This window comes from Pseudomonas sp. NUPR-001 (assembly GCF_052147955.1).
In the GTDB taxonomy this organism is placed as follows: Bacteria; Pseudomonadota; Gammaproteobacteria; order Pseudomonadales; family Pseudomonadaceae; genus Aquipseudomonas.
The window spans coordinates 4,128,667-4,359,352 of sequence record NZ_CP197353.1; the positions used below are offsets into that span (position 1 = coordinate 4,128,667).

Genomic DNA, 230,686 nt, shown 5'->3' on the forward strand with positions numbered 1-230,686 from the left:
CAGTGCTTCCAGAACGGTGACTTCGGCACCCAGGCGAGCCCAGACCGAACCCAGTTCCAGACCGATGACACCTGCACCGATCACGCCCAGACGCTTAGGCACAGCCTGGAATTCCAGGGCGCCAGTGGAGTCGACGATGACGTTCTGATCGACCGGAGCCGGTGGAATGTCGATCGGACGCGAACCGGAAGCCAGGATCACGTTTTCGGCTTCGATGATTTCGGTGGTGCCGTCAGCCTTGGTGACTTCGACTTTCTTGCCAGCCAGCAGTTTGCCGTGACCCTGGATCGAAGTAACGCCGTTGGCCTTGAACAGGGTGGCAACACCGCCGGTCAGGTTCTTGACGATGCCAGCCTTGCGGCCAACCATCGCAGCGACGTCCATTTTGACTTCGCCGGTGGAGATACCGTGGACGTTGAAGCTCTCTTTGGCTTCCTTGTACTTCCAGGAGCTGTCCAGCAGCGCCTTGGATGGAATGCAACCCACGTTCAGGCAGGTACCGCCGAGGGCCAGTTTGCCTTCGCCGTCAGTGTACTTCTCGATACAGGCAGTGCTCAGACCGAGCTGCGCAGCCTTGATAGCAGCTACATAGCCGCCAGGACCTGCGCCAATCACTACCACGTCGAATTTCTGGGTCATAAAAGATTCCTTTTAGCTTCAAGCCACAAGCTGCAAGCTGCAAGACGACCGGCTTCCAGGGGAAGCGTGGCGCTTGCAACTTGCAGCTGTTTTTTTAGATGTCCAGCAGCAGACGAGCTGGATCTTCCAGCAGGTTCTTGATGGTCACCAGGAAGGTCACGGCTTCTTTACCGTCGATCAGGCGGTGATCGTAGGACAGTGCCAGGTACATCATCGGACGGATTACGACCTGACCATTGACGGCCATAGGACGCTGGATGATGTTGTGCATGCCCAGGATAGCAGCCTGCGGCGGGTTGACGATCGGGGTCGACATCATCGAACCGAAGGTACCACCGTTGGTGATGGTGAAGGTACCGCCGGTCATTTCGTCGATCGACAGTTTACCGTCACGCGCCTTCTTGCCGAAGGTAGCAATGCCGTTCTCGATTTCAGCCAGGCTCATCAGCTCGGCGTTACGCAGAACCGGTACCACCAGGCCACGGTCGCTGGAAACGGCAACGCCGATGTCCGCGTAACCGTGGTAGACGATGTCGGAGCCGTCGATCGAGGCGTTGACAGCCGGGAAGCGTTTCAGCGCTTCGGTAGCGGCCTTGACGAAGAACGACATGAAGCCCAGGCGTACGCCGTTGTGGGTCTTCTCGAACAGGTCCTTGTACTTCGAACGCAGGGCCATGACTTCGGTCATGTCGACTTCGTTGAAGGTGGTCAGCATGGCCATGTTCGACTGTGCTTCAACCAGGCGCTTGGCCACGGTGGCACGTACACGGGTCATCGGAACGCGCTTCTCGGTACGATCGCCAGTGGCGACAACCGGTGCAGCAGCGGCAGCGGCAGGCTTGGCAGCAGGCGCAGCAGCCGGAGCGGATTTCTTCGCTTCGATGGCAGCGACGACGTCTTCCTTGGTGATGCGACCGTCTTTACCGGTGCCCTTGATGCTGTTCAGCGCGATGCCGTTCTCTTCAGCCAGCTTGCGAGCAGCCGGAGCGCCGATGGCGTCTTCGTCGCCAGCAGCAGGCGCAGCAGCGGCAGCCGGAGCAGCAGCTGCTGCAGCGGCAGGAGCAGCGGCAGCAACGCCACCTTCTTCGATCGAACCCAGGACTTCGTCGGACAGGACGGTTTCGCCCTCGCCCTTGACGATAGCGCCCAGTACGCCGTCAGCAGTTGCCAGGACTTCCAGAACGACTTTGTCGGTCTCGATGTCGACGATCAGCTCGTCGCGCTTGACGGCTTCGCCCGGTTGCTTGTGCCAGGTGGCAACGGTGCCATCGGCAACCGATTCCGGGAAAGTAGGGGCTTTGATCTCGATAGCCATTATCAGTGGTTCCTTAAATTCGGTTTCTAGTGCGCGATGGCATTAAACAGTGAAAGCATCTTGCAGCAGCTTTTCTTGCTGCTCAGCGTGCATCGAAGCATAGCCACAGGCTGGTGCTGCCGAAGCATCACGACCGGCGTATTCCAGAACCAGCTCTTTATTGTGGCGGGTCAGGATACGACGCATGTGGTGCTGGCTGCTGTACCAGGCGCCCTGGTTCATCGGCTCTTCCTGGCACCACACCACATCTTTGAGATTGGTGTACGGCGCGAGGATCTCGACCAGATCGTCCTCAGGGAATGGATACAGCTGTTCGATACGCACGATGGCGATGTCTTCACGGCCTTCGGCACGGCGTTTTTCCAGCAGATCGTAGTAGACCTTGCCGCTGCACAGGACCAGGCGAGTGACCTTTTTCGGATCGAGGGTATCGATTTCCGGGATCACGGTCTGGAACGAGCCTTCGGCCAGTTCTTCCAGGGTCGAGATGGCCAGCTTGTGGCGCAGCAGCGACTTAGGTGTCAGTACGATCAGCGGCTTACGCAGCGGACGGATGACCTGGCGACGCAGCAGGTGGTAGATCTGAGCCGGCGTGGTCGGTACGCAAACCTGGACGTTGTGCTCGGCGCACAGCTGCAGGTAACGCTCCAGACGTGCCGAGGAGTGCTCAGGCCCCTGCCCTTCATAACCGTGTGGCAGCAACATGGTCAGACCGCACAGACGGCCCCACTTGTGCTCGCCGCTGGTGATGAACTGGTCGACAACCACCTGGGCGCCGTTGGCGAAGTCGCCGAACTGGGCTTCCCAGATCACCAGCGCGTTTGGCGTGGTGGTGGAGTAGCCGTATTCGAAGGCCAGTACTGCTTCTTCCGAAAGGAAGGAGTCGTACAGGTCGAAACGTGGCTGACCGGCGTACAGGTTCTTCAGTGGCAGGTAGGTGCTGGCGTCTTTCTGGTTGTGCAACACCGCGTGGCGGTGCGAGAAAGTGCCGCGACCAATATCCTGACCGGTCATACGGATCGGATGACCTTCGAACAGCAGGGTCGCGTAGGCCATGGTTTCGGCGTAGCCCCAGTTGATCGGCAAGCCACCGGCCTGCATCTTCTGGCGATCTTCGTAGATCTTCGAAACCTGACGCTGAACCACGAAGCCTTCTGGCAGTTCCAGCAGCTTGGCCGACAGTTCCTGCAGGGTCTTGAGGTCGAAACGGGTGTCGTGACGCGCCGTCCAGGTGTGACCCAGGTATGGACGCCAGTCAACGAACAGCTCTTTGTTCGGCTCTTTGACCAGGCTCTTCACTACGTGCAGGCCGTTGTCCAGCGCGTTGCGGTACTCGTCAACCTTGGCCTGAACGCGCTCGGCATCGAGGCGGCCCGCCTGAATCAGGCTTTCGGCGTACAGTTCACGGGTAGTGCGCTGCTTGGCGATCTGCTGGTACATCAGCGGCTGGGTGCCGTTCGGTTCGTCAGCCTCGTTGTGGCCGCGACGACGGTAGCAGACCAGGTCGATGACCACGTCACGCTTGAACTGCATGCGGTAGTCAATGGCCAGCTGGGTCACGAACAGTACCGCTTCTGGATCATCACCGTTTACGTGCAGGATCGGCGCCTGAATCATTTTGGCGACGTCGGTGGCGTACTCGGTGGAACGCGAGTCCAGCGGGTTGCTGATGGTGAAACCAACCTGGTTGTTGATCACGATGTGCACAGTACCGCCGGTCTTGAAACCGCGGGTTTGCGACATCTGGAAGGTTTCCATGACCACGCCCTGGCCGGCGAATGCTGCGTCACCGTGCAGGGAGATCGGCAGAACCTTGTCACCAACGGTGTCGTTGCGACGGTCTTGACGGGCACGTACCGAGCCTTCAACCACTGGCGATACGATTTCCAGGTGCGAAGGGTTGAACGCCATGGCCAGGTGAACTTCACCACCGGCGGTCATCACGTTGGACGAGAAGCCCTGGTGATACTTAACGTCACCGGAACCCAGCTCGACCTTCTTCTTGCCTTCGAACTCGTCGAACAGCTCGCGCGGGTTCTTGCCGAAGGTGTTGACCAGCACGTTCAGACGGCCACGGTGGGCCATGCCGATCACAACTTCTTTGGTACCGTAGGAACCGGAACGCTGAATCATCTCGTCCAGCATCGGAATCAGGCTTTCGCCGCCTTCCAGGCCGAAACGCTTGGTGCCCGGGTACTTGGTGCCCAGGTATTTTTCCAGACCTTCTGCTGCGGTCACACGCTCGAGCAGGTGGCTCTGGACATCCGCGGAAACGGCCGGACGCCCACGAACGCTCTCCAGACGCTGCTGGAACCAGCTGCGCTGCTCGGAGTCGACGATGTGGGTAAATTCGGCGCCAATGGTGCGGCAATATGTCTGCTGCAAAGCGTCGAAGATTTCGCGTAGGCTCGCTTCCTCTTTGCCGATGAACAGGTCGCCGGCACGGAAGGTCGTATCAAGATCGGCATTGGTCAAGCCGTAGTGATTGATCGACAAGTCTACTGGCGCAGGGCGCTGCCACAACCCCAGGGGGTCGAGCTTGGCGGCTTGGTGGCCGCGCATACGGTAGGCCTGGATCAGTCGCAGTACTTCAACCTGCTTCTTCTCGTGTTCACTGCTCACGCTTCCGGCGGAAACCGGTTGGGCGCGGCGCTGGTTCTTTGCCAGCAGTACGAAATGGTCGCGGATTGTCGAGTGCGATACATCGGTAGCGGTGCTGCCTTCGGCGGGCAACTTCTGGAAGTAAGTGCGCCACTCTTCTGGCACAGCGTTAGGGTCGTGCAGGTAAAGCTCATAGAGCTCTTCCACATATGCAGCGTTACCACCTGAAAGGTGGGCGCTTTCCCACATGCGCTGCATCACGCTTTCTTGCATGCTTGGTCACCCTCGGTTAGGGGACGGATCGGCGAGAGCCATAGCAAGCCTGGAAAAGTCCCAATGCAGCGACCGAACCAAGCCACCAAGGATCCCACAGATTTTCCGGGTACCAGCCCGGAAGCCCCTGCTGGTCTCATATCTTCATAGGTAAAAGCTCGGGCTTTGTGGGCCTTCGCTTGGTTTCACCTTGGTGCGGGCAGATGCCCGCACCTTGGCGTGCTACGGGTACAACACTTTTAAAATCAGGTACCGCTTTGCAGCAACATGTTACGTACGTGACCGATTGCCTTGGTCGGGTTCAGACCTTTAGGGCAAACGTTTACGCAGTTCATGATTCCGCGGCAGCGGAATACGCTGAACGGATCGTCAAGCGAAGCCAGACGCTCCTGGGTCTTGGTGTCACGGCTGTCGGCCAGGAAGCGATAGGCCTGCAACAGTGCAGCTGGACCGAGGAACTTGTCAGGGTTCCACCAGAACGATGGGCAGGACGTAGAGCAGCAAGCGCACAGGATGCACTCGTACAGACCGTCCAGCTTCTCACGCTCTTCTGGCGACTGCAGACGCTCGATGGCCGGAGCCGGCGTGTCGTTCTGCAGGAATGGCTTCACCTTCTCGTACTGCTTGTAGAAGATGCTCATATCGACGACCAGGTCACGAATGACCGGCAGTCCAGGCAACGGACGAATGATCAGCTTGTTACGCTTGACCACGGCCGACAGCGGCGTGATGCACGCCAGGCCGTTCTTGCCGTTGATGTTCATACCATCGGAGCCGCAAACACCTTCGCGGCAAGAACGACGATACGAGAAACCTTCGTCCTGTTCTTTGATCAGTGCCAATACATCCAGCACCATCAGGTCTTTGCCACCGGTATCGACCTGGAACGTCTGCATTTTCGGCGCAGAGTCGGTATCGGGGTTGTAACGATAGACTTCGACTTGCAACATAGCGACCACCCCTTAGTAAGTCCGGACTTTTGGCTCGAACGCCGGTACGGTTTTCGGCGCGAAGTTGACGGCGCGCTTGGCAACGCGCTTTTCGCCCGGGAAGTACAGGGTGTGGCACAGCCAGTTTTCGTCGTCACGGTCTTCGAAGTCTTCACGGGCGTGGGCACCGCGGGACTCTTTACGAACTTCTGCAGCGATTGCAGTGGCTTCAGCAACTTCCAGCAGGTTCTGCAGCTCCAGCGCTTCGATACGCGCGGTGTTGAAGGCCTGGGACTTGTCGTTGATCTTGACGTTGGCAATGCGCTCACGCAGTTGCGCCAGCTGCTCGATACCCTTCTGCATGTATTCGCCAGTACGGAATACACCGAAGTAGTTCTGCATGCAGCTTTGCAGCTCGCGACGCAGGGTAGCCACGTCTTCGCCAGTGTTGCGCTCGTTGAGCTTGTTCAGACGGCTCAGGGCAACGTCGATATCGGTGTCGCTGGCGTCGAGGTATTCAATACCGTCGCTCAGCGCTTTTTCCAGGTGCAGACCCGCCGCACGGCCGAATACCACCAGGTCGAGCAGCGAGTTGCCGCCCAGACGGTTGGCACCGTGAACCGATACGCACGCCACTTCACCTACTGCGAACAGACCTGGGATGATCTGGTCGACGCCGTCGGCGTCCTGGGTGATGGCCTGGCCATGGATGTTGGTGGCAACGCCGCCCATCATGTAGTGGCAGGTTGGAACAACAGGAACCGGCGCAACAACTGGGTCAACGTGTGCGAAGGTCTTGGACAGCTCACAGATGCCTGGCAGGCGGCTGTGCAGAACTTCTTCACCCAGGTGGTCAAGCTTGAGCATCACGTGGTCGCCGTTAGGGCCACAGCCGTTACCGGCGATGATCTCTTTAACCATGGAACGGGCCACAACGTCACGACCAGCGAGGTCTTTGGCGTTAGGCGCGTAACGCTCCATGAAACGCTCGCCATGCTTGTTGATCAGGTATCCACCTTCACCACGGCAACCTTCGGTAACCAGTACACCGGCACCGGCAATACCGGTCGGGTGGAACTGCCACATTTCGATGTCCTGAACCGGCACGCCTGCACGCAGGGCCATACCGATACCGTCACCGGTGTTGATCAGGGCGTTGGTGGTGGAGGCGTAGATACGGCCCGCACCGCCAGTGGCCAGTACGGTGGCCTTGGACTTGATGTACAGGGTTTCGCCGGTTTCGATGCAGATCGCGATGACACCGACGAACGCGCCTTCCTGGTTTTTCACCAGGTCAACAGCGTAGTACTCGTTCAGGAACGTGGTACCTGCTTTCAGGTTGCCCTGATACAGGGTGTGCAGCAGCGCGTGACCGGTACGGTCGGAAGCAGCACAGGTACGGGCGGCCTGGCCACCTTTACCGTAGTCCTTGGACTGACCACCGAACGGACGCTGGTAGATACGGCCGGTTTCGGTACGCGAGAACGGCAGACCCATGTGGTCCAGTTCGAAGACCGCAGCCGGGCCTTCCTGACACATGTATTCGATAGCGTCCTGGTCACCGATGTAGTCGGAACCCTTGACGGTATCGTACATGTGCCAGCGCCAGTCATCGTTCGGGTCGGCCGAAGCGATGGCGCAGGTGATACCACCCTGGGCCGATACAGTGTGCGAACGGGTCGGGAAGACCTTGGTGATCACGGCAGTCTTGTGACCACCCTGGGCCAGCTGCAGCGCAGCGCGCATGCCGGCACCGCCGCCACCAATGATGATGGCGTCGAATGTAATCGTAGGAATGTTAGCCATGAATCAGATACCCCAGAGAATCTGCACACCCCAGACGAAGTACGCGAACATCGCGACACCACATACCGCCTGGAACAGGAAACGTACAGCAGTCGCCGACTTGCCCAGCGCCATCGGCGTCAGGTAGTCGGTAGCGATGGTCCACATGCCGACCCAGGCGTGAGCGCCCAGGGCAACCAGTGCCAGCAGACTGAAGATACGCATCGCGTTGTTGGAGAACAGAGCGTGCCACTGGGCAAACTCGATGCCCGGGTGCGCGACCAGGTATCCGATCAGGAAAATGAAATAAGCCGCGAGAACGACCGCAGAAACACGCTGCGCCATCCAGTCATAGAGGCCCGAACGCGAGAGGTTCGTGACGTTGGTTACCATATCCAAACTCCTGCCAGCACGATCACCACCACAGAGACGGCGATGATAATTTTCGAGCCCAGTCTTCCGCCTTCCAGCGTCTCACCGATGCCCATGTCCATGATCAAGTGGCGCACACCGGCAACCAAGTGATACAGCAAGGCGGACAGGAGGCCCCATGCCACGAATTTGGCCAGCGGACTGGTCAAGCATGCCTTCACCTCGGCGTAGCCTTCCTCCGAACCCAGGGATTTGCCCAATGCATAAAGCATGATGCCAAGGCCCAGGAAGAGGATGATGCCGGAAACACGATGAAGAAATGACGTAACGCCGGTAATGGGGAGTTTGATGGTCCTTAGGTCTAGGTTTACAGGTCGTTGGCTTTTCACGGCTTTTTTCACACTGAAGAGCCCCTAGCAAGCAGGGCAAAGTTGTTGGTAAGTGTACTGGTCAGGTACCCACCACCCAGGGAGTGACGACCCCAGCAACACGGGCTTGCAAGCCCCTGGCGGTCGGGGGCCGATTATAGACAGTTAGGCTACTAATGACAACGCAAGGCCCTAGCCCAAATAGCGGATTGCCTTTAGCGCATAAAAGGCGTAAACGGGCGGCAATTTCGAGGAAAAACCGCGCCCAAAGCCCTTTACAACCGTGCTTTAGGCAAATTGACATTCGAATTTATCTCACTATAGTGGTGCGGGCCCTGCGTGGGGGGTCTGTCTGATGATTTCAAGCATTAATAGGAGGCCACATGGCTGACAAAAAAGCGCAGTTGGTCATCGAGGGCGCAGCCCCCGTCGAGCTGCCCATTTTAACCGGCACCGTTGGTCCCGATGTTATCGACGTTAGAGGGTTGGGGGCCACGGGTCACTTCACTTTCGACCCTGGTTTCATGGCGACCGCATCCTGCGAGTCGAAGATCACTTATATCGATGGCGACAAGGGTATCCTGCTGCACCGCGGCTATCCGATCGAACAGCTCGCCGAGAAATCCGATTACCTCGAGACCTGCTACCTGCTGCTCAACGGCGAACTGCCGAATGCCGAGCAGAAGGCCCAGTTCGTCAGCACCGTGAAGAATCACACCATGGTGCACGAGCAGTTGAAGTCCTTCTTCAACGGCTTCCGCCGCGACGCCCACCCGATGGCCGTCATGTGCGGCGTAGTAGGCGCCCTGTCGGCGTTCTACCACGACTCGCTGGACATCAATAACCCGCAGCATCGCGAAATTTCCGCGGTACGCCTGGTCGCCAAAATGCCGACCCTGGCAGCGATGGTGTACAAGTACTCCATGGGTCAACCCATGATGTACCCGCGCAACGACCTGTCGTATGCAGAAAACTTCCTGCACATGATGTTCAACACCCCGTGCGAGATCAAACCGATCAGCCCGACCCTCGCCAAGGCAATGGACCGGATTTTCATCCTCCACGCCGACCACGAGCAGAACGCATCGACTTCCACCGTACGCCTGGCCGGCTCTTCGGGTGCCAACCCGTTCGCCTGTATCGCTGCCGGTATCGCTGCACTGTGGGGCCCGGCTCACGGCGGCGCCAACGAAGCGGTACTGACCATGCTCGATGAAATCGGCGATGTCTCGAACATCGACAAGTTCATCGCCAAGGCCAAAGACAAGAACGATCCGTTCAAGCTGATGGGCTTCGGTCACCGCGTTTACAAGAACCGCGACCCGCGCGCCACCGTCATGAAGCAAACCTGCGACGAAGTCCTGCGCGAGCTGGGCATCAAGAACGACCCGCAGCTGGAACTGGCCATGCGTCTCGAAGAGATCGCCCTGACCGATCCGTACTTCATCGAGCGCTCGCTGTACCCGAACGTCGACTTCTACTCGGGGATCATCCTCAAGGCGATCGGCATTCCAACCAGCATGTTCACCGTGATCTTCGCCCTGGCGCGGACCGTCGGCTGGATCTCGCACTGGAAAGAAATGCTCTCCAGCCCGTACAAGATTGGCCGTCCACGCCAGCTGTACACCGGCTACGAAGCACGCGACATCGTCAAGCTGGAAGACCGCAAGTAAGCCCTGCGCTGAACACGAAAAAGGCTGCCCTCGGGCAGCCTTTTTTATGGTGTGTGTGCAACTGTTTTGCACCACCTGTGGGAGCGGGCTTGCCCCGCGATTGCGGAACGTCTGACACACCGCGATCGCGGGGCAAGCCGGACCGCCGCTCCTACAGTTACGGCAAAGTGCTAGCTTCGCGCAACTGTATTCCTCAACTACGGCTTTTCGGCCTTCGCTTTCAATGCCTTGAGGGTATTGAACGGCGCATCCACCACAAACTTGTTCGCCACCACCGACGGCACGCTGCCACCTGGCTCGGTGTGCACCTGGTACGTCACCTCGGTACCGCCATCTTTGGGGGTCAACTTCCAGAAACCATCAACCTTGGCGACACGCACAAAGCCCTTCTCTTCCGGCACGTAAGTCGGCAGCCCTTCAAGCTTGCGGGTCAAGCTACCGTCGGTCGCCTCAATCGTGGTGACATGCAAAACGGAATCGCGCGGGGTAACCGGCCATGGCGTATTGAACTGGGTGTAAGTCCAGCTTTGATTACCCTCGGACTTGAGCAGCTTTTGCGACTTGCATTCATGAATCCAGGCACAAGCACCGACAACGTCTTCCTGCAATGCCCTGACCTTTGCCAGCGGCGCCTTGATAAAGGTCACGCCACGATAGGCCTTGTAGTCGGAACCGGCGACCTCACTCAGGTCCACCTTGATGCCCTCTTCGCTCTTGGCCTGCTTCCAGTTTTCGGCCTGTGCCAAAGGCACCAACACCGCACTCAGACCCAAGACCAGTGCCACTTGCTTAAACGATCCCATTCTTTTGTTCCTTATTGTCCAGGTTCTGCGCTTCAAGCTGCCGTCACTTGCTCCAACCACCCCAGGATTCTGATCGCTTCATCACGATCACCGCCGCACACCTCGACATCAGCCTTGAAACCGCCACACACCGCAGGCCGCTCCGGCTTGCCAAACAATGCGCAGAGATTGCTCACCGACAGATGCAAACACCGCTCCCCGGCCGGCTTGCCCTTGGGCATACCCGGCATGGGCGAGCTGATGGAAGGCGCGATGCAGCAGGCGCCACATCCTTCACGGCAATTCATGACAACAGAATCCTCGGTACAGCAAATGATGAATGAACCCGGATAGTAACCGCTTAAACGGTCGTTTGAAATTACTGGCCACATGAAAAATGTCGCGAATAACCATGACCTGCAGGTCGGGCAGTGACTACTGCTTGAACTCGAACTCGATGGCAGCGCCTTCGATGTCTGACTGACGCGCATCATTGCGCAGCTGCAGTTGCATTTCGTTGCTCAGCAACCGGCCGTTCAACTGGAACGGACTTTCAGAAGGTGGCTTTTCACCAAACAGATGAGGCAACAACGGCTTGGGTGTTGGCACGGCATCCTGGGTAGCCGGCTTGAGATCCTTGACCATCTCGGCCGGCAGACGCAGATCCAGCTTGGCAGAGGGCAACGCGGGCGGTACAGCTTTGCCCTGCTTCGACTTGCTGTGCCCCGTCTTGGCAACCGGCTTTTTCTTCACCGGAGCAGGCTTGACCTGCTTCTGCTGGGCTTTGGCCTGAGCTTTCGGCGCGGCATTCGCTTGCTTTGCCGACGCAGTGGGAGGTGATGTCTGGGCCATGACGTTGCCGTTGGCTGCCAGCAAACCCAACAGGCACACCAACAGACTGACCTGAGACAAGGCTTTCATATACACCCAAAATCACCTGCAAAGAGGTATATGCTCCCCGTTCCCGGGAAGACTGGCAAGCTTGATTACAAACCTAGAAAAAGTTAGCCGCGCCCGACTCCTGACACAGCTGGCTGGCAAGCATACCCAAGGTCATCAGGGCACGCTCCGCCTCGCGATTCCAAGGGATACCGCAGTTCAAGCGAATGCAGTGGTTGAACTGCTCTGTATTACTGAAAATCAGCCCCGGAGCGATACTGATCCCCTGCTGCAGCGCACGCACATGCAACTCCTGGGTATTGACCCGCCCAGGCAAGCTGACCCACAAAATGAAACCGCCGGTCGGCCGGGTCATCTGCGTGCCTTCAGGGAAATGCTGCTGTACCGCCAATTGGTAAGCACTGAGATTTTTCCGGTATTCCTGACGGATGTAACGCAAGTGTCGATCGTAACCGCCATTTTCCAGATAGGAGGCAACCCCCATCTGGGTCACGCTGCAGGCTGAGTGCGTGGTAAAGGTCTGCAAGCGCTGGATTTCCGCCTGATACTTACCGGCGATCATCCAGCCAATGCGCACCCCGGGCGACAGGGTCTTGGAAAAGCTTGAGCAGTAGATCACCCGTCCCAGGCGATCAAAGGCCTTGAGGGCTTTACTCTTGCCCTGCTCGAACATCAACTCGCCGTAGATATCGTCTTCGACAATCTGGATATCGAAATCCGACGCGAGGCGCAGCAACTGCTTCTGCCGATCTTCCGGAATGGTGCCACCCAGCGGATTACTCAGCCGCGCCGTCAGCACCAAAGCCTTGATTGGCCACTGATTGGCGGCCAGTTGTAGCGCTTCCAGGCTGATGCCTGTCGAAGGATCACTGGGAATTTCAATGACCTTGAGCCCCAACAGATCAGCCAACTGCAGCAAGCCATAGTAAGTCGGCGATTCGGCAGCAATCAGATCACCCGGCTTGGTCAACACCCGCAGCGACATCTGCAGGGCATCCACACAGCCGTGAGTGACCACCACTTCACTGGGATCAACCACCACCCCCGCATCTCGCATGCGAATGGCAATCTGCCGACGCAGAGGCTCGAAGCCCGGGCTGAACATATAGCTGAACGCCCGCGGACTATGGAATCGCGTGACCTTGGCCAATTGCTGGTGCAACGCGCGCACTGGCAAATAATCGACATGCGGCACTGCCGCACCGAACGGGAACACGCCATCGCGACGCGCTTCGGCCAGCACCTGCTGAATAATGCTGCTGCGCGTCACCAGACCAGGGCGCTCTACCCGGGCGATATCCGGCGTCTGCGCGGTCAAAGCCGGAGTTTGGTGCACGTAGTAGCCCGACTGCGGCCGCGCCCGGATCAAGCCTTGATCTTCAAGGTTGGCGTAGGCCTGCAACACCGTGGCATGGCTGACATTGAGCTGCGAACTCATCTTGCGCACCGACGGCACTCGCTCACCGGGCTGATAGACACCACGACGAATGTCTTCGGCCAGTTGCTGGGCGATACGCTGGTAGAGCAGCAGGTTGGTCATGATCGGTTCTCGACACGCAGGCAATGTAATTATTTTTGTACGACTCAGAATTCGAGCCAGAATACCGGAACAGTTGCAAAGTGTACTGGGACAGATTGAAGAATAGTCGACAATACAGTTGTGTGACAGCCCCACCTCGTCTCAACTGCCCTACCCCGGTAGGAGCGGGCTTTCCCCGCGATTGCGGTGTGCCTGACAGCGCGCAATCGCGGGGCAAGCCCGCTCCTACCGTTAAGGCCATAAAAAAACCCGGTGAGGGGTGCTCACCGGGTTTTCAGCTTCAGCACTCAGCGCGCCGCGCCAAGCCTGCCTTTCTCGTCGGAAAAGACGATCTCGACTCGACGGTTCTGCGCCCTGCCCCGTTCCGAAGCGTTGGCCTCGACCGGGTACTGGTCGCCATAGCCCTCTACCTGGATGCGTTTTTCATCAACACCCAGATCAACCAGCATGTCCGCCACAGCCTGAGCGCGGTCACGGGACAACTTCAGATTGTCTTCCGACGAACCCGTGCTATCGGTGTATCCCTCGATACGCACAACTCGCTTGGGGTTGAGTTGCAAGAATTGCACAAGCTTGAGCACGGTCCGGCTGGCAGAATTTTTCAGCTCCGCATGACCGGTATCGAACAGCACATCACCCAGCGTCATGACCAGACCGCGATCGCTCTGGGTGGTGGCCAAACTGACAATTTGCGCCTCCAGCCACTTGCCCTGCTGCTGCACGCTGGCCAGCTTGGCCTCACGCAGCGCCAACTGCAGGCGCTGACGCTCAAGCTCAAGCTTGGCCAAGCGCTCCTGATTCAGTACCAGGTTGCTGTGCTCACGAGCGATATCGCTGTAACGCTGACTCAGGTAAGCATAGTGACGAACATCGGCGCCGGTCCCCAGATAGCTGGACAGACGCTCCGCCCGCGCCAGCGATTCACCGGCACGGATCACATCGCGCGGCGCACTGCGCAGCACATTGGAATCGTCTTTCACCGTCTGGAATTTCGCTGTCGCTTCATCCAGCGCCGTCTCGCTGCGCTGGCTGGCACAGCCTTGCAGGCCGACAAGACCCAGCAACAATAATGCCGCCATAGGCTTGATCGAACTCATGGCTGCTCCCCCAATTGCTTACGCAGGCGGTTGACCCGCGACTGCAGCAGCTCCAATTGCTCTTTGCTTTTGCTGGTCAGCACCCGCGCCTCCGCCAGACGCGCATCCAGCTCGGCCTGCTCGGCACGCATCCGCGCATCACGATAAGCCTCATTGCTCATGTTGACCTGGGCACGCGCCATTTTGTCTTCGGCCATTTTCAGCTCTGGCACTTCATTGGTCGCACCAACGGCCTTGGCTTGTTCCAGTGCCTGCTCAGACAGACGTAGCTGTTCATTAGGCGCCGGGTCATTGGCGCATCCAGCCAAGGCCAGCAGCGCCACGGCGGCGAATAGTGAATGAGTTCTCACACAATTTTCCTACTGTTTAGGGGCATCCAGCGATTTCTGCACCTGCGCCTTCCAGCGCTCGACGTTTTGCTGCAGTACCGCTTGGGACACGCCGGAGGCCGGCAATTCTGTCAGCTTTTTTGCCAGTTGCCCACGTAACCACGCGTCATTGCAGGCCGAGTTATGTGACAGCGCCAGATACAGGCCTGGCCGGTCCACTGGCAGACCGCGGGCAATCAACGCATTGCTCATGCCCAGGCTTTGTGCCATGGCCATACCGGCATAGCGCCCGGCCAGCACGTAGTCGACTTGTCCCAGCAACAATTTCTGGAAGGCCTGAGTCAGATTCTGCGCCGGAGCAAGCTGTAACTGGCTCTTGGCGTAGGCTGAAAATTCGGCGGTTAAACGCGCTTTTTCCGAAACACTGCCGCGCTGTTCGCGCAGGTCGGACAAGGTGTCGTAGACCAGTGGCGAATCGTGGCGGGTCCAGACGACGTACTCGTTGCTGAGCAACGACGGGTGTATGTAGTCCACGCGGGTAAGTTCCGCGACGGCGAAAGGCGAGTCGATCAGCAGGTCCACGCGACCACTGCGTACTTCTTCCAGCGCCTGACTGCGCGAACCGCTGTCGAGAACTTCAACCTTCACCCCCAGCTCAGCGGCCACCTGCTTGAACAGGTCAACACTGGCACCGATCAGGTGTCTGGGGTCTTGCGGGTCACGCCACGAATAAGGGGGTGCATCAGGGCTGCCAGTGGCCACCAGGCGCTCACATTTGCCCACCGCCAACACCTGTGACGGCAACAACACGACCGCGCACAACAGTGCCGTGTTCATCCGGCCAAGCCATCCCATGCATCTGCCTCCCAACCCGTCATCCGAAAACAAAAAAGCCCGGTCCGCGGGCTGCGCAAGACGTCGCTTGCACAACCCGCCCGGACCGGGCTCTTTTATAAGTGAAGCTGCCGGATTAAACCAGCTTCTCCAACTCAGGTACGGCTTCGAACAGGTCAGCAACCAGGCCGTAGTCAGCCACCTGGAAGATCGGCGCTTCTTCGTCCTTGTTGATCGCAACGATCACTTTGGAGTCTTTCATACCGGCCAGGTGCTGGATCGCGCCGGAGATACCGACGGCAATGTACAGCTGTGGCGCGACGATTTTGCCGGTCTGACCGACCTGCATGTCGTTCGGTACGAAACCTGCGTCGACGGCGGCGCGCGAAGCACCGACCGCAGCGCCGAGCTTGTCGGCCAGGGCGTACAGGTGCTTGAAGTTGTCACCGTTCTGCATGCCACGGCCGCCGGAAACGACGATCTTGGCAGCGGTCAGCTCAGGGCGGTCGGATTTGGCCAGCTCTTCGCCAACGAAAGCCGAGGTACCGGCGTTGTGCACAGCAGCAACTGCTTCAACAGCAGCCGAACCACCTTCAGCGGCAACGGCGTCGAAGCCGGTGGCACGGACGGTGATGACCTTGACGGCAGCGTTCGATTGCACGGTGGCAATGGCGTTACCGGCATAGATCGGACGCTTGAAGGTGTCAGCCGATTCTACCGAGATGATTTCGGAGATCTGGTCGACGTCCAGCTGGGCGGCAACGCGCGGCAGGATGTTCTTGCCGTTGGAGGTGGCCGGTGCCAGCACGTGGCTGTAGCCCTTGCCCAGTTCGGCAACCAGCGGCGCTACGTTTTCTGGCAGCAGGTTGGCGTAGGCGGCGTTATCGGCAACCAGCACCTTGGCCACGCCAGCAATCTTGGCAGCAGCTTCAGCGACGCCACCGACGTTCTGGCCTGCGACCAGCACGTGGATGTCACCGCCGATCTTGGCGGCAGCAGCAACAGTGTTCAGAGTGGCCGGGGCAACGGCACCGTTTTCGTGTTCAGCGATAACCAGGATAGTCATTTAGATTACCTTCGCCTCGTTCTTCAGTTTCTCGACCAGTTCAGCAACCGACTTGACCTTGATACCTGCGCTGCGAGCAGCCGGCGCTTCGACTTTCAGGGTCTTGTTGGTGGAGGCAGTGGAAACGCCCAGCGCGTCTGGAGTAACGGTTTCCAGTGGCTTCTTCTTGGCCTTCATGATGTTCGGCAGCGACGCATAGCGTGGCTCGTTCAGGCGCAGGTCGGTAGTGACGATCGCAGGCAGGTTCAGCGCTACAGTCTGCAGGCCGCCGTCGATTTCACGGGTAACGTTGACTTTGTCGCCAGCCACTTCAACTTTGGAAGCGAAGGTGCCCTGGGCGAAGCCGGTCAGCGCAGCCAGCATCTGGCCGGTCTGGTTGTTATCGCTGTCGATGGCTTGTTTGCCAAGGATTACCAGCTGAGGCTGTTCTTTGTCGACAACAGCCTTGAGCAGTTTGGCGACGGCCAGCGAGGTCAGCTCTTCAGCGGACTCAACCAGCACCGCACGGTCAGCACCCAGTGCCAGGGCAGTACGCAGTTGCTCCTGGGCAGTGGCCGGGCCGACGGTAACGACGACGATCTCGCTCGCCACGCCTTTTTCTTTCAGGCGCACGGCTTCTTCTACGGCGATTTCGCAGAAGGGGTTCATGGACATCTTGACGTTAGCAAGGTCGACGCCGGAGTTGTCCGCCTTGACGCGAACCTTGACGTTATAGTCGACCACTCGTTTGACAGCTACAAGAACCTTCATGGATTCCTCGTTACTCTCCGGTGAAAAGAATGTCGCCTGGGGCAAACCCGGCGATTGCGCGTGGGTACAAGGGCACCTCTAAAAACGATTGCAGCCGGTAGAATTTAACCCTGACCCAGCAGTCTTTATTCGACCTTGCTACAGCAAAACCCTCGGGCATTTTCTGTCGCGGTGTGTAAACTCCACTACAAGGCGGGCTACGGCCCTCCTGCCCTGCTTTTCGCCAGGTTTTTAGGGGTGCACCTGCATCCGGCGGTCAGCCTACGGCGAGCGCAAAACCGCTCGTATCTTGACCGTAACGCCCAATCCGGTCAATACGGCAAATCGGTCAGATTCACGCCGCGCGTCTTTGATTTTACTGGCCTGCGGCAAATTCAAACAAACGTTTGTATTGGACCTGCCGAGTGGTGTAGATATAATGCGCGACCAAGAGAAAGCGGTGTAGTCCGTCATCGTTCGAGCTACAGCTTGAGCGCGGTAAAAATGACCGCCTGCCACCCACCAACAAAGAAAAACTGATGAGCCTTGAGTAGGAGAGAACCTGTGGAACGCGAATACATGGAATTCGACGTGGTCATTGTCGGCGCTGGTCCGGCTGGCCTGTCCGCTGCCTGCCGACTGAAGCAGAAAGCCGCCGAAGCCGGTAATGAAATCAGCGTCTGCGTGGTCGAGAAAGGCTCGGAAGTCGGTGCCCACATCCTCTCCGGCGCAGTCTTTGAGCCGCGCGCTTTGAACGAACTGTTCCCGGACTGGAAAGAGCTCGGCGCCCCGCTCAATACCGAAGTCAAACGCGACGACATCTACGTGCTCAAGGATGCTGGCAGCTCGGTCAAGGTCCCGGACCTGTTCGTGCCCAAGACCATGCACAACGAAGGCAACTACATTATCTCCCTGGGCAACCTGTGCCGCTGGCTGGCCCAGCAGGCGGAAAACCTGGGTGTAGAAATCTACCCGGGCTTTGCTGCCCAGGAAGCACTGTTCGACGAAAACGGCGTGGTCCGCGGGATCATCACCGGCGACCTGGGTGTCGACCGTGAAGGCAACCCTAAAGACGGCCTGTACACCCCCGGCATGGAACTGCGTGGCAAGTACACCCTGTTCGCCGAAGGCTGCCGTGGCCACATCGGCAAGCAACTGATCAAGCGCTTCAACCTGGACAACGAATCCGATGTTCAGCACTACGGCATCGGCCTGAAGGAAATCTGGGAAATCGATCCGGCCAAGCATGAGCAAGGCCTGGTGGTGCACACCGCAGGCTGGCCGCTGGATGTCATGGCCAAGGAAAACACCGGTGGTTCGTTCCTCTATCACCTGGAAAACAATCAGGTGGTGGTCGGTCTGATCGTCGACCTGTCGTACAGCAACCCGTTCCTGTCGCCGTTTGACGAATTCCAGCGCCTCAAGCATCACCCGGTGATCAGCCAGTACCTCGAAGGCGGCAAGCGCATCAGCTACGGCGCCCGTGCGCTGGCCAAGGGCGGCCTGAACTCGCTGCCAAAAATGGTGTTCGCCGGTGGCGCCCTGATCGGCTGCGACCTGGGCACCATGAACGTGGCCAAAATCAAGGGCAGCCATACCGCCATGAAGTCCGGCATGCTGGCTGCCGAAGCCGTGGCCGATGCCCTGCTGGCAGGTGGCGAAGGTGGCGATCAACTCAACAGCTACGTCACTGCCTTCAAAGCCAGCTGGCTCTACGAAGAACTGTTCTCCAGCCGCAACTTCGGCCCGGCCATGCACAAGTTCGGCCCGATGCTCGGTGCAGCGTTCAACTACGTCGACCAGAACTGGTTCGGCGGCAAGCTGCCGTTCACCCTGCATGACACCAAGCCGGATTACGCCTGCCTGAAGCTGGCTGCCGACTCCAAGCGCATCGACTATCCGAAACCGGACGGCAAACTCAGCTTCGACAAGCTCAGCTCGGTGTTCCTCTCCAGCACCAACCATGAAGAAGAACAACCCTGCCACCTGAAACTGACCGATGCTGGCATTCCGATCGGCACCAACCTGCCGCTGTACGACGAACCGGCGCAACGCTACTGCCCGGCCGGCGTATACGAAGTGGTTACCCAGGAAGAAGGCAACAAGCGCTTCCAGATCAACGCCCAGAACTGCGTGCACTGCAAGACCTGTGACATCAAGGATCCTTCGCAGAACATCACCTGGGTGACGCCGGAAGGTGCAGGCGGCCCGACTTACCCGAACATGTAAGTCAGCAGCCAGCAAAAAGCCCCCTCGCCTCACGGTCAGGGGGCTTTTGTTTGATGGGTGCCTTATCCAGGTGGGAGCGGCTTGCCCCGCGATCTTGGCGCATCAGTTAGATTGCATCGCGGGGCAAGCCCGCTCCTACCGGCGTCAGCAGCCTAACGCTTCTTCCTCATACGCCACTGGCTGGCGCCCTGCGTAATAGACTACCGTCAGCACCCCTACCAACCCCATCACCAGGCTGAACAGTACGCACACCCATGGACTCCACGGCATCAGCGCAATCAACAGCAACGGCGTGACACTGGCCCACAGCGCGTAGGCAATGTTGTAAGTAAAGGAAATCCCCGAAACCCGCACCGCTGCCGGGAACAACCCGACCATCACCGACGGCACCACCCCCACCACGCCCGAGGCCAGCCCCGCCAGCGCATAGGCCAGCCCCGGCCACTGCCAGCCCGCCACCAGACTGGCGTACAAGGCACCGATACCCAGGGGCAACAGCAGGCTGTAAAACATAAGCGCTCGCCAGGCACCCATCCGGTCAACCAGTAGCCCCGCCAATACACAGCCAATATTGAGAAAAACGATCCCCAGACTGCTCAACGCAAAGGTGTCTCCAGCACTCATGCCAAAGCGCTGCTGCATCACCGTCGGGGTGATCACCACCAACACCACCACCGCCGAGGTCAACACACACGTCAGCAGTACCGCAGGCAACAGCGCCTGGCGGTGCTCCTTCAGCACGGTACGCAATGGAAAAGCCACCGGCTGCTCGCGGCGCTCACGCAGCGCGAGGAACACCGGGGTCTCGCTCAACCAGCGACGCAGCCATACGCCGATCACACCGAACACCCCACCCAGCAGAAACGGGTAGCGCCAGGCGTAGTCCAGAATTTCCTGCGCCGTGAACCACTGCGCCAGCGCTGTTGCCGTCAAGGCCCCCAACAGATAGCCGAAAGTCAGGCCCGCCTGCAGAAAACCCAAGGCATAACCGCGACGCCCGAGCGGTGCATGTTCGGCCACGAACACCCAGGCGCTGGGCACTTCACCCCCAACTGCAGCACCTTGAAAGATACGCAGCGCCAGCAAAATCAACGGGGCGAAGTAACCGATGCCTGCGTACGTCGGCATCACACCGATCAGCAGGCAGGGTAAGGCCATCATCAGGATGCTCAAGCTGAACACCTGCTTGCGCCCCAGATGATCGGCAAAATGCGCCATCAGGATGCCGCCCAGCGGTCTGGCCAGGTAACCGGTGACAAAAATGCCGAAACTTTGCAGCAACCGCAGCCACTCGGGCATATGCGGCGGAAAGAACAACTGGCTGAGCGTCAGGGCAAAAAACACGAAGATGATGAAATCATAGATTTCCAGCGCGCCGCCCAATGCTGCCAGGCTCAGGGTCTTATGGTCACTGCGCGTCAGGCGTAACGCTGGCGCAGGCGTGGTGGCTGTCATAGAGGCATCCGTCAAACGAAAGGCATTGGCACGCGGCTCGGCGCACCTCGGCGAACGTGACAGGATAGCAAAATGCACCCCAAGGGTGCGTAGGCTGCGACCGGGATTAGCGGGTAAAGATCGACGGTGGAAACGCCATCCGCCGCTGTGAGAAGCCTGTATGTGCCGTGCGATCGGGCACGCCAGGCAATTGCCCGATGACTTTCGGCATGTCGATGATCGTCATGAAGCTCTGCAGGGTTTCGTTGTCGGGCACCTTGGGCAGGCTGACGTTCACTGCCTCGCGCCGGGCAGTAGGGATAGTAGGCAGTTTCAAGTGCTGGGACTCATACAGCAGCGCATGCTGGATCTGGGCATTCATCCGGCAAAAACGCTCAAGGTCGACGCCGACATGGCTGGCCAGATCGATATTGCCCACCAGCAAGTTGAATGGCTGTAACGCGCCTTGCACCAGGTGCTGCAGATCCTCAAATGATTCAACCGGTGCGATGCGGTAATAACCCATGCCATTGAGCATTTTTTCCAACTGCATCAACTGCATCGGATGCTCATCGGCAATCAGGATCCGCATGGATTTATTAGGCATCGTCAATGACCAGGGCATATAGGCTTTAGCGACTTTGCTTGACCCTACTGCGCCAAAAAATCTACTGCAGGCTGTGGTGGCGGGCAGATCGCCAGATAATTGTCTGTCTGTATTGATAGTTGTAGGGAAAGCCTGAGAAATCAAGCAAGGTTCAACGGAATTTTCACACTTGGTTGTTGTCTCGCTTCAGCACTCCCACTGACGCATGCGCACACGGCAATGTTTCATCGCGTTGACGATGTGCTTTTCCACCAAACTACGAGAAATTCCCAGACGTTCGGCAATCTCCTGATGCGATAAACCTTCCAGTTTGCGCAGCAGAAAACTGTCGCGACAGAGCGGATTCAGTTCGCCAAGGGCACGCTGTATCAATTCCAGGCGCTGGTGCAGCTCCATGTCTTGAGATGGCGCAGGGGAAAAGAACCGTTCGTCGCTGTCGAGCACGTCCAGCGGCTCGACCTGACGCAGCAACCCACGACGATGGCCATCGATCACCAGGTTCAGGGCCGTGCGATAAAGGAAGGCGCGTGGGTGTTCGATCTCGGCATCGCCGGTGCGCTCGAGCACCCGGGTATAGGCATCATGTGCGACGTCTTCAGCCGCCTGACGGTTACCCAGGCGGGCGCAGAGGAAACTCACCAATTCACGATAGTAATTTTCCAACACAGCACCTGGCCGTTACATCGGCGCGAATTCCCTGACTCAAGGAAGAGGATTATGAATGATGGCAATAGGCGATAATACAAATTACAATTATTCTCAGCAAGCGTGATCCTACCCCCTCCTCCCGTGATAATGAGCCAGGATGGCTGTCCACAACGTCGGCATGAGTAAATTCTTCAGCGAGCCCCTCGTTTATCGGGGAGCCTCCCATGCCTGTCTTGCCTGCCAGCATGATTCCACGGCCCAACCCTTTGGCTGGAACCCCACATGAGACGTCCTTCCACAACGCGCCGCCTTTTGTTCTGCGGCATCGGCCTGCTCAGCGTGGGTGCCCTGCTCGCCTGGAAAACCCTCGACAGCGGCGCTGACCCGCATAGCACCGTAACTGTCACCCGTGGCGAAATCGAAAGCAGCGTGACTGCACTGGGCACCCTGCAACCCAGACGCTACGTGGACGTCGGCGCCCAGGCGTCGGGGCAGATCCGCAAACTGCATGTAGAAGTGGGAGACCAAGTCAAAGAAGGTCAACTGCTGGTGGAAATCGACCCCTCAACCCAGCAGGCCAGGCTCGACGCCGGGCGTTTCTCGATCGACAACCTCAAAGCCCAGCTCGCGGAACAGCAGGCCCAGTACCAGTTGGCCGATCAACAACTGAAGCGCCAACGTAACCTTGCCGCTGGCGGCGCCACTCGTGAGGAGGACGTGCAAAGCGCCCAGGCCCAGCTCAAGGTCACCCAGGCGCGCATCGACATGTACCGCGCGCAGATCCGCCAGGCCCAGGCCAGCCTGCGCAGCGACGAAGCAGAACTGGGGTATACCCGTATTTATGCGCCGATGACCGGCACCGTCGTCGCCGTTGACGCCCGCGAAGGCCAGACCCTCAATGCCCAGCAGCAAACCCCGCTGATTTTGCGCATCGCCAAACTGTCGCCAATGACCGTCTGGGCCCAGGTTTCCGAAGCGGATATCGGCCATGTAAAACCCGGCATGGCGGCCTACTTCACCACCCTGGCCGGAGGTAAGCGGCGCTGGACCAGCACCGTGCGGCAGATTCTGCCGATACCGCCCAAGCCACTGGATCAGTCCAATCAAGGTGGCGGCAGCCCGACGAGCGCCAGCGGCGGCAGCTCCACGAGCAAAGTGGTGCTCTACACCGTGTTGCTGGATGTCGAGAACCCCGACAACGCTTTGATGGCGGAAATGACCACGCAGGTGTTTTTCGTCGCCGGTCGGGCCAGCAAGGTGCTGACCGTACCGGTGGCTGCGCTTGATGATGATGCCAACGACGAAAACCTGCGCATCGCCCAGGTCCTCAACGCCAACGGCAAAGTCGAGCAACGCCAGGTCCGCACCGGGCTCAGCGACCGCCTGCGGGTGCAGGTGCTTGAAGGCCTGAACGAAGGCGATCAATTGCTGATCGGTGCCCCGACGGCCAGCGGAGGTTGAATGAGTACGCCGCTGATTGAACTGCGTGACATCCGCAAGTCCTATGGCGGGGTCGACACCCCGAAAGTCGAAGTGGTACGTGGCATCAGCCTGGCGATCCACCCGGGCGAGTTTGTCGCCATCGTTGGCGCTTCGGGCTCCGGCAAATCGACGCTGATGAATATCCTCGGCTGCCTCGACCGGCCAACCTCCGGTGATTACCTGTTTGCCGGCAAAGATGTCGCCACCCTGGACAACGACGAACTGGCCTGGCTGCGCCGAGAGGCCTTCGGCTTTGTGTTCCAGGGCTACCATTTGATCGCCTCGGGCTCAGCCCAGGAAAATGTCGAGATGCCCGCCATTTACGCTGGCACCCCCGCGTCAGAGCGCCATGCCCGCGCCGCCGCCTTGCTCGATCGCCTGGGTCTGGCCAGCCGCAGCGGCAATCGTCCGCACCAGTTGTCCGGCGGCCAGCAACAACGGGTATCGATCGCCCGCGCCTTGATGAACGGCGGGCACATCATTCTGGCCGACGAACCGACTGGCGCCCTCGACAGCCAGAGCGGCGCCGAAGTCATGGCCTTGCTCGACGAACTGGCCGCCCAAGGCCATGTGGTGATCCTGATCACCCACGACCGCGAGGTTGCCGCTCGGGCCAAGCGCGTCATTGAAATCCGTGACGGCCTGGTCATCAGCGATTCGACCAACGAACACACCGCCCCACCCCCGGCCAACCCTGGCTTGCAGGCCGAAGACCTGCGCCAACGGCTAAACCAGGGCGCCACCCACAGCGGCGCCTGGAAAGGCGAGATGCTCGAAGCCTTGCAGGCGGCCTGGCGGATCATGTGGATCAACCGCTTCCGCACCGCCCTGACCTTGCTGGGCATTGTCATCGGCGTGGCCTCGGTGGTGGTGATGCTCGCTGTCGGCGAAGGCAGCAAGCGCCAGGTGATGGCGCAGATGGCTGCGTTCGGCTCCAACATCCTTTACCTGGGGGGCACGGCCCCGAGCCCGCGCGAACCGGCCGGGATCATCACCCTCGATGATGTCGCCGCCGTCGGTAGCCTGCCGCAGGTGAAGATGATCATGCCGGTGATCGGCAATTCGTTGATGGTGCGCTTTGGCAACAACAACCATGAGTTCTACGTGGGCGGCAACAACACCTTCTTCTCGGAAATTTTCAACTGGCCGGTCGTTGAGGGCAGCTTCTTTACCGAAGCCGACGAGCAGGCCGCAGCGGCGGTCGCGGTGATCGGCCAGAAGGTCAAGCAAAAGCTGTTCGGTGACCAGCTCAACCCGATTGGTCAGTACATCCTGGTGGAGAACGTGCCGTTTCAGGTGATCGGCATTCTGCAAGGCAAAGGCGCGAGCTCCGGCGATCAGGACAGTGATGAACGGATTGTGGTGCCCTACTCCGCTGCGGCTATCCGCTTGTTCGGCAGCCAACACCCGGAGTACGTGACCATTGCCGCCGCCGACTCGCGACGGGTGGCCGAAACCGAGGCGGCAATCGACAAGCTGATGCGCAAGCTGCACCACGGCAAGCAGGATTACGAACTGAGTAACGACGCCGCCCTGATCCAGGCCGAAGCACGCACGCAAAACACCCTGTCACTGATGCTTGGTTCGATTGCGGCGATCTCGCTGCTGGTCGGCGGCATCGGGGTAATGAACATCATGTTGATGACCGTGCGCGAGCGCACCCGTGAAATCGGCATCCGCATGGCCACCGGCGCACGTCAGCGCGACATCCTGCGCCAGTTCCTCAGTGAGGCGGTGCTGCTGTCGATGGTCGGCGGCCTGACCGGCATTGCCCTGGCCTTGTTGATCGGCGGCACACTGCTGCTGGCCGACATTGCCATCGCTTTTTCCCTGGCCGCCGTTCTCGGCGCCTTTGCCTGCGCAGTGGTCACCGGCGTGGTGTTCGGCTTCATGCCGGCGCGTAAAGCCGCTCAGCTTGACCCGGTCAAAGCCCTTACCAGCGAATAATCCATGAACCTGCCCAGCCGTTTCAGTGTGTTGTCCATCAGTGTGTTCATCGCCGCCTGCAGTAACAGCCCCACGCCACCGGACAGTGGTGTGCAGGCGCCTGACGCCTGGCAAGGCCAGAGCAACGAGAACTTGCCAGCGGTGCAACAGGACTGGTGGCAACAGTTCGCCAGCGCAGCGCTCAACGAGTTGATCGAACAAGCACGCAGCGGGAGCTACGACCTCGCCGCCGCCACCGCCAGGGTCCGCCAGGCGCAGGCTTCGGCGGTAATCGCCGGGGCGCCGCTGTTGCCGGAAGTAAAGTTTGGCCTGGATGGCAGCCGCCAGCGTCTGTTGCGCGGCAATGGCTTCGACCAGCTCGATGCCAGCAGCAGCGAACGTACCAGCACCTCGTTCAACACCACCTTGAGCGCCAGCTACGAAATCGACTTCTGGGGCGGCAAAGTGGCTGCCCGCGACAGCGCCGTATTTGCCCTGGATGCCAGTCGTTACGACCGCCAAACCGTAGAGCTGACCTTGCTCAGCGGGGTCGCCAACAGCTACCTGCAGAGCCTGGCGCTGGCCGAACAAGTGCGCATCGCCAAACTCAACCTGACCAACGCCCAGGACGTATTGCGCCTGGTGCAGACCCGCTACGACTCAGGCTCGGCCACCGCGCTGGAACTGGCTCAGCAACAGAGCCTGGTTGCCGGTCAGGCCCGCCAGGTGCCGCTGTTCGAACAACAGCTGCAAGAAGCGCGCATCACCCTGGCAACCTTGCTGGGTAAGCCGGTGCAGCAACTGCCGCCGCTCCAGGAGTCCCTCGACGGGGTGCGCTGGCCGACGATTGGCAGCGGCGTACCGAGCCAGTTGCTCAGCCGCCGCCCCGATATTGCCGCCGCCGAAGCACGTATGGCCGCCGCCCAGGCCAATGTTCAGGTGGCACGCGCAGCGATGCTGCCAAGCCTGACCCTGGGCGCGGACCTGGGATCAGGTGCCGACACCTTTGCCCAGATTCTGCGCAGCCCCTACTACACCCTCAGTGCCGGGCTGGCCGCACCGATCTTCAACAACGGCCGCCTGCGCGCCGAACGCGACAAAGCCCAGGCGCAGCAGGAAGAACTGCTGGAAAACTACCGCAGTACAATCGTCGCGGGGTTTGCCGATGTTGAAAAAGCCCTGAATGCCATCAGTGGCGTGGATGATCAGCGCCAGTGGCAGGATCAGGAAGTCGAGCATGCGCAGACTGCCTTTACGCTGTCGCAAAGCCGTTATCAGGCCGGTGCCGAAACTTTGCTGACGGTACTGGAGACACAGCGCACGCTTTATCAGGCCCAAGATCAGCAGGCGCAACTGCGGCTGGCGCGCCTGCAAGGCAGCGTGGCGCTATACAAAGCCCTCGGCGGCGGCTGGCAAACCGCCGCTCCCACAGGTGGTGCAAGACGGTATCTCCCACCGAAGAAGGGGGTCAGGACAGGTGCCGTGCGTACCACGGCCGCCGAGGCACGCGGCGAAACAGATCGGCAATCTTGTCGTCTTCACCAAAGGTCAGACGCAACGCCAGTTTCATGGTTTCCACATCCATTTCCACCGACTTGCCGGGAAAGGCTCCGGGCACGGTGCTGCAACCATGGGTCACCGGGCCCAGCCAAGGGTCTTCGACCTCGACCCAACGCCCCGGCGCAAACCACTTCACCCCATTGACCTCACGCCTGCGCACCTGGCCAGGATTGTGCCGTTCATGGGCGCGGTACCAGTCTTCGACGCGGTCGTCGATCCAGCCATGGAACCCCCAGAACACTGGGCTCACATGGGATGAAAAGGGATCGCCAAGAAAGTCATTCTCCGCACCGAACCAGCGCGAAGCGAAATCCGCCGGATCACGGGCAAAAGGCACCGGCGCGCCATTGACCGGATCGCGTGGCACCGAAGCCCAGCACATGTGCAGCCAGTCATGCAGGTTCATCTCAAGCTCGGAGCCAAATGCACCGAGGGTCAGTTTCGACAAGTAGAGCGGATCCTGATACTGCGATTCCCACACTTGAAAGTTACTGCAGAAGGTTTCGCCGGCCTTGATCGCCGACACCCACTGACCATAGGCCTCATCGTCTGGCGCCAGCCAGGTGGGCGGAACGCAATAACCATTGTGGTTATCGAAGTAACGGGCAAAGCCCTGCCGGTCCTGTTCGACGCTGGGCCTGGGCAAGGGAAAGTGCGGCCAGGACGGTAAGTCCTGCATGGAGCGCGCGGTGCCCAGCATGTGCCGGTGCATAAACAGAAAGTCGACACCCGAACCGTTGCGATGCTTGCGCGGGCCGCGGGCATCGCGCTCCAGCTCACGCGGCCCGGGCTGCCAGCCCAGACCGCGCAGGGCCTCCCGTTTCTCTGCGCTGAGGTCGTGCCACTTGTCGCGGGTTGCATGCCAGAGTTGATGGAACAGACGATGTTCGGCGCTGATCAACCACGCCTGGAGTTGCGCGGTGTACGGCAAGCGTTCACGCGCTTCCGGAAACAGGCGTTTAACGGCAACGAAATGGCTGTCGAGCAACGGCAAGGCCATGGAACGATCCAGCGGCTGCAGGCGACCACTCAAGGTTGCGCTGCCGGCATTGGCAAAATCGCCCCAGACCTCATCCAGGCTGGCAACACACTCATAACCCGGACCGCCCTGATTACTCAGCAAGCGCCAACGCACCTGGGCGCTGGAAGCCCCCACCAGGTCACCGACCACGCGGTACGCCACAGGCCCCTGCCCCTCAAGACGGCTTTGCTCATCGACAAAACCTCGCAGCCCACGCCCTTTGTTGGCGACATCCAGGTACAGCTGCAAGCCGTGCTCGGGCAAACCCGCCAGCCCGGCCTGGCTGCCGTGAACACGCAGGTCCCACACGCCACGCAACTGATCAGCCAACTGCTGACCGGCCGTATCGGCCAGTTCAACGCTGGCCTCACCCGCTGTAACAATGTCGTCTTCCGGGTCGTGGGTCAGTTCTTTGTGTGCGTAATACACCGCCGGCACCGCTGCACCTGCCACCGCCAGACCCGCTATGAATCCTCGCCGCGATATCGTCATTGGCCTACTCGTTTCCGCGCAGGCTGGCGACCGCTGCGGTCAGCGCACGACCAAAGCGTGCAGCCACTTCATCGACCTGCTCAGCGGTGATGACCAATGGTGGCAAGAAACGCACGACCGCCCCGTGGCGGCCACCGAGTTCAAGAATCAAGCCGCGTTTGAGGCATTCACGCTGCACCAGCGGCGCCAACTGTGGGCAGGCGGCCGGGTGGCCGAGGGCATCCAGGGTGGCGGCCGGATCCACCAGCTCAACCCCGAGCATCAAGCCACGGCCACGAATATCGCCCAGTTGCGGGAAATCCTGCTGCAGGCGGCGCAGGTGCCCGCTCAAACGCTCGCCCATGGCCTCGGCATGGGCACACAGGTTGTGTTCCTGGATGTACTTCATCACCGCCGAACCTGCCGCCATGGCCATCTGGTTGCCGCGGAAAGTTCCGGCATGAGCGCCAGGCTGCCAGGTGTCCAGCCACTGGCGATACACCACCACGGCCAGCGGCAGGCTGCCGCCGATGGCTTTGGACATGACCACCACATCCGGCACGATGCCGGCGTGTTCGAAGGCAAACATCTTGCCGGTGCGGGCAAAACCGCTCTGGATCTCATCAACGATCAGCGCCACACCGGCCTGCTCGGTAATCCGCCGAACACCGCGCAGCCATTCCACATCAGCCGGAATCACTCCGCCCTCACCTTGCACGGCTTCAACAATCACCGCAGCGGGCAATTGCACGCCACCTTCCGGGTCGCTCAGCAGGTTCTCCAGGTAGTGCAGGTTGACCTTGACCCCAGCCTCACCGCCCAGTCCGAACGGGCAGCGGTAGTCGTAGGGATACGGCAGAAACTGCACGCCATTGCTCAGCAGCCCGGCCAGTGGCTTTTTCGGCCCCAGGCTGCCCATCAGGCTCAACGCGCCTTGAGACATGCCGTGATAAGCGCCCTGGAACGACAACACAGTGGTGCGCCCGGTGGCCGTACGTACCAGCTTCAATGCCGCTTCCACCGCATCGGTTCCGGTCGGCCCGCAGAACTGAATCCGTGCTTCGTCACGCAACGCTTGTGGCAACAGGCCGAATAGGTCCTGGACGAACTGGTCCTTGACCGGCGTGGTCAGGTCGAGGGTGTGCAGCGGTAGCTCGTCGGCCAGCACCTGCTGAATGGCCTCGATCACCACCGGATGGTTGTGCCCCAAGGCCAGGGTGCCAGCGCCCGCCAGGCAATCGATGAACTGACGCCCTTCGACATCTTCGACATACAAGCCCCGGGCCTTTTTTAACGCCAGCGGAATACGTCGTGGATAGCTGCGGGCATTGGACTCCTGCTGCTTTTGCCGGGCCAGCAAGGGCGACTCTTCGAAGTGATAAAGCGTTTCGGCAACGCTGATAGCGACTGACATCTGAGGAAACCCTCGCAAGCAAGCGGATTGTTATCGCTTGAAAAACGCTTCAGCGCCGCGAGGATTTAGCAAAACCAACGTTTTAATTGGTAGGAGCGGGCTTGCCCCGCGATTGCGGTTTTTCAGATACACCACGATCGCGGGGCAAGCCCGCTCCTACTGTGCTCGTTGGGGGATGTGCATGAACACGCGCAAGCCGTCGCTGTGGCTGTCGAAGCGCAGCGAACCGGCGCAGCGCTGCACGATAGCCTGGACGATCGCCAGCCCCAGACCGCAACTACCACTTTGCCCGGTGCGCCAGAACCGCTCGGTCAGGCGCTCAAGGTCTTGTTCGGCAATGCCCGGCCCGTGGTCACGAACCAGGAACGCTACCCGGCCCTTTTCCATCTGTACCGCCAACTCCACGGGTTCGCTACCACGGGTGTGGCGCAGCGCGTTATCCAACAGGTTGCGCAAGGCCGTCACCGCCAGTGGCGAAGGCATGTCGAGAAATGCCTGGGCAGCGTCCGGTGCCAGTCGCAGGTCGACCCGCTGCGCATTCGCAAGCCCGGTGTCCTGGATGGCCTGGCGGGCAACCTGTTCGGCATTGCACTGAACACCATCTTCGAACGACAGGCTGCCCTCGACCCGCGCCAACAACAGCAGTTGCTCCAACGTCCGGTGCAAGCGGTCTGCGCCTTGCTCGGCGTGCTCCAGGGCCTGTTCACGGGTTGCCCCTTCGGTCATGCGCGCCACCTGCAGGTGGGTCTTGATCGCGGTCAACGGTGTACGCAGCTCATGGGCGGCGTCATCGGTGAGGCGGCGCTCGCGCTCAATGGTCTGGGCGATGCGTTGGAACAGCTGGTTCTGGGTGTCTTGCAATGGCTGCAACTCACTCGGCAGGCCACGCACCTGCAAGGGTTCCAAGGCGTCGGGGCTGCGCCTGCGCAAGGCATCGCGCATGCGGTTGAGCGGCGCCAGGCCCTTGCCAATGCCGATCCACAACAATCCCAGGCTGCCCAGCAACGCCACCAGCACCGGTGCCGACGCGGCCAGCAGAATCGAACGGTTCAGCGCCTCGCGCTCCTGATGGCGATCGGCCGTGGTGATACGGACGTCACCGCGATAATAGGTAAAGGTACGCCAGCGCGCGCCCTCGATGGTCTGGTCGCGAAAGCCGCTGCGATCGTCTTCGAGGTTGTGTTCCTGATTGTGGTTGCGGGCAATGATTTCACCGCGCAGCGAGCTGACCTGACAGGCCATGCCGTCCGGTACGCTGAGCTGATCGGCACTCAACTGGGTGCCGCCGCCCTTGGCTACCAGCGGTTGCGGCAACTGATCGATCAAGCCGGCTACCATTCGCGCCGACGCCACCAGGCGCTGATCGAGGGAAAACATCATCTGGTAGCGCAGATCGCGCAGCATCCAGGCCGCCGCCAGGGCCCAAATCAGCACAAAGGCGGCACCGAGGATCAGCGTCAGGCGTACACGCAGGCTCATTGCGATGCAGCCTCGGGTAGCTGTGCCGGCCCCAGGCGATAACCCAGGCCGCGCACGGTTTCAACGATACCGTTGCCCAACTTGCGCCGCAGGTGATGGATATGCACGTTCAAGGCGTTGCTTTCCACCTCGTCACCAAAGCCGTAGACGCTGTCTTTGAGCTGTTCACTGGAGAGTACCCGGCCACGGTTGTGCAACAGTGCCTGCAACAGCGCCTGCTCACGTCGCGACAGGTCGACCGGCACCCCGCCCAGGCAAGTTTCGCGGCTGCTCGGGTCGTAGCTGAGCGGACCGTGTTCGATGATATTGACCGCGCGCCCGGCCGAGCGGCGCAACAGGGTGTGCAGCCGTGCCGCCAGCTCACGCAGATCAAACGGTTTGAGCAGGTAATCGTCGGCACCGGCCTGCAGGCCATCGACCCGATCGGTGACCGCGTCGCGCGCAGTCAGCACCAGCACCGGCAGCGTCTCCCCTTGCTGGCGCAGGCGCTGCAACAATTTCAGGCCATCTTCATCGGGCAAGCCCAGGTCCAGCACCATGACATCGAAGCTGGCGGCCTGGAGCATGGCCTGGGCTGCAGCTGCACTTGCCACCCGGTCCACCGTCATGCCCTGGGCGGTCAGCCCCGCAGCGATGCCGCTGGCAATCAGGTCGTCATCCTCGCAGAGCAGTACGTGCATGGTGGGTCTCACAACTAAAAATGGCAGTGAAGCGCAGGCGGATTAACTCAGGATTATGCCGCGCCGACAGCGGATCGTCTCGGCTTGTGCGACAACCGACGCGTTGTGGTTAACACTCGGTTAATCGCGCTCGGCCAGGATCAGGCGCTTACTGCACTACCAAGGCTTTGAGATGCGCACTTTATTAATTGCCCTGATGCTCCTGTTCAGCGGCCTTTCCCAGGCCAACCCCTTCGCCCAGAGTGACTTTCTGCCGGTGGACAAAGCCTTTGTGTTCAGCAGCGAGCGCCTGCCATCCGGCGAAATGCGCCTGCACTGGAAAATCACTGATGGCTATTACCTGTACCAGAAGCGCCTGAAGTTCGACGGCCTGCCTGCTGAACAACACCCCACGTTGCCAGAAGCCCTGCCCTACCATGATGAATACTTCGGCGACACGCAGGTTTACCGAGGCGAACTGGAGCTGATACTGCCAGCCAGCGCCACGGGGCAGTTACGCATGGGTTGGCAAGGCTGCGCCGATGCCGGCTTGTGTTACCCGCCGCAAACCAGCCTGGTCAGCCTGAGCGACACGCCGGCGGCCGAACAAGCCAATGAACAGGCCAGCGACCAAGCCTTGGCGGGCGGCCTGCAACAGTCGACCCTGGCCTGGAGCCTACTGGCCTTCTTCGGCCTCGGCTTGCTGCTGGCCTTTACGCCGTGCTCGCTGCCGATGCTGCCGATTCTCGCCGGCCTGGTGCTGGGCAACGGCGTCAGTGCGCGTCGTGGCTGGCTGCTGGCCAGCGTCTACATCTTGAGCATGGCCCTGGTCTACGCCGCGCTCGGGGTGATCGCCGCACTGCTCGGTGGCAGCCTGCAGGCCTGGCTGCAACAGCCCTGGCTGCTCGGCACCCTGGCCGGCCTGTTCGTCTTGCTGGCCTTGCCGATGTTTGGCGTGTTCGAACTGCAGTTACCGGCCTGGCTGCGTGATCGCCTGGAACGTGCGGGCCACGGCACCCGCGGTGGCAATCTCTACGGTGCCGCCCTGCTCGGCGCCCTTTCAGGATTGCTGATGGGGCCGTGCATGACTGCACCACTGGCCGGTGCCCTGCTGTATATCGCACAGAGTGGCAACGCCGTTCACGGCGCCCTGGTGCTGTTCACGCTTGGCCTGGGCATGGGCTTGCCGCTGTTGCTACTGGTGACCCTGGGCAATCGCTACCTGCCACGTCCTGGCCCGTGGATGAACCTGGTCAAGGGCCTGTTCGGCTTCGTGTTCCTGGCCATGGCCCTGTACACCCTGCGCACTGTGCTGGAGCCGTCGCTGTGGCTGGGCCTGGGCGGCGCCTGGTTGATTGCCTTGGCCTGGGCGGCGTGGCCTGCACTACACAACCTACGGCCGATCCGCGCACTGCCGTTGCTGGCCGGATTCTGGGGCAGTTTGTTGGTGATTGGTGCTGCCGCAGGCGGCAGCGACCTCTGGCAACCCTTGCAACCGTTCCGCGCCGGTACCGCCACAGTCGCCAGCGTGGCCCACAGCGACGCATTCGTCACCGTCACCCGACCGGCTGAGCTGCAACGCGAACTGGACAACGCCAAAGCCAGGGGGCAGTGGGTAATGCTGGACTACTATGCCGACTGGTGTGTGTCGTGCAAAGTCATGGAAAAGCAGGTGTTCGGCCGCGCTGATGTACTGGCGGCCCTCAACGGTGTGCATTTGATCCGTCTGGATGTAACTGCCGATGCACCGTCGAGCCGCGAACTGATGCAACGCTACCAGGTGCCCGGCCCGCCCAGCCTGATCTGGATCGGCCCGGAGGGCAACGAGCGCCGCGCCCGACGTATCACCGGCGAAATCGATGCGAAGAACTTCCTCGAACAATGGGCCCAGACCCGGAGTCAAGGCTGATGCTGACCGTGAACCTCGGGCCGCTGACCATGGCCGTCGATCATCTGTTGCTACTGGGCGCACTGGCCTTGGCCACATTGGTTGGCTGGCGGGTGGCCAAGCGCGAGGGCGACAACCCCGAATCGGTGCTGTTCGGCCTGTTCCTGCTGGGGTTGTTGGGCGCGCGTTTGGGGTTTGTGCTCAGCTACTGGCCGATGTACCGCGACGACCTGATTCAGATCGTCGACCTGCGCGATGGCGGCTTCCTGCTCTGGCCGGGGCTGCTGGTGCTGGCACTCGGCGCCGTGTGGCGCGGCTGGCGGCGCCCGACACTGCGCCGCCCGTTAGGCTGGGGCCTGTTCAGCGGTTTGCTGTTCTGGGTGCTCGGCAGCATGGCCAGTCATTTGTATGAACAAGGCACGCAATTGCCCGAAGTGAGCCTGTACAAGGCCAACGGCCAGGCGGTGCAACTCACCGATTACAAGGGCCGGCCACTGGTCATCAACCTGTGGGCCACCTGGTGCCCGCCGTGCCGACGGGAAATGCCAGTGCTGCAACAAGCGCAGCACGACCATCCTGATATCACCTTCCTGTTCGTCAACCAGGGGGAAACCCCGCAAACGGTCAGTAATTTTCTCGCCACGACCGGGCTGAACCTGTCCCACGTGCTGTTCGACGGCGGTGGGCAGCTGGCGCAGAAAGTCGGCTCCATGGCCCTGCCCACTACCCTGTTCTACAGCGCTGACGGCCGCCTGGTCGGCAGTCACCTGGGCGAGCTATCACGGGCCAGCCTCACCCACGCCCTGGAATCCTTCGAGCGCAGCCCTGCGCCCGCCGTCACCCATACTTCAAGGAACGACGCATGCACCCTTTGTTGAAACTGCCGCTGGGCCTCACCCTGGGCCTGCTGGCCAGCCACACCGCCATGGCCGAATCGCTGCCCAAAGCCGTGCAGCAAATCGAAGCCAAGGGGGTAAAGATCAAGGGCAGCTTCGATGCCCCGAACGGCTTGCGCGGTTATGCCGCCGAGTATCAGAACCGCGGTATGGCCTTGTACCTGACCCCAGACGGCAAGCACGTGCTGGTCGGTAGCCTGTTCGACGAGCAAGGCCAGGACCTGAGCGAAGCACCTCTGCAGAAGCTGGTGTACGCACCGATGGCCAAGGAAGTCTGGGCGAAGATGGAAAAGACCGCCTGGATCGCCGACGGCAAAGCCGATGCTCCGCGAATCGTCTACCTGTTCAGCGACCCTAACTGCCCTTACTGCAACATGTTCTGGCAGCAGGCTCGGCCGTGGGTCGAGTCGGGCAAGGTGCAGTTGCGCCACATCATGGTCGGTATCATCCGCGAAGACAGCCCAGGTAAGTCGGCAGCGCTGCTGGCCAGCAAAGACCCGGTGCAGGCGCTGCTCAAACACGAGAGTGCAGGCAAAGCCAGCACGCTCAAGGCCCTCGACAAGATTCCCGAGGCCGTGCAGGCCAAGCTCGACAGCAACCTGGCGTTGATGGAAGAGCTGGGCCTGTCTGCGACGCCAGCGATTTTCTACCTCGACGAACAGCAACAGCTGCAAACCCAGCAAGGTGCGCCGCGCCCGGAAATGCTCGGAAAAATTCTGGGTAAACGCTGATTCCCTGACAGCGGCGTGTAACGTCCACCCGATCACGGCGTCTGGAGAGTACCCCTCATCTGAAAGGAACTCTCCATGACCCACTCCACTTACCTCAATACCTTTGTACGCTCCTCTTTCGATATCCAGCTGGTGCGCTGGAGCCTGATCGTGATCTTCATCGGCTTTGGCTACACCAAGTGGTTTGACTATGAAGCCCAGGCGCTTATTCCCCTGATCGGCAACAGCCCATTGCTGTCCTGGATGCATGCCGCCTTTGGCATCCAGGGCGCCAGCTACGCCCTGGGTGTGGCCGAGTGGGCCATCGGCGCCGCCTTGCTGATCGGCATCTGGTCACCCACCTGGGCAGTGGCCGGGGCGCTTGGTTCGGCACTCACCTACCTCACTACCCTGACCTTGATCCTGACCACCCCTGGTGCCTGGGAAAGCAGTGCCGGTGGCTTTCCCGCCATGGGCGGTGCGACGTCCTTCCTGATCAAGGACGCCGTGTTGCTGGCCGCTTCGGTGGTGTTGCTCAAACACGACCTACGCCGCACCTGCTCTACCCTGGCCCAGGCCTAAGTCCTACAACGCCTCGAGCTCTGCCATCAGGTCACTGAGCCGGTCGACTTTATCGTCGCTCAACTCACTGGCCTCAAGGCTCTGCACATAAATGGCCAGCTCCTCGACGGTGCTGCACTCGAACATCGCCCGTAACGGCACGTTCAGTTGCAGCGCCTTCTGCACCCTTGAGGCGATCTGGGTCGCCAGCAATGAGTGCCCGCCCAACTCAAAGAAGTTGTCGCACACGCCCACCCGCTCGACCTTGAGCACCTCGGCCCAGATCGTTGCCAGGGTTTGCTCCAGCTCGCTACGCGGTGCCAGGTAGTCCTGTCGCTGCGCAGTGGCGAAGTCGATAGTGGGCAACGCCTTGCGGTCGAGCTTGCCGTTGGCATTGAGGGGCAGTTGCTTGAGCCAGGCCCAATGCAACGGCACCATGTACTCGGGCAACTCGGCCCGCAGGCGTTGCTTGATCGATTCGAGCAGCGCATCGGTATCGGCTGCCGCGTCGCTGGCCACCAGGTAGCCGACCAGGTGTTTGCCATTAGCGCCTTCCTGCACACCTACCGCGGCATCGCGCACTTCGGTCTGCTCGTGCAGGCGCGCTTCGATCTCGCCCAACTCGATACGGTAGCCACGGATTTTCACCTGATGGTCAATCCGCCCGACGTACTCGAGCACTCCGTCCATGCGCCGCCGCGCCAGGTCGCCAGTGCGATACAGGCGCTCACCCGGTGCCCCGAACGGATGCGGAGTAAAGGCCAGTGCGGTGCGCAGCGGGTCGCCGACATAACCACGGCCAACCCCAGTACCCGCGACACACAGCTCACCGACTGCCCCCAGCGGTACCAGCGCCTGATCTTCACCCAGCAAATACAGCTGGTTGTTGTCGGTTGGCGTACCGATGGGCAGGTAGCTGCCACGGGTCGAAGCGGCATCGACGCGGAAGAAGGCCACATCATCGGAGCACTCGGCTGGCCCGTACGCGTTGACCAGGCCGATCTGCGGATAGCGCTGCAGCCACTGCGAAGCCAGCTCGGGTGGCATCGCTTCGCCAGTCGGCAGCATCCAGCGCAAGCCGTCCAGTTGTTGATGTTCATTGGCGAGCATGCCTTGAATCAACGACGGCACGCTCTCCAGCACGGTGATGCCACAGGCCTGAACGTGCGCAAGCAGGCCCTGCGGATCGTGGGCGATGGCACTGGGCACAATCTCCACCTGCGCCCCGAACAACGGCGCGGCCAGGAACTGCCAGACCGAAATATCGAAACTTTGCGAAGCGGTCTGGGCGATCACATCCTGTTCACTCAGTTGCAGGTAAGGCACCTTGCTCAGCTGGTTATTGAGCATGCCGCGCTGTTCGACCATCACCCCCTTCGGCAAGCCGGTGGAGCCGGAGGTGTAGATCACATAGGCAAGGTTATCCGGTGCGCTGTAGATACCCGGATTGCTATCGGGCCAGGCGCCCTCCTGAACCTGTTCCCAGATCAACAGTTTCGGACGCCCGGCACAGGCCAGCTCATCCAGTAGCGCCCGGCCCTGCTCGGCACAGGCCTGACTGCACAACAGCACCGGTGTGCGGCTGAGTTCAACGATGCGCTGCAGACGCGCGGTCGGCAGCCCTGGGTCGAGCGGCAAGTAGCCAGCGCCAGCCTTGAAACTACCGATGATCATGCCCAGCAAAGGCAAATCACGCTCGGCCAGCAGTGCCACTGGTTGGTCCACGCTGACTCCAGCCGCGACCAGGGCATGGCCCAGACGGTTGGCCTGGGCATTGAGCTGGGCATAGCTGAGCGACTGCTCCAGGCAGCGCGCAACCCGTTGCTGCGGCCGGGCGGCAACCTGTGCTTCGAACTGCTGCACATAGCTCTGCTCCAGCGGATAAGCCCGTGCGCTGCGGTTACAGTCTTCAAGCAGGAAGCGCCGCTCCTGCTCACCGAGCAATGGCATCTCGCTCATGTCAGCGTGGAAGCCGTCGGCCAGTGCCAGCAACAGACGCTTGAACTCGGCCAGCAGGCGTTCAACGGTGGCGGTATCGAAATAACGTTGGTCGAACGACAGGTGCAGTCCCAAGTCATCGCCTGGATAGCAGACAGCGGTCAACGGGAAGTTGGTGTGGGTCCGGCCGGAGTCAGAGCTGGCGTTCAGGCTTTGCGCGCGATCCAGCACGGCCACCTCCACCGGCGCGTTCTCGAACACGAACAGGCTGTCGAACAGCGGCTGGCCTTTGGGCAGCTCGCTGCATTCCTGAATGCTCACCAATGGCAGGTATTCGTACTCGCGCAATTGCATGTTGAGGTCGAGCAGGCCTTTGAGCCACTGCTGCACCGTGCAACGCTCACCGGCTGCCGGCAATTTCACCCGCAGGGCGATACTGTTGATGAACAGTCCGACCGTGCGCTGCATCTGCGGCATGCTCACCGGACGTCCGGCAACGGTGACCCCGAACAGCACATCACGCTCGCCGCTGTAGCGGCTCAATACCAGGGCCCAAGCTGCCTGAGCGAAGGTGTTGATCGTCAGCTGATGGGCCTGGGCCAGCTCACGCAAGCGCGCGCCCTCGCTGATAGCAAGGCGAGTGTAACAGTCACCGACAATCATCCCGGCATTTTCCGCGCCGTGGTCACGCAGCAGCGGCCGGTCGCTTGGCACCGCGGTGCTGCGCTCAAAGCCCTGCAGGTTATCGCGCCACCACTGACGCGCAGCCTCCAGATCCTGGTGCTGCAGCCAACTGATGTAGTCGCGGTAGCGCGGTGGCACCGGCAACTGCGCCTCGCGGCCTTCGCCGAGGGCCATGTACAGCTCGAAGAAATCGTTCATCAGCAACGAGCGGCACCAGGCATCGATAAGGATGTGGTGGTTGCTCATCATGAACCAGTAGCGGTCGGCGCCCACCCGAATCAGCCGCAGGTGGAACGGCGCCTGCTGCAACAGATCGAAGCCTGCTTCGCGCTCCTGCTTGTGCAGGGCCTGAAGACGCGCTTCCTGTTCATCCTCGGCCATGTCGGCCCAGTCGAGATAATCCAGCGCCGTGCTGCCCGGTTTGTGGATGATCTGCAGCATGGCTTCGCCAGCGTTCCAACTGAACGACGCGCGCAACGCTTCGTGACGGGCGACCACGGTTTGCCAGGCCTGGGCAAAGCGCTCGCGATCGAGGGCGCTGTTGATCCGGTAGCGATCCTGCATGTAGTAGATGCCGGTGCCGGGCTCGAGCAAGGTGTGCAGCAACAGCCCTTCTTGCATCGGTGTCAGCGGGTAGACGTCTTCGATCTGCGCAGCAGGCACGGGCAGGCTGTCGATCTGTTCCTGACTCAGCTGTGCCAGCGGAAAGTCCGACGGCGTGAAGCTGCCATTGCCCGGGGTCAGGCAGTGCTCGACCAGCCCCAGCAATTCGGCTTTGTAGGCCTCAGCCAGCAGCTCAATGGTGTGGGCGTCGTAACGCTCACGGCTGAAAGTCCAGCGTAGTTGCAACTCACCGGCAAACACCTGGCCATCAACGCTCAACCAGTTAGGCAACGGCGCCTCTTGGTCATGCGCCTCGCCCACCGGCTCATCCACCGGCTGGAACAGGGCATCGGCGGTAAATTGCTGATCGAACTGGCCGAGGTAGTTGAAGGTAATCCGCGCCTGCGGCAACGCCGCCATACGTTCGCGCACACCGGCATCGGCCAGATAACGCAGCACGCCATAGCCCAGCCCCTTGTGCGGCACCTGACGCAATTGCTCCTTGATCGCTTTGATCGACGCCGCCTGTCCGGCCGCACCGGCATCAGCCGAAGGGCTCAGGCTCAGCGGGTAAGCACTGGTGAACCAACCGACACTACGCGTCAGGTCCATATCGTCGAACAGGTGTTCACGACCGTGGCCCTCCAGTTGCACCAGCACCGAGGTGTCCCCGCTCCAGCGGCACAGCACTCGCGCCAGGGCAGTCAACAGCAGGTCGTTGACCTGGGTGTGATAGGCCGCAGGGGCTTGGCTGAGCAATTGCCGGGTTTGACTGCTGTCCAGGCGCACGCTGAGGGTATGCGCCTGCTTGTACAGGTTCGCCCCTTGCGGGTGATCGCAAGGCAGTTCGCGATGCGCGGTGCTCAGTTGCGTCTGCCACCAGTGCTGCTCTTCGCGCAGCGAGTCGCTGCTGGCATAGGCTTGCAGACGCGCCGCCCAATCACTCATGGCGCGGGTTTTGGCGGCCACCGCCTGGCCACGGTAAAGCGCTTGCAGGTCTTCAAGCAGCACGCGCCACGACACGCCGTCCACCACCAGGTGATGGATCGCCAGCAACAGCCGCTGCTGCCCTTGCGCATCGTCGACCAGCAAGGCCCGCAGTAACGGGCCGTTGCCCAGGTCGAGGCTACGTTGCACGTCGCTGTACAACTGCTGACAGTCAGCAACGCTGTTCACCGACACCTGCCAGAGCAGTTCGCGGCTGTCGCCTTGCCTGTAATCGCCTTGCCACTGACTGTTGTGCTGGCTGAAGCGCAGGCGCAGCACATCATGATGCGCGACCAGTTGCTGCAAGGCCTGCTCCAGCGTTTTAGCCACCAGGCGTTCGACCGGCGCCAGTAGCACGGCCTGGTTCCAGTGCTGCGGTTGCGGCACCTCGCTGTCGAAGAACCATTGCTGAATCGGCGTCAGTACCGCGCGACCGCTCAACGGCCCTTGATCGACCTGTGTGTCGTCATTGCGGCGTACCACTGCAGCCAGGGTCTGGACAGTCTGGTGCTGGAACAGATCGCGCGGGGTGAAGTGCAGCCCCGCCTGGCGGGCACGGCTGACCACCTGGATCGACAGAATCGAATCGCCACCCAGCTCAAAGAAGTTGTCGTGTACACCGACCTGCGGCAGGTTCAACACTTCACACCAGAGGTTGGCGAGCTGCTGCTCCAGCGCGTTGCGCGGTGCTTCATAGTGTTCACGCGCTTGCTGCAAATCGGGCGCAGGCAAGGCCCGGCGGTCGAGCTTGCCGTTGGCCGTCAGCGGCATCTGCTGCAGCAGCACCAGATGCGTCGGCACCATGTAGTCCGGCAGGTGCAGCCGCAGCTCGGCCTTGAGTGCTTCACGCAGTGCATGCTGTGCGCTGGCATCGCCCTGCGCCTGGTCACACACCAGGTAAGCGGCCAGTTGTTTACCGCCCGGCATATCCAGCGCCAGAACCACCGCCTCACGTATCGCCGCATGCTCCAGCAGGCGGGTTTCGATTTCGCCCAGCTCAATACGGAAACCGCGAATCTTCACTTGATGGTCGATACGCCCGACGTACTCGACCAGGCCGTCGTCGCCCTGACGCACGAGGTCGCCGGTACGGTACAGACGCCCACCGTCTTGACTGAACGGGTCGGCGACAAAACGTTCAGCGCTCAGCCCCGGACGCTCATGGTAACCCTGGGCCAGACCGGCACCGCCCACATACAACTCACCCACCCCGCCCTGCGGCAAAAGGGCCAGATCGGCATCCAGAATGTAGGCCACGCGCGCACCGACCACGCTGCCGATCGGCACACTGGCGGCCCCTGCGGGCAACTGCTCTGGCGCCAGGCACGCCAGCGGCATGACCACGGTTTCCGTCGGCCCATAGGCATTGAAGAACTGCTGTGGCGCAAAGGCCTGGCGAATCCGCTGCAGGTGTTCACCCGTCAAGGCTTCGCCACCGGTGATGCACAGGCGCACCGGCAAGATCTGCTCGCGGCTGGCCAGCCATTGCGCCAGTTGGCTGCCATAGCTTGGGGTAAAGCCGAGGATGGTCACCTGCTGCTCAGCAATCAAGCTGCAGATTTCCTCCGCCCCCCACTGCCCCTGGGCACGCAACACGACCCGTGCGCCACACAACAATGGCGCGAGCAAACGCTCGGTCGCGGCGTCGAAGTTGATTGAATAGAAGTGCAGTTCACAGTCATCACTGCGCATGCCGAAACGTTCGATCACGGCCTGGCAGTGCATGGCGATTTCACCACGGCTGACCACCACGCCCTTGGGGTTGCCAGTGGAACCGGAGGTGTAAATCAAATAGGCCTGATGCCCCGGCAAACTTTGCTCAGGCAAGGGCTCTGGGCTGACTGCGGCCAAGGCCGGGCCGTCGTCCTCCAGACACCAACGCGCCAGCTGAGCCGGCAACTCGCCCAATGCCTCGAACAGGCTGCGCTGGCCGAGCAGTACGCTGATGCCGCTGTCTTCGATCATGTAATGCAGGCGCTCGAGCGGGTACTCGGGGTCCAGCGGCACATAGGCGCCGCCAGCCTTGAGAATCGCCAGCAACCCGACCACCATTTCCAGCGAGCGCTCCAGCGCCAGGCCCACGCGCACCTGCGGGCCGACACCGCGCTCGCGCAGCACTCGGGCCAGTTGATTGGCGCGTGCGTCGAGCTCGGCATAGCTCAGGTGTTGCCCGGCGAAGGTCAGCGCCACCGCCTGCGGCTGACGCGCCGCCTGGGCGCTGAACAGCCCTTCGATGGTTTGCTGCAGATCGGCTACACGGTCGCCTGCAAGGCTACTGTGCAGGCGCTGCTGCTCATCGCCGGTCAGCATCGGCAATTCGCACAGGCGTTGCTCGGGGTTGTCGAGCAGCGCCGCCAGCAATTGCTGCCAGTGCCTGGCCATCTGCGCGATACGCGGCTCGTCGAACAGGTCGCAGCTGTAGGTCAGGCAGCAACCCAGACGGCGGTCCAGATCCGTCACCTCAAGGTTGAGGTCGAACTTGGTCGCGCGGGCGTCGTTGACCAGGTAGTCCACCTGCATACCCGACAACTCGCGACGCTGCTGGAACTCCCAGCGCTGCACGTTGCACATCACCTGGAACAGTGGGTTGTAAGCCGTGCTGCGGGCTGGCTGCAACGCTTCGACCAGTTGATCGAACGGCAGGTCTTGATGGGACTGCCCCTCGATCACGGTCTGACGCACCTGATCGATCAATTGCCCGACGCGCATCTGCCCGTCGAGCTGGCAACGCAACACCTGGGTGTTGAGGAAAGCGCCAATCAGGCCTTCGCTTTCCGGACGAATGCGGTTGGCCACTGGCGCGCCGATGCGCAGGTCTTGCTGGCCGCTGTAGCGATAGAGCAGCACCGCCAGGGTTGCAGTCATGGTCATGAACAGGGTCAGGCCACGCTCGGCATTGAAGTCACGCACCCGCGCCGCCAATTGCGGGCTCAGGTCAAAACGGTAGAGCTCGCCACGGTGGCTTTGCAGCGCTGGGCGCGGGCGGTCAGTCGGCAGTTCCAGCACGGGATGCTTATCACCGAGCTTGGCCTTCCAGTAATCGAGCTGGCGTTGGCTTTCACCAGCCTCCAGCCATTGCCGCTGCCAGACGCTGTAATCCAGGTACTGCACCGGCAAGGGTTGCAGCGGTGAGTCGCGCTCATCGACAAAGGCCTCATACAGCTCGCCCAGTTCGCGGGCAAAGATGTCCATCGCCCAGCCTTCGGTGACGATATGGTGCAGCGTCAGCACAAAGTAATGCTCGTGCTCGGCGGCCTTGACCAGGCAGGCACGCAGCAACGGCCCGCGCTCCAGGTCGAACGGTTGATGTGCCTGTTCATCGGCAAAGGCCTGAAGGCGCTGTTCACGGGCAGCGGGCGTGTCGGCAGAAAAGTCCTGCCAGTGCATCTGCACGGTGCTGTCGCTGTGCACGCACTGGTACGGCACACCATCAATGCTCGGGAAGGTGGTGCGCAGGGTTTCATGGCGCACGATCAAGGCTTGCAACGCCTGCTCGAAACGGCTGACATCCAGCACGCCGCGCAGACGGGCCATGCCGCCAACGTTGTAGGCCGGGCTGTCCGGTTCCATCTGCCAGAGGAACCACATGCGTTGCTGGGAGAACGACAGCGGCACCGCCTGGCGCCGATCGATGCGGGCGATTTCACCCTGCAGATTGTGCGCGCCGCTGTGTTGAAGGCGCTCGACCTCCTGGGCAAAAGCGCCCAACTCGCTGGCCTCGAACAACACCCGCAACGGTAACTCGACATTGCACGCCTGACGGGTACGGGAAATGATCTGGGTCGCCAGCAGCGAGTGCCCGCCAAGGGCGAAGAAGTCGTCCTGCAAACCGACCTGCTGCAGCCCCAGTACGTCACGCCAGATGGTCGCGATCTGCTGTTGCAACGCAGTGCTCGGTTCGATGTGCGCACGGCTGCTCCATACCGGCTCCGGCAGTGCCTTGCGCTCGATCTTGCCACTCGGGCCCAGCGGCATCTGCGCCATGTGTACCAACGCCGCCGGCACCATATAGGCCGGCAGTTGCTCAGCCAGGGCGGCCATCAACCCGGCGTTGTTTTCCGCGCCCGTGTAATAGCCGACCAGTTGCGCGCCAGCGACCGTCTGACGAATCAGTACCAGCGCCTGGGTGACCCCTGGCTGACTCAGCAAGCAGGCCTCGACTTCTTCCGGCTCAACACGAAAACCGCGCAGCTTCACTTGCTGGTCGAGGCGCCCGAGGTACTCCAGCGCCTGCACAGACGGAGCCCAGCGTGCACGGTCGCCACTGCGGTACAAGCGCTGGCCATCAGCGTCTGGATGCGGGACAAAACGTTCGGCCGTCAGCCCCGGACGACCCAGGTAACCGCGCGCCACGCCCGCCCCACCGAGGTACAGTTCACCTGGCACACCGGGGGCACTGAGCTGCAGCTCATCATCAAGTACCTGACACACCACATTCGCCAACGGCCGGCCAATCGGCGAGCGGGCGCCATCGGCCGCACTGCACTGCCAGTGCGTGACGTTGATGGCGGTTTCGGTCGGGCCGTAGCGGTTGTGCAAGGCCACCTGCGGCAACACGTTCAACACCCGGTCACGCAGCGCGGCAGACAACGCCTCACCACCACTGAACAGGCGGCGCAAGCTGCTGCACTGCGCAGCCTGGGGTTCTTCAATGAACACCTGCAACAGCGCTGGCACAAAGTGCAAGGTGGTAACGCCGTACGCGCGCACCAACGCGGCGATGCGTTGCGGGTCACGGTGCTCGCCCGGCCCGGCCAGGACCAGGCTGCAGCCAGTCACCAGCGGCCAGAAGCATTCCCACACCGACACGTCGAAACTGATCGGCGCTTTCTGCATCAGCACATCGTGCTCATCCAGCCGATACTGCGCCTGCATCCACTGCAAGCGCTCGGCGAGGGCCGCATGGGTGTTGCCGACCCCTTTCGGTTGCCCGGTCGAACCCGAGGTGTAGATCACGTAAGCGAGGTTATCGCCGTGCAGGTGCAGGCCAGGTGGTTGGCACGGCCAGCTGTCGAGTTTGAGGCGGTCCATGGCAATCGCACTGACGCCCTCGACCTGCGGCAAACGCTCCAGCACATCGCTGTGACTGAGCAACAGGCTCGCACCGCAGTCGGCCAGCATGTAGGCCAGACGTTCACAGGGGTAATCGACGTCCAGCGGCACGTAGGCGCCGCCTGCCTTGAGAATGGCCAGCACACCAATCAGCAACTGCGGCGAGCGCTCGGCGGCAATCGCCACACACACATCCGGGCCAACGCCCTTGTCGCGCAGGTAATGGGCCAGACGGTTGGCCTGCTGGTGCAGGCTGGCGTAATCGAGTGCACCGCCGTCCCACAGCAAAGCGCTGCGGTGTGGCGTCAAGCGCGCTTGTTCATTGAGCTGCTCGACCAGCCACTGCTGTGCCTGCGGCGCGGGCGACTGCCCCCACTGCAGCAGTTGTTCACGACCTGGACCATCGAGCAACTGCAGCTCGCCAAGCAACACTGTCGGATCTGCGCAGACCTGCTCCAGCACGCTGAGCAGGCTGGCCGCCAGGCGCTGCACCGTCGCGGCGTCGAACAGATCGCTGGCATAGTCGAAGGCCAACGACAAACGCCCCTGATGATCTTCTTCACTGTGCAGCTGCAGGTCGAACTTGGCTTCGCGGCTGTGCCACGGCAGTTCTTCGGCGAGCAGTCCGGGCAGGCGACGCAATGCACTCAGGTCGCGTTGCTGGTGGTTGAACATGACCTGAAACAGGCCTTGCTCACGGGCTTCGGGAAAGGCCGCAAGCAATTGCTCGAACGGCAGGTCCTGATGCGCCTGCGCCTGCACGGTGGCTTGGCGTACCTGAGCGAGCAACTCAACGAACGACTGGCGCGCATTGAACTGTGCACGCAGCACCTGGGTATTGATGAAGAAGCCGACCAGGCCTTGGGTTTCCAGGCGCGGGCGGTTGGCATTCGGTACCCCGACACGAATGTCGGACTGCCCGCTGTAGCGATGCAACAGGCTCTGGAAACCGGCGAGCAAAACCATGAACAGCGTGCTGTCGTGCTGGCGAGCGGTGCTGCGCAGTGCCTCGGCAAGCGCCGCCGGTACGCGCAGGCTCAAGCGCGCAGCCGCCTTGTGCTGCAGGTTTGAGCGCGGATAGTCGGTGGCCAGATCGAGCACCGGATGCTCATCCCCCAGTTGCGCTTGCCAGTAGGTCAGTTGCCGCGCCGCTTCACCCTCGGCCAGCCATTGCCGCTGCCAGTTGCCATAGTCGGCGTAGTCCAACGCCAGCTTCGGCAAGTCGGCCTGCAGGCCCTGACTGTGCGCGGCATACAAGCGCGAGAATTCATCGATGAGGATATTCAGCGACCAGCCGTCAGCGATGATGTGGTGCAGGGTTACCCACAGCTGATGCTCTTCGCTGCCCAGGCGCACCAGGGTGACGCGCAGCAAGGGGCCAAGCTGCAAGTCGAACGGCTGCTGCGCTTCGGCCTCACGTCGTGCCTGCACCTGGGCACTGTCGACATCGCTCAGGTCCAGGTGCTGCAGCGTAAAATTCAGCGCAGGTAGAATGCGCTGCAGTGCCTGCTCCTGTTCTTCGAAAAACACGGTACGTAATGATTCATGGCGGGTAACCAAAGCCTGGAAGCTGGACTGCAAGGCGAGCGGATCCAGCTCACCACGCAAACGCAGCGCACCGGGAATGTTGTACGCCGCGCTGTGCGGCTCCAGTTGCCACAGCAGCCACAGGCGGTTTTGCGCGAGTGACTGCGGCACTGCCTGAGTACGGGTAACCGCCTCAATTGCGCTATTGGTGGTACCGCTCTGCTGCGCGGCAGCCAGTGCCGTGCAGAAGTCACCCAGCAGCGGCGCCTCGAATAGCATGCGCACGCTCAACTGCAGGTTCAGTTCATCACTCACCCGCGCAGTGAGCTGGGTGGCGGCAACCGAGTTGCCGCCCAGCAGGAAGAAATGATCATCCAGGGCGACCTGCGCCACACCCAGTTGTTCGCACCACAAACGCGAAACCAGGCTGTGCAACGGGTTGTCTTGCGGGTTCGCTGCGACCGTCTGAGCCTGAAGCGCGTCCGGGAATCGGGCATAGCAGTCGAGGCTGCCATCGTTCATGCGCACGCGGCAGGCCGAACGTTGCAGCTTGCCGCTGGAGGTTTTCGGCAGCGCCCCCGGGTTCAGCAGCAAGACCACTGCCGGGGCTTGCTGGCAGGCATCGGCAACGACCTGACGCACAGTCTTGAGCAACGTGGCCGGGGTGATGATCTTCTGCACATTGCGACTGATCTCGACGGCAACGCCGATGCCCTCCTCGCCCTGATCATCGACGGCAAACACCGCCACACGGCCTTTGCGCAGGCCTTCGACTTCCCGCTCCAGGGTCTTCTCCAGATCCTGTGGGTAGAGGTTGTGGCCGCGCACAATCAGCAAATCCTTGAGGCGGCCAGTCACGAACAACTCGCCCTCACGCAGAAAGCCCAGATCGCCTGTGCGCAACCAGGTGTGCCCGCCTTGTTCGACAAAGGTCTTCGCGGTTGCCTCAGGATTACGCCAATAGCCTTTAGCGATGCTCGGGCCACGGGCCCAGATCTCGCCGACCTGGTTGTCCGCCAGCACCGTCAGTTGCTGCGGCTCGACGATCTGCACGGCATGCTCGGGCTGGCTGCGTCCGCAGCTCATTTGCACCAGATCCGCACCCGGCTCGGCGTTATTGCAGGCCAACGCGCTGGCGTTCAGGCTCAGCGCAGCAATGCCCTGCCCCCGGCGGCTGCCGCTGACAAACAGTGTCGCTTCCGCCAGGCCGTAGCTGGCGAAGAAGCTCTGGGCGCTAAAACCACACCCGGCAAACTTTTGTGCAAAGGCCTGCAGGCTGTCCTGACGAATCGGCTCCGAGCCGGAATAGGCCACACGCCAGCGGCTCAGGTCGAGGTTGGCCAAGGCGGCACTGCTGACCCGCTCGCTGCACAGCCGATAGGCGAAGTCGGGGCCACCGCTGATGGTGCCACCATGATCACTGATCGCCTGCAGCCAGCGTTGTGGACGCGCCAGGAAGTAGGCTGGCGCCATCAACACGCACGGCACGCCACTGAAAATCGGCTGCAGCAAGCCGCCAATCAGCCCCATGTCGTGGTACAGCGGCAACCAGCTGACGATGACATCATCCGGATTCACATCGATTCCGAAACCATGACGGATCAGCACCTCGTTGGCCACCAGGTTGCCGTGACTGACTTGCACCCCCTTGGGCAACGCCGTGGACCCGGAGGTGTACTGCAAGAAGGCAATGTCATCGGCCTGCAGCGCCGGGGCCTGCCAGGCATCGGCCAACGTTGCGTCCAGGCCATCGACCGCCAGCAAGTGCGGCGCTTGGTCCTCGGCCAGTACTTCAAGGCCCTGCAGGGTGTCGTGCAACGCGCGGGTGGTCAGCAACAGGCGCGGTTCGGCGTCCTCGATGATCGACAGCAGCCGCTCCTGATGATGACGGCGCGAAGACTCCGGCGGATACGCCGGCACCGCAATGACCCCGGCGTACAAACAGCCGAAAAACGCGGCGACGTAATCCGGCCCACTGGGGAACAGCAAAATCGCCCGATCACCGAATTCGGTACGTGCTTGCAAGGCGCCAGCGATGCTGCGGGCACGCAGGTCCAGGTCCCGGTAGGTCAGCACCGCTTGCTCTTGCGGGTCACCGGCCAGAAAGCGCAAGGCGACCTGCTGCGGGGTTTGCGCAGCACGTTGTGCCAGTGCCTGGACCAGCGTAACCGGGAGTTCGAAGGCGTCCGTCATGGGAAGGTTCCTGCCAGAGTCTGTACGTGAAATCAGGGCTCGACAGGGGCGCGCTCCGGCTAGGCGGGTGCACCTGGCGCGTGTCGAGCGCCGGGGGATGTACACAGAGGAACGGATGGACAGGGCAAATAATTAGATCCTTCGCTGATTGCCAGGGAAGGACTGGCCTTTGTAGGAGCGGGCTTGCCCCGCGATTGTGATCTGTCAGTGAAATGGCTTCGCGGGGCAAGCCCGCTCCCACTGTTTGAAGTGCGTCACAGGCTGAGGCTTATAACCAAAATAATTTGATACGCATTAACTTTCGCATTTGACAACAATTATCATTACGAATAATTTGTCGCTCGTCGCAGGCAGCCTCCCCCCTCAGGAGAGCTCCCTCTCCATCTTCGAGACAAGGTGATGTCCATGGCGGAACAACTATCCACAAGTAAGTGCGATTCACCGTTACTCAAGGCGTTTGTCGACAACCGCAGCATTCTGGTCAAGATCGCTGCACGCATTACGGGCTGTCGTTCCCGCGCCGAAGACGTGGTGCAAGATGCCTACTTCCGGCTGGGTTCCGCGCCGCACATCACCTCCTCGTTCAAAGCGCAACTGAGCTACCTGTTTCAGATCGTGCGTAACCTGGCCATCGATCACTACCGCAAGCAATCGATGGAGTTGAAATACTCCGGCAGCGAAGAAGAAGGCCTGAACGTCGTGGTTCATGGCGCGTCGCCTGAAGCCACGCACATCAACTTCGCCACCCTGGAACACATCGCCGACGCCTTGAACGAACTGCCGCAACGCACCCGTTATGCGTTCGAGATGTACCGCCTGCACGGGGTCGCGCAAAAAGACATCGCCAAAGAACTGGGCGTTTCCCCCACCCTGGTCAACTTCATGATTCGCGATGCCCTGGTGCATTGTCGGAAAGTCTCAAGCCAGAAGGCTTGAGAGCGGCAAGCTGTAAGCTTCAAGCGGCAAGTTGCGTGCTTGCCGCTTACAACTTGCAGCGATCAAAGAAGCGTTCCCGCCCCAGCACCATCAAAGCCGCACGTTTGTGCGGGAAGTCGAATTCCTTTTCGCAGTGAAAGCACTGGTCGTGCATATAGCCGATCATTTTGCCGTTGTCGGCGCGTGGCTCTGCCACTACGCGCTGGGTGCGCGGGTCGTCGAGAAACAGGTAGTGCACCAGGGCCGATAGCCAGCTCGCTACTTTATGCGGGCCACGGTGATGCTCTTCACCCACCAGCATGTGAATACCCCGGTCATAGTCATCGGCCGGGTAAAACGGGGCGATGCGGTCTTCTTTGGCCCAGTAGGCTTCGAAGTAGGCAAATGGCTGGTCGTCGAAGCAACCGATCAAGGTCAAGCTGTGCGGGTCGGCCTGCAGCTTGTTCAGGTAGTCACGGTGCTGTTCAAGGCTGCCGCCTTCCTGCCAGAAGTTGAGGACCCGCGGGTTGTTCTGCCAGCGGTTGAAACGCTCAAGGTCCGTGTCGATTTCCAGGGTGCGCAGTGATACCCAGGCGCCCAGGCGCGCATCGAAGCGCCGATACACTTCACCACGCGGTTTCGGCGCGCGGCGCGGGTGGCGTTTGCCTTCGCTGATTTGCATCTGTTGCGGGTAAACGCCGGCATAGGCATGGCCTAACCAGGGCTGCGGCAATTGCCAGAACTGCGTGCGTTCACAGAGGTACACACCGGCTTGGGCGTGCGCCACCAGCAAGCCGCTGAGCAGCGCATCAGTGGGCAGCTCTTTGAGGTGCCAGCTCAAACGCTGACAGCCAGGGTCACGGGCGAACAGCCAATAACAGGCCGCCCACAAGGCCTGCGCCGCGCGCTCCCGGGCCAGTTCTTCAAGGTGAACCTGCAATGTTTCACCGCGTTCGAGGCGCACACGGATCAGTGGGCTGCCTTCGAGCACCAGGCTCAGTTGGCAATCACTTTCATCGGCGTTGAGGCTGCGCCAGCGCGGTAAAGACAAGGTTTGCGAAGCTGCGTCGAACGGCATGGTCTTGGCTCACATAGGAAAGGTGCTCACCTGTGTGAACGTGGCCGTGCGCGGGAAATTTAGTCGGCCGCGGGCGAACTCACGCTGATGCGGTAGGGCTGGAATATGCGCAGCAATTCACCCTTGTCGCGCAGCTGCTGCAGCAGGTCGGCAAACACCGGGCCACTGATCGGCGCGCCCGGGCGCAGCAACGCATAGTGGTGGTAGATCTGATCGACGCGCTCGGAGATCAGCAACTGCCCTTTGCTTTTGGGGTTACGCACCAAAAAATCGCTGAGGTAGGAACGCGTGACTAGGGCGATGTCCGCTCGGCCGCGCTGCACCATCAGCAAGTTGCTGTCATGGGAATAGGTCAATGTGGCGTTGTAGTGCTCGCTGAGGAACTGCGGGTCGGGATTGAAGCCGGAAAAGGCGTAGTGGTAACCGCTGTACAAGGCCAGGCGCTTGCCACGAAGGTCGGCAAAATAACCTTCATCACGGTCTGGTTGAACACGGGTGACAAACACCTCGGCGTCTTCCAGGCCCATATCGACCGCCTCATGTTCGATACCCTGCCAGCCCCACTCCGGGTTTTCGAAGATTGCCATGTCGGTGCGCCCTTGACGCAGATCGCCGAAGCGCCGCGGGATCGAGGTGGGCACCAGAACGAAACGGTAGTGTTGCTGGGCATTGTTCAATGCCTCGACCAGCTGCGGCAACAGCCCGGTCTCGGCACCCTTTTCAGGACGCACTGTATAAGGAGGGAAATGCGCAGCCCCCACCTTGACTTCGATTTCTTCGAACGCCTGGGCCACCGGCGCCAGCCACCCTGTGGCAAGCATCAACAGAAAAGGCACAGCCTGACGCGTGGGCGTTGAACTCAAAGCTACACACTCTTTGCGGGTTTAACCGGGTAGCGCCTAAGCTAGGCGTTTTCCGGGCGCGACACAACTATCGAATGCGCCAAATGGCCATCAGGCAAAATGCCAGGGATATCCCAAGCGTTCAAGTTTGGCTACGCTCTAGCGAGTCTTGCAAGGGAACTTACTATGGGGCATTGGTTGGTGATCGACCTGGAAGCAACCACAGATGATGGCGGTTGGCCGGTCACAGAAATGGAAGTCATCGAAATTGGCGCGACCCTGGTCAATCGACAAGGCCGGGAAGTCGACCATTTCCAGCGTTTTGTCAAACCGCGGCGGCGCCCGCAACTCACCCCTTTTTGCCGTGAGCTGACCCACATCAGTCAGGCCAGTGTCGACAGCGCCGTGTCGTTCAGTGAAGTCTGGGGCCAGTTCGAGCGCTGGATCGGCCATCATCGGGGGCACCTGCAAGCCTGGGTCAGCTGGGGCGACTATGATCGCCAGCAATTGCTGCAGGAATGGCAACAACACCAGTTGCACAGCCTGCTCGCCGAACTGCCACACATCAACCTCAAGCAGCGGTTTGCCAAGGCCCGCCAACTGCAGCGCCCGCTGGGCCTGAACGGTGCCCTGCAACTGGCCGGCCTGCAGTTTTGTGGCCAGCAGCACCGCGCCCTGGAAGATGCCCGCAATACCGCACGCTTGCTGCCTCTGAGCCTGCCAGCCAATGGCACCTGAAAGCGGATGACGGCGCCAGACGCCTTGGGCATACTGGCCAACCTTTTCAGCCCCTTTTCAGGAGTCGCCCATGTTTAAGGTCAACGAGTACTTTGATGGCACCGTCAAGTCGATCGCATTCGGTACCGCCGAAGGTCCGGCCACGGTCGGCGTGATGGCCCCCGGCGAGTACGAATTCGGCACCGCCCAACGCGAAATCATGCATGTGGTGTCTGGCGCCCTGACCGTCAAACTGCCGGACAGCGACAACTGGGAAACCTTTTCGGCTGGCAGCCAGTTCAATGTGCCAGCGAACAGCAAGTTTCAGCTGAAAGTGGCGGTTGATACGGCTTACCTGTGTGAGTATCGCGGCTGATCAGCTAAAACCGTCGCGGGGCAAGCCCGCTCCCACCTGAAATTACAGACTGTGTGGGAGCGGGCTTGCCCCGCGATCGATCAACGCAAAAACGCCACAATTCGCTCTGCAGCCGTTTGCAGATGATCAGCATGGCTGAACCCCGACGCCTTCAATGGCTTCAGGTCATGGTCCCCCGCTTGCAGCCAGCACAGTTCAATCGCGGGCGATAAGCTATAACCTTCCACCGTTTGCCGATTCCCCAAAGCATCGCGTTCACCCTGAACGATCAACGTCGGCGTCTTCAACTCGGCCAAATGCGCCACCCGTGGCTTCTCCGGTTTACCAGCGGCATAGAAGGGATAGCCCAGGCACACCAGTGCATCCGCCGCCAACTCATCCGCCAGCAAACTGGCCATGCGCCCGCCCATTGACTTGCCGCCGATGGCCAAAGTCCCAGTGACCAATGGTCGCACCTGCTCATACACCTCGCGCCAGCATTCCAGCAGTTTTGCCTGCGGATTTGGCGGCCTTTTGCCACCATCGAGGCGCCGCTGGACCATATAGGGAAACTCGAAGCGCAGCACCCCCAGCCCTTGTGCCGCCAGCCTTTGCGCCATTTCTTCCATGAACTCACTGTCCATCGGCGCACCCGCGCCATGGGCCAGAATCAGACAACACAAAAGCGCGCCATCCTCCTGATTTTGCGGGGCATTCCACCGCCAGCCACGCCGTTCGATCAGTTGCGCCCATTGATCCCCGTCAATACCGGCCAATTGCCCATTACTCATGCTTGCCTCGCTATTTAGCCTGCCTATAACCGTGGATGGGAACCCATACATGAACACAACCAGCAGTACCGCCTACAACTACAAGGTGGTCCGCCAATTCGCCATTATGACGGTGGTGTGGGGAATCGTCGGGATGGGGCTCGGCGTTTTTCTTGCCGCGCAACTCGTCTGGCCTTCGCTCAACTTCGACCTCCCCTGGACCAGCTTCGGGCGTCTACGCCCGCTGCACACCAACGCGGTGATTTTCGCCTTTGGTGGCTGCGCGCTGTTCGCCGCTTCCTACTATTCGGTCCAGCGAACCTGTCAGACCACCCTGTTCTCACCACGCCTTGCCGCCTTTACCTTCTGGGCCTGGCAATTGGTGATCGTGCTGGCCGCCGTCACCTTGCCGCTGGGTTATACCAGCTCCAAGGAATACGCCGAACTGGAATGGCCGATCGATATCCTGATCACCATCGTCTGGGTCGCGTACGCCGTGGTGTTCTTCGGTACCCTGCTCAAGCGCACCACCAAGCACATCTATGTGGGTAACTGGTTCTTCGGTGCATTCATCATCACCGTGGCGATCCTGCATATCGTCAACAACCTGGAAGTACCGGTCAGCCTGACCAAGTCCTACTCGCTGTACAGCGGCGCCACTGACGCCATGGTGCAGTGGTGGTACGGCCACAACGCCGTGGGCTTCTTCCTGACTGCAGGCTTCCTCGGCATGATGTACTACTTCGTGCCCAAGCAAGCCGAGCGTCCGGTGTATTCCTATCGCCTGTCGATCGTGCACTTCTGGGCGCTGATCACCCTGTACATCTGGGCCGGTCCCCACCACCTGCACTACACCGCCCTGCCAGACTGGGCGCAGTCGCTGGGCATGATCATGTCGCTGATCCTCCTGGCACCGAGCTGGGGTGGCATGATCAACGGCATGATGACCCTCTCGGGCGCCTGGCATAAGCTGCGCAGCGACCCGATCCTGCGTTTCCTCGTGGTATCCCTGGCGTTCTACGGCATGTCGACCTTCGAAGGTCCGATGATGGCGATCAAGACCGTCAACGCCCTGTCGCACTACACCGACTGGACCATCGGCCACGTCCACGCTGGCGCGTTGGGCTGGGTAGCGATGATCTCGATCGGCGCCCTGTACCACATGATCCCGAAAGTCTTCGGCCGCGAGCAGATGTACAGCCTGGGTCTGATCAACGCGCACTTCTGGCTGGCCACCATCGGCACCGTGCTCTACATCGCTTCGATGTGGGTCAACGGCATCGCCCAGGGCCTGATGTGGCGCGCCGTGAACAGCGACGGCACGCTGACCTACTCCTTCGTCGAAACCCTGGTGGCCAGCCACCCAGGCTTCATCGTGCGCTTCGTCGGCGGGGCGATCTTCCTCACCGGCATGTTCCTGATGGCCTACAACACCTGGCGCACCGTGCGTGCCCCAGCGGCCGTGGCCGCGCCTGCCGCCGCGCAGCTGGCTTGAGGAGATCCAGATGAAACACGAAGTAATCGAGAAGAACGTCTTTCTGCTGGTGCTGCTGATGGTGTTTGCCGTGAGCATCGGCGGCCTGACCCAGATCGTCCCGTTGTTCTTCCAGGACGTCACCAACAAGCCGGTTGAGGGCATGAAGCCCTACACCGCGCTGCAACTGGAAGGCCGCGACATCTACATCCGTGAAGGCTGCGTACAGTGCCACTCGCAGATGATCCGGCCGTTCCGCGCCGAAACCGAACGCTATGGCCACTACTCGGTAGCCGGTGAGAGCGTCTGGGATCACCCCTTCCTGTGGGGCTCCAAGCGTACCGGCCCGGACCTGGCCCGTGTCGGCGGCCGCTACTCCGATGACTGGCACCGCGCGCACCTGTACAACCCGCGCAACGTGGTACCGGAGTCGAAGATGCCGGCCTACCCGTGGCTGGTCGCAAGCCCGGTAGACAGCAGCCACACCGAGACCAAGCTGCGCACCATGCGCACCCTCGGCGTGCCCTACACCGATGCTGACATCAGCGGCGCTGTGGAGTCGATCAAGGGCAAGACCGAAATGGATGCTTTGGTTGCCTACCTGCAGGTGCTCGGCACCGCGATCAAGAACAAGAGGTAAGGGCCATGGACTTCACACTGGATATCGGCCAGCTGCGCGGCCTGGGCACCCTGCTGGTGGCCATCGCCTTCATCGGCCTGTCGTTGTGGGTGTTCAACCGGCGGCGTGACCGCGAGTTTGCCGAGGCAAGCCTGCTGCCATTCGCCGATGACCGCCAAGCACCTGCCGCCAACGAACCCGCACCGAGGAGTAACGGGCAATGACCACCTTCTGGAGTACGTACATCTGCGTACTGACCATCGGCAGCCTGATCGGCTTGACCTGGCTGCTGCTGGCCACGCGCAAGGGCGAAAAGCCCAACGGCGGCGACCAGACCATGGGCCACAGCTTCGACGGCATCGAGGAGTACGACAACCCGCTGCCACGCTGGTGGTTCTGGCTGTTCGTCGGCACCCTGGTGTTCTCGGTTGGCTACCTGATCCTCTACCCGGGCCTGGGTAACTGGAAAGGCATCCTGCCGGGTTATCAGGACGGCTGGACCCAGGTCAACGAATGGCAAAAGGAAATGGACAAGGCCGACGCCAAGTTCGGTCCGATCTTCGCCAAGTTCGCCGCCATGCCGGTTGAGGAAGTGGCCAAGGATCCGCAAGCGCTGAAAATGGGTGGCCGTCTGTTCGCCTCCAACTGCTCGGTGTGCCACGGTTCCGACGCCAAGGGTGCCTACGGCTTCCCTAACCTGACCGACAAGGACTGGCGCTGGGGCGGTGATCCGGAGACCATCAAGCAGTCGATCATGAACGGCCGCCACGGCGTCATGCCGGCTTGGGCCGAAGTGATTGGCGAGCAAGGTGTGGCTGACGTCGCCGGTTTCGTCCTGACCAACCTCGACGGACGCAAACTGCCGGAAGGCACCAAGGCTGACGTGGCCAACGGCGAGAAACTGTTCGCCACCAACTGCGTGGCCTGCCACGGTCCTGAAGGTAAAGGCACCCCGGCCATGGGCGCGCCTGACCTGACGCACCCGCAAGCGTTCATCTACGGTTCGAGCTTCGCGCAACTGCAGCAGACCATCCGTTACGGCCGTCAGGGCCAGATGCCTGCGCAAGAAGCCATTCAAGGCAACGACAAGGTCCACCTGCTGGCCGCCTATGTCTACAGCCTGTCCCAGGGTGACGCAGCACAGGGCGAGAACCTGACTGCCAAGTAAATCCAACGCGTAACTGAGCCTTGACTCAAACCGCCGCATCCCTCCGGATGCGGCGGTTCCATTTCCCCCTTGCGACCAAGTGTCGCACCTCCCCCACCGCCCCGCCTTGCACCCGCCTTGATCGGAACTAAGCTTGTTGCCACAGCGACCGTAACCCAAGGGCCGTGAATCCCCTTGACCGGTCGTGACTGTTGAAGAATGCGTGCAAAGGCAGACGGGATCGGCTCGACCTCTTTGTAACCCGCATGCCGGCAACGGAAACGGGGCACAACAAGCCTGACCGATTGGACAAGAAAAGATGAATAACGGTACACATATCAATCAGATAATTGTGTACACTTTGTCCGCCAACAATGCCCGGAACAGCGGTAGAACGGGCTTTGGCAAAGGTCGGCGCGGGAGCCATCGCGTTGCAATAACCACACGGTTTATACATACTTGCGCCGATTTTTTAACCTACAAAAACACCCAAACCGTGGAACCTTAGAATGAGCACAGCAATCAGTCCGACTGCTTATAACTATAAGGTCGTCCGCCAGTTCGCCATCATGACGGTGGTCTGGGGGATCCTTGGCATGGGGCTTGGAGTCTTCATCGCCTCGCAACTGGTATGGCCCCAGCTGAACCTGGACCTGCCATGGACGAGTTTTGGACGCCTTCGCCCACTGCACACCAACCTGGTGATTTTCGCCTTCGGTGGCTGTGCGCTGTTTGCCACTTCCTATTATGTCGTGCAGCGAACCTGCCAGACGCGACTGATTTCCGACAGCCTCGCGGCCTTCACCTTCTGGGGTTGGCAAGCGGTGATCGTCGGTGCGCTCATTACCCTGCCACTGGGTTACACCACGACCAAGGAATACGCCGAGCTGGAATGGCCGATCGCCATTTTGCTGGCCATTGTCTGGGTCACCTACGGTGTGGTGTTCTTCGGCACCATCGTCAAGCGTAAAACCAAGCACATTTATGTGGGTAACTGGTTCTACGGTGCCTTCATCGTCGTGACCGCGATGCTGCACATCGTCAACCACGCGTCCTTGCCGGTCAGCCTGTTCAAGTCGTACTCGGCTTACTCCGGTGCTACCGACGCGATGATCCAGTGGTGGTACGGCCACAACGCCGTGGGCTTCTTCCTGACCACCGGCTTCCTCGGCATGATGTACTACTTCGTACCCAAGCAGGCCGAACGCCCGATCTACTCCTATCGCCTGTCGATCGTGCACTTCTGGGCACTGATCACCCTGTACATCTGGGCCGGTCCGCACCACCTGCACTACACCGCCCTGCCAGACTGGGCGCAGTCGCTGGGCATGGCCATGTCGATCATTCTCCTGGCACCGAGCTGGGGCGGCATGATCAACGGCATGATGACCCTGTCGGGCGCCTGGCATAAGCTGCGCACCGACCCGATCCTGCGTTTCCTCGTGGTGTCGCTGGCGTTCTACGGCATGTCGACCTTCGAAGGTCCGATGATGGCGATCAAGACCGTCAACTCGCTGTCGCACTACACCGACTGGACCGTTGGCCACGTACACGCCGGCGCGTTGGGCTGGGTAGCGATGATTTCGATCGGCGCCCTGTACCACCTGATCCCGAAAGTCTACGGCCGCGAGCAGATGCACAGCATCGGCCTGATCAACGCACACTTCTGGCTGGCCACCATCGGCACCGTGCTGTACATCGCTTCGATGTGGGTCAACGGTATCACCCAAGGCCTGATGTGGCGTGCAATCAACGATGACGGCACCCTCACCTATTCCTTCGTCGAGGCCCTGCAGGCCAGCCATCCGGGCTTTATGGTCCGCGCCCTGGGCGGTGCGTTCTTCGCCTCCGGCATGCTGCTGATGGCCTACAACGTATACCGCACTGTCCGCGCGTCGAAACCGGCCGAAGCTGAAGCCGCCGCTCAGATCGCTGTAGTGGGAGCCCACTGATGAAGCACGAAGTAGTCGAGAAGAATATCGGCCTGCTGGCCTTCTTCATGGTCATCGCCGTGAGTATCGGCGGCCTGACCCAGATCGTCCCGCTGTTCTTTCAGGACGTCACCAACAAGCCGGTTGAAGGCATGAAGCCACGCACCGCGCTGGAACTGGAAGGCCGTGACATTTACATCCGCGAAGGCTGCGTACAGTGCCACTCGCAGATGATCCGTCCGTTCCGCGCCGAAACCGAACGCTATGGCCACTACTCGGTAGCCGGTGAAAGCGTCTGGGATCACCCGTTCCTGTGGGGTTCCAAGCGTACCGGCCCGGACCTGGCCCGTGTCGGCGGTCGTTACTCCGACGACTGGCACCGTGCTCACCTGTACAACCCGCGCAACGTCGTGCCTGAGTCGAAAATGCCGGCCTACCCCTGGTTGGTAGAGAACAAGCTCGACGGCAAAGACACGGTCAAGAAGATGGAAGTCTTGCGCACCCTCGGCACGCCGTACACCGATGCAGACATTGCCGGTGCCCGCGACGCAGTCAAGGGCAAGACTGAAATGGACGCCCTGGTTGCCTACCTGCAAGGCCTGGGCACCATCATCAAAAGCAAACGGTGACATTGATGGATATCGGGATGATTCGTGGCCTGGGCACCGTCGTGGTGATGGTGGCCTTTATCGGCCTGGCGTTGTGGGTGTTCAGTTCTCGGCGCAAGTCCGAGTTCGACGAAGCGACCATGCTGCCCTTCGCGGATGATCCCGAAGCCAGCAAGCACGTCGAGCAAGCGCAAGCGAAAGCGTCTAGGAGTAACAACGAATGACTACCTTCTGGAGTCTGTACGTCACCGTTCTGAGTCTGGGCACCATCTTCGCCCTGACCTGGCTGCTGCTGTCCACCCGCAAGGGCCAGCGCAGCGATATCACTGAAGAAACCGTGGGCCATGCCTACGACGGCATCGAGGAATACGATAACCCGCTGCCGCAGTGGTGGTTCTGGCTGTTCGTCGGCACCATCGTTTTTGCCCTCGGTTACCTGGTGCTGTACCCGGGGCTGGGCAACTGGAAAGGCGTGTTGCCCGGCTACCAGTACCTGGACAACGAGAAGAAAACCGCGTTCGCCAACGGCCAGGCTGGCTGGACCGGCGTACACGAGTGGGAAAAGGAAATGCTGCGTGCAGATGCCAAGTTTGGGCCGATCTTCGCCAAATTTGCTGCCATGCCGATTGAAGAAGTGGCCAAAGATCCTCAAGCCCTGAAGATGGGTGGCCGCCTGTTCGCCTCCAACTGCTCGGTGTGCCACGGTTCCGACGCCAAGGGTTCCTACGGCTTCCCTAACCTGACCGACAACGACTGGCGCTGGGGCGGTGATCCGGCCACCATCAAGACCACCATCATGGGCGGTCGCCATGGCGTGATGCCGGCCTGGGCAGAAGTGATCGGCGAGCAAGGCGTTGCTGACGTTGCCGCTTACGTGCTGACCAACCTGGACGGCCGCAAGCTGCCAGAAGGCGCGAAAGCTGATGCCGCCAATGGCCAGAAGATTTTCGCAGCCAACTGCGTGGCTTGCCACGGTCCTGAAGGTAAAGGCACCCCCGCCATGGGCGCACCTAACCTGACCCACCCACAGGCGTTCATCTACGGTTCGAGCTTCGCGCAACTGCAGCAGACCATCCGTTACGGCCGTCAGGGCCAGATGCCTGCTCAGGAAGCGATCCAGGGCAACGACAAGGTCCACTTGCTGGCCGCCTATGTCTACAACCTGTCGCATCAAGGTGAAAAGGCGGCTGAAGCGAAGTAATTCGCATAGCCACCCCAAAAGCCCCGTCAGTGCAGACTGGCGGGGCTTTTTTTATAGGCGCTGACGGTGGGAATAACATGTAGGAGCGGGCTTGCCCCGCGATTGCAGTTTGCCAGCCACAACGCTTCGCGGGGCAAGCCCGCTCCCACAACTGATGGCGCAAGACAATGGCCCCCAAACCACCCGCTTGACCCAGATCACTTGACACGCCCACTACACTAAACACCAGGCAAACCCAACGCGACTAAAGGTCGCAGCGTGCCCCATGTTGCCACTACAGGCGTATCATCCGCCCTAGAGCAGCATAAACGTCTGACTGCGATCGGCATGTACTGATCGTGGCACTCTTCCACTGCCGTGGGACTCAATGATGAGCAAGCAAATTCCAGTACATGATGTCACCCCGCCTGCCAATAAAAACAAAGACAGCGTAGACCTCTACGCGTCTCGGGAAAAAATCTACACCCGTGCCTTCACCGGCATTTTCCGTAATTTGCGCATGGTCGGTGGCGCCGTCCTGTTCCTCCTGTACTTCGGTACGGTGTGGCTGAACTGGGGTAATCATCAGGCGGTCTGGTGGAACCTGCCAGAGCGTAAGTTCTACATCTTTGGCGCGACCATCTGGCCACAGGATTTCATCCTGCTGTCCGGCCTGCTGATCGTTGCCGCCTTTGGCCTGTTCTTCATTACCGTGTTTGCCGGTCGGGTGTGGTGTGGCTACACCTGCCCGCAAAGTGTCTGGACCTGGATTTTCATGTGGTGCGAAAAGGTCACTGAAGGTGACCGCAACCAGCGCATGAAACTCGACAAGGCACCGATGAGTGCCAACAAATTCCTGCGCAAACTGACCAAGCACAGCCTGTGGCTGCTGATCGGCTTCGTCACCGGCATGACCTTCGTCGGCTACTTCTCGCCGATCCGCGAACTGGTCGTCGAATTCTTTACCGGCCAGGCCGACGGCTGGGCCTATTTCTGGGTCGGCTTCTTCACCCTGGCCACCTACGGCAACGCTGGCTGGCTGCGTGAGCAGGTGTGCATCTACATGTGCCCTTATGCCCGCTTCCAGAGTGTGATGTTCGACAAAGACACCCTGATTGTGTCTTACGATCCACGTCGTGGCGAAACCCGCGGCCCGCGCAAAAAAGACGTCGACTACAAAGCCAAAGGCCTGGGTGATTGCATCGACTGCACCATGTGCGTCCAGGTATGCCCGACCGGCATCGACATTCGCGACGGCCTGCAGATCGAGTGCATTGGTTGCGCGGCGTGCATCGACGCCTGTGATTCGATCATGGACAAGATGAACTACCCCAAAGGCCTGATCAGCTACACCACGGAGCACAACCTGTCCGGGCAGAAAACCCATATGCTGCGCCCGCGCCTGATTGGTTACGCCGTGGTGTTGCTGGCAATGATTGCCCTGCTCACCAGCGCCTTTGTGCTGCGTCCGCTGGTAGGCTTCGACGTCAGCAAAGACCGCGTCCTGTATCGCGAAAACGCCCTGGGCCGGATCGAGAACGTCTACAGCCTGAAGGTGATGAACAAGGATCAGCGCGACCACGTCTACGTGCTGGAAGCTGCCGGTCTGCCAGGCCTGAAGCTGGAAGGCGCGAAGGAAATCCGCGTTACCGCCGGCGACATTGTCAGCCTGCCAGTACAACTGTCGATGGCCCCGGAAGAACTGCCATCGAGCACCAACGAAGTCACCTTCATCCTCAAGGACGCCGACGACAGCGCCACCCAGGTTGAAGCCAAGAGCCGTTTCATCGGCCCGCAAATTCGATAAGAGACTGAGCCTATGCCTTCTGCAACTGCCGCAAGCCCTTGGTACAAGCACCTCTGGCCGTGGATCATCATCGGCGTGCTGGCCACTTCGGTGACCTTGAGCCTGACCATGGTGACCATCGCGGTGAACAACCCCGACAACCTGGTCAACGACAACTACTACGAGGCCGGCAAAGGCATCAACCGCTCGCTGGACCGCGAGTTGCTGGCCCAGACCCTCAAGCTCCAGGCCAGCGTGCACCTTGACGAGCTGACCGGTGAAGTCGAGCTGCGCCTGAGCGGTAACAGCCAGCCGAAAACCCTGGAACTGAACCTGATCTCGCCCACCCAGCCAGAGAAGGACCGCCGGGTCATCCTCGCCCAGAGCGCCGGCGAAGCCGGGCGTTACGTGGGTCAGCTGACGGACAGGGTCGAAGGACGTCGCTTCGTTGAACTGCTTGGCAGTGAGAACGAGCATGTCTGGCGCCTGTTCGAAGAAGAACAGGTTGGCCATGATGTGACCCTGCAGCTGGGTGATGAAGCGCTGCAAGGGGCTGAACACCTCGAGAATTGAGTCGTCATTGATCGCGGGGCAAGCCCGCTCCCACGTGGGAGCGGGCTTGCCCCGCGATCAGCTCCCTCCGACCTCACGACAGATCGCTATGACCAGCCCCACGCCCTGCTACCACTGCGCCCTGCCCGTTCCTGCCGGCAGCCACTTCACCGCCGTGGTACTCGGCCAATCCCGGCTATTCTGCTGCCCGGGCTGCCAGGCTGTGGCCGAAGCCATTGTTGCCGGCAACCTCGAGAGCTATTACCAGCACCGCAGCGAAGCCAGCGCCAACCCCGACGCCCTACCCCAGCAATTGGTCGACGAACTGGCCCTGTACGACCGCGCCGACGTGCAAAAGCCCTTCGTGCGCCACAGCGGTGAGCTCGCCGAAACCACCCTGCTGATTGAAGGCATCAGTTGCGCGGCCTGTGGCTGGTTGATCGAAAAGCACCTGCGCAACCTGCCAGGAGTCGCCGAGGCACGCCTGAACCTGTCCAACCATCGCCTGCACGTGAACTGGGCCGACAGCCAGTTGCCGCTGTCCAAGCTGTTGGCCGAACTGCGCCACATTGGCTACGCCGCTCACCCCTACCAGGCTGATCGTGCGGCCGAACAATTGGCCAACGAAAACCGCACGGCCCTGCGCCAACTCGGCGTCGCCGGCCTGCTGTGGTTCCAGGCGATGATGGCGACCATGGCCACCTGGCCAGAATTCAATATCGACCTGAGCCCGGAACTGCACACCATCCTGCGCTGGGTCGCGCTGTTCCTCACCACCCCCATCGTGTTCTACAGCTGCGCCCCGTTCTTCCGAGGCGCGGCCCGCGACTTGCGCACCCGCCACCTGACCATGGACGTCTCGGTCTCCCTGGCGATTGGCCTGGCGTACGGCGCCGGCATCTGGACCGCCATCACCGGCAGTGGCGAGTTGTATTTCGACGCGGTGGGCATGTTCGCTCTATTCCTGTTGGCCGGTCGCTACCTGGAACGCCGCGCACGTGAACGTACCGCTGCTGCCACGGCACAACTGGTCAACCTGCTGCCCGCGTCCTGCCTGCGCCTGGGGGCGGCAGGTCAAAGCGAGCGGATCCTGCTCAGCGAACTGCAACTGGGCGATTGCGTACTGATCCAGCCCGGTCATGTGGTGCCGGCCGATGGCCGTATCGTCAACGGCCAGTCGAGCATTGATGAATCGCTGCTGACCGGCGAGTACCTGCCTCAGCCGCGCCGCGCCGGTGATGCGGTGACCGCCGGCACCCTGAACATCGAAAGCGCGCTGACCGTCGAAGTCCAGGCCCTGGGCCAGGACACACGGCTATCGGCAATCGTTCGCCTGCTTGAACGTGCGCAGTCGGAAAAGCCGCGCCTGGCGGAAATTGCCGACCGCGCCTCGCAGTGGTTCCTGCTGTTCTCGCTGGTGGCTGCCGCAGCCATTGGCTTGTTGTGGTGGCAACTGGACCCGTCCCGGGCGTTCTGGATTGTTCTGGCCATGCTGGTCGCCACCTGCCCTTGCGCGCTGTCACTGGCCACGCCAACGGCACTGACGGCCGCCACCGGCACCCTGCACAAACTCGGTTTGCTGCTTACCCGCGGTCACGTCCTCGAAGGCCTGAACCAGATCGACACGGTGATCTTCGACAAGACCGGCACACTCACCGAAGGCCGCCTGACCTTGCGCGCCATACGGCCGCTGGCCGAGGTTGATGCCGATCAGTGCCTGATGCTCGCCGCCGCTTTGGAAAACCGCTCCGAGCACCCGATTGCCCGCGCCTTCGGCCGTGCCAGCACCGCCGCCGATGAAGTCCACGCCGAACCGGGCCTGGGGCTTGAAGGCGTGGTGCAAGGTCAACGCCTGCGCATCGGTGAGCCGGGTTACGTGTGCGCCCTGAGTGGCACCACCGCGCCAACGATGCCCGCCGAACCCGGCCAATGGCTGCTGCTGGGCAACAGCCAGGGCGCGCTGGCCTGGCTGGTACTCGATGATCGCCTGCGCCATGACGCCGCCGACTTGCTCGCCGCCTGTCGCGCCCGTGGCTGGCAGACCTTGCTGTTGTCGGGCGACAGCTCGCCGATGGTGCACAGCGTGGCCAGCGAACTGCAGATCGACCAGGCCATCGGCGGCCTGCGCCCGGACGACAAGCTGGAAAAACTCAAAGCCCTGCAGCAACAGGGGCGCAAAGTGCTGATGCTCGGCGACGGTGTCAACGATGTACCGGTGCTGGCCGCTGCCGACATCAGCATCGCCATGGGCTCGGCCACCGACCTGGCCAAGACCAGTGCCGACGCCGTGCTGCTGTCCAACCGCCTCGATGCCTTGATCCAGGCCTTCAGCCTGGCCAAACGCACCCGTCGGATCATTATCGAAAACCTGCTCTGGGCAGCGCTGTATAATGGCCTCATGTTGCCTTTCGCCGCCCTCGGCTGGATTACTCCGGTATGGGCGGCGATCGGCATGTCGGTGAGTTCGCTGATCGTCGTGCTCAACGCCTTGCGCCTGACCCGGGTCAGCGCCCTGGCCAGCAGCGATTCAGCCACCCGTACCTCTGACCCCGCCACGGCCTGATCAGGAGCTAACATGCCCGCGCTTTACGTCATGATTCCGGCCGCGCTGCTGATCGTCGCCATCGCTGTGTACATCTTCTTCTGGGCGGTAGACAGCGGCCAGTACGACGACCTCGACGGCCCGGCCCACAGCATCCTGTTCGACGACCAGGACCCACAACACACCGCGGCGATGGACGAAGCCGACGGCAAGAAACCCGACGACGGCGCACCACCTCGTGCTTGAACTGCTGCCCCTGCTCAGCTCGGCGCTGATCCTTGGCTTGCTTGGCGGCGGCCACTGCCTGGGCATGTGTGGCGGCCTGATGGGCGCGCTGACCCTGGCGATCCCTAAAGAGCAGCGCCAGCGCCGCTTCCGTTTGCTGCTGGCCTACAACCTCGGACGTATCTGCAGCTACGCCCTGGCTGGCCTGTTGCTGGGCCTGGCCGGCTGGGCGGTGGCCAGCAGCCCGCTGGCGTTGGGCATGCGTGTAGTGGCTGGGTTATTGCTAATCAGCATGGGCCTGTACCTGGCCGGCTGGTGGAGCGGCCTGACTCGCATCGAGGGCCTGGGCCGCGGCCTGTGGCGCCATATCCAGCCAATCGCCAACCGCCTGCTGCCGGTGTCGAGCTGGCCGCGCGCGCTGCTGCTGGGCGCACTGTGGGGCTGGCTGCCGTGTGGTCTGGTCTACAGCACCCTGCTGTGGGCCGCCAGCCAGGGCAACGCGGTCGACAGCGCCCTGCTGATGCTGGCCTTCGGGCTGGGCACCTGGCCGGTATTGCTGGCCACCGGACTGGCCGCCGAGCGCACCAGCGCCTTGCTGCGCAAACGTGGCGTGCGCGTCGCCGGTGGCGTGCTGGTGATCCTGTTCGGCATCTGGACCCTGCCCGGCCCACATCAACACTGGCTGATGGGCCACTGAAGCCACGTTGATGCAAATCAAGATGTATACACTGACGCGCGCCTAGAATTTGCACACTGCTGCTCATTCTGGGGATTGCCCACATGCTCGACGCACTCCGTTGGGACTCCGACCTGATCCGTCGCTACGACCTGTCTGGCCCACGCTACACCTCCTACCCCACCGCGGTGCAACTGCACAGCGAAGTCGGCTCATTCGACCTGCTGCACGCCCTGCGTGACAGCCGCCGCGCGGTGCGCCCGCTGTCGCTGTATGTGCATGTACCGTTCTGCGCCAACATCTGCTACTACTGCGCCTGCAACAAAGTCATCACCAAGGATCGCGCCCGCGCCCAACCTTACCTGCAGCGCCTGGAACAGGAAATCCAGTTGATCGCCTGTCATCTGGACCCCAAGCAGACTGTCGAGCAACTGCATTTCGGTGGCGGCACCCCAACCTTCCTCAGCCACGTTGAATTGCGTCAACTGATGGCGCACTTGCGTCAGCACTTCAATCTGCTCGACGACGACTCAGGCGACTACGGCATCGAGATTGATCCGCGCGAGGCCGACTGGCCGACCATGGGCCTGCTGCGTGAACTGGGCTTCAACCGCGTCAGCCTGGGCGTACAAGACCTCGACCCGGCAGTGCAACGCGCCATCAACCGCCTGCAAACCCTGGAACAGACCCGGGCCATCATCGATGCGGCGCGCACCCTGCAATTTCGCTCGATCAACCTCGACCTGATCTATGGCCTGCCCAAGCAGACCCCGGAAGGCTTCGCCCGCACCGTCGAAGAAGTGATCAAACTGCAACCCGACCGTCTGTCGGTGTTCAACTATGCCCACCTGCCGGAACGCTTCATGCCGCAGCGGCGCATCGACAGCAATGACCTGCCGGCCCCTTCGGCCAAACTGGAAATGCTGCAGCGCACCATTGAGCAACTAACCGAAGCCGGCTACCGCTACATCGGTATGGACCACTTCGCCCTGCCCGATGACGAACTGGCTATTGCCCAGGAAGAATCGACCCTGCAACGCAACTTCCAGGGTTACACCACCCATGGACATTGCGACCTGATTGGCCTCGGCGTTTCAGCGATCAGCCAGATCGGCGACCTGTACTGCCAGAACACCAGCGACCTCAACACCTACCAGGACACCCTGTCCAGCGCTCAACTGGCCACCAGCCGCGGGCTGATCTGCAACGCAGACGATCGCCTGCGTCGCGCCGTAATCCAGCAACTGATCTGCCATTTCGAACTGGACTTCAACAGCATCGAAGAGGCCTTTACCATCGATTTTCGCGGTTACTTCAAAGACCTCTGGCCCGACTTGCAAGCCATGCACAAAGACGGCCTGATCAACCTCAGCAACGAGGGCATCCAGGTACTGCCCGCGGGTCGCCTGCTGGTGCGTTCGGTATGCATGGTTTTCGATGCCTACCTTGGCTTACACAATCAGCAACGATTTTCCCGAGTGATCTGATCCAGCTTCGGACACGGTTTACAGTAATACATGTAAAGCACACTATGTTTAATGGAGGTCGGACGATAAGCCGCACCTCTATCAGCCCACCCTATCCGGGTGCGGGCTGGCCCAAACCCCATGCCCTGAGTTACCCTTACGGCTTATGTGTGCTTTCCAGCAAGGAATGAAGAAATGTCCGAGCCAGTTAAACTGCGCCCCCACAACCAGGCCCACTGCAAGGATTGCAGCCTGGCGCCTCTGTGCCTGCCATTGTCGTTGAACATGGAAGACATGGATGCACTGGATGAAATCGTCAAACGCGGGCGACCGCTGAAAAAAGGCGAGTTTCTGTTCCGCCAGGGTGACAGCTTCGCTTCGGTCTACGCAGTGCGCTCCGGCGCCCTGAAAACCTTCAGCTTAAGCGATAGCGGCGAAGAACAGATCACCGGCTTCCACCTGCCCAGCGAACTGGTCGGCCTGTCCGGCATGGACACCGAAACCTATCCGGTATCGGCCCAGGCCCAGGAAACCACGTCGGTGTGCGAAATCCCCTTCGAACGCCTCGATGAGCTCTCGGTGCAACTGCCGCAGCTGCGTCGCCAGCTGATGCGGGTCATGAGCCGCGAAATTCGTGACGACCAGCAGATGATGCTGCTGTTGTCGAAAAAAACCGCCGATGAGCGAATTGCCACTTTCCTGGTCAACCTCTCGGCGCGTTTCCGTGCCCGTGGTTATTCGGCCAATCAGTTCCGCCTGAGCATGTCGCGCAACGAAATCGGCAACTACCTGGGATTGGCCGTGGAAACTGTTTCACGGGTTTTCACCCGCTTCCAGCAAAACGGCCTGATCGCCGCTGAAGGCAAGGAAATCCACATCCTCGACCCGATCCAGCTGTGCGCGCTGGCCGGTGGTGCGCTGGAGAGCTGAGGCCGCTGGATAAGGGTATACTGGCGGGCATTCGTTTTCAGGATACCCGCCTCATGTATAGCGACGCCTTCGACCTCAAAGCCCTGATCCGCCCCGTACCGGACTTCCCGAAAGCCGGCGTGATCTTTCGCGACATCACGCCGCTGTTCCAGTCGCCACGTGGCCTGCGCCATGTGGCTGACGCCTTCATCGAGCGTTATGTCGAGGCCGAGTTCAGCCACATCGGCGCCATGGACGCGCGCGGTTTTCTGATCGGCTCGATCATCGCCCACCAACTGAACAAACCGCTGATCCTGTTCCGCAAGCAGGGCAAGCTGCCGGCCGATGTGCTTGCCGAAGGCTACCAGACCGAATACGGCGAAGCGTTCCTTGAAGTGCATGCCGACAGCCTGTGCGAAGGCGATTCGGTGCTGATTTTCGATGACCTGATCGCCACCGGCGGTACCTTGCTGGCGGCCACCAACCTGGTACGACGCATGGGTGCCCAGGTGTTCGAAGCGGCAGCGATCATTGACCTGCCGGAGCTCAGCGGCTCCCAGCGCCTGAATGCGGCAGGTGTGCCGACCTTCTGCCTGACCGAGTTTTCGTTGAGCGAGTATTGAGTTCGATCGCGGGGCAAGCCCGCCCCCACACACCTTGTGGGAGCGGGCTTGCCCCGCGATGCTTACAACGAAATCGGCTTACGCCCGGCAAACGAATGCGCCAGCGTCCCACCATCAACCAATTCCAGCTCACCGCCCAAAGGCACGCCATGGGCAATCCGCGAAGCCACCAAGCCTTTATCGGCCAGTAACTGCGCAATGTAGTGCGCCGTCGCTTCGCCTTCCACCGTCGGGTTGGTCGCCAGGATCACTTCGGTGAAGGTGCCCTGCTCTGCAATCCGCGCCATCAACTGCGGAATGCCAATCGCCTCTGGCCCCAGGCCATCAAGCGGTGACAAATGCCCCTTGAGCACGAAGTAACGACCGCGATAGCCGGTCTGCTCCACGGCATAGACATCCATCGGCCCTTCAACCACGCACAGCAGCGAGTCATCACGACGCGGATCGGCACACTGCGGGCACAGCTCCTGCTCGGTCAGGGTTCGACACTGGCTGCAATGGCCAACGCCTTCCATGGCCTGGCTCAGCGCTTGTGCCAGACGGGTACCGCCACTGCGATCGCGCTCAAGCAGTTGCAAGGCCATGCGCTGGGCGGTTTTCTGGCCAACGCCGGGCAAGGTGCGCAAAGCATCGATCAGTTGGCGGATCAGTGGGCTGAAACTCATGGTCATTAGCCTGAAAATTGAAAAAAGCGGGAAAAACAACAATGGGAGCAACGACCGAACGGCCGCGCTCCCATCGCAGGTACTACAGCCGATGGCTTAGAAAGGCATCTTGAAACCAGGTGGCAGTTGCATGCCAGCGGTCATACCGCCCATTTTTTCCTGGCTGCTCTGCTCAACCTTGCGAACAGCGTCGTTGACGGCGGCGGCGATCAGGTCTTCCAGTACTTCTTTGTCTTCCTGCATCAGGCTGTCATCCAGGCTGATGCGCTTGACGTCGTGACGACCGGTCATCACCACGCTCACCAGACCGGCGCCGGATTGGCCGGTCACTTCGGCGTTGGCCAGCTCTTCCTGCATCTTGGCCATTTTTTCCTGCATCTGCTGGGCCTGCTTCATCAGGCCGGCCATGCCACCTTTCATCATGGGGATCACCTCAAACTTAGACTTACGGGGTGCGGCGAGGACCAGGCCCTGGCCGCTTTGTGTTTATTCGCCCTGGGCTACTACCTGGGCATCTACAGGCTCAATGGTATCGTGTCGAACCATGGCGCCAAACTGCTTGATCATCTGCTGGATGAGCGGATCGGCGTCAATCGACGCCTCGGCCTCACCCTGACGCTCGGCACGCTTGCGTGCTGCCGCCTGGGCCGGGGTTTCCTGCTCCGGGCGGATCAACTCGATAGACAGTTTGAGCGTGCGACCGAAGTGCTGGTTCAACGCATCGTTCAAACGTCGCTGCTGGGTGGCATTGAACAGCGCACTGTGCGCCGGGTCCAGGTGCAGCAGCCAGTCATCGCCGTCAGCGGCGATCAACGTGCAGTTGGCGGCGATACTGCCGGTCATCCCGGAGATCGGCAACTGCGGGAATAATTCCAGCCATTGCAAGGCCAGGCCTGTGGCCGGCTTAGCCGCTGGCAGCGGCTCAGGCGCAACCACCGGCGCATCCTCATGCACATGCTCGATGGCCAGTTCATCCAGATAACTGTAGCTGGCCGGATCCATTTCCGGCTCATAGTAATCTTCATCCAGCGGCGGCTCGTCGTCGCGCTCCATGCCGGCCGGGCTGTAACCGATCGAGTCGTCCAGCGGTGGTTCGTCCTGGCGCTGCGCCGCAGCGGCTGCTGGCGCCGCCTGCGCTGCCACTACAGGTTCAGGTTCAGGCTCAGGTGCTGGCGCAGCAACGGCCGGAATTGGATCGTTCCACGGCAGATCGACCTCCGCCGCAGGTGCTGCAACCTCGGCCTCAACCGCGACCTCGACAGGCGCCGGTTCAGGTTCGGCAACGGGCTCAGGTTCGGGCGCCGCAGGTGCAGGCTCGACAACCGGTGCAGCCACCACAGCCGGCGCAGCGACGCTCGCTGCTGCCACCGTGTGTGCCGAATCAGCTGTGGCCTGGCTGATCCCCACCGGCTTTAGTACCGGCGTCGGGGCGTCATTGGTATCGGCCGGGCGGAAGGCCAACATCCGCAGCAGAACCATTTCGAAACCGCCCCGTGGATCGGGCGCCAACGGCAAGTCGCGACGGCCGATCAGGCCCATCTGGTAGTAGAACTGCACGTCTTCGGCAGGCAAAGCCTGAGCCAGCGCCAGCACCCGGTCACGATCGCCCTGGCCGTTGTCCACCGCCTCAGGCAATGCCTGGGCAATCGCCACGCGGTGCAGCACATTGAGCATTTCGGCCAGCACGCCACTCCAGTCCGGCCCTTGCTCGGCCAGCTGGCGTACTGCCTCAAGCAGCGCACGGGCATCGCCTTCCAGCAGCGCCTGCAGCACGCCATAGACCTGACCATGGTCGAGGGTACCGAGCATGGCCCGCACATCGGCAGCCAGTACCTTGCCTTCACCGAAGGCAATGGCCTGGTCGGTGAGGCTCATGGCATCGCGCATCGAGCCATCGGCGGCACGCCCCAGCAGCCACAGCGCATCGTCTTCGAACGGGACGTTCTCGGCACCCAGCACATGGCTCAAGTGCTCGACCACCCGCTCGGGCGTCATGTTCTTCAGGGAAAACTGCAGGCAGCGCGACAGAATGGTGGCTGGCAGCTTCTGCGGGTCGGTGGTCGCCAGGATGAACTTGACGTAGGGCGGCGGCTCTTCCAGCGTCTTGAGCAAGGCGTTGAACGAGTGGCTGGAGAGCATGTGCACTTCGTCGATCAGGTAGACCTTGAAGCGCCCACGGCTCGGCGCGTACTGCACGTTGTCGAGCAGTTCGCGGGTGTCTTCGACTTTGGTGCGGCTGGCGGCGTCGATCTCGATCAGGTCGACAAACCGGCCCTCATCGATTTCCCGGCACACCGAACACGTTCCACAGGGGGTGGAGGTAATGCCGGTTTCACAGTTCAGGCATTTGGCGATGATCCGCGCGATGGTAGTCTTGCCCACGCCGCGGGTCCCGGTGAACAGGTAAGCGTGATGCAAGCGCTGGTTGTCCAGGGCGTTGATCAATGCCTTGAGCACATGGGTCTGGCCGACCATTTCGCGGAACGAGCGCGGACGCCATTTACGTGCAAGAACCTGATAACTCATCGAAAACCGTCAAATAGATAGACCAAAGACCGCTAATCCTAGCGGAGCAGGCCTGAAATTGCATCCGCTATACCGTCCAACCCGGTAAGCTTTGTACGCCAGGATGCTGATGCGACACAGGGAGAAGTAGATGCGTTGGGTTTTCAGTCTGTTGTTGCTGTATGTCGGTCAGCTGTCGGCACAGTCGTTACCGCCATTGCGTTTTGCAATCACAGACAGCTGGAGCATGCCGCTGGTAAGGGTCGAGTACGGGCAACCGGTGGAAGGGATCGTCTTTGACCTGATGAACCGCCTGGCCAGCCACCTGCAGCGTCGCCCCGAATATCACGTTTTACCGCGCTTGCGCTTGCAGGCAGCAATGCAGCGTGGCGGCATCGATGTACGCTGTTTCGTGATGCCCTCCTGGAGCACAGAACCGTCAGACACCTTCAGCTGGACCCCGCCACTGTTCCAGCAGCGCGACTGGCTGGTTGCAGACCATCGGCATACCCTGCCGGCAAGTCTGGCGACCCTGCCCAGCCAAACCATTGGCACCGTGCTGGGTTTTCAATACCCCACCTTGCAGGCGCAATTCGACAGTGGCTACTTTGAACGCGACGACGCCCGCACCCAACTGCAAGTACTGCAAATGCTCCAGGCCGGTCGTTACCGCTACGCGATCAGCAATCAAGCGAGCCTGGACTGGTTCAACAGCCAACTGCCTCCCGATGAACGCCTTCAGCCGCTGCTGGTGCTTGAGGAGCAACAATTGGGCTGCATGGTGCGCAACGACCCCTCGATCCCTACGCAAGGCATCCTGCAAACACTGCAACGGATGAAGCAAAGCGGTGAAATCGAGCAAGTCTTCGAGCGTTATAGCCATCTGAGCAGTTCAGCTGCAGCACCGACCGACAATCAATAGCCGTGTGATTCGCGGAATTTTTGCTGCTGGTGGTACTCGACCCACTCAACCACATCGTACGGCAGGTACAACTGCTGGCGGGCGCGTGACAGGGCAATGTACACCGCGCAGATGCGCTGATCGAAGGCGTAGGCGTCCTTGAACATGACGTTGCTCAGTAACTCGGGCGTCAACAGCACCCGGTCGAACTCCATCCCACCCGCCGTGTCCGCCATCATCAGCATGCAGCTTTTACCCGGCGCGCCGAGCAGCCGGTTCAGGCGGTTCATATCGGCAACCTTGAAGCCATTGGCCAGCGCTTGCTCGACCCACAGAAACGCCTCATCAAAGCGGTTGGCGTCGCGCACCTGTTGCCAATCGGCCAGCTCGCTGAAATATACGTGCGGCCCTTCCAGGCTGTGTTCAAGGCTGTAGAAGCGGGGATTGAACAAGGCGATAGCCGTGGACATGAAGCGCTCAAGATCGGCCTGCGCCGCTTTATCCGGGAAACTGAACGGGCAGTTGGCATCGTGCAGCTCGATCATCCACTTGATCGTGTCCCAGTGCGATGCCGTCAGCACCACACAACCCTCAGGCGGCACAAAGCCCAGCGGGTAATGCTCGATCCCGACGTCAGCATCACGCGCCCCTTCAAACGGCACCTTGCCCTTCTCGGTATGCTGATCAATCAATGGATTGACCAGGCGCTCGACATTGCGACCGGAACGCACCGAATAGCTGACATCGCTCTGGCGCACCTGACGTGCGCGCCAGACCCGCTCGCCGCTGGCTTGCTGGTATTCATCACCGAGGGTGATCAGCACCTGTCGGCCACGCTCGATGATCTGTAGCAGCGACGCAGGAATGTCCTGACTCTCATCGATCAGCACATGACTGTAGCGCGCTGGCACCACACAGCCGGCCAGGCTGGCACGCTTGATCAGCAACAACGCCTCGAAACCGGTGCGACTCCCCCAGGACGGATTTGCCTCCAGATAGGTCCACAGACGGCTGGAATATTCCAGCAGCACCTTGGTATCCACGTTACTCAGCGCTTGCTTGAAATGCGGCAGATGTTTGGCCGCCAGGCTGTGATCGCGGGACTGGCAATAGCGCTCGAGCACCTTGAGACAGACATCCAGGGTCGCTGCGCCTTCGTGACCGCGAAAACCGAGAATGTTCAGCGTTTGCGCCAGCGCCTGCTTGTTTGGCTGCCTGGCCTGGGCAGCGGCCGTTTGCGGACGCCCCCCGGGCATCAGCGCCCGGGCAAAGGCCATGAAAGTGCGACCGACCTTGTCACTGCCGGCACTGCCCATACGCTGGCGAAGCGCTGCCAGCTTTTCAGCGGTGCGCGCCAGCACCAGTGTTTTCTCCGGTTGCAGGCATTCCAGCAAGGTACCGAGCAGGTGACTTTTGCCGATGCCGGCATAACCCTGCACATGCAGGTCTTCGTCCAGATTGGCGCGAAAGGTTCTGACCAGCTTGTCTTGCGCACCACTCAACCAGCGCTCGCGCTGCCGAGGCGTAACCATCTGCTGGTTGAACGGATTGTTGCGCTGATGGTGGCGGACCCGGTAACCGACATCCCATTTGCCATCGGCCAGCAGATACTCACGCGCTGCCGCCTCCTCGGCCAACAGAAAGCGCACATTCACGCTCTTGAGCGCATTAAGACCGAAGTACAGCTTGCGCGGATCGAACAAGCGCTGCGCTTCCGACAGCAGCCCGACTGCTGCTGAATGCTGTGCATCGACCGCCCAGGCAATCAGCCGAGCCAGAATCTTCTCTACTGCATCAGCATTCAGGTCTTTCTCCGCCGCCTGCGCCAGGTTCTGGATCACCAGCAGCGCTGCCAGCTCAGGATCAGACAGGTCACTGAGTGCCTGGGCCCCCTCCGCCGCCAACAAGCCTGTACAGACTTCTTCGGTAATCGGCAAAAACATCGGGCTGGATAGATCAACATGTTCCGGGTGCATACAACCTCACAGCCAGGGCAAACAGGTCACTGGATCGCGCCTGGCCAAACGCTTCATTCAATTCAAGATACTGGGGATGACGGCTTGTCGATAACGCCAAGGTCAAAATGATAACTGCCCAAAGTGCCGGACATACCGCCGGGGTAGCTGTGCGCTTGAGCCGCTGATACGCCCTTCTGCGCGTCGAGCAGCCCTTGCAGCTCATAGACCGCCATGTCCAGCAGCCTGCGCAAGTCTTCCGCACTATTGGCGCTCACCTGCAGCTGCAGATCGAACAGACCGGCCGCTGGCCGCAGCGGCTGTTCAGTCTTGGCCGGGGTGCTCACCGCCGCTGCCAGAATGGCCGCATGCTCGTCATCCATAAGGTCCAGCACCTGCGACAGTTCCAGGGTCTTTTCCGGATGCGACTGCATTTGGTCCTTGATGTCCAAACGACGGATCTGCCATTCCCGCAGCTTTTCTTTGGTCAGGTCGTCTATTTCGTCCACGTGCGCAATCTCTCGGTGCTTGGGGTTGAAGTATGCCAAGTTTCGAGGGCGATGGCAGAACGGGAACGTGCGGGAACGCCCTATGGCCGGAAAGATGGCACAGTGCTACCATTCGGCCGCCTTTTCACACCCCCACCACCACCCAAAGGACTGATCGAGTGACCTACTTTCGTCTGCTGTTAGCTTCAGCAATTATTGCGCTTGTGACGGGCTGTGCCTCACCGGCTCAAATCTCCGGCATGTCGGTAACCGCTGATCAAGCTTCGGCACATACCTATGACGCCCATCTGCAAAACAATGTGCAGCTTTCTGAAGTCAATGGCGGAGATAAAACCAACCCGCTGTGGACCTCGGAAATCGACGGACCTGACTTCCGTGCAGCGCTGGAGCAATCACTTGCCAGCGCCAAATTGCTCGGCAGCACATCGGCGCCTTACGCACTGCGCGCCAACCTGCTGCGCGTCGATCAGCCTATCTTCGGCTTGAACTTTGAAGTCACCAGTGAAGTGGAATACACCCTGACCGAGACCACTACCGACAAAGTGATTTTCCGCGAAATCATTCGCACGCCGTTTACTGCTGGCGTGGGTGATTCGGTCATTGGTATCAAGCGCCTGCGCCTGGCCAACGAGGGCTCGGCTCGGGCGAACATCAATAGCATTCTCAAGCGACTGAGTGACCTCAAGATTGATGCCAAACAGGTTTCGCTGAGGGACTGAATACCGCGGATATTCCGGTAGGAGCGGCGGTGCGGCGACCCGACTTGCCCCGCGATGTGCTGTATAGCGGCAGATCGCGGGGCAAGCCCGCTCCCACAGCAAGCAGCAAGCAGCAAGCACTGTGCACCACTCAGGTGTACCTGAACGCTGTTTCACTTCGAGATTTTTGAGCGAGAAATCCTTGTAGAACCAAGGACTTAGAGATAGGTGGCGACCCCACCAGCCACACCCCGGCACTCGATGTTCCCGCTATGGCTGCTCCCTTCCGGGCCTGACCAGGTTAACGGGTAATCAATGCGGGGGGACCGATGGGGTCACCATAACGCAACTCATCTGGCGATGAGCCGCGCCATTGTACCGGCATCAAGTGAAGATACAACCTCTATTTGAAAAAAAACCATCCGCACTCAATGACTTGGCGCTGCTTCAGGGCATTTCTCCAGGTATGGACGGTGGTGCCTGGGTGATGCACAGGTGAATAAAGTGCAGCTTGGCCACCACCGGCTTGCCCAGGACGAAGGGATAGAAATCCACCTGCCCCATGCTGCGCGACAGTTCATTGAGCATCGCCGACAGTTCGACCCAGGCATTGAGGAACGCCAGAAAGCGCTCGGCTTGCGGGTCGTCAGGCTGGTACAGGTCCTGACGCTGGAACGGCGGGTAGTCGAGGTCCAGGCTGCTGGCGTTCATGCCCAGGGCCAAGGCGGTGTCCAGAGCGTCGGTCATGTGCAGGTAGTGCGCCCAGGTTTCCGCCCAGTCTTCCCAAGGGTGCATGGTGGCGTAGGCGCTTACATGGCTTTGCGCCCAGTCACTGGGGGCACCCTGCTGGTAGTGACGGTCCAGGGCCTCGGCGTAGCTTTGGCGATCGTCACCGAACAATGCTCGAAAGGCGTCCAGCCAGGGCGACTCGGCAATCAGTTGGTCCCAGTAGTAATGCCCGACTTCGTGGCGCAGGTGCCCAAGCAAGGTTCGATAGGGCTCGTGCAATTGCACCCGCACGCGTTCGCGCCAGTCATCGTCGGCCTCACGCACATCGAGGGTGATCAAACCATTGGCGTGGCCGGTGACAGGCGCGTTGCCTTCAAGGTCTACACCGATGAAGTCAAAGGCCAGGCCTTGCGGGTTTTCTTCGCTTTTCGGCGTGACAGCAAGCCCCAGGTGCAGCAACTGCGCGGTCAAGCGGCGCTTGGCGGTTTCCAGTTTGCGCCAGCGCGGCAGGTTGTCAGCAATCGACAGGTCGGGGATGGTGCGGTTCAAGCGGCAGGCCAGACAAAAGCTGTGAGGCTCATCCGCCGCCAGCAGCCAGTTGCAGGCCGCTGCCGTATCGAGATTGGCGCAGCGCCGCAGGGCGCCGACCTCGGGTTCGCCATCGAGCACCCACAGGCCTTCACCAGCCCCTGCAGAGAGGCTGCCCACCTGATTACCCTGCGGCCAGTAGCCCAACGCCGCCTGGCAGGCCAGGCACTGGCTGTTGCGAAAAAACACCGACTGCCCGCAGCGACACTGCCAGACCCGATCCGGGCGCTGTTCACGGCTGACAAAGGTCGCCGCTATCCTGGCGCCCAGTTGCTCGAAAAAACGGTACATGGCGATCCCTCCTGGCTGCTTGCCAAGCCTAGACCATCGCGATCGCCGTGCACGGTTGGCTTACACGCTGATGCCGTGCTCACCGAGGAAAGTTACGAAGGTGTCTTCGTCCAGCACCTTGAGGCCCAGCTCGTTGGCTTTGGCCAGCTTGGAACCGGCGCCCGGCCCGGCCACCACGCAGTGGGTCTTGGCCGACACCGAGCCCGCCACCTTGGCACCCAGGCTTTCCAGCTTGTCTTTGGCGATATCGCGGCTCATGCGCTCCAGCGAGCCGGTCAGCACCCAGGTCTGCCCCGCCAGCGGCAAGCCGGCAGCAACCTTCTTCTCGCTGGTCCAGTGCATGCCAAAGTCGCGCAGTTGGGCTTCGATGGCCAGAGCCAGTGCGGCATTTTCCGGCACCTGAAAATAGCTGCGTACGGCATCTGCCTGCTTGGCCGCCAGGGCCTGGCGCAGGTCGATACCGTCAGCGGCGATGATTTTCTCCAGGCTATCGAGCTTGGCTACCAGCTTTTCAGCGCCGGTCGGCCCGACCGAAGGGATGTCCAGTTTGGCAATCAGGCCAGCCAGCGTGGTGCTGGCCGCAAACTCAGCGGCCAGTTCGCCTTCATCCTGAAGCTGCAGTCCATGCGCCAACAGTTGAGCGATGACCGAACGGTTGTGATCGTCTTCAAAGAAGCTGTGAATTTCGTGGGCCACTTCCAGGCCGATGTCCGGCAGGTAGGTGAGCACTTGCGGCAGTGCCGCCATGACCCGCTGCAACGAGCCCAGCGAGCGCGCCAGCACTTTGGCGGTCTCCTCGCCGACATCAGGAATACCCAGGGCGTAGATGAACCGTGCAAGGCCAGGTTTCTTGCTGGCAGCAATCGCCGCCAGAAGGTTTTTGCTCGACAGCTCAGCAAAGCCTTCCAGGTCGACGACTTGCTCGAAGGTCAGTTGGTACAGATCGGCCGGGGAACGAATCAGCCCCTCATCGACCAGTTGCTCGACGCTTTTTTCACCCAGCCCTTCGATGTCCATGGCCCGGCGCGAAACATAGTGAATGATCGCCTGCTTGAGCTGAGCGGCACAGGCCAGACGACCGACACAGCGGTACACCGCGCCCTCACTGACGGTTTCCTTGCCCTTGCTGCGCTTGATCAACTGGGTGCGCTCTACGTGCGAGCCGCACACCGGGCATTCAGTCGGGATATGCACCGGCCGGGCGTTGTCAGGGCGGCGCTCGCTAACCACCTGCATGACTTGCGGGATCACATCACCGGCACGACGGATGATCACCGTGTCACCGATCATCAGCCCCAGGCGCGCCACTTCGTCCATGTTGTGCAAGGTGGCATTGGACACCGTCACCCCCGCCACTTTCACAGGTTTCAGACGCGCCACCGGGGTCACAGCACCGGTACGCCCGACCTGGAATTCAACGTCCAGCACTTCGGTGAGCTCTTCCATGGCCGGAAATTTATGGGCGATGGCCCAGCGTGGCTCACGTGCGCGAAAACCCAGCTCGCGCTGCGAGGCCAGGCTATTGACCTTGAACACCACGCCATCGATCTCATAAGGCAGGTCATTGCGGCGTGCGCCGATGTCGCGGTAGTACTCCAGGCATTCAGCAACACCAGCGGCATGACGCAATTCGCGGCTGATCGGCATGCCCCAGGCCTTGAGCTGCTCCAGGGTGCCGATATGGGTGTCTGCCAACGGTGCCGACACCTGGCCCAGGCCATAGCAGCAGAATTCCAACGGACGGCTGGCGGTGATTTTCGAATCCAGTTGGCGCAGGCTGCCAGCGGCAGCGTTACGCGGGTTGGCGAAGGTTTTGCCACCAGCTTCGATCTGCGCCTGGTTCAAGCGTTCGAAGCCGGCCTTGGACATGTACACCTCGCCGCGCACCTCAAGCACCGCAGGCCAGCCCTCGCCCTGCAACTTGAGGGGAATGTTGCGCACGGTGCGCACGTTAACGCTGATGTCTTCGCCCGTGGTGCCATCACCGCGGGTAGCGCCTTGCACCAATTGCCCGTCGCGGTACAACAGGCTGACGGCCAGACCATCGAGCTTGGGTTCGCAGCTGTAGTCCACCGCCGCACCCTCAGCGAACAGGTCACCCGCCGGCAGGTCCAGACCTTCGACCACCCGCCGGTCGAACTCGCGCAGGTCGTTTTCTTCGAAGGCGTTGCCCAGGCTCAGCATCGGTACTTCGTGACGCACCTGGCTGAAGGCCGATAAGGCGGCACCACCTACACGCTGGGTCGGCGAGTCGGCAGTGACCAGCTCGGGGTGTTCGGCTTCCAGGGCCTTGAGTTCGTTGAACAGACGGTCGTATTCGGCGTCCGGAACGCTGGGCTCGTCGAGCACGTAGTAGCGATAGTTGTGCTGGTCGAGCTCGGCACGCAGTTCGAGGATTCGGGATTCGGCGGTCATTTGCGTATTCTCTTGCAAAGCAAAAGAGCAGCCTGGGCTGCTCTTGCGTGTTCGGGTTGGCCTTTGCAGGCCTGATCGCGGGGCAAGCCCACTCCAACGGTGGGAGCGGGCTTGCCCCGCGATGCAATTAACGTTTCTGCGTCAGTGCACGGCGCTCGAACTCAACGATGCGCTGGCGATAGTGCTCAATGGTTTGCGCGGTCATCACGCTGCGCTGATCGTCCTTGAGTTCACCGTTGAGCTCATGGGCGAGCTTGCGCGCAGCAGCCACCATGACATCAAAGGCCTGCTTCGGATGGCGCGGCCCCGGCAAGCCAAGGAAGAAGCTCACGGCGCGGGTGCTGAAGTGGTCGATGTCGTCCAGGTCGAACACGCCTGGCTTGACCGCGTTAGCCATCGAAAACAGCACTTCGCCATTACCGGCCATGCTTTCGTGACGGTGGAAAATATCCATCTCGCCGAAACGCAAACCGCTTTCCAGAATGTTCTGCAGCAGAGCCGGGCCTTTGAAGCCGCCCTCGTCACGGGAAATCACGCTGATCACCAGGACTTCTTCAACCGGAGGCAGGTCACGGTTTTCGTTGCTGTTGAAGGCGTTGCCGTTGGCACGGGTTTCATCCGGGAAGTCGTCGTCAACGCTGGCAAACAGGTCGGGCTCGCGTTCACGCGGTTCGGCCGCCAGGTTCAGGTCACCCTGCTGCGGCTCATTGTTGCGCTTGCGCTTGGCGGCTTTCGGCTTGCTGTTGCTGCTGTCGCGCTCGCGCCCCGCACTCATCGACGGCAGGTCATGCTCGTCCAGTTCAGGCTCTTTGTGGGTATCCAATACCCGCGACGGACCGATCAATTCGGGGCTGCTGTCGTCGTCCGGGGCATTGGAGAAGCTGCGATCCAGGCGGAACTTCAGCTTGCCCTTGCCACCGCGCATACGACGCCAGCCGTCGAAAAGAATACCGGCAATGACAATAATGCCGATGACGATCAGCCACTCGCGCAGACCGATTTCCATGTAATCCTGTGCCTCTGTAAAAAATGCTGAAAAATAAAGGGTTTAAACCCCTTTAAAACGTGGCGCCAACTCTATGTTCTGACAGGCGTTTTACCCACGCGAAAAATAAGTGACATTAAGCTAGCACGACCAAAGATAACTTTACACCGTCTGTCGCAACTGACAGGGGCATTTACCGCAGGTTCACGCTTAATCGCCTCCATTCACGCGTCGACCATGGCCATTGCCTCCTCCACATCCACGGCAACAAGACGTGAACAACCCGGCTCATGCATGGTAACCCCCATCAACTGATCCGCCATCTCCATGGCGATCTTGTTGTGGGTGATATAGATGAACTGCACCGTTTCACTCATTTCCTTTACCAGTCGGGCGTAACGTCCGACGTTGGCATCGTCCAGCGGCGCATCGACTTCATCGAGCATGCAGAACGGTGCCGGGTTCAATTTGAAAATGGCAAACACCAGGGCCAGTGCGGTCAGCGCCTTCTCGCCACCTGAGAGCAGGTGGATGGTGCTGTTCTTCTTGCCCGGCGGCCTCGCCATGATCGTCACCCCTGTATCGAGTAAATCTTCGCCCGTCAGTTCCAGGTAAGCACTGCCGCCACCGAAAACTTTTGGGAAAAGTGCCTGTAATCCGGCATTTATCTGATCAAAGGTATCTTTGAAACGGTTGCGGGTTTCCTTGTCGATTTTGCGAATCACGTTTTCCAGGGTGTCGAGCGCTTCGACCAGGTCGGCATCCTGGGCATCCAGATAACGCTTGCGCTCAGACTGCTGCTGATACTCGTCGATGGCCGCCAGGTTGATGGCGCCCAGGCGCTGGATACGGGCGTCGATGCGCTCCAGTTCCTGCTCGGCCTCCTGTTCGCTGGCGGTTCCGCTCAAGGTACCGAGCACCCCTTGCAAGTCGTAACCGTCAGCCAGCAGCTGTTCCTGCAGGGTTTTGCGTCGCACGCTCAGCCCCTGCCATTCCAGGCGGTGCTGCTCCAGCTGGCCACGCAGCAGTTGCGCCTGTTGTTCGGCCTGCGTGCGGCGTTTTTCCGCATCGCGCAGTTCGCGGTCCGCTTCATCCATATGCAGACGGGCCTGACGCATTTCGTCATCGACGCTCATGCGCTTTTCCAGCAGCTCTTCGAGCTTGAGACGCAACTCTTCCAGTGGCGCCTCGCCCTCCTCCAGGTTCAAGGTGAGCTGTTCACGTTTTTCAGTCAGGCGCTCGGACTGCAGCTCCAGGCGCTCCAGAGCCTGGCGGGTGGAATCGTGCTGAGCGCGCAGCGAACCCAGGCGCACCGCCAGCTGGTGGCCGTGGTCCTTGTGCTGACGGGCTTCCTGACGCACCCGATCCAGGCGCTCACGCAGGCTGTCGCGCTGGGCCAGCAGCAACTCGCGCTGCTCGGTGTCTTGGGCCATCAGCTCAAGGGCTTCCTGCAGCAGCAAACGCGACTCGCCAAGGTTTTCGCTTTCAAGGCTGCGCTGACCCAGCAGTTCAGCCAGCTCTTCTTCCAGGCGCTGACGGCGCAAGCTCAATTGCTCGGCGCGTGCCTTGCCCGCCGACAAGCGTGCGTTGGCTTCGCTTTGCTGACGCGTTTCGTCCTGGGTACGTCGGCGCAGGTGCTCGCGCTGTTGTTCCAGCGCTTGCTGCTGTTCGCGCTGCTCCAGCAGTTGGGCCTCCAGCAGTTCAAGAGCCGCTTCCTGCTCCTGGCACTCAAGACCCAGGCGCTCCAGCTCCTGGCCACGGGCCAGCACTCCACCCTGGGCATCGCTGGCACGGTTGACCCGCAGGAAATGCCGCCCCACCCAATAGCCATCACGACTGATCAGACTCTGGCCATCACGCAACTGGCCACGCTGGGCCAACGCCTGCTCCAGGCTTTCCACTGGCACGACCTGACCCAACCAAGGCGCCAGATCGACGCGCCCTTCGACTTTATCGAGCAAGCTGCCAGCCACACGCCCACAGTCAGCGGTTGATTCCAGCAAGCGCAAATCCCCCTGGCTGAACGCCGTCAGGTCCAGGGTGCTGAAGTCATCCACCAGCACCGCCTGCAGATCAGCGCCGAGTACGGTTTCTACCGCCAACTCCCAGCCCGGCTCGACGCGCAGACCTTCGGCCAGGCGTGGGCGCTGTTCCAGGCCCTGGTCGCGCAACCATTGCGCGGCGCCATCACCCGGGTCGAGCGCGGCTTGCTGCAGGGCCTCCAGCGAAGCCAGGCGACCGCCCAGGCGTTGCAGTTCGCCTTGTGTCTGCTGCTGTGCCTGGGTGGTCTGTTGCAGTTGCTCGCGCAACGCCTCCAACTGCTCAACTGCCTGCTGCTCTTGCAGTTGCAGGTCTTCGAGCAGCAGCTCGCTGCTGGCCACTTGTTCGGCCAGGGCCAGAATCGCCAGGTCTTCCGGGTCGGCGCTGAGCTGGTCGCGTTCTTCTGCCAGTTTGCGCTGGCGTTCGGCCAGGCGCTCCAGGGCTTGCTCCAGCTGCTGGATACGCGCCTGCTGCACTTCAGCCTGGCGGCGCGGCTCGGCGGAGCGGGTGTTGAACGTGTCCCACTGCTCTTGCCAGCCGTGCATGGTGCTTTCGGCGTCTTCCAGGGTAGCCGCCGACTCTTCAGCGGCAGCCAGGGTCAGTTCCTGCTCAGGTTCGAGCATTTCCAGCTCTTCACTGAGGGTGGCCAGCAAGGTGCGGTCATGGCCCAGGTGCGACTCGGTTTCCAGACGCGAACGCTCGGCTTCTTTAAAGTCGTCCTGAAGCTGACGCAGGCGCTGCTGGCCATGCTGGATGCTTTGCTCGACCCGGGCGATGTCGCCACCGACCGAATAGAAGCGCCCCTGCACCTGACCAAAACGCTCGGACAGTTCATGATGGCCATCACGCAGCCGCTCGATACTGGCATCGGCGTTGCGCTGCTGCGCCACCAGCGCCTCAAAGGCCACTTCCTGATCGCCGATCACCCCTTCGCGCTGGGCCACCTGTTGGTCCAGCGCCTGCCAGCGCAACGCCGCCAGCTGCGCCTTGAGCTGACGCTCCTCGGCTTTGTATTCCTTGTACTTCTCTGCCGCCTGGGCCTGGCGATGCAAGCGCTCCAACTGGCGCTCCAGCTCTTCACGCAGGTCGGTCAGGCGCTCGAGGTTTTCGTGGGTACGGCGGATACGGTTCTCGGTTTCGCGGCGCCGCTCCTTGTACTTGGAAATCCCCGCCGCTTCTTCGATGAAGTTGCGCAGGTCTTCCGGCTTGGCCTCGATCAGCTTGGAAATCATCCCCTGCTCGATGATCGAGTAACTGCGCGGGCCCAGGCCAGTGCCGAGAAAGATATCGGTGATGTCACGGCGCCGGCATTTGGTACCGTTGAGGTAGTAGGTGTTCTGCGCGTCGCGGGTGACTTTGCGGCGAATGGAGATTTCCGCGTAGGCAGCGTATTCACCGACCAGGGTGCTGTCGGAGTTGTCGAACACCAGCTCGATACTGGCCTGGCTTACTGGCTTTCGGCTGGTGGAGCCATTGAAGATGACGTCGGTCATCGACTCGCCGCGCAGGTTCTTCGCCGAGCTTTCGCCCATCACCCAGCGCACCGCATCGATGATGTTGGATTTACCGCAACCATTGGGGCCGACTACGGCAGCCATGTTGCTGGGGAAGTTGACCGTGGTCGGGTCGACAAACGACTTGAACCCGGCCAGGCGAATGCACTTGAGGCGCATGCTCAGGCAGTCGCCAACGCCGCCAGCACCAGCTCGCAGCTGCGCTGGCAGTATTCGGCCAGCACGCTGCGGATGCGTGCCTGATCGCGCGCAACCACGGCTTCGAGCAGGCTGGCAAACAAGGCGAGGAAGTCGCTCATCTCCGCTTTGCGCTGATCCAGCGCCAGGTAATAGGCGCGGCTCATGGCCGGTTGCAGGTTTTCAACGGTTTCCTGCAGGTACGGGTTGTTGGCGAACGGGTACGCAGCGCGCATCACCGCAAAGCTCTCTTCAACAAAGACCTTGATGTCCTGGCGCTCCAGGGCACTGGTCAATCGTTGCTGGATCGCCAGAAACACCAGCAGATCAGCCTCAACGCGCCAGTGCTGGGCCACGGCATTGCCCAACAGGATGTACAACTCACCCATCAAGGTGCACAGGCTGCGCACGCCATGCTCGTCGAGCTCGGTAACGTGGGCGCCGCGACGCGGCAAGATGGTGACCAGATGACGGCGCTCAAGGATCAGCAAGGCTTCACGCACCGAACCACGACTGACATTCAAAGCCTGAGTAACCTTCTGCTCCTGAATACGCTCAGCAGGCTTGAGCTCGCCGCGGATGATCCGTTCGGCCAGGTAGTGGGCAATTTGCTCGGAGAGGCTGTCCGGCGCCTTGAACGTCATGGTTTTCCTTCAAAATCATTGATCTGTGCAGAGGGCGCAATTGTAGCGCACTTGCCCTTGCGCCGCGCAGGGGCCTGGACACGGAAGTTGGCACGAATGACGCAAAAGATTTACCCGTTCTATAGCCAACTATGCTCTATAGAGAAGCGCCTGAGGCAGGTGGGCAATGCTATGGAAATTTTCCTGACCCAAAGGTCAGAAAATTGTTGACCTAAAAATCAAGTCTGCTTACAGTCCGCTCAACAACAATAAACCGCGTGTGAGGCCTTCCGTGATCCAGTTTCTACTCAACCAGGAGCTGCGCAGTGAGCATGCCCTGGATCCCAACCTGACTGTGCTGCAATACCTGCGCGAGCACTTGGGCAAGTCCGGTACCAAGGAAGGCTGCGCCAGCGGCGATTGCGGTGCCTGCACCGTAGTGGTCGGCGAGCTGGCCGAAGATGACGATGGCCGTGAGCACATCCGCTACCGCAGTCTGAACTCCTGCCTGACATTTGTTTCGTCGTTGCACGGCAAGCAATTGATCAGCGTCGAAGGGCTTAAACACCAAGGCCAACTGCACAGCGTGCAACAGGCCATGGCTGACTGCCATGGTTCGCAATGTGGTTTCTGCACCCCAGGCTTTGTCATGTCGCTGTTTGCCCTGCAAAAGAACAGCGATGCACCTGATCTGCACAAAGCCCAGGAAGCGCTGGCCGGCAACCTCTGCCGTTGCACCGGCTACCGGCCGATTCTGGCCGCCGCTGAACAATCGTGCTGCAACGCCCGGCCAGACCAGTTCGACAGCGCCCAGGAACAAACCATCGCCCGCCTGAAAGCCATTGCCCCGAGCGAAACCGGCGAGCTCAACAGTGGCGACAAACGCTGCCTGGTGCCCCTGACCGTAGCCGACCTTGCCGACCTGTACGGCTCGCATCCTGAAGCTCGTTTGCTGGCCGGCGGTACCGACCTGGCGCTGGAAGTGACCCAGTTCCACAAAACCCTGCCGGTGATGATCTATGTCGGCAACGTCGCCGAACTCAAACGCATCGACCACTTCGACGAGTACCTGGAAATTGGTGCTGCCACGCCGCTGACCGATTGCTATGACGCCTTGAGCCACGAATACCCGGACTTTGGCGAGCTGCTGCACCGTTTTGCCTCGCTGCAAATCCGTAACCAGGGCACCCTCGGCGGCAACATCGGTAACGCCTCGCCGATCGGCGACTCCCCGCCCCTGCTGATTGCGCTGGATGCGCAGATCGTTCTACGCAAGGGCGAGAGCACCCGCACCCTGGCGCTGGAAGACTACTTCATCGACTACCGCATCACTGCCCGCCAGGAAAGTGAGTTCATCGAGAAGATCGTCGTGCCGCGCGCCCGCAGTGCCTGGACGTTCCGCGCCTACAAGGTGTCCAAGCGTCTGGACGACGATATTTCCGCAGTCTGCGCCGCGTTCAACCTGCAGATTGAAAACGGTGTGGTGCAGGCCGCGCGTATCGCCTTCGGCGGCATGGCGGCCATCCCGAAACGGGCCCGCGCCTGTGAAGCTGCGCTGGTGGGCAAAGCCTGGAACCAGGCCAGTCTGGAACGCGCCTGCCAGGCCCTGGCCGAGGACTTCACCCCGCTGTCGGACTTCCGCGCCAGCAAGGAATACCGCCTGCTCAGCGCGCAGAACCTGCTGCGCAAATACTTCATCGAACTGCAAACGCCGCACATCGAAACTCGGGTGACCGCTTATGTCTAACCATCATGTCGCCAAAAGCCAGGCAGAAATGGCCGAGTTGTTCGCTCAGGACCTGACTACCGGTGTCGGCCGCAGCCTCAAGCACGACAGTGCCGACAAACAGGTCAGCGGCGAAGCACAGTACATCGACGACCGTCTGGAATTCCCGAACCAGCTGCACGTGTATGCGCGTATGTCCGACCGCGCCCATGCACGGGTGCTGAAGATCGACACCAGCCCGTGCTACGCCTTTGAAGGTGTGCGGATTGCCATCACCCATGAAGACATTCCCGGCCTGAAAGACATCGGCCCGATCATGCCCGGCGACCCGCTGCTGGCGATCGACAAGGTCGAATTCGTTGGCCAGCCGGTGCTCGCCGTCGCCGCCCGCGATCTGGAGACCGCGCGCCGTGCGGCGATGGCGGCGATCATCGAGTACGAAGACCTGGAACCGGTGCTGGACGTCGTCGAAGCCCTGCGCAAACGCCATTTCGTGCTGGACAGCCACACCCACAAACGCGGCGACTCGGCCACGGCCCTGGCGAGCGCGCCGCAGCGTCTGCAAGGCACCCTGCACATCGGTGGCCAGGAGCACTTCTACCTGGAAACCCAGATCTCCTCGGTGATGCCCACCGAGGACGGCGGGATGATTGTCTACTGCTCCACCCAGAACCCGACCGAAGTGCAGAAGCTGGTCGCAGAAGTGCTCGACGTACCGATGAACAAGGTACAGGTCGACATGCGCCGCATGGGCGGCGGTTTTGGCGGCAAGGAAACCCAGGCGGCAAGCCCGGCCTGCCTGTGCGCGGTGATCGCGCGCCTGACCGGCCAGCCCACCAAGATGCGCCTGCCGCGCGTCGAAGACATGCTGATGACCGGCAAGCGCCACCCGTTCTACGTCGAGTACGACGTCGGTTTCGACGACAGCGGCCGCCTGCACGGCATCAACCTGGAACTGGCGGGCAACTGCGGTTACTCACCGGACCTGTCGGCATCCATCGTCGACCGCGCGATGTTCCACTCCGACAACGCCTATTACCTGGGCGATGCCACGGTCAACGGTCACCGCTGCAAGACCAACACCGCGTCGAACACCGCCTACCGCGGCTTCGGTGGCCCGCAGGGCATGGTCGCCATTGAAGAGGTGATGGACCACATCGCCCGCCACCTGGCGCTCGACCCGCTGGCCGTGCGCAAAGCCAACTACTACGGCAAAACCGAGCGTAACGTCACCCACTACTACCAGACCGTCGAGCACAACATGCTCGAAGAAATGACCGCCGAACTGGAAGCCAGTGCCGACTACCATGAGCGTCGCGAGTCGATCCGCCGCTTCAACGCCCACAGCCCGATCCTCAAGAAAGGCCTGGCGCTGACCCCGGTGAAATTCGGTATTTCCTTTACCGCCAGCTTCCTCAACCAGGCCGGTGCCCTGGTGCACGTCTACACCGACGGCAGCATTCACCTCAACCACGGCGGCACCGAGATGGGCCAGGGCCTGAACACCAAGGTGGCGCAGGTGGTGGCCGAGGTGTTCCAGGTTGACTTCGAGCGCGTGCAGATCACTGCGACCAACACCGAAAAGGTACCCAACACCTCGCCAACGGCCGCCTCTTCCGGCGCCGACCTGAACGGCAAGGCAGCGCAAAACGCTGCAGAAACCATCAAGAAACGTTTGGTCGAGTTCGCCGCACGCCAGTACAAAGTCACCGAAGAAGACGTCGAGTTCCGCAATAACCATGTGCGTATCCGCGACGAAATCATCAGCTTCGACATGTTGATCCAGCAGGCCTACTTTGCCCAGGTGTCGCTGTCGAGCACCGGTTTCTACAAAACGCCGAAGATCTACTACGACCGCAGCCAGGCCCGTGGTCGCCCGTTCTACTACTTTGCTTTCGGTGCAGCCTGTGCCGAAGTGATCGTCGATACCTTGACCGGCGAGTACAAGATGCTGCGTACCGACATCCTGCATGACGTCGGTGCCTCGCTGAACCCGGCCATCGACATCGGCCAGGTGGAAGGTGGCTACGTACAGGGCATGGGTTGGCTGACCACTGAAGAGCTGGTGTGGAATGCAAAGGGCAAGTTGATGACCAACGGCCCGGCCAGCTACAAGATCCCGGCGGTGGCCGACATGCCGATCGATTTTCGCGTGAAGCTGGTGGAAAACCGCAAGAACCCGGAAGACACCGTGTTCCACTCCAAAGCTGTGGGTGAGCCACCGTTCATGTTGGGCATCGCGGCCTGGTGTGCGATCAAGGACGCGGTCGCCAGCCTCGCTGATTACCGTATGCATCCGCAGATCGATGCACCGGCAACGCCTGAGCGCGTGCTGTGGGGCTGTGAACAGCTGCGTAAGGCGGTGGCGGCGCAACAACCGGCTGCTGAGGTTGAGACTGTGACGCCGTGAGGTGTCCATCGCGGGGCAAGCCCGCTCCTAACGTGGGAGCGGGCTTGCCCCGCGATCAAAGAGGCAAGTGAACTATGCACACCTGGATCAACGCCCTCGCCGACCTGCAAGCCCGCGGAGAAGCCTGCGTGCTGGTAACCATCATCGAGGAGCGCGGCTCAACGCCACGCAATGCCGGCTCGAAAATGGTGGTCAGCGCCGAGCAACTGTTCGACACCATCGGCGGCGGACACCTTGAATACAAAGCGATGAAGATCGCCCGGGAAATGCTCGCCGAACGCCGCGAGTCCCCCCATCTGGAACGCTTCAGCCTGGGCGCCAGCCTGGGCCAGTGCTGTGGCGGCGTCACCGTACTGCTGTTCGAACCGATGGGCCAGGTACAAGCGCAGATCGCGGTATTCGGTGCAGGCCATGTTGGCCGCGCTCTGGTACCCTTGCTCGCCGCGCTGCCCTGCCGGGTGCGCTGGATCGATTCGCGCGAGCAGGAGTTTCCCGAGTACATACCCGCCGGGGTCAGCAAGATTGTCAGTGAAGAGCCGGTCGATGAAGTCGACGAACTGCCCGCTGGCAGCTACTGCATCGTCATGACCCACAACCACCAGCTGGACCTGGAACTGACGGCCGCCATCCTCAAACGCAATGACTTCACCTGGTTCGGCCTGATCGGCTCGAAAACCAAGCGCGTCAAGTTTGAACACCGCCTGCGTGAACGCGGCTACAGCGATGAGCGCCTGCAACGCATGCGCTGCCCGATGGGCCTGGCCGAAGTCAAAGGCAAGCTGCCGATTGAAATCGCCGTGTCCATCGCCGCCGAAATCATTGCCACTTACAACGCCAGCTTCGGCCAGCACGACAACGCTGCCAACGCCGGCCCGATTGCCCAATTGCTGCCGCCCTCTCGGCGCAGCCAAGCCATATGACGAGAGCCCTATGAGCGCAACCCGCAAAGCCTACCGTGCTGCCATCCTGCACAGCGTCGCCGACCCCGCCGAGGTGGGAATCGAAGCGTCCTATCAGTATTTCGAAGACGGCCTGCTGCTGATCGACAACGGTAAAATCAGTGCCCTGGGTCACGCCAGCGATCTGCTGCCGACCCTGGCGGCCGACATCGAGGTGCAACACTATCAAGACGCCTTGATCACCCCGGGTTTCATCGACACCCACATTCACTTCCCGCAGACCGGCATGATCGGTTCCTACGGCGAGCAACTGCTCGATTGGCTCAACACCTACACCTTCCCGTGCGAAAAGCAGTTTGCCGACAAGGCACATGCTGACAAGGTGGCGAAGATCTTCATCGAAGAGCTGCTGCGCAACGGCACCACCACCGCCCTGGTGTTTGGCAGCGTGCACCCGACCTCGGTCAATGCCTTCTTCGAAGAGGCCGAGCGCCTGGACCTGCGGATGATTGCCGGCAAGGTGATGATGGACCGCAACGCCCCGGACTACCTGACCGATACCGCCGAATCGAGCTACGTTGAAAGCAAGGCGCTGATCGCGCGTTGGCATGGCAAAGGTCGCCTGCACTATGCCGTGACCCCGCGCTTCGCCCCAACCAGCACGCCGGAGCAACTGGCCCTGGCCGGACAACTGCTCGGCGAGTTCCCTGACCTGTACATGCACACTCACCTGAGCGAGAACCTCAAGGAGATCGACTGGGTCAAGGAACTGTTCCCAGAGCGCAAGGGCTATCTGGACGTTTACGATCACTTCAAGCTGCTGGGCGAACGCTCGGTATTCGCCCACGGCGTACACCTGTGCGACGACGAATGCCAGCGCCTGGCCGAAACCGGCTCGGCCGTGGCCTTCTGCCCGACGTCCAACCTGTTCCTCGGCAGTGGTTTGTTCAACCTGCCACAGGCCGAGCGATTCAAGGTCAAGGTCGGGCTGGGTACCGACGTGGGTGCGGGCACCAGTTTCTCGCTGCTCAACACCCTTAACGAAGCCTATAAGGTCATGCAACTGCAGGGCGCACGCCTGAGCCCGTTCAAGTCGCTGTACCTGGCCACCCTCGGTGGCGCTCAGGCGCTGTACCTGGATGACCGGATCGGTAGCCTCAAGCCGGGCAACGATGCCGACTTCGTGGTGCTCGATTACAAGGCCACGCCGCTGATGGACTACCGCATCCAGCAGTCGAACAGCATCGACGAAACCCTGTTCGTGCTGATGACCCTGGGGGATGACCGCACCATCAAGCAGACCTTTGCCGCGGGTCGCTGCGTGCATCAGCGTTGAAAACATCGCGGGGCAAGCCCGCTCCTACAGTAGGAGCGGGCTTGCCCCGCGATCAATTTCAGCCCTTGAGCGGTACCGAACTACCGCGTTTCTTGGTCTGCAACAGGTGTGAAAAAACCGCATGCAGATCATCCGAAGCGCTGTCTTCGTCGAGGTTGAGCTTGCTGTCGATGTGATCCATGTGATGCATCATCAGGCTGACGGCCTGATTGGCATCACGGGCCTCGATCGCATCGATCAGTTGCATGTGCTCATCGTACGAGCAGTGCGAGCGGTTGCCGCTTTCGTACTGGGCGATGATCAACGAGGTTTGCGAGACCAGGCTGCGCTGGAAGCTGATCAACGGGGCATTGCCTGCAGCCTCGGCCAGTTTCAGGTGGAACTCACCGGACAAGCGAATACCGGCGCCCCGATCGCCGCGGGAAAAGCTGTCACGTTCTTCACGCACCATCTGGCGCAACTCGTTGAGCTGCTCGGCGGTCGCATGCTCGACCGCAAGCTCAGTGATCGCACGCTCGACCAAACGCCGGGAAAAGAACACCTGACGGGCTTCCTCAACCGTAGGGCTGGCCACTACCGCGCCGCGATTGGGCCGCAACAGCACCACACTTTCATGGGCCAGGCGCGACAGCGCACGGCGGATGATGGTTCGGCTGACGCCAAAGATCTCGCCCAGGGCTTCCTCGCTCAACTTGGTACCCGGCGCCAGACGCTGCTCGAGAATAGCCTCGAAAATGTGCGCGTAGACGATGTCGTCCTGGGTTCCGCTGCGCCCGGCCTTGCCGGTACGCACTGGTTTCTTGAGAGGTTGCAGCTGTTCGTTCATGGGCACTCGAGCGTGGAGATCGACCTATCGGACCCTGACTGTAATAGCAGCCAGTAGGGCAAAGGCAAGTCTTGGTAAGAAAATTAAACGATAAAGGTATGCGCACATTGTACACAGCCGCAGCGATTTCTGCAGGGGATGATGGCCTTTATAGCGACGCGACGAAATTATTTGCGCACAGCAACGAAAACATTATTTGCATTCTTTGTATACAAACGCATAATCCGTCGTGCAACTTCCTGACCCAGAAGTCAACTAACGGTCCGGACGCCTGCCATCCCATCCGCCTCACAGAGCCCCCAGTGCGTGCGCAGGACAAGCTCTGAAAAACAAGAAAAGACTTGAGGAGTACTCGCTGTGGAAAGCCGCAAATCCGAAGCCCCTACGCTGGATCTTGCTCCGCCGCTCGAAACGAGCTTGCTGGAGCGGATTTTCAAACTCAAGCTACATGGCACCACCGTCAAGACCGAAATGATCGCTGGGTTGACCACCTTCATCACCATGGCGTACATCATCTTCGTTAACCCCAACATCATGGCCGATGCCGGTATCGATCATGGAGCGGCATTCGTCGCCACCTGTATCGCCGCCGCCCTCGGTTGCCTGTTGATGGGCCTGTATGCCAACTGGCCGGTAGGCCTGGCACCGGGCATGGGGCTCAACGCCTTCTTTACCTACACCGTGGTCGGGACCATGGGCTACACCTGGGAGGCCGCGCTGGGCGCGGTGTTCGTCTCTGGGGTGCTGTTCATGCTGCTGACGCTGTCGCGGGTGCGTGAATGGCTGCTCAACAGCATTCCCGTCAGTTTGCGTCATGCAATGGGTGCCGGCGTCGGATTGTTCCTCGGACTGATCGGTCTTAAAACTGCCGGGATTGTCGTCGACAGCCCCGCTACCCTGATCAAGCTCGGCTCCCTGCACGAGCCAGGTCCGCTGCTGGCGGCGATCTGCTTTCTGATGATTGCCGTGCTGAGCTACCACCGCGTGTTCGGTGCGATCCTGATCAGCATCATCGGTGTCACCTTGGCCGGCTGGGGTCTGGGCCTGGTCGAATACGGTGGCCTGTTCTCGCTGCCGCCAAGCCTGGCGCCGACCTGGATGGCCATGGACGTAGCGGGCGTGTTCAACGTCAGCATGATCGCTGTGGTATTCGCCTTCCTCTTCGTGCACATGTTCGACACCGCCGGTACGCTGATGGGCGTCGCCCAACGGGCCAACCTGGTGAATGCCGACGGGCGTATCGAAAACCTGTCGCGTGCGTTGAAGGCCGACAGTGCGTCGAGCGTATTCGGTGCCGTGGTTGGTGTACCGCCGGTCACCAGCTATGTAGAGAGTGCTGCGGGTGTAGCGGCAGGCGGACGTACGGGCCTGACGGCGGTAGTGGTCGGCTTGTTCTTCATCGCCGCGATGTTCTTCGCCCCGCTGGCAGGGATGATCCCGGCCTACGCCACGGCAGGTGCGCTGATTTATGTCGCCATGTTGATGATGGGCAGCATGGCTCACATCAACTGGGATGAAGCCACTGACAGCATTCCGGCCATTGTCACGGCCATCATGATGCCGCTGACTTTCTCGGTTGCCGACGGTATTGCCTTGGGCTTTATCACCTTTGTCGTGCTCAAGGCCGGTACCGGTCGTTTCAGCGAAATCTCCGCGAGCCTGTGGGTGCTGACGGCGATCTTCATTGCCAAGTTTGTGTTCCTGTAAGCCGCGCTGCAACACGACCAAGCCTCACCTTCGGGTGGGGCTTTTTTATGGGTCTTCACGGGTTATTGGGGGAAGGCCTGGGATTGGGATTGGTTTGAGGGATGTGGGCTTATCCGTTTTTTGTGGTGGCCGTGCTGGCCCCTTCCGCCTTCACGGCGGCCTCCTTTTTTCTTGGAAAAAGGAGGCAAAACCGCTGGCTCCAGCATCCGGCCCTGCCGGTGGGAGCGGGCTTGCCCCGCGATTTGCTGTATCGCGCCAGATCGCGGGGCAAGCCCGCTCCCACCGTGACAAGCCCTCCACTCGACCTCCTGAAGTCGCTAAATTACGATTGTGGGGGCTTGTGGCTTTGCTTTTGCTTTGTGCGCGCGTTAGTTCAGACGCTGCGGTCTGCGACTTCAGGAGGCTGAGTGGAGGCATTGCGTAGTGAGGTGACGGGCAGGAGCCCGTCAAGCGCTTCGGGCCATGGATGGCCCGTTAGCGCGGTCCTCACGGGAGCAATGCCGGAGCGAAGGAACCCGGAGCGAAGCGCAGGGCCGGATGCAGGAGCGAGCGGTTTTGGTTCCTTTTGCCAAGACAAAAGGGACCCGCCGTAAGGGCGGAAGGGGCCAGCATGGCCACCACAAAAAACGGATAAGCCCGCAGCCCTCAAAGCCAAAGCCAAAGCCAATTCTTCCCCGACAATCCGTGAACCCAAAAAAAAGCCCGCAGTGTGAGCGGGCAAGGACCTACGAAGATTCTTCTAGCGACCAACTAGCTTCCGCGGTAGGTCGAGTAACTGTATGGCGAGATCAGCAGCGGTACGTGGTAGTGATCCTGCTCGGCACTGATGCCAAAACGCAGTACCACCACATCAAGGAAGGCATGCTCCGGCAGTTTCACGCCACGGGCGCGGTAGTAGTCGCCGGCATTGAACTGCAGCTGATACACACCACTGCGGTAGTCATCACCTTGCAGCAGTGGCGCGTCGCAACGGCCATCGCTGTTGGTCAGTGCAGTGTTCACCAGCTCCAACTGCTGGCCTTCAACCCGATACAGCTCGACTTTGATCGAGCTGCCAGGGCAGCCGTGAGCGGCATCCAGTACATGCGTGGTCAAACGTCCCATTGCTTGCTCGCCTCTGTTCTATCTGTGGGCAAAAAATCCCGCACGGCACCGGGAAAAGACACGGCAGTGTGCGGCTGTCGGATTATTAAGACATTTTTCTGTAAAATTGTACACAATAATTCGGTATTCTTTCCTGGCACGCCCGCTACCTCCTGTAAATACGCCATCAGTCGCAAAACCACGCCGCTGGCCGACGAATGCGTCATTAGCTGACCAGTCAGGCAGGTTTCTTGCACAGGTTTTTTGGGGCGAAAACTGAAAGAAATACGAAAAAACAGGCTTACAAACGGCAAACAAAGTTGTATACAATCATCTCATCGACGTGGGCATTCCCCTACACGGGCGCCACGCCATCCGTTTACACGAATAAGAAGGAAGACTGCAGTGAGCGCTGACTATCCTCGCGACCTGATCGGTTACGGCAACACCCCACCCCATCCGCGCTGGCCGGGGAATGCCCGCATTGCTTTGTCTTTCGTGCTCAATTACGAAGAAGGCGGTGAACGCAACATTCTTCACGGGGACAAAGAGTCAGAAGCTTTTCTCTCGGAAATGGTTGCCGCCCAGCCGCTGCAGGGCGCGCGCAACATGAGCATGGAATCGCTCTACGAATACGGCAGCCGCGCCGGTGTCTGGCGCCTGCTCAAGCTGTTCAAGGATACCGGCGTACCGCTGACCATCTTTGCAGTGGCCATGGCCGCCCAGCGTCACCCGGACGTGATCCGCGCCATGGTTGAAGCCGGTCACGAGATCTGCAGCCACGGCTACCGCTGGATCGACTACCAGAACATGGACGAGGCCCAGGAGCGCGAGCACATGCTCGAAGCCATCCGCATCCTCACCGAACTGACCGGCGAGCGCCCACTGGGCTGGTACACCGGCCGCACCGGCCCGAACACCCGTCGCCTGGTGATGGAAGAAGGTGGTTTTCTCTATGACAGCGACACCTACGACGACGACCTGCCCTACTGGGAAGCGAACAACCCGACCGACAAGCCGCACCTAGTGATCCCCTACACCCTGGACACCAACGACATGCGCTTTACCCAGGTCCAGGGTTTCAACTGCGGCGAGCAGTTCTTCCAGTACCTCAAGGACGCCTTCGACGTGCTGTACGAAGAAGGTGCCGAAGCGCCGAAGATGCTGTCCATCGGCCTGCACTGCCGCCTGGTCGGCCGCCCGGCACGCCTGGCAGCACTCAAGCGCTTCATTGAATACGCCAAGAGCCACGATCAAGTCTGGTTCACCCGGCGCGTGGACATCGCCCGTCACTGGCATGCCACCCACCCTTACAAAGCCGAGAACGTCTAATGACCGCTTTCAAAACCCTCACGCCGTCGTCCCTGGAGCGCAGCGCGTTCGTCGAAGCCTTTGCCGACATCTACGAGCACTCGCCGTGGGTCGCCGAAAAGGCTTACGACCTGGGCCAACTGCAGGAAGTCGACCAGATCGAAGCCCTGCATCAGCGCATGAGCGACATTCTGCTCAGCGCCGATCATGCCGCTCAGCTGGCACTGATCAATGCTCACCCGGATCTCGCCGGCAAAGCTGCCATCCAGGGCGAGCTGACTGAATCGAGCACCAACGAACAGGCCGGCGCCGGTATCCACCAGTGCACCGCCGAAGAGTTTGCACGCTTCACCGAACTCAACGACGCCTACAAGGCCAAGTTCCACTTCCCGTTCATCATGGCGGTCAAAGGCAGCAATCGGCACCAGATCCTCGCCTCGTTCGAGAAGCGCATCCACAACTCGGTCGAGGCCGAGTTCAAGGAAGCGCTGGCGCAGATCAACCTGATTGCCCTGTTCCGCCTGCTGCAACTTTAAGGGTAAGCCCGACCTTACCCTCCACAACACAGAATAAAGAGAATCCGCATGCGCACTTTAGTGATTGAGCCATTGACCAAAGAAGCCTTCGCCCCTTTCGGTGACGTGATCGAAACCGACGGCAGCGACCACTTCATGATCAACAACGGCTCGACCATGCGCTTCCACAAGCTGGCCACGGTACAAACCGCCCAGCCCGAGGACAACGCGATCATCAGCATCTTCCGCGCCGACGCGCAGGACATGCCGTTGACCGTTCGCATGCTGGAGCGCCATCCGCTGGGCAGCCAGGCGTTTATTCCGCTGCTCGGCAATCCGTTTCTGATCGTGGTCGCGCCCGTTGGCGATGCACCTGTATCAGGTTTGGTCCGTGCTTTTGTCAGTAATGGCAAGCAGGGCATTAATTACCATCGCGGCGTCTGGCACCACCCGGTGCTGACGATCGAAAAGCGGGATGACTTCCTGGTGGTTGATCGCAGTGGTACTGGCAACAACTGCGATGAGCATTTTTTCAATGAGGATGAGCAATTGATCCTCGCCCCCCACCAATAAGAGAAGACTGAGCATCCGGCTACAGGATGCCAGGGTAAGAGGTAAAGACTGTGGAAGCACATCTGTTGGAATGGCTGAACCTGAGCGTGCGTTGGGTTCACATGATCACTGGCGTAGCATGGATTGGCGCGTCGTTCTATTTTGTCTGGCTGGAAAACAACCTCAACCGCGCTAACCCGCGCGACGGTCTTTCTGGCGATCTCTGGGCGATCCACGGTGGCGGGATCTATCACCTGGAGAAATACAAGCTGGCTCCGCCAAAAATGCCGGAGAACCTGCATTGGTTCAAATGGGAAGCCTACTTTACCTGGATGTCGGGTATTGCCCTGCTGTGCCTGGTGTTCTATTGGAACCCGACCCTGTACCTACTGGCCCCTGGCAGCACCCTGAGCGGTGGTGAAGGTATCGCCATCGGCGTGGGTTCGCTGATCGCTGGCTGGTTCATCTACGACTTCCTGTGTGACTCGCCTCTGGGCAAGCGCCCTGCACTGCTCGGTCTGGTGCTGTTCGTGCTGGTCATTGCTGCCTGCTACGGCTTCAGCCAAGTGTTCAGCGGTCGTGGTGCTTACCTGCACACCGGTGCAATCATCGGCACCATCATGGTCGGTAACGTGTTCCGCATCATCATGCCGGCCCAGCGTCAGCTGGTCGCCGCCATCGAAGCCAACCAGACTCCGGATCCGGTACTGCCGGCCAAGGGCCTGCTGCGTTCGCGTCACAACAACTACTTCACCCTGCCGGTGCTGTTCATCATGATCAGCAACCACTTCCCGAGCACCTACGGTAGCCAGTACAACTGGCTGATCCTGGCCGGTATCGCTGTGGCTGCAGTGTTGGTTCGTCACTACTTCAACACCCGTCACGACAGCAACAAGTACGCCTGGACCCTGCCAGTCGGTGCCCTGTCGATGATTTGCCTGGCTTACGTCACTGGCCCTGCGCCAATGCCGACTGCCCCTGAGCAAGCAGCCGCCAAAGTCGAATACCAACCCCTGCCGGAAACCGCGCTGGGTGGCAAAACCGCCGCAGAAAAAGCTGCTGAAAAAGCTGCCGAACCTGCCCAGGCTGCCGCACCTGCCGAAGCGCCAGCAGCAGAAGTCGCCAAACTCGACGATGCCGGTTTCGACAAGATCCACAGCGTCATCCAGGAACGTTGCGCCGTGTGCCATTCGGCCAAACCGACCAGCCCGCTGTTCAGTGCTGCTCCGGCCGGCGTGATGCTCGACACCCCGCAACAAATCCAGCAACAAGCCGCTCGCATTCAGGCACAAGCAGTCACCACGCAGATCATGCCGTTGGGCAACATCACTCAGATGACCCAGCAGGAACGTGAACTGATTGGTGCCTGGATCGCCAAAGGTGCACCGACCAACTAAGCAAAAAGCTTCAAGCGGCAAGCTACAAGCTACAAGCTGCAAGCCAAGCGCGCTCCCCTGCTTCTTCTTGAAGCCTGGCGCTTGAGCTTGCAGCTCAAAGAATAAAAACAAAACCGAGGTGTTGCATGTCCGAGTCACGCAAGGCGTACATCCCTGTTGCGCCCCCACGACAGCCACTGCCCATGCTCCAACTGTTCCTGGTGGGTCTACAACATGTCTTGCTGATGTACGGAGGCGCGATTGCAGTGCCCCTGATCATCGGCCAGGCCGCCGGCCTTTCTCGTGAAGAAGTCGCTTTCCTGATCAATGCCGACCTGCTGGTCGCTGGTGTCGCCACCATCGTCCAGTCGTTCGGCATTGGTGCTGTCGGCATCCGCATGCCGGTCATGATGGGTGCAAGCTTTGCTGCCGTCGGCAGCATGGTGGCCATGGCCGGTATGCCCGGCGTCGGCCTGCAAGGTATCTTCGGTGCAACGATTGCAGCCGGTTTCTTCGGCATGCTGATCGCACCGTTCATGTCCAAAGTGGTGCGTTTCTTCCCGCCGTTGGTGACCGGCACGGTCATCACCTCCATCGGCTTGTCGCTGTTCCCGGTTGCTGTGAACTGGGCCGGTGGCGGCGCTGAAGCCGAGTCCTTCGGCTCTCCCATTTATCTGCTGGTTGCCGCCCTGGTTCTGACCACTATTTTGCTGGTCAACCGCTTCATGCGCGGTTTCTGGGTCAACGTTTCGGTGCTGATCGGTATGGGCCTGGGCTACATCCTCGCCGGTTCCATCGGCATGGTTGACCTCTCCGGCCTCGATGAGGCGCCGTGGGTGCAAGTGGTTACCCCGCTGCATTTCGGCATGCCGACCTTCAGCCTGGCGCCGATTCTGTCGATGTGCCTGGTGGTGGTGATCATCTTCGTTGAGTCCACTGGCATGTTCCTGGCCCTGGGCAAGGTCACCGACCGTGAGGTCACCCCGGGCATGCTGCGTCGCGGCCTGATGTGCGACGCCGGTGCGTCCTTCGTGGCCGGTTTCTTCAACACCTTCACCCACTCCTCGTTTGCCCAGAACATCGGCTTGGTGCAAATGACCGGCGTGCGTTGCCGCTATGTCACCGTAGTGGCCGGTGGATTTCTGATCCTGCTCAGCCTGCTGCCCAAGGCAGCCTTCCTGATCGCTTCGATTCCACCTGCGGTACTGGGTGGCGCCTCGATTGCCATGTTCGGCATGGTCGCGGCCACCGGAATCAAGATCCTCCAGGAAGCCGACATTGCCGACCGCCGCAACCAGTTGCTGGTGGCCGTCAGCGTTGGCATGGGCCTGATTCCAGTCGTACGCCCGGAGTTCTTCGCGCAGATGCCGCAATGGATGGAACCGATCACCCACAGCGGCATCGCCATGGCCACCGTCAGCGCGTTGATCCTCAACCTGCTGTTCAACATCCTCGGTGGCGCCGAACGCGCGGCGCATAACGACGCCGTCCACCAGCACTGAGTTTTTGGGCGGCGCTTGCCGCCCAGCTTCACCCAGGCAACTCGCAAGACCGTCAACCCGTAGGAGCGGGCTGGCCGGGGCGCTTCGCGCCGAAAAAACCGAAAACCAACAATAACAAAGCCGGGAATCACAACATGAAAGGCATCACCACCTCCCTTCTGTTGGGTAGCAGTCTGCTGGCCGCCGTGCCAGCCAACGCAGGGGACCTGTTGCTCTGGCACACCAACAGCCTCTCCTACCTCTATGGCAAGGACTTCCAGGTCAACCCTGCAATCCAGCAGACTGTGACCTTCGAACACGCCAACCAGTGGAAATACGGCGACACTTTCCTGTTCATCGACAAGATCTTCTACAACGGCGGCACCGACCGCAACAAAGGCAACAACACCTACTACGGTGAGTTCAGCCCGCGCCTGTCGCTCGGCAAGATCTTTAACCAGAATCTGCAGTTCGGCCCAATCAAAGACGTGTTGGTGGCCATGACCTATGAGTCAGGTGAAGGCGACAACGAGGCCTACCTGATTGGCCCAGGCTTCAACCTGAACGTTCCCGGCTTTAACTACTTCAACCTGAACTTCTACCTGCGCAACACCGAGGGCAGCCGCCCGGGTGACGGTGTCTGGCAGATTACCCCGAGCTTCTCCTACACCATCCCTGTGGGACGTTCCGACATCCTGATTGATGGTTACATGGACTGGGTGGTCGATAACGACGAAACCCGGCGCGGCACCTACCACGCCAACCTGCAGTTCAACCCACAGGTCAAATACGACCTGGGCAAGGCCCTGAACCTGGGCGCCAAGCAGTTGTACGTGGGTGTTGAGTACAGCTACTGGAAAGATAAATACGGTATCGAGAACAGCGGTCGCCTGGACACCAATCAGAGCGTGACCAGCGCCCTGGTTAAGGTTCACTTCTAAAACCTGACCAAACGCACAGTTTTAGTGATACCTGCTCCAGGACGGAGCACTTGAGGACCCGCGCGCAAGCCAGTAATCTGCGCGCCCCCTCGCTCAGGGCAGGATGGATCCTGCCTGCGTTTGCTGACCGCTCAGTCAATGAATTCGGGCGGTTGGCAAGCGTCACGCCAACCTGAAACACCCTTTTCATTTGTTCAGAAAGACGTCGAGCAGGACTGTTGCCCCGCCCCCAAAAAGCTGGCGCGACTCTTGCCAAACAGGTGTGGACAATCGAAAAAAACTGACTCAAAAGACAAGTATTCAAGCTAACGGCACCATTCAGAGTACCGACAACAAATCCAATCTAAGGGAGCAACACAGCGATGCGCATTACCAATAGCCTGATTCTCGCGGGCGGCCTGTTGGCGGCCAGCACCGCCGCCACCGCCGGTGATCTGCTGCAATGGCAGAACAACAGCCTGACCTACCTGTGGGGCAAGAATTTTGCGGTCAACCCGGAAATTCAGCAGACCGTAACCTTCGAGCATGCTGACGGCTGGAAGTACGGCGACAACTTCTTCTTCGTCGACAAGATCTTCTACAACGGCGACAAGGACTTCAACAACGGCGATAACACCTACTACGGCGAGTTCAGCCCGCGCCTGTCGTTCGGCAAGATCTTCGACCAGAAACTGGAATTCGGCCCGATCAAAGACGTGCTGCTGGCCATGACCTACGAGTTTGGTGAGGGCGATACCGAGTCCTACCTGATCGGTCCTGGTTTCGACCTGGCCATCCCAGGCTTCGACTACTTCCAGCTGAACTTCTACCAGCGCAACACCGAAGGCAGCCGTGCCGGTGACAACGTCTGGCAGATCACCCCGGTGTGGTCGTACACCATTCCTGTGGGCAAGTCCGACATTCTCATCGATGGTTTCATGGACTGGGTGGTCGATAACGACGCCACCAGCCGTCGCGGCACCTACCACGCCAACCTGCACTTCAACCCACAGGTCAAATACGACCTGGGTAAAGCGCTGAACTGGGGTGAGAAACAACTGTACGTCGGTTTCGAATACGACTACTGGAAGAACAAGTACGGCATCAAAGACAGCGATGCCTTTGATACCGACCAGAACACTGCAAGCTTCCTGGTGAAAGTGCACTTCTAATTGAAGTGATCGCCGGGCAAGCCCGCTCCTACTGTGGGAGCGGGCTTGCCCCGCGATACAATTCTCAACCTTTAATGGTACGCCAAACCTTACCGACAACAGCCACCACCGCCAGCACCACAGCCCCGGCAACAATCCCCAGCCCACCATTGAGCAACGCCCCGGTCAGCGCCCCACCCCGCCCTTCACTGAACGCCTCGATGGCATGATGCAGCGGCGCCACGCCATGCACCAGAATCCCGCCACCGACCAGAAACATCGCTGCGGTACCAATCACCGACAGGCTTTTCATCATGTACGGCGCCGCGCGCAGAATGCCGTTACCCACGGCCTGCGCCACACGGGAGGCTTTCTGGGTCAGCCACAGGCCCAGATCATCGAGTTTGACGATACCGGCCACCAAGCCATAAACGCCGATGGTCATGATGATGGCAATGCCCGACAGCACAACAATCTGCTGGGGTAACGGCGCCGTCGCAACCGTACCCAGGGTGATCGCAATGATCTCTGCCGAGAGAATGAAATCGGTACGCACTGCGCCCTTGATCTTGCTCTGCTCAAACGCCACCAGATCAACTGCCGGGTCCGCCAGTGCCTCGCTTCTGGCCTCATGCTGGGCCTGCTCTTCAGCGCTGCTGTGGAGGAATTTGTGGGCGATCTTTTCGAACCCCTCAAAGCACAGGAACGCACCGCCCACCATTAGCAGCGGAGTCACCGCCCAGGGGATGAAGGCGCTGATCAACAAGGCTGCCGGTACAAGAATCAGCTTGTTGATGAACGAACCCTTGGCCACCGCCCAGACCACCGGGATCTCCCGTTCGGCACGCACCCCGGTGACCTGCTGGGCATTGAGCGCCAGGTCATCACCCAATACACCTGCGGTCTTTTTTGCCGCGACCTTGGTCATCAACGAAACATCGTCGAGCACGGTGGCGATGTCATCGATCAATACCAAAAGACTGCTTCCTGCCATGGGACTCCCCTTGAACCCTGAAAATTTCAGGTGGCGTTTATCACGAAACACAGGTTATCGCACTCAAGGACGATTCCCTCGCCCGCAGTGGCCCATTCCTTCAACAATCGGAAATTCCGCCTGCTTTCGCCTGTTTTACCACTGGTTAGCATCCGTTTCGCCACACGCATTCAGCGTAGCGTCTACTTTCTAACCAATGGAGTTACCACATGTCGACAGGAAAACTCGGCCTGCTCGCGCTTGCGCTGTACGCAAGCCAATCAATGGCAAGCGGCGTCGAATACTGCCCTAACGTCTCGGCCATCAGCCACATCAACGGGATCTATACAGCAGCGACCGCCAGCGGTCAGGGCTAATGGCTTGGCGTGCTTCAAGGGCCTGTCACAGGCGCCCTGGTCACATTCGATAGCGCGCTGTTTTTCCCGGACAACAACACCAAAGTAGGCACCCTGAACAAATGCACCTACCGCACTGCAGAGGGCAAACCCGTCGACCTGCGCTACCGCCCGGAGGTGACTCCGGATGTTCGGGTGCAATTACAGCGCACTGAAAACTGGGTAGAGAAGTCCGGGCCGTTCGGTATTTCCTATTTCGAATGCAACAACTCGGCCGAGATGGCCTGCGCCTTCACCGAAGCTCGCTCCTGAGGTGACCGCGTGACCGCCCGCTTTCTCCTGTGCCCGGTACGCCGTCGGCGGGGGGAAAGCGCTGGGCTGCATGTTCTCGATTGATTTTCGGTGCTACCATCCGCGCTCGCAGCGTCAAAGGACCGTCCAGCACCATGAGCACCATTCGCGAGCGCAACAAAGAACTGATCCTGCGCGCAGCCAGTGAGGAGTTCGCCGACAAAGGCTTCGCCGCCACCAAAACCAGTGACATCGCGGCCAAGGCCGGGCTGCCCAAGCCAAACGTCTACTACTACTTCAAATCCAAGGAAAACCTCTATCGCGAGGTGCTGGAAAGCATTATCGAGCCGATCATGCAGGCATCGACGCCGTTCAATGCCGACGGCGAGCCGAAAGAGGTACTGAGTGCCTACATCCGCTCCAAAGTGCGCATTTCCCGCGACTTGCCCTTTGCGTCCAAAGTGTTTGCCAGCGAGATCATGCACGGTGCGCCACACCTGAGCAGCAGCCAGGTCGAACAGCTCAACGAGCAGGCCCGGCACAATATCGAGTGCATCCAGGCCTGGATCGACCGTGGCCAGATTGCCGCAGTTGACCCGCACCACCTGATGTTCAGCATCTGGGCAGCAACCCAGACCTACGCGGACTTCGACTGGCAGATTTCGGTGGTCACCGGCAAAGCCAAGCTTGAAGACAGCGACTACGAGGCGGCCACGCAGACCATCATTCGTCTGGTGCTCAAGGGCTGTGAGCCTGAGGTGTAAGCAGCGCGGGGCAAGCCCGCTCCCACCAAAGCCGGTAGGAGCGGGCTTGCCCCGCGAAAAACCTTAAGCCGCTACCCCCGCATCAGCGGTCAACCCCGCCTCCTCGATCGCACTGATCGCGCACTGCTCATCGATATCCGACGTATCGCCACTGATACCGATCGCCCCCAACACCACGCCCTGCTGATTACGAATCAGCACGCCACCCGGCGCCGGCACCACCGGGCTTTGCCCCAGGCCATTGAGCGCGGCGAAAAACGCCGGGCGCTGCTGTGCGTCCAGCGCCAGCAGGCGCGAGCCCTTGCCCAGCGCAATCGCGCCCCAGGCTTTGCCCATCGCCACTTGCGGGCGTAGCAGGCTGGCGCCGTCTTCACGTTGCAAGGCCAGCAAGTGGCCGCCGTTGTCGAGCACCGCCACGGTCAAAGGTGCGGCGGAGATCTTGCGACCCGCAGCCAGCGCGGCGTTCACCAGGCTGACAGCGACTTTCAGGGTCAATGCGTTCATGGAAAGGTCCTCTTGTTGTTAGAAGCCCTGAGGGCAGGTGTGAAAGCAATAGAACAAATAGAACACAATGGCGAATTTTTTTGTATACAATATTTCGAGAGCGATAAACCAATTCTGACGAAATGCCTTTTTTATGGCCTTCCCGACGAAAGCACCCATCGCCGATGAAAATGGATTGACCAGAGTCGCCTGGCGTGAATACACTCTGACGAAAAGCCATTTGTATACAATTACAAAATCAAAGAGGCACAAAACCATGAGCAAAATGAGAGCAATTGATGCAGCCGTTCTGGTGATGCGCCGCGAAGGTGTTGAAACCGCGTTTGGTATCCCGGGTGCTGCAATCAACCCGCTGTACTCGGCCCTGAAGAAAGTTGGCGGTATCGATCACGTCCTCGCTCGTCACGTTGAAGGCGCCTCGCACATGGCCGAGGGCTACACCCGCACCAAGGCCGGCAACATCGGCGTGTGCATCGGCACCTCCGGCCCTGCCGGCACTGACATGGTCACCGGCCTGTACAGCGCCTCTGCCGACTCGATCCCAATTCTGTGCATCACCGGCCAGGCGCCGCGTGCCCGTATGCACAAAGAAGATTTCCAGGCCGTTGACATCACCAGCATCGTCAAGCCTGTCACCAAGTGGGCAACCACCGTTCTCGAACCAGGCCAAGTGCCGTACGCGTTCCAGAAAGCCTTCTACGAAATGCGCTCCGGCCGTCCAGGCCCTGTGCTGATCGACCTGCCGTTCGACGTGCAGATGGCCGAAATCGAATTCGACATCGACGCCTACCAGCCGCTGCCAGTACAAAAGCCAGCTGCTAACCGCGTACAGGTCGAGAAGGCCCTGGCCATGCTCGACACCGCCGAGCGTCCACTGTTGGTTGCTGGTGGCGGCATCATCAACGCTGACGCCTGCGACAAACTGGTCGAATTCGCTGAACTGACCGGCATTCCAGTGATCCCGACCCTGATGGGCTGGGGCATCATCCCTGACGATCACCCGCTGATGGTCGGTATGGTCGGCCTGCAGACCTCGCACCGCTACGGCAACGCGACCATGCTCAAGTCTGACGTGGTTCTGGGTATCGGTAACCGTTGGGCCAACCGTCACACCGGTTCGGTTGATGTCTACACCGAAGGCCGCCGTTTCATTCACGTCGATATCGAACCGACCCAGATTGGCCGGGTATTCACCCCTGACCTGGGTATCGTTTCCGACGCTGGTGCCGCACTGGACGTGTTCCTGGAAGTGGCCCGCGAGTGGAAAGCCGCTGGCAAGCTCAAGGATCGCAGCGCCTGGCTGGAAGACTGCCAACAGCGCAAGTCCAGCCTGCAGCGCAAGACCCACTTCGACAACGTGCCGGTCAAGCCACAGCGCGTGTACCAGGAAATGAACCAGGTGTTCGGCAAAGACACCTGCTACGTCAGCACCATCGGTCTGTCGCAAATCGCCGGTGCCCAGTTCCTCCACGTGTACAAGCCACGTCACTGGATCAACTGCGGTCAGGCCGGCCCACTGGGCTGGACCATCCCTGCTGCACTGGGCGTGGTAAAAGCCGACCCAACTCGCAAGGTTGTTGCGCTGTCGGGCGACTATGACTTCCAGTTCATGATCGAAGAACTGGCGGTAGGTGCGCAGTTCAACCTGCCGTACGTTCACGTACTGGTGAACAACTCCTACCTGGGTCTGATCCGTCAGGCGCAGCGTGGCTTCGAGATGGACTACTGCGTGCAGCTGGCGTTCGAAAACGTCAACGCGCCAGAGCTCAATGGTTATGGTGTCGATCACGTCGCCGTGGTTGAAGGTCTGGGCTGTAAGGCCCTGCGTGTTACCGAGCCTGACGAAATCGCCCCGGCCCTGCTCAAAGCGCAAAAACTGGCTGAAGAGTTCAAGGTTCCGGTGGTGGTCGAGGTTATCCTCGAGCGCGTGACCAACATTTCCATGGGTACTGAAATCAACGCGGTCAACGAATTCGAAGACCTGGCCCTGGTCGGCAACGACGCGCCAACCGCGATTTCCCTGCTCGACTGAACGTAGCAAAGGCCCTGTTGCGATAGGCGCAGGGCCCACTTTTGCAAGGAGACAACCATGCCACGCTTTGCCGCTAACCTGTCCATGCTGTTCACCGAGCAGGACTTCCTCGCCCGTTTCAAGGCTGCAGCCGATGCTGGCTTCAGCGGTGTCGAATACCTGTTCCCGTACGATTTCAGCTCGGCTGAGATCAAGCAGCAGCTCGATGCCCACGGCCTGACCCAGGTGCTGTTCAACCTGCCAGCCGGTGACTGGGCCAAAGGTGATCGCGGCATCGCGTGCGATCCGGCCCGTGTCGAGCAGTTCCGCGCCGGTGTCGACCTGGCCATTGCCTACGCTCAGGTACTGGGCAACACCCAGGTCAACTGCCTGGCCGGTATCCGCCCACAAGGCCCGGATTGCGCCACCGTGCGCAAGACCTTCGTCGACAACCTCAAGTACGCCGCCGACAAGCTGCAGGCTGCCGGGATCAAGCTGGTCATGGAAATGATCAACACCCGTGACATCCCGGGCTTCTACCTGAACACCACCCAGCAAGCCCTGGACATTCAGGCCGAAGTGGGCAGCGACAACCTGTTCCTGCAATACGACATCTACCACATGCAAATCATGGAGGGCGACCTGGCCCGCACCATGGAAGGCAACCTGGCCAAGATCAACCACATCCAGCTGGCCGACAACCCGGGCCGCAACGAGCCGGGTACCGGTGAAATCAACTACCGCTTCCTCTTCGAACACCTGGACCGCATCGGTTACCAGGGCTGGGTGGGCTGTGAATACAAGCCGCTGACCACCACCGAAGCAGGCCTGGGCTGGTTGAAAAGCCACAACGCAATCTGAATTCTCGGTAGGAGCGGGCTTGCCCCGCGATGCGATAGTGACTTCAACACCGCTATCGCGGGGCAAGCCCGCTCCTACAGGTCACCCCATCAAACAATTACAAGAGGCAATTCTCATGGCTAAAATCGGATTTATCGGCACTGGCATCATGGGCCTCCCAATGGCCTCGAACCTGCAGAAAGCAGGTCACAGCCTGTTTGTCTCCACCCATCACGACGCAGCACCCGCCGACCTGATCGCTGCCGGTGGCGTGGCCCTGGCCAACCCGAAAGAAGTGGCCCAGGAAGCTGAGTTCATCATCGTCATGGTGCCCGACACCCCACAGGTTGAAAGCGTGCTGTTCGGCCAGAACGGCGTTGCCGAAGGCGTTGGCCCGAACAAAGTCGTCATCGACATGAGCTCGATTTCGCCAACCGCGACCAAAGCCTTCGCCGAGAAAATCAAAGCCACCGGCGCCGCCTACCTGGACGCCCCGGTATCGGGCGGTGAAGTCGGCGCCAAAGCCGCAACCCTGAGCATCATGGTCGGTGGTTGCCCGAAAGCGTTCGAACGCGCACTGCCGCTGTTCCAGGCCATGGGCAAGAACATCACCCGCGTCGGTGGTAACGGCGACGGCCAGACCGCCAAGGTTGCCAACCAGATCATCGTTGCCCTGAACATTCAGGCAGTTGCCGAAGCCCTGCTGTTCGCCGCCAAGAACGGCGCTGATCCTGCCAAGGTGCGTGAAGCACTGATGGGCGGCTTCGCCTCCTCGAAGATCCTCGAAGTGCACGGCGAGCGCATGATCAAAGGCACCTTCGATCCAGGCTTCCGCATCAGCCTGCACCAGAAAGACCTGAACCTGGCCCTGCAAGGCGCCAAGGAACTGAACATCAACCTGCCCAACACCGCCAACGCCCAGCAAGTGTTCAGCACCTGCGCGGCCATCGGTGGCGCCAACTGGGACCACTCGGCACTGATCAAAGGCCTGGAACACATGGCCAACTTCTCGATCCGCGGGGACGAGTAAGCCGCACGCGGCACGTTTCGAGCGCTAAGAACAAGCAGATCGCGCATCGATCTACCTGGTCTTGAAGCTCAAAACTTGAAGCTTGCCGCTACAAAGAGCACCACCCGCCTCTGGGTCGGCCTGCACGGAGGCAGATCCAGGGGCGTTTTCGATTCTGCAGAATAATAAGATTGGAGCCTGACATGTCGCTCGATCCGCAACACTTTCTGCGCGAGCTGTTCGCCACGGCGATCGACGCCGCGCACCCTCGCCAGGTGCTTGAAGCACACCTGCCCAGCGACCGCAGCGGTCGCGTTATCGTCATTGGCGCCGGTAAAGCCGCAGCGGCCATGGCTGAAGTGGTTGAACGCAGTTGGCAAGGCCCAGTTTCCGGCCTGGTGGTGACCCGCTACGGTCACGGCGCCAGTTGCTCGAAGATTGAAGTGGTCGAAGCCGCCCACCCGGTACCTGACGCCGCAGGCCTGGCCGTGGCCAAGCGCGTGCTGGAGATGGTCAGCAACCTCAGCGAAGACGACCGCGTAATTTTCCTGCTGTCTGGCGGCGGCTCTGCCCTGCTGGCACTGCCGGCCGAAGGCCTGACCCTGGCCGACAAGCAACAGATCAACAAGGCGCTGCTCAAGTCTGGCGCCACCATCGGCGAGATGAACTGCGTACGCAAGCACCTCTCGGCGATCAAGGGTGGCCGTTTGGCCAAGGCCTGCTGGCCTGCCACGGTGTACACCTATGCGATTTCCGATGTACCGGGCGACCTGGCCACGGTCATCGCCTCGGGCCCGACCGTGGCCGACCCGAGCACCTCGGCTGAAGCCCTAGCGATTCTCAAGCGCTACAACATCGAAGCGCCTGCAGCCGTCACCGCCTGGCTGAACAATCCGGCCTCGGAAACGGTCAAGGCCGATGATCCGGCGCTGGCACGCAGCCACTTCCAGTTGATCGCCCGCCCACAGCAATCGCTGGAAGCGGCCGCGGTCAAAGCCCGCCAGGCCGGCTTCAGCCCGCTGATTCTCGGCGACCTGGAAGGCGAGTCGCGGGAAGTGGCGAAAGTCCATGCCGGTATCACCCGCCAGATCGTCCTGCACGGTCAGCCACTGTCGCCGCCCTGCGTGATTCTGTCCGGCGGGGAAACCACGGTCACCGTACGCGGCAATGGCCGTGGCGGGCGCAACGCCGAGTTCCTGCTGAGCCTGACCGAAAGCCTCAAGGGCCTGCCGGGCGTATACGCCCTGGCCGGTGACACCGATGGCATCGACGGCTCGGAAGACAACGCTGGCGCGCTGATGACCCCAGACAGCTATGCCCGCGCCGAGGCCCTGGGCCTATCGGCCAGCGATGAACTGGACAACAACAATGGCTACGGCTATTTCGCCGCGCTCGATGCCTTGATCGTTACTGAGCCAACGCGCACCAACGTCAACGACTTCCGCGCCATTCTGATCCTTGAGAGTGCCAAACCATGACGCCTGATAAAAAAGTCAAAATCCTCGCGACCCTGGGCCCTGCCATCAACGGCATCGACGACATCCGCCAACTGGTCGAGTCTGGCGTCAACATCTTTCGCCTCAACTTCAGCCACGGCGAACACCAGGACCACGCCCTGCGCTACCAGTGGATTCGTGAAGTAGAGAGCCAGCTGAACTATCCGCTGGGCATCCTCATGGACCTGCAAGGGCCGAAACTGCGTGTTGGCCGTTTCGCTGAAGGCAAGGTGCAACTGCAACGCGGTCAGGCCCTGCGCCTGGACCTGGACAGCACCCCCGGCACCGCCGAGCGGGTCAACCTGCCGCACCCGGAAATCATCGCTGCGCTGGAACCCGGCATGGATTTGCTGCTCGATGACGGCAAGCTGCGCCTGCGCGTTACCGCCAAGCACAGCGATGCGATCGAGACTGAAGTGCTCAACGGCGGCGAGCTGTCTGACCGCAAGGGCGTCAACGTCCCGCAAGCGGTGCTCGACCTCAGCCCGCTGACCGCCAAGGACCGCCGCGACCTGACCTTCGGCCTGGAACTGGGGGTCGACTGGGTTGCCCTGTCGTTCGTTCAGCGCCCGGAAGATATCGTTGAAGCACGTCAACTGATCGGCGATCGCGCCTACCTGATGGCCAAGATCGAGAAGCCTTCGGCAGTCACCCAACTGCGCGCCATCGCCGAATTGAGCGACGCGATCATGGTGGCCCGTGGTGACCTCGGTGTGGAAGTGCCGGCCGAGAGCGTGCCGCAGATCCAGAAGAGCATCATCAATACCTGCCGCGAGTTGGGCAAACCGGTGGTGGTTGCCACGCAGATGCTCGAATCGATGCGCTTCTCCCCCGCCCCTACCCGCGCTGAAGTCACCGACGTGGCCAATGCCGTGGCTGAAGGCGCCGATGCAGTGATGCTCTCGGCGGAAACCGCCTCGGGTGATTACCCGCTCGAAGCCGTGCAGATGATGAGCAAGATCATCCGTCAGGTCGAGAATGGCCCGGACTACCAGGCACAACTGGACGTTGGCCGGCCAAAAGCCGAAGCCACGGTGTCGGATGCGATCAGCTGTGCGATCCGTCGAATCAGCGGCATTCTGCCGGTGGCGGTGCTGGTCAATTACAGCGAGTCGGGTGCTTCTACCCTGCGTGCGGCCCGCGAACGGCCACGGGCGCCGATCCTCAACCTGACCCCGAACCTGGCCACCGCGCGTCGCCTGAGCGTCGCCTGGGGCGTGCACTCGGTGGTTAATGATCGCCTGCGTCAGGTCGATGAAATCTGCTCGACGGCGCTGGAAATTGCCCAGGCACAAGGCATGGCCAGCCGCGGCGACACCCTGTTGATCACTGCCGGTGTGCCTTTTGGCAAGCCGGGATCGACTAATACGCTGCGGATCGAGACGTTGATTTGATGTAAAAACATCGCGGGGCAAGCCCGCTCCCACAGGTTTTCCAACAACCCTGTGGGAGCGGGCTTGCCCCGCGATAGAATCACCCGAAATTCCACGTGGGAAAACCCGGCCCGACAGAGGCTGCCCCACTCCACATCAACCCAGACTGCCCCCATGTACACCAAGAATTTCGTCAACCCGTGCCCCGACTGGGCCACGGCCTTGCTCAATGGCTTCAGCCAGGTCCTGCTGCAGCGCAGCCCGCTGTGTGGGCTGTTGTGCCTGCTGGCCATCACCCTGACCGCACCCGACCTGGTTGGCGGCGCCCTGCTCGGCGCCCTCGCCGGCCTGCTCACTGCCCAGCGTCGCGGCTACAACCGCACCGATCGCCAAGCCGGCCTGTACAGTTACAACGGTGTGTTGATCGGCCTGCTGCTCAGCTATGCACTGCCCTGGTCGGCGATCCTGCCGCCGCTGATCATCGCCGCCGGTGGCCTGAGCAGCATGCTCGTGCACCAGTGGCTCAAACGCGCCAGCTCCAACCTGTTGCTGCCGGCCTACACCGCGCCGTTCGTGCTGATCGGCTGGGCTGTGCTGCTGGTCAGCCAACCGAGCGCCAGCGCCGCCACGGCCGTAGAGCCCAATGCGCTCTATGCCCTGGTTCGTGGCCTGGGCCAGATCTTTTTGCTGGATAACCCGCTGGCTGGCCTGCTGATCGCCATCGGCCTGCTGATCGCCAACCGCTATGCCGCCGCCTGGGCCCTGCTCGGCGCTGCATTGGGCGGCAGCGTTGCCCTGCTCGGTGGTGAAGCCAGCGCCGCGTATGCCGGCCTCTACGGTTTCAACGCCGCCCTGGCAGCATTGGCCTTCAGCCAGACCCGCAAGCAACCCTGGCTGCCGCTGCTGGCGATGCTCCTGGCCATCGTGCTGCAACCTGTGGTCGCGCAGTTGCCGGTGCCCGGCCTGACCGCGCCGTTCATCCTCGCCTGCTGGCTGGTACTGATCGGCCAGCGCCTGAGCCGCCAGCCCCTGGCCCGTCGTGCCAGCCGCTTGCATAGCTGAGACGCTGCCCCTAGGCTCAGCTCCATTGTGCAATGGAGTTGAGCATGGACACCCCTTCGAGCTGGCGCGAGCGGCTCTACATCATCGTTTTTCAAACCGATACCGTCGCTGGCCGACGCTTCGACAGCATCCTGTTGCTGATCATTCTCGCCAGCCTGATCACCGTGGTGCTCGACAGTATCGACGAGGTTCACCAGAACTACGCCGGCCTGCTGGCCATGATCGAATGGGGCTTTACCGCGATCTTTCTGGCCGAGTACCTGACGCGCCTGTACTGCTCACCCAAACCCTTGCGCTATGCCTTCAGCTTCTACGGCCTGGTCGATCTGCTGGCGATCGTGCCGGGGATCATTGCCTTGTATTACAGCGACGCCCAGTACCTGCTGATCATCCGCGTAATCCGAATGCTGCGGATCTTTCGCGTGCTCAAACTCAGCCCTTACCTCAAACAGGCGCATTACCTGCTGTCGGCACTGCAGGGCAGCAAGCAGAAAATCATCGTGTTTCTGCTCAGTGTCTCGACCCTGGTCACGGTGTTCGGCACCTTGATGTACGTAGTCGAAGGCCCCGAGCATGGTTTCACCAGCATTCCCAAAGGCATCTACTGGGCCATCGTGACCCTGACCACGGTCGGCTTTGGCGACATCGTGCCCAAGACACCGCTCGGCCAGGTGATTTCCTCACTGGTGATGATCACCGGTTATTCGATCATTGCCGTACCAACCGGGATCTTCACCGCAGAACTGGCCAATGCCATGCGCGGTGAACAGCTCCAACACGACTGCCCGGTGTGCCGCAAAGGTCACCATGAACACGGTGCCGCGTTCTGCTCACGTTGCGGTAACGCGTTATTCAAGAAAATGGAATAAGCAAAGTACTTTTTAATCTTTTAGCGCCTAAGGCCGAACCGCTATAGTCGATGGCATAATGCCTTTAACGCCAATTCGAACAAGGAATGCGCAGTGAAAAAACTCTTTAGTGCCTCGCTTCTGGCTGCCGGCCTCGCTCTGGGCTCATTGGCCCAGGCCGCCCCTGCCCCGCTGCTGAACGTCTCTTATGACGTGATGCGCGACTTCTACAAAGACTACAACGCCGCCTTCCAGAAACACTGGGAAGCCGAGCACAAAGAGAAAATCACCGTACAGATGTCGTTTGGCGGTTCGAGCAAGCAAGCGCGCTCGGTGATCGATGGCCTGCCGGCTGACGTCATTACCATGAACATGGCCACCGACATCAACGCCCTGGCCGACAACGGCAAACTGGTACCCGAGAATTGGGTTACGCGCCTGCCGAACAACAGCGCACCGTTCACCTCGGCCACCGTGTTCATCGTCCGCAAGGGCAACCCAAAAGCCCTGAAAGACTGGCCTGATCTGCTCAAAGACGGCGTCCAGGTCATCGTACCGAACCCGAAAACCTCCGGTAACGGCCGCTACACCTACCTGTCGGCCTGGGGCTATGTGCTCAAGAACGGCGGCGATGAAAACAAGGCCAAGGAATTTGTCGGCAAGCTGTTCAAGCAAGCGCCGGTACTCGATACCGGTGGCCGCGCCGCCACCACCACCTTCATGACCAACCAGATTGGCGATGTGCTGGTGACCTTCGAGAACGAAGCCGAAATGATCGCCCGTGAGTTCGGTCGTGATCAGTTCGAAGTCATCTACCCGACGGTTTCCGCCGAAGCCGAGCCACCGGTAAGCGTGGTCGACAAAGTCGTCGACAAAAAAGGCAGCCGTGCCACCGCAGAGGCCTACCTGAAGTACCTGTGGTCGCCAGAGGCCCAGGAAATTGCTGCCAACAACTACCTGCGTCCACGTGACCCAGCGGTGCTGGCCAAGTACACCGACCGTTTCCCGAAAGTCGATTTCCTCTCGGTGGAAAAAACCTTTGGTGACTGGCGCACCGTGCAGAAGACTCACTTCAACGACGGTGGTGTGTTTGACCAGATTTACACCGGGCAGTAAGTAGTCGCTGATCGCGGGGCAAGCCCGCTCCAGTAGGAGCGGGCTTGCCCCGCGATCGTTCCCCCCGCTAACCCGATCATTGGCTACCCTTTCCGTCATCCACGGTTCAAGGAGTATCCAGTGACCCGATCCCTCGTCGCCCTGCTGCTTGGCTGCCTGCTGAGTCTTCAGCTGGCCAGCGCCGCCGGCCTGGTGCCCACCAGCACCAAACCAGCCGAACCGGCAGAACCCGTGGTTCAAGGCGGTCTGCTCGGCGCAATTGCCGATGGCCTGGACAATGTCAGTGAAGAACTGAATGTCGATAATCACCTGGTCGACAACTGGCGCCTGCGCGCTAACCGCGCCGCCGACGAGGTCGATGAGCTGGTCACCCACCATTCCGGGCTCAGCCCTCTGGAACTGTGGCGCGATTTCGCCCTGCTGACCATCACCTGGCTGCTGGCTTTCGCCGCCCTCACCAACCTCGGCCGTCTGCTGGCACGCACCTGCAACCGCGCGCGTCTGCTGCGCGAGCGCGCACGGCCACAGCAGGTGATCAAATACCTGCTGTCTTACACTCTGCCGGCGCTGCTGAGCCTGATCGTCACCCTCTACGTCAGCCATTTCCTTGCGTTCTCGGCAGGTCGCGCGCTGGGCATGAGCCTGGCCTACGCCACCAGCAGCGGCATTTTTTCCACCTCGATCATTCTCTGCTTGATCACCCTGTTCGACGCCGGGCACAAGCGCACGGCGGTACGCATCATTCGCCAGGTGGCGCCACGCCCATTGTTTCTGATCGGCTTTCTGGCAGCCTGGAGCGATGCCCTGACCAGCCCGCAAATCGCCCGCTTTCTGGGTGGCAATATCACCACCAGCGTCGCTGCCGTGACTGGCCTGCTGGCCACCCTGGCGTTTGCCGCGTTGGTGCTCAAACTGCGCCGGCCAGTGGCGCACCTGATCCGTAACCGTGCCCTGCACGACCGCTTGCAACACCATGCCTTGCAAGAAACCCTGCGGATATTCTCGGTGCTGTGGTTTCTGCCGATCCTGATGATGATCCTAGTCTCGGCGGTGAACCTGATCGGCGCCGGTGAAGAGAGTCAGCGCGCACTGCAAAAGGCCTTGCTGACTTCGATACTGCTGATCGGCACGGTGTTTATCAGTACCGTGCTGCAACGCATGTTCAAGCACCAGAACGAAGAGGATGCCAGGGCCCGCCTGCGCCCCTACAAGGAGTTGTTGCGCAACCTCGCCCACGCCCTGCTGCGCATCGCCATTGCGGTGATTTTCATTGAACTGCTGGGGCGCATCTGGGGTTTTTCCGTGCTCGATTTCGCCCTGCGCAACAGCCTCGGCCGGGCCATCAGCGACTCGTTGAGCAGCATCGGCCTGATCCTGCTGGTCACCTGGCTGCTGTGGGTGGTGATCGACACCGCCATTCAGGAAGCACTCAAGCCCACGGTCGGGCGCCGCGCCGCCCGCCAGCCCAGCACGCGGGTGCGCACCATCCTGCCGATGCTGCGTAACGCGATAAAAATCGTGCTGGTGGTGATCTGCACCATCACCACCATGGCCAACCTGGGTATCAACGTCGCGCCGTTCCTGGCCGGTGCCGGGGTGGTTGGCCTGGCCATCGGCTTCGGCTCCCAGCAACTGGTGCAAGATGTTATTACCGGGCTGTTCATCCTCATCGAAGACACCATTGCCATCGGCGATTGGGTCGTGCTCGACTCCGGTCACGCCGGCACGGTCGAAAGCCTGACCATCCGCACCCTGCGCCTGCGTGACGGCAAAGGCTTCGTGCACTCGGTGCCGTTCGGCCAGATCAAGGCCGTCACCAACCAGTCGAGACAGTTCGCCTACGCGTTCTTTTCCGTGCAGTTCAGCTATGAAACCGACGTTGACAGTGCCTTGCGCCTGATCCGTGAAGTCGGCCACTCGATCAGTGAAGACCCGATGCTGCGCCACAGCCTGCAAGGCCCTCTGCAGGTGTTTGGCGTCGATAGCATGAACCTCAACGGCATCACCCTCACCGCGCAGTTTCGCACCACCTCTGGCGGGCAGTACGCGGTCAACCGGGCCTTCAATGAACGCCTGAAGAAGCGCGTGGACCAAACCGATGATGTCAGCTTCGCCCAGTACAACCCACCGCCCGCACGTTTGCCTGACGGACACGCCTGATATGCCTTTCTAGCCTTTGGCCATCAATGATAGAGTCGCGTCCATGAACCCATCCCCCGCCAACCGCCCGCTGATTGCCTGGACTCTGTATTTCTGTGTCCTGTTCAATCTGTTCGCCTGCGGTATCGGTCATGGGCAGATGATGGGCCTGCAGCTCAACGGTGTCGGCGGTGCCTACTGCTCGGCGATGGGCAGCGCCGGGCCGACGCTGAAAAGTGATTTCAGCGACCAGTCCGTCTCCGGCTGGGACAGCATGCAAACCTGCCCGGTGTGCGCCGCTGCCGTGGTGTGCCTGGGCCTGGCGCTGGTCATCGGCTGGCTGCTGGCTGCCACCCGCACTCGGCGTTATCACCGCGAACTGCGCAGCAAGGCCCCGCCACGCTATTGCTGGCCCGCTGCCAACCCCCGCGCCTCCCCGCTTCTGGCTTGATCCCTGCGGCAGCCTGTCCGGCTGCCGGTAACCGGCCATTTAGCTGCACCTGCCCGTCAGGTGTCGCTGGCCGCTGGCTCAATTTCCAGAGTACCTTTGATGCCTTACACCTATCGCCTTTCCGGTTGCGCGGCGCTGCTGTGCGCGTTGTCCTTTCAAGCCTCGGCCGAAGCGCCGTTGACCCTGCCTGACCTGCGCATCAGCGAGCGCGCAGAAAGCGACGAAGGCGTGCTGCTCGACACGCCGTCGCAAACCGGTTCACGCCTCGGCCTGACCCCACGGGAAACCCCCGCTTCGGTGACGGTCGTCAACCGCCAGCAGATCGAACAACGCGGCGCACAAACCACCCAGGACATGCTCAACGGCGTGCCCGGCATGACCGCCGCCTCACCGCCCGGTTCGGCAGGTTCGGTGGCCTACCGTGGCTTCTCCGGTGCGCAGATCACCCAGTTGTTCAACGGCATCAGCGTGCAGTACGACGCGATTGCCGCACGGCCGGTAGACAGCTGGATCTACGACCGCGTCGAAGCCATCGGCGGGCCTTCGAGCTTTCTGTTCGGCGCCGGTGCAGTGGGGGGCTCGATCAACTACATCACCAAGCTGGCCAGCCGCGACGAAAGCTTCAACGAAGGCCGCATCAAGTACGGCTCTTACGACAGCAGCGAAACCTCGTTTGGCTTCAATCACGCCCTCAACGACGGCGATGGCATACGCAACTACGCGCGCCTGGACTTCAGCCACACCCACAGCAATGGTTACGTCGACCGTGAAGAGCGCGATGCCTGGAGTGTGGCCTTCTCGCTGCTGACCGACATCAACGACCAGCTGTCGCATACCCTGGCCCTGGAATACCAGAACGAAAGCGTCGACAGCCCGTACTGGGGCAGCCCGGTGCTCAACCCGCTGGGCGGCGAAATGAAGGTCGACGAGAGCCGGCGCTTTGAAAACTACAACGTCGAAGATGGTCGCTACGAGCAACGCGTACGCTGGCTGCGTTCGATCACCGAGTACCGCTTCAACAGCGACACCTCGCTGCGCAACACCCTCTACCACTACAACACCGAGCGTAACTTCCGTAACCTCGAAACCTACACCTACAACGCCGACAACAGCCAGGTCATCCGCTCCAACGCACTGTTGCAGCGCCATGATCAGGAGCTCAACGGCAACCGCCTGGAACTGCTGCATCAAGGCACACTCTTTGGGATGAACAGCCAATGGTCGAGCGGCCTGGACTACAGCCACAACGTGCAGATGAACTACCCGCGCTCGGTCAGTGGGCCGTTCGGCAGCGTTGACCCGGCAAACTTCGACCCCGGGCACTTCTACGACCTCGATGGCATGGTGCCGGGCTACCAGAAAAACCGTCAGAACACCGTCGATACCTGGGCGGCGTTCGTGGAGAACCGCCTGCAACTGACCGAGCGCCTGTCGCTGCTGAGTGGCCTGCGCTACGACCACATCGACCTGCAGGTGCACAACTACCGGGCGGTCAACGCCAACAACCCACTGGACTTCAAACGCAACTACGAGCCCACCACCGGGCGTATCGGTCTGGTTTACGAGCTCACCCCAGCGGCCAACGTCTACGTGCAGTACAGCACCGCCGCCGATCCGCCCGCCGGTATCCTCACCACCGCCACCTTTGCCCAGCTGCGCGACTTTGACCTGAGCACTGGCAAACAGGTCGAGGTGGGCAGCAAGTTCAGCTTCCTTGACGGTCGCGGCGCCGCCACCGTGGCGGCTTACCATATCGAACGGAAAAACCTGGCCACCGCCGACCCGAACAACCCCGGCTTCACCCAGCCGGTGGGCAAACAATCGTCACACGGCGTGGAGCTGGCGGCATCACTGCGCGTCACCCCGCAACTGCTGGCCGAAGGTAACTTCGCCTACGTCGATGCCCAGTACGACGAATTCAACGAAAACGTCGGCGGCACCAGCGTCTCGCGCAAGGGCAACACACCCACCAACATCCCGGAACGGGTGGCTAATTTCTGGCTGACCTACGACATCGACCCCAACTGGCAGGTGGGCGCCGACAGCCGTTACGTGTCGTCGGTGTATGCCGATGCCGCCAACACCCGCCATGCGCCGTCCTACACGGTGTTCGGCGCGTTTGCCGGCTACAAGGTGGATCGCGACACCACCATCAGCGCCCGGGTGCGCAACCTGACCGACGAGGTATACGCCCGCTGGACCAGCGCCAGCATGCTCTACCTCGGCGCGCCGCGCACCCTGGAGCTGGCTGTGCAGACGCGCTTCTAGGACACCTTTGATGAAACGCTACCTGTACTTGTGGCACCGCTGGCTGGGCATTGGCCTGTGCCTGTTCATGGCGCTGTGGTTTTTCTCCGGCGTGGTCATGCTGTATGTCGGCTATCCCAAGCTGACACCCCGTGAACACCTGGCGCACCTGCCTGCACTCGATCTGCAGGACTGCTGCATCGACCTCGGCACCGCCTTGCACAGCGCCAACAGCGAACGGGCGCCGCTCAGCATCCGCCTCACCACGGTAGCCGGGGCGCCACGCTACCTGTTCAGCTATCCCGGCCGCAGCACGGTGGCCGTCGATGCGCGCAGCGGTGAGCGCCTGACCGGTATCGGGGAGGATCAGGCGCTGGCGGCTGCCCGCCAGTACCAGCCGATGGTTTCCGCGCACTACCGTGGCAGCGTGCAGGAAGACCTCTGGAGCCATTCCCGCGCCCTGGATGCCGAGCGCCCGTTGCACCGCGTGCAACTGGCCGACGCCGAACGCACGCTGTTGTACATCTCCGGGCAAACCGGCGAGGTGGTGCGTGATGCCAGCGCCCTGGAACGTGGCTGGAACCTGGTCGGCGCCTGGCTGCACTGGCTGTACCCGCTGCGCGGCATCGGCCTGGATGGTCTGTGGAGCAACCTGGTGATCTACCTGTCGCTGGCGGCTACCGTCATGGCCGTACTGGGAGCCGTGATCGGGGTGTTGCGCTGGCGCTTCACGGCGCCCTACCGCAGTGGTTCGCGCTCGCCCTATCGCGGCTTTGCCCGCTGGCACCACATCGGCGGCTTGCTGTTTGGGGTGCTGGCGATCACCTGGATCTTCAGTGGCCTGATGTCGATGAACCCCTGGCGGCTATTCAGCAGCGCCGCGCCACTGGAGACATCGGCGTATCAAGGGGGACCGCTGCAGGCCCAGGCGTTTCCGCTGTCCGCGAAGCAAGCGCTGGCGAAGTTTGCCGATAGCGGCCTGGATGCACGGGAGCTGGAATGGCGACTGATTGGCGGCGAAGGCTATCTCATCGGTCATGACCGCAGCGGCCGCACCCGCGTGTTGTCGATGGCCGATGGACAAGTGCATACGCAATTGCCGCAGGAGATGCTGGAGCGCGCCGCGCAGGCCGTATGGCCACAAGGACACATGCGCACCGAGCGGTTACAGGCTTACGACTTCTACTACTACGCCAGGGCCGAACAGAGCATGCTCGGCCACCTGGACAAGCGCTTGCCGGTGTTGCGCGTGCGCTTTGATGATCCGAACGCCACCTGGCTACATCTGGACCTGTACACCGGTGAAGTGCTGGGCACACTGGATCAGCCCAAACGTGTCTCACGCTGGTTGTTTTCGCTGCTGCACAGCTGGGACTGGTTGCCCCTACTGCAACGGCGGCCGTTGTGGGATGCATGGATGATCGGGCTGAGTGTCGGCGGCTTGGTACTCAGCGTCAGCGCTGTAGTACTGGGCTGGCGCCGCTTGCGCAAATAACCTGTAGGAGCGGGCTTGCCCCGCGATCGCGATGTATCAGACACACCGCGATCGCAGGTCAAGCCCGCGCCTACCGAAACACCAGCGCCTTGAGGCCACCTTCAGGATCGCTGTCAGGAAACTCCGGCGGATTGGCCAGGCGCTCGACAAAGGCCAGATCCGGCGCTTCTTCAGCCATGCCTTCAATCAGAAAGTCCGGGCCGATGGCCGGATCATTGACACAGGCCAGCACCGTCCCGCCCAGGGTCAACAACTCCGGCAAACGCCGCAGAATTTTGCGGTAGTCCTGGGTCAACACGAAGCTGCCCTTCTGGAAAGTCGGCGGATCGATAATGATCAGATCATAGGGGCCGGACTTACGCACCTTGCCCCACGACTTGAACAACTCATGGCCCAGAAAACTCACACGCCCCAGATCGTGACCGTTGAGGCGATGGTTGTCGCGCCCGCGGCTCAAGGCCGAACGTGCCATGTCGAGGTTGACCACCTGCTCGGCCCCCCCGGCAATCGCCGCCACGGAAAACCCGCAGGTGTAGGCGAACAGGTTCAGCACGCGCTTGCCCGCCGCCTGCTCACGGACCCAACGCCGCCCGTAACGCATGTCGAGGAACAAACCGGTGTTCTGCTTCAGGCCCAGATCCAGCTGATAGCGCAAGCCGTCTTCATCGATCAACCAGTGCTCGCTGGGCTCGCCGAGCAACCACTGCCCGGGGCTGTCGGGCAGATAGCGATGCTGAATCAAGATTGCCTGCCCACTCCAGCAAGACGCCTGCGCCAGCGCCAGGAGCATCTGCTCCAGCTCAGCGAGCTGGCCGCTTGGAGGCTCGCGAAACAACGATACCAGCAGCACCCCTTGCAACCAGTCCACGGTGATTTGCTCAAGCCCCGCCCAGCAACGGCCGCGGCCATGAAACAGGCGGCGGGTTTCGGCGGGTGCCGGGTCAAGCGACGCACGCAGGTGCTGGGCAAGGGTGTCGATTACAGAAGTCATGGGCCGGTTCAATCAGGGAAAGCCGACTATTGTAACCCGACCGCCCGGCTTTGCTGCTTCAGCAATCGCCTGCAGCATCTACACTGCAATTCCCACCCTCTATGCAGGACACCCTCATGAGAGCGAAACCCACCATTGTTCTGGTCCACGGCTTCTGGGGCGGAGCCGCGCACTGGAGCCATGTCATCCTGGAATTGTCACGCCTGGGCCACCGAAACCTGCATGCGGTGGAAATGCCGCTGACCTCGCTGGCCGATGATGCTGAACGAACGCGCAAGATGGTCGCCGCCGTGAACAATAACGTGCTGTTGGTTGGTCACTCGTATGGTGGCGCGGTCATTACCCAGATGGGCAATCAACCGAATGTCGTCGGTTTGGTCTACATCGCCGCCTTCGCCCCCGACGATGGTGAAAGCCCGGGCAGTATTACCGCGCAGAACCCGCCTGAAGCAGCCGCCAATTTGCAGCCTGACGACGATGGGTACCTATGGATCAAACCAGACAAACTGCATGAAAGCTTCTGCCAGGACCTGAGCAAGGACGAAGGCCTGATCATGAGCGTGACCCAGAAAGCGCCGCTGGCCAGCACCTTTGGCGACACCATCAGCAACCCGGCGTGGAAGCACAAACCCAGCTGGTATCAGCTGTCTAGCCATGACCGGATGATTGCGCCCGCCAATCAGGAAATGATGTCGAAACGCATGAACCCCAGAGAAGTGCTTCGCCTGGAGGCCAGCCATGCCTCGCTGGCCTCCAGGGCGGCCGAAGTGGCCGCTCTGATCGACCGTGCTGCCCTCAGTCTGACTTGACTGCGACTGTTTTGGCCGAAGGCTTGAACCACCAGCCTTGCTGCATACCGGCGGCGGCCAGCAGGATCGCCGCCACGCCCAACCACTGCAGCGGTTCCAGGCGGTGGCCGAAGGCAACCCAGTCGACCACGATCGCCGCGATCGGGTAGATGAACGACAAAGCCCCGGTCAACGCGGTCGGCAGTTTCTGGATGGCGCCGTACAGCAGTACATACATCACCCCGGTGTGAACGATGCCCAGGGTCACCAGCGAGGCCAGCGCGCTGGCGTCGCTGGGCAGGCCCGAGGTATTGGCCCAAGGCGCCAACAGCAGGATCCCGGCGCACACCTGAATCAGCGCGATCAGGTGCGGTGGCGTACCGCTCAGGCGCTTGATGATCAATGCTGCCACTGCGTACAGGAACGCCGCGCCTAGCGCCAGGGCAATGCCCAGCAAGTAGTCCGTGCCGCTGCCGCTGTGGCTGCCATGGGCGCTGACAATCGCCAGCATCCCGGCGAACGACAGCGCCAGCCAGAACAGCTTCTGCACGGTGATCCTCTCGCCGAGAAACAGCGCCGCCAGGCCCACCAGCATGAACGGCTGGACGTTATACACCGCCGTGCCAATCGCAATCGAAGCGCGTGAATAGGAGGCAAACAACAGCACCCAGTTGCCAACGATCGCCACACCACTGAATACGGCCAGCGCGAAGGTGGTCAGGGTGAGGATGCCGGGCTTGAGAAAACCCATGGCCAGGCAAATCAGCAGCAAGGTGCCCGCGCCGAACACACAGCGCCAGAACACCACGTCCAGCACCGGTTGCCCGGAGACCAGCACGAACCAACCGATGGTCCCCGATATGAGCATCGCAGCGACCATTTCCAACGAACCACGGCGTATTGAACTGTCCATCACTCACCTCCTTGACGATGGCTAAAGTATGCGAGCCTGGACACCGCCGCTCCAGCGGATTAAACAGGCTAAACTGCCAAGACACCTTTACTATCAAGGCTAATGTGGCAGTTTGCCTAACGAGGCCAGCATGACCGACGACATCGACCAATTATTGATAAAGGCGTTGATGGAAGATTCGCGCCGTTCACTCAAAGCCTTGGCACAACTGAGCGGCCTCTCCGCCCCCAGCGTCAGTGAGCGGCTGCGGCGTCTTGAAGAGCGCGGCGTGCTCAAGGGCTACACCGTGGAAATCGACCCTCGCTGCTTTGGCTATCAATTGCAGGCCATCGTGCGCATACGGCCCTTGCCGGGGCAACTGCACGAAGTGGAACGGCAGATCATGGCGATCCCTGAATTTACCGAGTGCGACAAAGTCACCGGTGATGACTGCTTCATCGCCCGCCTGCATGTGCGCTCGATGGAACAGTTGGACACCTTGCTGGACAAACTCAACAGCCATGCTGAAACCAACACCGCGATCGTGAAAAAGACCCCGGTCAAACGTCGGCTACCGCCGATGGCTTAACCCTGCCCTCTGGAGGGGACAAAGGTCTTACCCCGCCTGTGGGAGCGGGCTTGCCCCGCGATAGCGGTGTGTCAGGTAGATCGCTATCGCGGGGCAAGTCGGGTCGCCGCACCGCCGCTCCTACAGTCAGCTTGGGCAGCTGTGGGCGCCGTTGTTCAGGCCTTGCTTGTAGTTACGGCTGAGCAGGCTGGCCTTGCCGTCGTGCCAGGTCAGGGTCAGCACATACAGCGAATCAAAATCGCCACCGTCCCAGTCCTCGGTGATCACCTGTTTCTCACCCACGGCTTTGCCCGCCACGGTGTTGATCAGCTCAGGCAGGTAGCCATGCGACCAGGCGGTATAGACGGTGGCGTTGCGGTATTTGTTCTGCAGCAGCTCATCGGCCAGCGCGGCGGTGTCGTTGGCACCGAAATCGATGTTCACCGGCAGGCCCAGCTTGATCGCGCTGGGGCTGATGGTCATCAGTGGGCGGATGTAGCTGTAGGCGTCGTCTTTGCTGCCTTCTTCAACATGCCGGGACGGGTTGGCAGCGAATACGTAGTCGGCTTTGCCAAACTTCTGCGGCAGCAAAGTAGCCAGGTCGATGGCGCGATTAAGCCCCTGGCAGTTGAGCTGCCCCAGGCCTTCACCGGGTTTTTCGGCATGGCGCAGGAACACCAGGGTCTGGGTGCCGTCCACAGGCTCGGCGCGGCTTTCAACAGCCTCTACAGCCAGCAACGTGACAGCGCCGAGCAGCGCCAGTGAACAGCAGGCATGGCGGTGGCGTTTGAACAGGGTCAACAACTTCATCAAGCGGGCTCTATACGACAAAAAGGGATATGGCTGACCCGCTTGCCGACACACCCGCGGCCGAAGCCGCGGGTCATCCCTGTCTGTCGTACCGTCCGTGGAGCGGGCTAACTAAGAGTGCGCCAAGCCCGTTTGGTTCGATCCCTGAGTGCTCTACCCTGAGCAGAAGTGACTCTAACGCCTTGATGTTGCCGAATTAAGACAGGCACCGCTCAATCATCACGGGTCAGCACTTCCAGCAGTTCGATTTCGAAGGTCAGGTTCGAATGCGGGGTAATCGCCCCCATGCTGCGCTCGCCATAGGCCAGGTGTGAGGGCACGACCAACTTGCGCTTGCCGCCGACCTTCATGCCCATCAGGCCCTGGTCCCAGCCCTTGATCACCCTGCCGGTACCGATCACACACTGGAACGGCTTGCCCCGGTCATAGGAGGAGTCGAATTTCGTTCCGTCGTCCAGCCAACCGGTGTACTGGGTGGTAATCAGCGCGCCCTTGACCGCCTCTTTGCCCTCACCCACCTGGATATCGGTGATTTGCAGTTCGCTGCTCATGCTTGACCTCGTTGAAGCGTAAAAGTGTTTCGAGGCTGCCTTTTCTCAGGAATGCGCGGGTTTGGCAAGGCTTGCCTGTGGCGTGTGCTGGCGCATCGACCAGCACACGCCGCCAATCACCAGAATGATCGCCGCAGCCTCCAGCAAGGTCGGTGCGCTTTGTCGCCAGATAAAGGCATAGAGCAAGGCGAACAGGGTTTCGAACACAATCAATTGGCCACTCAAGGTCAGCGGCATGCGCTTGGAGGCCGCATTCCACAATAGCGCCGCCAGCCACGAACCAAAAATGGCGCAACCCAGGCTGTACAGCCAGAACAGCCACCAACGCTCGGTGGACACCTGCACCTGCAACTGCTCCGGCTGCCACAACGCGATGAACGCCACCAACGCCAGGCTGAACACCCCGGTCATCACCCCGCACAGTACCGACCACTGGTGGCTGTCAAAATGCCCGCATTGCTTGAGGTAACGGCTGTTGTTCACTGCATACCAGGTCCAGCAGCCCAGGGCCGCCAGGGCATACAGTACACCCGCGAGTTTGTCGCCCAGCGCCCCCGGCTCAAGGGCAAAGGTCTGCAGGTTGATACACAGCATGCCAGCAAGGATCAGCAACAGCGGGGCAAACAACTGCTTGAGTTCAACCCCGCCGCTGTCATGGCGGCCATACAGGGTGATGGTCAGTGGCAGAACGCCGACAATCAACGACGCCGGCGCCACTCCCAAACGCTGAATCGCCGCCACCAGGCAGATGAAATACAGCAGATTGCCCACCAGCGCCAATCGCCCCAGCATCCACACATCGGCCAGGGTCAGCTGGCGCAGTGCCTGGCGCATCGGCAGTGCCAGCACCAGGGTTACCAGGCCAAACAGCACAAAGCGGGCACAGCTAAGCAGCACCGGGCTGAACTCCGGCAACAACTGCGGCACCATCAGCACCATCCCCCACATCGCCCCGGCCACCGCGGCGTAGACCACACCCTGTTTCACGTGCCTGCTCCTGTTCAAAGACCTGCGCAGGCTACCGCTTGGCCCCACGGCGAACAAAAGATCATTCGGCATGCAGCCATTCCCACAGGGAATGGCTTTCAGCGTGAAAGCAACGACTCTATGATGCAGCCATTCCCCAAAGAGGATCACCCGCATGAGTCGTTTCAGCCGGCATTTGCCCCCGCTGGATACCTTGATCGCCTTCGAAGCGGTGGTTCGCACGGGCAGTTTCACCCGTGCCGCCAGCGAGCTGTACCTGACCCAGAGTGCGGTGAGTAAACAGATCAAACTGCTGGAGCAACACCTCGGCGCCGTGCTGTTCGAACGCCGGGCCCGGGGCATTGCCCTGACCTCGGCCGGGGAAGGCTTCAACGCCATTGTCGAACCGATGCTGGAAAACCTGCTGGCCAATGTGCTGCGCCTGAAGGCCGGCCACAGCAGCCGCAACGTCAGTGTCATCTGCACCCATGCCGTTGCCCAGTACTGGCTGTTCCCGCGCCTGCTGCGCTTTAACGAGCAGCACCCGGAACTCACCGTCAACATCCACGCCAGTAACGAGATCAGCGAAAGCGACATTGCCAACTACGACTTCGGCATCCTCTACGGCCACGGCCGTTGGAGCTCACTCTCGGCCAGCAAGCTGTTCGACGAAACCATCTACCCGATTGCCAGCGTCAAACGCACCTTGCCCAGCGTCACCTCGCTGGAGGCGTTGCAAAGCCTGCCACTGATTCAACTGGATGCCTCAGCCTGGAACTGTCTGGACTGGCAGGATTGGTTCAGCCACCAGGGCCTGCGCTACCAGGCGCCCGCCGACGCGGTGACGTTCAATCAGGTCAACCTGGTGTTCGAAGCTGTACTGCAAGGCATGGGGGTCGGCCTTGGCTGGGAGTTCATGGCCCGCGAGCGCATCGAACAGGGTGCGATCCGCCCGGTATCGGCATTTGTCGTGCACACCGGGCAAGCCGACTATCTGGTGCACGACAAACAGGCCCCCTGCTCACCAGCGGCGCAGGTGTTTGCAGACTGGTTGCTAGCCCTCGGTTGAAGCGCTGAACAGCGCTTCAACTTCAGCCCGGGTCATGGTTTTGGTCTGATTGGCAAAGCAGTAGTACGACGGTTTCTCGTCGATGTACACCTGCAGGTCGAAGACCCAGTCGGTATCGCCTTCCAGTACACCGACCGAAAGCGAGTCGAATTTGCCGTTTTTCAGGCGATACAGCAGATGCGTGCCGCACGTGCCGCAAAAGCCGCGTTCAGCCCACGCAGAAGACTCATAGAACACCGGCTGGCCGGCCGTGAAGGTGACCGGCTCGGCGCAGACCACCGATAGCAACGGCCCACCGCCCCACTTTCGACACATGCTGCAATGGCAGGCGTCGACGCTGGCGTTTTCCAGGCTGACACTGAGTGTGACAGCGCCGCACAAGCAACTACCGTGTTTTACCAGCGACATGGGCAAGGCTCCTCAGGCGGAAAGTAAGGGGACTAGTCTAGACCACGATCGCGGGGCAAGCCCGCTCCCACAAGGCTATTGCGCGAAAGCCCGGCCCAGACCACCAGGCACACCGCTGCTGTCGGTTTCCTGCCACGGGCCGTTGAGGTTGGTCGACCAGCTCCAGCCGTTGTTGAAGCGGTAGTAGGTACGCTGGCGATAGAAGGTGTTGGTCTTGCCTTCGAGCACATAGACACCCAGGCGCGGATCCCAGTGGCTGGCACCGCCGGGAGGCGGTGCGAAGCTGGCGGAGGTGCGCGGCATGGGTTTGGGCGCCGGTGTCACCACCGCCGGTTTGCTCGGGACTGTGCTCGGGCGTGGGGCCGGCTTGCTGCTCGGCCCCGGTGGCAAGGATTCGATCGGCGGTGTTGTCGGTTCGTACGGCTGATGAACAGTACACGCGCTCAGGCCCACGGCCAGGGAAAGAAGGGCAAGGCGGGCGATGCTGTTCATAGTGACTCTCTTACTGGTCCGGGCTGTCGATGGTCAGGTGCTGCGCCGCCGTGGTGCTGCTGGCCAGCGGGCTGCTGTGACCGATCCACTCACCCTGGGTCGGCTGGCCAGCGCGTGAGACGCGCGCAACCAGTTGGACTTCAGGAAAGCTCGACAGTTTCATGTTCGGCATCATTGCATCGCTGTCACTGAGCTCGACGTCGATTGGCAACTGCGCCACCGTCACGCGCTTGGCCGCCAGCGGCATGGGCGGGCCGGAACTGGCGCGGGCAAAGATGAACACGGTGTCGTCAGGCTTGACCTTGTCCTTGAGCGCCGCAGCAAGCTCTACCCGCACTTTCAGGCGTGCGCCTGCGGCGGGTGCAGCGGCAACGGGTGCTGCAGGCGTTGCCGCGACCTTGCCTTCACCGGCGCCCAGTTTTTCCTGAGCGCGCTCGATCCCCCCCTGCAACGCGGCCCGCGAGGCGTCGCCTTCCGGCAATTGCGCCAACAAGCGGTTCCAGTAGTCGATTGCTTGCTGATAACGCTCGCTCTCGAACGCGGCAATGCCCAGCAGGCCCAGGCTGGTGACTTCGTTAGGGTCAGCCTTGAGCGCTTCGTCGGTGAGTGCCTGCACCTGCGGCGTCCATTGCTTGTTGTTGGCAAAGTACAGCGCCTGGGCCCACTGCCCGAGCAACTCAGGCTGGCGCCCTGCCAGGGTGGCGGCCCGTTCGAAAACCTTGGCCGCATCGCCCGCGCGTTCCTGAGCCATGTAGGCACGCCCGAGGAAGTACAGGCCTTCGGCCGAATCCGGCTGCGCCTCGACCGCACGCTCAAGGCGTGTGGTCATCTCTTCCATCGACTGCGGCGCCTTGGCGAACTGTTGGGTCAGTTCCACCTGTTCACTGGCACCAAAATGCAGGTACAAGCCCAGGCCCATCACCGGCACCAATACCGCGGCCAGCAATGGCAGCGGCTTGCCCAGGCGCCCGAAGCGCTGCGGTTCGGCATTTTCGGTGTCGGCCAACAGCTCGCGGGCGGCCTCATCACGGCCCTTCGCCAGTTGCGCTTCATCGAGCACGCCTGCCGCTTGCTGGGCGGTCAATTCAGCCACCCGTTCCTGGTACAGCGCAACGTTCAGGGCAGTACGGTCTTCTTCCAGTTGCGCGCGACGGCCACGCAACACCGGGATCAGCAAAAAGCTCAGGGCTACCAACAACAGCAGGCCTGCGGCAAGCCAGAAATCAGTCATGGTTCTGTTCTTTGTTCAGCAATTTGGCGAGGCGCTCACGCTCCTCGGGGGAAAGGTCGGCATTACCTGCAGCAGCTTGCGCCCGACGCTTGCGCACAATCAGCGCCAGCAGGCCGAAACCGCCCACCAGCAACGCGCCCGGGCCGAACCAGAGCAGCCAGGTACGGGCTGTCAGCTCGGGCTTGTAGCGCACGAAATCACCGTAGCGATCGACCATGAAGTCGATGATCTGCTGATTGCTCTTGCCCTCGCCCAGCATGCGGAAGATTTCCCGACGCAAGTCGGCGGCAATCGGTGCGTTGGAGTCGGCGATGTCCTGATTCTGGCACTTGGGGCAGCGCAGCTCTTTGGTCAGGTCGTGATAGCGCTCGCGCTCGGCGTCATCGGCGAACTGGTAAGTGTCGATCGCGGCCTGGGTGACCCCAGCCAGGCTCAGGCCCAGCACCGCAGCGGCCAGCCAGCGCTTCATTGTTTGGCCTCATCGACCAGGCCTTGATACAGCGGCGCCAGCTGTTCGCGCCAGACCGTCGCATCCACCACACCTACGTGTTTGTAGCGAATGATGCCTTTGGCATCGACCAGGAAGGTTTCCGGCGCGCCGTATACCCCCAGGTTCAGGCCCAGCATGCCTTGGTCATCGGCAATGTTGAGCTGATACGGGTTATGGAACTCGGCCAGCCACTTCACCGCTGCGGCGTTGTCATCCTTGTAGTTGACCCCATGGATCACCACGCCCTGCTCCGCCAGCTTGTTCAGATACGGATGTTCAACCTTGCACGACGGGCACCAGGTGGCCCAGACGTTGACCAGCGCAGGCTTGCCAATGAGGTCGGCCTGGGTCAGCGGTTTGCCATCCTGTACCGATTTCAACGCGAACGCCGGGAACGCTTTGCCGATCATTGCCGACGGCAACTCGGTGGGGTCGAGGAACAGGCCCCGATAGAGAAACACCGCCACCAGCAAAAACACCGCCAATGGCAGCACCATGATCCAACGCTTCATGCAGTTGCTCCCGACATGCCCAGCACTTCACGCACCCGGGCTTTGACCTTGACTCGATAACGCCCGTCCATGGCCGCCAGCAGGCCGCCCAGACCGGTCAGCAAACCGCCCAGCCAGATCCAGCGCACGAAGGGTTTGACATGCACACGTACCGCCCAGGCACCGTTGTCCAGTGGTTCACCCAGCGCCACATAGAGGTCGCGGGTGAAACCGGCGTCGATGCCGGCTTCCGTCATCATCGACTGCTGCACGGTGTACAGGCGTTTTTCCGGATGCAACACGTTGATTTCGCGGCCATCTTTGACCACTCGCACCGTGCCTTTGTCGGAGGTGAAGTTCGGCCCTTCAAAATGCTTGGCACCTTCGAAGATGAAGTGATAACCACCCAATTCCACCGACTCACCAGGGGCCAGGCGCAGGTCACGTTCGGCACTGTTGTTGCTCGACAGCACCACACCCAGGGCGCAGACCGCCAGGCCCAGGTGGGCGATGTGCATGCCCCAGTAGCTGCGATTCAGGCCACGCAGCCCTTTGAACAGGCCCTTGTGGCGGGTCTTGTCGAGGATGTCGCGAGCCCCGGCCAGCACGATCCACGCGGCCAGGGCGAAGGTGGTCAGTACCTGCCAGTCGAAGTCATCGACCAGCAGCCCGCCCACCGGCGCCAGCACCGCAGCGCCGATCAGCACCGGGGTCAGCATGCTCACAAGCCATTTGCTCGGGGTGTCTTTCCAGCGCACCAGCACGCCGATGGCCATCACCACCATCAGCAACGCCATCAGTGGAAGGAACAGCGCATCGAAGTACGGTGGCCCCACCGACAGCTTGGCGCCGGTCAGGGCATCAAGAATCAGCGGGTACAGGGTGCCGAGCAGGATCATCGAGGCCGCCACCACCAGCACAATGTTGTTGGCCAGCAGCAGGGTTTCCCGCGACCACAGGGCAAAGCCGACCTGACTCTTGACCACCGGCGCGCGCAAGGCGAACAGGGTCAGCGAGCCGCCCACCACAAACAGCAGGAAAATCAGGATGAACACGCCGCGCTCAGGATCGGAGGCAAACGCATGCACCGACGTCAGCACCCCGGAACGAACCAGGAAGGTGCCGAGCAAGCTCAAGGAGAAGGCGGCAATCGCCAGCAGTACTGTCCAGCTCTTGAATACGCCACGTTTTTCCGTCACCGCCAGCGAGTGAATCAGTGCGGTACCCACCAGCCACGGCATGAACGAGGCGTTTTCCACCGGGTCCCAGAACCACCAGCCGCCCCAGCCCAGCTCGTAATAAGCCCACCACGAACCGAGGGTGATGCCGATGCCGAGAAACGCCCAGGCCACCAGGGTCCAGGGCCGCGACCAGCGCGCCCAGGCAGCGTCCAGGCGGCCACCCAGCAAGGCGGCAATGGCGAAGGCAAAGGCCACCGAGAAACCTACATAGCCCATGTACAGCATCGGCGGATGGACGATCAGGCCGATGTCCTGCAGCAGTGGATTGAGGTCGGCGCCGTCACTCGGCACCTGGGGCAGCAAGCGGGTGAACGGGTTGGAGGTGACGATCAGGAACGACAGGAAACCAACGCTGATCATGCCCATTACCGCCAGCACTCGGGCCAGCATCACCTGCGGCAACTGCCGGGAGAACACCGACACGGCGAAGGTCCAGCCGCCAAGGATCATCGCCCACAGCAGCAAGGAGCCTTCATGGGCGCCCCACACGGCACTGAACTTGAAGTACCAGGGCAAGGCGCTGTTGGAGTTGTTGGCCACATAAGCGACCGAGAAGTTGTCGGTCATGAAGGCGTGGGTCAGGCAGGCAAAGGCAAACGCCAGAAAGGCGAACTGCCCCCAGGCAGCGGGCCGCGCCAGGCCCATCCACAGGCTGTCACCGCGCCAGGCACCGAGCAGCGGCACCGTGGCCTGCACCGCAGCAAAGCAGATGGCCAGAATCATGGCCAGTTGGCCAAGTTCGGGAATGATCAGTGCCGCATTCATGGTTTGACTCCCGCGTCGCTGGCAGCCTGGCCACTTTCCTTGAGGGCTTTGGTGACCTCTGGCGGCATGTACTTCTCGTCGTGCTTGGCCAGCACTTCATCGGCCACCACCACGCCGTCGGCATTGAGCTTGCCGAGGGCGACGATGCCTTGGCCTTCACGGAACAGGTCAGGAAGGATACCGCGGTAGGTGATCGGCACCGACTTGTTGAAGTCGGTGACCACAAAGCGCACGTCGAGCGAGTCGCCCGAGCGCTGCAGCGAGCCCTTCTCAACCATGCCACCGGCACGAATCCGGGTGTCGAGCGGGGCTTCGCCGTTGGCGATCTGCGTCGGGGTGTAGAACAGGTTGATGTTCTGCTGCAGGGCGCTCAAGGCCAGGCCCACAGCGATGCCAACCCCGGCCAGCAGGCCGAGGATGATGAACAGGCGCTTTTTGCGTTGCGGATTCACGGCTTGCTCTCCCGGCGCAGACGGCGCGCCTCTTGTTGCAGGTAACGGCGCCGGGCCATCAGCGGCAGGGCAACGTTGATGCTCAGTGCCAACAGGCAGATGCCGTAGGCCGACCAGACGTACAGGCCGTGATGGCCCATGGCGAGAAAATCACTGAAAGAGGCGAAACTCATCGTGCCGCCCCCCGACCCAGGCTGTTCAATACCTCCTCCCTGACCCAACTGGCGCGCGCTTCGCGCTTGAGCACTTCAAGGCGCATGCGCAGCAACAGCACGGCGCCGAAGAAACAGTAGAAGCCCAGCACGGTCAGCAGCAACGGCAGCCACATCTCGGCGGGCATCGCCGGTTTTTCCGTGAGGGTGAAGGTGGCGCCCTGGTGCAGGGTGTTCCACCACTCCACCGAGTACTTGATGATCGGGATATTGATCACGCCGACAATCGCCAGCACCGCACAGGCCTTGGCCGCGCTCTCGCGATTGCTGATGGCATGGCCCAGGGCGATCAGGCCAAAGTACAGGAACAGCAGGATCAGCATCGACGTCAGGCGCGCATCCCAGACCCACCAGCTACCCCAGGTCGGCTTGCCCCAGATCGCCCCGGTGACCAGCGCCACGGCGGTCATCCAGGCGCCAATTGGCGCTGCGCTCTGCAAGGCGACGTCGGCAATTTTCATTTTCCACACCAGCCCGACCACCCCGGCCACGGCCAGCATCACGTAGCAGGACTGCGCCAGCATGGCGGCCGGTACGTGAATGTAGATGATGCGAAAGCTGTTGCCTTGTTGATAGTCCTGTGGCGCAAAGGCCAGGCCCCAGATCACGCCGATGCCGATCAACAGGATCGCGGCCACCGTAAGCCACGGCAGCATGCGGCCGCTGATGGCATAGAACCACTTGGGCGAACCCAGTTTATGAAACCACGTCCAGCTGATTGCGCTGCTTTTCATCACGGTACATCCAGGGTCTTTGCTGGGCAGGGCCCAGACCTCATTATTCGCCGACGCTGATCTTCAGGCCAGCCGCTATTGCAAAGGGTGCCAGAGTTACTGCCAAGGCGGTCAGGCTGCCAAGCCAGAGCAGATAACCGGTCGCCGGCATAGCTTGCAATGCCGCCTGCAAGGCGCCACTGCCAAGGATCAATACCGGGATATATAACGGCAAAATCAGTAGCGCCAACAGCAGGCCGCCACGTTTCAGACCGACTGTCAGGGCCGCCCCCACCGCGCCCAACAGGCTCAGTACCGGGGTGCCCAGCAACAACGATGCCAGCAGCACCGGCAGGCAGGCCGATGGCAAACCTAGCATCAGTGCCAGCAACGGTGCCAACAATACCAGTGCCAGGCCGGAAAAGGCCCAGTGTGCCAGTACTTTTGCCAGCACCAGAAGAGGCAGGGGGTGCGACGAAAGGACCCACTGCTCCAGCGATCCATCCTCGAAATCACTGCGGAAAAGCCCGTCCAGCGAGAGTAAAACCGATAAAAGGGCAGCTACCCAGACCAGTCCCGGAGACAAGGTTTGCAACAATTGAGTCTCGGGACCGACCGCCAGCGGGAACAAGGCAATGACAATGGCGAAGAACACCAGCGGGTTGGCCAACTCGGCCGGACGGCGGCACAACAGGCGCGCTTCACGACGCAACAACAAGACAAAGACACTCATGCGGCCCACTGCCCCAAATTCAGTTCGCGGTAGCCGGACGGCTTGCGTTCAAGTGTGTGGTGGGTGGTCAGCACGACCATTCCGCCCTGCTCGCAATGGGCTGCCAGGTGGGCTTCGAGCTGGGCCACACCCTGCTTGTCGAGGGCGGTGAAGGGTTCATCGAGAATCCACAACGGCGGGCTGTCGAGGTACAACCGGGCCAGGGCCACACGGCGCTGCTGGCCGGCCGACAGGGTATGACAAGGCACGTCTTCAAAACCGCGCAAGCCCACGGCTTCCAGGGCTTTGCAGATCGCCTTGGGGTCGGCGGGCCGATGCAGGGCACACAGCCAGGCGAGGTTCTCTTCAGGGCTGAGCAGGTCTTTGATGCCGGCCGCATGACCGATCCACAGCAGGATGCGCGCCAGCTCACTGCGCTGTTCTGCCAGCGGTTTGCCGTCGAGACGGATCTCCCCGGCGGTCGGGCTCATGAGCCCGGCCAGCAAACGCAGCAGGCTGGTTTTGCCGCTGCCGTTGGGGCCGCTGATTTGCAGCATGTCGCCTGCCGCCAGGTGCAATTCGAGGTTTTCGAAGAGCATTCGCCAGTCGCGCTCGCAGGCCAGGCCCACGGCTTCCAGATGAGGGGTCACAGTTTCGCCTTATGCTTGGGATACCTGTCTCAAGTCGGTCCCGGCCCTGCCGTTATACTGGCAGTGAAAATTCAGCCCGGCCGCTCTGATCGCGAAAGATCGGGCGGCATTATACATGTGATGTCCTACTGCAAAGAGGGCTATTTCAACAGGTTGCCAGCAGATGACAGGCGAAATTAACAACCTTGGCGCGCAGATGCCGACGCCCAGCCAATTGCGTTCCGCGATGACCGGCGAACTGTTGCGCCTGCTGCAACCGCAACCTGGCCTGCTGGCCCCCGGAGAAGTGGCCAAGGCCGAAGTGCTGACCCTGCGCCAGGTCGGCCAGGATTTCCTCATGCTGCTCAGGCTGACCCAGGAAAACGGCAAGCAGATCAACGTGCAGACCAGCAGCAACCAGCCGCTGGCGCAAGGCAGCCAACTGGCCGTCAGCCAGAGCAGTAACGCCAACCTGACCATCACCGTGCAGCAGGCGATTGCCCGTAACGTCGCCAGCCTGACGCAGATCGACACCCGGCAAATGCCGGTGGGCAGCCTGCTGCAGGGCAAGGTCCTGACCAGCCAGGCACTGCCGCAGACCGTCGGGCAACTGGCGCAGTTCCGCTCATTGGTCAGCCTGCTCAGCGGCCCGCAGGCGGGTGCCACGTTGACCATCGACAGCCCGCGCCCATTGCCGGTGGGCAGCCTGCTCAGCGCCCGGGTTCAAGGCGACCAGGCGCTGACCTTTGTGCCCTTGAGCGGACGCCATGAGCAATTGGCAATCGCCCAGCAGTTGAGCAGCCAACAGAGCCGCCAGGCGTCGTTGCAAGGCTTGCTCAGCAGCCTGCAACAACTGCGCGATGCCAACAACGCGCCCGACGAACTGCGCAACAGCGTCGACAAGCTGCTCGCCAGCCTGCCGGATGCACGCCAGCTCAGCGATCCCAAAGGCCTGGCCCAAGCGGTGCAAAACAGCGGCGTGTTCCTTGAAGCCAAGCTGCTCGCAGGTTTCCCCGCCCACCTCGCCCCCGACCTCAAGGCTCAGGTGATCCGCCTGGTGGCCCAGCTATTACCGGCAACGCCCGGCAGCGCACCGATGAACCCGGCCAGCACCGCCAGCACCCTGGTGCAGGTGATGCCCGGCATGGTCCGCACCGCCCTGGGCATGCTCGGCCAGGTCAGCCCGCGCCCGCACCCCAGCGGCTTTCCCCTGCCCTCGCGGTTGTTGCAAAGCGCCGAAGGCGAAGGCGACCTGGAACATCTGTTGCGTCTGGCCGCAGCGGCCATTTCACGCCTGCAGAGCCATCAGCTGGCAAGCCTGGAGCAAACCGGCAGCACCGCCGATGGCAACCTGCAAACCACCTGGCAGCTGGAAATCCCCGTGCGTAATGGCCAGGACTTCATGCCGCTGCAGGTCAAATTGCAACGTGAGGAAACCCCGGAGCAACAAGCCGACCCGGAGCGTGAACGGCGCGACCCACTGGAAATGCTCTGGCGTATCGAACTGTCGTTCGACCTGCACCCGCTCGGGCCACTGCAGGTTCAGGCGCAGATCAGCCAGGGCGCGTTGAGCAGCCAGCTATGGGCAGAACTGCCCGCAACCGCACACTTGATCGACAGCCAGCTCGGTGCCTTACGCACCCGTTTGCAGGCGCGTGGCCTGAACGTCACCGAACTGTATTGCCACCAGGGCACACCACCGCAGGGGCCGCGAACGCGCCTGGAACAGCGCTGGGTGGATGAAACCGCATGAAGACCGACGGTAGGAGCGGGCTTGCCCCGCGAATCGCTGTAACAGGTTCAACGCTATCGCGGGGCAAGCCCGCGCCTACAGGACGCTAACGGCATGACCGAGAAAAACCCACGCCAGGCCATTGCCCTGAGCTACGACGGCCAGCAAGCGCCCACCCTGACCGCCAAGGGCGACGATGCGCTGGCTGAGGCAATTCTGGCCATCGCCCGCGAACACGAAGTACCGATCTACGAAAACGCCGAATTGGTGCGCCTGCTGGCACGCATGGAACTGGGCGACCAGATCCCCGAAGCGCTGTACCTGACCATCGCCGAAATCATCGCCTTCGCCTGGCAACTTCGCGGCAAGGTACCGGCAGGCTTTGTCGACGCTACCAATGAGCAACGTGACATCACCCCAGCGCCACGCTATTTGCCAAGCGCAGAATGAGTACATAGTTAACGCAGGACACTGGCACCCCAGGTGTCAACTTGGCCTTCCGACACATCACCGAAGGTCATGATCATGCCCACCCCTACCGTCAACGAGGCTGGCATTCAGTTCGCCCGTCAACACCTCAGTTTCTTTCCTCGCCCAGACCGCGCGGCCAGCGAAGCCATTCGCAAATGGGCCAGTGACCAAGGGGTAAAACTCGACCCCGACAAGACCGATGTCGTCACCTTCCATTACCAACTCGCCGAAGACTTGAGCTGGCGCGGCATCATCACCGGCAAAACCACGCTGACCGAAGCGGTGATGTCCAACTGGCAAGGTGAATCCAACAACAATCTCGTCGGCAACCTGATAGGCGAGCCGTGGGCAGGGCATCTGCCGGGCACGATTCAGGTGGTCGATAGCTTGCGACCGCTGTCCTGGAATCAGCCTGGCACCAACCACAGCGTATTCAACGGCGTATTCCGGCGGACCGAGCCACAAGTGTATGGCCCACAGACCTTACTGAATCTACCTGCGCAAGACCTGCAGGCGTTCATCTGGTCACTGGATTTTCACACAACCTACAAGACGCAACTCGATCACTACTGGACCCATGCCAAGACCAGTCATACCACCTTGGCCAAAATGGCTTTCATCGCGACCTGCAATAAGCAAGTAAGCGAAGGCAGTCTGGATGACAACGGTCGCCAACTGGCCTGGCAAGCGGCTGGGCTAATGCCGCGGTCGCCGACTTTTCGTATGCGTGCACTGAACATCTATGGCTACAGCGCCACCGACCTGATCTACCTGTACGACAAACAGTCGCCACGCGCTGTGCTTTACATTCCTGGCAATAGCTCGGCACTGCACACCTTCGCCAACGAACGGGCGATGAAACTGTGGATCGCCAAACTGTGTCAGACCAAGGACACCCGCGAAGCTCTGGGATCGCATTTCGCCCTCGCCGATATGCCCGACGGCCTGGACTTCAGTGGCCTGCACACGGCACTTGCGGGCTTGGGCGTGTACCCGGCGGTGTACCACCTGCCCCCCGATCATCCTGGTTTCACCAATGATGGCACCTGGGCACCTCGTGACTACGTCAACTATCGCCCCGACACGTACAACCCGGCCATTAACGGCGATCTGTTCCAGGCGCTGACAGAGCGCCAGCGCTTGCGCAGCTACCAGGACGCCGACACCTTGATCACCACCAATGCGCAGGTCATCAAGTCACGCTGGCGGGGCTATCTGAATTGCGCCCTGAACCTGCTCGGGCCGCTGGCTATCGTCCTTCCGGAGCTTGCCCCATTGTTTGCGCTGGGCGGTATCGCGCAATTCGGCCTGGGGCTGGATGCGGCGATCAACGGCCACAACCAGGACGACAAGGCCCAAGGCGTCAGCGAAATCACCTTTGGCTTGCTCAACGCCCTGCCGCTGGTTCATGCCGGGGTGAGCAAGGCGCCGGCACTGTTTCGCTTCAAGTACGACGGTTTTGTCATGCCTCGCGAGGTCAACGGCCGCTGGGGTTACCCGTTGAGCCCTGTCGACCCTCCGCACTTACCTGCCGAAGCAGCGCTGGAGTACTTCCACCTGCCAGCTCCCGTGCAACCGTTGGCTGGCGCCGATCAGGCGGTCAGCGCGGCGGTCGAACGCACACCCAGCTTTTCCAACCTGCCCGATACCTTGAAAGGCTACATCGCCGATCAACCTACCGAACTGGTCTATGACATCGAAGCAGATGCCTTTATCAAAAAAAGCGACCTGAACGCCGTCGATGCTCCCCGTTACATCGCCAGCACCGAAAGCAAGAACCTCGCCCCAGTCCCTGAAGGCCGGCTTGTGGAGGATCAAATGCGTATGTCCAGTCTGCGCGCATTGGGGGTGGACATCACATTGCCGATCAAGCTGCCAAGCAGGCCGCCGTTCGAACCGTTGATACCCATCCCGAAAATCATCAGTTGCATCTGGGTCGGAGACAAACTCATCAGCAACAGTCTGCTGACGAACCTGGCAAACAATATGAAGCGGCTATCAGGAAGCGGTTACTGGATCCAGCTGTTCCTGTCCAACGCCTCGCGGGAGATCTACATTCAAAACTTGGGGCGACTGTCCGCGAAGGTACCGGGCTTACTGGCATTTCCCTTGGAGGAGCACCCGTTCTATATCCGCTTCAAAGAGACTGCCAACTACCCACAATACCAGGCTGCGCTTGGCGGCGCGGCCCCGAACTTCGCCTCGGCGGCCGATGTACTGCGTTACCCTCTGCTAGACCATGAAGGTGGCATCTACATGGACATCGACGACAAAATCCTCACCGAGGGCGAATACCCCTACAGCGTCGAAGGCATTGGTTTCGGAACGCCTGCCAGCTCGCTGGAAAAACTCAACTTGTCGACCACACCCGATGGTTTGCTGCTCTATCCACCGATTGCCAACGAGAAGATGAACATCAACTGCGCCTACAACAACAGCATTATTGCCAGCCACCCCAATAATCCGACGCTCAAGGCGATCAGTGCCGAGATGCACACCCGCTTTCAGGCCGATCCCACGTTCTACGACAGCAAGCCGGACGAACGGATCGACCCTGAAGGTTTTGCCAAGTACGCCAACAATTTGAGCCGCATGACCGGCCCGACATTGCTCACCGATGTCACCGATAAAGCCCTGCCCGATCTGCACACGCTGCGGCACCTGATCAACCTGAACAAACTGCCGACCATCAACAGCTATGGGCTTTATGATCGCTTCGCGATGGAAACCGCACAGCAGCAATTTCTGCCATTCAACCAACTCATCAAAATTGGCCAAAACAATGCCTGGGCCTGAAACCAGATGAGCAGCGCCTGATGCCCCAGCGGCGCTGGACCGCGCGATTCACACGGTAGCCCTCGGTAAGAGGGCTACCGGATAGAAGTCAGCACTCAAGCGTTATCTACCGCCTGACAGCGTGGCGGCCAGTCAATTCTATGACTTCCATAGACGACGGAGCCCAACATGCACATTCCTCACCTCAATACAGCCGGCGTGCAGTACGTACGTAACCATCTCGCCACACTGCCTCGGCCTGATCGCAAAGCCAAGCAAGTCATTGCCGACTGGCTGGTATCACAAGGCGTGAACCAAGACCCTGATCAGATCGATGTCGTTACGCTGCACCTCCATCCGCAGGCGCCAACAGGTTACCAGGCACAGGTCGTACAGCGCCTGAGCCTGACACAAGCGGTGATAACAAACTGGCAAGGCGAGTCCAGCAGCGACGTGTTCGGCGGGCTTTTCAAACGCCCTTGGGCGGGTACGCTTCCCGACAACGGCCCGATTACCATTGTCGACCAACTGCCCACACCACCCTTTTACGATAACAGCACGCGCTATCTCGTATTCAACGGCTTGTTCAAGCGCACTGAGCCCGCCCTTTACGACCATTCGACGCTGATCAACATCCGTGCCGAAGCATTGCAAAGCCACATTGAGTCGCTGGACTTCCACACGCTTTACAAGGCGTCGCTCGACACCTACTGGAGCGAGCAGCTGACGAGCTACCGCCAGTGCTGCAAACTCAACTTCATCGCCGCCTGCAACAAGCAGGCCGCCGAAGGCAGCCTCGGCGACGCCGCGCGCAAACTGGCCTGGCGAGCAGCTGGACTGATTCCCCGGGGCAAAGGGCTACGCCTGAGCACCTTGAGCATCTATGGTTATGCGGCCACCGACCTGCTGTACATCAACGACGCCAGCAGCGACCTTACGCTGCTCTACGCACCGGGCAACAGCTCGCCACTGCTGGAGTTCGCCAGTGAAAACCTGCTCAAAGACTGGATCGCTGAGCAGTGCAAGGATGCCGCCAAACGCAAGGCGCTGAAACAACACTTTCGCTTGGCCGACGGCCCCCAAGGCATCGAATTCAGCGGCCTGGATACCGCCCTGGAGGGCTTGGGTGAATACCCCAAAAGCCACAGGCTGCCCCCGGAACATGGCTTCTTCAATGATGACGGCCGTTGGCCACCGCGCACCTATGTGAACTACCGACCCGGCAAATACAACCCGAAAATCACCGGTGACCTGTTCCTGGCATTGGCACAGCGTCAGCGTCAACGGTGCTACGACGATGCTGACTTCCTCATCACCAGCAACGCTGAGGTGACCAAGTCCAGGTGGGTCGGTTACCTGAACACCACCTTGAATATTGTCGCCCCCCTGACCTTCGTCGTGCCTGGGCTGGCACCGTTGCTGGCGTTGGGCGGGATTGCTCAGATGGGCCTTGGCCTGGACCAGGCGATCAATGGCAAAACGCTCAAAGCCAAGGAGGAAGGCGTCGGTAACCTGGTCTGGGGACTGCTCAATGCTGCGCCCGCCGCCGCACACGCCGTGTCGCGGGGTGCAAAGCTGTTCACGTTCAAATCTGCCCGCTTTGTAAGCCCCAGCCGGGTCAATGAACAGTGGGGCTACCCACTGAGCCCGATCAATCCTCCGCGCCTGCCGGAGCTGGATGTCGCGCCGTACTTCGACGCTGCAGCGGCACCCGCAGTGGAGCTCCCGGAAACAGAGCACTTTCCGGTCGAACGCACGGTGGATTGGGAGAAAAAGTCGCAGTCCATAACAGGGAAATTTGCCAAAGGGGGTTACCTGGTAGAGCTCGACCTGATCTACGACATCGAGCTTGACCTGTTTGTCGAAACAAGCGATCTCAACAGCCTGGAACCCAAGACCTATGAAGCCCGTCAGGGCGATATATTGATGCGTCGCGTACAGCCCGGCACGCGCCCGGTGACCGACGAAATGCGCATGGCTACGCTGCGCAGGCTTGGCGTTGACCTGCAGTTACCTGTGCAGGTCCCCAACCTGCCGGCCGATGTTCGTCCGATTCCCAAGCGTATTTCATCGTTATGGATCGGCGACAAACCGATCCCGCCAGAACTGCTGGAGAACCTCGCCAGGAACACGAACCGGCTGACCGATACGCAGTACCAGTACCGCTTATTCCTGTCCAATGCCCACCCGCACATCTATGAGCAAAACCTTCGGCAATTGGCCGAAAAAGCCCCCAACCTGAAGGTAGAAACGCTGGAGCAGCAGCCTTTTTTCAGCACATTCAAAGACAGTAAGTTCTATGCGCAGTATCAGGATGCACTCGACGGCAATGGCGGCGTCGCCACCAACTACAGCTCGGCCTCGGACGTTTTGCGTTATCCCTTGCTGAGCGCCGAAGGTGGCCTGTACATGGACGTCGATGACGAGCTGCTTCAAGCAGGGGAGCAATACCCAGGTTGCGTAGGCTTCGGCCCATGCACTGCGCAAGCACTCGACACTGTCGAACTGGCCACCACCAACGAAGGGCTGCTGTTCCACCCCCCAGTGAGCAACCAGTTACTCGACATGGAGCACGAATTCAATACCAGCTTGATTGGCAGCCACCCGGGCAACCCGACCCTGGATGCCATTAGCGAGAAAATCCATGAGCGCTACCAGCAAGACCCTGAGTTCTATCAATCCAGACCAGACCGCGAACAAGACCCGGCGGCCTTCCACGACTACACGCGGCGCCTGAGCAAACTGACGGGCCCCGGGATGCTCAATGACGCAATCGATCAGACGCTACCGCAGCTGAGCCAGATGCGCCAACTTGAACGACTGTTCAAACTGCCGCTGATCAATGGCCGTACGTTCGTCGACCTCGACCGCTGGATCTTGGCTCAACAGGAACTGATGCCGCTGAATCGGATCGCGCGCATCGGTGGCGCGCAATCCTGGACCACGCACTGAGCGAGGAAGGCCGACCAGCAACACGCATGGGCTTTATGGTCGCCTCGCGCTCGAAGCACTATGCCTGGACATAGATAACTGAAAGCGACGCCAGGCCTTGTCATCCCCACTGTAGCCTTCCGTAAGAGGGCTACTTGACCCAGCCCGCTCACCTCAAGCTTTATCTACCGCCTTACAGCTCACTGGTCAGCCGAATCTGTGACACTCACAGACAACGGAGCCCGACATGCACATTCCCCACCTCAATACTGCCGGCGTGCAGTACGTACGCGACCACCTCGCCAACCTTCCGCAGCCTGATCGCGAAGCCGAGCGCGTGATTAAAAGCTGGCTTTCATCACAAGGCGTGAACCTCGACCCCGATCAGATCGAGGTCGTCACCTTGCATCTCCATCCGCAGGTTCCAGCACACTATCAGGCCCTTGTGGTGCAGCGCCAAAGCCTGACGCAAGCGGTTGTGAGCAATTGGCAAGGCGAATCCAGCAGCGACGTGTTCGGCGGGATTTTCAAACGGCCTTGGGCGGGTACGCTGCCCAATGACGGGCCGATCACTATCGTCGACACAGTGCCGACACCGCCGGTTTACGATAACAGCGTGCGCTATCAGGTGTTCAACGGCCTGTTCAAACGCACTGAACCGGCCCTTTACGATCATTCGACGCTGCTCGCCATCCGCGCCGAAGCACTGCAAGCGCATATTGAGGCGCTGGACTTCCACACCCTGTACAAGGCGTCGCTCGACACTTACTGGCGCAACCACCTGTCCAGCTACCGCCTGTGCTGCAAACTCAACTTCATCGCTGCGTGCAACAAGCAGGCCGCCGAAGGCAGCCTGAGCGACGCTGCGCGTGAACTGGCCTGGCGAGCCGCCCAGATGATTCCCCGCAGTGCGGGTCTACGTATGAGCACCTTGAACATCTATGGTTATGCGGCCGCCGACTTGCTGTACATCAACGACAAAAGCAGCGGCCTTACCTTGCTCTATGCACCGGGCAACAGCTCACCACTGCTGGAATTCGCCAGTGAAGACCTGCTCAAGGACTGGGTCGGCAAGCAGTGCAAGGAGGCCGCCACACGCAACGCGCAAAACAGCACTTTCGCTTGGCCGACGGCCCCCAGGGTCCGGATTTCAGCGGCCTGGATACCGCCCTGGAAGCCCTCGGTGAGTACCCCAAAAGCCACAGGCTGCCCCCGGAGCATGGCTTCTTCAATAATGACGGTGTCTGGCCACCGCGCACTTACGTGAACTATCGGCCAGACAAATACAACCGCAGAATCACTGGCGACCTGTTCCTCGCGTTGGCAAAGCGCCAGCGTCAACGTTGCTATGATGACGCTGATTTCCTCATCACCAGCGACGCTGAGCTCACCGAAGCCAGGTGGGCCGGCTACCTGAACACCACCCTGAATATCATCGCCCCGCTGACACTTGTCATACCCGGGCTGGCACCGCTGCTGGCGCTGGGCGGGATTGCACAGATCGGCGTTGGCCTGGACCAGGCTATCAATGGCAAAACCTTGAAGAACAAGCAGGAAGGTATCGCCAACCTGGCTTGGGGGCTGCTCAATGCTGCGCCGGGCATCGGCCATGCAGCGTCGCGCGGGACCAAGCTATTCAGTTTCAAATCCAGCAGATTCGTCAGCCCAAGCCGGGTCAACGAACGCTGGGGCTATCCGCTAACCCCCATTACTCCACCGCACCTGCAGGAACTGGATGTTGCGCCGTACTTCGACGCTGCAGGCGCCTCTGCAGAGGCACGTCCTGAGGCGCAGCTGTTTCCGGTCGAGCTCTCAGTCGATTGGAAAAACCATACACATGGCATCACAGGTAATTTTTCAAGTAAGGGTTATCTGGTAGAACTTGACCTCGCCTATGACATCGAACACGACCTGTTCATCGAGACAAGCGATGTGAACAGCGTTAGCCCCAAGACCTATGAAGCCAGCCCGGGAGAAGTCGTGTTGCGCCATGTGCAGCCCGGTACACGTCAGGTGACCAACGAGATGCGCATGGCCACGCTGCGCAAGCTTGGCGTTGACCTGCAGTTGCCCGTACAGATCCCCATACCACCGGCCGATGTTCGTCCGATTCCCCGGCACATTTCATCGTTGTGGATCGGCGACAAGCCGATCCCGCCGGAGCTGCTGGACAACCTCTCTCAAAACGCCAGCCGTTTGGCCGACAGTCAGTATCAGTACCGCTTGTTTCTCTCCAATGCCCACCCGCAAATCTATGAACAGAACCTTCGGCAATTGGCCGAGAAAGCCCCTCTTTTGAAGGTGGAAACACTGGAGCAGCAGCCTTTTTTCAATACCTTCAAAGACAGCAAATACTTCAAGCAGTATCAGGACGCACTCGATGGTAATGGTGGCGTTGCCACCAACTACAGTTCGGCCTCCGACATTCTGCGCTATCCAATGCTCAACGCTGAAGGTGGCCTGTACATGGATGTTGATGACGAACTGCTCCAGGCAGGTGAGCAGCTTTCTGCGGGGGTGGGAGCGGGCGTGGCTGAAACACTCGACGCTGTCGGGCTGGCCACCAGCGACAACGGCCTGCTGCTACATTCGCCGGTCAGCAATCAAATGCTCGATATGCAGCTTCAATTCAATACCAGCCTGATCGGCAGCCACCCTGGCAACCCGACACTGGAGGCGATGTCCGAGGAAATGCATCAACGCTACCTGGCCGACCCTGATTTCTACCAGGCCAGACCCGATCGCGTGAAAGATCCTGCAGCCTTCTTTGACTACACACGCAGACTGAGCAAACTGACGGGGCCAGCGATGCTCAACGACGTGATCGACAAAACGCTACCGCACCTGAGCCAGATGCGCAGACTTGAAAAGCTGTTCAGCCTACCCGTCATCAATGGCCGTTTACACGCCGACATCGAACGCTGGATAGAGGTTGGACGCGAGCTGACCCCCCTTGGCCGGATCGCCCGCATCGGCGGCACACAATCCTGGGCTACGCACTGAACAAAAATAGGTTCTACACAGGTTGTCGGGCAAGGGTTGGCTTTGAGGGCGGTGGGAGCGGGCTTGCCCCGCGATGTGCTGTATCGCGCGAGATCGCGGGGCACGCCCGCTCCTACCTCGACTTCAGGTAGCTGAGGGAGGTATTCGGGCCAATTGGATAAGCTCGCAGCCTGCAAAGCCAACGCCAATCCTGCCCCGGAAATCCGTGAAGAAGCCAAAAAAGGCGACCTCCGGGTCGCCTTCTTGGTTCACTCCGAGCGGTGCACCTTGCTCATCAACTCCGCCTCGGCCTGGGTCAGGCCGCAGGTCTGGGTCAATTCATCGACGCTGGCACCCATTCCCACCAGGCGTGCCGCCTGGGCGAACGACAGGCTGTTGGGGTCACGCTGCTCCAGTTGCAGAAGCTTGTCTGGCAACGGCGCGACCGTGGCACGCAGTTCATGCAGTGCTTCACCCATGCGCACAGTGCCGTTCTGGTAGTCATCCAGGCGTTTGCCCAGGTCTTTGATACGCTGGTCACGCACCGCATCAGCCTGGGCTTGCTGGGCAGCCAGCTCGCGCTGACGCTTGCTGTAGTTCAGGAAGAACCACAGGCTCAGCGCCCAGAGCAGCGCCAGAAATATGACTGCAACCTCGAAGATCAACTCAGATGTTCTCCAGCTCAGACCATTCTTCTTCGGTCATCATCTTGTCCAGCTCGACCAGAATCAGCAGTTCGTTGTTCTTGTTGCACACGCCCTGGATGAACTTGGCCGACTCTTCGTTGCCAACATTCGACGCGGTTTCGATTTCCGACTGACGCAGGTACACCACTTCGGCCACGCTATCGACCAGGATACCGACCACTTGCTTGTCGGCCTCGATGATGACGATACGGCTGTTGTCAGTGATCTCGCTGGACATCAGGCCAAAACGCTGACGGGTGTCGATCACGGTGACCACGTTGCCACGCAGGTTGATAATGCCCAGCACGTAGCTTGGCGCACCCGGGACCGGGGCGATCTCGGTATAGCGCAGCACTTCCTGCACCTGCATGACATTGATGCCGTAGGACTCATTGTCCAGTTTGAAGGTTACCCACTGCAGGATCGGATCTTCGGAACCTTGCGCAGACGACTTTTTCATTCCCCTATCCCTCAAAAACCGCCTTCGGCGGCGTGCTCTGTGCGATCGCAGTTGCGACCGATTATTTTTGGCTGACGTGCAGTTGCTTGACGGCGCCGCTGGCGATCAACTCGGCCAGCTCGGCAACGTCGAGCAACGCGCACATGTGTTCGATGACCGTGCCAGCCAGCCAGGGTCGCTGGCCACGCTGGCTTCGCCATTTGATCTCGTTGGGGTCCAGGCGCAGCGATCGGCTGACCTGATGCACCGCCAGCCCCCATTCATAACCCTGCACCGAAATCACGTACTGCAGGCCCTGACGGAAATCGTCGCGGTAGCGGTCGGGCATGACCCAACGCGCGGTATCCAGCACTTTCAGGTTGCCGCTCTGGCTCGGCAGGATGCCCAGAAACCAGTCGGGCTGGCCGAACAGCGGTGTCAGCTCATGACCGGCCAGTGAATAGATCGAACCCAGGCATACCAGTGGCACCGCGAGGGTCAGACCGGCGACGTCGAACAGCAAACATTCAAACGGCTCGGCCGCCCAGGCCGGGCGCCCGTCAACGGTTTGCGGCGGCTGATTGGCGGCTGGCGGCAGGTGTACCTGTACCAGAGGCTCAATCGGTTCTGGCGACTCGGCCAGCACCTCAATGGTGGCAGGTTCAGGTTCAGGTTCGGGCTCAGGCAGGCGCACCGGCAGGATCGCGGGCAACACCACAGGCGCAGGCTCGGCGAACGGCAATGGCGCTAGCGCCACCACGACCGGCCGTTGCGTCTGGGCGACCTGGGCATCACGGGCCTGCTCCTCGAGCACGGCAGCCTGAAAGTCATCGATCTCGACCGTCGGCTCAGCCAGCTCGACGTCTTCTGTGGCCTCGTGCAGCAAGCCATCGAGGTACGACTGCAGCGCCAGTTGCGGGCCGGAGGCAAGCGTGTGCGGACGGTTCATCAGGCCACCTGCTGGGCAAGGTTGTGCGACAGCAGGTGCTTGAGCAGCGCCCGGTAGGCGACTACACCGCGGCTCTTGCCATCGAACTGCGACGGCGTCAGGCCCGCCCGGCTGGCATCGCGCAAGCGCGTATCAACCGGGATATAGCCTTGCCAGATGTTCTCTGGGTAAGCATCGCGCAGCACCCGCAAGGTGCCCATGGAGGCCTGGGTGCGGCGGTCGAACAGGGTCGGCACGATGTGGTAAGGCAGCGCCTGCTTGCGCGAGCGGTTGACCATCGCCAGGGTACTGACCATGCGCTCCAGGCCCTTGACCGCCAGGTATTCGGTTTGCACCGGAATCACCAACTGCTGGCTGGCCGCCAGGGCGTTGACCATCAGCACACCGAGCAAGGGCGGGCTGTCGATGATGGCGTAGTCGAAATCCTGCCACAGCTGCGCCAGAGACTTGGCGATCACCAGGCCCAGCCCGCTTTGCCCGGGTGACTGGCGTTCAAGCACCGCCAACGCCGTGCTCGAAGGCAACAGCGAGATGTTTTCATCACTGGTGGGCAGCAGCAGCTGACCGGGCAGGCCTTCCGGCACCGCGCCTTTGTGCAGAAACAGGTCGTAGCTGCTGTGTTCCAGGGTGTCCGGATTGTGCCCGAAGTAGCTGGTCATCGAGCCGTGCGGGTCAAGGTCAACCACAACCACGCGCTTGCCCGCTTCGGCCAGCAAACCGGCCAGGGCGATGGATGTGGTGGTCTTACCGACGCCACCTTTTTGATTGGCTACTGCCCAGACTCTCATTACGTTGCTTCCTCCCGGTATGACAACCTGCCCCACCGGGAACGGTTATAGGGTCGGTGACGGAGGATTGACGCGATTGCCCCCCACCGTCGGTGATACCGCTGGCGGTGCAGTTTGTGTGCCAGCCCGCTGCATTGCCGCATCCGGCGTGGCATTGGCACTGCCGGTACCGGTCAGGCTGCGGCGCACTTCCAGGTTACGGGAAATCACCAGCACCACCCGCCGGTTGCGTGCGCGGCCCTCTGCGCTGGCGTTGCTGGCAATCGGCTGGAACTCGCCGTAGCCAACCGAGGCCATGCGCGCCGGGTTGACCCCTTGCATGGCCAGCAGGCGGACGATGCTGGCGGCACGCGCCGAAGACAGCTCCCAGTTGGTCGGGTACTGCGCCGTGCGGATCGGCAAGTCATCGGTAAAGCCTTCGACGTGTACCGGGTTGGCGAAGGGCTTGAGAATGTTGGCGACCTTTTCGATGATGTTGAACGCCACATCGCTGGGCATCGCATCACCACTGCCAAACAGCAGCGCGGAGTTGAGCTCGATTTCAACCCACAGCTCGTTGCCACGCACCGTCATCTGGTCAGATTTGATCAGGTCGCCAAAGGCATCGCGCACATCATCGGTGATGGTTTTCAGCGGGTCACTGCTGGTTTGCGCCAGCCCCGCATCGACCTGATCGCTGTCTTTGATCAGCGGCTCGGCCGGTTTGACGGTCAGTGGCCGTTCTTCACCGATGGGGATCGGCCGCATGCTTTTCTCAGGGTCGTTGAACACCCCGATCAGGGCCTGGGAGAGGATCTTGTACTTGCCCTCATTGATCGAGGAAATCGAGTACATGACCACGAAAAAGGCGAACAGCAAGGTGATGAAGTCGGCGTAGGACACCAGCCAGCGTTCGTGGTTTTCGTGTTCCTCGGGTTGTCGACGGCGGGCCATGTATTACTCCATGAAGCCCTGAAGCTTCAGCTCGATCGAGCGTGGGTTCTCACCTTCGGCAATCGACAGCAGCCCTTCCAGGAGCATTTCCCGGTAACGCGACTGACGCATGGCCAGCGCCTTGAGCTTGTTGGCAATCGGCAGCAGGATCAGGTTGGCACTGGCCACACCGTAGATGGTGGCCACGAATGCCACGGCGATACCGTTGCCCAGCTGCGAAGGATCGGCGAGGTTGCCCATGACATGAATCAGGCCCATGACCGCACCGATGATGCCGATGGTCGGGGCATAGCCGCCCATGCACTCGAACACCTTGGCCGCCTGGATGTCACGGCCTTCCTGGGTGTAGAAATCCACTTCCAGAATGCTGCGAATGGCTTCCGGCTCGGCACCATCAACCAGCAGTTGCAGGCCTTTGCGGGCGTAAGGGTCCGGCTCGGCATCAGCGACACCTTCCAGGCCCAGCAAGCCTTCCTTGCGCGCCGTCAGGCTCCAGTTGACCACCCGATCGATACCGCCAGCGAGGTCGATGCGCGGCGGAAAGATGATCCAGCGGACAATCTGCAAGGCACGCTTGAAGGCGCTCATCGGCGACTGCAGCAACGCCGCCGCCAGGGTACCGCCCAGTACGATCAAGGCCGCCGGGCCGTTGATCAGTGCCGACAGGTGACCACCCTCAAGGTAGTTGCCGCCGACAATCGCGACAAACGCCAGGATGATGCCGATTAAGCTCAAAACATCCATCAGACGCACGCCTCAACCAGGTGCTTGCCGATTTCATCGAGGCTGTACACCGCATCGGCAAGGTTGGCTTTGACGATCGCCATCGGCATGCCATAGATCACGCAACTGGCTTCATCCTGAGCCCACACCGTGCTGCCGCCCTGCTTGAGCAGGCGTGCGCCTTCACGGCCGTCGGCGCCCATGCCGGTCAGCACCACCGAGAGCACCTTGTCGCCATAGGACTTGGCCGCCGAGCCGAAGGTGATATCCACACACGGCTTGTAATTCAAACGCTCGTCGCCCGGCAGAATCTTCACCGCACCGCGACCATCAATCATCATCTGCTTGCCACCCGGGGCCAGCAGCGCCAGACCAGGACGCAGCATGTCACCGTCTTCGGCCTCTTTGACGCGGATCTTGCACAGCTTGTCCAAACGCTCGGCAAAGGCCTTGGTGAACGCCGCCGGCATATGCTGAATCAGCACGATAGGTGCCGGAAAACTGGCAGGCAGTTGCGTCAGCACCCGCTGCAGCGCCACCGGGCCGCCGGTCGAGGTGCCAATGGCCACCAGTTTGTAAGGCTTGCGCTTGGGCGCTGGCGAACTGGCCACAGCTGCCGCGCGAACCGGCGCTGCCGCACGAGGTGCAGCGCTGCTGCCCAGGCTACTGACGCTTGGCTGAGCCGCCGCTGCCGGTTGCGGCGCAGGGGCGGCATAGCTGCCCAGACGGCGGTTACTGCGCGAAATGGTATGCACCTTTTCGCACAGCATTTGTTTGACCTTCTCCGGATTGCGCGAGATGTCTTCGAAGTTTTTCGGCAGGTAATCGACCGCACCGGCATCCAGGGCGTCGAGGGTCACCCGCGCGCCTTCATGGGTCAGCGAGGAGAACATCAACACCGGGGTCGGGCAGCGCTGCATGATGTGACGTACAGCGGTGATGCCATCCATCATGGGCATTTCGTAGTCCATGGTGATGACATCGGGCTTGAGCGACAGTGCCTGGTCGATCGCTTCCTTGCCGTTGGTCGCGGTACCGACGACCTGAATAGTCGGGTCCGCTGAAAGAATTTCCGAGACACGGCGGCGGAAGAAACCGGAATCATCCACCACCAGGACCTTGACTGCCATAAACACTCCATTAGGGGGCGCGGCGTGCAAGCCGCGCCACCAGAATCAAATACGCCGGGCGGCGTAACGCTTGAGCATGCTCGGCACGTCGAGGATCAGCGCAATGCGCCCGTCACCGGTAATGGTGGCACCCGACATGCCTGGCGTGCCCTGGAGCATCTTGCCCAGCGGTTTGATGACCACTTCTTCCTGGCCCACCAGTTGATCGACGACAAAGCCGATCCGCTGGGTGCCCACCGAAAGGATCACCACGTGCCCTTCGCGTTGCTCTTCATGAGCGGCGGAACTGACCAGCCAGCGCTTGAGGTAGAACAGCGGCAAGGCTTTGTCGCGCACGATCACCACCTCCTGGCCGTCGACCACGTTGGTGCGCGACAGGTCCAGGTGGAAGATTTCGTTGACGTTGACCAGCGGGAAGGCGAATGCCTGGTTGCCCAGCATCACCATCAGGGTCGGCATGATCGCCAGGGTCAGCGGCACCTTGATGACGATCTTCGAGCCCAGGCCCTTGGTCGAATAGATATTGATCGAGCCGTTGAGCTGGGAGATTTTGGTTTTCACCACGTCCATGCCCACGCCGCGGCCGGACACGTCGGAAATCTCGGTTTTGGTCGAGAAACCCGGGGCGAAAATCAGGTTGTAGCATTCGGTTTCGCTGAGACGGTCGGCGGCGTCTTTGTCCATCACCCCGCGCTTGACCGCGATGGCGCGCAGGACGTTAGCGTCCATGCCCTTGCCATCATCGGAGATCGACAAGAGGATGTGGTCGCCTTCCTGCTCGGCCGACAGCACCACTTTGCCGCCACGCGGCTTGCCTGCGGCTTCACGCTCTTCCGGGGTTTCGACACCGTGGTCGACGGCGTTGCGCACCAAGTGCACCAGCGGGTCGGCCAGGGCCTCGACGAGGTTCTTGTCGAGGTCGGTTTCTTCACCGACCAGCTCCAGGTTGATCTCTTTTTTCAGCTGCCGGGCCAGGTCGCGAACCAGGCGCGGGAAGCGCCCGAAGACCTTCTTGATCGGCTGCATACGGGTTTTCATCACCGCGGTCTGCAGGTCGGCGGTCACTACATCCAGGTTCGATACCGCCTTGGACATGGCCTCATCGCCGCTGTTCAGGCCCAGGCGCACCAGACGGTTACGCACCAGCACCAGTTCGCCGACCATGTTCATGATCTCGTCCAGGCGCGCAGTGTCGACGCGTACGGTGGTTTCCGTTTCGCTGACCGCGTGTTTGTCGGCCGCCGCAGGGGCTTGCCGCGCAGGCGCCGCAGCCTTGGCCGGTGCAGCAGCTGGTTTGGCAGCAGGTGCAGGCGCTGGTGCTGCCGCAGGCTTGGCAGCGACAACAGCGGCAGCCGGAGCTACGGCAACAGCCGCCGGGGCAACGCTGTCGGGGGTGAACTTGCCTTTACCGTGCAGTTCATCGAGCAAGGCTTCGAATTCATGCTCGGAAATATGATCGCCCGACGTCGCCTCAGGCGCGGGAGCGGCAGCCGCGGCGGGCGCAGTTGCACCTGGCAGGGCATCGACGGCAAAGTTGCCCTTGCCATGCAGTTGATCCAGCAGCGCTTCAAACTCGGCATCGGTGATTTCGTCGGTAGCGCCTTGCGGCGCCTCCTGCGCGGGTGCCGCTGCGCTGATGCTGTCGGGCGCGAACTGGCCCTTGCCATGCAACTGATCGAGCAGCGACTCGAACTCGGCGTCGGTGATTTCGTCACTGGCCGCTTCAGGCGCCTGCACCTGAGCTTCGGCTTCGGCCTTGACCGCATTGAGCGAGTCCAGCAGTTGCTCGAATTCGGTGTCGGTAATGTCGGTGCTAGCTTGAGCTTCAACGACCGGTTCAGGTTCGGGCGCTGGTGCTTGTTCGGCAGCAGCAGCAGGCTCGGCCAGACGCGACAGCGCCGCCAGCAACTCAGGCGTAGCCGGGGTGATGTCGCTACGCTCACGCACCTGACCGAACATGCTGTTGACCGTGTCCAGGGCCTCCAGCACCACGTCCATCAGTTCCGCATCAACGCGACGCTCACCCTTGCGCAGGATGTCGAAGACGTTTTCGGCGATGTGGCAGCACTCCACCAGCTCGTTGAGCTGGAGGAAGCCGGCGCCCCCTTTTACAGTGTGAAAACCGCGAAAGATTGCATTGAGCAGATCGGCATCATCCGGACGGCTTTCCAGCTCGACCAGTTGCTCGGACAGTTGCTCAAGAATCTCGCCGGCTTCTACCAGAAAATCCTGAAGGATCTCTTCATCGGCGCCGAAGCTCATTAAACGTGCTCCCTAAAAACCCAGGCTGGACAGCAGATCGTCGACATCGTCCTGACCGGACACAACGTCTTCACGCTTATCGGCATGAATCTGCGGACCTTCACCCCGAGTCGGATGTTTTTCTTGATCTTTCTCAGCGCGCAGCTGCTGGTGGTCATGTTCGATACCGGCAAAGCGGTCGACTTGACTGGCCATCAGCACAAGCTTGAGCAGATTGCTTTCTACTTCGGTGACCAGCGCGGTAACACGCTTGATCACCTGCCCGGTCAGGTCCTGATAGTCCTGTGCCAGGAGAATGTCATTGAGGTGACCGGCGACCTTGCGGCTACCCTCCTCGCTACGTTCCAGGAAACGGTCGATGCGGTGCATCAGCTCGCGGAACTCCGGGGCCGCCACTTCGCGGCGCAAGAATCGCTGCCAGTCGGTGCGCAGGTCACGGGCTTCATCGCTGAGCTCATGCAGCACCGGGGTGCTTTCCTCAACCAGATCCATCGTGCGGTTGGCCGCCCCTTCGGTCAGCTTGACCACATAGGACAGGCGCTCGGTGGCATCGGTGATCTGCGAGACTTCCTCGGCCTGCGGCATTTGCGGGTCGATCTGGAAGCTGACGATCGCGCTGTGCAGCTCTCGCGTGAGCTTGCCGACTTCCTGGTACAGGCCACGGTCACGGGTCTGGTTCAGCTGATGGATCAGTTGCACCGCGTCGCCGAATTTGCCGCGCTCAAGACTGTCGACCAGTTCGTGAGCGTGCTTCTTCAGTGTCGACTCGAAGCCGTCCAGTGATGAATGTGTTTGCTCCATAGCGCCCCCGTGGCGTGTCTTAGCTGTTGACGCGCTCGAAGATCTTCTCGATCTTTTCTTTCAGCACTTGCGCGGTGAACGGCTTGACCACGTAGCCATTCACACCGGCCTGGGCGGCTTCGATGATTTGCTCGCGCTTGGCTTCGGCAGTCACCATCAGCACTGGCAGGTGCTTGAGGCGCTCGTCGGCACGCACTTTGCGCAGCAGGTCGATACCCGACATGCCTGGCATGTTCCAGTCGGTGACGAGGAAATCGAAATGGCCGCTTTCGAGCATCGGCAGTGCAGTGTTGCCGTCATCCGCTTCCTGGGTATTGGTGAAGCCCAGGTCACGCAACAGGTTCTTGATGATCCGCCGCATCGTCGAAAAATCGTCGACGATGAGGATTTTCATGTCTTTGTTCAATTAGACCTCCAAGCAGTCTTTAACGCGTTCAGCGCTGAACGCGCATTCAATCAATTCGGGCACTACATTTCGCGACTGCATTGAACCTGCGTTCAACGCGCCCGCCATTCCCCCAGGCGACTGCGCAAACGCGCCGCGCACTGACTGTGCAACTGGCTGACGCGCGATTCGCTGACCCCCAGGACCTCACCGATTTCCTTGAGGTTCAGCTCTTCGTCGTAGTACAGCGCCAGCACCAGACGCTCACGTTCAGGCAAGTTGGCGATGGCATCGGCCAGCGCCGCCTGAAAGCGTTCGTCTTCCAGATCGCGCGAAGGCTCGAGCTGGACACTGGCGCCGTCCTCGTGCAGTCCTTCATGTTCGCCGTCCTGCAACAGGTCGTCGAAACTGAACAGGCGACTGCCCAAGGTGTCATTCAAAATCCCGTAGTAATCATCGAGACTCAATTGAAGTTCGGCAGCAACTTCGTGATCTTTAGCGTCACGGCCGGTTTTTGCTTCAATTGCACGAATCGCGTCGCTGACCATGCGGGTATTGCGGTGAACCGAACGCGGTGCCCAGTCCCCTTTACGTACTTCGTCCAACATTGCCCCGCGGATGCGGATACCGGCGTAGGTCTCGAAACTGGCACCCTTGCTCGCGTCGTATTTGTTGCTGACTTCGAGCAAGCCGATCATGCCGGCCTGGATCAGATCTTCCACCTGCACACTGGCCGGCAAGCGTGCCAGCAAGTGATAGGCGATACGCTTGACCAACGGTGCGTAACGCTCGATCAACTCATACTGGCCATCGCGCGAAGCCTTGCTGTACATCCGATAGCCGCTGGCGTTCATAGCACCGGTCCCGCGCTTGTCGGTTGCACCAGGCGCTCGACAAAAAACTCCAGATGACCACGCGGGTTGGCTGGCAGCGGCCAGGTATCGACCTTCTGAGCAATGGCCTTGAATGCCAACGCGCACTTGGAACGCGGAAAGGCTTCATAGACCGCTCGCTGCTTCTGCACCGCCTTGCGTACGCATTCGTCGTAAGGCACCGCGCCGACGTATTGTAGGGCGACGTCAAGGAAGCGATCCGTGACCTTGGTCAACTTGGCGAACAGGTTGCGCCCTTCCTGAGGGCTCTGCGCCATGTTCGCCAGCACGCGGAAACGATTCATACCGTAATCGCGGTTGAGCAGCTTGATCAGCGCATAGGCGTCGGTGATCGAGGTGGGCTCATCGCACACCACCAACAGCACCTCTTGCGCCGCACGGACAAAACTGACTACCGAGTCACCAATACCCGCAGCGGTATCGATCACCAGCACATCGAGGTTGTCGCCGATCTCGCTGAACGCCTGGATCAGGCCGGCATGTTGGGCAGGCGCCAGGTGCACCATGCTCTGCGTGCCCGAGGCCGCCGGCACGATGCGTACACCGCCGGGCCCCTGCAGCAGCACGTCGCGCAGCTCGCAACGGCCTTCGATGACGTCGGCCAGGGTGCGCTTGGGCGTCAGTCCCAGGAGAACGTCGACGTTGGCCAGGCCCAGGTCGGCATCGAGCAGCATGACCCGACGGCCAAGCTCTGCCAGCGCCAATGACAAATTCACCGACACATTGGTCTTGCCGACGCCACCTTTACCGCCGGTTACGGCGATCACCTGTACGGGATGCATGCTACCCATGTTTGCTTATTACCTTGTCTTGCTTAGACCGAGGCCACATGACCGGCTGCGCTTTCAACACCTGAAAAATGCCTGGCAGTCCATCAATGCAGATACTTTGCAACGTCTTCACAATCACCTCAGCCAACTCGCTTGCCGGGGCTGTGGTAGAGATCAGCGAACATATCGGCCATCGCCTCTTCGCTGGGCTCGTCTTGCATCTGCACACTCACTGCGCGGCTAACCAACTGGTGGCGGCGCGGCAGGTGCAGGTCGTCAGGAATGCGCGGACCATCGGTTAGATAGGCCACAGGCAGTTCGTGACTGATCGCCAAGCTCAGGACTTCCCCGAGGCTGGCCGTTTCATCAAGCTTGGTCAGGATGCACCCGGCCAGCCCACAGCGTTTGTAGCTGTGATAAGCGGCCGTCAGCACCTGCTTCTGGCTGGTGGTCGCCAGCACCAGATAATTTTTAGACGCAATACCGCGTCCGGCAAGGGTTTCCAGCTGCATCCGCAAAGCCGGATCGCTGGCTTGCAGACCGGCGGTATCGATCAGCACCACGCGCTTGCGCAGCAGTGGGTCCAGTGCCTGCGCCAGCGATTGCCCCGGGTCGACATGGGTCACCGAGACATTGAGGATGCGCCCCAGGGTTTTCAATTGTTCCTGGGCACCGATACGGAAACTGTCCATGCTCACCAGTGCCAGGTTCTGCGCGCCGTATTTGAGTACGTAGCGCGCTGCCAGCTTGGCCAGCGTAGTGGTCTTGCCCATGCCCGCCGGGCCGACCATGGCAATCACGCCACCTTCTTCGATCGGCTCGATCTCTGGCACATCGATACGCCGCGCCAGGTGCGCGAGCAGCATGCGCCAGGCATGACGCGGCTCTTCGATGCCCGCGGTAAGGTCCAGCAGCTCGCGCGCGATCGGCGCAGACAGACCAATGCGTTGCAAACGCCGCCAGAGGTTGGCTTGCTGTGGCTGGTTGCCCTGCAACTGGCTCCAGGCCAACGAGCCCAGCTGAACTTCGAGTAACTCGCGCAGGCCAGTCAGTTCGCTGCGCATGGCATCGAACAGACGCGGGTCAACCGGCGCAGCGGCTGCAGCCACCGGGGCCGCAGGCGCTTCAACCTGTGGCTCGACCAGTGGCTCGGAAGCGGTCAGCGGCAAACCGGCAAACAGTTGACGGTTGCCTTCCTCGCTCTCGGAGCGGCTGCTGAGCTCGGCCTGTGCCGTGACTATCCGCGACTGGGTCTTGCGCAGCTCATCTTCGAGCTCGACGTTCGGAACCCGTGGCGCCAGGGCGGACAGCTTGTAGTCCAGCGCAGCCGTCAGCTCGACACCGCCAGCAATCCGTCGGTTACCGATGATGGCGGCATCAGCCCCCAGCTCATCTCGAACCAGCTTCATGGCCTGACGCATATCGGCGGCGAAAAAACGCTTAACTTGCATAACCCACTACCTCAGCCGTTGGGGCCTACTGTGGCAACGATGGTAACTTGCTTGTTGTCAGGTATTTCCTGATACGCCAAAACATGCAAATTCGGTACAGCCAGGCGGCCGAAGCGCGACAGCATTGCCCGCACTGGTCCTGCGACCAGCAGGATCGCCGGTTGCCCCTGCATCTCTTGACGCTGGGCAGCCTCGATCAACGAACGCTGAAGCTTTTCAGCCATGCTCGGTTCAAGAAGAACACCGTCTTCCTGACCTTGCCCGGCCCTTTGCAGACTATTGAGCAAAATCTGTTCCAACCTTGGCTCAAGGGTGATCACAGGCAGCTCGGACTCAACGCCAACAATGCTTTGCACGATTGCGCGACACAATCCGACGCGCACCACTGCGACCAGCGCGGCGGTATCTTGACTCTTGGCCGGATTGTTGGCGATAGCCTCGGCAATGCTGCGAATGTCACGCACCGGCACTTGCTCGGCGAGCAACGCCTGCAGGACCTTGAGCAGGCCTGACAATGTAATGACGCCCGGCACCAACTCTTCGGCAAGTTTCGGCGAGGCCTTGGCCAGCACCTGTAGCAACTGCTGCACTTCTTCATGGCCGATCAGCTCATGGCAGTGCTTGTGCAGAATCTGGTTCAAGTGGGTGGCAACCACGGTACTGGCGTCCACCACGGTGTAGCCCAGCGACTGCGCCTGGCTGCGCTGATTGACGTCGATCCACACTGCCTCCAGGCCAAAGGCCGGATCACGTGCGGCGATGCCGTTGAGGGTACCGAAGACCTGCCCCGGGTTGATCGCCAACTCGCGGTCCGGATAAATCTCGGCCTCGGCCAAAATTACCCCCATCAGGGTCAGGCGATAGGCACTGGGCGCCAGGTCGAGGTTGTCGCGGATGTGCACCGTCGGCATGAGAAAGCCCAGGTCCTGGGAGAGCTTCTTGCGCACCCCCTTGATTCGCGCCAGCAACTGCCCACCCTGGTTGCGGTCAACCAGCGGAATCAGCCGGTAACCGACTTCCAGGCCGATCATGTCGATCGGCGTCACGTCGTCCCAGCCCAGTTCCTTGGTATCGATGGCCCGCTGCGGCGAGGGGAGCAGGTCCTGCTGACGCTGCACCTCTTCCTGCGCCTTGATCTTGGCCTGTTGCTGCTTGCGCCACAGCAGATAAGCGCCGCCACCGGCCAACGCACCCAGGCTCAGGAAGGCGATATGCGGCATGCCTGGCACCAGGCCCATGACGATCATCACGCCCGCCGACACTGCCAGCGCTTTAGGTGACTCGAACATCTGCCGATTGATTTGCTGGCCCATCTCTTCGGAGCCAGAAGCACGGGTCACCATGATCGCTGCGGCGGTGGACAGCAGCAGTGATGGCAGTTGCGCCACCAAACCGTCACCAATCGCCAGCAAGGCATACACTTTGCCGGCGTCGGCAAAGTTCATGTTGTGCTGGAACATACCGACCAGAATGCCGCCGATCAGGTTGATGAACAGAATCAACAGGCCAGCGATGGCATCACCGCGGACGAACTTGCTGGCACCGTCCATCGAACCGTAGAACTCGGCCTCAGACGCCACCTCGGTACGACGCGCCTTGGCCTGGGCCTGATCGATCAAGCCGGCGTTGAGGTCGGCGTCGATGGCCATCTGTTTACCGGGCATCGCATCGAGGGTGAAACGCGCGCTCACCTCGGAAATACGCCCGGCACCCTTGGTCACCACCACAAAGTTGATGATCATCAAAATGGCGAATACCACGATACCGACCACGTAGTTACCGCCGATCACCACCTCGCCGAAGGCCTGAATCACCTTACCGGCGGCAGCGTGACCGTCGTGACCGTGGAGCATCACCACCCGCGTGGAGGCCACGTTCAGGGCCAGGCGCAATAGCGTCGCTACCAGCAAAATGGTCGGGAACGCAGCGAAATCGAGGGGGCGCAGGGCGTAAACACAGACCAACAACACCACAATCGACAAGGCAATGTTGAAGGTAAAAAACACATCGAGCAGGAACGGCGGGATCGGCAACATCATCATTGCCAGCAGCACCAGCAACAACAGCGGCACACCCAGATTCCCCCGACCTAAACCGGCCAGGTTGTTACGGGCACTGTTGATTAACTGAGAGCGATCCACCGGTATTCCTCGTCTAGCTCAAGCAAAACTTTGACGCGTTTGACGCGCGCAGCGCTGCCTTTGCAAGAAGCTTTCCAACTTTGCGAAATACAGTGTTTTTGCCCGGTGGGAGCGGGCTTGCCCCGCGATGGCGGTGTGTCAGTCGGTACGCCTCGCGGGGCAAGCCCGCTCCTACAGGCGTTAGTCGTGCTGCAGGTCGGGAGGGATCGGCAGGTCTTTGAGCGGCTCCGGCGGCTTGCCTTTGCCCGCGCGGTATTGGCGGATCTGGTAGACGTAGGCCAATACCTGGGCCACCGCCAGGTACAGGCCTGCGGGGATTTCTTGCTCAAGCTCGGTGGAGTAGTAGATCGACCGCGCCAACGCCGGCGATTCCAGCACCTGGATCTTGTGCTCGTTGGCAATTTCGCGGATTTTCAGGGCGATGAAGTCGGCACCTTTGGCCAGCAACAACGGCGCACCGCCCTTCTCCGGGTCGTACTTGAGCGCTACGGCGTAGTGCGTCGGGTTGGTGATGATGACGTCGGCATCGGGAATCGCCGCCATCATCCTGCGCTGCGAAGCGTCGCGCTGCAGCTGCCTGATGCGCTGCTTGACCTCCGGTTTACCCTCGCTGTCTTTGTATTCATCGCGAATTTCCTGCTTGGTCATCAGCATTTTCTGATGCGTTTGCCACAGCTGGATCGGCACGTCGATCGCCGCGATCAACAGCAGCCCGGCGGCCATCCACAAGGCACTCCAACCCACCACCTGGACACCATGGATGATCGCTTGATCCAACGGCTCGTTGGCAATCGCCAGCAGGTCGTCGCGGTCTGCCGAGAGCACCACCAGGGCGACGATCAGAATCATGAAAAACTTGGCCAGCGCTTTGAGCAACTCGGACAGGGCATTGACCGAGAACATCCGCTTGATCCCGGCCATAGGGTTCATGCGGCTGAATTTGGGCTCCAGCAAGCTGCCGGAAAACAGGAAACCACCCAGGGCGACCGGGCCGATGATCGAGGCCACCAGCAACACCAGCAACACCGGCTGGATGCTCAACATCGCCGACTTGCCAGCGGCCATGAGGAAGATGCCCATGAAGCGCTCATCGGTAATGACTTCACGCGATAACACGAAGTTGCTGCGCATCAGTTCCATCATCGACTGGGCGATACCCCCACCAAACGCCAGCAGCGCACCGGCACCGGCCAAGGTTACCGCCACCGTGTTGAGTTCCTTGGAACGGGCGATCTCGCCCTTTTCCCGGGCGTCTTTTTTGCGTTTCTCGGTGGGGTCTTCTGTTTTGTCCTGACCGCTTTCGCTCTCTGCCATGCTCAGCGCGCCCTTGCCAGTTCACGCAACCATTGCAAGGCCTCGGAGGCCAGCGCCTGGTAATGCGGAACGAGGTCAGCCAGTGTCACCCAGAAAATCCCGAGCCCCAGCACCAGGGTCAGCGGAAAGCCGATGGAGAAGATGTTCAACTGCGGCGCCGCACGGGTCATCACGCCAAAGGCGATGTTGACCACCAGCAGCGCGGTGATCGCTGGCAACACCAGCAACAGCGCCGCACCGAGCACCCAGCTCAGGCGCCCGGCCAGATCCCAGAAGTGATTGACCAGCAAACCGCCACCCACCGGCAAGGTGGTAAAGCTTTCGGTCAGCACCTCGAACACCACCAGATGGCCGTTGATAGCCAGGAACATCAAGGTCACCAGCATGGTCAGGAACTGACTGATCACCGCCACGTTGACGCCGTTGGCCGGGTCGACCATCGAGGCGAAGGCCATACCCATCTGGATCGCGACAATCTGCCCGGCAATCACGAAGATCTGGAAAAACAGCTGCAGCGCCATGCCAAACAGCGCACCGATGATGATCTGCTCGGCGATCAACAGCAGCGCACTGAGGTCCAGCGCACTGACCGGCGGAATCGGCGGCAGGCCGGGCACGATCACCACAGTGATCGCCACGGCCAGGTACAGGCGGATACGCGTCGACACCAGGGTGGTGCCAATCACCGGCATGGTCATCAATACCGCAGCCACACGAAACAGCGGCAGGATGAAGCTGGCCACCCAGGTGCTGATCTGCGTGTCGGTCAACTCAAGCATCGACAGCTCAGCCGATCAACTGCGGGATGCTGCCGTACAGCGACAGCATGTATTCCATGAACTTCTGCACCAGCCAAGGCCCGACCACGATCAAGGTCAGCAGCATCACCAACAACCGCGGCAGAAAGCTCAGGGTTTGTTCGTTGATCTGCGTGGCCGCCTGGAACATCGCCACGATCAAGCCGACCAGCAGGCTGGGCACCACCAGCACGGCCACCATCAGGGTGGTCAGCCACAAGGCATCGCGAAACAGGTCGACGGCGACTTCAGGGGTCATGGTCTTGCTCTCCTTGCGGCGTCAGACGCCACCAAAACTGCCGGCCAGGGTGCCCATGATCAAGGCCCAGCCATCGACCAGCACGAACAGCATGATTTTGAACGGCAACGAGATGATCAACGGCGAGAGCATCATCATACCCATGGCCATCAGCACACTGGCCACCACCAGGTCGATGATCAGAAACGGAATGAAGATCATGAAGCCGATCTGGAACGCGGTTTTCAGCTCCGAGGTGACAAAGGCCGGCACCAGGATCGTCAGCGGCACCTGATCGGGGCCGGCAATGTCGGTGCGTTTGGACAAGCGCATGAACAGGTCCAGGTCACTCTGCCGGGTTTGCGCCAGCATGAAATCCTTGAGCGGCACCTGTGCCTTGGCAATCGCTTCCTGAGCCACCATTTTCTCGTTCAGATACGGCTGCAGAGCGTCTTTGTTCACCCGGTCGAACACCGGCGCCATGATGAACATGGTCAGAAACAGCGCCATACCGGTAAGGATCTGGTTCGACGGCGTCTGCTGCAAACCCAACGCCTGACGCAGAATGGAAAAGACAATGATGATGCGGGTGAAGCTGGTCATCAGGATGACAAACGCCGGAATGAAACTCAGCGCCGTCATGATCAGCAGAATCTGCAGGCTGACCGAATATTCCTGCTGCCCGTCCGCACCGTTGGACAGGGTAATGGCCGGGATCGACAGCGGATCGGCGGCCAGCGCCAGTGGCGCTGCCAACAGCAACAGCAGCGTCAACATCATGCGCAATGCGCCCATTACGACTTACCCTTCTGATCCTTGCCCATCAGCTCCAACAGGCGCTGGGCGAATTCTGGTGTGGCCTGACGCGCATTGGCAGGCACCTCGACCGGCTCGGCCAAGACATGCAAGGCTTCGATGCTGCCGGGTGTGTGGCCGATCAGGATCTGCTCCTTGCCGACCTGAATCAGCAACAGGCGATCCCTGGGGCCGATGCTGCGACTGCCGATGATGTCGATGACCTGGCCACTGCCTGGCGCTGCGTTCTGCACCCGGCGCAACAGCCAGGCGAGCAGAAAGATCAGCCCCAGCACCAACAGCAAACCGAGCACCAACTGCCCGAGCTGACCGACAGCACTGCCGCTGCCGCCCGGCGCGACCACCGCTGCGGCAGGCTGCACTGTCGCCGCTGCCAGACTCATCTGCGCATACAACGCACCGGCCAGTGCCAGGCCGCGGCAGACAACGCTTTTCACTCAGCGCAGCTTCTTGATGCGTTCGCTCGGACTGATCACATCAGTCAGGCGAATACCGAATTTTTCGTTGACCACCACCACTTCACCGTGGGCGATCAGTGTGCCGTTGACCAACACATCCAGCGGCTCACCGGCCAGGCGATCAAGCTCGATCACCGAACCCTGGTTGAGCTGCAGCAGGTTACGGATGTTGATCTCGGTGCTGCCCACTTCCATGGAAATGCTCACCGGGATGTCGAGGATCACATCCAGGTTCGGGCCTTCCAGGCTGACCTGCTCGTTGCTGCGCGGCGAGCTGCCGAACTCTTCCATCGGCAGACGGTTGGAGCCACCGCTGCCGCTGTCGGCAGCCAGCAAGGCATCAATATCGGCCTGACCGGCGTCGCCGGTTTCTTCCAGGGCAGCCGCCCACTCATCGGCCAGAGCCTGCTCTTCCGGAGAGGTGATGTCGTTTTCGTTAGCCATTTTGTCCTCGACGGGCAATCAATTCGGAGTTGGACCAACCGACGCCGCTCAGCGGCGCTCGATCGGATCGATAATCTGCAGGGCCAGGGTGCCTTTGTGCGAACCGAGCTTGGCCTTGAACGACGGTACGCCGTTGGCCCGCAGGATCAGGTGTTCAGGCAGCTCGACCGGAATCACATCACCGGGCTGCATATGCAGAATGTCGCGCAGCTTCAACTGGCGACGGGCGACGGTGGCGCTCAGCGGTACGCTGACATCCAGCACGTCTTCGCGCAGGGCTTTGATCCAGCGCTCGTCCTGGTCGTCCAGGTCGGACTGGAAACCGGCGTCGAGCATTTCCCGTACCGGCTCGATCATCGAGTACGGCATGGTTACGTGCAGGTCGCCGCCACCCCCATCGAGTTCGATGTGGAAGGTCGACACCACCACCGCTTCGCTCGGCCCGACGATGTTGGCCATGGCCGGGTTGACCTCGGAGTTGATGTACTCGAAGTTGACCGGCATGATCGCCTGCCAGGCCTCTTTCAGGTCGACGAAGGCCTGATCCAGCACCATGCGCACCACGCGCAGCTCGGTCGGGGTGAACTCCCGGCCTTCAATCTTGGCGTGACGACCGTCACCGCCAAAGAAGTTGTCTACCAGCTTGAACACCAGCTTGGCGTCGAGAATGAACAACGACGTGCCGCGCAGTGGCTTGATCTTGACCAGGTTCAGACTGGTCGGTACGTACAGCGAATGCACGTACTCGCCGAACTTCATCACCTGCACACCGCCCACCGCCACGTCCGCCGAGCGACGCAGCAAGTTGAACATGCTGATGCGGGTATAACGGGCGAAACGCTCGTTGATCATTTCCAGGGTCGGCATGCGTCCGCGGACGATGCGATCCTGACTGGTCAGGTCATAGCTTTTGACACTGCCAGGTTCGGCGTTGGCCTCGGTTTGCACCAAGCCATCGTCGACGCCATGCAACAAGGCATCGATTTCATCCTGGGACAGCAGGTCCTGCACGGCCATCGGTGGCTCCTACTGCAATACGAAATTGGTGAACAGCAACTGGTCGACGACCGGTTTGCCAACTTCCTTCTGGGCGACTTCCTGCACGCTGGCGGTCGCTTTCTGGCGCAACATCTCCTGGCCAACCGGGCTAGCCAGGGTGTCAAAACCTTGCCCGGAAAACAGCATCACCAGGTTGTTGCGGATCACCGGCATGTGCACCTTCAAGGCATCCAGTGCAGCCTGATCGCGGCCTTGCAGGGTGATACTCACCTGCATGTAGCGCTGGCGCCCGTTCTGGTTGAAGTTGACCACGAAGGCTGGCGTCAGCGCCTCATAGATGGCCGCAGGCTTGAGGTTACTGGTTTGCGCTGCGTCTGCTGCCGGCTTGTCTTCAGACTTGTGCAGGAAGAACCAGGTAGCGCCTACCGACAGACCGATGGCCAGCAGCAATGCCAGCACCACCAGCAGGATCAGCTTGATTTTGCCTTTAGCGGCGGGGTCTTTATCTACGTCGCTCTTCGCCATGCCAATATTCCGTCATTCATCGGAGAATTCAGTCACATGGCGTGCTTTGAGCAAGTGTTATGCCAACTGGCGGGTGTAGGAGCGGGCTTGCCCCGCGAGGCGCACTGACTGACACACCGCAATCGCGGGGCAAGCCCGCTCCCACAGGAAGACTAGGCGTAGTAGTCCACGGCGCTAGTGCCAATCACGGTCTGCTGTTCGATGGGCGCAGTGCTGGCAGCCAGCTCACCTTCTTCTGCAGCAGCAGCGTTGCGGCGCGCCGCTACGCCACTCAGGCGCGGCGCATCAGGGTTACCCTGTTGCTGCTCGCCTCGTGACTGATCGGCAACATTGACGTCCGGTTGCCCCAACCCTTGCTGGGCGAACATTTCCTTGAGCCGGTGCACCTGGTTTTCCAGCGCTTCACGCACACCAACGTGGCCGCTGGTGAAAGTGATTTGCGCCTGCTGCTCCGGCGCCATATGCACGCGAATATCCAGACGCCCAAGCTCTGCCGGCTCCAGTTGAATGTCTGCCGACTTCAGGCTCTGGCTGGACAGGAACATCACCCGGTTGACCAGACCTTCGGTCCAGCCGCCCTGGTTCATTGCCAGCGGCTGATGCAAAGGCGCTGGCGCAACCGGGATGGCATTGGCGGTTTTCGCCGTGGTCGCCTGGGTCAGCGCACTCAGACGCTCGGAAAAGTTATCCACACGGGTATCGCTAGCGGCGCTTTTCAAGTCTTTGAGGCCATCATCGAGCAATCCGGAAAACGCCTTCTCGCCCGCCTCACCCTGCTCAGCCTCGGCACCTGGCTTGTCGAGCAGCGCCGCCAGGGTATTGACGGCAGGCTGGGCTGGCGTCGCTTCCGGCTGAGCGGTCGTCGGTTTGCTGGCAGCGTGCGCCGAGGTCGTGCCTTGCGCCTGCGCGGTTTGCTCCAGCGCCATGCGCAAGGCAGGCATATCGGCCAGTGGGTCTGCCTCGGGGTCGAATGCAGGGTCTGCAGCAGGTGTTGTGGCGGGCGCCACCTGCGCCTGCAACTGCGCTGCCTGAACCACTGGCGCAACGGCTTCGGCTTGCGCCTGGATCAGTTGCGCGCCCGGCTGCGCATCGGTCACCTGACCGGCCACCAGGCTCGGGTCCAGGAGTGTCGGCTCTGGCGTATCGCCAGCCGCCAGGGTGTCGTCCTGGTCGTCTGGCAAGTTCTTGCCGCTATCGGCAAGCTTTGCGTCTTTGGCGGCAGTGTCTTTGCCTTCCTTTACGTTCTTCTCGCCTTTGTCACGCGCTGGCGCCTCAGCCGTCGTTTTGGAGGCCGGGCGTGACTGCTGCTCATACACACTGGAAAAGCCCGAGCTCTTGTCGCTTGCAGGCTGCGGCGCTTTGTCCGATTGATTGGCAGCACGGGAAGCGTTGGTCGCGGCACCGACTTGCAGCAAGGGATTGGAAGCAACCGGCATGAAATTTTCTCCGCGACAGAGGGGCTTGGACATTAACTAACCAAGAGAACAGCAAGAGTCGAGCCAAGTCTGTAGGAGCGGGCTTGCCCCGCGATACGGCGGCACTGACACAGCGCAATCGCGGGGCAAGCCTGCGCCTACCCGATCAGGACGCGCTGGCGCTCTTGGGCGTACAGCTGGCGAACCGCCTGGTACTCGTTATCAATCTGATTGATCAGGTCTTCGATGTTGTTCAGCGGTGGGGATTTGACGCGCTCCTCCAGACGCCCGCACAACTCGGCCAGGACTTTGGCGCCCATGTTGCTGCTGCTGCCTTTGAAGCTGTGCGCAGCTAGGCCAAGCGCTTCCGGGCTGGTGGCCTCGTGCAACTGGCTGAGGCGAATTTCGGAGTCGTTGAGAAAAGTATCGAGCAAGGTCAGGTATTCATCCTCCATCACCTCCTGAAGGCTGCTCAGTACTTCTTGATCGATATGGATATCGGACACTTGTTCACTCCTTGATCAAGTTCAATTATGCCAGAGCCTCCCAAGCGAACTCCACGCGTACGCGGCGCCCCTCGTCAGCCCACTCGGCACGTCGGCTCAGCCGACGTATCAGGTTCAATCCACGCCCACACAAACCTTGCTCGGCCAGCGGGCGCGCCAGCACTTTACTCACATCAAAACCTTTACCACTGTCTTCGATGTCGATGATCAGACGCCCACCCAAACCCTGGGGTTCAATCCGTAACCCTACTCGAATATAGCCGCTGTTGAGCGCCTGCATGCGTTCATTGCGCTGGCGGTAGTATTCGCCAAAGCCCTGGGCGTCGCGCTTGAGCCCGGAATCCAGTGCCAACACCCCATGCTCCAGGGCATTGGAGTACAGCTCACTCAGTACGCAATGCAGGGCACCGCTCTGGGCACGCAAGCCATGAATGTCCTGCAGAAGATGCAACAAATGAGGCAACGGGTTGAAGCGTTTAAGTGTTTCAGCACGAAACTCGAAGCTCACCGACCAGTCCAGCGGTGTGGACTGCCCGCTGTCAGAATAGATCACCGCGGGCGGGGTCAAGGCTTCCGGCTCGACAACAGTAATCTCCAGCAGACTGACGTCATCACGACACTGCCCGCGAAACGCCTCTAGCGCCTGCAGCACCTCTTCGAACAACAAATCAGCCTGGCGATTATCATTGAGCACCTGCAACAACCGCTCGACACCGAACAGCTGATCGTTCTCGTCGCTGGTGTCGACCACCCCATCAGACAGCAAAAACAGGCGCTCACCCAAGGCCAGCGGCAAGACCTGGGTCGAATCGTCAAAACGTTCTGCAGCCAGCACCCCCAGCGGCAGATGCCGGGACACCAACGGCAACGGCGCACCGCCATTGGCCGGCAATAAGTAACTGTCGGGCATGCCGCCGTTCCACACCTCGACCTGCCGACGCTGAAAACTCAGCTTCAGCAATAGCGCACAACAGAACATATCCACAGGCAGGATGCGCTTGAGCTTGGCATTCATCTCGCGCAGGGTTTCGGCCAGACCGTAGCCCTTGGCGGTCATGCCATAGAAAATTTCCGCCAGCGGCATCGCCCCGACCGCGGCCGGCAAGCCATGCCCGGTGAAGTCACCCAGCAACACATGCATATCCCCCGCAGGCGAATACGCCGCCAGCAGCAGATCGCCGTTGAACAATGCATAGGGCGATTGCAGGTAGCGGATATTCGAGGCACTCAGGCAACCGGCATGGGCGACCTTGTCGAACACCGCTTTGGCCACCCGCTGCTCATTGAGCAAGTGATGATGGTGACGGCTGATCTGGTCACGCTGCTCCAGCACCGTCGCCTGCAGGCGGCGCAGGCGATCCATGGCCCTGATCTTCGCCGCGAGAATCACCGGGCTGTAAGGCTTGGCCAGAAAGTCATCGCCACCGGCTTCCAGGCAACGCACCAGTGCCTCCTCCTCACTGAGCGATGTGAGGAAGATGATCGGCACCAGGGCCTCACCGGCCAGGGCTTTGATTTGCCGCGCCGCTTCAAAGCCGTCCATGACCGGCATCAGCGCATCGAGCAGCACCAGTTGCGGGCGCTGCTCGGCAAACAGCGCCAGTGCCTGCTGACCGTTTTCAGCGGTGAGCACGGCGTGGCCCTGTTTGCTGACAATGCGTGCCAACAACAGCCGGTCGACTGCACTGTCCTCGGCAATCAGCACCGTCAGGCGCGACTCGGACATGGCCTGAATCAACTGATGTCGAACAGCTTGTCGAAATTGGAAATAGCGAGAATCTTGCGCACATCCGGATTGGTATTGATCACCTGGACGTCCGCATCATCCCCACCTGCGTGATCACGCAGCATCAACAACATGCCCAGCGCCGAGCTGTCGAGATAGGTGGTGTGCTTGAGATCGACAATGACCAGATCCGGCTTGCCGAGCCGCTCGTAGGCACTGCGAAATTCCTGATGCTTGCCAAAGTCAAAGCGGCCCTTGACCCTGATCGTCAACTTCCCGTCCTGGGAGATGGATTCAACTGCCATGTAGGCGATTCCTTCGATAAAGACGAATACAGACACCCAGTAGGTTTAGCAGCCCAAGGCCTGAGCAGCAAGCGCGTGCAGGGCTGCAGATCAACGATTAAGACGCGGCAGGCGCTGAGACAACTCGTCGAGCAATTTTTGTTCGCGTTTGTCTTCGAGCATCCGCGCTTCTTCGATATAGCGCTGCACCAACTTGCGCAGACCTTCAACCCGGGCATACGCCTGCTGCCAGGTACCCCGGGCGTTGTTGAGGTTGTTCTGATGCCACACCAGGCTTTGGCGCTGCTGGGTCATGGCGCTTTCCAGCTGGCCGAGAAAGCGCTGGTAGTTCACCAGCCAACTGCCCGACACCCCCTGCCCGCCGCGGTTGATCCATTGCAGTTGATAGTCTTCGCGAAAGCGGTCCAGCTCAGCCAACTTAGCCTGCGCCATGTTGACCTGTTGCTGGAACTGCCCCAGGCGCTGGGCAGCCTGGCGCTCGGCATTTTCAGCCATTTCCACTACAGGGGTCAGACGCGCCGCACGGCTGGGTTGAGCCATGGCCTATCAACCACCAAGATCAGGGTTAGGCTGAGCGAACACACTTTCCAGATGCTCGCGGCTTTGCTGCATGCTGACATTGTCGTGCAGGCCCTGGCGCAGGTAATGCACCAGCTTCGGTTGCAAGGCGATCGCCAGGTCGGTCTCGGCATCACCGCCAGCCACATAGGCACCAACACTGATCAAGTCACGGCTCTGCGACAGGCGCGCCCACAGCTGCTTGAACTGCTGCGCCTCGCGCATTTGTTCAGGGCTGACCACCTGCGGCATCACCCGGCTGATCGACGCTTCAATGTCGATGGCCGGGTAATGCCCCTCTTCTGCCAGGCGCCGTGACAACACGATGTGACCGTCGAGCACGCCACGCGCCGAGTCGGCAATCGGGTCTTGCTGGTCGTCGCCTTCGGACAACACGGTGTAGAACGCGGTAATCGATCCACCGCCCGCCTCACCGTTACCGGCACGCTCCACCAGCTTGGGCAGTTTGGCAAATACCGAGGGTGGATAGCCCTTGGTCGCCGGTGGCTCGCCGATGGCCAGGGCAATCTCACGCTGGGCCTGGGCGAAACGGGTCAGCGAGTCCATCAGCAACAGGACATTCTTGCCCTTGTCGCGAAAGTACTCGGCAATACGTGTGCAATACATGGCGGCGCGCAGGCGCATCAGCGGCGCATCGTCCGCGGGCGAGGCGACGACCACCGAGCGCTTGATACCTTCGGCACCGAGAATATGCTCGATGAACTCCTTGACCTCGCGACCCCGCTCGCCGATCAGGCCAACGACGATGATGTCGGCCTCGGTGAAGCGGGTCATCATGCCCAACAGCACACTCTTACCCACCCCGGTACCGGCGAACAGACCCAGGCGCTGGCCGCGCCCCACGGTCAACAGGCCGTTGATGCTGCGGATGCCGACATCCAGCGGTACGCTGATCGGGTCGCGATTGAGCGGGTTGATGGTCGGGCCATCCATCGGCACCCAGTCTTCAGCCTTCATCCCGCCCTTGCCGTCCAGCGCCCGGCCGGCGCCATCGAGCACACGCCCGAGCATGCTCATGCCCATCGGCAGGCGGCCGTTGTCGGCCAGCGGCACGACCCGCGCACCCGGCGCGATGCCAGCAACGCTGCCGACCGGCATCAGGAATACTTTGCTGCCAGCGAAGCCCATGACTTCCGCCTCGACCTGTACCGGATGGTAACTGTCGTCGTTGATCACTACACAGCGGCTGCCGATCGGCGCGCGCAGGCCTTCTGCTTCCAGGGTCAAACCGACCATGCGCAGCAGGCGCCCTTCAACCACCGGCTGAGCAGGCAGTTTCACCGTGCCGGCATAGCCACCCAGGCGCTTGGCGAAACTGGTGCGTTCAAGGCGCATCGACGGCATCCAGATCCACGTGCAGATCAGCCGCCGCAGGGTGCAGGCCTTGATCGTGCAATTGATCGAACAACTGCGCCAAGGCCTTCTCGATGCGGGTTTCCATGCTTGCGTCGATGCGGCTGTGGTCGGTCTCGATGCGGCAGCCGCCTGGCAGCAGCGACTGGTCCTCAAGCAGCTTCCAGCGCTCTTCGTGACGCTCACGCAAGGCCTTGGCCTGCTCGAAGTCCTGCGGGTTGATATGGATTCGAATGTTTTCCGCACCCATCGGCAGCAGCTTGAGGGCTTCGCGCAGCACTTGGCCGATCTGGCTGGAGTCAGTACGCAACTCGCGGCCGATGACTTCGCGGGTCATGTGCGCCACCAGGCTGACCAGCGCGCGCTCGATCTGGCTGTCCTGCTCGGCTATCGGCTCGAGCAAATGACCCATGAGCCGTTCAAGGCTGGCGAGCTTTGCTTTCAGGGCCGTTTCGGCTTCCTGGCGCACTTTGAGCTGGGTGCTGTGAAAACCTTCGCGCTCACCGGTGGCAAAGCCTTCGTTGTAGGCTTCCTGACGGATGCTTTCGAGCTCTTCGAGGGTCAGTGGCTGGACTTCTTCGAGCGGTACTTCCTCGACTTCTTCCTGCACCACTTCAGGCTCAGGCTCAGGTTCCGGCTCGGGTACGAATTCAGGCTCCGGATCGAAGCTGGGCAGCGCCCAGCGATCGAAAGCCTCGACGTCGTCGGCGCGAATCAGCTCACTGAGGTGCTCGTTGGTTGACATGGCTGTACGCACTCAAAAAATCGCGGGGCAAGCCCGCTCCTACCGTAGGAGCGGGCTTGCCCCGCGATAGACGTTAGATCATCTCTTCGCCGCCCTTGCCACCGAGCACGATCTCTCCGGCTTCGGCCATACGGCGGGCGATGGTGAGGATTTCCTTCTGCGCGGTCTCGACATCGCTGACCCGCACCGGCCCTTTGGCCTCGAGGTCGTCGCGCAGCAGTTCCGAGGCACGTTTGGACATGTTCTTGAAGATCTTGTCTTTGACCTTCTCGTCGGCGCCTTTGAGCGACACCACCAGAACGTCGGAAGACACTTCGCGCAACAGTGCCTGAATACCACGGTCGTCGACATCGGCGAGGTTGTTGAAGACGAACATCAAGTCTTCGATCTGCTCGGACAGGTCGCCGTCGATGTCGCGAATCGCGTCCATCAGCTGACCTTCCACGGAGCTGTCGAGGAAATTCATGATGTCGGCTGCACGCTTGATACCGCCCAGGGTGGTACGGGCCGCGTTGGAGTTACCGGAGAACTGCTTCTCGAGAATCTGGTTGAGCTCCTTGAGCGCCGCCGGTTGTACGGTGTTCAGCGAGGAAACACGCAGGATGATGTCCAGGCGCACCTTGTGGTCGAAGTTACCCAGTACTTCACCAGCCTGGTCAGGGTCCAGGTAAGCGACCACGATGGCCTGGATCTGCGGGTGCTCATAGCGGATAACGTCGGCCACGGCACGCGGCTCCATCCACTTGAGGCTGTCCAGGCCACTGGTGTTGCCACCGAGCAGGATGCGGTCGATCAAGCCGTTGGCTTTGTCCTCACCCAGCGCCTGGGTGAGCATCTTGCGAATGTAGCCATCGGAACCGACACCCAGGCTGGTCTGGTCGCCGACGATCTCGACGAACTCGCTCATCACCTGCTCGACCTGCTCACGATGGACGTTGCCCATCTGCGCCATGGCCACGCCAACGCGCTGCACTTCTTTAGGCCCCATGTGCCGCAGCACTTGAGCAGCGTCGGTTTCACCCAGGGACAAGAGCAGGATCGCAGCCTTGTCGACCCGGGTCAGTTTCGCGGTAAGGGCGCGGTTATCACTCATCGGCGTTGATCCACTCTTTCACGACCTGGGCCACACGACCCGGGTCTTCGGCCACCAGGCTCTTGATTGCATTGAGCTGCGCGTCGTAACCCTCGCTCGGGCTCGGCAGCAGAATGCTTTGCGGACCACCCAGGCTTACGCGGTCGTTGGCCAGATCGCCATCCAGACCGAGCATACCGCCCAGTTCCATGTCGCCATCGGCACCGGCCGGTTGCTTCCCGTGGCCGGTGATGTTGTTGAGTACCGGACGCAGCACGCCGAACACCAGCACGAGGATGAACAGTACGCCCATGACCTGCTTGATGATGTCCCAGAACCACGGCTGCGAGTAGAACGGAATTTCCGCGATCACTTCACCACGGTCGGCGGCGAACGGCACGTTGATCACGCTGACGCTATCGCCACGGCTGGCATCGAAGCCCACCGCGTCCTGCACCAGGCGGGTGAAACGCGCCAGGTCTTCAGCGGCCCACGGTGCACGCGTTGTGTCGCCGGTGGCCGGGTCGATCTTGACCTGGTCATCGACCACCACCGCCACCGACAGACGATTCAGACGACCCTGCTGCTGGCGGGTATGGCTGATCGAGCGATCCAGCTCGAAGTTCTTGGTCGACTGCGAACGCTTGTCGGCAGGGTACGGTGCAAGCATCGGCTGGCCGGTGGCCGGGTCCATGATCTGTTGACCGTTGGCATCGAGCAATGGCTGGCCGGGCTGGATAGCAGCGGCCGCTGGCTGCGCGCCGCCAGTGGTTTGCGGTGCCGACGCCGGGCCTGGTGGCTGATTACTCAAGGCCCCCGGCACCCCTTGCGGGCCGCCACTGCTGGAACGCTGCTCGTTGACCGACTGCTCGCTGCGCAGCGCCGGTTGATCAGGGTTGAACTGCTCGGAGGTCGATTCGACCGCACTGAAATCCACATCCGCCGACACTTCCGCCTTGTAGCGGTCGTTGCCCAGCACCGGCTGCAGAATGTTATGCACACGCTGGGTGAGCATGCCTTCCATGCGACGGCTGTAGTCGAACTGCTTACCGGCCATGGTCAGCTCGGAGTTGCCGACCTGATCGGACAACAGGTTGCCCTTCTGGTCGACCACGGTGACCTGCGACTTGTCCAGCTCCGGCACACTGGTTGCCACCAGATTGACAATGGCCATGACCTGACCGGCTTCCAGGCCACGGCCCGGATACAGCTCAACCAGAACCGAAGCGCTTGGCCGACGCTCGTCACGCACGAATACCGAACTCTTCGGAATCGCCAGGTGGACGCGGGCCGCCTTGACGTTGTTCAGGCTGGAAACGGTGCGCGCCAGCTCACCTTCAAGGCCACGACGATAACGCGTGGCTTCCATGAACTGGCTGGTACCCAGGCCTTGTTCCTTGTCGAGAATTTCAAAGCCGACATTGCCATCGCCAGGTGCTACACCGGCTGCGGCCAGTTTCAGGCGCGCACGGGAAAGGTCTTCGGCCTTGACCAGCAAGGCGCCGGAATTGGGTTCGACGTTGTAAGGAATATCGGCAGCGGCCAGGGTATCCATGACCTGCTTGGTGTCCATGCCGGCCAGGCTGCCATACAGCGGCCGGTAGTCGGGCTGCTGCGACCACAGCACCACAGCAAAACCGATCGCCACGCTGGCCGCCAGACCGACCAACAGGCCAACCTGACGCAGCATGGGCATCTGCGAGATGTTTTCCAGAAACGACATGCCGAACAACGGCGGCTTGGGCGCTGGCGCACCACCCTTGGCGGGCACGTTATCGACGACTGCTTCGGCCATGACTCAATCTCGCCCTTATACCGGCATCTGCATGATGTCTTGATAGGCCTGGACCAGCTTGTTACGCACTTGGGTCAAGGCTTGAAACGATACGGAGGCTTTCTGCGAAGCGATCATCACGTCGGTCAGATCGACACCGCTTTTACCAATTTCGAACGCGTTAGCCAGCTGCGTGGACGCCTGTTGGGTGTCACTGACCTTATTGATGGCCTGCCCCAGCATGTCGGCAAAATTGCTCGAACCCAGCTCAGGTGCGGCTGCCGCCTTGGGCATCGACATAGCGTCCATTTGCATGGACCGCATGTCTAACATCAATCGATTAAACTCAACACCTTGGCTCATGGACTTCTCTCTCCGACGGCCCGCATTTTTTTGACACTCACGCAGCGGATACGCAGGACATAGCAACAAAAGTGCCAGCTCTGCGCACTAGCCGTACAAACCCGCGATTATTCACAGCCTTCAGCTGGCGTACAAGCTCGCCTCAACATCCATGCCGGCATCGCGCATCTGCGCCAGCTTGTAGCGCAGCGTGCGCGGGCTGATACCCAGGCGCTCGGCAGCCTCTTTACGGCGGCCACGCTCGGCGCGCAGGGTGTCGATGATCATCTGGAACTCGTGACGGCGCATATCGTCGCCCAGCGCCGCTGGCGCCTCAGCCTCGAGTTGCACCGGTGCAACCTTGGGCGCCGCCGCGAACATCGGCATGGCCCCGGCCAGACAGAAATCCGCCGCCTCGATCACACCACCTTGCTGCAAGATCAACGCCCGCTGCAGGGCGTTGTCCAGCTCGCGCACGTTACCCGGCCAGGCATAGCCCTGCAGGCACGCCTTGGCAGCGGCTGACAGACGCACCGGCGCATGCTTCATTTTATTGACGTGACGCGCCAGCAATCGTTCAGCCAGCGGCAGAATATCGGCGCTTCGTTCACGCAGCGGCTTCCAGGCCAGCGGAAACACCGACAGGCGATAGAACAGATCCTCACGAAAGCGCCCCGCCGCCACTTCATCGGCCAGGTCACGGTTGGTGGTGGCCACCACGCGGATGTCCAGGGCAATCGGCTTACGCCCACCGACACGCTCCACTTCGCGCTCCTGCAGCACGCGCAGCAGCTTGGCCTGCAAGCCCAGGGGCATTTCGGAAATTTCGTCGAGCAGCAAGGTGCCGCCGTCGGCCTGCTCGAACTTGCCAGCCTGCGCGGCGATGGCGCCGGTGAACGAACCCTTCTCATGGCCGAACAGCGTCGCTTCCAGCATGTTGTCGGGAATCGCCGCGCAGTTGATCGCCACAAACGGCTGATCGGCACGACTCGACTGTTGATGGATAAAACGCGCCAGCACTTCTTTACCCGTGCCCGACTCACCGGAAATCAACACCGTGGAATCACTGCGCGCCACCCGTGCGGCCAGCTCCAGCAATTGCGCACTAGCCGGCTCACAAGCCACCGGCCCTTCATCGGCGGCACCGGCGACCACACCGAGGGCGTGACGCGTCACCAGCTCGAGCAGAGCGCGTGGTTCAAACGGTTTGACCAGGTAATCCACCGCGCCTTGGCGCATGGCTTCGACAGCACGCTCCACCGCAGCATGGGCGGTCATCAACAACACCGGCAACTGCGGCTGGCGCGCTCGCAGCAACGCCAGCAACTGGTGCCCGTCCATTCCCGGCATGTTGACGTCGCTGACCACCAGGCTGAAGGCCTGCTCGGCCACCGCCTGCAGCGCTTCTTCGGCCGAACCGACCGCACAATAGTGAAAACCGCCGAGCTCCAGGGTATCGCCCAAGGCCTGACGCAGTGCCCGATCGTCCTCGACCAGTAGCACCTTGATTGCCTTCATTGCTCTTTCTCCCTTTACAGCGCGCCTATCAACGGCAAAGTAACCAACGCACAGGTGCCACGACCTGGCCGCGAACGTAAGTGCAAGGCGCCCTGATGCGCCCGCGCCACCGCCTTGACCACCGCAAGGCCCAGACCGGTGCCGGTCGCCTTGGTGGTCAGGAACGGCTCACCCAGGCGCGCCAGCAAGGCGCTGTCGATGCCAGCACCGGCGTCACTGACGCACAGGCGCAACATCTGCCCACGGCGGTACAGGTGCACCTTCAGGCGCACCGGCTCACTGCCGGCCTGCAGGGCGTTTTCAATCAGGTTGAGCAAGGCGCCGACCAGGGTGTCGCGATTGCACAGCAACTCCCCCAGATGACTGTCGCACTGCCAGCGCACCGCATGCCCCTGGACATGCACCTGAGCCGCTTGCTGCAGCGCCTGAAACAGCGCCTTGGGGGTAATGCGATCAGTCAGCGGCAGCTCGCCACGGGCGAACACCAGCATGTCGCGCACCTGATGCTCCAGCTCATGCAGGCGCTCCTTGAGGCTGCCGGCAAAACGCTGCTGGGTTTCCAGCGGCAACTGTTGTTCAGCCAGATGACTGGCATAGAGCAAGGCCGCCGACAATGGCGTGCGGATCTGATGCGCCAGCGAAGCAACCATCCGCCCCAATGACGACAAGCGCTCGTGACGGGCCAGCTCACCCTGCAGGTGACGGGTCTCGGTCAAGTCATTGAGCAATACCAACTGACCCGGCTCGGCATCCAGCGAGCGAGTGGCGATCGACAGGCGCCGGCCATCGCGCAGCGACACTTCGTGACCGTCATCGACACGCGGCGCGAAGCTGCGGGCGATCACCTGGCGCCACAACTCTCCCACCAACGGCTCACCCAGCAACTCGCACGCTGCAGGATTGGCTTCACGCACCCGCCCCTGCGCATCGATGACGATAACGCCGCCCGGCAACAGGTCGAGCAGGTTCTGCAAACGATTGGCAAGGCGCTCTTTTTCAGCCAGCTCAGCCATGCGCTGGGCACTGACCACCGCCAGCTCACCCTTGAGCTCGGTGACCCGCGCTTCAAGCAGGTTGAACGACTCGCTGAGCTGACTGGACACCTGATCGAACAGACCCAGGCGAGTTTCCTGCTCGGCGGCGTTCTGCCCCTGAACATTGGGGACACTGCGGATGGGGGCGGCGTGGGGCATCGTGCTCTCTCGCGTGGCTGACCGTCATAAAACGGTGTGTTGCCTGCGATATAGCAATAGACGTGCCGGATAGTTGACTGAAGACGGCGACGGGTTGCCTTGCATGCCGCGTAAGGCCGGTAGGACGGGGATTACAGCCCTGCAAATCATAGGGATATAAAACACAACGGGGCGCCTGAGCGCCCCGTTGTCGTCAATCAAGCGTCAATCCTCCGCCTGATCTTCACCGTCGCGACGGCTCATGCCGTACTTGCGCATTTTCTCCACCAGGGTGGTGCGGCGAATACGCAGACGCTCCGCAGCACGCGCAACGATACCGTTGGCGTCATCCAGCGCCTGCTGGATCAGGCCCTGCTCCAGACCACCGAGGTAGTCCTTCAGGTCCAGGCCTTCCGGCGGCAGCATGGCGTGCGTCGAGAAGGTCGGCATACCGCCATTGATCGCTACGCGCTCTTCCATGTCGGAACGCAGGCTGTCGACCAGATGCTCGTCTTCGTCATCGACGTAGCGGAATTTCTTCGGCAGCTCCGAGACGCCAATCACCCCGTACGGGTGCATGATCGCCATGCGCTCGACCAGGTTGGCCAGCTCACGGACGTTGCCCGGCCAACCATGCCGGCACAGCGACATGATGGCTGCCGAATTGAAACGGATCGAACCGCGCTTCTCGTGCTCCATGCGCGAGATCAGTTCGTTCATCAACAGCGGAATGTCCTCGACGCGCTCACGCAGCGGGGCCATCTCGATGGGGAAAACGTTGAGGCGGTAATACAGGTCTTCGCGGAAGGTGCCCGCTTCGATCATGCTTTCCAGGTTCTTGTGGGTCGCGGCGATGATGCGCACATCGATACCCTGGGTCTTGTTGCTGCCAACCCGCTCGAAGGTCCGCTCTTGCAGCACACGCAACAGCTTGACCTGCATCGGCAACGGCATGTCGCCGATTTCATCGAGGAACAGCGTGCCGCCATTGGCCAGTTCGAAACGTCCGGCGCGGCTGGTGATTGCACCGGTGAAGGCGCCCTTCTCATGGCCGAACAGTTCGCTTTCCAGCAGCTCGGCCGGAATCGCGCCGCAGTTGACCGGCACGAACGGCGCTTCGCGGCGCTTGGAATGGTAGTGCAGGTTGCGCGCCACCACTTCCTTACCGGTGCCCGACTCGCCGAGGATCAGCACGCTGGCATCGGTGTCGGCCACTTGCTGCATCATCTGCCGTACATGTTGGATGGCACGGCTGGTACCCACCAGGCTGCGGAACAGGTTCGGCTCGCGCTGACGACCGCGCTCGCGCGCCTGGTCGTACATCTCGCGGTAAACCTGGGCACGGTGCAGCGAATCGAGCAACTTGCTGTAGCTCGGCGGCATTTCAATGCTCGACAGCACGCGACGGCGCAGCTCTTCTGGCAGCTCGGCAGAAGAAATTTCACCAATTAACAGAACCGGAAGGAACTCATCCCACGCTGCCACTGTCTTAAGCAAGCCCAAAAGACTTGCCGGAGCGTTTACGGTCCCGATCAGGACGCACAGTACTTCACGACTGGATGACAACGACTCAACCGCCTGCTGCCAATCATGGCTTGAGCAGGTTAAATTTTCTTCGCCAAGAAAATTTAGAACCACCGCCAAATCGCGGCGGCGGGCGCTATCGTCATCGATCAGCAGAATTTTGGTTTCACGCCACATGCAATAGCAACTTCCCTAGTCATCTCGGCGCCCTATTGAGGGCAAGCTCGACATCATTCCGACTGAACGGTCAGTGTTCGGACGTCTGAAATTTGAAAACAGCTACTAGTTAAGTCAAAAAACCGCACAGAGTCAAATTTATGGCGCCCTGTTTATGGTTTTGCCCAGCTTCAGCTGAACAAATGGTATACCTTCGCCGCGTTTTTGGCATGCCGGATCTGCGTCATCTCATCCACTATTGATTGACGCTCGTCACTTGCAACCTCAATTAGTTGCCGGTAAACCCCGAGCAACTCCTCCAGACTGCTGCGCAATACCTCTTCATTGACCGATGCCTCGGCCAGCACTTGGTCGACGCACGACCGACAGCTAACGTCGAGCTCGCTGATCGCTTCCCAGTCACGACTGTTCAGCGCACCCAGCAAGGCTTCGCGCGTTTCCTCAATCCTTTGCAGTGCTTGGCTCATGCTATGTACCTCAGGCCAGCGGCCTTATTGGGGAGCGATGGCATCCCAGCCGGATTTGACCGTGATCAGCAGGCGGGCCACTTCGTCGATCATCTCGACGTTGTTGGTGCTGTTGGCTTCCACCAGGCGGTTGGCCATGTAGCCATACAGGGCATCGAGTTGATGCACAGCAGCAGGATCTTCAGCTTTTTCAGCGTCCAGGCCGTCGCGCAGGCCGGTGATGATGTCGATCGCCTTGCCCAGCATCAGGCCCTTCTGCGCAATGTCATCACGGGCAATCGCGCCTTTGGCCTGAGCCATGCGATCCAGGCCGCCTTCCATCAGCATTTGCACCAGGCGGTGCGGGCTGGCTTCAGAGACTTGAGCGTGGGAATTGACCTTCTGGTATTGGCGAAGGGCTCTCATTGGGTTCATGTTGCTACCTCGTTACAGGCCACAGGCGAATAGGTGTGCTCTAACCAAGGTTTCGACTGTGTGACAGAAAACTTTAATCCAGCGCCCGCGCCCCTCGAGAGGAGCGCGGGTGCGGCACCGATCAATCAGACTTCGGATTGTTCAGCGAGTTGAGGGTGGTCATCATGCTCGAAGCACTGGCATTGAGCTGGGCGATCATGGTGTCCATCGCCGTGTACTTCTTGGTCAGCGAGTCGGTCAATGCTTCCATGCGCCGATCCAGATCCGCCTGCTCGGTGGTCAGGTCGGTCAACTTGTTGTTGAGGTCGGTCGCACGGGTGGCCAGGCTGCCGGTGGTACCCACATAACTGGCAGTAGCCTTGTTCATGCGGGTGATCAGGCCGGTGTCACCGGTGAACAGCTTGGCGATATCGCCAGCGCCCTTGACCACTGCCTTGTCCCAGGCCTTGTCATCGAGGCTCAGCAGGCCGGTTTTCTGGTCGGTGGTGATCCCCATCGCCGCCAGGCTGGTGATGCTGCCGGCGCCTTTGCCATTGACCAGCTCGCCACGCAGGCTGGAGACCAATTGACGCATCGAAGCATCACCGGTCAGGGCGCCTGCCGTGGTGGTGGACGCATCGCCAGTGGAAGTCACCTTGGTCTGGGTGTTGATCGACGTCATCAGCGCGTTGTAGGCAGTGATGAACGACTGCACCGAAGTCTTCAAGGTGTCGGTGTTGCTGGCCACGGTGATGGTGATCGGCTTTTTCTCTTCAGCAGCGATCAGATCGAGGGTTACACCACTGATGGCGGAGTCTACCTTGTTGGTTTTCGACTCCATGGCAATGCCGTCGATGGTGTACTTGGCGTTCTGCGCCGGATCGCCAGCAGTAAAGGCGGTGGCCAACTCGGAATTACCGCTCAGGGTAATATCCGTGCCTTCGCCGGTGGTGGTCGAGCCGATCACCAGGCGCGCACCGTTGGCGTCACTGAGGATGTTGGCGGTGATGCCCTGGGCCGAGAGCTGAGTATTGATCTGCTCACGGGTTTCCTGCAGGGTCGCACCGCCAGGAATGATCACGTCATAGCTTTTACCCGACTGGGTAATGGTCAGCGTCTGCGCTTCGTCGGTGCTGTTGGCCTTGCTGGTAGGGCCGTCAGCATAGACCTTACTGGTCAGTTTCGACGAGGTCGCCAGGCTGTCGACGACCACGGTGTATTTACCGCTGGAAGCCCCGTCACCCAGGGTGACCTTGACGTTCTTTTCTTCAGAGGTAGTAGCAGCCAGGCCATTGAAGGCGGCGGCGTTGTTCAACTTGGTGATTGCCGCCTGGAACGCTTCGAGCGCCGTCTTTACCGAGCCGACTGCCGACAGTTTGATGGTCGCGTCTTTTTGCTGAGCGGTGATCTGCGCCTGTTTGGGTGCCTTTTCAGCCCCTACCAGCGCCTTGACGATGCCTTGCGTGTCGTAGCCCGAGCCTGGGCCGGAAATCGTTGAACTAGCCATTTGCTACTCTCCTTGCGGCTGCCGCTTTCTTGGCGCAAAACGCCTAAGCGGCAATCTGAAACAGGTTTCGTGCCAACTCAAGCCTTGGTGTTGAACAACAGGCTGCTGGCATCGCTCAGATTCTGCGCGAGCTTCAGCGCGGTCTCTGATGGAAGCTGGCGAATCACTTCACCACTGTCGGTGGCGATCACTTTGACCACCACAATGCCGGTGGTTTCATCGATGGAAAAGTCCAGGTTACGGTGGGTAGCCTGCACAAATTCACGCATGTCGGTTACCGCTTTTTCCAGCGCCGCGCGCTGCGACTCTTCGGCTGCTGCGGGCTCAGTCTTTTCTGCCGGCTTGGCCTGGGCAGCCGGAGCGCCTTGGGCCTGGGTGACAGCGGCCGGGTACGACGCGTTCAGCTTGATACTCATGTCCATGTCATCACCTCGAAACTGAAAAAAACGAAAGGGCACGTATACGCGCCCTTCCGTTAACTAACCGCTAAAGGCTATTACTGAAGCAGCTTCAGAACAGACGATGGCAGTTGGTTGGCCTGGGACAGGATCGCGGTGGAAGCCTGTTGCAGGGTTTGTTGCTTGGTCAGCTCGGCAGCTTCAGAAGCGAAGTCAGCGTCTTCTACACGGCCTTTGGCAGCCGAGGAGTTCTGCGAAATGCTCTGCAGGTTGGCGACGGTGCTGGCGAAACGGTTTTGCACCGCACCCAGCTGCGAACGCTGGCTGTCGATCTGCTGCATAGCGTCGTCCAGAGCCTGGATAGCCTGCTGCGAAGCAGCGGCAGTCAGGATGTTCAGGTCGGAAACGCTGGTTTCCATGGTGGTGGCTTTCTTGGTGCCAGCCGCAGAAACGGCGGTCAGACCCAGAGCAGCCAGACCGGTACCGGCGGCGCCGTCCTTGACAGTGATGTCTTTGTCAGCGAACAGGTTCAGGGTGCCGTCGGTGTTTTTGCTGGCGATAACGCCGGTGCTGGCGCTGTTGATCGAAGCAACGACGGCATCGATGGTGTCGCCCTTCTTGAACTTGACTTCAACGCCGTTCAGATCGATAGAGGTGTCAGCAGTCAGTTTGGCTTGAGTAGTACCAGCCGACAGACCCAGCTGCGACAGCGAACCGGCAGAAGTGTTAGCCAGTTTGATGTCAGCACCGTTGCCCGAAGTCAGCTTGACACGGCCGTCGACGAGTTCGGCTTTAGCACCATTGGCAGCGGTGCCAGCAGCGTTTTCCATGGCGGTCAGTACAGTGGCCATGGTGCTGGCTGCGGTCCAGCTAACAGCGGTGCCATTGACAGTAATGGAACCTGCAGTATCCATGGTGCTAGCAGTGGTAATAGGTGCGGCTGCAGTAGTACCTGCTGCGCCCAAACCAAGCGAGGTCAGACCGTTGGTTGCTGGACCTGGGTTGGTACCCAGCGTGATGTCACTGCTCGACTTCAGGGTCACGATGCCAGTAGCGTCGGCACTTGCAGTAACGCCGGTTTCAGCGGTCTTTTTGTTGATTTCGGTTACCGCAGCGTTAGCTGCAGCGGTACCAGCGGCAGCAGCGGTCAGCTTGACCGTTACACCGTTGATGACCAGTTCATCAGTAGCCAGGGTGGCACCAGCGGCCGCACCGCCTACCTTTTTAGCGACATCGCCGAATGCCGAACCGGTAGTGGTAGCAGCCAGGCCTTTGGGTGCATCGCCATTAACCGAAGCTTCGCTGTAAGTACCTTTCAGCGCAGTGGCGCTGATGTCGGTCATGCCGAACGAAATGGTTTCGTTGGCGTTGGCGCCGATCTGGAAAGCAACGTTGCTGAACGAGCCGTCCAGCAGGTTACGACCACCGAAGGTGGTGGTGCTGGCGATACGGTTCAGTTCGCCGACTTTAGCGGTGAATTCTTGTTGCAGGGAAACACGGTCAGCGTCGGATTTATCACCGTTCGCTGCTTGCAGGGCGAGTTCACGCAGACGCTGCAGGGTGTTGGTGGATTCCTGCATGGCGCCTTCAGCGGTCTGGGCGATCGAAACACCGTTGTTGGCGTTAGCGATGGCAACGTTCAGGCCTTTGACCTGGTTGTTCAGACGGTTGGCGATCTGCATGCCAGCGGCGTCGTCTTTGGCGCTGTTGATTTTCAGGCCGGAGGACAGACGGTTCATCGACTGGCTCAGGGCGTCGGAAGCTTTGTTCAGGTTCTTCTGGACACCCAGGGAAGTGATGTTGGTGTTTACGGATAATGCCATTACGAAATCCTCGTTGGATGGATACTGCGGCTTCCGGCCCTGGCAACCGCCGGGTGTGGCCTAGAGAACCTTCGTAATGGTTATCGTCGTGAAAACAGGTTGCTTGAGGGTTTTTTTGAAAATTTTTACTAGCACCGTGCCACCCCTTGTATTTCAAGGGCTTTGGCGCCAGTAAAACGGGTGGGAGCGGGCTTGCCCCGCGATGCGATGTGACTGCCAGATCGCGATCGCGGGGCAAGCCCGCTCCCACCGGATAAGTAAGGCACCATAAAAAACGCCCGCCACCTTTCGGTGACGGGCGTTTGCTGTGCAGCTCTAGATCAAGGCTTACGAGCGATAGAGAATCGCCGAACCCCACGACAGGCCCACGCCAAAACCACTGATGGCCACGCGTTTCCAACTGCCGTCGAGCATGTGCTTCTCCAGCAGCAGCGGTACGCTGGACGACACGGTGTTGCCGGTTTCGAGCATGTCCTTGACGAACTTGTCCTTGACCGTCGAGTCCGGATCCTCGTCAAAACGGCGAGCCACCGCATCAACAATCGCCGCACTGCCCTGGTGGATACAGAACGCATCGACATCCGCCGCAGTCAGCCCCGAGGCATCGAGCAGCTCGTTGAGGTGCGCTGGCACCTTGAGCAAGGCGAAGTTGAACACCTGACGGCCGTTCATGAAGAAATTGCCGTCGGTGACTTTCAGGTGCGCGGCACCAGAGCCGTCGGTACCGAAACGCGCCTGCCCCAGCTGCCAGGTGGCGTCTTCGCCCATCCAGGTGGCAGTGGCGGCATCGCCGAACAGCATGGTGGTGTTGCGGTCTTCCGGATCGACGATCTTCGAATACGGGTCGGCAGTGATCAGCAGGCCGTTCTTCAGGCCAGCGGCTTCCATGAAGCCCTTGATCGCATACAAGCCGTAAACGTAGCCAGAGCAGCCCAGCGACACGTCAAACGCTGCCACGCGGGTCGAGAGGCCGAGCTTGTCCTGGACGATGGCAGCGGTGTGCGGCAGGCCTTCTTCGTCACCGTTCTGGGTGACCACGATCAGCGCGTCAATCGACTGCGGGTCCAGGCTTGGATTGCTGGCAAACAACGCCTTGGCGGCCTCTACGCAGAGGTCGGAGGTTTCTTGCTCATCGTCCTTGCGCGGCAGAAAGGTCGAACCGATCTTGCCAAAGATGAAGGTTTCATCCTTGCCGAACTTCGCACCCTGGGCATAGTTGTCCAGGCCAGCGGGGGGCACGTAACTCGCGATACTTTTAATGCCAATCATTCTGGCTTCCCAATCAAAACAGCCAAAGACCGCCGCTCGCTAAACTGAGGGCGCCAAAAACCGGGCCTGCACCGCCCTGAACCTACACACTAAAAATCGGCAACAAATTCTTGCAAATGCCACCAACAGGATACAGGGAAGATGCCCGATCCGACTCATTGGTCACACTCAATTACCATAAGTCGAGGGCTGCGGGCATCCGAACAGACAAAAAACACCTGGATGGGGACGGGCTTGCCCCCGCGATTTCGGTGTGTCTGTTGTATCGCGATCGCGGGGCAAGCCCGCTCCTACACGCAGGCAAAAAAAACCGGTGGGAGCGGGCTTGCTCCGCGATTGCGGTGTGTCAGTCACATTGCAATCGCGGGGCAAGCCCGCTCCCACCGGAGGGGTTTTGGGCTGGCTTAGAGCTTGTTGAACAGGCTCAGCTGCGACAGGCGGGCAAAGGCCAACTGCGAGGCTTCCAGCATTGCCTGCTGCAAGGTCAGGGCAATCGCCGCCGTCGACATATCGGTGTTACCGATTGCCGCCTGGGTGCTCTTGTTGGCCAGGTCCAGGCTGATGTTTTCCTGTTTCTGGATTTCCAGCGAGTTACCCCGCGCACCAATCGAACCACGGGTGATGTCCATGCGTTCACGGGCGCTGGCAATGTTGGAAATCGCCGAATCCACCGCCTGCTTGAGGGCAATCGACGACTCGCCGTCGGTCACCGGCTTGTCCAGCGCGGTTCGCAACTGTGCCAGGGTGTCGAGCACGTTCTGGGTCTTGTGGGTATTGGCGGTCACCCCAAATTGATCACCGGCCTTTGGCGGGCCGTCAAACTGATAGGTGACACCAGCCACGGTCAACGCATTGCCTGCACCAATGGTGCCATTAGCCACTGGTTTGCTGTCAGCGGTGTAGGGCTGGGCATACAGTTCGTAATCGGTATCGCTGGTGAACTTGATCAGCGCCCCACCACTGGGGAAGGTGCTGCGATAGGCATCGGCATCGCTGATGCTGGTACCGGTCACCTGTGCCGTAGACGCATTACCAGCACCGCGCGAAGCGTTGATGGTGTCGGGGCGCGCACCGAAGGTGAACTCATGCCCGGCAATGACCGCATCAGGATCATCGCCATCCTTGAGCGCGATGTTGATCTCCAGATCAACACCACGGAACGAGATCATGTTGCCGCCTTCAGCATTGCGGTCGAAGGTGCCGTTGGTGGCGGTTTCGCTGGTGACGTCGTTACCGTTGACGTCCTTGATGCTGTACTGCGTCGCGCTGGTGAAGGTGATGGTGTACGGCTGACCTTTGCCAAACGAACTGTTGTAGGTGTTGACCGAGGTCATCAGGCCCTGAGACAAGCCAACGCGACCATCATTAGGCAAAGGTGCCTGCAGGCTGGTCTGGGTGCGACTGTTGTTGATGGCCTGGTCGAACACGCTGTAACCGCTGTCGTTGGTGGCCAGGAACAAGGTGTCGGAAACCTGCAGGCTGAGCTGGGTCTGGTCACCCTGATAGCTGTAGGTACCGTCGCTGTTGCGTACGTAGGGCGGCTCGGAGGTCTTGGAGCCGCCGAACAGGTAGTTACCGTTGGCATCGCGGGAATTGAGCAGGCCGAAGACGTTGGCTTCGATCTCCTTGATCTCGGCGCTGATCGAGGCCCGGTCAGAGTTGCTCAGGCCACCGTCACCCGCCTTCAAGGTCAGCTCGGTGGCGCGCTGCAGTGCGTCGTTGATGGTCGAGAGTACGCTCTCTTCCTGCAGCAAAGCGTTGTTTACCGTGGTCATGTTGGCGTCGTACTGGCCAAGCAAGGCGCTTTGCTGTTGCAGCAGCAACAGGCGCGCAGCACCGACCGGATCATCCGCCGCGGTCTGGATACGAATACCGGACGACACTTGCTCCGAGGTTTTGGCCGTGTCGGAGAAGTTCTTCGAGTAGCTGCTGGCGCTGGTCTCATAGAACTGAGCAGTGGAAATACGCACGTTCGGCTACTCCTTACAGGGCGTTGATCAAGGTGCTGAAGGTTTCTTGCGCGGTCTTGATGATCTGCGACGACGCGGTGTAGTAGTGCTGGAACTTGACCAGGCTGGCGGCTTCGTCATCGAGGTTGACCCCGGACACCGCAGCGCGGCCGGCCTTGGCCGAATCCAGCACGGCACCGCTGGCGGTGCTGTCGATCTTGGCCTGGTTGGCCTTGGCACCCACGCGCTCGACCAGCGAGGCGTATGCCGAGGTAAAGCTGGTGCCGCCGCCGGCACCGGTGCCGACGGTGGACTTGGTCTGCAGCTCGAGCAGCGACTTGGCGTTGCGGTTGTCGGATTTGCCGTCGGCGTTGAACGACAGGGTAAAGCTGTCGTTGGCTGACGGACTGCCAGCGACGGTGGTTTCAACGCTGAAGGTGCGTGGATTGCCACTGCCATCGAGGATCGGCGCACCCGAGGCATCACGCATCGGTACGTTGATCGACAGCTTGTTGTCCTGGCCCGGGACGATGGTGCCGGAGCCAATGTCTTTGCCGTTGGCGTCGAACAGTTTGTAGCCCTGAGTGCCACCCGCCGCCTCATCGAACACCACGCGCACCGGCATGGAATGCTTGATGGCTTCCTGCATTTGCGCCTGCCCGGCACCGCCGTAAATATCCAGAGGCACGCCCAGGTTTGGCTGGGCGATGGTGCCGGTACCGCCATTGCCGCCACCGGCCGTGGCGCTGATCGGCCCGGCGAATGCCAGCTTGTTGGCATCGGTCAGTACGGTATTGATGCTGCCTGCGGCGGAACGGGTCGGAATTACCTTGAAGCTGTCACCGGCCGCCAGGGCACCACCATTGAGCGACAGGGTGAAGCCGTCAATCTCTGGCGCCGGGGTCTGATCGAGGGCGAAGGTGCCCATTTCAGTGCCATCGGAGCGGCGCACGGTGTAGTTCTTGTCGCTGGTGAACTTCACCTCATAGTCGTAGGTGCTCAGAGCACCGCTGTCGGTGATGGTTACGTTGAGGTTGCCGGAGCCGGCACTGTTGCCCGAAGACGCCAGACTACGCTGGCTGATCGCCGCCGCGCTGTTGATGCTGGAGAACAAGGCGCTGCCGAACTGCGCATTGGCGTCCAGGCCCTGCCCCAGCTGGCTGTTGATGCTGTCGGAAACCACCAGCGCCACACGCCCCAGCTCGTTCATCGACGGGGTGAGCACCTCGCTGCGATAACGCAGCAAACCACCGATCTGCCCGCCGCTGACCACCGAGGTGACGTCGGAGCTGAAGCCCTGGTAGTTGACGCTCAAGCTGTACTGGCTCTTGTCGGTGGCGCTGGGCCCGACCGACAGGGTGTTGGCCTGGTTGCCGGTCACCAGCGACTGGCCGGTGCCGAGGTAAACATCGAGGTTACCGTCGCGCTCCTGCACGGTGACGCCGACCAGCTCGTTGAGCTGGCGCACCGCTTCGTTACGCGCGTCGATCAGGTTGTTCGGGGTGTTGCCCGAGGCCGACATCTGCACAATTTGCTTGTTGTATTCAGCAATGTTGGCGGTCAGCTTGTTGACCTGGCCGGTCATGGTTTCGAGCTGGGAATTGATGTTGTCGTTCTGCTGGCTCATCTGCGTCGAGATGGCGTTGAAACGATTGCTCAGGGTTTGCGCCTGGGTCAGCAACAACTGACGTGCGGCCGGATCGCTGGGCGATGCCGAGGCAGTCTGCAAGGCCGAGAAAAACGAGGTCAGCACTGAGCTGATGCCGGTGTCGCGGTCGGCCAGCAGCTTGTCGACGCTGGTGATCTGATCCTGGAACGCCAACGCATCGTTATTCAACGAGGTGGCGGTCTGCAACTGGTTATCCAGGTAGCTGTTGTAGATGCGGCGAACGTCCGACAGCGTGGTACCGGTGCCGATAAAGCCGACGCCGATGTTCTGCATACCTCCGGCGACCTGCACGGTCTGCTGGCGCGAATAGCCCGAGGTCGCGGCGTTGGCGATGTTGTTCGAGGTAACCGCTAGCGCTGCCTGGCTGGCATTCAGGCCGCTCAGCCCGATCGAGATCAGATTCGACATACTTCAATCCTTATAGATTCGTGGTACCGCCAGCCATGGCGTATTGCGGGGTTGGCTGCAGTTGCCGGGCAATGCTGATGATCTTGCGGGCGTAATCAGGGTCGGTGGCATAACCGGCCTTTTGCAGCTCTTTGGCAAACTGTTCCGGGTTATCGGCCGAGCTCACCGCATCTTTATAGCGACTGTTGTTCTGCAACAGGCTGACCAGGTCATGGAAGCTGTCCTGGTAGGAATCGTAGGAGCGGAACGCCGCCGTCTCCTTGACGAACTGACCATCACGAAATTCGCTGGTGATCGCGCGCGCCTGGTCACCCTGCCAGTTACCGGTGGCCTTGATGCCGAACAGGTTATGGCTGCTGCTGCCATCGGCCTGGCGCATGACCGACTTGCCCCAACCGGTTTCCAGCGCGGCTTGCGCCACCAGGTAGCGTGGGTCGATACCAATACGCTTGGCGGCCTGCTCGGCCATCGGCAGCATGGTGGCCACAAAGTCATCCGAAGAACTGAAAGCACGCTTGGCCGGGGCCAGCGGCGGCTGCGCCACGGCACGGCCGTAGATGCGCATCTCGCTCGGCGCAGCAAAGGCTTGTGCCGGCTGCCAGTCACCCTTGGCCACGTTATCGACCAGGGCGCGGCCCGGAATCGGCGCCGTGTTGGTGGTAGCGGCAACGCCACCGGCAGACGGCACCAGGCCAGCCAACAGGCGATCGGTGAGTTTGCCCGGCAAGGCCAGACGCCGCGAGTTGAGCGCCGCGACGTCGTTGCGGGTACTCGCGTCGCCAGTACGCTCTGCCACACCCACTGCAGTGGCACCAAGGGCACGCGGCTGCACATCGAAGCGCGGGAACGGGCTGTTGTTGACTGCGGCGGCCTTCTGCTTGGCCAGCTGACGCATCAACACATCCTGCAGGCCGATACCGCCACCTTCACGCGACATGCTCACCGCCAGCTGCTGGTCGTACATCTGCTGGTACTGCTTGGTGGTTTCGGTGTTGAGCGGATTGTCCTTGGCCAGCACATCGCTGGCCGAACGCATCGACTTGAGCATCTCGTTGAGAAACAGCGATTCGAATTCCTGCGCCACCTTGCGCAGGTTGGCTTCGCTGTCGCGATCACCGACCTTCAACGAACTGAGTCGATTGAGGTCGGTGTAAGCACCGCTGTCAGACATCGACGCCATCGGGGTTTTCGGCATTTCCATGTGCCAGTCCTCAGATCACGATCAGGTCGGCTTGCAACGCGCCAGCCTGTTTCAACGCTTCAAGGATCGCCATCAAGTCGCTGGGCGCCGCCCCGACCTGATTCACAGCGCGGACGATTTCATCCAGCGTGGTGCCCGGGCCGAACTTGAACATCGGCTTGGCTTCCTGCTCGGCATTCACCCGCGAACGCGGCACGACCGCCGTCTGGCCATTGGAGAACGGCCCCGGCTGGCTGACGATCGGGTCTTCGGTAATGGTCACGGTCAGACTGCCGTGGGTGACCGCCGCTGGCGAGACTTTGACGTTCTGGCCAATGACGATGGTGCCGGTACGCGAGTTGATGATGACTTTGGCCACCGCCTGCCCCGGATCGATTTCCAGGTTCTCGAGGATCGACAGGTAATCGACACGCTGGCTCGGATCGAGCGGCGCACTGACCCGTACCGAACCACCGTCCACTGCCTGCGCCACACCCGGGCCGAGCAGTTCGTTGACCTTGTCGACAATGCGCTTGGCGGTGGTGAAGTCCGGGCGATTGAGGTTCAGGGTCAGGCTGTTGCCCTGGTTGAAACCGCTCGGTACCGCTCGCTCAACTGACGCGCCACCCGGGATACGTCCGGCCGACGGTACGTTGACGGTGATCTTCGAGCCGTCACGGCCTTCGGCGTCAAAACCGCCGACCACCAGGTTGCCCTGGGCAATCGCGTAGACGTTGCCGTCGATACCTTTCAATGGCGTCATCAACAGGCTGCCACCGCGCAGGCTCTTGGAGTTACCGATCGACGACACGGTGATGTCCACCACCTGCCCCGGCTTGGCGAAGGCCGGCAGGTCAGCATGCACCGACACTGCGGCGACGTTCTTGAGCTGAACGTTACCCGAACCGGCCGGCACCTTGATGCCGAACTGCGACAGCATGTTGTTGAAGGTCTGCAGGGTGAACGGCGTTTGCGTGGTCTGGTCACCAGTACCGTTGAGCCCCACCACCAGGCCATAGCCGATCAACTGGTTGCTACGCACACCGGAAATGCTGGCGATGTCCTTCAGGCGTTCGGCCTGAACGGCAAAGGCAGCAGACATCAGAAGCGCTGCAGTGATCAGCTGCTTGAAGTTGAACATGGTCATCCGAACCTAGAAAGGCCAAAGCGGGCTGATGAAGAAACGGTCGAGCCAACCGGGCTGGCTGGCATCGGCAAAAGAGCCGGTACCCGAATAGGTGATACGCGCATCGGCCACCCGGGTCGAAGGCACGGTGTTGTCGGTGGCAATGTCGTCGGCACGTACCATGCCGGCGATGCGCACCAGCTCGTCGCCGGTGTTGAGGGTCAGCCACTTCTCGCCGCGTACGGCAATGATGCCGTTGGGCAGCACATCGGCAACGGTCACAGTGATCGAACCGGTCAGGCTGTTGCCCTGCCCGGCTTTACTGTCGCCCTTGGTCGCACGGTCGCCGCTGTAGCCGGCACTCAGGCTCAAGTCGCCATCACTGAACGGGTTGTTGGTGGTCATCGACGAGCCGAACAACGAGGTCAGGCCGATGTCGGCCTTACTGTTCTTGGCGATTTGCGAGTTGGCGTTCTTGCTCGCCTGAGTACGTTCATTCAGGGTGATGGTGATGATGTCACCGACCCGGAACGCCTTGCGGTCGCTGTACAGGTTCTGATCGAAACCGGCCTGGTAGATCGAGCCGTTGTTGGCCGCCGCCGGTAATGGCGTGCGTGGCAATACCGGCGCGTAGTACGGATCATTGGGCTTGGGCGTCGGCGCAACGCAACCGGCCAGCACGGCGATCCCACTCAGGGCTAGTACAGAAAACAAACGACTCATGACTCTGACCTCACGGTGTAACAGGCGCCGATCAAGCGACCCTCAAGACTTCACTTACAGGTTCTGGGTAACGAACGAGAGCATCTGGTCGGCGGTGGAAATGACCTTGGAGTTCATTTCGTAGGCACGCTGGGTGGTGATCATGTTGACCAGTTCTTCCACAGTGCTGACGTTGGAGTTTTCCAGGGTCTGCTGTTGCACCACACCAAAACCGTTGAGGCCCGGGGTACCGACCTGGGGCGCGCCACTGGCGGCGGTTTCCAGGAACAGGTTGCCACCCACGGCCTGCAGGCCGGCCGGGTTGATGAAGTCGGCGGTCTGGATGTTGCCGATCACCTGGGCGGCCGGGTTGCCAGCGGTGGTGATCGAAACGGTGCCGTCACGGCCCACGGTGAAGGTTTGCGCTTCTGGCGGAACCACCACGGCAGGCTCCAGGGCAAAGCCACTGGCGGTGACGATCTGGCCGTCGGAGTTCAGGTGGAAGGTACCGTCACGGGTGTAAGAGACGGTGCCATCAGGCTGCAGGATCTGGAAGAAACCACGACCATCAACCGCCATGTCCAGCGGGTTTTCGGTGGTTTGCAGGCTGCCGGCGATAAAGCTCTTCTGGGTGCCGACGATGCGCACACCGGTACCGGTTTGCAGGCCCGAAGGCAGCTCGCTGTCCTGGGTCGATTGCGCGCCCGGCTGACGCTGGGTCTGGTAGAGCAAGTCCTGGAACTCGGCACGATCACGTTTGAAGCCCGTGGTCGAAACGTTGGCCAGGTTGTTGGAAATGACAGTCAGGTTTTTGTCCTGTGCGGACAGACCGGTTTTACTGACATAAAGTGCTGGAAGCATGCCGTTCTCCTCGCGCGCCTGTATTCCGGCGCTACGCCTGTGTGATTAGCCGATCTGCAAAACCCGAGCCATGGCTTCATCGCCTTCTTTGGCCGTGGTCATCATCTTGACGTGCAGTTCGAATTGCCGAGACAGCGCCAGCACCGAGGTCATTTCCTCGACGGCATTGACGTTACTGTTCTCAAGGAAGCCCGACACCAGCTTGACGTTGGCATCGGCCGGCGCCGGTTGGCCGGTGGTGGTATGAATCAGACCGTCCGGGCCTTTGGTCATGGTCTTGAGATCAGGATTGACCATCTTGATCCGGTCAACTTCAGCCATCACCCGCGGGCCTTCGCCCATGGCGCGAATGGAGATGGTGCCGTCTTCACCGACCTCGATCTTCTGCTCTGGCGGTACGGCAATCGGCCCGCCGTTGCCCATCACCGGCATACCGTTGCCGGCACGCAGCACGCCCAAGGCGTCGATGTTCATGCTCGCGGTACGCACGTAGGCTTCGCTGCCGTCGGGTGCTTGCACAGCGATAAAGCCGTCGCCACCGATGGCCACGTCGAGGTCACGGCCGGTTTCCATCAAGGAGCCCGGGGTGAAATCGGTCGCTGGGCGCTCGGTCATGGCATAGGCGCGCGCCGGAAAGCTGTCACCGAACACCGGCATCGAACGCGCCTGCTCCAGGTCACGCTGAAAACCGCTGGTAGAAATGTTCGCCAGGTTGTTGGCATGAGCCTTTTGCGCCAGCGCGTTCTGGCTGGCGCCGGTCATGGCCACGTAAAGCATCTTGTCCACAGGATCTCCTCTGCACGAACCCTTGTCGCGCTGCCACCTTGACAAGCATTAAGCAATTATCGAACCAGAGCGGGCAAAGCCCCGTAATCCGGGGCCTTGAGGAAGGACGCCAGGCATCTGCCGTCAGTTTGTCGGCGAACTGTTGCCGCCAGCGGCAATGGCCGCCTTACCAGGTGCGGCAACCGGCGTTGTTATACGGCCCCGAATGGCGCACCCAGCCCTCGCCGGGATCGATCTGCGAACACATGAAGCGCCCGGTTGCCACGCTTTGCCACTGATACCAGGGCGCAGGCGCCGCGTGCGCGGCGAACACCAGCAATAGCCCCGCCAAAATGACCCAAGCCTTCACCCCAACCTCCCGACATCCTCCCCCGGTAGGAGCGGGCTTGCCCCGCGATGCGATGTGACTGACCGCTCGCTATCGCGGGGCAAGCCCGCTCCTACCAGGGGTGAAGCAAAACAAAAAAGCCCCTGCAGGCAGGGGCTTGGTAGCGTGCAACCTATCAAGTCATCTGAATGATGGTTTGCATGATGGTGCTTTCGGTGGAGATGGTTTTGGCGTTGGCCTGGTAGTTACTCTGCGCCTTGATCAGGTTGACCAGCTCACCGGTCAGATCAACGTTGGAGTCTTCCAGCGCGCCGCCATAGATCTTGCCCATTGTGCCGGTGGCCGGCTCACCAACGATTGGCACACCCGAGGCATACGACTCAGCCCAGGCAGTGCCACCCACAGGCGTCAGGCCCTGAACGTTGGCAAAGTTGGCAATCGCCACCTGACCAATCACTTTGTCCTGGCCGTTGGTGAAGTTGGCAAACAGGTTACCGCTCTGGTCGACGGTCAAGCCGCTGAGCTCACCGGTGGCATAGCCGTCCTGGTTTTTCGCAGTGGTGGCCGAGGCGGCGTTGTACTGAGTGGTCGCCAGCATATCCAGGGTCACGCCGCCCACTTTGGCGGTGGCGCCATTTTCAACCCAGTTGCCTGCCGCGTTTTTCTCGGCCGGCTTCCAGCCCGCGAGCTGGAAGGTCTTGGTATCGGTAATGGTCAGGCCACCGGTAACCGGGCCGGCAGTCATGGCGGCGGTATCGAGGCTGCCATCGGTCTTGAACGGCAGTTTGTTCACCAGCGGCGTGGTCAGCGACGGATCAGCCGGGTTGCGACCGTCAATGGTGGTGTACATGGTCCAGGAGTTGGTACCGGCATCTTTGACGAAATACTGGTTCATCTGGTGGGCATTGCCCTGACTGTCATAGACGTCGGTGTTGAAGGTGTAGTTGTAGCTACCGACTTCACCTGGGTTGAACGGCGAAATCTTTGGCTCGACGGCACTGGAGTTCAGGTTCAGGGTTTCACTGATCCGCCCGGTTGGGTTCGGCGCGAGGTTGGAGGTGTCGATCTGCAGATCGGTGAGCACACCCTTGACGACCTTGCCGTCGCCATCAACACCATAACCCTGCAGCTTGGCTCCTTGAGCGTTAACGATGTTGCCTGCTTTGTCGCTATAGAACGCACCGGCACGGGTGTAGACCTTGGTGCCGTTGTCGCTCATGGCGAAGAAGCCGTTGCCATCGATCGCCAGGTCCAGGCTCTGACCGGTGCCGCTGAAGTTACCCTGGGTGAACATCTGCGACACGGCGGCGGTGGTCACGCCGCTGCCGATAGTCGTGCGACCGCTGGTACCGCGAATCGACGAGGCATACTGGTCGGCAAATTCGGTGCGCGACGATTTGAAGCCAGTGGTGGCAACGTTGGCAATGTTGTTGCCGGTTACGCCCAGGGCTTTGTTTGCTGCGTAAAGTCCGCTCAGACCGATATTGAAAGACATGTGCTCACTCCTGCCGCTGTATCGGCCCTAGATTCCAATGGATTGAATTTTCGACAGCCCGATGCTGCCGAGCCCAGCCAGGTTCAGCATCATCTCCGAACCGTTGCTGCCCATGGTTACGCTGCTGACCGAAGCCGGCAGGTTGGTGGTCATCGTTTTCGCTACACCATCGATGGTGCCCGAGGCCTTGAAGGTGTAGGTGCCGGCCGGTGCTACTTCGCCGTCACTGTCCTTGCCGTCCCAGGTGAAGTCGACCTTGCCGCCCTTCTGGCTACCCAGTTCGAGCGTACGCACCAGGTCGCCGTCACTGTTATAGATACCGACGGTGGTCAGGGTGCTGGACGAAGTCAGGTTCATCGACCCCTTCATCTCTTTGCTGGTATCGACCACTGCTTTGTCGGTTTCTACCACCACATTGCGACCCACCAGCGAAGACGCCTGCAGGGCAATCGACGACAAGAATGCACCACCGATAGTGGCGACCGATTCATTGAGGGTCTGCATGCTTTCCAGGCTGCTGAACTGCGCCAACTGCGCAACGAACTCGCCGTTCTCCTGAGGATCGAGCGGGTTCTGGTTCTTCATCTGCGTTACCAGCAGTTGCAGAAACGCATCTTTACCCAAGGCGCTGCCGGCGTTACCGGTATTGGGGTTATTACCCGTGGTCTCAGGCTTTTGCAGCGACTGCAACACCGCATTGCTGACACCTGCGGTCGTGTTGGTTGTGGTCATACGCCTACTCCTGTTACTGACCCAGGGTCAGGACCTTCTGCATCATGGTCTTGGCCGTGTTCATCAACTCGGCGTTGGTCTGGAACGAGCGGCTGGCCGAGATCATGTCGGCCATTTCTTCGACCACGTTGACGTTCGGGTAGTAGACATAGCCGTCTTTGTTCGCAGCAGGATGGTTAGGCTCGTAGCGCGCCTCAAGGTTGCTTTGATCCTCGACCACACCCAGCACCTGAACGCCCTGCCCGGCTGCGTCCTGATCCTGGAACAACGACTGACTGACACCGCCCTGGGCTTGCTGGAAGGTGGTGGCAAATACCGGGTGACGTGCGCGGTAGGTCTGATCGATGCTCGAGGACACCGTCTCGGCGTTGGCAATGTTCGAAGCGACGGTGTTCAGACGCGTGGTCTGGGCGCTCATGCCGCTACCGGCAATGTTGAAGACACTGGCGAGGGACATGACTTACTCTCCGCGCAGGGCCGATACCAGCCCTTTGAATTTACTGTTGAGCAGCGTAAAGCTGGCCTGGAAACCCACGGCGTTTTCCGCATAGCTCGATTGCTCAAGCTGGGCATCAACGGTGTTCTGGTCGATCGACGGCTGCATCGGCGTGCGGTACTGCAGGGTCTCATCACCCATGCTCAGCCCTTCGGCTTCGATGTGCCGGGCGTTGGTCCGGTCCAGCGCGAAATGGCCCTTGCTGGTCTGCTCGGCCTGGGCGGCCAGCACCGAAGCGAAGTCCATGTCACGCGCCTTGTAGTTCGGCGTGTCGGCGTTAGCGATGTTGTTGGCCAGCACCTCGGCGCGCTGAGCGCGAAAGCCCAGTGCCTTTTCGTGAATGCCAAGCGCTTTGTCGAAGCTGATGCTCATGTCGGGGAAACCTTCGAAGGTTTTTCGTTGACTGAGCTAGAGCAAGAGCCATGCCAAAAAACAAAACCCCGTAAATACGGGGTTTTAAGGGGATTGCCGGTGGCGGCAATGCCAGAAAAGCGGCAAAGGCTTTCCGCCGGGCGCCAGCAAAGCGGCAATTGCCGCCTACTGTGGGAGCGGGCTTGCCCCGCGAAGCGATGTGTCAGGTCAATCGCTATCGCGGGGCAAGCCCGCTCCTACAGGTTATTTGGCTTGGTAGATGATGCCTGGGCTGCACTGAACCATCTGGTAATGATCCGGCAAACCGTTGAGCGCCTCGGAAGCGCCAAGAAACAGATAACCACCCGGTTTCAGCGTGCTATGAATGCGCAGCAAAATGTCTTTCTTGACCTGAGCCGAGAAGTAGATCAGCACGTTGCGGCAGAACACGATGTCGAACTTGCCCAGGCTGGCGTAGCTATCAAGCAGGTTGAACGAGCGAAATTCCACCCGGCTGCGAATCGGCGCCTTGACCGCCCAACGCCCTGGCGCTTTCACATCGAAGTAACGCTGCAGGCGCTCCTGCGATAAGCCACGGGCAATCGCCAGGCTGTCGTACTCACCGGTTTTGCAGTTGGTCAGCATGGCCCCCGACAGGTCGGTGGCAACAATCTGCGCGCCCATCTTCAACTGGCCAATGTTGCTGCGCTCGAACTCGTCGATCGCCATGGAAATCGAATACGGCTCCTGCCCCGACGAACAAGCCGCCGACCAGATGCGCAAGCGCTGGCCAGGGTTGGCTTTGATCTGCTCAGGCAAGACCTTGTTCTTCAGCACTTCAAACGGGTAGGTGTCGCGAAACCATAGGGTTTCGTTGGTGGTCATGGCGTCCACCACCTGCTCGCGCAAACCGCTGCGCGGCTGGCTTTGAATGCGCTGTACCAGTTCGGTCAGGGTTTTGATGCCCTGCTGCTCCATCAGCTTGTTGAGACGGCTGGAGACCAGGTACTGCTTATTTTCGCCCAGCAGGATGCCACAGGCTTTTTCCAGGAAGACCCGGAACTGTTCGAAATCCAAATTACCCGTAGACAATGGTGCCGCCTCTTAAATCATGTGAACCGCCAGGGGTTACCCCCTGGCCGTTAGTGCGTGGCCTTGATGCGATCGACGACGCGCTGAGCGAGGTCGTCGGGCTTGAACTTGGCCAGGAAATCATCCGCCCCGACCTTCTTGACCATCGCCTGGTTGAACACTCCGGAGAGCGAAGTATGCAGGATGATGTGCAATTTTTGCATGCGCGGGTCGCTGCGGATCTCGGCCGTCAGGGTGTAGCCGTCCATCTCCGGCATCTCGATATCGGAGATCATCATCAGGAATTCTTCTTCCGGACGCTTGCCCTCATCGACCAGCTTGCGCAGGTATTCGAGCGCCTGGCGGCCATCGTTGAGCGCCACCACTTCCACCCCGACCGTCTGCAGGCAACGACTGACTTGCTTGCGCGCCACCGACGAATCATCGACCGTCAGCACCCGCAGCAGTACCGCCTTGTCCTGCACTTCGGCATCCACCACACCCGCAGAGATCGACTCGGAGGTTGGCGCGACTTCGGCGAGGATCTTCTCCACGTCGATGATCTCGACCATCTTGTTGTCGACCCGGGTCACGGCGGTCAGGTAGTGATCGCGGCCAGTCCCCTTGGGTGGCGGATGGATCTCTTCCCAGTTCATGTTGACGATGCGTTCCACCGAGTGCACCAGAAAACCCTGGGTCTTGGTGTTGTACTCGGTGATGATCACGAAGCTCTTGCTGACATCTTCACTCAGACCGGGCATACCGGTCGCCATCGCCAGATCGAGGATCGGGATGGTTGCCCCACGAATATTCGCGACACCGCGCACTACCGGGTTGGACTTGGGCATCACCGTCAAGGGTGGGCACTGCAGCACCTCCCGCACCTTGAACACGTTAATCCCGTAGAGCTGCTCGCCATTGAGGCGGAACAACAACAGCTCCAGACGATTCTGTCCAACCAGTTGCGTGCGCTGGTTCACCGAATCCATTACACCCGCCATGCCAGACTCCTTCACCAAACGCTTCAAGCTTTGTACCCAGTGTCGGCACGCGCTTTGCTTTTTTTAATCGTATGAACACGAAAACGACATTTTTCCGACGCCTGACCTGCCCGCTGCCCGGCCTCCTTGCTGCGCTGTGCTTGCTGGTCCCTGGCGTTCGCCCTCTGGCTGACACTTTTACCTTGCCTGAACAGCTTATCGGTGTCACCCAAGGGTTTCTTGAATTCACCGTGGAAGACTACCTGGCCAGCAGCCAGACCGAAGGCCGCTACGAGATTCAGGTCAACACCCTCGACCCGCGCCTGCGCATGCCGCTGTGCGACCGGCAACTGGATGCCTCGCTGGAAAGCCCGGCACAACCGTTGGGCCGTGTGACGGTGCGAGTACGCTGTGAAGGCACGTCGCCCTGGACAGTTTTTGTTCCCGCCCAGGTACGCCTGTTTCGCAATGTCGTTACCGTGGCGCGCCCACTCAAGCGCGAAAGCATTGTTGGTGAGCAAGACGTCATCCTGCGCGAACGCGATGTCGGCCTGCTCAACCAGGGGTTTCTCAGCAGCCTTGATCAGGCCGTCGGACTCAAAGTCGTCCGACCGACGGTCATGGATCAGGTGCTGACCCCGCAACATCTGGAGCAGGCTGAAGTGATCCGCAAGGGCGACCAGGTGGTGATTACCGCGCGCAGCGGCACCCTCAGCGTGCGCATGCCTGGCGAAGCCTTGAGCAAAGGCGGCCAGAGCGAGCAGATCCGGGTACGCAACCTCAATTCCAAACGGGTGGTCAAGGCCAGGGTAACCGGGCCGGGACAGGTCGAAGTGGCCATGTAAACGAGGAAACCGAGAAGAACGCTAGCGGTCAGGAACTGCTTTTCCTAAACTGTGTCCATTGGGTGCCCCGAACGTAGTGCGCAGTTTGTAGATATTTGCGCCTAAAGTTTCTTTCGGTTTGGCCGAAAACAAGGCAAGCGTCCCTATACCCAGAGGTTTTCTGATCATGGTCATCGACTTTAGTCGTTTGAATAACTCTCCGTCGGTTGCCGGCGTGCGCACTGGCAACAGCCAGGAAAGCACCGCCAGCAACACCGCAGCCAAGGCCGACAGCGTCAGCCAGGCCGGCACCAGCGGGGAAACCGTACACCTGAGCCACGAGGCCCAGCAGTTGCAAAAGGTCAGCGATAAGCTGCGCGACCAGCCCGTTGTCAACAGCGCCCGCGTGGCGGAGTTGAAACAAGCTATCGCCGACGGCAGCTACCAGGTCGACAGCAGTCGTGTCGCCAGCAAACTGCTTAATTTCGAAGCCCAGCGCTAGCCCCTGGCGCGCTGACTTCAGGACGCTTGAACCAAAGAGCCAGCTATGCACGACACTACCTTGCTGCAATTGATCGAAGACGATTTTGCGCCAGCGCAACAAATGCTTGAATTGCTGCAGACCGAAGCAATCGCCCTGCTCGGTCGCGACATGCCACTGCTGGAAACCCTGCTGGCACGCAAGCAATCGCTGGTTATTCTTCTCGAACAGCAAGGTCGGCGCCGCAGTCAACTGCTCGCCAGTCTCGGCTTGAGCCAGGACCGCGAAGGCGTACAGCAGTTGGCCAGCCAGTCGCCAGTGGGCGAACGCCTCCTGCAGCAACTCGATGCGCTGAGCAAAATGCTCGCCGATTGCCAGGTGATCAACGAGCGCAACGGCCGCTCGATCCAGCTTCAGCAAAGCAGCACCGCCAACCAGATCAGAATCCTCATGGGCGGCGAATCACCGTCGCTCTACGACGCTCGCGGGTCGACCTCCCCTCTTGCCAAACCTCGGGCGCTCAGCCAGGTTTGATTCCCTGTATCAAGGCACGGAACATACTGGCAAAATGCCGTTACTTGCGTGTGCCGTTTTTGCCTGGAGATTGATTACCCGTGTTCAATGAAGCAGAAGCTCCGCAGCCGCCAAAGGTCCTGACTACTCCTTTGGAAATTGCCGCTAACTTGCGGTCGCTACAAGAGAGCCATGACCCGTTAATCATCACGTTCCACGAGCGCAGCCAGCGCTTCCAGAGCTATGTGGTTGAAGTCGACCGCGAAAACAATCGCCTGGCGTTCGATGAAATGATCCCCCGCGATGGTGAGCGCTACCTGGAAAACGGCGAACCGTTCCGGGTCGAAGGTTTTCATGATGGTGTGCGCATTGCCTGGGAATGCAACACCGCCTTGAGCATCTGCGAGATTGATGGCCATCGCTGCTACCGTGGCGCACTGCCGACCGAAGTGGCTTACCACCAGCGGCGCAATGCCTTCCGTGCAGCATTGAAGCTGTCGCAGCTGGTGGATATCAAGCTCGATGGCGACAAGCTCAAGGGCAATGGCGAACTGCGTGGCAAGTTGCTGGACATCTCCGCCACCGGTTGCAAATTGCGCTTTGAAGGCAATGTCGAAGAGCGCCTGCAGCTGGGTCAGGTCTACGAGAAGTTTGCCGCCGGCACACCGCTGGGCTTGAGCCAGGTTGAAGTGGAGCTGCGTCACCTGCACTTTGAAGAGCGCTTCAACACCACCTTTGCCGGTGTGCGCTTTCACAACCTGAACGGGCAGATGCAACGCAAGATTGAAACCTTTGTGTATCAGCTGCAGCGTGAAGCGCGGCGGTTCGACAAAGACGATTACTGAGTTTTGGCAGATCGCGGGGCAAGCCCGCTCCTACAGGCTGGATGTGATCCACTGTGGGAGCGGGCTTGCCCCGCGATTAATTGAAGCTCACACCGACGCCGGCTTCTCCCCCTCGCCTTCACCCTCTTCCTCTTCTGTATCTTCAGCCGCCACCGGCGTTTGCATCTGATCCTGCACAACCTGCTCATCCACCCGCGGGTCGAGCGCTGCCGACAACGGCGAGCCCGCCGCCGGCATGGCCACGTGGTTGAGCGGTGCATCATCCACCTGATGCATACCGGTAACCGCCTTCGGACGAATCCGCCAGACCAGCACCAAGGCAAAGAACACAAAGAAGGCATAGAGCATCTGAGGGCCCAGCTCCTTCATGAGCACCCCCGACACCAGCGGCCCGATACTGGCGCCAACGCCATAGGTCACCAACAGCATGGCAGTGAGCGAAACACGCCGCTCACTCTCCACATGGTCATTGGAAAACGCCACGGCCAAGGGGTACAGACAGAACTGCAGTAACGACACGACAAAGCCGGCGATGAACAAGATCAGCAAAGGCACGGTTGGCATGATCGCCAGGGGCAAGGCAGCAATCGCCAGGCCCACGGCAACGCTACGGATCAACACCGCACGGTCATAGCGATCCGAGAGCCACCCCAACGGCCATTGCACCAGCAGACCGGCGAAGATACAGCAGCCCATGAACAAGCCGATGTACTCGGTGCTCAACCCCTGCTTGGCCGCATACACCGGTGCCAAACCGTAGAACGAGCCAACGATCAAGCCCGAGCCCAGCACCGTACTCAATGACTGTGGCACCCGCTTGATAAAGAAGCGTGGCTCCATCGGCGCCGGACGCAACGGTGCCGGGTGTATGCGTCGGGTCATTGCCACCGGCACCAGGCACAGGGCAAAACACATGGCCACCAGCATCAACAGCTCCGGCCCCAGTTGCGGGTGGGCCACCAGGATCAGTTGGCCGAGCACCAGCCCCAGGTAAGACGCGATCATGTAGCCGCTGAACACCGCCCCCCGCTGCTTGGCATCGGCCTGCTCGTTGAGCCAGCTTTCAATGACCATGTACTGGCACATCATGCCAAGGCCAACGATCACCCGCAGCACCACCCAGGCCGGCAACCAACTGACCAAGCCATGCCCTAGCACAGCCGCACCCACGATACCGGCACAGGTGGCATAGGCACGAATATGCCCGACCCGGGCAATCAGCCGGTGACCGATCTTGCCGCCCAGGGCCAGGCCGAAATAGTTGGCCGCCATCAGCGCACCGACCCAAAGGCTGTCGACATGATCGGCCGCCAGCCGCAAGGCCAGGTAGGTACTCAACAAGCCGGAGCCAATCAACATCATCAGCGCGGCGAAATACAACGCGCGAAAAGACTTCCAGATCTGTCGCATCAGCGTCCCGTACGGCCCCTTGAGCAGGTGGAAAAACTGCTTGAAAGCATAAGTGAAAATAGCGCCAGTGCAGATCGTGAAGGCAAAAAAAGGCTAGGCCTGAGCGGCCAGCACGCGACGCTCCCACGGGGTGATTTCATCAAAGAAGCTGGTCAGTTCCAGGGTCTTGGTGGCGATGTAACCATCGATGAACTCATTGCCAAACAGCTCCCGTGCAAGTGCGCTGCGCTTCAGACGCTCAAGGGCCGCATGCAGGGTACACGGCAGGCTCAACTGCTCGGGCACTTCGAACTCGCCCTGGATCGCTGGCGTCGGTTCAAGCTGCTGCTCGATCCCGTACAGACCGGCAGCAAGGCTGGCGGCGATGGCCAGGTAGGGGTTGGTATCGGCGCCAGGCAAACGGTTCTCGACGCGCCGTGCCATGGGTGAGCTGGCTGGAATTCGCAGGCCGGCTGCGCGGTTGTCCTGCGACCAGCAGGCGTTGTTCGGCGACGCATAGGGGTGGCACAAGCGTTGGTAAGAGTTGACGTTCGGCGCGAACAGCGCGGTGAAGTCAGCCATGCACGCCTGCAAACCACCGATGAAATGGTAGAAGGTCGGCGTCGGTTGGCCGTCGCCATCGCTGAACACATTGTTCTGGGTATTGATGTCCACCAGGCTCTGGTGAATGTGCATGGAACTGCCCGGGGTATGTGCCAGCGGCTTGGCCATGCACACCACGGTCAGGCCGTGCTTGAGCGCCACCTCCTTGAGCAGGTGTTTGAACAGCAAGGTCTGATCGGCCAGCAGCAACGGGTCACCATGCAACAGGTTGATCTCGAACTGGCTGACACCCATCTCATGCATAAAGGTGTCACGCGGCAAGCCCAAGGCCTCCATGCAGCGATAGACCTCGCTGAAGAACGGCCGCAGGCCATTGTTGGAGCTGACGCTGAACGCCGAGTGCCCGTCTTCACGGCGACCATCTTTGCCCACGGGCGGTAAGAATGGCTGGTGCGGATCGGTGTTGGGGGCGAAGACAAAAAACTCCAGCTCAGTGGCCACCACTGGCGCCAGGCCACGGGCGGCGTAACGCGCAATCACTGCCTTGAGCAGGCCGCGACTGGACAGCCCCGAGCTTGCACCAGAGAGTTCGACTGCATCACAAATCGCCAGCGCGCGTGGTTCGTCGCTCCAGGGCAGGCGGTGGATTTGTTGAGGGTCGGCGACCAGGGCCAGGTCGCCGTCGTCGCTGCCATAGAAGCGGGCTGCCGGGTAGCCGCCCATGATGCACTGCAGCAGCACGCCACGGGCCATCTGCAATCGGCGGCCCTCAAGAAAACCGGCAGCGGTCATTACTTTGCCGCGCGGCACGCCATTGAGGTCTGGCGTTATGCACTCGATTTCATCGATACCGGACAATCGCTCGGCGAGCGCGCACTGGCCACTGGTCGTCATGACACTATCCTTGGAAGTAGGTAGCTACAACATACGCACCGAGTGTTCAGAATTTCAAGCAGTCTCGCGGGGCAAGCCCGCCCCTGCAGGGGTGTTGGGGTAATCAGTCACCGCGCAAGGTCATGCCATTGGCCGGCAACGGCAACGCAGTTTTGTAGCGCACCTGTTTCAGGGCAAAACTGGAGCGGATATTGGCCACCCCCGGCAACCGCGTCAGGTAATCGAGGAAGCGCTCCAGCGCCTGGATGCTGGGCAGCAGTACGCGCAGCAAGTAATCCGGATCGCCGGTCATCAGGTAGCACTCCATGACCTCCGGGCGCTCGGCGATTTCTTCTTCAAAGCGATGCAGTGATTGTTCAACCTGTTTTTCGAGGCTGACATGAATGAACACATTGACATCCAGCCCCAGCACTTCCGGCGCCAGCAAGGTCACCTGCTGGCGAATGACTCCCAGCTCTTCCATGGCCTTGACCCGGTTGAAGCACGGCGTCGGCGACAGGTTGACCGAGCGCGCCAGCTCGGCATTGGTGATCCGGGCATTTTCCTGAAGGCTGTTGAGAATACCGATGTCGGTGCGATCCAGTTTGCGCATGAGATAAATTCACCTGTTTTTTATCTTTATAAGGAATGTTTATCCGCAAGCCTCAACAAAGGCAATGAACTTGAGAGAAATATTCTTCAGGCCGTTGCATATCATGTAGGACAAGACTGACTTCCTGGTCACAAGCCGGGGTGTCAGTAGCGACCGCTTCAAAGCTCAACAAAAACACAAGACAGAGCGAGCGTAAAAAAGCATGAACGAGTACGCCCCCCTGCGTCTGCATGTGCCCGAGCCTACCGGCCGGCCAGGCTGCCAGACTGATTTCTCCTACCTGCGTCTGAACGATGCCGGTTTGGTCCGTAAACCTCCCGTCGATGTAGAAGCCGCCGATACCGCGGATATCGCCTATAGCCTGATCCGCGTGCTGGACGACAAAGGCAATGCCCTGGGCCCGTGGGCCGAGGACATCAGCCCGGAAATCCTGCGCCAAGGCATGCGCACCATGCTCAAGACCCGGTTGTTCGACAGCCGCATGGTGGTTGCCCAGCGTCAGAAGAAAATGTCGTTCTACATGCAGAGCCTGGGTGAAGAAGCCATCGGCAGCGGTCAGGCGATGGCCTTGAACCGCACCGACATGTGCTTCCCCACCTACCGTCAGCAAAGCATCCTGATGGCCCGCGACGTGTCGCTGGTAGAGATGATCTGCCAGTTGCTGTCCAACGAGCGCGATCCACTCAAGGGTCGCCAACTGCCGATCATGTATTCGGTACGCGAAGCCGGCTTCTTCACCATCAGCGGCAACCTGGCGACCCAGTTCGTCCAGGCGGTGGGCTGGGCGATGGCCTCGGCGATCAAGGGCGATACCAAGATCGCATCGGCCTGGATCGGCGATGGTGCAACCGCTGAATCCGACTTCCACACTGCCCTGACCTTCGCCCACGTCTACCGTGCGCCGGTGATCCTCAACGTGGTCAACAACCAGTGGGCGATTTCCACCTTCCAGGCCATTGCCGGTGGTGAGTCGACCACCTTCGCCGGTCGCGGTGTCGGCTGCGGTATCGCTTCGCTGCGGGTCGACGGCAACGACTTCATCGCCGTGTATGCCGCCTCGCGCTGGGCCGCCGAACGCGCCCGCCGTGGCCTTGGCCCGAGCCTGATCGAGTGGGTCACCTACCGCGCTGGCCCGCACTCGACGTCGGACGATCCGTCCAAGTACCGCCCGGCCGACGACTGGAATCACTTCCCCCTGGGCGATCCGATTGCCCGCCTCAAACAGCACCTGATTGCCATCGGCCACTGGTCCGAAGAAGAGCACCAGGCGGTCACTGCCGAGCTTGAGGCCGAGATCATCGCCGCGCAGAAAGAAGCCGAGCAGTACGGCACCCTGGCCGGCGGCCAGATGCCAAGCCCCGCGTCCATGTTTGAGGATGTCTACAAGGAAATGCCGGAGCACCTGCGCCGGCAGCGCCAGGAACTGGGGATCTGACATGAACGATCACAACAACTCTATTCAGTTGGAAACCGCCATGGCGACTATCACCATGACCATGATCCAGGCCCTGCGCTCGGCCATGGACATCATGCTTGAGCGCGATGACAACGTGGTCGTCTATGGCCAGGACGTGGGCTACTTCGGCGGTGTCTTCCGTTGCACCGAAGGCTTGCAGGCCAAGTACGGCAAGTCGCGGGTGTTCGATGCGCCGATCTCGGAAAGCGGCATCGTCGGCACGGCCGTGGGCATGGGCGCCTATGGCTTGCGCCCGGTGGTCGAGATTCAGTTCGCCGACTACTTCTACCCGGCTTCCGACCAGATCGTTTCGGAAATGGCACGCCTGCGCTATCGCTCGGCGGGCGAATTCGTTGCCCCGCTGACCCTGCGCATGCCCTGCGGTGGCGGCATCTACGGTGGCCAGACCCACAGCCAGAGCCCCGAGGCGATGTTCACCCAAGTCTGCGGCCTGCGCACGGTGATGCCGTCCAACCCGTATGACGCCAAAGGCCTGCTGATTGCCTCGATCGAAAATGACGACCCGGTGATCTTCCTCGAGCCCAAGCGCCTGTACAACGGCCCGTTCGACGGCCACCACGACCGCCCGGTTACGCCGTGGTCGAAACACCCGGCCAGCGCTGTGCCGGATGGCTACTACACCGTGCCGTTGGACAAAGCTGCCATCACCCGCCCCGGCAATGACGTCACCGTTCTGACCTACGGCACCACCGTGTACGTGTCGCAAGTGGCTGCCGAAGAAACCGGCGTCGATGCCGAAGTCATCGACCTGCGCAGCCTATGGCCACTGGACCTGGAAACCATCGTCGCCTCGGTGAAAAAGACCGGGCGCTGCGTGGTCGTCCACGAAGCCACACGCACCTGCGGTTTCGGTGCCGAGCTGATCTCGCTGGTTCAGGAACACTGCTTCCATCACCTCGAAGCGCCGATCGAACGCGTTACGGGTTGGGACACCCCCTACCCGCACGCGCAAGAGTGGGCGTATTTCCCCGGCCCTTCACGCGTGGGCGCGGCATTGAAACGGGTTATGGAGGTCTGAATGGGCACGCACGTCATCAAGATGCCAGACATTGGCGAAGGCATCGCACAAGTAGAGCTGGTGGAATGGTTCGTCAAAGTTGGCGACACCGTCACTGAAGACCAGGTAGTGGCCGATGTCATGACCGACAAAGCCACGGTAGAAATCCCCTCGCCGGTCAGCGGCAAAGTCCTCGCCCTGGGTGGCCAGCCCGGCGAAGTCATGGCCGTGGGCAGCGAACTGATCCGCATTGAAGTCGAAGGCGCCGGCAACCTCCAGGAAAGCCCGAGCAAACCCGCTGAACTCACCACCCCAGCCCCTGCTGTTGCCCCGGTGGGAGCGGGCTTGCCCCGCGAAGAGGCCAGCAAACCTGTCACCCCAACGCCAACCACCCACCAACCCGCCGCCATCGTCCCCCGCGATGCCAACGAACGCCCCCTGGCCTCCCCAGCCGTGCGCAAACGCGCCCTGGACGCCGGCATCGAACTGCGGTACGTCCACGGCAGCGGCCCGGCCGGGCGTATCCTCCACGAAGACCTCGACGCCTTCCTCACCCAGCCGACCCGCGCCACGTCAGGCGCGCCGACGGGTTACAGCAAGCGCAGCGACAGCGAACAGATCCCGGTCATCGGCCTGCGCCGCAAAATCGCCCAGCGCATGCAGGATGCCAAACGCCGCGTCGCGCACTTCAGCTATGTCGAAGAAATCGACGTAACCGCCGTAGAAGAACTGCGCCAGCACCTGAACAAAAAGTGGGGCGACAGCCGCGGCAAGCTGACCCTGCTGCCGTTCCTGGTGCGTGCCATGGTTCTGGCCCTGCGCGAGTTCCCGCAAATCAACGCCACCTACGACGATGAAGCCCAGGTCATTACCCGCCATGGCGCGGTGCATGTCGGCATCGCCACCCAGGGCGACAACGGCTTGATGGTTCCGGTGCTGCGCCACGCCGAAGCCGGCAGCCTGTGGAGCAACGCTGGCGAGATCGTGCGCCTGGCCAATGCGGCGCGTGGCAACAAGGCCAGCCGTGAAGAACTGTCGGGCTCGACCATTACCCTGACCAGCCTCGGCGCGTTGGGCGGCATTGTCTCCACCCCGGTGGTGAACACTCCGGAAGTGGCGATTGTCGGCGTCAACCGCATGGTTGAACGGCCCATGGTGATCAATGGCCAGATCGTCATCCGCAAGATGATGAACCTGTCCAGCTCGTTCGATCACCGGGTGGTTGACGGCATGGACGCGGCACTCTTCATCCAGGCCATTCGCGGCCTGCTCGAACAACCTGCCAGCCTGTTTGTGGAGTGACCATGCAAGCGACCCTCAACACCACCCTGCTGATCATCGGTGGCGGCCCTGGCGGTTACGTGGCGGCCATCCGTGCTGGTCAACTGGGCATCCCCACCATTCTGGTCGAAGGCCAGGCTTTGGGCGGCACCTGCCTGAACATCGGCTGCATTCCGTCCAAAGCGCTGATTCATGTCGCTGAGCAGTTCCACCAGACTCAGCTGCACAGCCAGCAGTCGAACCTCGGCATCAAGGTCTCACCGCCCAGTCTGGACATCGGCCAGAGCGTGGCCTGGAAAGACGGCATCGTTGACCGCCTGACCAGTGGCGTCGCCGCCCTGCTGAAAAAGCACGGGGTAAAAGTGATTCATGGCTGGGCGAAGATCCTCGACGGCAAAAGTGTTGACGTCGATGGCCAACGCATCCAGTGCGAGCACTTGTTGCTGGCCACCGGCTCCAGCAGCGTCGAGCTGCCGATGTTGCCGCTAGGCGGCGCGGTAATCTCCTCCACCGAAGCCCTGGCACCGAAAGCCCTGCCCAAGCACCTGACGGTGGTCGGCGGTGGTTACATTGGCTTGGAGCTGGGCATTGCCTACCGCAAACTCGGCGTTGAGGTGAGCGTGGTTGAAGCGCGCGAGCGCATCTTGCCAACCTACGACAGCGAACTGACGGCACCGGTGGCCGAGTCGATCAAAAAGCTCGGCATCACCCTGTACCTCAAGCACAGTGTTGAAGGCTTCGATGCCGCCAGCCAGCGCCTGCAAGTCCGTGACCCGGCGGGTGAGCTGCTGCAGCTGTCGACCGATCAGGTACTGGTCGCCGTCGGCCGCAAACCGCGCACCCAGGGTTTCAACCTGGAAAGCCTGGCACTGAAAATGAACGGCGCGGCCATCGCCATCGACGAACGTTGCCAGACCAGCATGCGCAACGTCTGGGCGATCGGCGACCTCAGCGGTGAACCAATGCTCGCCCACCGGGCCATGGCCCAGGGCGAGATGGTTGCGGAAATCATCGCCGGCAAAACGCGTCGCTTTGAACCCAGCGCCATTGCTGCCGTGTGCTTCACCGACCCGGAACTGGTGGTCGTCGGCAAGACCCCGGAGCACGCTGAACAGGAAGGCCTGGACTGCATCGTTGCGCAGTTCCCGTTCGCCGCCAATGGCCGGGCCATGACCCTGGAATCGAAAAGCGGATTTGTCCGCGTGGTCGCGCGTCGTGACAACCACCTGATCCTCGGCTGGCAAGCCGTCGGCGTGGGTGTCTCGGAATTGTCGACGGCGTTTGCCCAGTCACTGGAAATGGGCGCGCGCCTGGAGGACGTGGCGGGCACCATTCATGCACATCCGACCCTTGGCGAGGCCGTTCAGGAAGCGGCTTTGCGCGCCTTAGGTCACGCCCTGCACCTGTAACACACTGAAGCGGCTGCGGCCGATTTGACCCGCTGCGCGCAAGCGCCGCGGGTCTTTTTTTTTGAGGCACGGTAGGAACGGGCTTGCCCCGCGATAGTGGTTTGCCTGTTACAACGCATCGCGGGGCAAGCCCGCTCCTACTGTTGCTTCCGTTTTTATCCAATCGACGAACGCGCGCACTTCCGGACGCTGCAGAGTGTCGGCACGGCTGACCAGGTAGTAGGCAAATCGCGACGGCCAGGGCTTGTCCAAGGCGACGACCAGCTTTCCGGCATCAATGTCCTCTTGCGCATGGGTGTCCTGCACCAGGGCAATACCCTGCCCCGCTGCCGCGGCACGCAACAACAGAAGGTCCTCTTCAAAGCTCATTCCAGGCCGCGCCTCATCCCCCACTTGAACACCGTGGGCCTGTAGCCAGAGTGCCCAGTCCGCGCGGTCGCCATCCTGCAACAACGGGTACTTGAGACAGTCGGCCGGCTCGGCAACCGCTGCCCCCTGGGCGAGCAGCTGTGGACTGGCTACCGGCAACAACACCGGCGCCATCAACCGGATCGACTCCAGCCCCGGGTAATGACCCAAACCGTGGCGCAGGGCGACATCAATGCGGTCATGCTTGAAATCCACCAGCGTCGCCGCGGCTTCAATCCGCACTTCGATCTCTGGGTGCAAGGCACTGAAGCGTCCAATTCTCGGCACCAACCATGCCGCGGCAAACGAAGGCACCGTGCTGATGGTGAGGCTTTTTTCGCCGCTCAGATTTTCCAGTGTCGCATAGGATTTTTCGATCAGCTCAAATCCACGCATCAGGTTGAGGTGTACCCGCGCGCCCGCGTCCGTCAGATGCACCCCATGGTGAACACGGACAAACAGCGCAACCCCCAGGCGCTCTTCCAGCAAGCGGATCTGTTGGCTGATGGCGCCCGGCGTCACTCCCAACCGATCTGCCGCGGCCTTCAAGCTACCCAGACGTCCTGTCTCGGTAAAAGCACGCAATGCCAGCAACGGTAAAACTGCTCCCACGGGCAACAACCTCAGATTAGAGAATCTAAACACACAGGCGAGAAATCATCGTTTCTCACGCGTGCAGCGGTTTCCTAGGATAGCCAAGCAAAAACATCACAGGAAGTGGCAGATGAGCAGCCCTGAACAGCCCCATAACAGCGATAGCTCACCTAATGCTTTCATGAACGCCCTCATGCTTAGAGAATCGGCATGCACCAGACAATAAACCTCACTGCTAGCCGTGGCGCCAGCGCACCCGTCTTCATCAACCACCCGGGCTACAACCGGATGTTTGCAGCAGAGCAACTGACGCTGGGCATTTTCCTGCCGCTGCGTTTCTATGCTGGCGACATGAGCGTCCTGGCCGGGCAAACCGATCGCGTGATCGACATCGAGCGCCTCGGATTCGCGGCAGTCTGGGTACGCGACATTCCTCTGTTTGATCCGGGCTTCGGCGATGCCGGGCAGGTCTTCGATCCGTTTACCTACCTGGCTTACCTGGCCGCCAGAACCCGCCACATTGCCCTGGCCACCGGCAGCGCGGTCTTCTCCCTGCGTCACCCGATTGATCTGGCCAAGGCCTCTTCAACCATCGATCAATTGTCCGGCGGGCGCTTGGTGATGGGTATCGCTTCGGGTGACCGCCCGCTCGAATTCCCGGCCTATGGCTTGCAACACAGTGAACGTGGTGAGCGCTTCGCCGATACGGTGGATTACTTTCGCCAACTGCTGCAGGGCCCCGAGCGGGCCATCAGCTCAACCCTCGGACAGCTCAGTGAGGCGCGGCTACTGCCCAGACCTGCCACTGGCAAAATTCCCTTGCTGGTTACCGGCTCGTCACGGCAATCAATGCCGTGGCTCGGCGAGCATGCCGATGGTTGGCTGACATTTCCGCAATCGACGCACACCAGCGCTGGCCCAGCTCAGCTTGCCGAGAAGATCCGCGCCTGGCGCCAGCATATTCCGGATCAGGGCTTTCGCCCGCATGTCACCAACGAGTGGATCGACCTCGACGAAAACCCGAACTACCCTCGCACCCCGCTGCGCGGCGGCTACGTACTCAAGACGGGTCGCAAGGGCTTGATCGAGCTACTGGGGGAATGGCGCGATGCTGGAGTCAATCACGCCGCACTCGGCATCCATCTGGCTCAACGCCCGGCGCGCGAGATCATCGAAGAACTCGGCGAAGAGGTCCTGCCCTTGTTCCCCACTCACCATGGCCCACAAGCGCTGGCACAACACTGGTGATCAGCACGCCCACGGCCTATCGCAGTGAGCATTCACTCGGCGATACAGTTTTTGCCTGCCGACTTGGCCCGGTACAACGCCTGATCCGCCCGCGACAGCAGCTGTTGCTGGCCCTCCCCTTCATGGCGCTCTACCACGCCGTAGCTCATGGTGAGTTGATAGTCACCCATAGCAGGCGCCTGCTCCAGTGCCTGGCGGATCGTGCTTGCCATCTGGTGTGCATGAGCCAGTGACGCGTCGACCAGCACCACAACAAACTCATCGCCACCCCAACGGGCAAGCAGCTCGGTTCCATGCAAGCAACCTTTGATCCGCGCCACCAGATCGATCAGTACGCTGTCACCCCGTGCATGACCGTAACGATCATTGATCGGCTTGAAATCATCCAGATCCATCACGATCAACGACAGCGGATGGCGATATCGCCGGGCGCGCTCGCACTCTTGCTGCAGGACTTTTTCCAGACGATAGCGGTTGGCAATCAAGGTCAGCGCATCGCGTTCGGCCAGGTCGCGGTTCTCGTCCAGTTGGCGCTGCAGTTGTTGATTGACCCACGACAGCTCTTGCGTACGCTCGGCCACCAGCGCTTCGAGTGACGAATTCTGTTGTTCCAGTTGCTGCAGCAGACGTTTGCTGGCGTCGATATTACGGTGCGCCCCCAGCATCCGCGCCACCGCCCCATCCGGATTGCGCGCGATGATATGGCCGCTGTCTTCAATCCACAGGTAGCTGCCATCCTGACACTTGCAGCGGTACTGCACCCGATACGCTTCAGCCTGCCCGGTGATATAGGCTTCAAAATGCGCCATCACCCGCGGGTAATCCTCGGGGTGAATAACGCTTTCCCAGGTAAACACCGAATTGTCCAGCGAGTGACTGGCGTAACCGAGCATCCTGTACCAGCCAGGGTTGCGGTAGACATAACCACTGTTGGCATTCCAGTCCCAGATGCCGTCGCTGATCAGCTCCAACAGGGTTTGCAATTGCGCGTCCTCGAACGCAATGAATGGCGCCTTCGGCGCTGCCGATTCAGGTGCTTGACTCATGGGCTCTCTCCCTTGTCCCGGACGACTACGTCCCACCTTGTAGTGGCGCTGGCGTGAGAGTGGCGTTGCCGTCGACGGCAAACTTTTTCCCCTTGCAGGCAAAAAGGTACCGAGCAGACGTTGCCAGACACTCGCGTGCGCCCTTACATACTAGAACCTTGAGCGCTTTTAACCAGCTGGCACAGCGATTGCTGTCGCTCAACTGCACGCTGGTTTTTGATCAAGGAGAACGATCCAGTGAACACCATCAACAGCGCTGGCTGGCAACAGCTGGCAACCAACCCGGTACGCACCGCCGCTGAGGCAGCGACAGAACAACAAGCGCTCTTTCGTACGCTGGTTGCCAGCAGCGGCGCTGCAGCGCAACAGCAAAGCCACAACAGCACTACCGGGCAGAACAACGGTAGCGCACATGACGAAGCCATGGCCAAACTCAAGGTGCAACTGCAAACACTCAAGCAGTCCACCAGCACTGAGCCGGACGCCCCGACCAGCAGTGCCGTGCAGGAGTTTCGCGATTACATGGCGCTGTCGCCGGCCGAGAAGATCAAAGAAAAGCTACTGAACGAACTCGGCATCACCAAGGAAGAATTCGACGCTTTGCCGCCTGAAGAAAAAGACAAGATCGAGCGCAAAATCGCCGAGCAGATGAAGAAGGAGACGGAGCTGGACAGCCTGGCGACCTTGAATGCTCACCTGCAGGGACCTGCGCAGTCTGCACGGTTGACCGCCGAACTGACACCCGCTGCCACATCACCATCAACGGCGGCCGAGCAAGAGCAGAAGCAACACGCTCTGATCTGAACTGATCACACGGGCAGAAGTGGCATTTGGCCTGCTGGCGATCTACCTTGAGGAAAGGACTCAAGGGGCCAGCAAGCCGCACTCACGTCGGGCTACCCCTGGCTACAGGCTTACCTGGGGGATGCTCGAACATGCATCGCAATATTTTGCTGCTGGCTGTTTGTATCCTTACCGGGTGTTCAGGCCCGACGCAGTACCTCATGCCAATACCTGCGCACATGACGGCAGCCAAGGCTGAGTCGCAGGACGACCTCGACCAGGTATTGGTACGCCAGGCCACAAGCTGCCCCAACAGCACCCGCTTTCCGTTTGACGAAGCCAAGGATTCTTATGAAAGAGTCCGTGCACGCTGGAAACTGCTGAACTGCATTCACCAGAATGCGAAAAATCGCAAGCTGGTGGTACTGCTCGATGGCACCGCCAACGATTGGGAAGACAGCACCAACATCTGGCGGCTATACAACCTCGCCCTGCTGCGGTCCCTGTCACCTGCCGATAAAAAAGCCGCAAGCCCCGACAGCCACGCGGTGATCGCCTTCTACGACAAAGGCGTGGGTACTGGCCCGACCATGCCCATCAGCGGCGCCGCGCTTGGCAGCGGCGTCAGCATGAACATCCGTCAGGCCTATCGCTTTCTGGTGGAAGCCTACAAACCAGGCGACAAAATCTACCTGTTTGGGTTCAGCCGCGGTGCATTCACCGCACGCTCCCTCAACGGCTTTATCGAATACGCCGGCCTGGCCAAGTTCGACACCATCACCCCCGACACCCTGGACGATACCTTCATGCTGTGGTGGGCCGGCAACTTCCATAGCAAGGTCAACAAGCTGTACGACCGTTATCACGTCAGTAACAACGGCAGCGCAACCTTTGAACAAACACTGCGCGACAACCTGCGTGACTACCGGGAATCTCTTGGGATTAAAGCTTACGGGGACAAGAACCCTGCAAACAAAGTCGTTGTCCAGGCCATTGGCGTGTTCGACACCGTGCCTGCCATCGGCTTCGGACTGGATGAAGACCCGGACGGCCATCGTCTGGAGCTGTATGCGCGCAAGGGCTATCACGCCATGTCGCTGGATGAGCAACGCGACAGCTTCCGCCTGCAACGATTCGCCACACCGCAATACGAAACCCAAACGCTGGAGGAGATGTGGTTTGCCGGCGCGCACGCCGATATTGGCGGCGGCTACGCGAACGGCTTCAAGGGTGACTATTGCGGCCTACAGACACAACAGAACACTGGCGCACCGGTTGGGCTCGAAGCCACGCCTTTGCGCTGGATGCTGGAAAAGGTGCAAGCAGAGCAAATCTTCGCCGATTCACCCTGGCCTCAGGAGTGCCTGAGTGCGCCGCTGCATGACGAATACTTTGATGCAGCCTGGTACTTGTCGGCGATCTACCGAAACGCTGGCTTGTTGCGCCGGAAACCGGTGCAGCACGACCAGGTTCACCCCAGCGTACTGGCTCGGATGGCGTTGTGCGATTTGCCTGAGTTCCACCCGGAACGCGAACCGGATCACCGCTACCGCCCGGTCAACCTTGGCCATAACCCTGCAGCGATGTTCACCATTGCCGAGCACTACCCTGAGTTCACCGGGCCATGCCCTGCGCCGCAGCAATAGCCTTTCGGTAGGAGCGGGCGTGAAGCTCTCCAAAAATCTATTCGCGAAAGGCGTACAGGCGGTGGACGAACACGGTCAGTGCGCCAAGCAACATTGATGCGGTGAAGATCCCCACACGAATCCAGTTCATCAGCGGAAAGCTGCCATCCTTGGGGAACAAGGTCAGCTGAAAAAACACTTCAGCCTTGGACAACAGATAACCGGCGACAAATGCCGATATGACCTTGGCAATCCCTTGGAATTGCTCCTTCTCGGCGGCCGAGAACGGCGCAAACAGTATGCCCAGCGCCCACCCCAACAATCCACCAAGTAAGGCAATCAGGCGATTGAGCGCGGCGCCACTGGACGGCGAATTGTCCGTACTAAGCGTACTGGTCAGATCCCAGATGACGTAGGCAAATACCAGAAAAAACAACGTGGCAAGAATGACCGTGCCTGGGTTGCTGCCCAAATGGCGCTGCAGCTTCTGATGCCAGGTGGGTTGAGTACCATAGGGCTGTTGCATCACGGCCTCCGGCAATCGGGTGTTAGCGCTGTTTTACCTGAGCCTAGCCAAGCGATTGCCGAAGTAAAGTGACGAGTCGATGCGCGCCCTGCGCCCCCCAAACCACACCGCTGGCATCAAATTGAGCGCTGATTTACCCGAGCCATCAACTGCTCGGCAGTTTCCTTGCGCTCCGAATAGCGATCGACCAACGTTGATTGATGATCGCGCAGCAGCACGGTGAATTTCACCAATTCCTCCATCACATCGACGACACGGTCGTAGTACGCCGAGGGCTTCATTCGACCTGCCTCGTCAAACTCCATGTACGCCTTGGGTACCGATGATTGGTTAGGGATGGTAAACATCCGCATCCAGCGGCCCAACACCCGCAGCTGGTTGACCACATTGAATGATTGCGAGCCGCCGCAGACCTGCATCACAGCCAACGTTTTGCCTTGGGTCGGGCGGATAGCACCGAGCGCCAGCGGAATCCAGTCGATCTGTGCCTTGAACACTGCCGACATCGCGCCATGCCGCTCAGGCGAACACCAGACCTGACCTTCCGACCACAACACCAGCTCACGCAACTCCTGCACCTTTGGATGATCGACTGGCGCATCGTCTGGCAAAGGCATTGAGGAAGGGGAAAACATCCGGGTTTCGGCACCAAAGTGCTCCAGCAGGCGAGCTGCCTCTTCGATCAATAAACGGCTGAAGGAACGTTCGCGGGTTGATCCATACAACAACAGAATTCGCGGTTTATGAGCTCCGGGCCGGGCTGTGACTGGCACACCGTCGAACAGCGAAAGATCCAGATTGGGTAATTGCTCTGACATGTTTTTTCCTGCTTAGAGAAGACCGATCCGATCCAACTCGTGCTTGAGCTCGTCGCGGTCAAGTCGGGTAAACGGCAGTTTCAGGAAGGCGTTGCAACGCCGTTCGATGCACGCCAGCGTGAAGCGGAAGGCCGCATCAACCGTAGCGTCATCGCCTGCCACTTCGGAAGGGTCCTGCAATCCCCAATGGGCTTTGAGCGCCGGGCCAAAATAAGCCGGGCAACTTTCGTTCGAAGCGTTGTCACACACGGTAATGACAATGTCCGGAGGGTTTTCCTGAAAGGCGTCATTACCCTTGCTGCACAAGCCTTCGGTAGCGATACCAGCCTGCTGCAGTGTGCTAAGCGTACGCGGCAGCACCTGCCGTTTGGGAAAACTCCCGGCACTTACCGCCTCGAAGCCCTCCGGCGCCAAGTGATTGAACACGGCTTCTGAAAGAATGCTACGGCAGCTATTGGCCGTACACATGAAGAGGACGCGCATACATTGCTCCTGCCGCTACGGGCAAAGGTGAAAACTGGGATTGATGCAGGCACTCAGCAGCAGGCAGCACGAACAGGGCGCCCTTCCATACTTTGCAGACGCGCCGCATTGCTGTGCAGCCAATCGACATTAGCCTGCAGCGTCACCTGCAACATCGCGGTCACCCAGCCGGGCAGATCCGGATTGAGGCGGTAGTAGACCCACTGGCCTTGTCGGCGATCCAACAGCACCCCGCTGCTGCGCAATTGAGCAAGATGTCGGCTGATTTTCGGCTGACTGTCATCCAGGGCACACATCAACTCACACACACAGAGCTCGCCCTGATCGGCGATCAGCAATGTAGCGCGGGCGCGAGTCTCGTCAGCCAGGCTTTTGAAAATCTCGGGGGGAGTAAACATGTGGCACACCAACACATATGGAAATACGAATATACGATTTTGCATATGTTTTGTGCAAGCCATGACCAATGAAAGATGCATAGGCGGGCGGCGCATCGGACGCGTGTGCGAACTTGAGTGTTGGAGAACTTCAAATGAATGGTGTCCCAGGGCAGGTTCGAACTGCCAACCTTCCCCTTAGGAGGGGGATGCTCTATCCAATTGAGCTACTGAGACATTGAGCCGGCAACGAGCGCTGCGCGACAGAGGACGGCGTGCATGTTAACCAGCACGCTGGCATTTGTCATGTCATCCATGGGGCTTTTTGCCTGTAGCCTTTGTGCATCCAGCAGAGCAGATCGTGCATTTTGCAACAAGGCAGTGGGCCATTATTGCAGAATGCCCGACAAAGCCCTCATCAAAACGGCCTATTTATTTGAATTTAAAGGACTAATTTCAAATTTTCGGCTGGCATGCGGCGTGCAATATTCACTCACAAGTGCCCGGCAACCGCCCCTGCTCTGTGGAGTATGCCTGATGAACCGCACACTACTTTTGCTCAACGCGTTGGCATTGGCCGTATTGGCCGGTTTGCTTCTTCAGCCAGAGGGGCCGGAAGCATCTGCCCAAGCCCTGGCACCCTCTGCGATGCGCCCACACCTGGTGGAGTTCGGTAGCATGCCCCGGGCGCCTACGGCATCGGCGCTGACACCTGCAGAGCAACCCAGAACCGAACAGCGGCTGATCTTCTGAGGCTTAGTCGCGCGCCAGCAAGCCGTGTTCGCGCAGCAGCCCGAGCAACCGCGCTACGGCGTCGTCAAGGCGTGTGGAGTTATCCAGCAGATAGACGCCTTGATCTGCCACGGTCAGTTGCTGGCTACGCGCCAGACGCCGCTCAATGTCCTCCAGGCTCTCTCGACCACGGGCCAGCAAGCGTTGGCGCAATACCTGCGGGTCGACGCTTAGCAATACCGCCAACAGATCCGGGTAACGTTGTCGGGCGATTGGCAGATACGCGCGCGAGCCGTTGATCAGCACGGTACGCCCCTGCTTCAGCCACTCATCAATCTGCACCGGGATGCCATAGGACAGGCCGTTGGCCTGCCAATGCAGGGCAAATTCGCCAGCGGCACACATCTGTTCGAAGCGCTCGGGAGAAACGCCCTGCGCATCTTCGCCCTTGGCCTCGGCCGAGCGAGTGATCACCCGCCGGGCGATGGCCACGTTGTGCATCGCCAATACGGGCCGGGCAGCATCGATCAGCGAGTCCTTGCCCGCACCGGAAGGCCCCATCAAGTAAACCAGGCGCCCAGGCAAAGCTGTACGGCGCGCGGTTCTTGCGTCATGCTGCATAGCCACTATGCTCATCAATAAGGAAGCTTGCGCATTCTAGGCGCTTTCCCGGCTGTTTTCGCCTGCTGCTTACAGGTGGCGGTAAATCAGCTGATGGGACGCTGAATGAAAAAATGAAAAAATTTGAAACCAGTGCTCATTTCTGACAATTGGTACTGGCAAAACGCCTTCACACGACTCAATATTTGTCACAGAATTGACGCCAAGGAACCGGCGACAATGAGGCATGATGCACACCTCATTCACAATTCAGGTTGAACATTTTGTTGCCGTGATGGTCGTACTGAGATCGTGCGGCCAATTTCGAAAACCGCTTCCCCTGAACTACAATCGGTCAATTATATGCGCCCAATGAAACAGGCTGTTTACTCAAGCCGCACCGCTGACAAATTCGTCGTCCGCCTCCCCGACGGAATGCGTGAGCGCATTGCCGAGGTAGCGCGCCACCATCACCGCAGCATGAACTCGGAAATCATCGCCCGCCTGGAACAGAGCCTGATCCAGGAAGGAGCTCTGGGTGACGAGCTGAGCATGCGCCTGGACAGCCCGGAGCTGTCGCTGCACGAGCGTGAACTGTTGCAACGCTTCCGCCAGCTGTCACACCGACAGCAGAACGCACTGGTGGCCCTGATTGCTCACGATGTCGAGATGGCCGCAGACGCTTCCTGAGCCCTGCCCGCCTCAACAAAAAAGCCAGCTTACGCTGGCTTTTTTGTATGTGGACGCTGGCATTTACAACAGGAAGATCGTTGCCAGGCCGAGGAAGATGAAGAATCCGCCACTGTCGGTCATGGCCGTGATCATCACACTGGCGCCCATGGCCGGATCACGTCCCAGGCGCGCCAGGGTCATGGGGATCAACACCCCCATCAACGCCGCCAACAGCAGGTTAAGGGTCATTGCCGCTGTCATCACCACACCCAACGACCAACTGCCGTACAACAGGAACGCCACCACACCGATCACACCGCCCCACACCAGGCCATTGATCAGGGCTACCGCCAGCTCCTTGCGCATCAGCCGCGACGTATTGCCAGGGCTGACCTGATCGAGCGCCATGGCGCGGACGATCATGGTGATGGTCTGGTTACCGGAGTTACCGCCAATACCCGCCACGATCGGCATCAGCGCTGCCAGCGCCACCAGCTTCTCGATCGAGCCCTCGAACAGGCCAATCACTCGGGATGCCACGAAGGCGGTGATCAGGTTGATCGCCAACCACGCCCAACGGTTGCGCAATGAACGCCAGACCGAGGCGAAGATGTCTTCCTCTTCACGCAGACCGGCCATGTTCAGCACTTCGGTCTCGCTTTCTTCACGAATCAGGTCGACCATTTCGTCGATGGTCAGACGGCCGATCAAGCGACCGTTCTTGTCTACCACCGGCGCCGATACCAGGTCATAACGCTCAAAGGCCTGGGCGGCGTCGTAGGCGTCTTCTTCCGGGTGGAACACCACCGGGTCGTCCGCCATGACTTCGGCGACTTTCTTGTCTGGGTCATTGACCAGCAAACGCTTGATCGGCAACACGCCCTTGAGCAAGCCGTCGTAATCGACCACGAACAATTTGTCGGTATGCCCTGGCAGCTCTTTGAGGCGACGCAGGTAACGCAGTACCACTTCCAGGCTGACATCTTCGCGGATGGTCACCATCTCGAAGTCCATCAGCGCACCGACCTGCTCCTCGTCATAGCTCAACGCGGAGCGAACGCGCTCACGCTGCTGGGCATCGAGGGTTTCCATCAGCTCATGAACAACGTCACGGGGCAGCTCAGGCGCCAGGTCGGCCAGTTCGTCGGCGTCCATCTCCTTGGCTGCAGCGAGCAACTCGTGATCGTCCATGTCGGCGATCAGGGTTTCCCGAACCGAGTCGGATACTTCCAGGAGAATGTCGCCGTCGCGCTCGGCTTTGACCAGCTGCCAGACCGTCAGACGGTCGTCCAGCGGCAAGGCTTCGAGAATGTAAGCAACGTCGGCAGAGTGCAGGTCATCGAGCTTGCGCTGCAGCTCGACGAGGTTCTGGCGGTGAACGAGGTTTTCCACCAGGTCGTGGTGATGACCTTCCTGACGGTGGGTCAGGTCTTCGACCACGCGTTGACGCTGCAGCAGTTCGACCACCTGAGCCAGGCGATCCTGCAAGCTCTCTTGCGTCTTTTTTGCTTCGATTTCAGTCATAGGCGAACTCCACTCCCAGCAGCGGAGCACGCCGGGAGAATCAATCAGTCAGATCTTGATTGGCAAAACTTGCTATTGAGTAACTACTGGGTAAGTCCATGGTGGTTTTCCACAAGCCCCGGCGGGACTGACGGGCGCAATCATACACCGCTTGGGCCGTCAGGGTGCTGAAAAAATCGTGGCTAGAACAATCGTTTGCGCGGCATTGTTATGACAACCTCTGCAGCTATCAGTGCGACGGCTACCACGGTAAAAAAAACACATGTCACAACGAAAAAGATAGAACGCCGGAAAGCAAAAAGCCCGCCTTATTAGGCGGGCTTTCTGTTGTATGGTGCACTCAGGAGGATTCGAACCTCCGACCGCTCGGTTCGTAGCCGAGTACTCTATCCAGCTGAGCTATGAGTGCAGGGTTGGCGCTTGATAGACCAGGTCACCTCTGGTTGAAGCTGAAACAACTTTCAAGAAGAAAACTGCTTCGTCGTATGGTGCACTCAGGAGGATTCGAACCTCCGACCGCTCGGTTCGTAGCCGAGTACTCTATCCAGCTGAGCTATGAGTGCAGGGTTGGCGCTTGATGGACCAGATCACCTCTGGTTGAAGCTGAAGCGACTTTCAAGAAGAAAACCGCTTCGTCGTATGGTGCACTCAGGAGGATTCGAACCTCCGACCGCTCGGTTCGTAGCCGAGTACTCTATCCAGCTGAGCTATGAGTGCATTTGTTACCGCGCATTATAGGCCGCTAAATCTTTTTGCCAACCACTTTTTCGTTTAATTTCAACGACTTACGCGATTCAGGCAGATTACAGCGTCCTACATGAATAATGGCGGAGAAGGGGGGATTCGAACCCCCGATACCCTTGTGAGGTATACTCCCTTAGCAGGGGAGCGCCTTCGGCCACTCGGCCACCTCTCCGCAACACGGGGCGTATAATAACCAGAGCTTTCCCCGTTTGCAAACTCTTTTTTGAAAAAAAATCGATAAAAATTAATGGCTTGGTTCTTCGTCCTTCTCTTTCTTGATTCGCAGGTAGATTTCCTCACGGTGAACAGCCACTTCTTTAGGGGCATTCACACCGATTCGCACCTGGTTTCCTTTGACGCCAAGCACGGTCACGGTGATTTCGCCGTCGCCAATGATCAGGCTCTCGGCGCACCGACGAGTCAGAATCAACATATCTTTGTCCTCACGAAATTCAGTTCAGGGATAACAGTCTGCAAAATTAAGGGCTTGAGCCTTTAGCCCGTGACGGCCACCGACCTACGCCTAAGTATTGACTAGCGCGAGCAAAACGACAGTTTTCTCCCACCCGCCAGAAACGCGAAGGGCGCGGCTAAGCCGCGCCCTTGAGGCAACGCCTTACTCACCCTGTCGGGAAGGGGCGTCCAGTTCGAAGGCGGTGTGCAGGGCGCGCACCGCAAGTTCCAGGTACTTCTCTTCGATTACCACCGAAACCTTGATTTCGGAGGTAGAGATCATCTGGATGTTGATGCTTTCTTTAGCCAGTGCTTCGAACATGCGGCTGGCCACGCCGGCGTGAGAGCGCATACCAACGCCAACGATCGACACCTTGGCAATGTTGGTATCACCCACCACTTCGCGAGCATTGAGCTCTTCAGCGGTTTTGTCCAGGACCTTGTGGGCCTTGTCGTAGTCGTTGCGATGTACCGTGAAGGTGAAGTCGGTGGTGTTATCGTGCGAAACGTTCTGCACGATCATGTCGACTTCAATGTTCGCGGCGCTGATCGGGCCGAGGATCTTGAAAGCAACGCCCGGGGTATCCGGCACGCCGCGAATGGTCAGCTTGGCTTCATCGCGATTGAAGGCGATGCCGGAAATGATCGGCTGTTCCATGGATTCCTCTTCATCAATAGTAATGAGGGTACCCGGACCCTCCTGGAAGCTGTGCAGCACGCGCAGCGGAACGTTGTACTTGCCGGCGAACTCGACGGCACGGATCTGCAACACCTTGGACCCGAGGCTGGCCATCTCCAGCATCTCTTCGAAGGTGATCTTGTCCAGACGCTGTGCCTGGGACACCACGCGCGGGTCGGTGGTGTAGACACCATCGACGTCGGTGTAGATCTGGCATTCATCGGCCTTCAATGCTGCCGCCAAGGCAACACCGGTGGTGTCAGAACCGCCACGACCGAGCGTGGTGATATTGCCGTGCTCGTCAACGCCCTGGAAGCCCGCCACGACAACCACGCGACCGGCCTTGATGTCGGCACGGATCTTCTGGTCGTCGATCTGCAGGATGCGCGCCTTGTTGTGCGCGCTATCGGTGAGGATACGGACCTGGTTACCGGTGTAGGACACCGCAGGAATCCCCCGCTTCATCAGCGCCATGGCCAGCAAGGCGATGGTCACCTGCTCACCGGTGGAGACAATCACATCCAGTTCACGCGGAACCGGCTGATCGCTGATCTGCTTGGCCAGATCGATCAGGCGATTGGTTTCACCACTCATCGCCGACAGCACAACCACCAGGTCATCGCCGGCCTCGCGGAATTTCTTGACCTTGTCGGCAACCTGTTCGATTCGCTCGACCGTGCCGACTGAAGTGCCGCCAAATTTCTGTACGATCAACGCCATTTCAAAGCCGCCTCAGCCCATGAAGGGCACCCAATAAACATTCAAACGACACCAAGGCCCGTCACTAGACGACGGGCCGGATGGCGCCTTAAACGCCCTGCTCCACGAATGGCACGGTCAGGGCCAGTGCGTTGTCCAGCGCAGCGGTGTCAACGCCACCGCCTTGCGCCATGTCTGGACGACCACCGCCCTTACCACCCACCGCGGCAGCGGCTTGCTTCATCAAATCACCGGCTTTGAGTTGGCCAGTCAGGTCTTTGGTCACACCGGCAACCAGCACGACCTTTTCCTCATGGACACTGCCGAGCAGGATCACTGCGCGGCCGAGTTTGTTCTTCAGCTGATCGACCAGCGCCAGCAGCGCCTTGCCATCCTGGCCGTCCAGGCGTGCAGCCAGGACCTTGACGCCCTTGACGTCAACAGCCGAGTTGGACAAGTCGTCACCGGCAGCACTGGCGGCCTTGGCCTGCAATTGCTCCAGCTGTTTTTCCAGCTGGCGGTTGCGCTCCAGCACGGCCGACAGTTTGTCGATCAGGTTGTCGCGACTGCCCTTGACCAGCTGCGCCGCCTCTTTGAGCTGCTCTTCGGCAGCATTGAGGTAGGCCAGTGCCGCTTCACCGGTGACCGCTTCGATACGGCGCACACCAGAAGCCACACCACCTTCGCTGATGATCTTGAGCAGGCCGATATCACCGGTACGCTTGGCGTGGATACCACCGCACAGCTCGACGGAGAAGTCACCGCCCATGCTCAGTACGCGCACGCTGTCGCCGTATTTCTCGCCGAACAGCGCCATTGCGCCCTTCTGCTTGGCGGTTTCGATATCGGTCTCTTCGGTTTGCACCTCGGAGTTCTTGCGCACTTCGCGGTTGACGATGTCTTCCAGAGCCTTGAGCTGCTCCGGCTTGACCGCCTCGAAGTGACTGAAGTCAAAACGCAGGCGCTGGCTATCAACCAGCGAGCCTTTCTGTTGTACGTGCTCGCCCAGCACTTGACGCAAGGCGGCGTGCAGCAGGTGAGTCGCAGAGTGGTTCAGCGAGGTGGCGTGCTGCACATCAGCATCGACCTTGGCGTGCACCTTGGAACCCACGACCAGGGTACCGCTGGCGACCAGACCGTGGTGCAGGAACGCGCCACCGGTTTTGGTGGTGTCACGCACGTCGAAGCGCACGTTGGCCGCTTGCAGGTAGCCGGTGTCACCGACCTGGCCACCGGACTCGGCGTAGAACGGCGTGCGATCGAGGATCACGACGCCCTGCTCGCCTTCAGTCAGTTGCTCAACGACCTTGCCGTCTTTATACAGCGCAACGATATTCGCCTCGCCTTCGGTGCTGGTGTAGCCAGTGAACTCGGTGGCGACATCGACCTTGACCAGGGTGTTGTAGTCCAGGCCAAAGGCGCTGGCGGAACGGGCGCGCTCACGCTGCGCTTCCATTTCCCGCTCGAAACCTGCTTCGTCGATGGTCAGTTCACGCTCACGGGCGATGTCGGCAGTCAGGTCCATCGGGAAACCGTAGGTGTCATACAGTTTGAACACCACGTCACCCGGCACCACGCTGCCTTTGAGTTCGGCCAGGTCTTGCTCGAGGATCTTCAGGCCCTGCTCCAGGGTTTTAGCGAACTGCTCTTCTTCAGCCTTGAGCACGCGCTCGATGTTGGCCTGCTGCTGGGTCAGTTCCGGGAAGGCTTCGCCCATCTCGGCAACCAGCGCGGCAACAATCTTGTAGAAGAAGCTGCCGGTAGCGCCCAGCTTGTTGCCATGACGGCAGGCACGGCGAATGATGCGGCGCAGTACGTAACCGCGGCCTTCGTTGGACGGCAGGACACCGTCGGCAATCAGGAAGCCGCAGGAACGGATGTGGTCCGATACCACTTTGAGCGACGACTGCTCTTCGTTCTTGCAACCGATGGCGGCGGCAGCAGCGTCGAGCAGGCTGCGGAAAAGGTCGATCTCGTAGTTCGAGTGTACGTGCTGCATGACCGCACTGATACGCTCAAGACCCATGCCGGTGTCTACCGATGGTGCTGGCAGCGGGTGCAGCACACCGTCAGCGGTACGGTTGAACTGCATGAAAACGTTGTTCCAGATCTCGATGTAACGGTCACCGTCTTCTTCCGGCGAGCCGGGTGGGCCGCCCCAGATGTCCGGGCCGTGGTCGTAGAAGATCTCGGTGCAAGGACCGCACGGGCCGGTATCGCCCATGGTCCAGAAGTTGTCGGAGGCGTAAGGCGCGCCCTTGTTGTCACCGATACGCACCATACGCTCGGCGGGTACGCCGATTTCCTGGGTCCAGATATCGTATGCCTCGTCATCGCTAGCATAGACAGTGACCCAGAGCTTTTCTTCCGGCAGGTTCAGTACCTTGGTCAGGAAGGTCCAGGCGTAGGTGATGGCGTCTTTCTTGAAGTAGTCACCGAAGCTGAAGTTACCCAGCATTTCGAAGAACGTATGGTGACGGGCGGTGTAGCCGACGTTTTCCAGGTCGCTGTTCTTGCCACCGGCGCGCACGCACTTCTGGCTGCTGGTCGCGCGGGTGTAGGCGCGCTTTTCCTGGCCAAGGAAGCAGTCTTTGAACTGGTTCATCCCCGCGTTGGTGAACAGCAGGGTCGGGTCGTTGCCCGGAATCAAAGAGCTGGAGGCAACTCGGGTGTGTCCCTGCTCTTCGAAGAAGCGAAGGAAGGCTTCACGGATTTCTGCGCTTTTCATAGGTTCTTCCACGGAAACGGCGGCCTGAAGGCAAATGCTTGCGTCAAATTGACGAAACGACGGCAAAGGGCCGCATTATATCGGGCCTTAGGCTTGGATGCAGTGTGTTTATGCTATAGAAACCGTCAATTGGACGGTCTTCGACATTTGGCCGATGCACTATTACTGCGGCTCGAAGGTAAAATTGGCAAGGCCTGCCGGATGAAATGCCATTCATCCGCAGAAAAATCGTTAGCAACCTATACGTTTGCGCCACATATGTGCTAATAATTCTCCGCCGCCGACCATCGGTGGCAACGTTCTCAGGGCGGGGTGCAATTCCCCACCGGCGGTAATTGCGCACTGCGCATAGCCCGCGAGCGCTTGCAAGCTTGCCTTGCAAGGTCAGCAGACCCGGTGTGATTCCGGGGCCGACGGTCATAGTCCGGATAAAGAGAGAACGGGATAGGCACACCTGTGCCTGTCGCTGTGCACCTGCGTGGCGAAATCCCCTTCGATCCAGATGCCCTGTTTCTCATACAAACAGGAGTCCGTTTCAATGCAACCTACCGCAATCGATAGCAAAAACCCTTCCCACGAGCGCGTCGCCTTTATCCAGGCCTGCTGGCACAAGGATATTGTCGATCAGGCACGTAAAGCCTTCGTCGAAGAAATGGGTGTTTTGGGCTATCAGGCAAGCGATATCGATTTCTTTGAAGT

At 60.5% G+C, this 230,686-nt stretch carries 203 protein-coding genes, 5 tRNA genes, 1 other RNA gene, 2 pseudogenes and 1 riboswitch (2 of these 212 running past the window's edge); of the genes and pseudogenes, 79 read left to right on the forward strand and 132 right to left on the reverse strand.

The genetic code is table 11. The features are described 5' to 3' along the window. The 7 genes from lpdA (ACP6KB_RS18840) to sdhC form a co-directional block, all read right to left on the reverse strand. On the reverse strand, nt 1-639 hold the 5' end (the start) of the coding sequence (gene lpdA, locus ACP6KB_RS18840; RefSeq protein ID WP_107025469.1) for a dihydrolipoyl dehydrogenase. 798 nt of this gene lie to the left of the window's left edge; only the first 639 of its 1,437 coding nucleotides appear in the window; it begins with the start codon at nt 637-639; its stop codon lies off the left edge, out of view. Nucleotides 640-733: 94 nt separating this feature from the next. Then, nucleotides 734-1,954, reverse strand: a complete 1,221-nt coding sequence (odhB, locus tag ACP6KB_RS18845) for a 2-oxoglutarate dehydrogenase complex dihydrolipoyllysine-residue succinyltransferase (RefSeq protein ID WP_442108834.1) — start codon at nt 1,952-1,954, stop codon at nt 734-736. Between the two features lie 42 nt (nt 1,955-1,996). Further along, nucleotides 1,997-4,828, reverse strand: a complete 2,832-nt coding sequence (locus tag ACP6KB_RS18850) for a 2-oxoglutarate dehydrogenase E1 component (RefSeq protein WP_442108835.1) — start codon at nt 4,826-4,828, stop codon at nt 1,997-1,999. Nucleotides 4,829-5,073: 245 nt separating this feature from the next. Continuing rightward, a complete protein-coding gene (locus ACP6KB_RS18855; protein WP_045188779.1) occupies nt 5,074-5,778 on the reverse strand; it encodes a succinate dehydrogenase iron-sulfur subunit in 705 nt (234 codons plus the stop codon). 12 nt (nt 5,779-5,790) lie between these two features. Further along, on the reverse strand, nt 5,791-7,563 hold the full coding sequence (sdhA, locus tag ACP6KB_RS18860; RefSeq protein WP_442108836.1) for a succinate dehydrogenase flavoprotein subunit: 1,773 nt from the start codon (nt 7,561-7,563) through the stop codon (nt 5,791-5,793). A 3-nt stretch (nt 7,564-7,566) separates the two neighbouring features. Further along, on the reverse strand, nt 7,567-7,935 hold the full coding sequence (gene sdhD, locus ACP6KB_RS18865; protein ID WP_028945358.1) for a succinate dehydrogenase, hydrophobic membrane anchor protein: 369 nt from the start codon (nt 7,933-7,935) through the stop codon (nt 7,567-7,569). Continuing rightward, the gene (sdhC, locus tag ACP6KB_RS18870) at nt 7,929-8,315 is read right to left on the reverse strand and encodes a succinate dehydrogenase, cytochrome b556 subunit (protein ID WP_177494597.1); all 387 of its coding nucleotides are present in this window, start codon (nt 8,313-8,315) and stop codon (nt 7,929-7,931) included. Before sdhC ends, sdhD begins: the two co-directional genes overlap by 7 nt. Before the next feature lie 350 nt (nt 8,316-8,665). On the opposite strand from sdhC, the gene gltA reads away from it, so the two are divergent. After that, nucleotides 8,666-9,955 (forward strand): citrate synthase, encoded by a 1,290-nt coding sequence (gene gltA / locus ACP6KB_RS18875; RefSeq protein ID WP_128324477.1) that lies wholly within the window; start codon nt 8,666-8,668, stop codon nt 9,953-9,955. A 197-nt stretch (nt 9,956-10,152) separates the two neighbouring features. Here the strand turns inward: gltA and ACP6KB_RS18880 are convergent, their stop codons facing one another. The 9 genes from ACP6KB_RS18880 to ACP6KB_RS18920 all read right to left on the reverse strand — a co-directional run bounded on the left by ACP6KB_RS18880 (nt 10,153) and on the right by ACP6KB_RS18920 (nt 17,253). Next, on the reverse strand, nt 10,153-10,758 hold the full coding sequence (locus ACP6KB_RS18880) for an START domain-containing protein (protein ID WP_442108837.1): 606 nt from the start codon (nt 10,756-10,758) through the stop codon (nt 10,153-10,155). 32 nt (nt 10,759-10,790) lie between these two features. Next, nucleotides 10,791-11,045, reverse strand: a complete 255-nt coding sequence (locus tag ACP6KB_RS18885; RefSeq protein WP_442108838.1) for a YkgJ family cysteine cluster protein — start codon at nt 11,043-11,045, stop codon at nt 10,791-10,793. Between the two features lie 127 nt (nt 11,046-11,172). Further along, complete coding sequence (locus tag ACP6KB_RS18890; RefSeq protein ID WP_442114340.1) at nt 11,173-11,658, reverse strand: translation initiation factor 2; 486 nt, start codon at nt 11,656-11,658, stop codon at nt 11,173-11,175. Nucleotides 11,659-11,731: 73 nt separating this feature from the next. Next, on the reverse strand, nt 11,732-13,177 hold the full coding sequence (locus ACP6KB_RS18895; protein WP_442108839.1) for an aminotransferase-like domain-containing protein: 1,446 nt from the start codon (nt 13,175-13,177) through the stop codon (nt 11,732-11,734). Nucleotides 13,178-13,464: 287 nt separating this feature from the next. After that, nucleotides 13,465-14,274 (reverse strand): OmpA family protein, encoded by an 810-nt coding sequence (locus ACP6KB_RS18900; RefSeq protein WP_442108840.1) that lies wholly within the window; start codon nt 14,272-14,274, stop codon nt 13,465-13,467. Further along, complete coding sequence (locus ACP6KB_RS18905) at nt 14,271-14,624, reverse strand: DUF4398 domain-containing protein (protein WP_442108841.1); 354 nt, start codon at nt 14,622-14,624, stop codon at nt 14,271-14,273. The genes ACP6KB_RS18900 and ACP6KB_RS18905 overlap by 4 nt, the downstream gene beginning before the upstream one ends. A 9-nt stretch (nt 14,625-14,633) precedes the next feature. Beyond that, nucleotides 14,634-15,440 carry a substrate-binding periplasmic protein gene (locus ACP6KB_RS18910; protein ID WP_442108842.1) on the reverse strand — a complete coding sequence of 269 codons (807 nt, stop codon included), beginning with the start codon at nt 15,438-15,440 and terminating at the stop codon, nt 14,634-14,636. Between the two features lie 133 nt (nt 15,441-15,573). Beyond that, the gene (locus ACP6KB_RS18915; protein WP_133216685.1) at nt 15,574-16,503 is read right to left on the reverse strand and encodes an electron transfer flavoprotein subunit alpha/FixB family protein; all 930 of its coding nucleotides are present in this window, start codon (nt 16,501-16,503) and stop codon (nt 15,574-15,576) included. Continuing rightward, the gene (locus ACP6KB_RS18920) at nt 16,504-17,253 is read right to left on the reverse strand and encodes an electron transfer flavoprotein subunit beta/FixA family protein (RefSeq protein WP_009396278.1); all 750 of its coding nucleotides are present in this window, start codon (nt 17,251-17,253) and stop codon (nt 16,504-16,506) included. Nucleotides 17,254-17,796: 543 nt separating this feature from the next. Here ACP6KB_RS18920 and ACP6KB_RS18925 point away from each other — a divergent pair. After that, nucleotides 17,797-19,461, forward strand: a complete 1,665-nt coding sequence (locus ACP6KB_RS18925; protein WP_442108843.1) for an electron transfer flavoprotein-ubiquinone oxidoreductase — start codon at nt 17,797-17,799, stop codon at nt 19,459-19,461. A gap of 144 nt (nt 19,462-19,605) precedes the next feature. On the opposite strand, the gene ACP6KB_RS18930 is transcribed toward ACP6KB_RS18925, so the two are convergent. The 3 genes from ACP6KB_RS18930 to ACP6KB_RS18940 all read right to left on the reverse strand — a co-directional run bounded on the left by ACP6KB_RS18930 (nt 19,606) and on the right by ACP6KB_RS18940 (nt 22,165). Beyond that, on the reverse strand, nt 19,606-20,916 hold the full coding sequence (locus tag ACP6KB_RS18930) for an MFS transporter (protein WP_442108844.1): 1,311 nt from the start codon (nt 20,914-20,916) through the stop codon (nt 19,606-19,608). Nucleotides 20,917-21,022: 106 nt separating this feature from the next. Continuing rightward, nucleotides 21,023-21,502 carry a histidine kinase gene (locus ACP6KB_RS18935; RefSeq protein ID WP_442108845.1) on the reverse strand — a complete coding sequence of 160 codons (480 nt, stop codon included), beginning with the start codon at nt 21,500-21,502 and terminating at the stop codon, nt 21,023-21,025. Nucleotides 21,503-21,688: 186 nt separating this feature from the next. Beyond that, complete coding sequence (locus ACP6KB_RS18940) at nt 21,689-22,165, reverse strand: sigma-70 family RNA polymerase sigma factor (protein WP_442108846.1); 477 nt, start codon at nt 22,163-22,165, stop codon at nt 21,689-21,691. Nucleotides 22,166-22,432: 267 nt separating this feature from the next. Here ACP6KB_RS18940 and ACP6KB_RS18945 point away from each other — a divergent pair, with 267 nt between their 5' ends. From ACP6KB_RS18945 to ACP6KB_RS18955, 3 genes and pseudogenes are all read left to right on the forward strand, one after another. Next, nucleotides 22,433-23,611, forward strand: coding sequence for an efflux RND transporter periplasmic adaptor subunit (locus tag ACP6KB_RS18945; protein ID WP_442108847.1), 1,179 nt, complete (start codon nt 22,433-22,435; stop codon nt 23,609-23,611). Beyond that, a complete protein-coding gene (locus ACP6KB_RS18950) occupies nt 23,612-25,579 on the forward strand; it encodes a MacB family efflux pump subunit (protein ID WP_442108848.1) in 1,968 nt (655 codons plus the stop codon). Between the two features lie 3 nt (nt 25,580-25,582). Beyond that, nucleotides 25,583-26,977, forward strand: a pseudogene (locus ACP6KB_RS18955) (efflux transporter outer membrane subunit); the annotation flags it as partial. A 49-nt stretch (nt 26,978-27,026) separates the two neighbouring features. On the opposite strand, the gene pvdP reads toward ACP6KB_RS18955, so the two are convergent. The 4 genes from pvdP to ACP6KB_RS18975 form a co-directional block, all read right to left on the reverse strand. Beyond that, the gene (pvdP, locus tag ACP6KB_RS18960; protein WP_442108849.1) at nt 27,027-28,631 is read right to left on the reverse strand and encodes a pyoverdine maturation tyrosinase PvdP; all 1,605 of its coding nucleotides are present in this window, start codon (nt 28,629-28,631) and stop codon (nt 27,027-27,029) included. A 4-nt stretch (nt 28,632-28,635) separates the two neighbouring features. Further along, the gene (locus ACP6KB_RS18965) at nt 28,636-30,024 is read right to left on the reverse strand and encodes an aspartate aminotransferase family protein (RefSeq protein ID WP_442108850.1); all 1,389 of its coding nucleotides are present in this window, start codon (nt 30,022-30,024) and stop codon (nt 28,636-28,638) included. 156 nt (nt 30,025-30,180) lie between these two features. After that, a complete protein-coding gene (locus tag ACP6KB_RS18970; protein ID WP_442108851.1) occupies nt 30,181-31,503 on the reverse strand; it encodes an ATP-binding protein in 1,323 nt (440 codons plus the stop codon). Beyond that, the gene (locus ACP6KB_RS18975; RefSeq protein ID WP_442108852.1) at nt 31,500-32,183 is read right to left on the reverse strand and encodes a response regulator; all 684 of its coding nucleotides are present in this window, start codon (nt 32,181-32,183) and stop codon (nt 31,500-31,502) included. The genes ACP6KB_RS18970 and ACP6KB_RS18975 overlap by 4 nt, the downstream gene beginning before the upstream one ends. 172 nt (nt 32,184-32,355) lie before the next feature. Between ACP6KB_RS18975 and dsbD the strand changes: the two genes are divergently transcribed. From dsbD to ACP6KB_RS18995, 4 genes are all read left to right on the forward strand, one after another. Then, complete coding sequence (dsbD, locus tag ACP6KB_RS18980; protein ID WP_442108853.1) at nt 32,356-34,071, forward strand: protein-disulfide reductase DsbD; 1,716 nt, start codon at nt 32,356-32,358, stop codon at nt 34,069-34,071. Then, nucleotides 34,071-34,928 (forward strand): TlpA family protein disulfide reductase, encoded by an 858-nt coding sequence (locus ACP6KB_RS18985; RefSeq protein WP_442108854.1) that lies wholly within the window; start codon nt 34,071-34,073, stop codon nt 34,926-34,928. Before dsbD ends, ACP6KB_RS18985 begins: the two co-directional genes overlap by 1 nt. Beyond that, nucleotides 34,913-35,677 (forward strand): thiol:disulfide interchange protein DsbG, encoded by a 765-nt coding sequence (gene dsbG / locus ACP6KB_RS18990; protein WP_442108855.1) that lies wholly within the window; start codon nt 34,913-34,915, stop codon nt 35,675-35,677. Before ACP6KB_RS18985 ends, dsbG begins: the two co-directional genes overlap by 16 nt. Nucleotides 35,678-35,752: 75 nt before the next feature. Then, the gene (locus ACP6KB_RS18995; protein ID WP_442108856.1) at nt 35,753-36,238 is read left to right on the forward strand and encodes a YkgB family protein; all 486 of its coding nucleotides are present in this window, start codon (nt 35,753-35,755) and stop codon (nt 36,236-36,238) included. 3 nt (nt 36,239-36,241) lie between these two features. On the opposite strand, the gene ACP6KB_RS19000 is transcribed toward ACP6KB_RS18995, so the two are convergent. Then, nucleotides 36,242-49,201 (reverse strand): non-ribosomal peptide synthetase, encoded by a 12,960-nt coding sequence (locus tag ACP6KB_RS19000; RefSeq protein WP_442108857.1) that lies wholly within the window; start codon nt 49,199-49,201, stop codon nt 36,242-36,244. Between the two features lie 405 nt (nt 49,202-49,606). Between ACP6KB_RS19000 and ACP6KB_RS19005 the strand changes: the two genes are divergently transcribed. Continuing rightward, on the forward strand, nt 49,607-50,137 hold the full coding sequence (locus ACP6KB_RS19005) for an RNA polymerase factor sigma-70 (RefSeq protein WP_442108858.1): 531 nt from the start codon (nt 49,607-49,609) through the stop codon (nt 50,135-50,137). Between the two features lie 46 nt (nt 50,138-50,183). Here ACP6KB_RS19005 and ACP6KB_RS19010 read toward each other — a convergent pair whose 3' ends face one another. Together ACP6KB_RS19010 and ACP6KB_RS19015 are read right to left on the reverse strand one after the other, a co-directional pair. Continuing rightward, nucleotides 50,184-51,194, reverse strand: coding sequence for a GNAT family N-acetyltransferase (locus tag ACP6KB_RS19010; protein ID WP_442108859.1), 1,011 nt, complete (start codon nt 51,192-51,194; stop codon nt 50,184-50,186). Between the two features lie 59 nt (nt 51,195-51,253). Continuing rightward, entirely contained in the window at nt 51,254-52,015 is a 762-nt protein-coding gene (locus tag ACP6KB_RS19015) for a substrate-binding periplasmic protein (protein ID WP_442114341.1), read from the reverse strand. Between the two features lie 207 nt (nt 52,016-52,222). Between ACP6KB_RS19015 and ACP6KB_RS19020 the strand changes: the two genes are divergently transcribed. Next, a complete protein-coding gene (locus ACP6KB_RS19020) occupies nt 52,223-52,774 on the forward strand; it encodes an exonuclease domain-containing protein (protein ID WP_442108860.1) in 552 nt (183 codons plus the stop codon). A 70-nt stretch (nt 52,775-52,844) separates the two neighbouring features. Next, nucleotides 52,845-53,129, forward strand: a complete 285-nt coding sequence (ppnP, locus tag ACP6KB_RS19025) for a pyrimidine/purine nucleoside phosphorylase (RefSeq protein WP_010225980.1) — start codon at nt 52,845-52,847, stop codon at nt 53,127-53,129. A gap of 80 nt (nt 53,130-53,209) precedes the next feature. Here ppnP and ACP6KB_RS19030 read toward each other — a convergent pair whose 3' ends face one another. Then, the gene (locus ACP6KB_RS19030; protein WP_442114342.1) at nt 53,210-53,899 is read right to left on the reverse strand and encodes an alpha/beta family hydrolase; all 690 of its coding nucleotides are present in this window, start codon (nt 53,897-53,899) and stop codon (nt 53,210-53,212) included. 49 nt (nt 53,900-53,948) lie between these two features. Here ACP6KB_RS19030 and ccoN (ACP6KB_RS19035) point away from each other — a divergent pair, with 49 nt between their 5' ends. The 16 genes from ccoN (ACP6KB_RS19035) (at nt 53,949) to ACP6KB_RS19110 (ending at nt 69,616) form a co-directional block, all read left to right on the forward strand. Further along, nucleotides 53,949-55,373: a cytochrome-c oxidase, cbb3-type subunit I gene (gene ccoN / locus ACP6KB_RS19035; protein WP_442108861.1), complete on the forward strand. Its 1,425-nt coding sequence runs from the start codon at nt 53,949-53,951 to the stop codon at nt 55,371-55,373. 10 nt (nt 55,374-55,383) lie between these two features. After that, complete coding sequence (gene ccoO / locus ACP6KB_RS19040; protein WP_038613174.1) at nt 55,384-55,992, forward strand: cytochrome-c oxidase, cbb3-type subunit II; 609 nt, start codon at nt 55,384-55,386, stop codon at nt 55,990-55,992. A 5-nt stretch (nt 55,993-55,997) separates the two neighbouring features. Next, nucleotides 55,998-56,195, forward strand: a complete 198-nt coding sequence (locus ACP6KB_RS19045) for a cbb3-type cytochrome oxidase subunit 3 (protein WP_442108862.1) — start codon at nt 55,998-56,000, stop codon at nt 56,193-56,195. Beyond that, nucleotides 56,192-57,139 (forward strand): cytochrome-c oxidase, cbb3-type subunit III, encoded by a 948-nt coding sequence (gene ccoP / locus ACP6KB_RS19050; protein WP_442108863.1) that lies wholly within the window; start codon nt 56,192-56,194, stop codon nt 57,137-57,139. The genes ACP6KB_RS19045 and ccoP (ACP6KB_RS19050) overlap by 4 nt, the downstream gene beginning before the upstream one ends. A 488-nt stretch (nt 57,140-57,627) precedes the next feature. Beyond that, on the forward strand, nt 57,628-59,070 hold the full coding sequence (gene ccoN / locus ACP6KB_RS19055; RefSeq protein ID WP_442108864.1) for a cytochrome-c oxidase, cbb3-type subunit I: 1,443 nt from the start codon (nt 57,628-57,630) through the stop codon (nt 59,068-59,070). Continuing rightward, nucleotides 59,070-59,678, forward strand: a complete 609-nt coding sequence (gene ccoO, locus ACP6KB_RS19060) for a cytochrome-c oxidase, cbb3-type subunit II (protein ID WP_105641559.1) — start codon at nt 59,070-59,072, stop codon at nt 59,676-59,678. The genes ccoN (ACP6KB_RS19055) and ccoO (ACP6KB_RS19060) overlap by 1 nt, the downstream gene beginning before the upstream one ends. A gap of 5 nt (nt 59,679-59,683) precedes the next feature. Next, a complete protein-coding gene (locus tag ACP6KB_RS19065) occupies nt 59,684-59,881 on the forward strand; it encodes a CcoQ/FixQ family Cbb3-type cytochrome c oxidase assembly chaperone (protein ID WP_010225992.1) in 198 nt (65 codons plus the stop codon). Beyond that, nucleotides 59,878-60,858, forward strand: a complete 981-nt coding sequence (ccoP, locus tag ACP6KB_RS19070) for a cytochrome-c oxidase, cbb3-type subunit III (protein WP_442108865.1) — start codon at nt 59,878-59,880, stop codon at nt 60,856-60,858. The genes ACP6KB_RS19065 and ccoP (ACP6KB_RS19070) overlap by 4 nt, the downstream gene beginning before the upstream one ends. Nucleotides 60,859-61,228: 370 nt before the next feature. Next, the gene (gene ccoG / locus ACP6KB_RS19075; protein WP_442114343.1) at nt 61,229-62,644 is read left to right on the forward strand and encodes a cytochrome c oxidase accessory protein CcoG; all 1,416 of its coding nucleotides are present in this window, start codon (nt 61,229-61,231) and stop codon (nt 62,642-62,644) included. Between the two features lie 12 nt (nt 62,645-62,656). Next, on the forward strand, nt 62,657-63,196 hold the full coding sequence (locus ACP6KB_RS19080; protein WP_442108866.1) for a FixH family protein: 540 nt from the start codon (nt 62,657-62,659) through the stop codon (nt 63,194-63,196). Between the two features lie 88 nt (nt 63,197-63,284). Further along, entirely contained in the window at nt 63,285-65,738 is a 2,454-nt protein-coding gene (locus tag ACP6KB_RS19085) for a heavy metal translocating P-type ATPase (RefSeq protein WP_442108867.1), read from the forward strand. A gap of 12 nt (nt 65,739-65,750) precedes the next feature. Then, the gene (gene ccoS / locus ACP6KB_RS19090) at nt 65,751-65,963 is read left to right on the forward strand and encodes a cbb3-type cytochrome oxidase assembly protein CcoS (RefSeq protein WP_028945394.1); all 213 of its coding nucleotides are present in this window, start codon (nt 65,751-65,753) and stop codon (nt 65,961-65,963) included. Continuing rightward, entirely contained in the window at nt 65,956-66,639 is a 684-nt protein-coding gene (locus tag ACP6KB_RS19095; protein ID WP_442108868.1) for a sulfite exporter TauE/SafE family protein, read from the forward strand. The genes ccoS and ACP6KB_RS19095 overlap by 8 nt, the downstream gene beginning before the upstream one ends. Nucleotides 66,640-66,722: 83 nt before the next feature. Next, nucleotides 66,723-68,105: an oxygen-independent coproporphyrinogen III oxidase gene (hemN, locus tag ACP6KB_RS19100; RefSeq protein ID WP_442108869.1), complete on the forward strand. Its 1,383-nt coding sequence runs from the start codon at nt 66,723-66,725 to the stop codon at nt 68,103-68,105. A 174-nt stretch (nt 68,106-68,279) separates the two neighbouring features. Next, on the forward strand, nt 68,280-69,014 hold the full coding sequence (fnrA, locus tag ACP6KB_RS19105; protein ID WP_442108870.1) for a Crp/Fnr family transcriptional regulator FnrA: 735 nt from the start codon (nt 68,280-68,282) through the stop codon (nt 69,012-69,014). Between the two features lie 53 nt (nt 69,015-69,067). Beyond that, complete coding sequence (locus ACP6KB_RS19110; RefSeq protein WP_442108871.1) at nt 69,068-69,616, forward strand: adenine phosphoribosyltransferase; 549 nt, start codon at nt 69,068-69,070, stop codon at nt 69,614-69,616. A 62-nt stretch (nt 69,617-69,678) separates the two neighbouring features. Here the strand turns inward: ACP6KB_RS19110 and recR are convergent, their stop codons facing one another. From recR to dnaX, 3 genes are all read right to left on the reverse strand, one after another. Continuing rightward, complete coding sequence (recR, locus tag ACP6KB_RS19115) at nt 69,679-70,281, reverse strand: recombination mediator RecR (RefSeq protein WP_442108872.1); 603 nt, start codon at nt 70,279-70,281, stop codon at nt 69,679-69,681. 96 nt (nt 70,282-70,377) lie between these two features. After that, the gene (locus ACP6KB_RS19120; RefSeq protein ID WP_075802553.1) at nt 70,378-70,704 is read right to left on the reverse strand and encodes a YbaB/EbfC family nucleoid-associated protein; all 327 of its coding nucleotides are present in this window, start codon (nt 70,702-70,704) and stop codon (nt 70,378-70,380) included. 63 nt (nt 70,705-70,767) lie between these two features. After that, the gene (gene dnaX, locus ACP6KB_RS19125) at nt 70,768-72,807 is read right to left on the reverse strand and encodes a DNA polymerase III subunit gamma/tau (RefSeq protein ID WP_442108873.1); all 2,040 of its coding nucleotides are present in this window, start codon (nt 72,805-72,807) and stop codon (nt 70,768-70,770) included. A 130-nt stretch (nt 72,808-72,937) separates the two neighbouring features. Here dnaX and ACP6KB_RS19130 point away from each other — a divergent pair, with 130 nt between their 5' ends. After that, nucleotides 72,938-73,708: a substrate-binding periplasmic protein gene (locus ACP6KB_RS19130; protein ID WP_442108874.1), complete on the forward strand. Its 771-nt coding sequence runs from the start codon at nt 72,938-72,940 to the stop codon at nt 73,706-73,708. Here ACP6KB_RS19130 and ACP6KB_RS19135 read toward each other — a convergent pair. Both ACP6KB_RS19135 and ACP6KB_RS19140 read right to left on the reverse strand, forming a co-directional pair. Then, nucleotides 73,702-75,663: a hypothetical protein gene (locus tag ACP6KB_RS19135; protein ID WP_442108875.1), complete on the reverse strand. Its 1,962-nt coding sequence runs from the start codon at nt 75,661-75,663 to the stop codon at nt 73,702-73,704. The genes ACP6KB_RS19130 and ACP6KB_RS19135 overlap by 7 nt on opposite strands. Before the next feature lie 62 nt (nt 75,664-75,725). Beyond that, nucleotides 75,726-76,151, reverse strand: a complete 426-nt coding sequence (locus ACP6KB_RS19140; RefSeq protein ID WP_442108876.1) for a hypothetical protein — start codon at nt 76,149-76,151, stop codon at nt 75,726-75,728. A 32-nt stretch (nt 76,152-76,183) separates the two neighbouring features. Here ACP6KB_RS19140 and ACP6KB_RS19145 point away from each other — a divergent pair, with 32 nt between their 5' ends. Then, entirely contained in the window at nt 76,184-76,870 is a 687-nt protein-coding gene (locus ACP6KB_RS19145) for a hypothetical protein (protein WP_442108877.1), read from the forward strand. A 214-nt stretch (nt 76,871-77,084) separates the two neighbouring features. Here the strand turns inward: ACP6KB_RS19145 and ffs are convergent. From ffs to ACP6KB_RS19175, 6 genes are all read right to left on the reverse strand, one after another. Then, nucleotides 77,085-77,181: signal recognition particle sRNA small type (gene ffs, locus ACP6KB_RS19150), an RNA gene on the reverse strand. Nucleotides 77,182-77,296: 115 nt separating this feature from the next. Continuing rightward, complete coding sequence (locus ACP6KB_RS19155; protein WP_442108878.1) at nt 77,297-78,457, reverse strand: zinc-binding metallopeptidase family protein; 1,161 nt, start codon at nt 78,455-78,457, stop codon at nt 77,297-77,299. A 60-nt stretch (nt 78,458-78,517) separates the two neighbouring features. Continuing rightward, nucleotides 78,518-80,872, reverse strand: a complete 2,355-nt coding sequence (gene ligA, locus ACP6KB_RS19160; RefSeq protein WP_442108879.1) for an NAD-dependent DNA ligase LigA — start codon at nt 80,870-80,872, stop codon at nt 78,518-78,520. A gap of 127 nt (nt 80,873-80,999) precedes the next feature. Beyond that, on the reverse strand, nt 81,000-81,878 hold the full coding sequence (zipA, locus tag ACP6KB_RS19165; protein ID WP_442108880.1) for a cell division protein ZipA: 879 nt from the start codon (nt 81,876-81,878) through the stop codon (nt 81,000-81,002). Nucleotides 81,879-82,081: 203 nt separating this feature from the next. Next, nucleotides 82,082-85,570 (reverse strand): chromosome segregation protein SMC, encoded by a 3,489-nt coding sequence (gene smc / locus ACP6KB_RS19170; RefSeq protein WP_442108881.1) that lies wholly within the window; start codon nt 85,568-85,570, stop codon nt 82,082-82,084. Nucleotides 85,571-85,572: 2 nt separating this feature from the next. Further along, entirely contained in the window at nt 85,573-86,232 is a 660-nt protein-coding gene (locus ACP6KB_RS19175) for a GntR family transcriptional regulator (RefSeq protein WP_442108882.1), read from the reverse strand. Nucleotides 86,233-86,503: 271 nt separating this feature from the next. On the opposite strand from ACP6KB_RS19175, the gene xdhA reads away from it, so the two are divergent. The 4 genes from xdhA (at nt 86,504) to guaD (ending at nt 92,582) form a co-directional block, all read left to right on the forward strand. Further along, the gene (xdhA, locus tag ACP6KB_RS19180) at nt 86,504-87,958 is read left to right on the forward strand and encodes a xanthine dehydrogenase small subunit (protein ID WP_442108883.1); all 1,455 of its coding nucleotides are present in this window, start codon (nt 86,504-86,506) and stop codon (nt 87,956-87,958) included. Then, a complete protein-coding gene (gene xdhB, locus ACP6KB_RS19185; RefSeq protein WP_442108884.1) occupies nt 87,951-90,347 on the forward strand; it encodes a xanthine dehydrogenase molybdopterin binding subunit in 2,397 nt (798 codons plus the stop codon). Before xdhA ends, xdhB begins: the two co-directional genes overlap by 8 nt. A gap of 74 nt (nt 90,348-90,421) precedes the next feature. Beyond that, entirely contained in the window at nt 90,422-91,267 is an 846-nt protein-coding gene (xdhC, locus tag ACP6KB_RS19190; RefSeq protein ID WP_442108885.1) for a xanthine dehydrogenase accessory protein XdhC, read from the forward strand. A 10-nt stretch (nt 91,268-91,277) separates the two neighbouring features. Continuing rightward, nucleotides 91,278-92,582: a guanine deaminase gene (gene guaD / locus ACP6KB_RS19195; RefSeq protein WP_442108886.1), complete on the forward strand. Its 1,305-nt coding sequence runs from the start codon at nt 91,278-91,280 to the stop codon at nt 92,580-92,582. Between the two features lie 58 nt (nt 92,583-92,640). On the opposite strand, the gene ACP6KB_RS19200 is transcribed toward guaD, so the two are convergent. Then, nucleotides 92,641-93,408, reverse strand: coding sequence for a GntR family transcriptional regulator (locus ACP6KB_RS19200; RefSeq protein ID WP_442108887.1), 768 nt, complete (start codon nt 93,406-93,408; stop codon nt 92,641-92,643). A gap of 357 nt (nt 93,409-93,765) precedes the next feature. Between ACP6KB_RS19200 and ACP6KB_RS19205 the strand changes: the two genes are divergently transcribed. After that, the gene (locus ACP6KB_RS19205) at nt 93,766-95,115 is read left to right on the forward strand and encodes an NCS2 family permease (protein WP_442108888.1); all 1,350 of its coding nucleotides are present in this window, start codon (nt 93,766-93,768) and stop codon (nt 95,113-95,115) included. Nucleotides 95,116-95,865: 750 nt separating this feature from the next. On the opposite strand, the gene uraH is transcribed toward ACP6KB_RS19205, so the two are convergent. Further along, nucleotides 95,866-96,219, reverse strand: coding sequence for a hydroxyisourate hydrolase (uraH, locus tag ACP6KB_RS19210; protein WP_133217234.1), 354 nt, complete (start codon nt 96,217-96,219; stop codon nt 95,866-95,868). Between the two features lie 384 nt (nt 96,220-96,603). On the opposite strand from uraH, the gene puuE reads away from it, so the two are divergent. The 7 genes from puuE to ACP6KB_RS19245 all read left to right on the forward strand — a co-directional run bounded on the left by puuE (nt 96,604) and on the right by ACP6KB_RS19245 (nt 103,525). Next, entirely contained in the window at nt 96,604-97,530 is a 927-nt protein-coding gene (gene puuE / locus ACP6KB_RS19215; protein WP_442108889.1) for an allantoinase PuuE, read from the forward strand. Next, complete coding sequence (gene uraD, locus ACP6KB_RS19220; RefSeq protein ID WP_442108890.1) at nt 97,530-98,045, forward strand: 2-oxo-4-hydroxy-4-carboxy-5-ureidoimidazoline decarboxylase; 516 nt, start codon at nt 97,530-97,532, stop codon at nt 98,043-98,045. The genes puuE and uraD overlap by 1 nt, the downstream gene beginning before the upstream one ends. A 48-nt stretch (nt 98,046-98,093) precedes the next feature. After that, on the forward strand, nt 98,094-98,597 hold the full coding sequence (locus ACP6KB_RS19225; protein ID WP_128324414.1) for an ureidoglycolate lyase: 504 nt from the start codon (nt 98,094-98,096) through the stop codon (nt 98,595-98,597). A gap of 50 nt (nt 98,598-98,647) precedes the next feature. Continuing rightward, the gene (locus ACP6KB_RS19230) at nt 98,648-99,973 is read left to right on the forward strand and encodes a urate hydroxylase PuuD (RefSeq protein WP_442108891.1); all 1,326 of its coding nucleotides are present in this window, start codon (nt 98,648-98,650) and stop codon (nt 99,971-99,973) included. A gap of 125 nt (nt 99,974-100,098) precedes the next feature. Continuing rightward, nucleotides 100,099-101,454 (forward strand): nucleobase:cation symporter-2 family protein, encoded by a 1,356-nt coding sequence (locus ACP6KB_RS19235; protein WP_442108892.1) that lies wholly within the window; start codon nt 100,099-100,101, stop codon nt 101,452-101,454. A gap of 134 nt (nt 101,455-101,588) precedes the next feature. Then, nucleotides 101,589-102,374: an outer membrane protein OmpK gene (locus ACP6KB_RS19240; RefSeq protein WP_442108893.1), complete on the forward strand. Its 786-nt coding sequence runs from the start codon at nt 101,589-101,591 to the stop codon at nt 102,372-102,374. A 362-nt stretch (nt 102,375-102,736) separates the two neighbouring features. After that, nucleotides 102,737-103,525: an outer membrane protein OmpK gene (locus ACP6KB_RS19245; protein WP_442108894.1), complete on the forward strand. Its 789-nt coding sequence runs from the start codon at nt 102,737-102,739 to the stop codon at nt 103,523-103,525. A gap of 64 nt (nt 103,526-103,589) precedes the next feature. On the opposite strand, the gene ACP6KB_RS19250 is transcribed toward ACP6KB_RS19245, so the two are convergent. Further along, on the reverse strand, nt 103,590-104,498 hold the full coding sequence (locus ACP6KB_RS19250; RefSeq protein WP_442108895.1) for a DUF808 domain-containing protein: 909 nt from the start codon (nt 104,496-104,498) through the stop codon (nt 103,590-103,592). A 209-nt stretch (nt 104,499-104,707) separates the two neighbouring features. Between ACP6KB_RS19250 and ACP6KB_RS19255 the strand changes: the two genes are divergently transcribed. From ACP6KB_RS19255 to ACP6KB_RS19265, 3 genes are all read left to right on the forward strand, one after another. Beyond that, nucleotides 104,708-104,854 carry a hypothetical protein gene (locus ACP6KB_RS19255; protein WP_442108896.1) on the forward strand — a complete coding sequence of 49 codons (147 nt, stop codon included), beginning with the start codon at nt 104,708-104,710 and terminating at the stop codon, nt 104,852-104,854. Nucleotides 104,855-104,863: 9 nt separating this feature from the next. Further along, nucleotides 104,864-105,145 carry a DUF3757 domain-containing protein gene (locus tag ACP6KB_RS19260; protein ID WP_442108897.1) on the forward strand — a complete coding sequence of 94 codons (282 nt, stop codon included), beginning with the start codon at nt 104,864-104,866 and terminating at the stop codon, nt 105,143-105,145. A 134-nt stretch (nt 105,146-105,279) separates the two neighbouring features. After that, nucleotides 105,280-105,888 carry a TetR/AcrR family transcriptional regulator gene (locus ACP6KB_RS19265; RefSeq protein ID WP_442108898.1) on the forward strand — a complete coding sequence of 203 codons (609 nt, stop codon included), beginning with the start codon at nt 105,280-105,282 and terminating at the stop codon, nt 105,886-105,888. A gap of 63 nt (nt 105,889-105,951) precedes the next feature. Here ACP6KB_RS19265 and ACP6KB_RS19270 read toward each other — a convergent pair whose 3' ends face one another. Then, the gene (locus ACP6KB_RS19270) at nt 105,952-106,392 is read right to left on the reverse strand and encodes a GlcG/HbpS family heme-binding protein (protein ID WP_442108899.1); all 441 of its coding nucleotides are present in this window, start codon (nt 106,390-106,392) and stop codon (nt 105,952-105,954) included. A gap of 256 nt (nt 106,393-106,648) precedes the next feature. On the opposite strand from ACP6KB_RS19270, the gene gcl reads away from it, so the two are divergent. The 12 genes from gcl (at nt 106,649) to ACP6KB_RS19330 (ending at nt 122,479) form a co-directional block, all read left to right on the forward strand. Next, on the forward strand, nt 106,649-108,424 hold the full coding sequence (gene gcl / locus ACP6KB_RS19275) for a glyoxylate carboligase (protein ID WP_442108900.1): 1,776 nt from the start codon (nt 106,649-106,651) through the stop codon (nt 108,422-108,424). Nucleotides 108,425-108,481: 57 nt separating this feature from the next. Beyond that, nucleotides 108,482-109,264 carry a hydroxypyruvate isomerase gene (gene hyi, locus ACP6KB_RS19280; protein WP_442108901.1) on the forward strand — a complete coding sequence of 261 codons (783 nt, stop codon included), beginning with the start codon at nt 108,482-108,484 and terminating at the stop codon, nt 109,262-109,264. A gap of 115 nt (nt 109,265-109,379) precedes the next feature. Next, the gene (locus ACP6KB_RS19285) at nt 109,380-110,273 is read left to right on the forward strand and encodes a 2-hydroxy-3-oxopropionate reductase (RefSeq protein ID WP_442108902.1); all 894 of its coding nucleotides are present in this window, start codon (nt 109,380-109,382) and stop codon (nt 110,271-110,273) included. A 182-nt stretch (nt 110,274-110,455) separates the two neighbouring features. Continuing rightward, entirely contained in the window at nt 110,456-111,730 is a 1,275-nt protein-coding gene (locus ACP6KB_RS19290; protein ID WP_442108903.1) for a glycerate kinase type-2 family protein, read from the forward strand. Next, nucleotides 111,727-113,142 (forward strand): pyruvate kinase, encoded by a 1,416-nt coding sequence (gene pyk / locus ACP6KB_RS19295; protein WP_442108904.1) that lies wholly within the window; start codon nt 111,727-111,729, stop codon nt 113,140-113,142. The genes ACP6KB_RS19290 and pyk overlap by 4 nt, the downstream gene beginning before the upstream one ends. A 153-nt stretch (nt 113,143-113,295) precedes the next feature. After that, on the forward strand, nt 113,296-114,183 hold the full coding sequence (locus tag ACP6KB_RS19300; protein ID WP_442108905.1) for an urea transporter: 888 nt from the start codon (nt 113,296-113,298) through the stop codon (nt 114,181-114,183). A 44-nt stretch (nt 114,184-114,227) separates the two neighbouring features. After that, nucleotides 114,228-115,052 carry an ion transporter gene (locus tag ACP6KB_RS19305; protein ID WP_442108906.1) on the forward strand — a complete coding sequence of 275 codons (825 nt, stop codon included), beginning with the start codon at nt 114,228-114,230 and terminating at the stop codon, nt 115,050-115,052. 93 nt (nt 115,053-115,145) lie between these two features. Next, on the forward strand, nt 115,146-116,147 hold the full coding sequence (locus tag ACP6KB_RS19310) for a sulfate ABC transporter substrate-binding protein (RefSeq protein WP_442108907.1): 1,002 nt from the start codon (nt 115,146-115,148) through the stop codon (nt 116,145-116,147). 120 nt (nt 116,148-116,267) lie between these two features. Next, nucleotides 116,268-118,307 (forward strand): mechanosensitive ion channel family protein, encoded by a 2,040-nt coding sequence (locus ACP6KB_RS19315; RefSeq protein ID WP_442108908.1) that lies wholly within the window; start codon nt 116,268-116,270, stop codon nt 118,305-118,307. A gap of 43 nt (nt 118,308-118,350) precedes the next feature. Continuing rightward, complete coding sequence (locus ACP6KB_RS19320; protein ID WP_442108909.1) at nt 118,351-118,737, forward strand: DUF2946 domain-containing protein; 387 nt, start codon at nt 118,351-118,353, stop codon at nt 118,735-118,737. Nucleotides 118,738-118,836: 99 nt separating this feature from the next. Next, entirely contained in the window at nt 118,837-121,005 is a 2,169-nt protein-coding gene (locus ACP6KB_RS19325) for a TonB-dependent receptor (protein WP_442108910.1), read from the forward strand. A gap of 10 nt (nt 121,006-121,015) precedes the next feature. Further along, nucleotides 121,016-122,479, forward strand: a complete 1,464-nt coding sequence (locus ACP6KB_RS19330) for a PepSY domain-containing protein (protein ID WP_442108911.1) — start codon at nt 121,016-121,018, stop codon at nt 122,477-122,479. Between the two features lie 70 nt (nt 122,480-122,549). Here ACP6KB_RS19330 and ACP6KB_RS19335 read toward each other — a convergent pair whose 3' ends face one another. Next, nucleotides 122,550-123,470, reverse strand: coding sequence for a class I SAM-dependent methyltransferase (locus ACP6KB_RS19335; protein WP_442108912.1), 921 nt, complete (start codon nt 123,468-123,470; stop codon nt 122,550-122,552). 116 nt (nt 123,471-123,586) lie between these two features. Between ACP6KB_RS19335 and ACP6KB_RS19340 the strand changes: the two genes are divergently transcribed. Continuing rightward, the gene (locus ACP6KB_RS19340; RefSeq protein ID WP_442108913.1) at nt 123,587-124,279 is read left to right on the forward strand and encodes an alpha/beta hydrolase; all 693 of its coding nucleotides are present in this window, start codon (nt 123,587-123,589) and stop codon (nt 124,277-124,279) included. On the opposite strand, the gene ACP6KB_RS19345 is transcribed toward ACP6KB_RS19340, so the two are convergent. Continuing rightward, nucleotides 124,266-125,171 (reverse strand): DMT family transporter, encoded by a 906-nt coding sequence (locus ACP6KB_RS19345; RefSeq protein WP_442108914.1) that lies wholly within the window; start codon nt 125,169-125,171, stop codon nt 124,266-124,268. The two genes, ACP6KB_RS19340 and ACP6KB_RS19345, sit on opposite strands and share 14 nt — an antisense overlap. Before the next feature lie 130 nt (nt 125,172-125,301). On the opposite strand from ACP6KB_RS19345, the gene ACP6KB_RS19350 reads away from it, so the two are divergent. Beyond that, nucleotides 125,302-125,739 carry an Lrp/AsnC family transcriptional regulator gene (locus ACP6KB_RS19350; protein ID WP_442108915.1) on the forward strand — a complete coding sequence of 146 codons (438 nt, stop codon included), beginning with the start codon at nt 125,302-125,304 and terminating at the stop codon, nt 125,737-125,739. A gap of 126 nt (nt 125,740-125,865) precedes the next feature. Here the strand turns inward: ACP6KB_RS19350 and ACP6KB_RS19355 are convergent, their stop codons facing one another. The 3 genes from ACP6KB_RS19355 to ACP6KB_RS19365 all read right to left on the reverse strand — a co-directional run bounded on the left by ACP6KB_RS19355 (nt 125,866) and on the right by ACP6KB_RS19365 (nt 128,066). Beyond that, nucleotides 125,866-126,528 carry a histidine phosphatase family protein gene (locus ACP6KB_RS19355; protein WP_442108916.1) on the reverse strand — a complete coding sequence of 221 codons (663 nt, stop codon included), beginning with the start codon at nt 126,526-126,528 and terminating at the stop codon, nt 125,866-125,868. A 212-nt stretch (nt 126,529-126,740) separates the two neighbouring features. Further along, nucleotides 126,741-127,079 carry an FKBP-type peptidyl-prolyl cis-trans isomerase gene (locus ACP6KB_RS19360; protein ID WP_442108917.1) on the reverse strand — a complete coding sequence of 113 codons (339 nt, stop codon included), beginning with the start codon at nt 127,077-127,079 and terminating at the stop codon, nt 126,741-126,743. Between the two features lie 45 nt (nt 127,080-127,124). Beyond that, nucleotides 127,125-128,066, reverse strand: a complete 942-nt coding sequence (locus ACP6KB_RS19365) for a DMT family transporter (RefSeq protein WP_442108918.1) — start codon at nt 128,064-128,066, stop codon at nt 127,125-127,127. Between the two features lie 154 nt (nt 128,067-128,220). On the opposite strand from ACP6KB_RS19365, the gene ACP6KB_RS19370 reads away from it, so the two are divergent. Further along, a complete protein-coding gene (locus ACP6KB_RS19370) occupies nt 128,221-129,114 on the forward strand; it encodes a LysR substrate-binding domain-containing protein (protein WP_442108919.1) in 894 nt (297 codons plus the stop codon). Here the strand turns inward: ACP6KB_RS19370 and ACP6KB_RS19375 are convergent. The 11 genes from ACP6KB_RS19375 to ccmA form a co-directional block, all read right to left on the reverse strand. Continuing rightward, nucleotides 129,100-129,522, reverse strand: coding sequence for a GFA family protein (locus tag ACP6KB_RS19375; RefSeq protein ID WP_442108920.1), 423 nt, complete (start codon nt 129,520-129,522; stop codon nt 129,100-129,102). The two genes, ACP6KB_RS19370 and ACP6KB_RS19375, sit on opposite strands and share 15 nt — an antisense overlap. Nucleotides 129,523-129,597: 75 nt before the next feature. Then, complete coding sequence (locus ACP6KB_RS19380; protein WP_442108921.1) at nt 129,598-130,014, reverse strand: hypothetical protein; 417 nt, start codon at nt 130,012-130,014, stop codon at nt 129,598-129,600. A 10-nt stretch (nt 130,015-130,024) separates the two neighbouring features. Continuing rightward, complete coding sequence (gene ccmI / locus ACP6KB_RS19385) at nt 130,025-131,245, reverse strand: c-type cytochrome biogenesis protein CcmI (protein ID WP_442108922.1); 1,221 nt, start codon at nt 131,243-131,245, stop codon at nt 130,025-130,027. Beyond that, nucleotides 131,238-131,714 (reverse strand): cytochrome c-type biogenesis protein, encoded by a 477-nt coding sequence (locus tag ACP6KB_RS19390; RefSeq protein ID WP_442108923.1) that lies wholly within the window; start codon nt 131,712-131,714, stop codon nt 131,238-131,240. Before ACP6KB_RS19390 ends, ccmI begins: the two co-directional genes overlap by 8 nt. After that, entirely contained in the window at nt 131,711-132,247 is a 537-nt protein-coding gene (locus ACP6KB_RS19395; RefSeq protein WP_442108924.1) for a DsbE family thiol:disulfide interchange protein, read from the reverse strand. The genes ACP6KB_RS19390 and ACP6KB_RS19395 overlap by 4 nt, the downstream gene beginning before the upstream one ends. After that, complete coding sequence (locus ACP6KB_RS19400) at nt 132,244-134,217, reverse strand: heme lyase CcmF/NrfE family subunit (protein ID WP_442114344.1); 1,974 nt, start codon at nt 134,215-134,217, stop codon at nt 132,244-132,246. The genes ACP6KB_RS19395 and ACP6KB_RS19400 overlap by 4 nt, the downstream gene beginning before the upstream one ends. 11 nt (nt 134,218-134,228) lie before the next feature. Further along, nucleotides 134,229-134,684: a cytochrome c maturation protein CcmE gene (gene ccmE / locus ACP6KB_RS19405; RefSeq protein ID WP_442108925.1), complete on the reverse strand. Its 456-nt coding sequence runs from the start codon at nt 134,682-134,684 to the stop codon at nt 134,229-134,231. After that, the gene (gene ccmD / locus ACP6KB_RS19410; protein ID WP_442108926.1) at nt 134,681-134,857 is read right to left on the reverse strand and encodes a heme exporter protein CcmD; all 177 of its coding nucleotides are present in this window, start codon (nt 134,855-134,857) and stop codon (nt 134,681-134,683) included. Before ccmD ends, ccmE begins: the two co-directional genes overlap by 4 nt. Then, on the reverse strand, nt 134,854-135,630 hold the full coding sequence (locus ACP6KB_RS19415; protein WP_442108927.1) for a heme ABC transporter permease: 777 nt from the start codon (nt 135,628-135,630) through the stop codon (nt 134,854-134,856). Before ACP6KB_RS19415 ends, ccmD begins: the two co-directional genes overlap by 4 nt. A 43-nt stretch (nt 135,631-135,673) precedes the next feature. Further along, nucleotides 135,674-136,342, reverse strand: a complete 669-nt coding sequence (ccmB, locus tag ACP6KB_RS19420; protein WP_038616869.1) for a heme exporter protein CcmB — start codon at nt 136,340-136,342, stop codon at nt 135,674-135,676. Then, nucleotides 136,339-136,971, reverse strand: coding sequence for a cytochrome c biogenesis heme-transporting ATPase CcmA (gene ccmA / locus ACP6KB_RS19425; protein WP_442108928.1), 633 nt, complete (start codon nt 136,969-136,971; stop codon nt 136,339-136,341). Before ccmA ends, ccmB begins: the two co-directional genes overlap by 4 nt. Before the next feature lie 163 nt (nt 136,972-137,134). Here ccmA and fliK point away from each other — a divergent pair, with 163 nt between their 5' ends. The 5 genes and pseudogenes from fliK (at nt 137,135) to ACP6KB_RS19450 (ending at nt 147,862) form a co-directional block, all read left to right on the forward strand. Next, entirely contained in the window at nt 137,135-138,703 is a 1,569-nt protein-coding gene (gene fliK, locus ACP6KB_RS19430) for a flagellar hook-length control protein FliK (RefSeq protein WP_442108929.1), read from the forward strand. Nucleotides 138,704-138,796: 93 nt separating this feature from the next. Then, nucleotides 138,797-139,132, forward strand: coding sequence for an EscU/YscU/HrcU family type III secretion system export apparatus switch protein (locus ACP6KB_RS19435; RefSeq protein ID WP_442108930.1), 336 nt, complete (start codon nt 138,797-138,799; stop codon nt 139,130-139,132). 75 nt (nt 139,133-139,207) lie between these two features. Continuing rightward, the gene (locus ACP6KB_RS19440; RefSeq protein WP_442108931.1) at nt 139,208-141,949 is read left to right on the forward strand and encodes a dermonecrotic toxin domain-containing protein; all 2,742 of its coding nucleotides are present in this window, start codon (nt 139,208-139,210) and stop codon (nt 141,947-141,949) included. Nucleotides 141,950-142,117: 168 nt separating this feature from the next. Beyond that, a complete protein-coding gene (locus ACP6KB_RS19445) occupies nt 142,118-144,880 on the forward strand; it encodes a dermonecrotic toxin domain-containing protein (RefSeq protein WP_442108932.1) in 2,763 nt (920 codons plus the stop codon). Nucleotides 144,881-145,106: 226 nt separating this feature from the next. Continuing rightward, a pseudogene (locus ACP6KB_RS19450) lies at nt 145,107-147,862 on the forward strand (dermonecrotic toxin domain-containing protein). Between the two features lie 248 nt (nt 147,863-148,110). Here the strand turns inward: ACP6KB_RS19450 and ACP6KB_RS19455 are convergent. The 55 genes from ACP6KB_RS19455 to ACP6KB_RS19725 all read right to left on the reverse strand — a co-directional run bounded on the left by ACP6KB_RS19455 (nt 148,111) and on the right by ACP6KB_RS19725 (nt 202,003). Beyond that, nucleotides 148,111-148,506 carry a DUF2802 domain-containing protein gene (locus ACP6KB_RS19455; RefSeq protein WP_442108933.1) on the reverse strand — a complete coding sequence of 132 codons (396 nt, stop codon included), beginning with the start codon at nt 148,504-148,506 and terminating at the stop codon, nt 148,111-148,113. Nucleotide 148,507: 1 nt separating this feature from the next. Then, entirely contained in the window at nt 148,508-148,987 is a 480-nt protein-coding gene (locus ACP6KB_RS19460; RefSeq protein WP_442108934.1) for a chemotaxis protein CheW, read from the reverse strand. Between the two features lie 61 nt (nt 148,988-149,048). Next, nucleotides 149,049-149,915 carry a CheW domain-containing protein gene (locus ACP6KB_RS19465; RefSeq protein ID WP_442108935.1) on the reverse strand — a complete coding sequence of 289 codons (867 nt, stop codon included), beginning with the start codon at nt 149,913-149,915 and terminating at the stop codon, nt 149,049-149,051. Further along, nucleotides 149,915-150,703 (reverse strand): ParA family protein, encoded by a 789-nt coding sequence (locus ACP6KB_RS19470; protein WP_442108936.1) that lies wholly within the window; start codon nt 150,701-150,703, stop codon nt 149,915-149,917. Before ACP6KB_RS19470 ends, ACP6KB_RS19465 begins: the two co-directional genes overlap by 1 nt. 45 nt (nt 150,704-150,748) lie before the next feature. After that, a complete protein-coding gene (motD, locus tag ACP6KB_RS19475; RefSeq protein ID WP_442108937.1) occupies nt 150,749-151,636 on the reverse strand; it encodes a flagellar motor protein MotD in 888 nt (295 codons plus the stop codon). A gap of 3 nt (nt 151,637-151,639) precedes the next feature. Then, the gene (locus ACP6KB_RS19480; protein ID WP_442108938.1) at nt 151,640-152,380 is read right to left on the reverse strand and encodes a flagellar motor protein; all 741 of its coding nucleotides are present in this window, start codon (nt 152,378-152,380) and stop codon (nt 151,640-151,642) included. After that, the gene (locus ACP6KB_RS19485; protein WP_442108939.1) at nt 152,380-153,489 is read right to left on the reverse strand and encodes a protein-glutamate methylesterase/protein-glutamine glutaminase; all 1,110 of its coding nucleotides are present in this window, start codon (nt 153,487-153,489) and stop codon (nt 152,380-152,382) included. The genes ACP6KB_RS19480 and ACP6KB_RS19485 overlap by 1 nt, the downstream gene beginning before the upstream one ends. Nucleotides 153,490-153,534: 45 nt before the next feature. Continuing rightward, nucleotides 153,535-155,751 (reverse strand): chemotaxis protein CheA, encoded by a 2,217-nt coding sequence (locus ACP6KB_RS19490; protein ID WP_442108940.1) that lies wholly within the window; start codon nt 155,749-155,751, stop codon nt 153,535-153,537. A gap of 12 nt (nt 155,752-155,763) precedes the next feature. Further along, nucleotides 155,764-156,552: a protein phosphatase CheZ gene (locus ACP6KB_RS19495; RefSeq protein WP_442108941.1), complete on the reverse strand. Its 789-nt coding sequence runs from the start codon at nt 156,550-156,552 to the stop codon at nt 155,764-155,766. A gap of 19 nt (nt 156,553-156,571) precedes the next feature. Beyond that, complete coding sequence (locus tag ACP6KB_RS19500) at nt 156,572-156,946, reverse strand: chemotaxis response regulator CheY (protein ID WP_036990294.1); 375 nt, start codon at nt 156,944-156,946, stop codon at nt 156,572-156,574. Between the two features lie 104 nt (nt 156,947-157,050). Next, nucleotides 157,051-157,791, reverse strand: a complete 741-nt coding sequence (gene fliA / locus ACP6KB_RS19505; protein ID WP_133217286.1) for an RNA polymerase sigma factor FliA — start codon at nt 157,789-157,791, stop codon at nt 157,051-157,053. Beyond that, entirely contained in the window at nt 157,788-158,621 is an 834-nt protein-coding gene (gene fleN, locus ACP6KB_RS19510) for a flagellar synthesis regulator FleN (RefSeq protein WP_038613333.1), read from the reverse strand. Before fleN ends, fliA begins: the two co-directional genes overlap by 4 nt. A 119-nt stretch (nt 158,622-158,740) precedes the next feature. Continuing rightward, complete coding sequence (gene flhF / locus ACP6KB_RS19515) at nt 158,741-160,051, reverse strand: flagellar biosynthesis protein FlhF (RefSeq protein WP_442108942.1); 1,311 nt, start codon at nt 160,049-160,051, stop codon at nt 158,741-158,743. An 11-nt stretch (nt 160,052-160,062) separates the two neighbouring features. Then, nucleotides 160,063-162,192: a flagellar biosynthesis protein FlhA gene (gene flhA / locus ACP6KB_RS19520; RefSeq protein ID WP_442108943.1), complete on the reverse strand. Its 2,130-nt coding sequence runs from the start codon at nt 162,190-162,192 to the stop codon at nt 160,063-160,065. Nucleotides 162,193-162,372: 180 nt separating this feature from the next. After that, entirely contained in the window at nt 162,373-163,506 is a 1,134-nt protein-coding gene (flhB, locus tag ACP6KB_RS19525) for a flagellar biosynthesis protein FlhB (protein ID WP_442108944.1), read from the reverse strand. 2 nt (nt 163,507-163,508) lie between these two features. Next, entirely contained in the window at nt 163,509-164,285 is a 777-nt protein-coding gene (fliR, locus tag ACP6KB_RS19530; RefSeq protein ID WP_442108945.1) for a flagellar biosynthetic protein FliR, read from the reverse strand. A 7-nt stretch (nt 164,286-164,292) separates the two neighbouring features. Next, complete coding sequence (gene fliQ, locus ACP6KB_RS19535) at nt 164,293-164,562, reverse strand: flagellar biosynthesis protein FliQ (protein WP_133217292.1); 270 nt, start codon at nt 164,560-164,562, stop codon at nt 164,293-164,295. Between the two features lie 21 nt (nt 164,563-164,583). Further along, on the reverse strand, nt 164,584-165,336 hold the full coding sequence (fliP, locus tag ACP6KB_RS19540) for a flagellar type III secretion system pore protein FliP (RefSeq protein ID WP_442108946.1): 753 nt from the start codon (nt 165,334-165,336) through the stop codon (nt 164,584-164,586). Next, nucleotides 165,336-165,740: a flagellar biosynthetic protein FliO gene (gene fliO, locus ACP6KB_RS19545; RefSeq protein ID WP_442114345.1), complete on the reverse strand. Its 405-nt coding sequence runs from the start codon at nt 165,738-165,740 to the stop codon at nt 165,336-165,338. The genes fliP and fliO overlap by 1 nt, the downstream gene beginning before the upstream one ends. Nucleotides 165,741-165,794: 54 nt before the next feature. Then, nucleotides 165,795-166,259, reverse strand: coding sequence for a flagellar motor switch protein FliN (gene fliN, locus ACP6KB_RS19550; RefSeq protein ID WP_442108947.1), 465 nt, complete (start codon nt 166,257-166,259; stop codon nt 165,795-165,797). 48 nt (nt 166,260-166,307) lie between these two features. Beyond that, complete coding sequence (gene fliM / locus ACP6KB_RS19555; RefSeq protein ID WP_442108948.1) at nt 166,308-167,276, reverse strand: flagellar motor switch protein FliM; 969 nt, start codon at nt 167,274-167,276, stop codon at nt 166,308-166,310. Between the two features lie 9 nt (nt 167,277-167,285). Beyond that, on the reverse strand, nt 167,286-167,783 hold the full coding sequence (gene fliL, locus ACP6KB_RS19560; RefSeq protein ID WP_442108949.1) for a flagellar basal body-associated protein FliL: 498 nt from the start codon (nt 167,781-167,783) through the stop codon (nt 167,286-167,288). A 152-nt stretch (nt 167,784-167,935) separates the two neighbouring features. Further along, nucleotides 167,936-169,219, reverse strand: a complete 1,284-nt coding sequence (locus ACP6KB_RS19565) for a flagellar hook-length control protein FliK (protein WP_442108950.1) — start codon at nt 169,217-169,219, stop codon at nt 167,936-167,938. A 137-nt stretch (nt 169,220-169,356) separates the two neighbouring features. After that, complete coding sequence (locus ACP6KB_RS19570) at nt 169,357-169,704, reverse strand: Hpt domain-containing protein (protein WP_442108951.1); 348 nt, start codon at nt 169,702-169,704, stop codon at nt 169,357-169,359. A gap of 25 nt (nt 169,705-169,729) precedes the next feature. Beyond that, nucleotides 169,730-171,430, reverse strand: a complete 1,701-nt coding sequence (locus ACP6KB_RS19575) for a SpoIIE family protein phosphatase (RefSeq protein ID WP_442108952.1) — start codon at nt 171,428-171,430, stop codon at nt 169,730-169,732. An 8-nt stretch (nt 171,431-171,438) separates the two neighbouring features. Continuing rightward, nucleotides 171,439-171,735: an STAS domain-containing protein gene (locus ACP6KB_RS19580; RefSeq protein WP_442108953.1), complete on the reverse strand. Its 297-nt coding sequence runs from the start codon at nt 171,733-171,735 to the stop codon at nt 171,439-171,441. Between the two features lie 90 nt (nt 171,736-171,825). Next, a complete protein-coding gene (gene fliJ, locus ACP6KB_RS19585; RefSeq protein ID WP_442108954.1) occupies nt 171,826-172,275 on the reverse strand; it encodes a flagellar export protein FliJ in 450 nt (149 codons plus the stop codon). Between the two features lie 6 nt (nt 172,276-172,281). Next, entirely contained in the window at nt 172,282-173,649 is a 1,368-nt protein-coding gene (gene fliI, locus ACP6KB_RS19590) for a flagellar protein export ATPase FliI (RefSeq protein WP_442108955.1), read from the reverse strand. Continuing rightward, on the reverse strand, nt 173,639-174,412 hold the full coding sequence (gene fliH / locus ACP6KB_RS19595) for a flagellar assembly protein FliH (RefSeq protein ID WP_442108956.1): 774 nt from the start codon (nt 174,410-174,412) through the stop codon (nt 173,639-173,641). Before fliH ends, fliI begins: the two co-directional genes overlap by 11 nt. Before the next feature lie 73 nt (nt 174,413-174,485). Next, nucleotides 174,486-175,505: a flagellar motor switch protein FliG gene (fliG, locus tag ACP6KB_RS19600; RefSeq protein ID WP_038613367.1), complete on the reverse strand. Its 1,020-nt coding sequence runs from the start codon at nt 175,503-175,505 to the stop codon at nt 174,486-174,488. After that, nucleotides 175,498-177,279 (reverse strand): flagellar basal-body MS-ring/collar protein FliF, encoded by a 1,782-nt coding sequence (fliF, locus tag ACP6KB_RS19605; RefSeq protein WP_442108957.1) that lies wholly within the window; start codon nt 177,277-177,279, stop codon nt 175,498-175,500. Before fliF ends, fliG begins: the two co-directional genes overlap by 8 nt. A gap of 15 nt (nt 177,280-177,294) precedes the next feature. After that, nucleotides 177,295-177,621, reverse strand: a complete 327-nt coding sequence (fliE, locus tag ACP6KB_RS19610) for a flagellar hook-basal body complex protein FliE (protein ID WP_442108958.1) — start codon at nt 177,619-177,621, stop codon at nt 177,295-177,297. Between the two features lie 120 nt (nt 177,622-177,741). Next, on the reverse strand, nt 177,742-179,118 hold the full coding sequence (locus tag ACP6KB_RS19615) for a sigma-54-dependent transcriptional regulator (protein WP_442108959.1): 1,377 nt from the start codon (nt 179,116-179,118) through the stop codon (nt 177,742-177,744). Nucleotides 179,119-179,132: 14 nt separating this feature from the next. Further along, a complete protein-coding gene (locus ACP6KB_RS19620) occupies nt 179,133-180,311 on the reverse strand; it encodes a sensor histidine kinase (protein WP_442108960.1) in 1,179 nt (392 codons plus the stop codon). Between the two features lie 204 nt (nt 180,312-180,515). Next, nucleotides 180,516-181,991, reverse strand: a complete 1,476-nt coding sequence (gene fleQ / locus ACP6KB_RS19625; protein WP_442108961.1) for a transcriptional regulator FleQ — start codon at nt 181,989-181,991, stop codon at nt 180,516-180,518. Nucleotides 181,992-182,161: 170 nt separating this feature from the next. After that, nucleotides 182,162-182,458: a flagellar protein FliT gene (locus tag ACP6KB_RS19630; RefSeq protein WP_442108962.1), complete on the reverse strand. Its 297-nt coding sequence runs from the start codon at nt 182,456-182,458 to the stop codon at nt 182,162-182,164. Nucleotides 182,459-182,482: 24 nt separating this feature from the next. Further along, entirely contained in the window at nt 182,483-182,872 is a 390-nt protein-coding gene (gene fliS, locus ACP6KB_RS19635; protein ID WP_133217310.1) for a flagellar export chaperone FliS, read from the reverse strand. A 121-nt stretch (nt 182,873-182,993) separates the two neighbouring features. After that, nucleotides 182,994-184,358: a flagellar filament capping protein FliD gene (gene fliD / locus ACP6KB_RS19640; protein WP_442108963.1), complete on the reverse strand. Its 1,365-nt coding sequence runs from the start codon at nt 184,356-184,358 to the stop codon at nt 182,994-182,996. Between the two features lie 77 nt (nt 184,359-184,435). Next, nucleotides 184,436-184,780, reverse strand: a complete 345-nt coding sequence (locus tag ACP6KB_RS19645) for a flagellar protein FlaG (RefSeq protein ID WP_442108964.1) — start codon at nt 184,778-184,780, stop codon at nt 184,436-184,438. A 74-nt stretch (nt 184,781-184,854) separates the two neighbouring features. Further along, complete coding sequence (locus tag ACP6KB_RS19650) at nt 184,855-186,579, reverse strand: flagellin N-terminal helical domain-containing protein (RefSeq protein ID WP_442108965.1); 1,725 nt, start codon at nt 186,577-186,579, stop codon at nt 184,855-184,857. 327 nt (nt 186,580-186,906) lie between these two features. Then, on the reverse strand, nt 186,907-187,848 hold the full coding sequence (locus ACP6KB_RS19655) for a ketoacyl-ACP synthase III (RefSeq protein WP_442108966.1): 942 nt from the start codon (nt 187,846-187,848) through the stop codon (nt 186,907-186,909). A 404-nt stretch (nt 187,849-188,252) separates the two neighbouring features. Beyond that, nucleotides 188,253-189,818, reverse strand: coding sequence for a flagellar hook-associated protein 3 (locus ACP6KB_RS19660; RefSeq protein ID WP_442108967.1), 1,566 nt, complete (start codon nt 189,816-189,818; stop codon nt 188,253-188,255). 13 nt (nt 189,819-189,831) lie between these two features. Continuing rightward, the gene (flgK, locus tag ACP6KB_RS19665) at nt 189,832-191,874 is read right to left on the reverse strand and encodes a flagellar hook-associated protein FlgK (RefSeq protein ID WP_442108968.1); all 2,043 of its coding nucleotides are present in this window, start codon (nt 191,872-191,874) and stop codon (nt 189,832-189,834) included. Between the two features lie 10 nt (nt 191,875-191,884). Further along, complete coding sequence (gene flgJ / locus ACP6KB_RS19670) at nt 191,885-193,075, reverse strand: flagellar assembly peptidoglycan hydrolase FlgJ (protein ID WP_442108969.1); 1,191 nt, start codon at nt 193,073-193,075, stop codon at nt 191,885-191,887. Between the two features lie 10 nt (nt 193,076-193,085). Beyond that, nucleotides 193,086-194,195 carry a flagellar basal body P-ring protein FlgI gene (locus ACP6KB_RS19675; protein WP_442108970.1) on the reverse strand — a complete coding sequence of 370 codons (1,110 nt, stop codon included), beginning with the start codon at nt 194,193-194,195 and terminating at the stop codon, nt 193,086-193,088. A 12-nt stretch (nt 194,196-194,207) separates the two neighbouring features. Continuing rightward, nucleotides 194,208-194,903, reverse strand: a complete 696-nt coding sequence (gene flgH, locus ACP6KB_RS19680) for a flagellar basal body L-ring protein FlgH (protein WP_133217319.1) — start codon at nt 194,901-194,903, stop codon at nt 194,208-194,210. Between the two features lie 54 nt (nt 194,904-194,957). Continuing rightward, nucleotides 194,958-195,743, reverse strand: a complete 786-nt coding sequence (gene flgG, locus ACP6KB_RS19685) for a flagellar basal-body rod protein FlgG (RefSeq protein ID WP_442108971.1) — start codon at nt 195,741-195,743, stop codon at nt 194,958-194,960. Nucleotides 195,744-195,788: 45 nt separating this feature from the next. Continuing rightward, complete coding sequence (locus ACP6KB_RS19690; protein WP_442108972.1) at nt 195,789-196,529, reverse strand: flagellar basal body rod protein FlgF; 741 nt, start codon at nt 196,527-196,529, stop codon at nt 195,789-195,791. A gap of 166 nt (nt 196,530-196,695) precedes the next feature. Beyond that, entirely contained in the window at nt 196,696-196,878 is a 183-nt protein-coding gene (locus tag ACP6KB_RS19695) for a hypothetical protein (protein WP_442108973.1), read from the reverse strand. 154 nt (nt 196,879-197,032) lie between these two features. Next, nucleotides 197,033-198,352, reverse strand: coding sequence for a flagellar hook protein FlgE (flgE, locus tag ACP6KB_RS19700; protein ID WP_442108974.1), 1,320 nt, complete (start codon nt 198,350-198,352; stop codon nt 197,033-197,035). Nucleotides 198,353-198,379: 27 nt separating this feature from the next. Continuing rightward, a complete protein-coding gene (locus ACP6KB_RS19705) occupies nt 198,380-199,084 on the reverse strand; it encodes a flagellar hook assembly protein FlgD (protein ID WP_442108975.1) in 705 nt (234 codons plus the stop codon). Nucleotides 199,085-199,097: 13 nt separating this feature from the next. After that, the gene (flgC, locus tag ACP6KB_RS19710) at nt 199,098-199,541 is read right to left on the reverse strand and encodes a flagellar basal body rod protein FlgC (RefSeq protein WP_045189108.1); all 444 of its coding nucleotides are present in this window, start codon (nt 199,539-199,541) and stop codon (nt 199,098-199,100) included. A gap of 3 nt (nt 199,542-199,544) precedes the next feature. Continuing rightward, on the reverse strand, nt 199,545-199,952 hold the full coding sequence (gene flgB, locus ACP6KB_RS19715) for a flagellar basal body rod protein FlgB (RefSeq protein WP_038996408.1): 408 nt from the start codon (nt 199,950-199,952) through the stop codon (nt 199,545-199,547). Between the two features lie 243 nt (nt 199,953-200,195). Further along, on the reverse strand, nt 200,196-201,023 hold the full coding sequence (gene cheR / locus ACP6KB_RS19720) for a protein-glutamate O-methyltransferase CheR (RefSeq protein WP_442108976.1): 828 nt from the start codon (nt 201,021-201,023) through the stop codon (nt 200,196-200,198). Nucleotides 201,024-201,073: 50 nt separating this feature from the next. After that, on the reverse strand, nt 201,074-202,003 hold the full coding sequence (locus ACP6KB_RS19725; RefSeq protein ID WP_038613417.1) for a chemotaxis protein CheV: 930 nt from the start codon (nt 202,001-202,003) through the stop codon (nt 201,074-201,076). Between the two features lie 71 nt (nt 202,004-202,074). On the opposite strand from ACP6KB_RS19725, the gene flgA reads away from it, so the two are divergent. The 4 genes from flgA to ACP6KB_RS19745 all read left to right on the forward strand — a co-directional run bounded on the left by flgA (nt 202,075) and on the right by ACP6KB_RS19745 (nt 204,645). Beyond that, nucleotides 202,075-202,827 carry a flagellar basal body P-ring formation chaperone FlgA gene (gene flgA / locus ACP6KB_RS19730; protein WP_442108977.1) on the forward strand — a complete coding sequence of 251 codons (753 nt, stop codon included), beginning with the start codon at nt 202,075-202,077 and terminating at the stop codon, nt 202,825-202,827. A gap of 166 nt (nt 202,828-202,993) precedes the next feature. After that, on the forward strand, nt 202,994-203,308 hold the full coding sequence (gene flgM, locus ACP6KB_RS19735; protein ID WP_442108978.1) for a flagellar biosynthesis anti-sigma factor FlgM: 315 nt from the start codon (nt 202,994-202,996) through the stop codon (nt 203,306-203,308). Nucleotides 203,309-203,353: 45 nt separating this feature from the next. Then, complete coding sequence (locus ACP6KB_RS19740) at nt 203,354-203,821, forward strand: flagella synthesis protein FlgN (RefSeq protein WP_442108979.1); 468 nt, start codon at nt 203,354-203,356, stop codon at nt 203,819-203,821. 80 nt (nt 203,822-203,901) lie between these two features. Continuing rightward, nucleotides 203,902-204,645, forward strand: a complete 744-nt coding sequence (locus ACP6KB_RS19745) for a flagellar brake protein (protein WP_442108980.1) — start codon at nt 203,902-203,904, stop codon at nt 204,643-204,645. An 87-nt stretch (nt 204,646-204,732) separates the two neighbouring features. On the opposite strand, the gene ACP6KB_RS19750 is transcribed toward ACP6KB_RS19745, so the two are convergent. The 3 genes from ACP6KB_RS19750 to bkdR form a co-directional block, all read right to left on the reverse strand. Then, the gene (locus ACP6KB_RS19750) at nt 204,733-206,055 is read right to left on the reverse strand and encodes an MFS transporter (protein ID WP_442108981.1); all 1,323 of its coding nucleotides are present in this window, start codon (nt 206,053-206,055) and stop codon (nt 204,733-204,735) included. A 93-nt stretch (nt 206,056-206,148) separates the two neighbouring features. Beyond that, nucleotides 206,149-207,390 (reverse strand): glutamine synthetase family protein, encoded by a 1,242-nt coding sequence (locus ACP6KB_RS19755; RefSeq protein WP_442114346.1) that lies wholly within the window; start codon nt 207,388-207,390, stop codon nt 206,149-206,151. Between the two features lie 205 nt (nt 207,391-207,595). Continuing rightward, entirely contained in the window at nt 207,596-208,084 is a 489-nt protein-coding gene (gene bkdR / locus ACP6KB_RS19760) for a Bkd operon transcriptional regulator BkdR (RefSeq protein ID WP_133217334.1), read from the reverse strand. Nucleotides 208,085-208,286: 202 nt separating this feature from the next. On the opposite strand from bkdR, the gene ACP6KB_RS19765 reads away from it, so the two are divergent. From ACP6KB_RS19765 to lpdA (ACP6KB_RS19780), 4 genes are read left to right on the forward strand one after another with little or no spacing between them, the layout of a single operon-like run. Beyond that, complete coding sequence (locus ACP6KB_RS19765) at nt 208,287-209,519, forward strand: 3-methyl-2-oxobutanoate dehydrogenase (2-methylpropanoyl-transferring) subunit alpha (protein ID WP_442108982.1); 1,233 nt, start codon at nt 208,287-208,289, stop codon at nt 209,517-209,519. A gap of 1 nt (nt 209,520) precedes the next feature. After that, a complete protein-coding gene (locus ACP6KB_RS19770; RefSeq protein ID WP_442108983.1) occupies nt 209,521-210,579 on the forward strand; it encodes an alpha-ketoacid dehydrogenase subunit beta in 1,059 nt (352 codons plus the stop codon). Then, nucleotides 210,580-211,860 carry a dihydrolipoamide acetyltransferase family protein gene (locus tag ACP6KB_RS19775; protein WP_442108984.1) on the forward strand — a complete coding sequence of 427 codons (1,281 nt, stop codon included), beginning with the start codon at nt 210,580-210,582 and terminating at the stop codon, nt 211,858-211,860. Nucleotides 211,861-211,862: 2 nt separating this feature from the next. Further along, a complete protein-coding gene (gene lpdA, locus ACP6KB_RS19780) occupies nt 211,863-213,248 on the forward strand; it encodes a dihydrolipoyl dehydrogenase (protein WP_442108985.1) in 1,386 nt (461 codons plus the stop codon). A 108-nt stretch (nt 213,249-213,356) separates the two neighbouring features. Here lpdA (ACP6KB_RS19780) and ACP6KB_RS19785 read toward each other — a convergent pair whose 3' ends face one another. Further along, nucleotides 213,357-214,268 carry a LysR substrate-binding domain-containing protein gene (locus ACP6KB_RS19785; RefSeq protein WP_442108986.1) on the reverse strand — a complete coding sequence of 304 codons (912 nt, stop codon included), beginning with the start codon at nt 214,266-214,268 and terminating at the stop codon, nt 213,357-213,359. Nucleotides 214,269-214,460: 192 nt separating this feature from the next. On the opposite strand from ACP6KB_RS19785, the gene ACP6KB_RS19790 reads away from it, so the two are divergent. Next, nucleotides 214,461-215,498 (forward strand): LLM class oxidoreductase, encoded by a 1,038-nt coding sequence (locus tag ACP6KB_RS19790; RefSeq protein ID WP_442108987.1) that lies wholly within the window; start codon nt 214,461-214,463, stop codon nt 215,496-215,498. A gap of 32 nt (nt 215,499-215,530) precedes the next feature. On the opposite strand, the gene ACP6KB_RS19795 is transcribed toward ACP6KB_RS19790, so the two are convergent. Continuing rightward, the gene (locus ACP6KB_RS19795; protein WP_442108988.1) at nt 215,531-216,544 is read right to left on the reverse strand and encodes a sensor domain-containing diguanylate cyclase; all 1,014 of its coding nucleotides are present in this window, start codon (nt 216,542-216,544) and stop codon (nt 215,531-215,533) included. 237 nt (nt 216,545-216,781) lie between these two features. Here ACP6KB_RS19795 and ACP6KB_RS19800 point away from each other — a divergent pair, with 237 nt between their 5' ends. Continuing rightward, complete coding sequence (locus ACP6KB_RS19800; protein WP_442108989.1) at nt 216,782-217,348, forward strand: hypothetical protein; 567 nt, start codon at nt 216,782-216,784, stop codon at nt 217,346-217,348. A gap of 200 nt (nt 217,349-217,548) precedes the next feature. Continuing rightward, a complete protein-coding gene (locus ACP6KB_RS19805; protein WP_442108990.1) occupies nt 217,549-218,973 on the forward strand; it encodes a phospholipase effector Tle1 domain-containing protein in 1,425 nt (474 codons plus the stop codon). 37 nt (nt 218,974-219,010) lie between these two features. Here the strand turns inward: ACP6KB_RS19805 and ACP6KB_RS19810 are convergent, their stop codons facing one another. From ACP6KB_RS19810 to ACP6KB_RS19830, 5 genes are all read right to left on the reverse strand, one after another. Then, nucleotides 219,011-219,478: a hypothetical protein gene (locus ACP6KB_RS19810; protein WP_442108991.1), complete on the reverse strand. Its 468-nt coding sequence runs from the start codon at nt 219,476-219,478 to the stop codon at nt 219,011-219,013. Between the two features lie 116 nt (nt 219,479-219,594). Next, a complete protein-coding gene (gene arsH / locus ACP6KB_RS19815; protein WP_442108992.1) occupies nt 219,595-220,296 on the reverse strand; it encodes an arsenical resistance protein ArsH in 702 nt (233 codons plus the stop codon). A gap of 12 nt (nt 220,297-220,308) precedes the next feature. Beyond that, nucleotides 220,309-220,779, reverse strand: coding sequence for an arsenate reductase ArsC (locus tag ACP6KB_RS19820; protein WP_442108993.1), 471 nt, complete (start codon nt 220,777-220,779; stop codon nt 220,309-220,311). A gap of 53 nt (nt 220,780-220,832) precedes the next feature. Then, a complete protein-coding gene (locus tag ACP6KB_RS19825) occupies nt 220,833-221,177 on the reverse strand; it encodes a metalloregulator ArsR/SmtB family transcription factor (protein WP_442108994.1) in 345 nt (114 codons plus the stop codon). A 139-nt stretch (nt 221,178-221,316) separates the two neighbouring features. Then, nucleotides 221,317-221,393, reverse strand: a tRNA-Arg gene (locus tag ACP6KB_RS19830). A gap of 42 nt (nt 221,394-221,435) precedes the next feature. Here ACP6KB_RS19830 and ACP6KB_RS19835 point away from each other — a divergent pair. Next, on the forward strand, nt 221,436-221,909 hold the full coding sequence (locus ACP6KB_RS19835) for a hypothetical protein (protein ID WP_442108995.1): 474 nt from the start codon (nt 221,436-221,438) through the stop codon (nt 221,907-221,909). Nucleotides 221,910-221,912: 3 nt separating this feature from the next. Here ACP6KB_RS19835 and phnN read toward each other — a convergent pair whose 3' ends face one another. Further along, a complete protein-coding gene (phnN, locus tag ACP6KB_RS19840; RefSeq protein WP_442108996.1) occupies nt 221,913-222,509 on the reverse strand; it encodes a phosphonate metabolism protein/1,5-bisphosphokinase (PRPP-forming) PhnN in 597 nt (198 codons plus the stop codon). Nucleotides 222,510-222,851: 342 nt separating this feature from the next. Between phnN and ACP6KB_RS19845 the strand changes: the two genes are divergently transcribed. Further along, a complete protein-coding gene (locus ACP6KB_RS19845; RefSeq protein WP_038616878.1) occupies nt 222,852-223,178 on the forward strand; it encodes an Arc family DNA-binding protein in 327 nt (108 codons plus the stop codon). A 63-nt stretch (nt 223,179-223,241) separates the two neighbouring features. Here ACP6KB_RS19845 and mgtE read toward each other — a convergent pair whose 3' ends face one another. The 8 genes from mgtE to alaS all read right to left on the reverse strand — a co-directional run bounded on the left by mgtE (nt 223,242) and on the right by alaS (nt 229,987). After that, the gene (gene mgtE / locus ACP6KB_RS19850; protein WP_442108997.1) at nt 223,242-224,684 is read right to left on the reverse strand and encodes a magnesium transporter; all 1,443 of its coding nucleotides are present in this window, start codon (nt 224,682-224,684) and stop codon (nt 223,242-223,244) included. Between the two features lie 332 nt (nt 224,685-225,016). Further along, nucleotides 225,017-225,093 (reverse strand) — tRNA-Arg (locus ACP6KB_RS19855). Between the two features lie 77 nt (nt 225,094-225,170). Further along, nucleotides 225,171-225,247: transfer RNA gene (locus ACP6KB_RS19860), tRNA-Arg, on the reverse strand. 77 nt (nt 225,248-225,324) lie between these two features. After that, nucleotides 225,325-225,401: transfer RNA gene (locus ACP6KB_RS19865), tRNA-Arg, on the reverse strand. Nucleotides 225,402-225,509: 108 nt separating this feature from the next. After that, nucleotides 225,510-225,600: transfer RNA gene (locus ACP6KB_RS19870), tRNA-Ser, on the reverse strand. Nucleotides 225,601-225,672: 72 nt separating this feature from the next. Beyond that, nucleotides 225,673-225,861 carry a carbon storage regulator CsrA gene (gene csrA, locus ACP6KB_RS19875; protein ID WP_002554426.1) on the reverse strand — a complete coding sequence of 63 codons (189 nt, stop codon included), beginning with the start codon at nt 225,859-225,861 and terminating at the stop codon, nt 225,673-225,675. A gap of 183 nt (nt 225,862-226,044) precedes the next feature. Beyond that, nucleotides 226,045-227,280 (reverse strand): aspartate kinase, encoded by a 1,236-nt coding sequence (locus tag ACP6KB_RS19880; protein WP_442108998.1) that lies wholly within the window; start codon nt 227,278-227,280, stop codon nt 226,045-226,047. An 88-nt stretch (nt 227,281-227,368) separates the two neighbouring features. Then, entirely contained in the window at nt 227,369-229,987 is a 2,619-nt protein-coding gene (gene alaS / locus ACP6KB_RS19885) for an alanine--tRNA ligase (protein ID WP_442108999.1), read from the reverse strand. A 294-nt stretch (nt 229,988-230,281) separates the two neighbouring features. Then, nucleotides 230,282-230,432, forward strand: a riboswitch (FMN riboswitch). Nucleotides 230,433-230,525: 93 nt separating this feature from the next. Between alaS and ACP6KB_RS19890 the strand changes: the two genes are divergently transcribed. Next, on the forward strand, nt 230,526-230,686 hold the 5' portion of the coding sequence (locus tag ACP6KB_RS19890) for a 6,7-dimethyl-8-ribityllumazine synthase (protein WP_442109000.1). The gene runs 346 nt beyond the window's last position; only the first 161 of its 507 coding nucleotides appear in the window; it begins with the start codon at nt 230,526-230,528; the stop codon falls past the right edge of the window.

Coding starts and splice junctions, on each gene's coding strand:
- odhB (WP_442108834.1), bottom strand. CDS start 1,954: ATGGCTATCGAGATCAAAGCCCCTACTTTCCCGGAATCGGTTGCCGAT.
- ACP6KB_RS18850 (WP_442108835.1), bottom strand. CDS start 4,828: ATGCAAGAAAGCGTGATGCAGCGCATGTGGGAAAGCGCCCACCTTTCA.
- ACP6KB_RS18855 (WP_045188779.1), bottom strand. CDS start 5,778: ATGTTGCAAGTCGAAGTCTATCGTTACAACCCCGATACCGACTCTGCG.
- sdhA (WP_442108836.1), bottom strand. CDS start 7,563: ATGGCTAACATTCCTACGATTACATTCGACGCCATCATCATTGGTGGC.
- sdhD (WP_028945358.1), bottom strand. CDS start 7,935: ATGGTAACCAACGTCACGAACCTCTCGCGTTCGGGCCTCTATGACTGG.
- gltA (WP_128324477.1), top strand. CDS start 8,666: ATGGCTGACAAAAAAGCGCAGTTGGTCATCGAGGGCGCAGCCCCCGTC.
- ACP6KB_RS18880 (WP_442108837.1), bottom strand. CDS start 10,758: ATGGGATCGTTTAAGCAAGTGGCACTGGTCTTGGGTCTGAGTGCGGTG.
- ACP6KB_RS18885 (WP_442108838.1), bottom strand. CDS start 11,045: ATGAATTGCCGTGAAGGATGTGGCGCCTGCTGCATCGCGCCTTCCATC.
- ACP6KB_RS18890 (WP_442114340.1), bottom strand. CDS start 11,658: ATGAAAGCCTTGTCTCAGGTCAGTCTGTTGGTGTGCCTGTTGGGTTTG.
- ACP6KB_RS18895 (WP_442108839.1), bottom strand. CDS start 13,177: ATGACCAACCTGCTGCTCTACCAGCGTATCGCCCAGCAACTGGCCGAA.
- ACP6KB_RS18900 (WP_442108840.1), bottom strand. CDS start 14,274: ATGAGTTCGATCAAGCCTATGGCGGCATTATTGTTGCTGGGTCTTGTC.
- ACP6KB_RS18910 (WP_442108842.1), bottom strand. CDS start 15,440: ATGAACACGGCACTGTTGTGCGCGGTCGTGTTGTTGCCGTCACAGGTG.
- ACP6KB_RS18915 (WP_133216685.1), bottom strand. CDS start 16,503: ATGACTATCCTGGTTATCGCTGAACACGAAAACGGTGCCGTTGCCCCG.
- ACP6KB_RS18920 (WP_009396278.1), bottom strand. CDS start 17,253: ATGAAGGTTCTTGTAGCTGTCAAACGAGTGGTCGACTATAACGTCAAG.
- ACP6KB_RS18930 (WP_442108844.1), bottom strand. CDS start 20,916: ATGACAGCCACCACGCCTGCGCCAGCGTTACGCCTGACGCGCAGTGAC.
- ACP6KB_RS18935 (WP_442108845.1), bottom strand. CDS start 21,502: ATGCCTAATAAATCCATGCGGATCCTGATTGCCGATGAGCATCCGATG.
- ACP6KB_RS18945 (WP_442108847.1), top strand. CDS start 22,433: ATGAGACGTCCTTCCACAACGCGCCGCCTTTTGTTCTGCGGCATCGGC.
- ACP6KB_RS18950 (WP_442108848.1), top strand. CDS start 23,612: ATGAGTACGCCGCTGATTGAACTGCGTGACATCCGCAAGTCCTATGGC.
- pvdP (WP_442108849.1), bottom strand. CDS start 28,631: ATGACGATATCGCGGCGAGGATTCATAGCGGGTCTGGCGGTGGCAGGT.
- ACP6KB_RS18965 (WP_442108850.1), bottom strand. CDS start 30,024: ATGTCAGTCGCTATCAGCGTTGCCGAAACGCTTTATCACTTCGAAGAG.
- ACP6KB_RS18970 (WP_442108851.1), bottom strand. CDS start 31,503: ATGAGCCTGCGTGTACGCCTGACGCTGATCCTCGGTGCCGCCTTTGTG.
- ACP6KB_RS18975 (WP_442108852.1), bottom strand. CDS start 32,183: ATGCACGTACTGCTCTGCGAGGATGACGACCTGATTGCCAGCGGCATC.
- dsbD (WP_442108853.1), top strand. CDS start 32,356: ATGCGCACTTTATTAATTGCCCTGATGCTCCTGTTCAGCGGCCTTTCC.
- ACP6KB_RS18985 (WP_442108854.1), top strand. CDS start 34,071: ATGCTGACCGTGAACCTCGGGCCGCTGACCATGGCCGTCGATCATCTG.
- dsbG (WP_442108855.1), top strand. CDS start 34,913: ATGCACCCTTTGTTGAAACTGCCGCTGGGCCTCACCCTGGGCCTGCTG.
- ACP6KB_RS18995 (WP_442108856.1), top strand. CDS start 35,753: ATGACCCACTCCACTTACCTCAATACCTTTGTACGCTCCTCTTTCGAT.
- ACP6KB_RS19000 (WP_442108857.1), bottom strand. CDS start 49,201: ATGACGGACGCCTTCGAACTCCCGGTTACGCTGGTCCAGGCACTGGCA.
- ACP6KB_RS19005 (WP_442108858.1), top strand. CDS start 49,607: ATGGCGGAACAACTATCCACAAGTAAGTGCGATTCACCGTTACTCAAG.
- ACP6KB_RS19010 (WP_442108859.1), bottom strand. CDS start 51,194: ATGCCGTTCGACGCAGCTTCGCAAACCTTGTCTTTACCGCGCTGGCGC.
- ACP6KB_RS19015 (WP_442114341.1), bottom strand. CDS start 52,015: ATGCTTGCCACAGGGTGGCTGGCGCCGGTGGCCCAGGCGTTCGAAGAA.
- ACP6KB_RS19020 (WP_442108860.1), top strand. CDS start 52,223: ATGGGGCATTGGTTGGTGATCGACCTGGAAGCAACCACAGATGATGGC.
- ppnP (WP_010225980.1), top strand. CDS start 52,845: ATGTTTAAGGTCAACGAGTACTTTGATGGCACCGTCAAGTCGATCGCA.
- ACP6KB_RS19030 (WP_442114342.1), bottom strand. CDS start 53,899: ATGAGTAATGGGCAATTGGCCGGTATTGACGGGGATCAATGGGCGCAA.
- ccoN (WP_442108861.1), top strand. CDS start 53,949: ATGAACACAACCAGCAGTACCGCCTACAACTACAAGGTGGTCCGCCAA.
- ccoO (WP_038613174.1), top strand. CDS start 55,384: ATGAAACACGAAGTAATCGAGAAGAACGTCTTTCTGCTGGTGCTGCTG.
- ACP6KB_RS19045 (WP_442108862.1), top strand. CDS start 55,998: ATGGACTTCACACTGGATATCGGCCAGCTGCGCGGCCTGGGCACCCTG.
- ccoP (WP_442108863.1), top strand. CDS start 56,192: ATGACCACCTTCTGGAGTACGTACATCTGCGTACTGACCATCGGCAGC.
- ccoN (WP_442108864.1), top strand. CDS start 57,628: ATGAGCACAGCAATCAGTCCGACTGCTTATAACTATAAGGTCGTCCGC.
- ccoO (WP_105641559.1), top strand. CDS start 59,070: ATGAAGCACGAAGTAGTCGAGAAGAATATCGGCCTGCTGGCCTTCTTC.
- ACP6KB_RS19065 (WP_010225992.1), top strand. CDS start 59,684: ATGGATATCGGGATGATTCGTGGCCTGGGCACCGTCGTGGTGATGGTG.
- ccoP (WP_442108865.1), top strand. CDS start 59,878: ATGACTACCTTCTGGAGTCTGTACGTCACCGTTCTGAGTCTGGGCACC.
- ccoG (WP_442114343.1), top strand. CDS start 61,229: ATGAGCAAGCAAATTCCAGTACATGATGTCACCCCGCCTGCCAATAAA.
- ACP6KB_RS19080 (WP_442108866.1), top strand. CDS start 62,657: ATGCCTTCTGCAACTGCCGCAAGCCCTTGGTACAAGCACCTCTGGCCG.
- ACP6KB_RS19085 (WP_442108867.1), top strand. CDS start 63,285: ATGACCAGCCCCACGCCCTGCTACCACTGCGCCCTGCCCGTTCCTGCC.
- ccoS (WP_028945394.1), top strand. CDS start 65,751: ATGCCCGCGCTTTACGTCATGATTCCGGCCGCGCTGCTGATCGTCGCC.
- hemN (WP_442108869.1), top strand. CDS start 66,723: ATGCTCGACGCACTCCGTTGGGACTCCGACCTGATCCGTCGCTACGAC.
- fnrA (WP_442108870.1), top strand. CDS start 68,280: ATGTCCGAGCCAGTTAAACTGCGCCCCCACAACCAGGCCCACTGCAAG.
- ACP6KB_RS19110 (WP_442108871.1), top strand. CDS start 69,068: ATGTATAGCGACGCCTTCGACCTCAAAGCCCTGATCCGCCCCGTACCG.
- recR (WP_442108872.1), bottom strand. CDS start 70,281: ATGAGTTTCAGCCCACTGATCCGCCAACTGATCGATGCTTTGCGCACC.
- ACP6KB_RS19120 (WP_075802553.1), bottom strand. CDS start 70,704: ATGATGAAAGGTGGCATGGCCGGCCTGATGAAGCAGGCCCAGCAGATG.
- dnaX (WP_442108873.1), bottom strand. CDS start 72,807: ATGAGTTATCAGGTTCTTGCACGTAAATGGCGTCCGCGCTCGTTCCGC.
- ACP6KB_RS19130 (WP_442108874.1), top strand. CDS start 72,938: ATGCGTTGGGTTTTCAGTCTGTTGTTGCTGTATGTCGGTCAGCTGTCG.
- ACP6KB_RS19135 (WP_442108875.1), bottom strand. CDS start 75,663: ATGCACCCGGAACATGTTGATCTATCCAGCCCGATGTTTTTGCCGATT.
- ACP6KB_RS19145 (WP_442108877.1), top strand. CDS start 76,184: ATGCCAAGTTTCGAGGGCGATGGCAGAACGGGAACGTGCGGGAACGCC.
- ACP6KB_RS19155 (WP_442108878.1), bottom strand. CDS start 78,457: ATGTACCGTTTTTTCGAGCAACTGGGCGCCAGGATAGCGGCGACCTTT.
- ligA (WP_442108879.1), bottom strand. CDS start 80,872: ATGACCGCCGAATCCCGAATCCTCGAACTGCGTGCCGAGCTCGACCAG.
- zipA (WP_442108880.1), bottom strand. CDS start 81,878: ATGGAAATCGGTCTGCGCGAGTGGCTGATCGTCATCGGCATTATTGTC.
- smc (WP_442108881.1), bottom strand. CDS start 85,570: ATGCGCCTCAAGTGCATTCGCCTGGCCGGGTTCAAGTCGTTTGTCGAC.
- ACP6KB_RS19175 (WP_442108882.1), bottom strand. CDS start 86,232: ATGACGTTCAAGGCGCCGGACAGCCTCTCCGAGCAAATTGCCCACTAC.
- xdhB (WP_442108884.1), top strand. CDS start 87,951: ATGTCTAACCATCATGTCGCCAAAAGCCAGGCAGAAATGGCCGAGTTG.
- xdhC (WP_442108885.1), top strand. CDS start 90,422: ATGCACACCTGGATCAACGCCCTCGCCGACCTGCAAGCCCGCGGAGAA.
- guaD (WP_442108886.1), top strand. CDS start 91,278: ATGAGCGCAACCCGCAAAGCCTACCGTGCTGCCATCCTGCACAGCGTC.
- ACP6KB_RS19200 (WP_442108887.1), bottom strand. CDS start 93,408: ATGAACGAACAGCTGCAACCTCTCAAGAAACCAGTGCGTACCGGCAAG.
- uraH (WP_133217234.1), bottom strand. CDS start 96,219: ATGGGACGTTTGACCACGCATGTACTGGATGCCGCTCACGGCTGCCCT.
- uraD (WP_442108890.1), top strand. CDS start 97,530: ATGACCGCTTTCAAAACCCTCACGCCGTCGTCCCTGGAGCGCAGCGCG.
- ACP6KB_RS19225 (WP_128324414.1), top strand. CDS start 98,094: ATGCGCACTTTAGTGATTGAGCCATTGACCAAAGAAGCCTTCGCCCCT.
- ACP6KB_RS19235 (WP_442108892.1), top strand. CDS start 100,099: ATGTCCGAGTCACGCAAGGCGTACATCCCTGTTGCGCCCCCACGACAG.
- ACP6KB_RS19240 (WP_442108893.1), top strand. CDS start 101,589: ATGAAAGGCATCACCACCTCCCTTCTGTTGGGTAGCAGTCTGCTGGCC.
- ACP6KB_RS19245 (WP_442108894.1), top strand. CDS start 102,737: ATGCGCATTACCAATAGCCTGATTCTCGCGGGCGGCCTGTTGGCGGCC.
- ACP6KB_RS19250 (WP_442108895.1), bottom strand. CDS start 104,498: ATGGCAGGAAGCAGTCTTTTGGTATTGATCGATGACATCGCCACCGTG.
- ACP6KB_RS19255 (WP_442108896.1), top strand. CDS start 104,708: ATGTCGACAGGAAAACTCGGCCTGCTCGCGCTTGCGCTGTACGCAAGC.
- ACP6KB_RS19265 (WP_442108898.1), top strand. CDS start 105,280: ATGAGCACCATTCGCGAGCGCAACAAAGAACTGATCCTGCGCGCAGCC.
- ACP6KB_RS19270 (WP_442108899.1), bottom strand. CDS start 106,392: ATGAACGCATTGACCCTGAAAGTCGCTGTCAGCCTGGTGAACGCCGCG.
- gcl (WP_442108900.1), top strand. CDS start 106,649: ATGAGCAAAATGAGAGCAATTGATGCAGCCGTTCTGGTGATGCGCCGC.
- hyi (WP_442108901.1), top strand. CDS start 108,482: ATGCCACGCTTTGCCGCTAACCTGTCCATGCTGTTCACCGAGCAGGAC.
- ACP6KB_RS19285 (WP_442108902.1), top strand. CDS start 109,380: ATGGCTAAAATCGGATTTATCGGCACTGGCATCATGGGCCTCCCAATG.
- ACP6KB_RS19290 (WP_442108903.1), top strand. CDS start 110,456: ATGTCGCTCGATCCGCAACACTTTCTGCGCGAGCTGTTCGCCACGGCG.
- pyk (WP_442108904.1), top strand. CDS start 111,727: ATGACGCCTGATAAAAAAGTCAAAATCCTCGCGACCCTGGGCCCTGCC.
- ACP6KB_RS19300 (WP_442108905.1), top strand. CDS start 113,296: ATGTACACCAAGAATTTCGTCAACCCGTGCCCCGACTGGGCCACGGCC.
- ACP6KB_RS19305 (WP_442108906.1), top strand. CDS start 114,228: ATGGACACCCCTTCGAGCTGGCGCGAGCGGCTCTACATCATCGTTTTT.
- ACP6KB_RS19320 (WP_442108909.1), top strand. CDS start 118,351: ATGAACCCATCCCCCGCCAACCGCCCGCTGATTGCCTGGACTCTGTAT.
- ACP6KB_RS19325 (WP_442108910.1), top strand. CDS start 118,837: ATGCCTTACACCTATCGCCTTTCCGGTTGCGCGGCGCTGCTGTGCGCG.
- ACP6KB_RS19330 (WP_442108911.1), top strand. CDS start 121,016: ATGAAACGCTACCTGTACTTGTGGCACCGCTGGCTGGGCATTGGCCTG.
- ACP6KB_RS19335 (WP_442108912.1), bottom strand. CDS start 123,470: ATGACTTCTGTAATCGACACCCTTGCCCAGCACCTGCGTGCGTCGCTT.
- ACP6KB_RS19340 (WP_442108913.1), top strand. CDS start 123,587: ATGAGAGCGAAACCCACCATTGTTCTGGTCCACGGCTTCTGGGGCGGA.
- ACP6KB_RS19345 (WP_442108914.1), bottom strand. CDS start 125,171: ATGGACAGTTCAATACGCCGTGGTTCGTTGGAAATGGTCGCTGCGATG.
- ACP6KB_RS19350 (WP_442108915.1), top strand. CDS start 125,302: ATGACCGACGACATCGACCAATTATTGATAAAGGCGTTGATGGAAGAT.
- ACP6KB_RS19355 (WP_442108916.1), bottom strand. CDS start 126,528: ATGAAGTTGTTGACCCTGTTCAAACGCCACCGCCATGCCTGCTGTTCA.
- ACP6KB_RS19360 (WP_442108917.1), bottom strand. CDS start 127,079: ATGAGCAGCGAACTGCAAATCACCGATATCCAGGTGGGTGAGGGCAAA.
- ACP6KB_RS19370 (WP_442108919.1), top strand. CDS start 128,221: ATGAGTCGTTTCAGCCGGCATTTGCCCCCGCTGGATACCTTGATCGCC.
- ACP6KB_RS19375 (WP_442108920.1), bottom strand. CDS start 129,522: ATGTCGCTGGTAAAACACGGTAGTTGCTTGTGCGGCGCTGTCACACTC.
- ACP6KB_RS19380 (WP_442108921.1), bottom strand. CDS start 130,014: ATGAACAGCATCGCCCGCCTTGCCCTTCTTTCCCTGGCCGTGGGCCTG.
- ccmI (WP_442108922.1), bottom strand. CDS start 131,245: ATGACTGATTTCTGGCTTGCCGCAGGCCTGCTGTTGTTGGTAGCCCTG.
- ACP6KB_RS19390 (WP_442108923.1), bottom strand. CDS start 131,714: ATGAAGCGCTGGCTGGCCGCTGCGGTGCTGGGCCTGAGCCTGGCTGGG.
- ACP6KB_RS19395 (WP_442108924.1), bottom strand. CDS start 132,247: ATGAAGCGTTGGATCATGGTGCTGCCATTGGCGGTGTTTTTGCTGGTG.
- ccmD (WP_442108926.1), bottom strand. CDS start 134,857: ATGAGTTTCGCCTCTTTCAGTGATTTTCTCGCCATGGGCCATCACGGC.
- ACP6KB_RS19415 (WP_442108927.1), bottom strand. CDS start 135,630: ATGAAAAGCAGCGCAATCAGCTGGACGTGGTTTCATAAACTGGGTTCG.
- ccmB (WP_038616869.1), bottom strand. CDS start 136,342: ATGAGTGTCTTTGTCTTGTTGTTGCGTCGTGAAGCGCGCCTGTTGTGC.
- fliK (WP_442108929.1), top strand. CDS start 137,135: ATGACAGGCGAAATTAACAACCTTGGCGCGCAGATGCCGACGCCCAGC.
- ACP6KB_RS19435 (WP_442108930.1), top strand. CDS start 138,797: ATGACCGAGAAAAACCCACGCCAGGCCATTGCCCTGAGCTACGACGGC.
- ACP6KB_RS19440 (WP_442108931.1), top strand. CDS start 139,208: ATGCCCACCCCTACCGTCAACGAGGCTGGCATTCAGTTCGCCCGTCAA.
- ACP6KB_RS19445 (WP_442108932.1), top strand. CDS start 142,118: ATGCACATTCCTCACCTCAATACAGCCGGCGTGCAGTACGTACGTAAC.
- ACP6KB_RS19460 (WP_442108934.1), bottom strand. CDS start 148,987: ATGAAAAAGTCGTCTGCGCAAGGTTCCGAAGATCCGATCCTGCAGTGG.
- ACP6KB_RS19465 (WP_442108935.1), bottom strand. CDS start 149,915: ATGAACCGTCCGCACACGCTTGCCTCCGGCCCGCAACTGGCGCTGCAG.
- ACP6KB_RS19470 (WP_442108936.1), bottom strand. CDS start 150,703: ATGAGAGTCTGGGCAGTAGCCAATCAAAAAGGTGGCGTCGGTAAGACC.
- motD (WP_442108937.1), bottom strand. CDS start 151,636: ATGGCCCGCCGTCGACAACCCGAGGAACACGAAAACCACGAACGCTGG.
- ACP6KB_RS19480 (WP_442108938.1), bottom strand. CDS start 152,380: ATGGATGTTTTGAGCTTAATCGGCATCATCCTGGCGTTTGTCGCGATT.
- ACP6KB_RS19485 (WP_442108939.1), bottom strand. CDS start 153,489: ATGGCAGTCAAGGTCCTGGTGGTGGATGATTCCGGTTTCTTCCGCCGC.
- ACP6KB_RS19490 (WP_442108940.1), bottom strand. CDS start 155,751: ATGAGCTTCGGCGCCGATGAAGAGATCCTTCAGGATTTTCTGGTAGAA.
- ACP6KB_RS19495 (WP_442108941.1), bottom strand. CDS start 156,552: ATGGAGCAAACACATTCATCACTGGACGGCTTCGAGTCGACACTGAAG.
- ACP6KB_RS19500 (WP_036990294.1), bottom strand. CDS start 156,946: ATGAAAATCCTCATCGTCGACGATTTTTCGACGATGCGGCGGATCATC.
- fliA (WP_133217286.1), bottom strand. CDS start 157,791: ATGAACGCCAGCGGCTATCGGATGTACAGCAAGGCTTCGCGCGATGGC.
- fleN (WP_038613333.1), bottom strand. CDS start 158,621: ATGGGTAGCATGCATCCCGTACAGGTGATCGCCGTAACCGGCGGTAAA.
- flhF (WP_442108942.1), bottom strand. CDS start 160,051: ATGCAAGTTAAGCGTTTTTTCGCCGCCGATATGCGTCAGGCCATGAAG.
- flhB (WP_442108944.1), bottom strand. CDS start 163,506: ATGGCAGAGAGCGAAAGCGGTCAGGACAAAACAGAAGACCCCACCGAG.
- fliR (WP_442108945.1), bottom strand. CDS start 164,285: ATGCTTGAGTTGACCGACACGCAGATCAGCACCTGGGTGGCCAGCTTC.
- fliQ (WP_133217292.1), bottom strand. CDS start 164,562: ATGACCCCTGAAGTCGCCGTCGACCTGTTTCGCGATGCCTTGTGGCTG.
- fliP (WP_442108946.1), bottom strand. CDS start 165,336: ATGGGCGCATTGCGCATGATGTTGACGCTGCTGTTGCTGTTGGCAGCG.
- fliO (WP_442114345.1), bottom strand. CDS start 165,740: ATGAGTCTGGCAGCGGCGACAGTGCAGCCTGCCGCAGCGGTGGTCGCG.
- fliN (WP_442108947.1), bottom strand. CDS start 166,259: ATGGCTAACGAAAACGACATCACCTCTCCGGAAGAGCAGGCTCTGGCC.
- fliM (WP_442108948.1), bottom strand. CDS start 167,276: ATGGCCGTGCAGGACCTGCTGTCCCAGGATGAAATCGATGCCTTGTTG.
- fliL (WP_442108949.1), bottom strand. CDS start 167,783: ATGGCGAAGAGCGACGTAGATAAAGACCCCGCCGCTAAAGGCAAAATC.
- ACP6KB_RS19565 (WP_442108950.1), bottom strand. CDS start 169,219: ATGCCGGTTGCTTCCAATCCCTTGCTGCAAGTCGGTGCCGCGACCAAC.
- ACP6KB_RS19575 (WP_442108952.1), bottom strand. CDS start 171,430: ATGTCCGAGTCGCGCCTGACGGTGCTGATTGCCGAGGACAGTGCAGTC.
- ACP6KB_RS19580 (WP_442108953.1), bottom strand. CDS start 171,735: ATGGCAGTTGAATCCATCTCCCAGGACGGGAAGTTGACGATCAGGGTC.
- fliJ (WP_442108954.1), bottom strand. CDS start 172,275: ATGGCTCAACCCAGCCGTGCGGCGCGTCTGACCCCTGTAGTGGAAATG.
- fliI (WP_442108955.1), bottom strand. CDS start 173,649: ATGCGCCTTGAACGCACCAGTTTCGCCAAGCGCCTGGGTGGCTATGCC.
- fliH (WP_442108956.1), bottom strand. CDS start 174,412: ATGTCAACCAACGAGCACCTCAGTGAGCTGATTCGCGCCGACGACGTC.
- fliG (WP_038613367.1), bottom strand. CDS start 175,505: ATGAGTGATAACCGCGCCCTTACCGCGAAACTGACCCGGGTCGACAAG.
- fliF (WP_442108957.1), bottom strand. CDS start 177,279: ATGGCCGAAGCAGTCGTCGATAACGTGCCCGCCAAGGGTGGTGCGCCA.
- fliE (WP_442108958.1), bottom strand. CDS start 177,621: ATGAGCCAAGGTGTTGAGTTTAATCGATTGATGTTAGACATGCGGTCC.
- ACP6KB_RS19615 (WP_442108959.1), bottom strand. CDS start 179,118: ATGAAGGCAATCAAGGTGCTACTGGTCGAGGACGATCGGGCACTGCGT.
- ACP6KB_RS19620 (WP_442108960.1), bottom strand. CDS start 180,311: ATGCCCCACGCCGCCCCCATCCGCAGTGTCCCCAATGTTCAGGGGCAG.
- fleQ (WP_442108961.1), bottom strand. CDS start 181,991: ATGTGGCGTGAAACCAAAATTCTGCTGATCGATGACGATAGCGCCCGC.
- ACP6KB_RS19630 (WP_442108962.1), bottom strand. CDS start 182,458: ATGAGCCAAGCACTGCAAAGGATTGAGGAAACGCGCGAAGCCTTGCTG.
- fliS (WP_133217310.1), bottom strand. CDS start 182,872: ATGAACCCAATGAGAGCCCTTCGCCAATACCAGAAGGTCAATTCCCAC.
- fliD (WP_442108963.1), bottom strand. CDS start 184,358: ATGGCTAGTTCAACGATTTCCGGCCCAGGCTCGGGCTACGACACGCAA.
- ACP6KB_RS19645 (WP_442108964.1), bottom strand. CDS start 184,780: ATGGACATGAGTATCAAGCTGAACGCGTCGTACCCGGCCGCTGTCACC.
- ACP6KB_RS19650 (WP_442108965.1), bottom strand. CDS start 186,579: ATGGCATTATCCGTAAACACCAACATCACTTCCCTGGGTGTCCAGAAG.
- ACP6KB_RS19655 (WP_442108966.1), bottom strand. CDS start 187,848: ATGATTGGCATTAAAAGTATCGCGAGTTACGTGCCCCCCGCTGGCCTG.
- flgK (WP_442108968.1), bottom strand. CDS start 191,874: ATGTCGAATCTGATCTCGATCGGGCTGAGCGGCCTGAATGCCAGCCAG.
- flgJ (WP_442108969.1), bottom strand. CDS start 193,075: ATGGAAATGCCGAAAACCCCGATGGCGTCGATGTCTGACAGCGGTGCT.
- ACP6KB_RS19675 (WP_442108970.1), bottom strand. CDS start 194,195: ATGTTCAACTTCAAGCAGCTGATCACTGCAGCGCTTCTGATGTCTGCT.
- flgH (WP_133217319.1), bottom strand. CDS start 194,903: ATGAGTCGTTTGTTTTCTGTACTAGCCCTGAGTGGGATCGCCGTGCTG.
- flgG (WP_442108971.1), bottom strand. CDS start 195,743: ATGCTTCCAGCACTTTATGTCAGTAAAACCGGTCTGTCCGCACAGGAC.
- flgE (WP_442108974.1), bottom strand. CDS start 198,352: ATGTCTTTCAATATCGGTCTGAGCGGACTTTACGCAGCAAACAAAGCC.
- ACP6KB_RS19705 (WP_442108975.1), bottom strand. CDS start 199,084: ATGACCACAACCAACACGACCGCAGGTGTCAGCAATGCGGTGTTGCAG.
- flgC (WP_045189108.1), bottom strand. CDS start 199,541: ATGTCCCTCGCCAGTGTCTTCAACATTGCCGGTAGCGGCATGAGCGCC.
- flgB (WP_038996408.1), bottom strand. CDS start 199,952: ATGAGCATCAGCTTCGACAAAGCGCTTGGCATTCACGAAAAGGCACTG.
- ACP6KB_RS19725 (WP_038613417.1), bottom strand. CDS start 202,003: ATGGCGGGTGTAATGGATTCGGTGAACCAGCGCACGCAACTGGTTGGA.
- flgA (WP_442108977.1), top strand. CDS start 202,075: ATGAACACGAAAACGACATTTTTCCGACGCCTGACCTGCCCGCTGCCC.
- flgM (WP_442108978.1), top strand. CDS start 202,994: ATGGTCATCGACTTTAGTCGTTTGAATAACTCTCCGTCGGTTGCCGGC.
- ACP6KB_RS19740 (WP_442108979.1), top strand. CDS start 203,354: ATGCACGACACTACCTTGCTGCAATTGATCGAAGACGATTTTGCGCCA.
- ACP6KB_RS19750 (WP_442108981.1), bottom strand. CDS start 206,055: ATGCGACAGATCTGGAAGTCTTTTCGCGCGTTGTATTTCGCCGCGCTG.
- ACP6KB_RS19755 (WP_442114346.1), bottom strand. CDS start 207,390: ATGACCGCTGCCGGTTTTCTTGAGGGCCGCCGATTGCAGATGGCCCGT.
- bkdR (WP_133217334.1), bottom strand. CDS start 208,084: ATGCGCAAACTGGATCGCACCGACATCGGTATTCTCAACAGCCTTCAG.
- ACP6KB_RS19765 (WP_442108982.1), top strand. CDS start 208,287: ATGAACGAGTACGCCCCCCTGCGTCTGCATGTGCCCGAGCCTACCGGC.
- ACP6KB_RS19770 (WP_442108983.1), top strand. CDS start 209,521: ATGAACGATCACAACAACTCTATTCAGTTGGAAACCGCCATGGCGACT.
- ACP6KB_RS19775 (WP_442108984.1), top strand. CDS start 210,580: ATGGGCACGCACGTCATCAAGATGCCAGACATTGGCGAAGGCATCGCA.
- lpdA (WP_442108985.1), top strand. CDS start 211,863: ATGCAAGCGACCCTCAACACCACCCTGCTGATCATCGGTGGCGGCCCT.
- ACP6KB_RS19790 (WP_442108987.1), top strand. CDS start 214,461: ATGCACCAGACAATAAACCTCACTGCTAGCCGTGGCGCCAGCGCACCC.
- ACP6KB_RS19795 (WP_442108988.1), bottom strand. CDS start 216,544: ATGAGTCAAGCACCTGAATCGGCAGCGCCGAAGGCGCCATTCATTGCG.
- ACP6KB_RS19805 (WP_442108990.1), top strand. CDS start 217,549: ATGCCAATACCTGCGCACATGACGGCAGCCAAGGCTGAGTCGCAGGAC.
- ACP6KB_RS19810 (WP_442108991.1), bottom strand. CDS start 219,478: ATGCAACAGCCCTATGGTACTCAACCCACCTGGCATCAGAAGCTGCAG.
- arsH (WP_442108992.1), bottom strand. CDS start 220,296: ATGTCAGAGCAATTACCCAATCTGGATCTTTCGCTGTTCGACGGTGTG.
- ACP6KB_RS19820 (WP_442108993.1), bottom strand. CDS start 220,779: ATGCGCGTCCTCTTCATGTGTACGGCCAATAGCTGCCGTAGCATTCTT.
- ACP6KB_RS19825 (WP_442108994.1), bottom strand. CDS start 221,177: ATGTTTACTCCCCCCGAGATTTTCAAAAGCCTGGCTGACGAGACTCGC.
- ACP6KB_RS19835 (WP_442108995.1), top strand. CDS start 221,436: ATGTTAACCAGCACGCTGGCATTTGTCATGTCATCCATGGGGCTTTTT.
- phnN (WP_442108996.1), bottom strand. CDS start 222,509: ATGCAGCATGACGCAAGAACCGCGCGCCGTACAGCTTTGCCTGGGCGC.
- ACP6KB_RS19845 (WP_038616878.1), top strand. CDS start 222,852: ATGCGCCCAATGAAACAGGCTGTTTACTCAAGCCGCACCGCTGACAAA.
- mgtE (WP_442108997.1), bottom strand. CDS start 224,684: ATGACTGAAATCGAAGCAAAAAAGACGCAAGAGAGCTTGCAGGATCGC.
- csrA (WP_002554426.1), bottom strand. CDS start 225,861: ATGTTGATTCTGACTCGTCGGTGCGCCGAGAGCCTGATCATTGGCGAC.
- ACP6KB_RS19880 (WP_442108998.1), bottom strand. CDS start 227,280: ATGGCGTTGATCGTACAGAAATTTGGCGGCACTTCAGTCGGCACGGTC.
- alaS (WP_442108999.1), bottom strand. CDS start 229,987: ATGAAAAGCGCAGAAATCCGTGAAGCCTTCCTTCGCTTCTTCGAAGAG.